Raw genomic sequence first — 230686 nt, forward strand, 5'->3', positions numbered from 1 at the left:
GTCATCATGAATCAAAGAATATGTATGAATCATTTCAATGGCAGCCGCTGCAGGAATCCCTATCCTCAAGCTTTTTCCAAAGGCCTCCAAAACCGCAAAGACCAATAATGGGCGAATCCGTTTCCCCCCTGCCTGCAGTGAATAGATCATGGCTTCTTTGACTACTGCCGGGGCTTTAAGTTTATTGACATATTCGACGATTTCCCGTTCTATAATTGCCTTATATTCATTAGAAAACATTTCAAAGGACGCCGTACCCATGTCATTCTTCCTCCTGTACAGCAAAGTTTTCAAGTTCCCCATCTTCGCGTAAAATTTGAGTCAACTGATCTTCAACAGCCTTAAGCTTTGAATGGCAAAGCCTTGATAAATCCATCCCTTGTTTATATATCGAAATGGCTTCTTCCAAGGGCACATCGCCTTCTTCCAACTGCTCTACAATTTTTTCGAGATTCTCCATCGCTTCTTCAAATGTAGCTTCCTGTTTTTTTGTCATGATTCAATCCGCTCCTTAATTTCTTTAATTTCACATTCAAGAGTTCCATCTTTTATCGAAACCGCTATCTTATCCCCTTTTGATACTTGCTGTGTACTTTTCACTAATGTCTCATCCTCAGCAAAAACCAATCCATAGCCCCGTTCCATGATTTTTAGTGGACTGAGAGCAGATAAAGTGGCTGTAATATGGACGAACTGCTGAGATTTATGCCGATAGATGGCTTCCATGGCCCTCCGTAAAACCTTTGCATGCTGCTGCAGTTCATCTTTCGCATTTTTCACCGCTTGTTCAGGATGCTGCTTTTTCAAAATATCGTTCAGCTGATTCAGCTCATCTCTCTTTTTCATGAAATATCGCGTGCTGGTCCTCCCTAGCCTGTCCATCGTCTTGTCTAGTTGTTCCAGCTTCTGTTCGTACATTTTATGTGGGTAACGGAAGGCATAAGACCTCTCCATCCTGGTCAAACGGGTTCGTTCAAAATTCACTGCTTCTTGAATGGAGCGGGTCAAACGATTCTTGCGGTTCATCAGGCGTTCGAGTATTTCATTCAAGTGAGGAACCGCTAACTCTGCTGCACCAGTCGGTGTAGGAGCACGCATATCGGCGACAAAATCAGCAATCGTAAAGTCGGTTTCGTGACCGACAGCAGAAATTACAGGTATATCGGAATCATATATAGATTCAGCCACTATCTCCTCATTGAAGGCCCATAGTTCCTCGATCGACCCGCCGCCCCTTCCGACAATGAGAACATCGCTTTCCGCCCTTGCGTTCGCCATGGAAATTGCCTTGGCAATCGATTTAGCGGCATTATTCCCTTGTACAAGTGCTGGATAAACGATGATCCTGGCGATCGGATATCTCCGCTTGATGGTTGTCAGGATATCTCTTAATGCAGCTCCGGTCGGCGAAGTTATGACCCCTACAGACTTAGGGTACTGAGGGATCGGCTTCTTGTGTTCGGCCAAAAACAAGCCTGCCCCCTCCAGCTTTTTCTTCAGCTGTTCATAAGCAAGATATAAATCCCCCACACCATCAGGGGCCATGCTTTTCACATAAAGCTGATACTGTCCTCCAGCTTCATATAATGATATATCACCCTTAACAAGTACCTTCATGCCATTTTCAGGAAGGAATTTCATGCCTTTATTATTGGCGGCAAACATGACGGAGAGAAGTCGTGCCTTCTCATCCTTTAAAGTAAAATACATATGTCCGCTTGTATGTTGTTTAAAATTTGAAATTTCACCTTTTATGTATACATTTTGCAAATGGGGGTCGGCATCGAACTTCCTTTTGATGTACTTCGTTAAAGCCGACACACTCAAATATTGTTGGTTGCTCATATAATGTCTCCTTCCGATGGAAATCGGATATAAAGAAAACTCACCTATAGATTATCATAAATCCATGAATGGAAAAAAAGCGGTCTCCCGTTATTATAAAACAAGAGGTCCGCTTCTTTAAAATAATTTAACGTTTTTTTCAGCTTTTTAATGCTTGCTTGTTTGATTCAAGAGCTTTTTGAGCAGATTTGACCGTATTCTTCATAAGCATCGTAATCGTCATGGGACCAACGCCTTTAGGAACAGGTGTAATGTATGAAGCCTTATTTTTCACTTCATCAAACGCCACATCACCGCAAAGCTTCCCTTCATCATTCCTGTTCATTCCGACGTCAATGACGATTGCGCCTTCTTTAATATGGTCACTCGTGATCGTGTCCCTCTTTCCGACCGCTGCCACAACAACATCGGCTTGCTTGGTATAATAAGCAAGATCCTTTGTCCGTGAATGACAGTATGTAACGGTTGCATTCGCGTTTAAAAACAATTGTCCGGCTGGTTTTCCGACGATATTACTTCTCCCTACGATGACAACATGCTTACCTTCAAGGTCATAGTCGATATACTCAAGCATCACCATGACGCCGTACGGAGTACAAGGTAAAAATGCATCTTGTCCCGTCATCATCCGCCCAATATTAATCGGGTGGAATCCATCTACATCCTTTTCAGGGGAAATCGCTTCAATAATCGCCTTTTCCTGAATATGTCCAGGCAAGGGCAGCTGCACCAATATACCATGAATGCTGTCATCCTGGTTTAATTCAGCAATGCTCTGAATTAATTCCTCCTGAGATAAATCCGCAGGTTTTTTAATTAGTACGGAATGCATACCCAAGTCCTCACAGGCCTTTTGCTTATGGCGCACATAAGTTTGAGATGCTTGATTGTCACCCACCAGGATTACAGCTAAACCCGGAACGACATTTTTTTCACGTAACTGTTGAACTTCCTTACTGATTTCCTGCCTAACTGACTCTGCAATTTCTTTACCATTAATGATTTGAGCTGACATGTGTTTATTCCTCCCAAGTTAATTTTGCTAAAGAAATTGCTGAGAGAATCCTTGTTCAAGGCTGCAGCTTTAGCTGCCGCTTTTCACCTTCACTTTGGATAAAACGGCATTTACAAAGCTGCTTGATTGATCATCACCGAATTTCTTAGCAATTTCAATAGCTTCATTCATTGCAACACTTACAGGAACATCTTCACTGTGAACCATTTCATAAACCGCAATCCGCAGTAAATTTCGATCAATGTTCGCCAGTCTTTCCAACGTCCAATTCTCTAAATTGTCCCTGATCATTCCATCAATTTGTTCACGATTTTCCGTTATCCCCATTACTAATTTCTTGAAATAATTATCAGTGGGAGCACCATCCAGTACGCTTTCCATTGCTTCTTCTGCATTAGAGTTGGCAATATCTATCTGATATAGTGCTTGAAGGGATTTTTCACGGGCTTCTCTTCTTTTCATAATCTTACTCCTTTTACATCTACTATTATATATGAAAACGCTAGAACAAACGAACATTAAATAACAATTTTTCAAAAATATTAAGATTCTCGCTATATTTTTTATAAAAACAAGCTAAATCCCACTAAATTAAAGGCCAAAAGATTCAATATCTTGATTCAAGATTACATCTCAAGATTACTTTCCATTTAAACGGCCAACACAGTCCCATACTTTTTGAAAGTGTCAAAAAGCTCTTGCCTAGCTTTCATGCTCATATTTCACCTTTTACACTCTAACAGAAATCACCCTTGAATTAAAGGGAAATTTCCAGACACCGCCTTATTATGTTCATTTAAATTTAATATTATAAGCAGGCTCCAAAAACGGGTATCTTGGAGTTTACTTTCAAAAAACAAAAACCCGGCTTTTTGCCGGGTTTTTGCTGGTGTGAATCGAATGAAGCCCACTTACACTTCTTGTTCGTAATCCGCTTCTTGTTTAGCGTTTTCAAACGCAATGCCCACTACATGAATGTTCACTTCGCCAGCGTCGATAGCGGTCATATTCAACAAAGCTTCACGAATGTTATCTTGCACTTCCTGAGCAACTTTCGGAATTGAAACACCAAACTTCATGACACAATAAAGTTCGACTTTGATGGATTCTCCCGTTAAGTCCACTTTAACACCTTTACCGTGGTTCTTTTTACCAAGCTTTTCAACAACACCCGTAGCGAAATTCCCGCGCATATGTGCAACACCTTCAACTTCCGATGCAGCGATACCCGCAATCACCTCTATCACCTCAGGCGCAATCTCAACTTTGCCCAGCCCACTATTATAATCATTCATTTCGAGTAATTGGCCTTCCATTTCACTCATTCAAAAGCACCTCCTGTCTTCCTTTACATTATGAGTTCATTACATCATATATTTCAAGGAATTTGGTATTAAATTCCCCGGAAACAAATTGTTCATGCTGAAGTAACTTAATATGGAAAGGAATTGTGGTACTGATCCCTTCAATGACAAACTCACCCAAGGCGCGTTTCATCTTCTCGATTGCCTCTTCCCTAGTCGGTGCATGGACAATCAATTTAGCGATCATGGAATCGTAATACGGCGGTATCGAGTACCCAGGGTATGCCGCAGAATCCACACGAACTCCGTAGCCGCCTGGAGGTAAATACATTTGAATCTTACCTGCGGAAGGCATGAAATTCTTTTCTGGATTTTCGGCATTGATCCGGCATTCGATAGACCATCCGTTATAAGTGACATCCTCTTGCGAAAGCGATAGTTTGTTGCCTGAAGCAACTTTGATCTGTTCTTTAATCAAATCCACGCCCGTTACCATTTCTGTAACTGGGTGTTCAACCTGGATACGTGTATTCATTTCCATAAAGTAGTATTTTCTATTCACATAGTCATAAATAAATTCTACTGTTCCGGCTCCAGAATAGTTTACGGCAAGTGCAGCCGTCACAGCGGCCTGCCCCATTTCCGCACGTATTTCACCATCCAACGCCGGTGACGGGGTTTCTTCAACAAGTTTTTGCAAACGTCGTTGGACCGTACAATCACGCTCACCTAAATGGATGGCGTTGCCATGATTATCTGCCATGACCTGTATTTCAACGTGACGGAAGTCCTCGATGAACTTTTCAATATACACGCCAGGATTCCCGAATGCCGTCGCGGCTTCCTGTTGTGTGATGTTAATGCCCTTAATGAGATCTTCTTCTGTCCTTGCGACGCGGATACCTTTACCACCTCCGCCTGCAGTAGCTTTGATGATGACTGGATAGCCCATTTCATTAGCTAGTGCTACACCCTCATCTGTATCTTTGATTATGCCTTTAGAACCTGGCACGATCGGTACACCAGCTTTGCGCATGGTTTCCCTTGCTACGTCCTTTGTACCCATTTTATTGATCGCTTCGGGGCTAGGACCGATGAAAATGATATTGCATTCACGGCATAGCTCGGCAAAGTCGGCATTTTCAGCTAGGAAACCATATCCCGGATGAATTGCATCGGATCCCGTTTTCTTGGCGGTGCTGATAATGTTGGTTTTATTTAAATAACTGTCTTTTGATAATTTAGGACCGATGCAATATGCTTCATCAGCAATTTGAACATGTAATGCTTCTTTATCTGCTTCTGAATAGACAGCAACAGTCTCGATTCCTAACTCCTTGCATGCCCGGATGATACGGACAGCAATTTCCCCGCGATTGGCAATTAATACCTTTTTGATCATTTAGAAACAGCTCCTCATTCCGGCTTTACTAAAAATAATGGTTGACCATATTCTACAAGCTGACCTTCTTTTACAAGGACTTCAACGATTTCACCGCTTACTTCAGCTTCGATTTCATTGAAAAGTTTCATGGCTTCCACGATGCAGACGATGGAATCCCCCGTTACTTTATCGCCTGCTTTTACGTATGCAGGTGAATCCGGTGCAGGAGATTGGTAGAATGTCCCTACCATAGGGGAAGTGATTTTATGTAAATTTTCCTGTTCAGTGACGGCTGCAGCCGGTTTTGCAGGTTCAACAGCTTTCGGTACTTCAGGGGCAGGGGCCGCTGCGGGCTTGACCTCTACAGCTGCATTGGCTTGAACAACATCTGGAGCAACTGCTGCTTGGTGTAATACTGTACCCGTTTCGGTTTTTTTCAATTTAATTTTCGTTCCTTCATTTTCGAAAACGAATTCACCGATATTTGATTGATCGACTAACTTAATAATTTCACGAATTTCTTGCACTTTCATTTTGTGGCACCCCTTGTCTAATTTAATATGAGTTTGTGAGGCAATAATATTTTATGTAACCCTACCCTTAGCTTATCCTACTTTGTCCAATACTGCACAAAGTAGCCGCTTTCTTTACGCGAATGCGAATAAACTGACTACAAACCCCATCTGTATTATAACAGATATTTCACTTTCTCAAAATATTGTTTCCCTAAGAAAATTGAAAAGTTTATGACCAGCTTCTAACATCATACAATATTAGCTTATACAAATTCAATGATAGATTAATTGTTACTGAATATCCATACTTCCATCTTACACCTTTATTATAATATTGTGAATATATATCAACTTGGGCACCTTAACGCTTGCTCTTTAATTTTGCATTTCATTCCTGGAAAACCAGCCATAATATCCATTTTAATTACTTTTCTAGAATATTACGGATGATCATTATCACCATTTCTATTTGAGTTCCTGATTCCAATCGACATAAAAAAGCTTTTCCTCTAAAGTTTCCAGGTTTGTGAGATAGTTTAAAAAATCATAATAAAAAGCCTCCCATTTTTTTATTAAGGGGGCTTTCAAATTTTTATGAGGTTGAACTGTTCTGTATCAGTCACTTTTTTCTGTATGTGTGTTTACTTTTCCGGTTGGAAATCGACCACTACATTTTGTGCATCGCTCACTTCTTTCCTTACGAGGCGGATAATGTTATTTGCCTCTGTTTTCGTTTGTTTATCCGCCTTGACACTCACCTTAACATCCGTTCCGTCCACCCGGACCAGTGCGGCATTGTAATCCATGGCAACAATTAAGTTTTCGATGATATTTTCTTTCACTTTCGTTTCACTTAATTGTTCGATTTTTGCATAAGCCTCGTCTCTTTCTTCAGCTGATAGTTCTGTGTTGCCCATCTTTGCAGTCAATTCTTCATTCAGCTTCGCCCGTTCATCTTCAATCTGCATCCTTAACGATTCGAACTCATCTCCAGATGCAATGGTTACAGAGGAACCTTCTGTATTTTTGGAAGTTTCTTTTTCACTTTTGTTTTCCCCTTTTGTCTCTGCTTTGTTCTCTGTTTTATTTTCCTTTTCCATTTGCTCTGTTGCCGTCATATCGGCGGCATTTTCTTCAGGAGCGGTTAAATAATAGACTGAAAGCACAACGACCAGACTTAGCATAGTCAATAACCAAACGGTTTGTTTTTTTAATAACATGTAGATTTTCCCCCTTATTTTTTAGGCATGACAGAAACCCTGTGACTCGGTACATCAAGTGAGCGTGTGACAGCCTCGATGATCCACTTCTTTATTTGAATGTTTTCGGCCCCTTTTGCGACTACCAGGACTCCTCGTACACTAGGTTTTTTCGTTTCCGAAATGATTGGTCCTTCTTTTTCACCGCTTTTGACCAAAACTAGCTGTTCATCAACGGATGTGTCTTCGACCGTCCTTTTGCCGCCTTCCTGGTCGGTTTCTTCAGTGACTTGTTTTTGGGTGACTTTATTTCTTTCATATACTTTTTTCTCGGATGCATCGACGTAGATTACGACTTTCACATCCTGGACGCCTGCGATGGATTCTAGCGCTTCCTTCATTTCATTCTGTAGATATATTTCATAGTCTTTTGTAGTCTTGAATTCTGATTTCTTCTGGCCGAATGTTTCAACATCCCCATCTTCTTCCTGCTGTTTATCATTATTGAATACAGTCGTCACTTCAGATGTTTGTCCCGTCTTGTTGGTGGTTAACAAATTCCCGGCCATCATGATTCCCGATCCCAAAAGGACAACGATTAGAGCATAGACATACAGGGAAGGTTTTTTTTCCTTAGGCTCTTTTTGGTCAGGGTCTTTATTTAATAGTTTTTGCAGCCAGGATAATGGACCTTTGTCTTTGTTCAATACTCAGTCACTTCCTTTCCCCGGCGATTTCAATGATCTCTTCATCAACAGACCAACTTGTTGCCAGAAACCTTTTGACAGCATCCAGATTGGCATCATTCGAAGTGGATGGGCTATCTGTATTGATATCAACCTTCGCTACTGCCTCTATCTCCGAGTTTTCTTTCCCTTCTGCCTTTTCCAATGAGATGGTTATGTTCTGCAGATCATCAACACCCGGCTCTTCCTCATTCTTGACCCCTACATCAATTGAACTAATCCTCATGTTATAATCCGCCATCAGCTCCTCTTCCACTTCTGCCTGTAAGTCAACAGCCATTTGTTTTAAAATATATGCACCCTGGGTAGCTTGTATTTCTTTTTTCTTCATTTCTGTCAAATTTCCTAAATCTTTTTTTTTCTGATCCTCAAATTCACTTGTGGCCGCAGTGAGAATATCATCGAAATCCTTATTGAATAATCCCAATATAGGAGTGATGATGATTGCAATCAGTAAAAGCCCGATAACCATTTTGGCATACTTCTGTAAAGCTGAATTTGGCAGAAGCATATCAATCACAGTAGCCAGCAGTACAAATATGATGATGTTGGATACCCAGCCAGCTAAAAAACTCACCAAGTCCTCCTCCTTTCTAACGAACCATCAGGGTAATGTTTCCAGAGGCGATGATTACCGTGATACTTAAAAAAAACATGAGTGAGACAATGGCCAATGCGGCGAAAATATAAATCATGCTTTTACTTATAATGTCAAGGCATTTTATTACAGGTCCTCCGCCCAGCGGCTGCAAAAGACTCGCTGCCAATTTATAGACAAAAGAAATCATCAGGATTTTTATGGCGGGAAATGTAGTTATGAGCAAGAGAATGATGACGCCTGACAATCCCACTGTATTTTTCAAAAGGACGGAGGCACTAATGACCGTATCCGTTGCATCGGTAAACATACGCCCTATGACCGGTATAAAGTTACCTGTCACGAATTTGGCTGTCCTGATCGTCACTCCGTCAGCTACAGCTGAGGATGCTCCCTGAACGGAGATCACACCAAGGAATATGGTCATGAATGCTCCAAGGATCCCGATGGCAAAATTACGGAGTAGTTGTGCCAGCTGTGTCACTTTGTAATGTTCGGTCAACGTGCTGACTATGCTTAAAATCGCTGCAAAGAATAATAACGGAAGGACGACGAACTGAATCAAGATGCCGCTTGTATTCATCAAAAACATCAATACCGGATGAAAGAAGGCTGCCGATACAAGTCCGCCTGAAGCAGCTATCAATGCCAAGAGTAAAGGGATGAGCGCCATTAAAAAGGAAATCATCAAATCTATCGTATCTTTTGTATATTCAATCGCCACATGAAAACTGTTAAGTGCCAAAATGATCAGCACCATATAAACGATTGCATAAGCGACCTTACTTACGGAGCTTTGCTCGAACGCATTCTGCAAAGACTGGAGGAACATGCTGAAAACGGTTAATAAAATGAGTGACCCCAGCAGCTTTCCATTCACGAGCAGTTCATGAAAAATGAATTTTGTGATTCCCTTTATCCATTCATCAAATGAAAATTTCTTATCGCCGCTTACAAAATCCATGAAGCTCCCTTTCTGGCTTTCCGGTAAGAATCCTCCATATTCCGTAACGATGTCATCCCAATATTGTTTGAGCTCATCGACGCCCAGCCTTTCTATTTGGGCTTGTACCAGTTCGGACTGCATGATCGGCTCTTGATCAACTTCACCATTTTCTGGATTCTCGGCAGCTTGTCCAATAGATGCATGCAAAAAAAAGAGTAAAACGAATAGTATGGATAAGTAAGGCATCCGCTGCTTCATACATTCACCTCATTGACTAGGAGTAATCCATTAACTTGGGAGCATCTGTAGAATCGTTTCGATAATGACGGTCAAAATCGGAATCGCCATGGCAAGAATCAAGATTTTTCCGCTCAATTCTATTTTGGAAGCGAGCGAACCTTGCCCTGCATCTTTTGTAATTTGGGAAGCGAATTCTGCAATATAGGCAATTCCGATTATTTTTAAAATGGTCTCAAGATATACGGTATTTACATTCGCATTAACGGCAATTTTTTCTAACATTAGAATGATTTCGTATATCTTGTCAGCTAAAAAAAGAAAAATGGAGCATCCTACAAAAACAACAAGCAGAAATGCTAAATTTGGTTTTTGCTCTTTGACGATCAGTGCCAAAAAGGTGGCAACTAGGGCAATGGCCACGATTTTTATGATTTCAATCGCGAATCCCTCCCTTACTGAAATAGAAATACAGATTTAATTTTTTGAAATAAATCCTCTACTACAGAAGCAACCATGAATAAAATATAGATAAATCCGAAAAGTGTCACCCACTGGGCATATTCCTTCTTCCCAACCTGATCGAGTATCGTGTGAAGAAATGCCACTACAAGCCCCACACCCGCTATTTTAAATATGATGTCCACGTCAATGCCCATTTTCATTCCCCCCACATATTCCTACATCAGCAAGATGATCAATAATAGCCCTGATAAAAAACCAAGACTTTTCATCATTTTTTCATATTTCCCCTGGCGGTCGAGTGCATCGGTTTCTTCCCGTTCCAGATGTGCCATCGTTAGCATGATTTGCTTTTGCTGATGATATTTATCGCTTTTCCCAAGCGTCTCCCCAAACTGTGAAAGAATCTCGAATTCTCCCTGTTTTAAAGCAAGGGATTGCCATATTTTCTTCAAACTATCATCCCATGCTTCTTTGACGGTGGTTTCACCTGACTCGAGCCGATTTGCAAATGTATCGAAAAAGCTGGACAAAGGTTTGGCCATCTGTTTAGAAAGTTTCCTTGCCGCTTCTTTCAAAGGTGTATGACCGAACATGATTTCAGCTTCAAGCGATTGCATGGCGACTTTCAGCTGTCTCAGTTGACGAGGCCTCATACTTAATTTTTTCGCCGCTTCAAAACCTGCCCAAGTCGTCGCTATCATAATTATCGCTGCTCCTATTAACTTAAACATGCGGGTTCACACTTTCTCCCAAGTAAATGGGAACCCCTGCTGCATCAAGGACTTTGTAGCCCCTCCTACCGGATTTACTTCTTTTTAATTCAATAAAGCGTTCAAAGATGTTTTGCTTTAATATTTCAGCGATAATGGGTCGCTTCTTGATTTCATCCAGTGTATGGCCATGCGTGGTTATCATGAGTTTAATACCTGCATTCACGGCTTCCAGCACAGCCTGCGTATCCGCTTCCCTGCCTATTTCATCCACGATCAATACATCCGGGGACATCGAACGGATCATCATCATCATCCCTTCCGCTTTAGGACATCCATCGAGCACATCAACCCTTGTTCCGAATTCGAGCTGCGGCACTCCATGCACACATCCGGCAATTTCTGAGCGCTCGTCCACTATCCCCACCTTTTGAGGGGCAATGCCGAGTTTTTCATTACCACTGGATATCATTCTTGCAATATCACGTAATATGGTCGTTTTTCCCGTTTGCGGAGCACCGATCAACATGGTATGCTGCCATTCCCCGTCATATAAATATGAAGTGAGAGGTTCAGCTGCACCTATTTTTTCACGTGCAACCCGAATATTGAATGAGGAAATATCCCTGATCGCTTTGACCGAACCATTTTCCAGGATCACCTTGCCAGCAAGCCCCACCCGATGTCCACCCGCTATGGTTATATATCCTCGCTTTAATTCTTCCTCAAGCGTATATAACGAAAATTGACCTATATTATTCAATAATTGATCTGCATCCGAATGGGTCACTTCATAGGAAAAAAAGTATGGTTCCCCCCCTACAATGACCTCAAGCGGCCTTCCAACCCGAATTCGCAGTTCTTCCATCTTATCGATCATCATCGGTGTCATACCGCGGAGTTGCTCGTATAAACTTTTCGGTAAAAAAGAAAGAATCGTTTCCATTTTGACAATCCTCCTGTATACACCACTTTCAATAAAATATATGCCGACAAGCCCGCAATGATGACAGGCTATTAAAGAAACGGACCATTTATTGATTTTTTTATAACTTCCAGGATCTAAAAAAGACCGAGAAATTAATCTCGGTCTACGTCTTTTTATTTTAAAAAAGTTTCAGTTGATTTCAGAAATCCGCTCCCTTTCCGCCGACTGTCTGCCAAGCCTCCTCAGCGCAAGCGCCTGTGGGGTCTCGGCTAGCCAGTTATTCGGCAGGAGTGTCGCAAATTTCTTCAATCGATTAAGGATATAGGAAAAAAACATGAAGGATAATCTAGTCTTAAGAATATTCGGGATGAGACTAGCCTACAGTTTTTTCATAATAAAAGTTGCAGTTGATTTCAGAAATCCGCCCCCTTTCCGCCGACTGTCTGCCAAGCCTCCTCGGCGCAAGCGCCTGTGGGGTCTCGGCTAGCCAGTTATTCGGCAGGAGTGCCGCAGATTTCTTCAATCCAGTGAGGGTTCCACTCCAAAAAAGTAAAACATGAAGGGTAACCAAGTCTTCTTATAAAATCATGGTTTGGGATGAGACCATACGGACCTTCCAGACTGGGAACTTGAGGAGATGAGGATGCTTTTTAAACATGATCATGATTCGATCAGCATGAATGATTACTTTAGACCAACTGGTGCCAGCTTGTAAAATGGAGATTAAAGAGGAATATCGTGTGTACAAATCATCCAATTGCATTTGTGCAGGACTCGTTCATTTTTATCACAGTGTTGTACAGAAAGTAAGGACCTTCAGAAAGTGGTGGCACTCCACATTGGCAGGAATTTACGGAAGAAGCAGATCATCTGTGTCATCATGAAGTCCAATCCCATAAAAAATCAAAAAGGTTTCGGAATGAAACCATTCCGAAACCTTTTTGTCTGCAATTTGAGGCCGAGATATTAATCTCGGCCTTCTTTCATTTATGCACGTGATACGTAAGAACCTTCATTTGTATTGATCAATAGTTTGTCACCTTGGTTGATGAAAAATGGCACTTGAACCGAAAGGCCTGTCTCAAGTACGGCTGATTTCGTGCCGCCTGAAGATGTATCGCCTTTAATTCCAGGCTCAGTCTCCGCCACTTCTAGTTCCACTGTGTTTGGAAGTTCGACACCAAGAGTTTCCGCTTGGAAAGTCATGATATGTACTTCCATATTTTCCTTTAGGAACTTAAGTTCACGTTCAATGCTTGAAGCCGGCAGCTCGATTTGGTCATACGTTTCGTTATCCATGAATACATGGCTGTCTCCACTTGCATAAAGGTACTGCATCTTGCGGTTTTCGATATGTGCTTTAGCAACTTTTTCACCAGCACGGAATGTTTTCTCCTGGATTGAACCCGTACGAAGGTTCCGAAGTTTAGAACGTACAAAAGCTGCACCTTTACCAGGTTTAACGTGTTGGAACTCGATAACCTGCCAAATTCCATTATCTACTTCAATCGTAACACCCGTGCGAAAATCGTTTACAGAAATCATAAATTTGTCCTCCTACATGTACATGTTTACAGAATGATTAACTCTTTAGTTGAATGAGTAAGTGCTTCGTTACCGTCAATTGTAACGATTGTATCATCTTCAATCCGTACTCCGCCTACGCCCGGTAAATAAATGCCCGGTTCAACGGTTACAGCCATACCTGGTTCTAAAATGATATCAGACCTAAAGGATAATGCTGGACCTTCATGAACTTCAAGGCCGATTCCATGTCCGGTCGAATGTCCAAAATACTGCCCATATCCCTTTTCTTCAATTAGATTTCGAGTTAGTGCATCCGCTTCCCTGCCAGTCATACCGGGTTTGATCCCAGCCATTCCTCTCAGTTGAGCTTCTAAAACAATGTCATAAATATTAATAAGTTCTTCACTTGGCTTGCCAACCGCTAATGTCCGAGTGATGTCAGACACATACCCGTTATAATATGCCCCGTAATCCAATGTGACAAAATCGCCTTTTTCGATGATTTTATCAGTAGCCACTCCATGCGGAAGTGCGGACCTTATGCCGGATGCTACTATAATATCGAAGGAAGAAGAAGTTGCCCCTTGTTTCCTCATAAAGAATTCAAGTTCATTGGATACATCCAGTTCCGTAATCCCTGGACGCAGGAAATCCAGAATATGCGTAAACGCAGCATCAGCAATAGCAGCCGCTTCCTTTAATATCTTAATCTCTGACGAAGTCTTTATCAAGCGTAAATTCTCAATAACCCCAGACACCGGCAAAAGTTGGCCATCAATGGCCGCTTCATAAGCTTTATATGTAGCATAAGTCAGGTGCTCTTGCTCAAAACCAAGCTTGCCGATGTTCATCGCTTTAGCCTGCTTGCCGACTTCTTCCATGATGGTTCCTTTGTGTTGAACGACTTCATAGTCCGGTGCCTGCTTGCCCGCTTGTTCCACGTATCTGAAATCAGTGATGAATTTAGCTTCTTTTTGGGAAATGAGGACAACGCCTGCACTTCCCGTGAAGTTGGTCATGTATCGGCGGTTATATGTACTGGTGATCAAAAAACCATCAATGCCCACCTTTTCCATCGAGGCTCTTAAGCGCATTAGTTTATTCATTTAATTTCCCCCTTTGCAATCTTTGTGATCGCCTGCAACGCCAATTCATAACCGTGTATCCCCAAGCCGACAATCTGTCCCGCCGATACCGCAGCGGTCACTGATTCATGTCGAAAGCTTTCACGGGCATGTATGTTCGAAATATGCACTTCCACCACTGGAACATCAATTCCGGCTATTGCATCACGAATCGCATAACTATAATGAGTAAAAGCCCCGGGATTAATGATAATCCCGTCGATCCCATGATCCTCTGACCAATGGAGCTTGTCGATAATCGCTCCTTCATGGTTAGTTTGAAAAGAGGTTAATTCCACATTTAACCCTTGTGCTTGCAGCATTAATTGCGCTTCCACATCCGCAAGCGTCGAGGATCCATAATGCGCAGGTTCCCGCTTCCCCAAGCGATTTAAATTCGGACCATTGATTAGTAAGATTTTTGTCATCATCAAACACCTGCTCATGTTAAAAGATTGCTTTCCATGAACATTCTATCATAATTCCAAATTGTCTTACTACTTTTTTACAACCAAGAAGCAATCAGCTTTCCGATTGCTTCTCGGCCTTGTTTTTATGGCGTATATATTCCTGATGATCATATGATATAGAAAACCCTACAAAAAGACCGTATATAATAAAAATGCATACACTTGTTATAACCGTATTTGCTGACATTTTATAAAAGGTTGGTAAATCGATGAACATCGGTTTCAGGACAAATACAAGTAAAGCCCAGCAGACCACCCCCAAAAAAATACCCGGAAAAATACTCTTCATCCTTTTAAAGAGACTATAGTATATAAAAGCGATCCCCACGGATAAAATTCCGAATAAAATCATGGTCATTACCGTACCGAGCCAATGATCGATCCAGGTCATATTTGACCACGAAGTCAGTATGAATTTTGGGCTAAAATCCATAAAGTTAACATAATGGGCTAGGATTCCAATAAAACTGGCTAAAGCCCCCCCAACAAAACCGACAGCAAGTACATTGTAGATTAACATGCTTTGATATTCCTGTTGAATTTGTCCATTTTCATTAGAAGACATATCAAACACCTCCGCTACGTAGTATGCCCTTTGTTAAATAGAACTATTTTTTTTTATTATTGGGGAGGAGAATCACTAGAGGTTTTGTGATTAATTCTGTATGATTAAATCATAAATAATCTGCTTTTTTCAGAGGAAAATCCCCTTCCTCTGTTGAAATTTATAATGTACACAGGATAATACCTTTCTGTGATTCAACATTCAAAAAGCAATTGCAGGGGATAAAGCTTCCCTTCCATTTTGGAGGACCGCCTTAAACCCTTGTGATGCTTGATAATACACATGTTAGCACCCATGAGAGAGCTACGTGAATAACTATTAGGTTGGTGTAGAAATGTCTGAGGTTCAAAAACCCGTTTATGGAGGGCAGGCTGTAGTGGAAGGCGTCATGTTCGGTGGCAAACATCACACAGTCACTGCGGTACGCCGCAAAGATTCGACGATTGTATATTATCATCTGCCGCGTGAATCGAAACCTGTTGTAAACCGCTTAAAAAAAATACCGTTTCTACGGGGTATCGTATCACTGATTCAGTCAAGTGCCACCGGTTCGAAACATCTTAACTTTTCAACTGAACAGTATGAAGAAGAAGAAGACGGGGAAAAACAGGTCGAAACGAAAAAAGAAACGAAAGACCCCTCTAAATTAAGTCTTTGGCTAGGTGTTGCCGTGATCGGTGTGATCTCCTTCCTATTTGGGAAATTGCTTTTCACCTTGATTCCTGTCTTCCTCGCAAAATTGACAGAACCCATTTTCAGTGGCCATACGGCTCAGGTATTAGTGGAAAGCTTGTTCAAGCTGATCTTACTGCTCGTATATATTTATGTAGTTTCCTTGACGCCATTGATCAAGCGGGTCTTTCAGTATCACGGAGCAGAGCATAAGGTGATCAATTGCTTTGAAAGCGGAAAAGAATTGACGGTTGCAAATGTGCAGGCAAGTTCCCGCCTTCATTATCGCTGTGGCAGCAGTTTTATTTTATTTACTGTCATTGTAGGGATGTTTGTCTATCTTCTTGTACCAATAGATCCGCTATGGGTTCGTGTCGTCAATCGCATTTTGCTTATCCCCGTCGTACTCGGCATAGCATTCGAAGTCTTGCAGTTGACTAACAAAGTAAGGGACACACCCATCCTGCGTTACCTTGGCTATCCCGGCCTTTGGCTTCAGTTATTGACAACCAAAGCCCCTACCGATGATCAAGTCGAAGTCGCATTGGCATCCTTCCAAGAACTGTTGAGGATGGAAAAAGAGACCGAAAAAGGTTTAGAATCGGATGTAATTGTGTAAAACATCTATACACATTTTGATGATGAAAAATCATATACTAACTAAATGAATGATCTTCATTTTTTTCAAATATTTCACAATTAGAATGTTTAAAATAAGCTAAAAATGCTTATGATGCTCTTAAGGAGGTGTCTTTGTTGAAACGTTTCATATCTTTCATGATATACGGAATCATCGCCCTCGGAGTCCTCGGACTATTGAGCCGACTATTTAATGACCCGATTGGCTTTTTTAGAAACATTCTCATAATAGCCATTGTCGCAGGGATTATTTATATGATTTATACCGGATTAACAAAGGGAAAACCAGTTAAGAAAGAGCAGCAAGCATTCCGAAAGGCTGCCCGCCAATCGAAAAAAAGGCTAAAAAACCGAACTTCGAAAAAAGATAATGTGGCTAGCTTCTCTGCAGCAAAATCATCAAAGAAAATAAAATGGAGAAAGAAAACGGATAGTCACTTAACCGTCATCGAAGGGAAAAAGAATAAAAAGAAAAATCGGGCTTCTTTTTAAGAGCCCGATTTTTTATTTAACATCAATAAGTCCATTTTTTAAGGAATTCTTTCGTACACTGCCTGCCTTTATTGATCAATTCACCCTTTTTTTCATCATTCAGATTAAAATCCATTGCAGAAATTCCCTTCATCGGGATGAATACAATATTATGGACGTGTTTCTTGGAAATATACCTAGCATCATGGGCATCTTTCATCGTTTTGAATAGTGCGGAGAACAATTCAACCGCATTATCCACCTCATGCGGTTTCCATATCTCATCGACGCTTAACCGCAGGCCAATGACCGGTCTTTCCTTTCTAACATGATCTGAATTGAATAACCACATTGGAAAATTGCTTAACACACCTCCATCAACAAAAAGGAACTTGCTTTTTCCGACATTAAGTTTGACTGGCTCAAAGAAATACGGAATGCTGCAACTCATTCTTACTGCCTTTGCCACTGGAAAAGTGCTCGGGTCTATTCCATAATTAGGCAAATCATCAGGCAGTACGACCAATTTCCCATTTGAAATGTCAGAGGTTATGATACGGAGTGATTTCGGCCGAACATCCTTAAAGGTGACTACATTCCTTTCGGCAAGTTTACCGGCGACCCATGCTTCCAAGGCGTTGCCTTTATAAAGGCCCAGTTTCCAGTATAAAAGAAGCCATTTGGCAAATGGGATAGGCAAAAGACCACGCCTTTTATCCAGCAGGCCGCTTAAATCTATATCAAGAAAAAACTTTTCCATTTCTTTTCCCGTGTACCCAGCCGCTACGAATGCTGCAATTATGGATCCTGCACTCGTCCCTGCTGTTCGATGGAATACAAATCCCTTTTCTTCTAATTCCTGCAGGGCTCCCACTAAACCATAGCCTTTAATCCCGCCTCCGGAAAAAACGCCGTCAATAATCATAGCTGCCCTCCCCTAATCCGGTCTTTACATTTCTAAGCAGGATTAGAGCGATTTATGACAGTTTCAAAAAGAAAATTGCCTTGATTCAGGTAAAATACTGAATTTCCGCTTTCGGGAAAAATTCCGCTATATACCCACGAATGGTCGTTTCCAGTTCTGCCGCTTCCTCATTTTGATAAACATATTTACCAATTCCATATCGGCCCCATTTATATTTACGCTTCGTTTCGTCCAGTTCCAATTTTGTTTTCGGATAGTTTTTTTGAATCACTTTTTTTGCTGGACCAGTGAACCGATGCTGGATTAATTCGAAAGTCAAGTCAGGGATATCCACCCCTTTTAAGGCCTCACTCAACCGTTCGAATAATTCATGGTAGCCCTCCTTCCATGCTTCATGACGGTATATTGGAGCTACGATAAAACCCAGGGGATATCCGGCACCTGCCACTTTACGTGCCGCTTCCATCCGTTCTTCGAAGCTCGAAGTCCCGGGTTCGAAATTTTTTATCACATAACGTGAATTTATACTGAAGCGAAATCTCGTTTTTCCATTATGTTCAGCATCCAACAGATGATCGACATGATGGAATTTAGTGACGAACCTAAGAACCCCATATTCACTTTTCCCAAAATACTCTATGGCCCTTTTTAACGAATGTGTCAAATGATCAATTCCGACGATATCCGATGTACAGGCTGCCTCAAAACGGGTAATTTCAGGCTTTCTCTCATTTATATATTTTTCGGCTGCCTCGAAAATCTCGTCAAGATTCACATATGTCCGAATATATGGCTTTGATCCGAGTGTCGTCTGTAAATAACAATAGTGACAATGCCCCATGCACCCTGTAGCAAGAGGGATGGCATATTCAGCAGATGGCTTTGAAGAATCGAATTTCAATGTTTTTCTGATTCCTATCACGAGTGTCGATTTGGCGACACGATATTTTTGCAGATCATTTTCTCCAGGAAGATCCCTTATTTGGTTATGCGATGTGGTCTCACGGATTTCAATGTTCAAATCTTCGAATTTCTTCTTCAATTCCCGGCCAAGCGGGTATTCCAATGCCCTTGGCTCGATATATACTAACTGTGGCATAAATGGTTTCATTTCGATCTCCATTCTTTTTTCGATTTGTTCATACTTTCAATCGAACTACACAATCTAATTGATAAGGATAGTTTTTCTTTATTCTTTTATCCTCATGATTGTTTTTACTTGGAAATTCAAAATGAAGGAGATGCGATATGGCTAATAAACGAGACTTCTTGACAAATGGAATGGGAAAACAAACGATCACCGTTCAAACAGATAATAAATTTCCAAATCCAAGGAATATACCGGGAGACTCCGTCGATGAATTTTCGGTATTGAAAGATGGCAACCAATATCTAGCCGAAAAGGAAATAGGGCAGCAAAATGAAAATGGTTGATTGAACGTGAAAAGAAGACCGAATTTACGATTATTCGGTCTTCACCTATTGGTATTTAATTGAACAGACTATCACTGCCCGGATTAATGACTCTAAAAAAAAGCCGTTAAGATAGCTTTGCAGCATACTTAACGACTTCCTTTGCATCAGCTTATAGCCCGCATTTCAATTGCGCTCCGCAATTCGTGCACGTATTGCATCCGCCCATTTCCTGAACTTCACCCTTACGGCATACGGGGCAAGTGTTACCCACTTCCGAACCAATTGTAACATTCGTCGAACGCAGCTCATTTATCGTATCGACCAATACAACTTTTTTCTTTTCTTCCACATTTGTCAATTCATCCATTTCAAGCTGCTCGTCCATTTGGTTTTCTTCCGCTTTGAGCGTAAGGACCTGACTGTCACGGCTGCCATCCACATATACCGTTCCGCCTTTTGCTCCGCCTTTGTATAGACGTTCATATACCTTTTCAACTTGTTCGACAGTATATCCTTTTGGGGCATTGACCGTCTTGCTGATCGAGCTGTCAATCCAGCGTTGAATGATGCATTGAACATCAGCATGTGCTTCTGGAGCTAATTCCATAGCGGAAATGAACCATTTTGGAAGCTCTTCTGTATCGGCTTCTGGATGGCGATCCAAGTATTCCTGTACAATGTCAGCCTTAACTTCAATGAATTTACCAAGACGGCCGCTGCGGAAATACGTGAAGGAGAAATACGGTTCAAGACCTGTTGATACCCCAACCATCGTTCCTGTACTTCCCGTAGGAGCCACTGTCAATAAATGAGAGTTACGGATACCATGTGCAGCAACACTTTCCCTGATATCTTCCGGCATTTTTTCCATAAATCCGGTTTGTGTGAAACGTGTTCTAAGCTCATTGGTTTCTTTGTCCGTTGACCCGATCAGGAACGGGAAACTGCCTTTTTCTTTAGCAAGTTCCACCGAAGCCCTGTAAGCTGTGGTCGCAATCGTTTCAAACACCTTGTCAACCAGGATATTTCCTTCTTCAGAGCCATATTCCGTTTCACAGTAGATCAACAGGTCATGCAGACCCATTACACCTAGTCCAACCCGTCGCTCGCCCAGTGCCTGTTTTTTGTTTTCATCCAAGAAATAAGGAGTTGCGTCAATGACATTGTCCTGCATGCGCACACCGACTTCAACTGTCTGCTTAAGTTTCTCGAAATTAACAGTTTTGCTTTCTTTATCAGCCATTTCAGCCAGATTGACAGCAGCAAGGTTACATACTGAATATGGAGCCAATGGCTGTTCTCCACAAGGGTTCGTGGCTACAACCTGTTGACCGTATGCTTTGGCATTCGTCATTTCATTTGCATTATCGATAAAGAAAATACCTGGTTCAGCAGAATATGTTGCACAAATGTTTATTAAGTTCCAAAGCTCTTTAGCCCGGATTTTACGGTAAACACGGACTTTATGACCCATTTTCTCCCATTCGCGAACATCACCGACATTATGCCATTCTTTATTGTAAATGGCCATTTCTTCGGCATTATAGCTTTCAACATCAGGAAAACGCAATTCATATTCCGCATCTTGTTCGGCCGCTTCCATAAATTCCTTGGTCAGGCAAATGGAGATATTGGCTCCAGTCAAGAAATCCGAATTATGGACACTGTATGTTCCGCCTGTACGGATCTTTTCCTCTGCATCCCTAATGATTTTCTCGCTGAACCCGCCTTGGCCAGGAATCTCCTTATAATTGATGATCCCTTGATACATAGCCGTTTCCTGTTCCGTGTGCGGCGTGAATTTCAATTTATCCGTGGCATATTTCTTGATGGCTTCATCTTTAGTGTTTTCCACTAGGTAACGCAAAATCCTTGGATTTTGCATTTTGGAAATGATGAACTCTGCAATATCGGGATGCCAATCAGCAAGCATGATCATTTGCGCGCCTCGTCTGCTGCCGCCCTGTTCAACAAGATGCGTCAGTTTTGCAATATCGTCAAGCCATGACACTGAACCCGAGGATTTTCCATTTACCCCTTTTGCCAGAGTGTTTCTTGGACGCAGTGTCGATCCGTTCGTACCCACTCCGCCGCCGCGGCTCATGATTTCCATCACTTGTTTCCTATGTTCTGAAATGCCTTCACGTGAATCCGGTACGAATGGCATTACATAGCAGTTGAAATAAGTAACATCCGTATTGGAACCTGCACCGTATAATACTCGGCCTGCCGGGACGAAATTAAGGTTCTTTAATTCTTCATAGAATTTATTGAACCATTCCGTTCTTTTTTCTTCCGTGGTTTCCACTGATGCCAATCCCGTTGCATTACGTTTCGCAATTTGTTCATAGTATATTTCAAGAGGCTTTTCGATTATATCCAATGGACGGTTTACAATTCCCGTCTCGACTTCTTCCGGATTATCCAATACGCCACGGAATTCTTCATCCACCAATACCTTGGCTTTTTTGGTTTCCCAATCAATTTCAACGATGTAACCGAGACCCCTTGCCGGGAATTTCGGATCTTCCTTAATCGTCAACACGACGAAATCGCCTGCCGAGAGTGTGATTTTTTCAGTATCCTTAAAAGAATAGCGGTCAAGCATGACTAGACGGGACACTCCCTTATGCGCCATTTTCATATCAGCAGTTACAGGGTGAACCTGGGGAAATAAAGAAATATCCTTATTCAACCTATCTAGATCAACCTTTAAAGCTTCTTTTATTACAACCGACATAATTCCCTCTCCTTTATATGTTTCATGATCCGTTCTTGCTGCCGCAAAAATCCTTATGTAGCCTTACATGTCCGTTTCGCTTAACAAGTACCCTAAATTTATCATAGCGAAACTCAAAAATCAATATATAGTGTCGCATTAAATATTTCAACTACTATATATTGTGTTTGTTTTGAATAACTTTTTATTTTGTCAAACGTTAAATCAATTAATATAGTTAGCAAAAGGGAGGAAAATGTCGATTTATAATAATTTTTCATCAGATTTCAATTAATTTGGACCTTGCTTTTTCCCCATCCCTTTTAGGGCTTATCCCTGCAAGGGATGTGTTATTCGGTCAAACAAATCTGAAAAAACTTTTTATTATCCACTCTAATTATGCTTCCTCTATCTCATGAAATTCCATTCATCGCTTTCATATTTGCTTTCTGTAATGGCCTTCACTTCCAGCAATTGCTTTTCGGTGAGGACATATGGCTCTAAATCGACCGAAAGTCCTTCGGCAAAACCTTTTTCGAAAGCTTCTTTCGCTTCAGGGATGGTTATCTTTCTCCCGGCAATGTCATTCATGGCCACAGCTTTGTTTTTTAAGTTTTTTTGCATTCTCTCTTTAACCCTGTCATTTGAGAATTTAAATACGCTAAAGAGCTTATCATCATCAAGCTCAAGCAAAATGGACCCGTGCTGAAGGATGACGCCTTTTTGCCTGGTTTGAGCGCTGCCAGCGACCTTCCTGCCCTCAACGACCAGTTCATACCAGCTAGGTGCATCAAAGCAGACGGAAGACCTGGGCGATTTTAAAGCCGCTTTTTCCTGTTCGCTTCGAGGCACGGCAAAATAAGCATCCAATCCAAGATTCCTGAACCCCATCAATATTCCTTCAGAAATGACACGATAAGCTTCAGTAACGGTGGTTGGCATTCCCGGATAGGATTCTGGAACGATTACACTATAAGTCAATTCATGTTCGTGCAGTACCGCTCGTCCTCCTGTCGGCCTGCGAACAAAACCAAGGCCCTGCCTTTTGACCTCTTCCAGATCAATCTCCGCTTCTGCCTTTTGAAAATAACCGATCGACAATGTCGCTGGATCCCAGCCGTAAAATCGTATGATCGGCGGAATTTCCCCTTTGCTTTGCCAGTTTAACAGGGCTTCGTCCAGCGCCATATTAAAAGCCGGTGAACAATACCCCGAATCTATAAAACCCCATTTTTCTTTAGTCATCCTTACCCCTCGTTTCGATAGACGTTTTTCAATCCCCCACAAAAAACTCACATGTAGTAGTTTAACAGACTTTAACACTCTAAAAAAGAAAGTGCTATCAAGTCATGAAGAATTTGATGAAAATTCTTTTTGATTATTGGGTAAAGCAATTATATAATAAAGATTGTCTGTATTCGTTAAGGTAGAAGGGAGTTTTTATGTTTGGAAATATTATATACACTGCTCATCATCCTCGGAGTGGTTATTGCGTATTCACTTTTTAATTGGTACCGCCAGCGTAAAATCGTTAAAACACTAACACAGGACGAATTTATCGCCAACTACAGAAAAGTGCAGCTAATTGATGTGCGGGAACCGAATGATTTCGAAAATGGTCATATCTTAGGCGCAAGAAACATCCCTATGACTCAAATGAAAACCCGCTTGGTCGAAATTAGGCCGGACAAGCCTGTATATTTGTACGCTCAAAGCGAAATCATCAGCGGCAGAGCTGCAGCCATGCTATACAAAAAGGGCTACAGGGAACTTTTTCACTTAAAGGGCGGTTTCAAAATGTGGACCGGGAAAATCAAAGCAAAGAAATAAGACCCCATCTCGGCATGGGCTCTTTTTAATTCCATAGCTCAAGTAAAAGAAAGTCAACTGTTGGACTTTAATGGAATCTTACATAAACATGAAAAATCCCCGCCGGCAGGCAGGGATTTTTTCGTGTAAGCTACTAATCTAAGCTTGATAACGCAATACGGGTTTTCTTGCAGCAAGAGTTTCATCAAGCCGCTTTATAACGGTTGTATGCGGAGCTTCCTGAACGATTTCCGGAGTTTCTTCCGCTTCCTTGGCAATCTGGATCATCGCATCGATGAACGCATCCAGCGTTTCTTTTGACTCGGTTTCAGTCGGTTCTATCATCATTCCTTCTTCCACGTTCAACGGGAAGTAAATGGTTGGAGGATGATACCCGAAATCCAGCAATCTTTTAGCTATATCGAGAGTCCTTACCCCCAATTTCTTTTGCCGGCGTCCGCTTAATACGAATTCATGCTTACAATGACGATTATATGGTAAGTCAAAATAAGGTTCCAACTTGCGCATCATATAATTGGCATTGATGACCGCGTTCTCTGTGACGGCTTTAAGGCCATCAGGACCCATTGAACGGATGTACGTATATGCCCTCACGTTTATTCCGAAATTACCATAATAAGGTTTTACCCTGCCAATGGATTGCGGACGATCATAATCAAGGGCGAATTGCTCACCTTGCTTGACTATAAGAGGTTTAGGCAAGTAAGGAATCAAGTCGGACTTCACACCTACAGGACCAGAACCCGGGCCGCCGCCGCCATGCGGGCCTGTGAATGTTTTATGGAGATTTAAATGAACCACATCAAAGCCCATGTCACCCGGTCGTGCTTTTGATAGGACTGCATTCAGATTCGCTCCATCATAATAAAGCTTCCCACCTGCATCATGGACAAGTTGTGCCATTTCCAAAATATTTTCTTCAAACAATCCCAATGTATTGGGGTTCGTCAGCATCAAGGCCGCCGTATCAGGTCCGACAACACGTTTTAAATCTTCAAGGTCGACTAACCCATTTTCATCGGACTTCACTGTAATCGTTTCTAGTCCGGCAACAGTGGCAGAGGCAGGATTCGTACCATGGGCCGAATCAGGTACAATCACTTTCGTCCGTTCTGTATCGCCATTCGCTTCGTGAAAAGCGCGAATCATCATCAATCCTGTCCATTCACCGTGGGCACCTGCTGCAGGCTGTAATGTCACTTGGTCCATCCCGGTGATTTCCGTTAAGTGTTCCTGCAAATCAAATAATAGTCCCAATGCTCCTTGTACAGTAGCGGGATCTTGATATGGATGGATATGGGCAAAACCGTTGAAACGTGCCACATTTTCATTTATTTTCGGATTATATTTCATCGTGCATGAACCCAGCGGATAAAAACCCGAATCCACCCCATGATTCCGTTTGGAAAGTGCAGTATAGTGACGCATGATATCCAGTTCGGACACCTCAGGAAGCTTTGCCTCTTCTTCACGGATGTAGTCGGCAGGAAGAATTTCTTCGAGCGGAATAGTTGCAACATCCATTTCTGGCAGACTGTACCCGATCCGGCCGGAAGTACTGATTTCAAAAATGAGTGATTGATCTTGATTATTCATGTTGATCCCCCAATTCCTGCGCAAGTGCATCAATTTCTTCTTTTGTTCTTAGTTCAGTTACCGCAACCAGCATATGGTCTTTCAATTCAGGATAAACCGTCCCTAAATCGAAGCCGCCGATCATCCCTTTTTCAAAAAGGTTTTCATTGACCTCTGAAAACGGGGCAGGCAGTTTAATGACAAATTCATTAAACGAAGGACCGTCGAAAATCACTTCCAGCCCTTTTGCCATAATTGCTTTTTTCGCATAATGTGCTTTTTGTATATTTTGCACGGCCATCTCTTTGACACCCTTTTTCCCAAGCGCGGTCATTGCAACAGAAGCTGCCAAGGCATTCAAAGCTTGATTGGAACAAATGTTGGATGTGGCTTTGTCACGGCGAATGTGCTGTTCACGAGCTTGAAGCGTCAGGACAAACCCTCTTTTTCCATTCTCATCGACCGTTTGACCGACGAGTCTGCCCGGAACTTTCCGTACAAGTTTATTAGTAACCGCAAAATATCCACAATGAGGGCCACCGAATGCCGCTGGAATGCCGAATGGCTGAGCATCCCCCGTTACGATATCTGCACCGAGTGCACCAGGGGATGTCAAAGCTCCCAATGCAAGCGGATTACTGGAAACGATAAACATGGACTTGACGCCATGAATGATTTCTTCCATTTCTTTCAATGGCTCGATCCGGCCAAAAAAGTTCGGGTATTGCACGATCACTCCTGCAATGTCATCATTCGCCAATTCCCTTAAAGCAGCTAAGTCCGTCACACCGTCTTTATGAGGAATTTCGATCACTTCCACGCGTTGCCCTTTTGCATATGTCTTCACAACTTCTCTTGATTCAGGATGAACGGTTCCTGAAATGAGAATCTTCTTCCGCCTTGTCTGTCCTGAAGCAAGCATCGCTGCTTCAGCCAGCGCCGTCCCGCCGTCATACATGGAGGAGTTAGCCACATCCATGCCCGTCAATTCACATATCATCGTTTGATATTCAAAGATTGCTTGAAGTTCGCCCTGTGAAATTTCAGGTTGATACGGTGTATACGCCGTATAAAACTCAGAACGGGAAAGAACATGATCGACGATGACCGGCGCGTAATGGTCATAGACACCCGCACCAAGGAAGGAAGCATAATTTTTAAGGTCCGCATTCTTTGCAGCAAGCCTTGATAATTCTTTCATTAATGCAGGTTCAGATTTAGCAGGCTTGATATCGTATTCTCCTTGAAAACGAACGCTTTCAGGGATATCATTGAAAAGTTCTTCAGCAGTGGATACCCCTATCGCTTCCAGCATTTCTTGTTTATCTTGCTCTGTCATGGGTAAATAACGATGTTTCATCTAATGACCATTCCCCTCTATTTACGTGGTTTTTTATAAAAAGGTGTTTGTATTATAACGGCTTTCAAACGTTTGGAACGGATTTCCACTTCGACTTCCGCATCCAGCACCGAAAATTCCTTATCGATAAGTACCAATCCAACGTTTTTCTTCAATGTTGGCGATTGGGTACCAGTCGTGACCTCGCCAATGACTTCATCACCGCTGTAGACCTTATACCCATGACGTGGAATGCCACGGTCAATCATTTCAATTCCCACAAGCTTGCGGGGAGCCCCTTTCTCCTTTTGCTCAGCAAGAACGGCTTTCCCGAAAAAATCAACTTCCTTATCCACTTTTACTGCAAAACCAATCCCGGCTTCTATCGGGGTGATGTCAGCTGAAAGCTCCTGCCCATACAGCGGCAGTTTCGCTTCAAAACGCAGGGTATCACGAGCACCTAAACCAATCGGCTGAACCCCCTCTTCCTTACCGGCATCCATAATCGCCTTCCAAAGGGCAGGGCCATTTTTACTGTCGCTATATATTTCAAAACCATCTTCACCAGTGTATCCAGTACGGGATACCAGCGTGGAGATACCGTTAATCATGACATTATCCTTGAACCTGAAAAATCCAATTTCACTTAAGTCAGTACTTCCCGATAGTTTTTGTAATATCTTTTCTGCAGCTGGTCCTTGAAGTGCCAGCTGTGTATAGTCACTTGATACATTCGTAATTTGGGCATCTTCCGTTAAATTAGCTTGCAGCCAATTGAAATCTTTTTCTGTATTCGCTGCGTTGACCACGAGCAGATAGTCGTCCTCAGCCCTTTTATACACGATAAGATCATCAACCGTGCCTCCGTTTTCATAACACATGGCGGTATATTGGGCCCCGCCCTGTTGCAGCTTTGATATATCATTGGTCAGCATCTTCTGTAAAAAGGAAAGGCTCCCAGGCCCCTTAACATCGACTTCCCCCATATGGGAAACATCAAATAACCCCGCTTTTGTCCGAACGGCTTCATGTTCATCCTTTATACCCGAAAATTGGACAGGAAGTTCCCAGCCGCCAAAATCAATCGTTTTACCTCCGTATTCACGATAAACCTCAAATAGTGGTGTTCTTTTTAAATTGGTCAAAAAATGACCCCCTTCAGATTTTTTTAAAAATTAATTGGCTTCATTATCAAAAGCTTCTTGTCATTACTCATCAGATACAAGCTGATTCATGATGTGAAAAAAGCACAAAAAAGGACAGAGAAAGCCCGTTTGAGCTTTTTCTCTGTCCTGAAACCTGAAAGTTTACCTATGTAATAGGTTTTCCCCTTTGGTGGCCGTCCCATAACGGGCGACGCTCTCCAGAGTTGCGTCCAATAAGAGTTCTTTTGCCTGAGAGATTCACTGCTAAGTTTGCTCCTTCGGCGCTACATCCGTAGTCTCTCCCCTTATCTTCACCCGCATATAAATGGTCTACCATTGATAGGAAGCCAATAAGCCCCAAGCATCGGTAAAACCTTTGAGCATAAATGGAATGCATTCTCTGCCAATTCTCCTAAAACTTCAGAAACCGTTTGACTGATCTCCTTCAGTAATCTTGGATAAATTAGGAGCCTATAGCCCATACTAAGAAAACGCGAACTGCAAAATCGATGTACAAACATTCTTTGCAGCGTTTGGAAATTGGAATTTTCTAAATATACTTATATCCTACCCTAAGAAACTTATCTCTGCAATATTTTTTGAAAAAGAAATATTTTTCTTACTTCACATATGAAATGTTCGGGTTTTGACCTTATATTAAGGAAATTATGATTTAAGAGGGAGTTATTTCTATGAAAATCAATATATCCTTCAATTCTGAATGGAATGACGAGTTTCTGCAAAAGATGGAAAATGACGGTCCATGGGGAAATTGGGAGCTTTATAAGTTGGCGGTTCAAATGGAGGAAAACCTTATCATCCCTGATTTTGAAGGTTTACAGGCGCCCAAGCACCTTCCTCAGCTAACCCCGCTTCCCCATCAATTGGAAGCGGCGAAGCAAGTAGTGGAAAAGATGAATGGAAAAGCCATTTTGGCTGATGAGGTAGGGCTGGGAAAAACAATTGAAGCAGGCTTGATCCTAAAAGAGTATATGATTAGGGGCCTTGTAAAAAAAGTATTGATCCTTGTTCCGGCTTCCCTTGTCACACAATGGGCATTTGAATTGAATACCAAGTTTCATATTCCGGCAGTCGTTCAGAGAAAAAGTTATGTCTGGGACTCCTGTGATGTGGTCATTTCATCCATTGATACAGCGAAACGCGCTCCACATCGAGATATCATCTTTACTCAGGAATATGACTTCATCATTATTGATGAAGCTCATAAACTTAAAAATAATAAGACGAAGAACTATGAATTCGTCCAAAATCTGAAAAAGAAATTTTGTTTACTCCTGACAGCCACTCCGATTCAAAATAAAGTCGAGGAGATATTCCACCTCGTTTCGTTATTGAAACCGGGCCACTTGGGAAATGCTTCGCTCTTTTCGGAAAAGTATAAAGGGAAGGGCCGGAACATCATTGAAGATGAACACCTAAAGGAACTGGTCAACACTGTCATGATTCGAAACCGGCGGGCCGATACTGGCATTGAATGGACAAAACGGCATGTAGAAACCATCACCATTGAATTTTCTCCAACGGAACAAGCATTGTATGATGCTGTTTCCAAATTCAAGCCAATTTCGGATGGATCAAAAGGAAGCGCCTTTTCGGCTCTCACTCTCCAAAGGGAAGCATGCAGCAGCAGAGAGGCTGTCTTTTATACATTAAAGAATATGAGAGATAAATACGATCAGCCTTCCCCTGATTTTTTGGCAAAGCTTGATGATTTATTTACTAAAGTGAATGAAACGGTCCAGAACTCAAAGGCTGAAAAAGCTTTGGAACTGATCAAGAAAATTGATGACAAAGTGATTATCTTTACGGAATATAGGGCGACTCAACTATATCTCCAATGGTACCTACAGCAGAATGGAATTTCTTCTGTTCCTTTCCGAGGCGGTTTTAAGCGCGGAAAGAAAGACTGGATGCGTGAATTATTCCAAAAGAATATTCAGGTATTAATCGCAACAGAAGCTGGCGGGGAAGGGATAAACCTTCAGTTTTGCCATCACTTGATTAATTTTGACCTGCCCTGGAACCCAATGAGGCTTGAACAGAGAATTGGAAGGATTCACCGCCTTGGTCAGGAAGAAGATGTGATGATTTATAACTTTGCCACGAAAAATACAGTTGAAGAACATATACTGAAGTTACTATACGAAAAAATAAATTTATTTGAAAAAGTAATCGGTGAATTGGATGATATTTTAACCAAACTGGATATTAACAACATTGAAGAATATTTAATTGATGTGGTCGGCGAGTCCAAAACCGAAGGCGAAATGAAAGTCAAGATGGATAATTTTTCATCGTTGATCCAATTCGCTCAATCAATGAAGGAAGGTGAGGTTCATGCAGCAACGGGAAATTCATGATTTTTTAATCACTTTCTTTAAAGCCAATGATTGTGAAATACTGGATAATGCACCAACCCACCTTACTGTGCAATTGACGATTGAGATGGATAAAGAATTAATGAACAGACCCTTTTATTGGCATTATCTAGAAAAAACAGGAGGTGTTCCGAACCCGGCACAAATCACTTTCATTACCGATCCAGAACAAGCTCCATCCGATTTAAAGGGAGAAATGATTCATTTTGGCTCCCCTCGTCTTCACCAGATTATTCAATCAACCAAAAAGCTGGCTGGGTATACTAGACTTTTTGAGAATACGCCTCCATCAAAAGGCAGAAATAATCCTTTGTTTCCTTGGCTGACCCTGAATGTGAAAATATCCTATCAATGCGACCGCAAAAAAGATACTTTCATGTCAATCGGACTGAATTTAATCTCGGGTGAAATAATGGAAGGGTTTCACCATCGGGTTTTACCGATTAACGTCACCCCGAAAATACCGGATTACTCCTTTACGCTTTCACCTCTGATCATGCCCAAGAGTGGATTGGCAAGACTTGATACATACATCAGAACCAGTTTCGAGGATGATGACCATTCCTGGGCGGAGGAAGCAATGCTGCGCTGGCAGAATGACTTGAATTTATTGGAGCATTTTTACAAGGATATGGACGAAAAAAGTGAAAGCTATTATACCGAAAAAGAAGCACTAAAAGCTCAATATGAACCCAACATCAGAATATCCATCATCAACGGAGGAGTATTTTACCTTTCAGATAGGGCGTTGGGATAAGTTAAGAACAAAAAAACAGATGTCCAAGTTCAGGACATCTGTTTTACTTTTTGATCGTTTTCCTTATAAACATCGACAAAGCAAAAGGGACAATGCCAAACCAATGTGACATACCCTGGTTTTTATCCTCTTTTCTGTGAAGGCGTTTTTCTTTTCGTTCTTTTTTCGTCAGATTGAAATACTCGACAAGCTGCTGCGTCAGATATTTAATATAAGCGTTTGTAGACATATAAAATCATCACCCTACGCAAAGTATGTCCGGTTTAGGCTTTTTTTAATCCTTTCCTTGCTCCCTTCACCGTAAACCTGTCGCGTTCCCTAATAAAATGGTGTTGATTTTGCTATTACACAGCTTGCTTCTCCAACCATTCTTTCACTTCCCCCGCTTCTTTATCGTATTGAATGATGACCCTGCCCTCTCGATCATTTTTAGTTTTGGAAGAAAACTCGATATAGACGTAAGGACCTTCTTGCTTCATTAAGGAATATCGCACCGCACCATTGGGATATGATATTTCCCCCTGGATGATTTCCGGAATCTCTTCGCCCCACTCTGCCGTCACATCCTTGATGGCTAGATGGACAAGATGGTCGGCCACAAGCGACTCTTCCACTTCTTTATAAAACTTTTTATCAATGATAAACTGGTCGATCATTAGTATCGTGAACATGATGAAAACACTCGCCACAATCATGACCATCGGGAAAACGACTCCTTTTTGATTATTCATCAATTTTCGTATCATTCCTAAAGAAAGGATGAAATCTTCGACTGAAAGTAGTCCCTGCTTTATCCGTTATATTTATAACAATGACACTGCCATCCTTATTGACCTGGAATTCCGAAATGTTCTGCAAGATGACCTCATGCCCCATACCATCCACTCGTCTTCGGACCTTATCTTCATATTGTTCCAGCGATGCTAATTGTTCACCTGAAAGCAAATATAATTTATTTCCCATTACATCTTGTGCTTTGGAACTCCGGACCTCCTGCTTCACTTGCATGGTAAAGACCTCCCACTCCTTAGGATGCAATTTATCAACGGACCTCATCTGGGTGTGAATGATCGAGAAGAGCTGCAGAACAAAAAGCGACGTCGTCATTAAAATCAATAAAGAAAAAAGCAATTCGATCATCGTAAAGCCATCATTTTTTCGCAGCGTCACAAATGGATTCCCAATTACCCGTTTCATGTTCATAGCGTACACACCCTTCAATCATTCCCGGGAAATCCCCATGGTCCCTCCAAAACAATTCAAAGCTTCTTTTTTTGTAAATGATTTCCTGACCAACTGCTTGAATCTCCCCATCCATGAACGCCGTCAATCTTTCATATAATAAATGGTGGGCTTCGGTCTTTACGGGAATATCTTTCCGCTGCGTCAATACCTCTTCAAGAATTGGTAAAATGGCAAGGGCCAGTAATATACAAATAGAAAATGCGGCCATCAGCTCAAGGTAGACGTACCCTTTACAATTTCTCAATCCGGAACCTCCCTTTACCGATATTGAGGACCAGCTTGTACTTTCCCTTTGAGGTATCAATCATAATCGTTCCGGCTTTGGATGCATTTCCATATTGATTAAAATGAAAGCTGAACCCCAAAGTGCCGCTTAAAAACTGGATATCCTCTGGTATGCTTCTCTCTAAAACGATCCCCTCTTTATAAGACGAAACGGTATAAATCTTTTCGGTATTATCAATATGGAGGTAAATCAAGCTCTTATGACTGATGGCATACTGTTGAGCATAGAAAAGATCTTCATGAAATTGTGAAAGAAAAAGCCTATTTTCCATTCCTTTAGTGAAGCTGGGATATAGATTAGGACCGATGGAAATTAGGAGTACAAAAATAGCGAGGACAATAAGGGTTTCAGATAGTGTATACCCACCATCGGAATGCCGTATATTCACTTCTCTCCTACTCAACGACCGTTATCTTTCCTTTACTATCCAAACTAATTTCATCCCCATTAGGGCAGGATGTCTGTTTGAGATAGCCTTGACTTTCCAATTCACCGATACTTTCGGGCAGTTTAGCATTATCGATTTCATAAGCCTGCACCTGTGCTTGGGCCATCTTAACGAAAGCTTCACATCCTTTAGACTGGATTGTGGATTGGTTTTTCGTGATATTGGGGATTGTTATAATCAAAAGGATGGATATCACCAGTAAAACAATAAGCATTTCTATTAGGGTAAAACCACGTTCATTCATCACTTTCTTCAACATATCATCATGCTCCTAAAAGCATCTGAATACCAGATGACCTTCGGGCATTTTCACCTCCGGAATACAAAAATGAAATCCTATAAACCTTCGAGCAGTGAGAACATCGGCAGCAAAACCGCCAAATAAATGGACACGATCAAAAGACCTATCAGTGAAAACATTAGAGGCTGAATGATTTTCAAGATTGCATTCATTCTCTCTTCAATTTTCTCCAGTATAAAACGACTGTAATGAAGTAACTCGGCATCAAGTCTGCCGTATTTTTGACCATTTGCAGCGACCACCGGTAAATTCCCATCAAAATATGGGAGCTCCCGAAAAATCATTTCCAGTGATCTGCCCTCGATCAGATCATCCTTGATGATATTGCAAAGTTTTTGGTAAAATGGCTGCTGTTGATTTAACGAGAATAATTTGATGCTATCGTTAATCGATAGTCCTCCGGAAAGCAAGCCACTGAATTGGCTTGCAAAAAAATAGGTTTCGTATAATTTAATGAACGTCCCGAATATCGGAATTCCCATCAAAATCCTTCGCTGTCTTAATGGGCATAATCCATTGAACCAAAATCGTTTGAGTGCATACAAGAATAGGAGCAAGCCGAGTAATAAGAAGGGTAGTGCTGGAAGAATGAACGTGGAGGCTGACATTAATCTTAAGAGAATATGCTGATCGACATCCATCGTGAAATAGATGGTCTGGAATTGGGGAAGGAGAACACTCTGAAGAATATAAAAAACGATACTTACAAAAAAGACTAAGAATACGGGATACACCATTAACTTTTTTACTTTATCCATATCCTCGATTCTTTTCTTCCAATATCGCCCTCCTTCTTTCAACGCCCGTTCCAGGTCGCCATATTGTTCTCCATAAAATATATAACTTACAAGCTGCGGATGAAAATTAAGATGGGTCAGCACCATGTGCAACGGGTAGCCGTTCCTTAAATCGGCTATAGCCTGAGTGAAGTCTTCCGCTTTCTTCTTTGATTCCTGAAACTCAAGAAAATGTAAAGCTTCCGCCAAAGGATAACCATGATTCAATAATTCACCTAGCTTCGAAATAAAGACCGCCTGCTCTTTTACCTTCCATTTACTTTTTGGTTTCATGGTAGACCAGCCGTTCATATTCCTGAGATCCAACATAGCCCATCGCAACCGCTTTTCCGATTTCATCCTTTAATTGGCGGTAGCTGACCGTTGCCATTTCTTTTTCATCTCCCATTATCCGGAGAACTTCAGCCAGGCTTTTTCCATATAGCAATTCATATACACTTGCCCTTTTATTCCTTGCAGTCATTTTGCATGCTAAAGCACAGTCCCCTTTACACGGAAGACATCGCAATTCAACCAGCCGCTGCGCTGTCACGCCAATCAAAGTCTGTTCAACCTCAAGTAAGCTGACACCAAATTCCAGTAATCTGGAGATGGCGCCCTGGGCGTCCCTCGTATGCATGGTCGTTAGTATCAAATGACCGGTTAATGCGGCACGGACTGCGATTTTGGCAGTTTCTGCATCCCTGACTTCCCCAACCATGATCACGTCCGGGTCATGCCTCAGAACAGCTTTTAGGCCGACTGAATACGTAATGCCCGCCTTTTCATTGATTTGGACTTGCAATACCTTTTCGGATACATTTTCAATGGGATCTTCAAGTGTAATGATATTTCGATTGATCATCTCATGGGCGTGGTGAAGCAGGGAATATAGTGTCGTGGTTTTCCCACTGCCGGTCGGGCCGGTAAATATGAGCATGCCATGGGAATGCTTCAGGAGTGCAATCAATTTTTGAACGGTGTTTGGAAATAAGGATAACTGTTCTAGAGGAAGAATATTCTGTTGGGGTATTAAGCGGATGACCAAACTTTCGAGATGGGCAGTGGGTAAAGTGGAAAGGCGGAGTCCGACCACCTGGTTAGCCAAATTGATGGTGATGGCACCACTCTGGGGCCTCCTTTTCTCCCCTATATCCATCGAGGCAAGGAACTTCAAATGAGCGATCAGCCTTTCAGCTTCAAAGAATGATAATGTTTCCTGGGGAACAAGCTTATTGTCTATCCTGAATTGGATGTGAGGCCCCTCTCCGCGAAAAAAAATGTGGATATCCGATGCCGATTCCACGATGGCACGGGTTAGTATTTTTTCTGCGGTCTTTTCAATCGATATCAATTCATTCATCACCTCCTATGTTTCTTGTTTTATTGATTCGACAATCCACGACAAATTCCTGCTTCAGAATAAAAAAAATTCCCGAAAAACTTCGAGAATCATCTCACATGCTTATTTTCAAATCAAGTCTCCGGGAAACCAAATTTCTTAATGCATCTACATTATGGCCAATCACCAGTTTTTCCCCGTCTATGAGAATGGGCCTTCTTAATAACTTCGGTTCTTTTGTTAATAATTGGATGACATCAGAAAGCCTCATTTCGTCAATATTAACTTGTAAGTCTCTGTAAGCTTCACTTCTTGTCGCCAAGACTTCATCAAGTCCCTCCGATGTCAATTCAAGAATTCTTTTTAACTCTGCTACAGTTGGTGTCTCTCTGAATAAATGTCGCTCATCGAAGGAAACTTGATTGGCGCTTAACCATTTTTTTGTTTTGCGGCAAGATGTACAGCTTGGATACGAAAAGAAAGTTAACTGTGCCATACTAATCACTCCCCGTTCACATTTTGTATACATTTATAGTCTATACAATTATTGTACAATGTTTGTATAATTAATGTATACATATTTGCTTTATAAAACCGTTTTAAATGTGAACGTTTTTTAAACTAAAGAGTGTTTGCCCTTTCCCTTATTCCATTTTTTTCTGCCTGCATTATAATGGACATAGGTAAACTATGGAATAGCAGGAGGGTGTAATGGAACAAACGTTAAAAATAACAAACGTGTTAGCTGATCCCACCAGATATTATATATATCAGCATATAGTGAACAACCATGGTGATGTATCGGTACAGGAAATCGCCGATTCATTCAACATCCATCCAAATGTTGCCCGTCTACATTTGTCAAAACTTGAGGATATCGATATGTTGACCTCGATTTCCCGAAAGACCGGGAGAGGCGGCCGCCCAAGCAGACTTTATCGATTATCTGACAAAGTCATACAGCTTCATTTTCCATATAGGAACTATCAGCTGCTTGCAAAGATTGCCGTCCAGTCGATGATGACATTAGGGGAACAAGGAAAACAGGCTCTTTATGAAACGGGAAAAGTATTCGGGGAGGAATTGATCAATCAGCAGCTAGCCCTGAACTCGACATCGATCGATCGGCTTGCTTTTGCGGAAAAAGTCAACATGCTTAAAAATGCGGCTACCATTGCAGGGTTATCTCCTGAAATACAAGCAAGCGAAGAAGAAAATAAAATATCCTTCCGTATCTTCAATTGCCCGTTTAAGGAAGTTACTGAAGTCGAGCCAGGAACAATCTGTTCCATGCATAATTCATTTTTAAAAGGTATGTTCGAAGCCTTGTTTGAGAATGTCACTATTGTGGAAATAGAAAATATGATGTCCAATTGTGCAGCATGCTCATACCAGGCTTCGGTTCTCACATAGAAACAAAAGGCATCCTTTACATTACCTTACAATTTCATTTATAATTATTTAGAATGTACACGACTAGACATAAGGAGGGATTCGGATGGAACGCATGTTCAGAGTATGTGGATTTTGGACAGGAATTATGGCCATTTTCTTTTATCTTGGCCATATGCATCAAACGTCTTTGCTTTTCTTTGCACAAACGATCTTTTTTGTACTTTTAAGTTATTTGAAATTATCCGAGCGCATGTATATCTATGTTTTCGGCGCCTATCTTACCGTTTTCTTTGCAGGATTTTCCTACTGGAGCGTATTTATGATGACTCCGGGTGCTGCTCATTAAGAACAAGCAATATTACATAACCCATGAATTTGGATTCATGGGTTTTTACTTGTCACCATTCAGGAAAGATCCTTACATCATCTGCTAAATTTTTCGATTGAAGCAACACTTTGAAATGTTCACTAAATCCCCCAGGAACAATCAGCCCCCGGATTGCCCGATTACGCTTTGCCGTTTTCGAGAATGGATCAGTTCCTTGATGGTCCTTCAATTCCTCTAGTATCCCTGCTTTAAGCAAGAATTCATTTTGAAGAAAAAGCCCTCGATTGGAAAGATCCTTTCTTTTTCCAATCTCGATTAATGTGTCAAAATGGATATGTGTCGTCAGATCCATATCACCAGGATACATAAGTGCATCTTTAATCATTTGATGCCGATAATAGCCCCTCAAGCTCCCTTGAAGATGATCAGGCTCCTTCCATTCCCTATCGGTATAGCCATAATCAATTGTAAGGAGAATACCCGATTCGATACAGGATACGATCTTTTCATATTCACGGATCATGTTTAGCGGAACTTCGTATCGTTGTTTTTCATTTAAGGTGATTTTTCGTTCAGTAAGGTAAGAAAGAATGTAAGGGTTTTCCAAAGGTTCTCTCTCTTCTACCAAATCTCCTTCCTTTTCAGTGACGAATACCTCTACCAAGGCTCCCTTATACTTTTCAATGACATACACAGGCAACGCGTCGAAAAGTTCGTTTGAAAAGACGATTCCATTTACATTCATCCATTTATCTAAACTGGCAGCAGAAACTGCCTGTTTGAATATCCCTAAGCGTTCATGCTGAATCTTTCTATGAAATGGACTGCCATCCACAAGAACATAAGTTAAAGAGTCCCATATCTGCGGCTCCGTTTCTTTTATGTAAACGAGGATGTCATACGCCAGTTTACCGTCCCCTGCGCCGACCTCGATGATTCTTGGTGAAACTCCGCATCTTTTTATCAAATATACGAACCATCTCGCCAGTGATCTCCCAAATGCATCCCCAACATTGCCGGACGTATAAAAATCCCCTCTTGGGCCAATCTTCTCTTTTGCGCGTGCATAGTAGCCTATTTTTGGCGTATATAAAACAGCATCCATATAGTCATTATAGGAGATTCTTTTTTGCGGGCTTCCTGCAATCAATTCCTTTAAATGATTTTTCAACACAACAGCCTCCGTCTCCATAATTTTCCACCTAACATAGTAAATAATTTTTTCAAACGACATTTATACATGAACACAAATTTAAAGTTCACAAAATGTTCAATTTTCATCTCGCAGTTATAACAGTGCATCCACTAAATGAATTTCATAATAGTACTACAGAGGAGGTTCAAAAATGCACATTGGGGAAGACCCTATTTTTTATATTCAGTATAGTGCCGGAATTGACCCATTTCAATATTTTTACATAATTAAGAACTTAAAAAACAGGTGCCATAGCGGCACCTGTATAAGTAATTATCTCAAAAAGGGATTAGTATTCTTTTCATCCAGAATCGTCGTGACAGGGCCATGACCTGGAAAAACGATAGCATCATCAGAAAGTGTCAGCAGCTTCGTTTCAATGCTATTTAAGAGCACTGACTCGCTTCCGCCTATTAAATCGGTTCTGCCAACGCTTCCTTGGAACAAGACGTCCCCAGAAAAGAGGAGACGTTCGTCCTTCACATAATACGAAACGCTCCCTGGTGAGTGTCCAGGGGTTTCGAATACTTCGAAAGTGAATCCTCCAATCGTAAGCTCTTGCTCATTTGCCAAGATGTGATCGGCAGGCTTCATTCGCATTGGATTTTCAGGGAACCAGTTTTGAGAACCATTCAATGCGGGATCAAGTAGCCACTTGGCCTCTTTTTCATGAATATATGCAGGGATTCCATAATGATCCCGAATAGCATCCAGAGCACCGATATGATCAAAATGTGCATGTGTCAATAAAATCGCTAAAGGCTTTAAATTTTTTGTTTGTATGTACTGTATGATTTTCTGTGGCTCTTCACCCGGATCGAAAATGATGCAATCCTGTCCATCGGAAACTACATAACAATTCGTTTGCAGCGGGCCTAGAGGAATTTGTGTCCATTTCATTTCCATCAACTCCATTATGATTTTCTACCTTTATCTTACACTAATTAAGCTGCTAATGTTAATCCAGTTTACTCATGTCATAGAAGTGTCACCTATTAAGCCTCGACAAATAATTGAAAAAATATTAAGATATTAACAAATGCAATCTTTTCTACATATTTTTGGTAGTTGTTTTATTCTCTGGGTATATTATTAGGGATTAGGTATTCATTACGAAAAAAGGGGGTTTTGTCATGATATTAATGGTTGTTTTCGGACTTGTGGCTATATTAGGAGTAGCAGCTGTGTTTACCTCATTAAAAAAGAGAAACTTCTTAGGATTCATTTTTGCAGCCGGCAGTGCAGTCGTGTTTGGCTGGTTCACTGTCATGACTATCATCAACAGCGGTTTTCCTGTTGCCCATTGAAGAAAAAAGCTCGCCATCCGGCGAGCTTTTGTTTTAGGTTATCATGTTTGTTTGAACAATCTTTGTATTTGATGGGTTTTCATATCAATGATTTTCTCAAATTGATATCCATATAAGCAGAAGTTGCCATCAAGCGAACAGCTTAATGGTTCATTTTCCATGTCCTTCATCAATTCTTCTTGTGTGCCTTTTTCCCAATTAAATTTAGTTAAGGTAAACCTTCCCTCATATTGGTCAGCATCTTTTGATTCATTAGGAATAAACGTTATGAATTCCTTGTTTTTTTCAATGAAATCATAGGATGGAATGACCCAATCTGAAAAGCTTTTCAATAGTGGCACGGAAAAAGAGTGGATCGGCTTGTTTGTAGGATCATAAAATGCATATGTACCCCGATCTTGTTTTTCTGTCTCCACTTGAATCGTCATCAGCGCTTGCTTCACTTTTTTAAAGTGAATGACATCGAGCATAAGGCTGTCTGCCCCATCCCCATGCAGCGCTTTTCTTTCTAGGGGAGCCGTCAAAGCAGGTTCTTCTTTGTCCCAATCCAAAAACATCAAGTCATTTTCACTTGCCCATTGAGCAAAGGGCTGTGGAAAGTCCAGGGTTTCCATAGTTTGTTCATCTGGATTCAATACATAACTGCTGTATGTCCAATCTTCATAAAAGCTCGATACAAACAACCGGCCATCCCTAAATGAATTCCACTCATATGCTAATTCATAGGCTGGGATTGCCACGGAATACAGTGGATTCCCCGTTTTATCGAGTATTGTGATTGATGCTTTATCCGAAGAGGTAAAGGACGACAACAAAATATGCGTACCAGACGGACTGATCGATACTTCAGAAAACGCAAAAGCCGGCTGATAGAAAACGGAAGTTTCATTCGTTTCCAAATTCCATGCCATCAACTGGGATAATTCATTACCTTCCCGCTTCACAGAATATAAAATGGTTTTCGAATCCAGCCATCCAAAAATGGCTTCGACTTTTTCCGTTTCTGCGGTCGGGACCTTTAAATTGCTTACTGAAGTTTCCAGGTTAGATTGGGAGTGTTCTTTTTCCGTATCATTTACGGGTTTACTAAGGTCCTTGGAAGGCTCACAAGCCGAGATAAGAAGAATAGTGGAGATAAATAATGGGACGAAACACAACATCTTACAAATGGAAAGCCGCATACAAAGTGCTGCTTTGGATACTTTAATCTCCACACACCTCCCACTTCAAAACTAAAACGCCTGGCATATGTGAGCGAGACATTAGAAAGAGAGTAAGGATTAACCAATCGAATCCTTACTCTCTTTCATTATAAAGTAAAAAAGAGAAAATGTGGCGGATAATGATCTTATATTTTTTTGGAAGTATATTCATTAGGGGGATGCATCACATATATAGGCCTGCCATCAAAATCTTGACGGAATCTTCATATATACCAGGCAAATGGGATAGCGGAAGCGGATTGATGCCCTTTCCCAGTTCGATTGTGAATCCACCGCGTTTGAATTCCTGAATGAACCAATCTTTATACCCAGCATGGCTGTCAACGTATTTTACGGCCCGATATCCGCTGCGCTCCTCAAACTCCCTCGCAACATTCGCTGCCTGTTCAGGTTCATGTCCCTCATATCCCCAATAGAATTCTTTTCCCTGGGTGTGAAGTGCAAGCACTCTTTCAAATTTCCGTCTTATTGCCAGCTCCTTCATGGCCAATGCTTCTGGTTCTGATAACGCGGTTTCTCCTGGAAAATCCCTCGGGGCAGGGGCTTTTGGAATCTTTCTGCGCTTTTCAACCTCCCAGTTAGCAGGATATTGGTTATTCAGGTCTACACCGCGGATATTGGCTTTCCAAGCATAAAAGGCAGGATTGCCATTATTTATTTTTAAAACATCAACCTTCCCCTCTGCCGCCGCCTCCCCCTTTAGGACAAGGTCGACTCCATCCGGATTCACCATTGGAACGATCGAAATGGACATATCCCGGTAGTACGGCATACAATCCATTCCGCAAAGTGTACGATCATTCGTTACTGCCAGCAGAAAATCATTCAGCCATTTCATCAAAACAGCCGTAGTGATCCATTCATTAGCGTGGAATGAACCGTTATAATGTATGATCTTTTCACCTTGACCGATTCTTACCTCAAGGAGTTCTTTTCCCAGCACACTCTTTCCGACCGATTCAACCTTAATAAAGGGGTAATGACAAGATAGAACATCAAGATCGTCAAGAAGTGATTGATATTCGTAGGGCTTGTCGGTGACTATCACAGGATTCATCACCCGGACGGGTACCGAAAAAGGCTTTTGTCCATCTTGATTCAATAATACTATCCCATCGATTGGCAGGTGATATTGTAAAGCGATTTCAGCAAAATCGATATCTAACCGGGACTCTTGCTGAACAATGTATCCAGGTATCTGTACTTCGATGCCATTTGGCAAAACTCCGCCAGTAATGGCCGGATTGGCATCCTCAATCAAAACCCGGGGAATTTGGAACAATTGACTGTAATATGCCAAATCATCCCCGCTTCTGCTCACAACTTTCATTCAGCCTCCGCCCCTTCCATTGTTTTATCTTTATGAAGGGAAAAACAGAAAGATGTTCAGGAAGTCTCTTGTTTCATAATTGTAAGGGGTGCTGATTTCCCTGAAAAAGCGAAAAAACCTGGATTGCGCCAGGTTTCAGGTTGTAGGCAAAAGGTTATGAGATTTGGGCTCTTAGAGCCACTATGTTATGCCATTGTAGGACCTTGCCACGTCCACGTGGCCATCTTCTTTAAATTAATGGCAGCGAAAGTAAGCATCACTTGCATCGATAATTTTTTAAGTCCCCTTAAAGTGGTCCAACGCAAAGTTGAGAAATGAAGGTATTTTATCATGAAAACCATAGCCTAAGAACCAACGTTAAGCCATATTTGTTTCCGTTTTAAAACAAAAAAGACTGTAGGCAAAAGAAGTTCTATCCAGATTTTTAAACATAGTTGATTGGAACGGAGGGTGCGAGACTCCTGCGGGAATAGCGAGTCCAAGGGAGACCCCACAGGCGCAAGGTGCGCCGAGGGCGGACCGCCCGCGGAAAGCGAGTGCCCTACGTTCCAATCAACGTCCAAATTTGTACAAGCAAAAAAACTGTAAGACAAACTCGATTTTAATCGAGTTTGTCTTACAGTCTGAAACCTGGATTGCGCCAGGTTTCCTTTTTCAAGGCTGCTCATAAAATCGGAGCAAATCTCCGTAAATGATTTTGTCGGAGTAATCAAGCTCCTGCTTTGCCTTTTCCAAATACTTCTCACATGAATCCTTTGCAGTCGCCGCCCCGGTGTTTTTATCATAGCAGGTATCCATCGTATAGAGGTAATCCTTCGTGATGAAACTGCTATCGCGAAGAACGGTGAACTCTAATTTCTCATCGGAAAATAGATCTTTGCCGAATTCAATATAATCATCATTTTCAATTCCCAATAAATGAAGGAGAGTCGGCCTTACATCAATTTGGCCGGAAACGGTGGAAATCGTTTTTCCCTTCTGCCCGGGGACATGTATGATGAGCGGAACACGCTGAAGCTGGATCGATTCGAAAGGAGTAATTTCCTTCCCAAGGAACTGGCTCATGGCAGAGTTGTGATTTTCAGAAATTCCATAATGGTCTCCGTATAGAACAATGATGGAATCCTCATATAATCCATTACGTTTCAAATCGCCGATAAACTGTTTCAAGGATTCGTCGGTATAACGTACGGTCGGAAAATACTGATTCAATGTTTTGGAATTCGAATCGTAAGGTTCCAATGTCCGGTCTTCTTCATTCAAAGTGAATGGAAAATGATTGGTTAACGTTATGAACTTGGCATAAAAAGGCTCAGGCATCCTCTTCAAGTGAGAAATTGATTGCTTGAAGAACGATTTATCATTCAAACCCCAATTGATGGAATTTTCTTCAGACACTTTGTATTCATCACTATCATAAAACCGTTGGTACCCAAGAGAACCGTACATTATGTCACGATTCCAAAAGCTTTTATTATTGGCATGCAAGGAAGCCGTATAGTACCCTTTTTCCGTTAAGATTTCAGGTGTGGCTTTGTATTCATTTTGGGCATGAGTGAAAAATACTGCACCTCTCCCTAAAGGATAGAGGGAATTCTCAATAATGAATTCTGAATCGGATGTTTTCCCCTGGCCGGTTTGGTGATAAAAGTTATTGAAATAATAGCTATCTTTAATGAATTGGTTCAGAAAAGGAGTGATTTCTTCCCCGTTGACAGTTTTATTGATGACAAAGCTTTGAGTGGATTCCAATGATATAAGAATCACATTTTTGCCTTTTGCCAGCCCATAAAGTTCATCATTAACTTCTTTTTGATTGGCACGGACATAATTTTCGATTTCCGACAATTCACTGCCATCAGCAAGTGCACGTTGAGCTGATGATTTCGTCTGTAATATTGCATCATAGAGGTGATAATGGTACGTACCGATATTCTTAACGAGGATTTCGCGGTCAAACGTTCTTGTCAGGAGTTCAGGACGCGCCGCTTCCGCTAAAGCTAAGTTAAAAAATGTCACTCCTAAAGCCATTAACAAATAGAATTTACGGTCCTGGGGATTGTAACGACTTTCATGGAATGTTTTTGGTTTATATTTCAGCAGAAGCATCAAGCACAGAATATCGGCAAAATACAATAGATCACTCGGATTGATCAATTCATGTACACTGCTTCCAAGGTCGTTCATATTGCTCGTTTGAAAAAGAACGGGAATGGTTAAAAAATCATTGAAAAAGCGAAAAAAAACAAGATTGGCAAATAGGACGAAGGTGATGAAAAAACTCATGATCAATAAGTATGCCGTCCGTCTATTTTCTTTTAAAAATAGATTCACGCCAAGTGTAAGTAAAAGGAAACTGACAGGATTGATGAATAGTATGAACTCCTGGATCCAATTATCAATATCTATCTCAAAACTTGTTTTATAGGCGATATATGTTTTAAGCCAAAGTGAAATCAATACGACCCAAAACAATGAATATCCCTGTTTTTTGAAGACCCTTTTCAATCCTGGTCCCTCCTCATCGAAGAAGCGCTGGATCTGCGATCCAGAGTGCCTCAATAATGGGTCATGGTTCCCCCCTTCAAAAGGGGGAACCATCTTTGAATATTCCTTCTTTTTTTCTTATAACCCTGATTGCCAGAGGGCAGCATGGAATCACGTATTCATTTGGCTTTTAATGAGCCAGGCTGCACCTATTACCCCTGCATCATTGCCTAGAGTGGCCAGGCTGATTTTCGTTGATTTACTAACCCGTTTGAATGCATACTTTCCAAATGCAGAACGGACAGTATCAAGCAAAATGTCTCCCGCTTGTGAAACGCCGCCGCCAATGACGATTTTATCTGGATTCATGACATTCCCAACATGTGATAGTGCCAGCCCCAAGTAATTGCCTACCTTATCCACCACAGCTTTGGACAAGGGATCACCTGCTGCGGCGCATTGGAATAACAGTTTGGAAGTAACCGTATTCCCCTCTTCTACTTTCTGCTGAAGCAATGACTTTTCATCGGCGGCATTCAAGGCTTCTAAAGCCATACGGACGATTCCCGTTGCCGAAGCAACCGTTTCCAAACAACCAGTCTTGCCGCAATTGCATGGTGCCCCTCCGTCCGTTACGACCGTTATATGGCCTACTTCCCCAGCAGCTCCACTGGTACCATGGACGATTTGGCCATTATGGATGATTCCGCCTCCTACACCCGTTCCCAAAGTGACACAAACGAGGTCTTTGGCTCCATTACCGGCACCTTTCCACATTTCTCCCAAAGCTGCCATATTGGCATCATTATCGATCACAGCTGGAAGAGCTGTCTCGACCTCCAATAAATCTTTTAAAGGATAGTCCTTCCAGCCAAGATTGACGGCTTCATATATGGAACCGTTAACAAATTTCACAGGACCGGGAGCACCCATTCCTATCCCAACTATCTTACTCTTCGGTTCATTAAGTTCCACGAGCTTCGCATCAATTGCTTTGGCTATGTTAATCGTAATGTATTTTCCCTTTTCGGAGATGTCCGTGCTGATTTCCCATTTATGAATGATTTCTCCGTACAAATTGATTAAAGCCAGTTTGGTAGTTGTACCGCCTAAATCCACACCCATCAGCCACTTTTCCATCATTCTCACCTTTTTTATCAATTTTTTTTCTGTTTTTCCCTTTCAAGAGACGATTGCTGCCTGATTAAAAGAATCGCCATTTGATAATCTTTCGTATCCATCATCTGCATACGGTGGAGTTCCCTTATTTCGGCCTCCATCAGTTCAAGCTCGGCTAAGCGATCGCCAATATAGATAAATGTACCAAATCTTTTTAAGTATTGTTGAAGATCATAATATGTTTTCATAGTAAACCTCTTTACTCTTTTCTTTAGGAAAGTATATCGAATCAGCACCTTTGTAACAAGCGCCCATTTCCTCTTTTGATAATTTCCCCATCCCCTTCATACATGTCCAACTGTATTCATATGATGAAATATCAAGAATGTGGACTCCTTTGATTGATTTAACAGCTTAATGTTTTTAAACCATTCATCACGCGTGAAAACGGAGGGGAAAAATGAAAGTACAATTGAAGTATACCGTCTTTTTGGTTTTAACCACCATTTTTGTCATCCTTTATTTATCAAATCATAAACGGACAGAGGAAACCATCATTTTTTTTCCCATCGATTCCTCGCTCCATTTTGAACATGCTGCCACCCACCTGACACCAAAGGGAACCGGGGATTCCACCTATACCATCACTTGGAGGGTGGATTCTACGTTGGACCAGCCTGCTTACTTACGTCAGGACGTATCGCTTTTATACAAAAATGGAAAATTGGCAGGGGCTTTAAAAAATTGGCGCCAAAATAAACAAGAACTCTCTCAAAAAGCGAAATATAAAGAATCCGAGAGTGGGCGTTATGAAGCTGTAACGTTTCATTATGCCGAGGTTCATCCAAGTGACACCATTTTCACCAGTGCCCAGCAGCTCAGCAAAGATAAACTCTATACAGTAACGACACCGGTTTTTCAATTTTTCCACCGCCCCCTTTCAGAAGAACAGATTCAGTGGAAAAAAACGCTGGACGGCTTGACAGATCAAACGGTTCGAAATGGTTTGGAGAAAGCCGGGCAAGCCTTTCAGGTCAATCTTGATCAGTACAAAATCATTTCTTTAACAGATCTGCCTTCAAAGAAAAACCAATGGCTTGCTGCCTTCCCCCAATTCAAACGGGAAGAAATTGTGGGAAAACTATGGGAAGGACTATACAAAAATTATGTGTTGGGAGTAAAAAAGGAGGATGGCTCCACTGTGAGTTCACAAGGTAGCACCATCCCCCTATTGCTTATGGCGAAGAATCAAAGGGAAATACTTGTCTTGTTTACCCTGAAAGACGGTACTCCAATCATGCTGCGTCAAGAGTTATAGTTGCTTTTCAATTTCTTCCAGTAGTTTAGTGTATGACTTATTATCCGGGGCAAGCTCAATAGCCTTATCAGCTTGCTCTTTAGCTTGGTCGAATGATTCGAGATTCATGTAGACCAAGGCAAGATTGTAATGGGCTTCATGCAATTCCGGATTACTTTCAATCGCTTTTTCATAATAACCCTTTGCCTTGTAAATGTCCTTTTTATCAAAAGATAAATTTCCGAGCATAAAGAGCGATAGCGGTGCATCAGGATTTGAATCCACATATTTGAATAGCATCTCTTCCGCCTTATCCTCTTCATCATCATCAATATACTTTTGGGCCATCATTGCCATGGTATTATCATCGATAGCTGCACTTTCCTGATGATTGAAACCAAATTGCAGCAGGGAATAGGTCAGTATTACCGTCCCGATCAGAAAAGCCAGCTGCCGAAGGATATTCTTGGATTTTGGCAGATGGACCACTCCAGCAGCCAAGAACCCACCGATCAAACCTCCGATATGCCCTGCATTGTCAATTCCCGAAACGCTGAAACCATATATTAAGTTAATGATGATCAACACGATCACCGATGAGCCCATCGAGCGCATGAATAATTTCGGATAGACGATGCCAAAGTACAAAAGTGCCCCAAAACAGCCAAAAATGGCTCCGCTCGCTCCTGCGGAAAGGTTCGGGGTCATGATGAAGCTGCCTAGAGTTCCAGCGAAACCAGCGAATATATAGATGAAAAGGAACCTGGCATTACCGTAAATCCTTTCAACTTCAGCACCAATCAAATACAGCGAAAATGTATTCATCAGTAAATGAATGAACCCAATATGGACGATCATCGGTGTAAAGAACCGCCACCATTCCCCTTGGATGATATAAGGGGAAAATTTAGCGCCAAACTCAATCAAAGTCTTGGAATTGGTGCTGCCCCCATTAAACTCCATCAAGATGAACACTGCTATTTGTACCGCCATGAATATATATGTAAAGAATGGCTTATTGGCATTTTGAAATACCTTCTGTTCTGCCTTAGCCTTTTTGACTGACTCCGAGATGGCGTTCTTCTTTACTTCAAGAACCTTTTCCTCATCTATTTCATTTTCCTCAAGAACTTGAATTGAAAGTGGTTTTTTCAAAACATGTTCAAGGTTTTGCAACGAATCATGAAAGTTCTCACAAGTTAGAAGGAACGTGTTGACATCCGTCTTTTTAAAGGAGGCCACCCGTGAACTAAAGTCATGATCATCGACCGGGGCGAATTTACTAACATAGATACTTAATATGTTTATGGGCTTTTTATATAATTTCCTTCTGATTCTTTCCCCATTCTGCAATGTTCGCTCGATATCGCGTTTCAGCCAATTAGCCCAATCCAAATCATGGCGGATGAGTCTTATGACTGGAAACTCCTTATTCTTATCGCTCTCAAGCCAAATCTCCTGATGGTTTTCCGTGACTGTGATCATTCGATAATCGTAATGGGCAGACAACTCCCTTATGGTTTCCCAAAAAAAATAATCCTCTTTAAATCCCAATGCCTTCCCCACTTTCCAATGAAACTTAAGCTTCTAAAATTCCTGTTCTTTAATTAAAACTATAGACGAAATCATGTAAAAAGTAAAAAGGAGACTGTTTTCCCGCTCCTAAAAATAAAAAAAGGAACCCTCGGTCAGGTTCCCTTTTCAAGATGCCGGCATCCTCATTTGGTCTGAGTGAACATGCTTTGCATCATTTTATCCCTGAACATTGGCATATCCAAGGATTTAGTCACTAGAAATCTTCTCAGTATGCCGTTGGACAGCGCAACATTAATCAGGCGGTACCGGTTTTTGTAACCTGCATAAACAGCTAAACCAACCAAAAAGATTTGAATAATTAATCGAAGCATAACAATCCCTCCTATCAATAGTGTGATACAGGATAGGATTTTTATGAGCTAAAAGTGATAATTAATGAACTTCTTCTTAATGGGCGTACGTACGTATAACCTTGGATGGGGTAATGAGTTTGCCCACCGCTAAATCATGTACCTCTATCGGGAGTTCATCCATTAATTGGAGCTCGTATGTAAGGGCCAATGTATCTCCTCGGTAATTAGATAGGAAACGGTCATAATAACCCCCTCCAAAGCCTAGGCGATACCCTTCCTTGGTAAAAGCAAGGCCGGGTACGATCAATGCGTCCAATTCCTCTTTGCTGGCCTTGGCTGTTTCAGCCACTGGTTCCAGCAATCCGTAATAAACAGACTCGAGCTGATTGAAGGACGAAATTTTTTTGAATTCCATTGTCTTTTTTTCGGGATCACATTTTGGTACAGCCACTACTTTTCCTTCGCTCCATGCTTGTTCGATGATCCGTACCGTTGGGACTTCAGGCGGAATGGAGATGGTGATGCCAATAGTATCAGCATTTTTCCATTCTTCCAAAGCGAATAAGTTTACAGCGATTCTGGTGGATAGTTCTTCATGTTCCTCTTTAGTCAGCTGCATTAAACGGGACCTAACTTCTTGACGGAGCTTATTCTTGTTTTCTCTCATCTCTTCCGACTCCTTTAGTCTACTTCTATCATTATCTCATAATATTTGTCCATTTACGAAAATACGGTGTCGGAAATCGCCGAATCATTCGTGCATTCTGGTGAAAATATTCACTAAAGGAAAGAGAGAAAAGAGGGACTTAAAAAAATGCATAAAAAAAACAACAGGAAAAATCCTGTTGCTTACTTTGTTTCACGGTGAGTCGTGCTGCGTTTTTCTCTTGAGCAGTATTTTTTAAGCTCAAGACGGTCTGGATTGTTACGTTTATTTTTTTTAGAAATATAGTTACGGTCTCCACATTCAGTGCAAGCTAATGTAATATTTACGCGCATTGTGTATTTCCCTCCAAACATATTGACATTTTCACATAGGACTTTTCTATAATATCATTATTCAATGCGAATTGCTAGTATGTTTTTCGGGAAATCCAACATTACTTTTTCGTATTCTTAATTGTTTACGTTTTGCATCGTCAGGAGGAGTTGATTATTTATAACTTTCGCTTCTTCTTTCGTATCAGCATGAATGACCCAAGCCACAGCTTCCACACATTCTTTTGGTAAGATTTCCGTTTCTAGCGTAAACACACTGGTAACTTCCCCTTTGGCGAGGGGTGAATAAGCCAGGAGACCCTCTTTCAATGATTTGAAGCATCCTTCTTGATAAAGGCTTCCCTTACCTTGGATGCAATATTGAGAGATGCTTTTCCCTTTCACCAATCCCCCCAATAAAGCAATCGATTGAGGGGCTACATGTAAAATCGCCCGTTCATTCGGGCTGTAAAAAGCCACCGCCTGCCTTTCGAAAGCGTTTTCATAGTGAAAAAACACTTTTGGCCGCTTGGTCTCGAATGAGGTATTCCTGATCGTGAACTTCGAAAAGGTCACCTGCCCTTGGGTATACGTCTGTGAAAGTGTCCGGATCTCTCCATTAGGATGGCTCATCATATCCTCCTCAGGATACCAATCAAAACTCTCATCCATCCATAATCCAGCCTTTAATCCCTTACGAAATAATTCCTGGTTATCTTGTGGCATATACGCGGATAGCGAATTCATATAATCATCCCTTCCCCTTCTTTTATCTTTATATTACTTATCGTTAGGCGCTGACAGTGAAACTATCCACTTTAAATTCTGCACACCATTTTCTTATAGGATCATTGATTTTTAATAATTCAAAATATTTTGTTTTTTCGATTTATTCTATCTTTATGTTAGCACTGAATTGGCTGATGGACAATAAACACATTTTGTCGAATTTTATGTACGTTATCTTTCAAAGGTTTTTTTCCCATTTTCATGCCTAATTTTTTTCCATCAACGACGGTCACATCGCTTTTCGACAATATTTGAAAAAAAACAGACAATAAATGAAGTTTACTGCCTACTTCCGAAAATATAAAAATATGAAAATCCCCAATTTTTTTCGAATATGCGTAAACTATAAGTATATTGTCGAAAATTATCTTCTAAGGTGAAAACATGGAAACACTTATCGTCCTTCTCATCATTTCCTTTTTCGGTAAGGCTGTTTTCACATACTTTGTTACTTTTTACCAGGTAGTGCAGTGTGGTTGATTTCCCCTCCAGATGCTCGCTTTCCTTGGTGCGGGCGGTGAGCCTCCTCGGCGTAAACGCCTGTGGGGTCTCACCTGTCCCGCAGGAGTCTCGCACTTCCGCTCCATTCAACCTTAAATAGTTTCGTTTTAAAAACAACAATCTTTACGAAAAGAGCCTTCGGTAAAGATAAAGTTGCCAAATTAGAAGAAGATTTGGAACAGATGACACTAACGTATTTGCAGGATATCTACCAATTAAAGAAGAAGGTGAAGATTCTTGAAGAGGAATTCGTTATCCAGGACGAACCTGTTCCCTCTGTAAAGGATCAATCAACTGTCACTTCCAATGATATCGAACCCATACATAAGATTCTAAAAAGCCAGGTTCTATCTTTATATAGTCAAGGTCTCACTTTGGACCAGATCGCTAGACAATCCTCGTTAACGAAGGAACAAACCATTTCAGTGATTGAGCAGCAAAGATTGCGGGGTGAATGAACATGAATAAAGCAAGACTGCAAGGTCTTTCCGCCGGCATCATTTTTACAACAACAATCTTTGCTGCCTTTTATTATGGCACCGATAAGTTCGAAGGCACCACTCCCACTGCGGAGGAAGCTAAGGAATTGCTCGTAAAGAAGGGATTCGTCGTTACACTTCCTACCGTGGAAGCTAAAAAGACCGTCCAACCGAAGGATCCGGATAAGGTTTTAATGGAGAAGGAAGCTTCAACCTATACAATTAAAGTGAAAACGAATATGACCACAGCCGAGATTGCCGATCTCCTTTCCAAGGAAAAAATCATCGATGATGCTGCTGAATTTGAAGCTTACATGAATGACCGGGATTTCTCGAAAAAAATACAAATCGGCGAGTTTGTTGTTACGAATAATATGACATATAGACAAATGGCCAATACATTGACACATTAATGAATAAGAGAGACTTTTAAATGGACGATGTCCGAGAAAAAGCCTCTCTTTTTTCAATTAGGATAGGTTCATTCATTCCTGCTGATATATCTCCCTCTTACAAGGAAGTAAATATTCTCTGCGATATTCGTTGTATGGTCCGCTGTCCTTTCCAAATATCGAGCAATTAGGGAAAGCTGCGTAACCTGCTGAAGGTTTTTTTCATCTGAAAGGCGTAGGAGACTTCGAATCATTTCTCCATAAAAGCGATCAACCTCATCATCCATTTCGATGATTTCTCTTGAAAGAACAACATCTTCCTTCTCAAATGCTTCTATTGAAAGTCGAATCATCTTTAATGTAATATCATGCATCTGCTTTAATGGTGTTAAAGGCAGAATAAATGGCTGGTCACCGATTCGGATCGCCGATTTGGCGATATTCACACCAAAGTCTGCCATCCTTTCAATATCCGAGGCGATTTTTATGGCAGCAATGATACGCCTTAAATCAATCGCAACCGGCTGTTGCTTAGCAATCAGTAAAATCGCAAAGTCATTTATTTCCTCTTCAAGTAAATCAGCTATTGTATCATCATCAATAACTTCAAGAGCCTCATCTACATTATTGCTTTCCAGTGCGGCATATGATTTTGATATGGCTCCAGAAGCTAAATTAGCCAACTTCACGATTTTCTCTTGCAGCTCTTTCAATTGAAGCTCGAAATTTTCACGAACGATCATTATCGCATCTCCTTTTCTCTTAACCGAAACGTCCGGTAATGTAATCTTCTGTTCTTTTATCATTCGGATTAGAGAAGATGGTATTTGTATCAGAATATTCGATGACTTCCCCATTTAAGAAGAAGGCTGTTCTATCAGAGATACGTGCTGCCTGCTGCATGTTATGGGTAACGATGATGATGCTGAAATCCTTTTTCAGTTCCTGGACCAATTCTTCTATTTTCAACGTGGATATCGGATCAAGGGCAGAAGTAGGTTCATCCATTAGAATGACATCTGGTTCGATTGCCAAACATCTGGCAATACAAAGACGCTGTTGCTGTCCACCTGAAAGTCCATATGCATTTTCATGCAGACGGTCTTTCACTTCATCCCAAATCGCTGCCCCTTTTAAACTCTTTTCGACAATCTCATCAAGAATTTTTTTATTTTTAATTCCATGGATCTTTGGTCCATATACAACATTTTCATATATGGATTTAGGAAAGGGATTAGGCTTTTGGAAGACCATCCCCACCTGTGTCCTTAAATCTTCCACCTTATAGGACTGATCAAGGATATTCCTGTTCCTATATTTAATCTGTCCTGTCGTTTTCACATCCGGGACTAGTTCTATCATTCGGTTCAATGTTTTAATGTAGGTGGATTTCCCACATCCTGAAGGCCCTATGATGGCCGTCACTTCATTTTGGTGCATATCCAGATTAATATTTTTCAAAGCATGGTTTTCTCCATACCATAAATTAAGATTGGATGTTTCATACACCTTTTCCGACAAGGCAGCTGATCCGACATTATCGATTTCGATAGCCGGTGACACTTTTTCTCTCGTTAAGGTCATATTCATGCTTCCTTCCTCCTATCAGTATCTTTTCTGGAATTTATTTCGAATTATAACGGCTATTGAATTCATGATTATTAACAGGATGAGTAAAACGATGATTCCCGCGGCAGCAACCTGCTGGAATTCCTCCTGCGGACGAGATGTCCAATTATAGATTTGCATTGGCAGCACTGTAAATGTATCCATGACCGTTTGAGGTAAGAAGGCGATGAACATTGGAATGCCAACCACCACCAATGGCGCCGTTTCACCGATTGCCCGTGACAAAGCAAGTATTCCTCCAGTTAAAATGCCAGGTATCGCAGCAGGCAGGACCACTTTCAAAATGGTTTGCCACTTTGTTGCACCCATTCCAAACGAAGCTTCCCTTAAATCACGAGGTACGGCACGTATGGCCTCCTGTGCAGCGACTATGATGACCGGGAGAACGAGTAGGCTCATGGTCAGTCCCGCTGCCAATATGGACCGGTCCAAGGCAAGAGCACGAACGAAAACCGTTAAGCCCAATAGTCCAAATACTATTGACGGGACACCTGCCAGATTGGAAATATTCACTTTGATAAAAGTGGTGATCCAATTCTTCCTCGCATATTCCTCTAAATAAATGGCCGTTCCAACACCGAGCAGCAGGGAAACTGGGGCCACCACTACCATCAACCATATTGAACCAATCAGCGCTGCCTTTATACCAGCTTCTTCAGGTTTCCTGGAAGCGAAATTCTGAAGGAAATCCCCATTCAGACTACCAATTCCTTGAGTGAATATCCGATAAAATAAGATGGCCAATACGAGGAGGCCAACCAATGTTGCCAAGAAGAATAATCCTTTACAAATCGTGTTAACTGCAAGCCTAGCAGGCATTTTTTTTGCAACATGACTTTTGTTTATCAGTTTCATGACTTAATATTCCTCCCTGAACTTGCGAGAGATGAACTGCGCCAGTAAATTCATGACAAGCGTAAAGACGAACAGTGTCATTCCAACCGCATATATGCTGTAGTAAATCGTTGTCCCATACCCAGCATCCCCCGAACTGACCTGAACGATATAAGCGGTCATCGTTTGAATCGATGAAGTGACATCCATGCTCATATTTGGGGTCGAGCCACCGGCAACACTCACAATCATGGTTTCCCCGATCGCTCTGGATAAAGCAAGGACGATGGATGCCACAATTCCAGAAATGGCTGCTGGCAATACCACTTTAATTGTCGTTTCAAGTTTTGTTGCTCCTAAAGCATACGCACCTTCGCGAATCGACTTCGGCACTGATACCAGGGCATCTTCCGACAAAGAAGCTATCATCGGCATGATCATGATACCTACGACGATTCCAGGACTCAGGGCATTGAACATGTCAAGGGAAGGAAATAAATCACGCAAAACCGGTGTTACAAAAGTTAAGGCAAAAAAGCCATAAACGATAGTAGGAATCCCAGCTAAAACTTCTAAAATCGGCTTGATGATTCTCCGTGTTTTCTCTGATGCATATTCACTCAAGAAAATGGCTGTTGCAAGTCCTACTGGAACTGCAACCACCGCTGCTATGACTGTTATCTTCAACGTTCCAACAATAAGGGGCATAATCCCATAGGAAGGTGCAGATGCAAATGGCAGCCATTTAGCTTCCGTAAAAAATTCGACGATGGATACTCTGTCAAAAAAGATGAATGTTTCAAATATAAGGGTCAGGATGATCCCGATTGTAGTAAAAACGGAAATTGCCGCCGTAAGGAACAAAAGTTTAGGCATGACTTTTTCCAAATTGATTTTTTTCTTACTTTTCTTTTCCAGAATCATTTGCTGTACAGAATAGGTTTCTGTTTTTCTAAGTTCCAACTTGCATCCTCCATTTCAGACACGCAATATTTGGATTTACAAGCTGTTACCCCCGCCTCAATCGAGTCAAGGCGGGATTTCAATAGCCTGTAATATCGTTTATTTTTCCAATTCTTTTAATTTATCAAGATCTTTCTGGTACTCTTCTTCCGGCAGGCTGATATAACCCACTTCTTCTGCAAGCTCTCCTGCATTTTCAATGACGAATTGAGTATAATCTGCAACTTGTTCTTTTTCAGCTACCGACTTATTAGCTACATATGTGTAAAGTGGACGTGACAATGGTGCATACTCCCCACTTTTAATCGTTTCATGCGTTGGCTCTACAGCGCCTTTGCCGTTGTCGATGGAAATGATCTTTAACTTATCTTTATTTTCAGAGTAGTAGGCATAACCGAAGAATCCAATCGCATTTTTATCGCCTTCTACACCTTGTACAAGAACGTTATCGTCTTCTGAAAGCGTAGCATTTTCCACCATTGGTTTTTCTTCAAGGATCACTTCATTGAAATAATCATATGTTCCAGAATCTGTTCCCGGAGAGTAGAATTTAATTTCTTCGTTCGGCCATTCAGGACGTATATCAGACCATTTCTTCACCTTTCCATTATCAATCCACAGTTTTTGAAGTTCTTCAACTGTTAGTGAATCGATGAAATCATTATCTTTATTGGCAACGATTGAAATACCGTCAAAGGCCAGTTTCAATTCTGTATATTTAACACCCTTTTCATCAAGTAAGGCACTTTCTTCTTCTTTCACCGGGCGGGATGCATTGGCTAGGTCCGTATCACCAGCGATGAATTTCTTGAATCCCCCACCTGTTCCTGACGATCCTACTGAAACCTTCACCTCAGGCTGTGTAGCCATATATTCTTCCGCAACTGCCTCCATGATCGGAAAGACCGTTGAAGAACCATCCGTAATAACTTCTCCCTTGAGTTGATCTGAAGCCGCTTCATTTCCTTTACCGCTGTTTGAAGTATCATTAGATCCACATCCAGCTGCCACTGCGATTACTCCACCCATTACTGCGGTCATAGCCATAAATTTGAAACGTCTCATTTGTAAATCCCCCTAAGAATTTTATATGAATATTTTGTCCTACTCCCACATCATACTTTCAGACTGTAAATTCCGTTTAAAGCATTTGTAAATATTCAGTAAATAATTGTGTACTTATTGTAAAGATGTAAGAACAGTGCTGATCCCTTTCTTAAAATGCAAAAAAAACACGTTTCCGGTTTTACCCAAAAACGTGTTTTTAACCTTTTATTATTCATTTTCCTGGCTTTTCCTAACTTCAGCCTGGTCCTTTTGAACGTCTTTACCATTCTCCACCTTCAAATCGGTCGAGGTTTCGGTATTTTCCTTATCCTTCTTAGCCCGTTCTTTTTTCAGTTCGAAATAAGTATCCATAATTTCTTCACCTATCTCTTTACTCATGCTGTGGCCTGAATGCCCTTGGTATGCCCAAGGCACAACGACCGCAAAAGCGACCTCCGGATTTTTGGCTGGGGCATAGCCAACAAGCGTGATGTTCATCGTTTCTTGGGGCTCGCTATAATCCAACCGGTTCGGGCCGTCATAGAATGCTTCCGCCGTCCCGGTTTTAGCTGCCACTGTATACGGTTTATTCCCAAAATACTTATAAGCCGTTCCGCCTTGTTCCATCGCAACTTTATCGAAACCGCTCTGAACACGTTCAATCCACTCTTCCTTCATATCAAGACGATTAAGGACAGTCGGTGAAACGTCTTCGGCAACAGGTCCCAATTGCTCATTATTATCAACAGGATCACGGATTTCCTTAACCATATGCGGCTTCATGCGGTTACCGCCATTCGCAATGGCAGAAACATATTGCGCGAGCTGCATTGGTGTGTACGTATCATACTGCCCGATAGCAAGGTCAAGCAGCTTACCTGGAGATGTTTCGGAACCTTTGAACCCGCTCATTTCATTCGGGAGATCAATCCCTGTACGGACTCCCAAGCCAAACTGGGCAAATGAATTCCGCATGGTCGAAAAGGCGCTAGAACTAATATTCAATGGCTCATTCGGCACATAATGCGCACCTGCAATATTAATGGCAGTCCTGAACATATACACGTTCGAAGATACTTTCAATGCTGTCAAATCATTAATGTTTCCGAAGTTACTATATGAACCTTTTGCTGGTGTACCTTTGATTTTCAGCTTCGTATCATAAAAGTACGTACCCGGCTGGATCGCACCCTGCTGATAACCGGTTAAAACGGTAGCACCTTTAACCGCAGAACCCATCGTATAGGAAGTCGTGATATTTCCTAATGCGAAGTCCTCAATCGAGGATTTCCCTGTTTTTGGATCTTTCTCATATTTCTTGCCAGCCATCGTCAATACTTCCCCTGTATCGGGATCCATCATGACGACAAAGGCCCTGTCCAAGAATTTGGTGTTACCCATTTTTTTCTTGGCAATCAATTGCTTTTCAATGATTTCCTCTGTTGCAAGCTGTAAATCCATATCAACTGTCAATATAAGATCTTTTCCCCGTGAACCTTCGGTAATCACTTCGGAATCGACGACATTTCCTGATTTATCGGTCACATTCCTTACTTTCGCTTTCTGCCCTTGGAGGATATCTTCATATTGCGCCTCGATATAACTCTTACCTACACGGTCATTCCGGCTGTAATCACGCGCGAGGTAGTAGTTCAGGCTTTCACTAGGCAACCCTTCTTCAGATGAGGAGACTTTACCCAATACAGATTTAAGTGTTTTATTATATGTATAAAAACGATCCCAATCTGTAGATATATCGACCCCTGGGAGCGAATCAAGGTTTTCACTCACCTTGGCGAATTCTTCTTTTGTTACTTCCTTGTTTTTCACAATTTGCGGGGTAAGGGCATATCCGCTTGCAAATTCCCTGTAGATGGCAAGGACTTCCAGATCATTTTCCGAAAGCTTTGTTTCTTCATCAGTAATCCGATCAAGCTGAAGCTTATACAAATCACTTTCTTCCATCTCGCCCTCTTCCACTTTTTTCCGTTCTTTATCGGTAATCTTTTTCTCGGCCAGCTTCGGATTCTTCAAAATCCAAAAATCCTTTTTATCGCGCTCAGTCACTTTGTTTGGTTCCTTTTCGATCAACTTCGCGAGTTTCTCAGCCGTTTCCACCATTTCTGTTTGTTTCGTACCTTGCTTTCGTGTATATGTAATTGCATCCAGTGGTTGGTTATCGACCATAAGTTTTAAATTACGGTCATACATTTTCCCACGGGGCACCGAATTATTCACGGTCACTTCCTCTGTTCTTTCAATCTCACGCCGGTAATCATCACCATAAACAATCTGTACAACACCCAAGCGTAAAATTAAAGCGGAAAACAAAACAAACACTAAAAAGAAAAGAATATTCAATCTGAAAGGCACATGCGTCTTTTTCTTTTTCTTTTTATTCACACTAAGCCACACATCCTTTTTACATAGTCATAATAGGTCCTATACCATTCTATAGAACATTTATATTTTTTTCTACCTTAGTGTTCTAGAAATATTAAACATCTAACGAACTTTACATAAAAAGTGACTTACGGCTCATATATCCTAAATCCGTAAGTCATGTATATTGAAAAAAGGCCTCTAAGGCCTCTTTTCAATCTTGGTCAATGATATCGATTTTCCGTACAAACCAATATATCACGGTATGCCCTGCCCCGACGATCAACAGATAAATCGGCAGTAATTGCTTTAGGTCGAATAACATGACGGAAAGTATGAATCCTGATATAGATACAATCCTTCCAATATGAACGAACAATTCCCGGACAACGATATATTCAATCCTCATTTCCGCTGCTTTCCAAGCCCGGCCTATAATATCATAAGTCAGAGATATATATGGGACCAAAAGAATTGGATATGCGGTAGCGACAATTGCCCCATAAATGAGAAGCTTCCCGAATGTGATATCAAATGCAATCAATAAGACCCCTGCATACAACAGGATTCCTCCAATAAGTATCGCCTTTTTGCGCATCGGCTGTTTTATATATCGTGAAGCAAAAAAATACGCAACGAATGATATGGCCGAATTTAACAGACCATAGCTCCCTAAGGCAAGTTCACTATCCGTCTGAATGAAAACGGTAATCGAAATGATGAACATGAATGTGCCCTCTCGTATCCCTTGAAAAAAGTGAGCACGAGTGATCAAGAGCCAATTCCGATTATTTTTCCGTTCCTGCAATATCCTAAAGAAGCAGTACCTGCCATGAGCCGGACGTCTTTTTAACGAAAAGCTAAGAAAAACCGCAATGGAAAACAATAGCAAAGACAGCCCGAATACAATGGAATATCCCGTGAATTTCTCAAGCCTCGAAATGATGAACCCTGAAAGAATCGGGCCGACCATTCCCCCAATGGATGATAAAATCCCTAAAAATCCATTGAAGAAATCCCTGGTTTCCGGTTCAGTTATTTCAAAAGTCAAGACATTATAGGCAAGCCAATAAAACCCATAACCGATTCCTAACAGCCCACCAAGCAACCAAAGGAAATCCGTTGCCCGTGTGCCGACCAATAGGACCGATAAATAAAACAGGGCCAAAAAGATAACACCCAGACGCAAAACAATGATTCGGTCAACCTTTTTCGCGAGCCTGCCGGCAAAGACAAAAGTAAGAGGTTGAAAAAGCACCACGGTTAGATTATACACGGCAATATCAACAATTTGACCGGATTGTTTCCACAAGTACACATTAACGAATGTATTGGATAAAGCAATACTTAGGCTGTACAGCCCGCCAATAAACAAAAGGAGGTGCAAATCTTTCTTCCCGCCCGCTTCACCCAACCATCTCTCTAAAATACCCATTGTTTTAACTCTCCTTTAAATTCCACTCTAGTGTTTGAAAAAACAAAAGAATTTATGTAAAAAAAGGTAAAGAAAACTCTTCGATTGGCGAGCCAGGATGGCGATGACAGAGAAGTAGTTGCCCTTATACTGTTTTCCTTAAAAGCCCTCTCAAATAAAATCAAGAACAGTTTAAAGAAAACTCTTCGATTGGCGAGACTGGATGGCGATGACAGAGAAGTAGTTGCACTTATACTGTTTTCCTTAAAAGCTCTCTCAAATAAAATCAAGAACAGTGTAAAGTAAACTCTTCGATTGGCGAGCCGGGATGGCGACGACAGAGAAGTAGTTGCCCTTATACTGTTTTCCTTAAAAGCTTTTCCCTTTACATCAAGAACAGTATAAAGAAAACTCTTCGATTGGCGAGCCAGGATGGCGATGACAGAGAAGTAGTTGCCCTTATACTGTTTTCCTTCTGAACTTGAACAGTAACAGTATAAAGAAAACTCTTCGACTGGGAGACGAAGGGGATGTTCATGAATTTGGGGTGTTCACTCGTGAATTCGGACTTTTACTCGTGTATTTCGAGTTTTCACTCATGAATTGGGGTGTTTACTCGTAAATCGATGCTTTTATTCGTGAATTTTGAGCTTTTACTCAGGAATTGGAGTGTTACTCGTGTATTTCGGGCTTTTACTCGTGTATTTCGAGTTTTCACTCATGAATTGGGGTGTTTACTCGTGAATCGATGCTTTTATTCGTGAATTTTGAGCTTTTACTCAGGAATTGGAGTGTTACTCGTGAATTTTGGGCTTTTACTCGTGAGTTTTGGGCTTTTACTCGTGAATTTCGGGCTTTTACTCGTGAGTTTTGGGCTTTTACTCGTGAGTTTTGAGATTTTACTCGTGAATTTATGCGTTCTCGTAAATTCGGAGCTTTTACTTGTGAATTTCTTTCATTTCTTTTGGGCGAAACAAGTAATACGAGTTGCCTTTATTTGTTTTTCTTTAATATTCCGGTTCGGATAAAAGAAACCAAAAAAAGACGGGATTCCTTTTTACAAAAGGAATCCCGTCTTTTTTAATTACAAATTATTTTGCAGCGCTGTAACGTTTTGCAACTTCATCCCAGTTTACAACATTCCAGAAAGAATTGATGTATTCAGGACGGCGGTTTTGGTAGTTTAAGTAGTAAGCATGCTCCCAAACGTCCAATCCAAGTAGCGGTGTTTTACCTTCTGATAATGGATTGTCTTGGTTAGGTGTACTTGTTACTTCCAACTCGCCATTGTTGACTGCAAGCCAAGCCCAGCCAGATCCGAAACGAGTAGTAGCCGCTTTAGCGAACTCTTCTTTAAAGCTGTCAAAGCTTCCGAATTTTGAAGTGATGGCATCCGCTAATTCACCAGTTGGTTGTCCGCCGCCGTTAGGTGAAAGGATTTCCCAGAATAAAGTGTGGTTAGCGTGTCCGCCACCATTGTTGCGTACAGCTGTACGAACAGCTTCAGGTACTGCGTCAAGGTTAGCGACGATTTCTTCTACGCTTTTGCTTAGAAGTTCTTGGTTGCCTTCAAGCGCATTGTTCAGGTTTGTCACATATGTGTTGTGATGTTTAGTGTGGTGAATGTTCATTGTTTCTTTGTCGATGTGTGGTTCTAATGCATCATATGCATACGGTAATTGTGGAAGTTCAAAAGCCATAATAAAATTCCTCCCTATGTAAGCTGTTTTTTTGAGGGCTTCAGTTCTCGAAAGATACCTAAAGCTCGCTAGCAATAGAGTATCAAATTTTTGTAACCGTTTCAAACCATATGCCTCAATTTTTCATTTTTCGATTATTTTTCCTATGAGAATACCACGAATATAAAATATCCTATCATCAGAAGCTGAATGATGCCTTTTGTGATTACGCTGCTTATAAAGCCTACAACGGAACCTAGGCCGATTTTGGAAGCAGTAACAGGGTCTTGTTTATGTACCAGGATCTCTGCCAGGAATGCCCCGATGAATGGACCTATCAGAATTCCGACGAATGGAATCACAAATGGCCCGACCAGGAGCCCAATCGTACTGCCCCATATCCCCGCTTTCGTGCCGCCATACTTTTTGACCCCGACCATGTTGGCAATATAATCGGCTGCGAATAAAAGGATGACGAATAAAATTTGGACCGTCCAGAAAAACCATCCAAAAGGTTCAAAAGAATAAAAAAGTCCATATAACAATATTCCGCCAAAAATGAACAAAACACTTGGGATGATTGGAAAAACCAGACCGACAAATCCCATTATGAACATGAGGGTGATTATTATCCAAAATAGTGTGTCCATATCTCAAAAGCCCCTTTCTTAATTTGATTTATCTCTCCATAATTACCTCATTACTGTTGTTTGAAACCAATGAAGCTGAATACAGGTTGTTTTATTTTTCCCATATAGTTAAAATTGGTTAGGAATCTTATATAGATAGGTGCTGAAAACATTGAACATATTCAAACAACTGTGGGTTAGCATATTTTCCCCTAAAGATATCGCTTCCTTTCAAAACCAAGGTATCGGGAAAACGATTTTATACGTTTTCTTTATAAGTCTCATCGCCTTTCTCCCTTCAGCTTTTTATTTCGGTACAATGATAGTTGACGGGATAGATGCCATGCACGAAACAGTATCCGAAGACTTACCGGCATTTGAAATCAAAAATGGCACGTTGACGACTGAAGAAGATGAGCCATTTAGCCTGAATAAAAACGGATATCAAATTTTTGTGGATGACACGGGAGCCTTGACCCCGGAAAAGGTAGCTGCAGAAGCTGATGAGGCTGTCGCACTTTTGAAGTCTGACCTGGTTTTCGTATCCGGAGGCAATGTGCAATCCTCTCCTTATTCAGTTCTGGAGGGAAATAATCAGGAAATATCCACTTGGCTTGATTCAGTTGAATCTGTGCTGCCGATCATCATTCCATTGCTTCTACTCATATTATACCTGTTTACTGCTAGCGGAATCTTCATTAAAGTGACAATCATTGCTGCTTTTGGTCTTTTTTTCAAAAACGCTCTTGGCCGTCCACTTTCCTACAGGCATCTTTGGAGAATTAGTGCATACAGCATAACTCTTGCCACCATTTTCTTCACCATCATGGATGCTTTTCAAGCAGTTGTACCATTCGCTTCCATCATTAGCTGGTTTGTGACCTTGATGATGTTATATTTATCCATTAAAGAAACATCAGCCAATAAGATGGGAAATTGAGGTTAAATAAGATCCGGACCCACCTCGGTCCGGATCTTTTTGCTTTTGCGCAAAACCGGGAAATCCTTGCCATTCTTCGTATAACTACAGTCATCATTTTTTATATCTACTTAATTCGACAAGATACTCACCCAGTTATTACTATACTTATGATTGAAATAGTATTTAAGAGGGGGATAGACGTGAAGGAGAGTCATATTGATGTACAGTGGTTGTTACTCATATTGGAGGCAAAAAAGAGTGGGCTGACCCAAAAGGAAATTCGCTCCTTTCTCAGCAATCATTCAAATATTAAGGATGTTACTCAACTGAAATAGACAATTTGAATGGCCACTCTCACATTCCATTTGAAAAATCGCCCATTTTTAGGCATATTTTTTGCCCCCTCCAAGTATAGATGAATTAAAGACAAGCTTGGGAGGATGGAAAATTGAAACGGCTACTGCTTTTTATCTCATTCTGTTTCACTTTATTTATTATATATTTTGATTTGACTACGGGTACCCTGCCGGCTTCCCATCCACCTGCCTCTACAGGCGAACCGGCCGTGCCTGCCAGCCAGCCTGCATCCGCACCATCTGCCGCTTATAAAGAAATCACCATGCAACCCGGGGATACCTTACTCTCCATCGTTGAAAAGGAAAAAGGCAAATCCAATCACCCAATCGAAACGATCATCTCTGACTTTCAAAGTTTGAATGAGGGATTGAAGCCCGAGAATATGCAGATTGGCAAAACTTATAAAATTCCCGTTTATAAATAACTTTCATATGGGGATTAGTGCCTTCACAAACACAATTAAGGGGATTTCCAAACACCAAAAACTCCCTTAAATAGGAAATGTCACTTATTGAAAAAAGATTATGCGTCCTATTTCCTTGTCAAGCGGTAAGTACATTGATACAATATTTCAGAGAAACAAATTAAAAATCAAAACTGATTTTTTCCTAAAGGAGAGAATTCCACTTGAGTGAAATCATACATCGCACCAAAACGCGGCCAATTAAAGTCGGAAACTTAACGATTGGCGGCAATAATGAAGTTATAGTACAAAGCATGACAACAACAAAAACACATGATGTTGAAGCAACGGTTGCAGAAATCCTTCGTCTTGAAGAGGCGGGATGTCAAATCGTACGCGTCGCCTGTCCGGATGAAAGGGCAGCTGACGCAATCTCTGAGATAAAAAAACGGATAAACATCCCTCTTGTAGTCGATATTCATTTCGATTACAAACTTGCTCTGAAGGCAATCGAAGGCGGAGCGGATAAAATCAGGATAAACCCTGGTAATATCGGACGCCGTGAAAAGGTTGAAGCAGTCGTGAAAGCTGCGAAGGCTAAAGGAATACCAATCCGCATCGGCGTCAATGCTGGTTCTCTAGAGAAGAAAATCCTCGAGAAATATGGCTACCCGACTGCTGATGGAATGGTGGAAAGTGCTTTACACCATATCAAGATCCTAGAAGATCTGGATTTTCATGATATTATCGTTTCTATGAAAGCTTCCGATGTGAATTTAGCAATCGAGGCATATGAAAAAGCTTCAAAAGCATTCGATTATCCTTTACATCTTGGGATCACGGAATCAGGTACACTGTTCTCCGGAACCGTAAAAAGCGCCGCCGGACTAGGTGCCATCCTAAGTCAGGGTATCGGAAGCACGATTCGTGTTTCCTTAAGTGCCGATCCCGTCGAAGAGGTGAAGGTGGCAAGGGAACTCCTAAAAGTATTCGGCCTTGCTTCCAACATGGCCACTTTAATTTCCTGCCCAACTTGCGGTCGAATCGAGATTGATTTGATTTCCATCGCCAATGAAGTTGAAGAGTACATCCAGACGGTTAAAGCACCAATCAAGGTATCAGTGCTTGGTTGTGCGGTAAACGGCCCTGGAGAAGCCCGTGAGGCTGATATCGGCATAGCCGGCGCCCGCGGTGAAGGTTTGCTGTTTAGAAAAGGTCAAATCGTACGTAAAGTGCCTGAGGAGACGATGGTCGAGGAACTGAAAAAGGAAATTGACAAAATCGCTGAAGAGTACTATGAAAAACAAAGAGCCGAAGCTGCTGCAGCAGCATTACTAAATAAATAAAACAAAGAATCCCGAATTTTCATTATCGGGATTTTTTGTTTTTTATCATTTGAAAAACCCTTTGATGTAAATGACATCAAAGGGTTTAACGATGCTAAAAGAACGGGGCGATAAATATGCCAACGATGATGGAGACAACACCTATGCCGATGGCCCAAGTACCCAGGTTCGATCCCCGGCTTCTTGCCACTATACCTACAATGATACCCACAATCCCTAAAATGAAAGGCATCATGAATAACGATAAAATGGAGATGATCAATGCTATGACACCAATCGCTTTTCCTCTTGATGCCACATTCCCCAAACCATTCTCCTCTGCGTTCTCATCATTTTTATATGACCTGATTCGCTGAGGCGGTGTTGAAATCTCGGCAGACGTTTCTTCCTGATAACGGTTATCCATATTGGTTATGGTCTCACCGCTCTCATATCGTCTGTCATCTTCAGGTTTATCTTCATTATAATACCGCTCATGATGCTGATCATCCACAACGGATGGATCACTGCCCTCTTTCGTCAATTGCATTTCATCGTCAATACTGGAGTATTGATCTTTTTCCATTCGTGCATCCCTCACTTTCGTTTGTGAAGCATTTATAGTGTATGTAAAAATCGCAGGAACCCATCGTGAAAATGGTTTCATGTCTTGGAAATAAATACGGGTTTTTACCAAAGCTATGATGGGATATGTTACACTATTACAAGTATTGAAAATGAGGAGAGATTCATCATGAAAAAACGTTTTGGCATCGATATAGACGGGACTGTCACAAGACCTGATTCCATGGTTCCCTTTTTAAATAAAGCATTTCAACTGAATTTAGCATATGAAGACATAACCGAATATGACTTATTGCCTTTCGTGAATGTTCCAAAAGAGGATTTCACTAAATGGTTCATCGAGACCGAGCCGCTCATCTATTCCGAATCATTATTGGCTGAAGGTGCGAAAGATGTATTGGAAAAATGGACAGAACAAGCCAACCTTTATTTCATCAGTGCCAGGAGCTCCCGTTTATTGGATGTAACGAAGAATTGGTTCACGAGTAATCAAGTCCTATATGATCATATAGAGCTTGTAGGTTCACACGATAAGATTGCTGCAGCCAAAAAATTCGAAGTCGATCTCTTTTTGGAGGACAAGCACGATAATGCAGTGGCGATTTCTGAAGAGTGTAAAATACCCGTGATTTTATTTAATACCCCTTACAACCAAGATCCCGTGCCTGAAAGGGTGATTCGGGTCAACAATTGGCAAGAAGCCTCTGCCTGGGTGAATCAATGGATGTCAGGGGAACCGGCAACTATAAAATGAGACAAGAAAAAACCATTGACTTGAGGTCAATGGTTTTTATGCTTCCAAAGATACGCTGCATGCAGGACAGCGTCCGTAAATTTCAAATTTATGCCCCGAAACATCGTAGTCCTTCAAGCTTTCCTGAAGTTCCTGCATCGGGCACAATTCAATTTCTTTCGTTTTTCCACAGTTCAAACAGATGAAGTGGTGATGGTGGGAAGAATGACCGCATGTAAAACGAAAACGCTTTTCCCCTTCCAACTCGGTCGCTTCAAAGATGCCCAGTTCGACAAATAATGAAAGATTTCTGTAAATCGTATCGAAGCTTAAACCTGGATAATCCTGTTTCATATTCTCCAATACATCTTTGGCCGTTAAATATTTATCGCTGGAAGAGAAAAGCTGAAGCATTTCTTCCCTCTTTCCTGTATGCTTAAAACCTTTATCTTTTAAAAGTTGCATGGCAGTAGTTACGTTCAAAATACATCACCCCATCTATCGATTTTTCCACTTATCAAACAAAATTGACAAGATGAGAATTAGTACAGCTATTATTACAATGGTCCCGCCTGGAGCGAGGTCAAGGTTGTAGGATAAGAATAATCCGCCTATGACGGAAACTTCACCGAATAATACCGAATAACCAATCATCTGCTTAAAGCCCTTGGCAAAGCGGAGACTGGCAGCTACCGGGAGCGTCATGAGCGAAGAAACAAGTAATATGCCAATGATTTTCATGGAAGCGGCAATAACCAATGCGACCATGACGATAAAAATAAAATGAATCGCTTTATAAGGGATTCCAGACGCTTTGGCATGCTCTTCATCAAATGATAACAGAAATAATTCTTTATACAATAAAGTGAGCATCAAGGCTACGACTAGCCCCACTGCCAAAATGACGTACAAGTCCGCCCGGCTGACGGCACTGACACTGCCGAATAAATAACCATATAAATCCGTATTGAAACCATCAGCAATGGATATGAAGATGACACTAAGACCCATGCCGCCGGACATAATGATCGGGATTGCAAGCTCTTGATAATGCTTGTACACCCCTCTTAATTTTTCGATGAATAATGAACCACCTACAGAAAACGCCATTCCAATATAAAGTGGATTCAATCCTGCTAAAGATAGAAAGCTCTTCTGCAGCAATAAACTGAACGCTATACCTGCAAGCGCTACATGACTGAGCGCATCGGAAATCATCGACATCCGCCTTACCACGACAAAAACGCCCACTAATGGCGCAATCGCTCCGATGATGATTCCGGTCAAGAATGCGTTCTGCAAAAATTCAAATTGCAATATCCCCGATATCATTGGGCTATCCTCCAAAACATATTAATGATCATGATTTAAAAATTGGACTCCATGTCCATAAATGGACGAGAGTTCACCTTCATCCAACTCATTATATTCACAGGCATCCCCATGAAAATGAAGCTTTTTATTCAAGCAGGCGACATGTGTGACTTTATCGGTCACAGTACCAACATCATGGGTTACTAAAATCAGGGTTATTCCTAATTTTTTATTCAACATCTCAAGCATTTCATAAAATTGGTGGACGTTTTTTGAATCAACGCCAACAGTGGGCTCATCCAATATCATCAATTCCGGCTCGCTGACCAGTGAACGGGCAATGAATACCCTCTGCTGCTGGCCTCCGGACAATTCCCCGATATTGCGGTTTTGATATTCCAGCATGTCCACTGATTCCAGAGCCTTCTTCACCTTTTGCTTATCCTCTTTGCCAGCGAACTTAAATAAGCCTATTTTTTTGGTCAAACCGCTCTGAACCACCTCAAATACAGTGGCAGGGAATCCTGAGTTGAAGGAATTCGCCTTTTGGGAAACGAACCCGACCTTTTGCCAATCTTTAAAGCGCCGAATGTCTTCACCGAATATTTCAATTTTCCCCTTTTGGAGCTTGAACACACCAAGCAGCAATTTCAAAAGCGTTGATTTACCGGATCCATTCGGCCCGACGATAGCTAGGAATGCCCCTCTGGGAATTTCAAGCGAAACATGTTCCAGCACCAGATCTTTTGTATATTTGTAAGATATATCTTCAAATTTAACTATGGGGTTTACTACATTATCCAAAGAGATCACCTATTTTTTAAGAATCATTACGATTAACAATCGTTAGTATAAATCAAAGAAGTCCAGATGTAAAGAATCCGGTCCTCCGAACAAGTGCCGATATGCTTAGAATCACAAAAAAATGTTATCTGAACCAATTTCGTAATCAAACAAAGTTTCATGTTCACATACATCCACTTCCTTCATATGTTTTAACAAAGGAGGAGATCGTTTGAAATTATTTGAAATGATGGTCAATCATAAAATCAACAGTATACGCCCAGATGAACTGCTTTCCCTTGCTAAACAGCATAAGGTTTCACTCACTCAAAAACAAGCACAGGATATTACTGCACTTCTAGCCGGTAAAAATATTAACATTTTTGATATACGTCAAAGACAGAACGTACTTGGTCAAATTACAAAAGTTGCCGGAGCAAGCACGGCCAGGGAAATAGAATCCCTCTTCAACAACCTTACATCCAATTTTTAAAGATTCCAAGCCTGCTGACGACAGTCTTTATTTGAGCATACTTAATCCAAATGCAAAATGAAAGGACGATTCATCTTCATATCGATGAATCGTCCCTTTCTATTTGTGATTATTGGAATCTGATCTTTTCCAATAAATCTTCTTCAAATTGTTTATTCTTGAACATATCAATTTCGAATTTATATGGGGCCTTTTTGTCTTTTTTGTCTTCCCCTACATAAGGTGTTTCCAGGATTTTAGGAACAGAGCTTAATTGCGGATGGTGGACAATATCATTCAAAGCCTTAAAACCAATATGGCCGAAACCAATGTTTTCATGGCGGTCCTTACGCGTGCCGCGTTCGTTTTTGCTATCGTTTATGTGAAGTACCTTGATTCGGTCAACACCGACCACTTTATCAAATTCATTCAGTACTCCATCGAAATCCTCGATGATATTATATCCGGCATCGTGAGTATGGCAAGTATCGAAGCAAACCGATAATTTTTCATTATGGGTCACACCATCAATGATCATCGCCAGCTCTTCGAAAGACCTGCCACATTCGGAACCCTTACCCGCCATCGTTTCAAGGGCAATCTGAACTTTATCGTCGGCAGTCAGCACTTCATTCAAACCTTCGATGATTCTCTTGATTCCCAGTTCGCTTCCAGCACCGACATGCGCACCTGGATGAAGTACGATCTGCCTTGCGCCAATCGCTTCGGTCCGATCGATTTCGCTGCGTAAGAAGTTGACTCCAAGTTCGTATGTGGCTGGATTCGTGGTATTTCCTATATTAATGATATACGGAGCATGGACGACGATATCACTGATTCCATTTTCCTCCATATGCAATCTTCCGGCTTCGATATTTAAATCCTCGATTTTTTTACGTCTTGTGTTTTGAGGGGCCCCTGTATAGATCATGAATGTATTGGAGCCATACGAAGCCGCTTCCTGACTCGCAGCAAGAAGCATGCCTTTCCCGCTCATTGAAACATGCGATCCAATCTTCAGCATCTGATTTCTCCCCTATTTCTTTCTCTGTATACGACGTTCGCGTTTTTTAAAGTTTTCCACATCTCGTTGAATTTTCTTCTTGTATCCTGGCTTGACTTTAGTTGGCTTCTTAATATGCCTGCTCGCCTTAACATCGATATCAGATTTTTGTTTTTTACGGTTTTTCCGTTTATTACGCTCGTCGATATCAACCCAATCACCGTTTTGAATATCGGCATCACGGAATTCGATGCCCATTTTTTCAAGGCGGTTCAATGCATCTTCATCGGGAGTATCGTAAATGGTAGTGGCAATGCCTGAATATCCTGCACGAGCCGTCCTTCCCGTCCTATGGATATAAAAATCCAAATCTGAAGGCAATTCATAGTTAATGATATGACTTACACCTTCAATATCGATTCCACGGGAAGCCAGATCAGTCGCAACGATGAATTGATACTCCAAATCATTGATTTGCTTCATCATTTTTTTACGCTCACGAGGCGTTAAATCCCCATGAATTCGGCCGACATTCAACCCTTTTTCGATCAAGGAATTAGCCACATGGTCCGCCATTTTCTTTGTGTTCGTGAAAATGATCGCCAAATATGGATTATAACGAACGATGATGTCATGAAGCAACTGCTCTTTGTTCCGGTGGCGAAGCGGTACGAGAACATGTTCGATTTTCGAAGCGGTCGCCTGCTTGGGATTCACCTGAACATACTTTGGATTCTCCATATATTTATTCAAAAACGGCTTCAATTTTTCTGGGATGGTTGCCGAAAAGACAAGCATTTGAATTTTTTCAGCCATACGTGATGCAAATAAATCGACATCTTCTATGAATCCCATATCTAGCATAAGATCCGCTTCATCGACTACAAGCATTTTTGCTGTATACACCTGTAATGCCTGGGCTTCAACCAAGTCCTTGATTCGGCCCGGCGTACCAATTACCAATTGCGGCTGTGTCTTCAATTTATCGATCATTCGCTGTTTATCAGTACCACCGATGAAACAACGGACTTGAATCTGCTCATCCTCAGGGAAATGGTCAGCAATTTTCAAAGCTTCTTTGTAGATTTGGTTCGCTAACTCACGGGTTGGTGCGGAAATAATCGCTTGAACCTCATTTTTACCAGCATCAAGCCTGTTCATGATTGGCAGCAAATAGGAATGTGTCTTTCCTGTACCTGTCTGCGACTGTCCAATTAAGCTACTTCCCTTTAAAAGCGACGGAAGCACGCGCTCTTGAATTTCCGTCGGCTTATCGAACCCTAAAGTACGAACCGCATCTAGAATGTAGCTTTTCAAATTAAATCGTTCAAATTGATTTTGTTTCATCAAAAAACCCCTTTATCCTGTCAGTCATAAGACATGTCCTGTTATTATAATAAATTTTACACAAAAAGCGCAAGCGCCTGGGTTGCTCGTGAAGAAAATAGGGATTGTCCCATAAGGCGCTTTTTGCCTTGTGAGGGCAATCCTCTTTTTCACATCGAGCTAGGCGCTGAAGCTGGATTACTCAAAAAGCGCAAGCGCCTGGGTTGCTCGTGAAGAAAATAGGGATTGTCCCATAATGGGCAGGTCATCCACCTTCATTCTAATCACAAAAGCGATTGCGCTGAGGTTAGTTCTCTTAAAATGGACTCTTGCAAACGAAAAGCCCCTGTCCTGGTCATAGCGTATCCCCCGCAGACATGGAGCTAAAAGACTACCGTTACCATCTTACCTTCTTTCCGGTTACTTCACAACTGCGCAGTCACTCTTTCCTCAAACCTTTTTTGTCGAGTTGCATAATTTATATAGAAGATTACACCAGCATATAATATTCTTAGGAGGTGAAACCTATGTTCCCAAATAGAAATCGTCAACCCGGACCCGGTTTTCCGCCACCCAATGGCCTAAGGAGGCAGCAGCCCCCTGCTCCATTCAGGCAGTCACCGCAAATTCCCCATCCTTATCAGCAGATGCCGCGTCCGATGATTCCAAACAGACCGCAGGTACCACAGGGACCTCAAGGTTTCCGCGGCCCATTCAACCAACAGCAGCGGCAGGAAATGCCGCCAGCAAAGAAAGAAGGGTTATTGTCAAAAATACTCGGTAAGTCGAAACAAAAAGCAGCTTCTCCGAATTTGTTTGCGCCAGCGGGTTCCACTAACCAAAGTTCTTCAAGAAGGAGCGGGGGCGGTATCTTAGAAACATTAAAAAACCCCGATTCCCTTAATAACATGCTTTCCAACACGCAAAAGGTGTTGCAAGCGGCGGAACAATTCACGCCTATGGTGGAACAATACGGTCCAGTGATTAAAAACCTGCCTTCCATGTGGAAAGTTTTCCGAAGCATATCATCAGCCGATGAGACCAAGGACGACGGAGCTTCCGTTGAAAGCGGGCCCGCGGTTGGGGCACAAGAAAACAGTGAAGTAAAAACGGTTTCGAAGAAAAAAGAAAAAGCTATAGAAGCTAACCCCACTGCGCCAGTTCGTCCCGAAACCAAAAGGAAGAGATCTTCAGGTCCCAAGCTTTATATTTAAAGGCTACAAAAAAAATTACCAATAACTGATTTTATGTAAATATGATGTTTTGTAATATCATCTATGGTCTTATATAATAGAAAGGTATAAAAAGTGAGAGTTTCTTGCCTTGAAGGAGGACACATAGATGAAAGTGATTAAAATTTCCCCGCGCGGCTATTGTTATGGAGTTGTCGATGCCATGGTCATCGCCCGAAATGCGGCTTTAGATAAAACCTTGCCACGTCCCATTTACATTTTAGGAATGATCGTGCATAACAAACATGTGACGGATGCGTTTGAAGAAGAAGGCATCATCACGTTGGACGGCAGCAACCGCAACGATATCATCGAACAGGTGGACAGCGGAACCGTCATCTTTACTGCTCACGGCGTTTCGCCTGAGATCAGGAAGATCGCTGAGAAAAAAGGGCTTGTGACGCTTGATGCAACATGTCCCGATGTTACCGCAACACATGACTTAATTCGGGAAAAACAAGCGGAAGGCTATCAAATCATTTATATTGGCAAAAAAGGCCATCCGGAACCTGAGGGTGCTGTCGGAGTTGCTCCCGATGTCGTTCACCTGGTTCAAAAGGATGAAGATGTGGAAGCCTTGACTTTGAATAGTGATAAGATCATCGTCACCAATCAAACAACGATGAGCCAATGGGATGTTTTGGATATCATGGATAAGGTCAAGGAAAAGTTCCCACATGCCGAAGTCCATAAGGAAATTTGCTTAGCGACACAGGTTCGCCAAGAAGCCGTTGCCGAGCAAGCTGGCGAAGCTGATGTTTTAATCGTTGTCGGAGATCCTAAGAGTAATAATTCAAACCGTCTTGCACAAGTGTCCCAAGAGATTGCCGGGACGAGAGCTTATCGAATCGCTGACATTTCCGAGCTGAACCTTGAATGGCTAAAAGATGCAGAAACGGTTGCCGTCACTTCGGGGGCTTCTACACCAACTCCGATCACGAAGGAAGTTATCGCATTTCTAGAACAATATGAAGCAAATGATGAATCCACTTGGAATACCGAAAAGAAAACGCCATTGCATAAAATTTTACCTAAAATTAAAGTGAAGAAATGATTGCACAAATACAAAGGCAGCCACTAAGGCTGCCTTTTTCGTGTTATCAAATGAAGCGGAATGGGTCTGTATTCAGCCTGGATGGAATGAATTCCACATCGAAGTTCTTTTCGCGGCACGTTTTTTCAAGGAATCGTGCCACCCCTTTTTTCATAACCTTTTCAACATTGTGGCCGGGATCGACGATATTCAGTCCAATCATCATCGCGTCATGGGCTGTATGGTAATACATATCACCTGTAACGTAAACATCGGCACCCTTGAATTTTGCTGTCGTAAAGTATTTATTGCCGTCTCCGCCCAAAACGGCCACTTTTTTTATCGGACTTTGCAAATCTCCCACGACACGCACCTTTTCAACATCGAGTGTCCGCTTCACATGTTCGGAAAATTGTTCAAGCGTCATTTCTTCGGCAAGTACACCAATCTTTCCTAAGCCAAGTGACTCCCCTTTATTCTCCAGTTTATATATATCGTAAGCAACCTCTTCATATGGATGGGCTTTAATCATCTTAGCTAGTACTTTCTTCTCGATATTTTCCGGGAATATCGTTTCAATCCGCATTTCAGCTACTTCTTCAAGCCTTCCTTCAGAGCCGATAACCGGTTCACTGCCTTCACCTGGCAAGAAGCGTCCGGTACCTTCCCCCGAAAACGAACAATTGCTGTAGTTCCCGATCGCTCCGGCCCCCGCCTTGCCCAGGGCTTCCCTCACCTTTTGTTCGTCGGTCTTTGGAACATATACGACCAATTTCTTAAGAGCTGTCTCATAGGTTGGAATCAATACCTCTGTGTCCTGCAATTGAAGCGCTTCGGCAAGTAAATCATTCACTCCGCCCTTAGCAACATCCAAATTGGTATGTGCAGCGTAAACAGCGATATCATGTTTGATCAGCTTTTCGATGATGCGGCCTCCAGCTGTGTTTGTATCGATCCTTTTCAATGGTCGGTAAATTAACGGATGGTGGGCAATGATCAATTCCACGCCATGTTCGATCGCTTCGTCTACAACCTCTTCCAGCACATCAAGGGCAATCAGCACTTTAGTAACCGGCTTATTTAGCTGCCCGACATGCAGCCCGATTGGATCTCCCTCCATTGCATAATGCTTTGGGGAGAATTGTTCAAACATCTCAATGATTTTGTGACCATTCACTGTCTTCAACCTTTAAGCACCTCCTCGATTACCGAAATTTGAGATTTCAATTCATTGCGCTTCGTTTCCAGTCCGCTTCTTCCGCTTTCATCCAATTGTTCAATGATTCTCTCCAAATGTTTTTTCTCAAGCTGCCATTTTTTTATGAAAATATCACTGAATTGCTCTCTTAAGAATGGACCGAAAGTGAGGCCCGTTTGCTTGTTTACACCATAAGGGCGGAGCGGGTCTCCTTTTTTGGCAATTAAGATCTCATAGATCTTCCCATCTTCCTCAAGGATCTCCTCTCCACAAAGCTCCCAGCCGTTTTCAATTAGCCAGCTGCGAACATTCGCTGCACCGACATTAGGCTGAAGGATTAGCCTTTCTGCCTTGCCGAGTTTCGCTTTTCCGCTTTCCAATATACTTGATATTAAAGTCCCTCCCATGCCTGCAATCGTAATGCATGTCGCTTCATCGGGATTCAATACTTCAAGCCCATCTCCTTTACGGACCTCTATCTTGTCTCCAAGACCCGTCATTGCCACTTGCTTGCGTGCTGACTGATAGGGTCCTTCTACAACCTCACCTGCTATGGCGCTGGCACACAAGCCGTTAGTCACCGCATAGCACGGCAAGTAAGCATGGTCTGATCCTATGTCTGCCAGGATGCTTCCTTTTGGTATATGTATGGCAACACGTTCTAATCTCATCGATAGTTTTTCATGATTCATATTTATCAACTCTCTTAATTCAAATAATGTCTTGCTATAATTACTTTCCCATTCGATTATACCAAGTTCAATCGAAAAATTACAGAAAGGAGGAATAGGATTCTTTCTATACATGGGCAAAAGAAAAACTGCTATCTGGAATCTTCCTTCTCCGAAAAATGAAAAACTGACTCAAAAAGTTCGCTTTCCAACGATTTCTTGAGTCAGTTTCATGACTTATTTCAGTCCATGAATATATTTGGCCATGGCGTCAATGTTCTGTTCTTCGACTAAACCTGATGGCATTGCACCTCGTCCATTAGTGATCACGTTTTTAACCTCGTCCACCGACAGACGATCGCCAACTCCTTTTAGAGCAGGCCCGACACCGCCTTGATAGGCATCACCATGACAAGAGATACAGTTTTGCTTATAAATGTCCTCAGGTGATGCTGAGGCACTTTCTGTTTCTTCTGTCTTTCCGCCGCCCTCTTTTTCCTTGGCAAGATCTTTGGCATCACCCAAACCTTTAAACGAAAGTAAAAACATAAGTCCAATACCAAAAACCATGATAATAATAAAAGGCATTACTGGATTGCGCTTCATAGTATTTCCTCCCCTATGTAGAACCTAAACTTACCATATTTAATATTATATACAAACAGCTATATATTATTTTACTTGAAAAGAGTTTCAAGTAAAAGCCCAAAAATAGAAGATATTATATAATTTCTTAAAATTGTCAAAAACTTATGTATATTTCCAAACAATTTTACTTTTTCTTACATATGTTTCATAATACCCAAAAATCATTATTTAAAACCGCTGGAGTGTCCTTGAATTATATTATTAAAAAGTAAAGAGTGACCAGTGCCCCAAGGCTTCCCGCTATGGAAAAATGGAGCAGCTTCAGCTTATAGCCCAATAAAATCCAGAGTCCGCAATTAATGAATAAGAAAATATAAAGGATACCCGCTTTGCCGGGTGCCATGAATTCCGCCAAACTGACAGTTAATAAAAGCAATGATAGTGCCATCCCCATCAACGCCATCTGAAAAATGACTTTCCTGCCTTTTAAGCGGCGGACTGCCAGCCCAAAGACAAGTATTGAAATTGTTGTCATAAGCATTTGCATTCTTATGGTTATTTCAGTAAAATAATTCAAAAATACAATAAATGCAAAAAAAGTTCCAATCAACACCCCGAAAAAGATGTCGTTTTTTTTGCTCACGGTTTCATTCGATTTTGATGGCGGAATTTCGCCTTGACCGTATAATGCAAGCAGGTAATTACAATATTGCTCCGGAAGCATACGACTTTCCTTCCAGGAGTTTATTTCTTGAATGATGATTTTCTTTCTCATTTCATCCATGAATCTCACATCCTCATGATGATCTTCTTTTTAACGGCTAAGCTTTTAAATCTTTTTCCTTTATATGGAAAACAGATAACCATTGTTCTGATTGGGATATTTTTACATCGAAATTAAAAAAAAGAGCCGCTCCCGAACGCTGGGCATTCAAAGAGGGCTCTGTTAAGGGCATATATTCTATTCAAGGAAATCTTTCAATCGTTTGCTTCTGCTTGGATGTCTCAGTTTACGCAGCGCCTTCGCTTCGATTTGACGGATACGCTCGCGGGTGACCCCAAACACTTTACCTACCTCTTCAAGAGTACGGGTACGGCCATCATCAAGTCCAAAGCGGAGTCTCAAGACGTTCTCTTCACGGTCAGTAAGAGTATCCAATACGTCTTCAAGCTGTTCTTTCAATAGTTCATATGCTGCATGCTCCGATGGGGAAGTCGCATCCTGATCTTCAATGAAATCACCTAAATGTGAATCGTCTTCTTCACCTATTGGCGTTTCCAATGAAACAGGCTCCTGAGCTATTTTCAAGATTTCACGAACTTTTTCGGGAGTCAGGTCCATATCCTCCGCAATTTCTTCCGGTGAAGGTTCACGTCCTAAATCCTGAAGAAGCTGTCTTTGGACACGAATCAATTTATTGATGGTTTCCACCATATGCACCGGTATCCGGATCGTTCTTGCTTGGTCGGCAATGGCACGGGTTATCGCTTGGCGAATCCACCATGTTGCATACGTACTGAATTTGAATCCCTTGCGGTAATCAAATTTTTCCACAGCTTTGATAAGTCCCATATTACCTTCCTGAATCAAATCAAGGAAAAGCATTCCGCGTCCGACATAACGCTTGGCGATACTGACAACAAGACGTAGGTTAGCTTCTGCCAAACGGCGTTTCGCTTCTTCATCTCCATCTTCAATTCTCGTCGCCAAAGAGATTTCCTCTTCTGCAGATAAAAGGTCGACCCGGCCAATTTCCTTTAAATACATGCGTACTGGGTCATTAATTTTCACGCCAGGAGGAACACTTAAATCATTTAAGTCAAACTCTTCTTCTTTTGCAAGTTTCTTCTCATCTGGATCATCTTCATCTTCGTCTTCCTCACCATCAGTGAGTATTTCGACGCCGTTTTCTGCTAACACCTCATAGAACTCATCCATTTGATCGGAATCCAACTCAAAACCGCCAATCATTTCAGCGATTTTTTCTAAAGTCAAAGAGCCTCGTTTTTTACCTAGCTCTAGTAGTTTTTCTTTCACCTGTTCAAGGCTAAATTCATTATCAACTTGTTTGGAACGTGCTGGTTTTTCAGCCATTAGTTCCCCTCCTTCCAGGACTTACACCTAAACGACTACAACATTTTACGCAATTTAATGATTTCCATGGCAATTTGTGCAGCAGTGACATAATCACTTCGTCTAACTGCATCTTTTTCTTCAACTTGTTTTTCTTTTATCTTTAACAACTTTTCATATTTCAACACTTGATTTATACAATCGGTCAGTTCTTTATCGGTAACTTCCTCATTCACTGACATCATTTCTATTTCCGAAACGATCCTTCTCAAGTTTGGATCCGGTAAATAAGTAAGGAAAAAGCTTGTATCCGGTTCGTGTCCATCTTCATAGAACGCATATAAATAGGTGATGATTGCCTGATGTTCATCTACATGAAAGACCGTTTGCCCAAGCAACTGCTGAATTTTGAAAGTCATATCCCTGCTTTTCAGCATATGGGCAATCAACTTCGTTTCAGCATTATGGTGAGCAGGTTTTAACTTATGCTCATATTGCAGGGCCATTTTCTTTTGGACTGCTGGCTGCGGCAATGTCCCCTTCTTGCGTTCCGTAAAGAACACCTGACGCTGCTGCTGTTCCAGCGCATCCAATGAAAGGGAAAATTCAGAGGATAGCTGCCGGAGATAATGATCCCTCTCCACTGCATTGGGCAATCGCGAAATTTCTTTAAGGACTTCTTCGATATATTGAATTCGATCTCCTTCATTATTTACATTTTTCCCTCGGCGCAAATAATGCATTTTGAATGCCATGTAGGTTAAACTGGCCCCTATTACTTCAGAAACAAAGCTTTTTTCACCGAATTCCTTTATGTAGTCATCGGGGTCCAGGTTATCAGGCATGAGAGCGACTTTCACGGAAAACTCATGGTCCTGTAGCATATTGACTGCACGATTGGCAGCGTTCAATCCCGCTGAGTCCGAATCGTAGCAAATAAGTATCTGGTCAGTATTTCTTTTTAAAAGCTGAATATGCTGGTCCGTCAGGGCAGTGCCCATTGTAGCGACCGCATTCTCCACACCTGCGCCAACTGCTGAAATGCAATCGGCAAAGCCTTCAAAAATGACTGCTTGTTCTTTCTTTCGTATGTGGGGTCTTGCATGATGGAAATTATATAAAGTTTTACTTTTATTAAAGATTGGCGTTTCAGGACTATTCAAATATTTGGGCTCATCGTCCCCCATTGCTCTTCCTGAAAACGCAATCGTATTTCCTTGATGATCCATAATTGGAAACATGACTCTATTTCTGAAACGGTCAAAATATGACTCGTCTTTTTCCCTGAAAATAATAAGCCCTGCCTGCTCCATGTATTCCGCTGGAAACCCGCGTTTTAAAAGAAACTTGGACACGAAGTCCCATGAATCCAAGGAGTAGCCAATTTGGAACTTTTCTATCGTCTCTTCAGTAAACCCTCGTTTAAGTAAATATTCGAGAGCATCCTGCCCCTCTTTCGTATTAACGAGGAGATGGTGATAAAACTTCCTCAGCAGGTCATGGGCTTCAACCATTTGCTGAGCGCCTGCCGGCATGTTGGAACGCTTGGAATCCTTATTGATTTCAACTTCCAAAGGAACATTTCCTTTTTCAGCTAAAACTTTTGCAGATTCCACAAAGCTATAGCCTTCTATATCCATTAAGAAGGTAAAAATATTTCCGCCTGCCCCGCAACCGAAACAGTGAAAGATTTGTTTTTCCGTTGAAACGGAAAACGAGGGCGAGTTTTCACCATGAAAAGGACATAGGCCAAAGTAATTGCGCCCCTGCTTCTTCAGCTGGACATACTCCCCAATTAAATCAACAATGTCAACAGCTTCACGAATTTGATTAATTTTCTCATCTTCTATACGGCCATTTATCATTTTTCCACCTTGCAATATTGGTGATAGTTTCTTATTCGATACTGTTTCCTAATTCCCTGCAAAGTTCGACAATGTTTTCATAAGTTTATTTGTAAAACATGCACGATCTTCCTTTGTGAATGCTTTCGGCCCTTTCGTATGCTTACCCTGCCTGCGGAGTTTCGCCGACTGATAACGCATATCCAAAAGCATGAAAATATTCTCTTCCGTGTATTCTTTTCCCCTTGGCGAAAGGACATAAACGTTTTTAGGAAGCAGTGTCCCAGCCAAACCAATATCTGCAGTAACGACAATATCACCCTTTTTTACTGAGTTTACTATATAAAGATCTGCCGCTTCTTTGTCTGCATCGACATATACCCATTTACCTTCAGGGTTATTCATCATATTTTTATATGATGCAACAAAACAGACTTCAATTTCGTGCAAACTTGCACAATGAAGGATTTCGTCTTTCACCGGGCATGCATCGGCATCGACGTGTATCGTAGGTTTATTATTCATACCTTCTAATTCTACATCTTTCTGCATAATCCTTTTTCTCCCCTAAACTTTATGAAGATATGGTGAATTTCCAGCATGATTCAAAGCGTTCCCTCTAAAAGAGCAAACATTATCCTTCAAAGAATACCTGTTTATGCATGTGAAAGCACCTCATTTGCCTTGAAAAAGACCAGCCCTTCCTGAATTATACGGAACATGTCGAATTATTTTTATGATAAAAACCTTGACATCTCATTAACCTTTAGTTTATTCCTTATTAATTAAGTCTAAACCTTAAGATTACTTTTTTCTCACAATTTTTTATTATAGTCTATTTGATTAGAAGATGCCAACATTTAAATCCCGAATGTGTTTTCATGCAAATCAATGGATTTGCACGAGGAAACTAAGAGGAATTTTATGTAATTATTTTGAATTTATTCTTATTAATCCCTTATTTGACCTTGGCATTAAAATGTGAGCTGACACATAGAGTGTCTAGCTCACATTTTGATTTGCCTTAATTTAAGGATCAACGGTTTTTGTTTTGAAGGATATTGATGATTAAATTGGCTGTTTCTTCAACAGCTTTATTGGTTACATCAATGATAGGACAATTCAGCCTTGATATGATTTTATCAAAGTATGTCAATTCTTCTTTTATGCGCTCCACATTTGCGTAAATGGCATGATCATTGAGCCCAAGTGACTTTAATCGTTCTTTACGAATATGGTTCAGCTTTTCCGGGCTGATCTTTAAACCAATGCATTTTTCAGGAGGTACCAGGAACAGCTCTTCTGGCGGTTCCACTTCAGGCACTAAAGGTACGTTCGCCACTTTATAGCGTTTGTGGGCTAAATATTGTGATAATGGCGTTTTGGAAGTGCGTGAAACACCCACAAGGACGATATCTGCACGTAAAATGCCGCGAGGGTCACGTCCGTCATCATATTTTACAGCAAATTCAATGGCTTCCACACGCTTGAAATAGTCATCATCCAGCTTTCTTACCAGACCAGGTTCATTAAGCGGCCCTTTTGGGGCCCTTTCCTGAAGGATGTCCATGAGCGGCCCTAAAATGTCATAAGCAGCCAGGTTTTCTTTCTCGACCTGTGCTTTCATATACGCTCTAATTGCTGGCTTCACCAGAGTATAAGCAATGATTGCCCCATCCAACTTAGCCAGTGATATCACTTCATCCACGTTTTGTTCATCTTCAATATACGGAATTCTCTTTATGGAAAAAGCAGATCCCGAGAACTGGCTTGCAGCGGCTTTTGTGACCAATTCCGCTGTTTCTCCTACTGAATCCGATACAACATATATAATAGAACCGTTCATATTCTCCGTCATTCCTTTTGCAAGCCCCCTAATAGCCTTCATCAGCCAAAGCTACGAATGCTTTCGTAATATTGGTTTTTGTAATCCTTCCAATTACTTCATAGCCTTTTTCTGTGTCTTTGACGACCGGTAATGAGTCGATTTGTTTATCAATCAGTTTTTTGGCAACATCAATCAAAAGATCTTCTTTTGAACACATTGTAATATTGGGCATCCTAGTCATGATGATATTGACTGGAATGGAGTTAAGCTCTTGTTTCCCAATACTCGCACGCAATAAGTCTTTCCTTGATAAGACACCAACAAGCAATGCGTGCTTATCGACGACGAACATTGTTCCGACATCTTCTAAAAACATCATGACGATTGCATCGTATACGGAAATGCCCTCGTCAACGACGACGGGTATCGATTGGTAGTCCCGTACATAAAGATGGTTAAGGCTATCTGTCAAAAGCTGTGTCCCTGACCTGCCTGTATAGAAATACCCCACTCTGGGCCGGGCATCAAGAAAACCTGCCATCGTTAAAATCGCTAAATCCGGGCGAAGTGTCGCCCTGGTAAGGTTCAATCTATCCGCAATATGTTCTCCAGTAATCGGTCCGTTTTCTTTTACAATTTGTAAAATTTGTTCCTGACGCTTATTCAATTGGATTATAATCACCACCCCACTGCTTTCGCAGAGTAAAGTAACAAAAGTTATTCATTTAATAATTATATACTAAATAATTTAATTAGGGCATTTTTGTCCTATTTATTGAGCATTTATCTTTTTAAGAAATCGGAAACCCATATTCAAAGGGTTTCCGATTCCATACATCCTTTCGATCATGTAAGGATGATTTTATTCATGGCAGCAAAACCTGCAACCAAATCACTGATTTCCTTCATTAAGGATAAACGGTTGTTGCGGATTGCTTCATCCTCTGCCATGACCATTGTATTCTCGAAATATGACTCTATTTCCGATTGAAGCGAAACAAGCTCTTCAAACCGATCATTCTCATCTTTAGATTCCATATAACGCATTGCCACTTTTTGATATTTTACATATAACGCATTTTCTTGATCATTTTCAAAGGCAGCAGGGTCGATCGTCACCTGATTGTCACATTTTACGGCAATGTTCATGACCCGGCTTAAAGCTTCCAGGCTTTCCTTAAAGCCTGCTTCTTCTTTTTTCGCATCCAATACATGTGCACGTTCCACGATTGAGTGGATATAACCGATCTCATTGAACAAAACTGCGTCAATCAAATCGTAACGGATTTGCTGTTCTTGAAGCATGTGTTTGACACGTGCTTTAAAGAATGTGAACATATCCGCTTTAACTTCTTCAAGATCACGTTTTAAGATACCTTTTGATTCCGGTCCTTTAAGACCTAAAACAATAAGCTCCTCTAATGAAATATTCCATTTCTTCTCAGCTAGAATTTGGACGACACCGCTCGCCTGCCTTCTTAATGCGTAAGGATCCTGGGAACCTGTCGGGATGACGCCAATAGCGAAGAACGAAGACAATGTATCAATTTTTTCAGCCAAACTCACAACCGCGCCAATGACTGAAGGCGGTACAGCATCATCCGCATGCCTTGGCATATAATGTTCATTGATAGCCGCGGCCACTTCTTTGGCTTCCCCTTTTAAGAGAGCATATTTTTCACCCATATACCCTTGCAATTCAGGGAATTCATAAACCATATTACTTACCAAATCGAACTTGGCAATTGCCGCTGTACGAAGCGCCATTTCTTTTTCCGCCTTTAAATTCAAAGCATCCGCAAGAGCACCGGTCACTTCAGTTACCCGGGCAGTTTTCTCGGCCAATGTACCGATTTCTTCATGATAAACGATGCTGTCAAGCTTTTTCAAAGCATCCGAAATCTCTTTTTTCTGATCTTCTTTATAGAAAAATGCTGCATCCGATAAGCGGGCACGCAATACTTTTTCATTACCTTTAGAAACCTTATCCAAATGGCGGTCATCGCCGTTGCGCACGGTTACAAAGTAAGCAAGCAGGTTCCCTTCCTGATCTTTAACAGGGAAATAACGTTGGTGTTCCTTCATTGATGTGATAAGCACCTCAGCAGGAAGCTCAAGGAATTCTTCTTCAAAATGTCCAAATAACACCGTTGGATACTCTACCAAATTATTTACCTCTTCAAGCAGATCTTCATCGACAGGGATGATCCAGCCTTTCTCCTGCTCAAGCTCTTTAATCTGATCCAATATAACTTGCCGGCGTTTATCTGGATCTGCCATTACAAATTGTTCTGTCAGCGTATCTTCGTACCGTTCCGGCTGCTCGATGATGGCGCTATTGCCTAAGAAACGATGTCCTTTTGTTTCACGGCCCGTTTCCACATCAGCAATGCTGAATGGCACTATTTCATTGCCAAATAAGGCAATCAGCCATTTAATCGGACGGACGAAGCGGAGCTCCTGATTGGCCCAGCGCATATTTTTCGGGAACGTCATGCCGCTGATGATTTCAGCAAGCTCAGATAAAAGCTGAACTGTCTGCTGTCCTTTTATGAATTTATTCACATGGACATATTCAACACCCTTGAGTTCTTTAAAATATATGTCCTCTGAAGTCATGCCTTGACCCCTGACGAATCCCAATGCTGCTTTAGACCAGTTGCCTTCGCTGTCCAACGCGATTTTTTTTGCCGGACCTTTTGCCTCTTCTTCGATATCCTTTTGGGATTCTTCCACGTCCTTCACCAATACGGCCAAACGTCTTGGTGTGGAAAAAGCTTCAACCGTCCCGAATTCTATCGCTTTTTCCGTTAGCCATTTCTGCACTTTATCGGACAACTGTTTCATTGAGGCTGTCACAAAACGGGCAGGCAGCTCTTCCAATCCAATCTCCAATAACAAATCACGCTTGCTCATTTGTATTCTCCCCTTTCACTTTCAGGATCGGGAAGCCTAATTTTTCCCGCTCTTCATAGAAGGTTTTTGCAACCTTACGCGCTAAGTTACGGCACCGGGCAATATAACCCGTTCTTTCCGTCACCGAGATGGCACCTTTGGCATCCAAAAGGTTAAATGTATGGGAACATTTCAAAACATAATCATATGCAGGATGTACAAGTCCTTCTTCCATTTGTCGATGCGCTTCCTTTTCATACATCGTGAAAAGCTGAAACAGCATGTCAAGGTCGGAGGTTTCGAACGTATATTTCGAATGTTCATATTCCGGCTGACCAAATATATCGCGGACAGTGAATCCATTTGTCCATTCTAGGTCAAATACGTTTTCCTTATCTTGAATGTAAGAGGCGAGACGTTCGATCCCGTATGTAATTTCCACGGAAACCGGTTTACACTCAAGGCCGCCCACCTGTTGGAAATATGTAAATTGCGTGATTTCCATTCCATCAAGCCACACTTCCCAACCGAGTCCGGCACACCCTAGGGATGGATTTTCCCAATTGTCCTCCACAAAGCGAATATCATGCTCGAGCGGATTTATCCCTAAAGCACGTAATGAATCCAAATACAGCTCTTGGATATTGTCAGGCGACGGCTTCATGATCACTTGGAACTGATGATGCTGATACAGTCGATTAGGGTTCTCACCATAACGACCGTCAGCAGGACGGCGGGAAGGCTCTACGTAAGCCACGCTCCAAGGCTCCGGTCCAATGGCTCTCAGGAACGTGTATGGGCTCATCGTTCCTGCCCCTTTCTCGACATCATAAGCATTCATCAATATGCAGCCTTGCTCAGACCAATGCTTTTGTAACGTTAAAATCATATTTTGAATATTCATCGTACACCTCCAGGTTATTTAAACGGCTTTTAGAATATAGGTCGGAAACCCATTACATTTTGGCAAACAAAAAACTCCCGTCCCTATGCGAAATGCATAGGGACGAGAGTTTACCCGCGGTTCCACCCTAATTGCCGTTTACAAAACGGCCTCTTTTCAAAGCAACATGCTCCGGAAACGCCCTTCCCTGTAAATCCATATCCCGGCTTCCACCGTCCCGGGTTCGCTTTTTATGGAGAATGACAGATACTCTTTTCCATCAACGCAATCTTCTTATTTTGATGATTAGAATTTTATACAAACTAGCATGGAATGTCAATAGGTCAGAACCTAAAACATATCTTTCATCGTATCAATCTGTTTCAGGAACTTTTTTGATTTCAGAAGCAGACCGGAATATTCCTCATAATATGCATCGATGATCTTCCGCAGTTCTTTTTTCGTTTCAGGCTTGACGGAAATGTTTCCGAGCCTTGATAAATCTAAATAATAAAAAATCCGAAGCAATTTGACGGCTGCAGGTGAAATTTTAAAATGATAAGGGTCTTTCCCCAGACAGCGGTGACAAATAAAGCCCGCTTCCCGAAGCGAGAAGGAGAATTCCCCTTCCGTTTCACCACATACGGCACATTGATTCAGCACTGGGTTAATCCCATTGACGGGCAGCATCTTCATTTCAAAAATGAATGTCAAAACCTCCGCGTCATATTCCTCGTTTATGTAATGCAAGGTTTGCGAAAGCAATTCATACAAATATGGATTCGGTTTCTTATCCTCGACGCTTTTATCAAGCAATTCAACAATATATGAAGCATAAGCGGTGGCAAAAAGATCCTCCCTTATGAAACGGAGTGAATCGACCATTTCGCCTTGCTGAAGACTGCCGAGTCCTGTTGATGTGGTTACAAGAAAATACCCGGAGCAAAAAAGCTGTGTGACGGCAGAAAGCCTGCTGTTAGGTTTACTGGCCCCTCTCGCCATGACGCCAATTTTCCCTAGCTCACGGGTATATATAGTAATGATTTTGTTGTTTTCTCCATATGCAGTTCGCCTTATGACAATGCCCTCACATTTTTGGAGCATACCAAGACACCACCCATGCTCGCCAAGGCTAACCTATGAAACAGGAAAATCAATTTCTGCTAGCTCATCATTCAATCCCAAGTGTCTTTCCTGTCTTTCGACTTCTATCTCCTTAAACAGCAAATAGGTGTCCACATTACCTGTTTCAGTGAATAATTCCCAGGTAAAATCCAACATATAAAGCCCACCTTTCATTTTTAACTAGCAATATGAATATCCGACCATATGATTAGCTTGACCGTTTTCCTAACTTTCATGATGCGTAAATTTTGTTAATTAATACTCGCTTTCATTGAAGCCGTAATCACGAAGCTGGCTTGCTTTGTTACGCCAATCCTTCTGTACCTTCACCCACAGTTCCAAGAAAACTTTAGAGCCCAATAGGTTTTCGATATCCACCCTGGCACGGCTTCCGACTTCTTTAAGCATTTTCCCTTGCTTTCCGATGACAATGCCTTTTTGTGAATCCCGTTCGACAACGATAGTCGCCATGACATTGATGGTGTCGCTATTGTCCATCTTTTTAATTGAATCGATGACAACAGCCACTGAATGCGGAATTTCTTCCCGTGTCAGGTGCAGTACCTTCTCGCGGACCAATTCGGAAATGATAAAACGTTCAGGATGGTCGGTCACTTGGTCAGCTGGATAGAACTGGGGACCTTCAGGCAGATGCTCTTTGATTTGTTCAAGCAGGGTATCCACATTATTCCCTTCAAGCGCAGAAATCGGAACGACTGCCGCAAAAGGGTAAAGTTGTTGATATTTTTCAATGATCGGAAGTAAATCATCTGGATGCATCGCATCGATTTTGTTTACGACCAGGAAAACAGGCGTTTTTACGGATTGAAGTTTTTCGATGATGAACTCGTCACCGCGTCCGTATCCTTCAGTCGCATTGATCATGAAGAGAATCAAATCGACTTCCTTCAATGTATTCGTTGCCACTTTCATCATGAAGTCGCCAAGCTTATGCTTTGGTTTATGAATGCCGGGTGTATCGATGAAAATCATTTGTGAATCGTTTTGCGTAAGTACACCCTGGACCTTATTTCTTGTAGTTTGCGGTTTATCACTCATAATGGCGATTTTCTGGCCGATGACCCGATTCAGGAATGTACTTTTTCCAACATTAGGTCGTCCAATTATTGAAATGAAACCTGATTTGTAACCTTTTACTTGTGTATCGTCAAATAGTTTATCCATTTAAATCCTCCGGTGAAAAAGCTCCTGGAAGCAATTCCTGTACTGTTAGTTCTTTTATATCCCCATGTAAGTTGGTCAAAACGACCGGCATATCCTTTTCGCACAGTTCTGAAATAACCTGCCTGCATGCCCCGCATGGAGCGACGGGACCATCGGTATCCGCCACGACTGCAAGTTTGGTGAATTTTTTATCGTCATGGGCATAAGCGCTGAATAAAGCTGTCCTTTCGGCGCAATTACACATGCTGTATGCAGCATTTTCTATATTACAACCATGATAGACCTTTCCATCAGCGGTTAAAAGGGCTGCCCCCACCTTAAACTTGGAGTAAGGCACATAAGCTTTATCCCTTGCTTTTTTAGCTTCCTCAATCAATTCTTTTGTATTCAATTCACATCTTCCTTTCAAATTGAGTACCATTTCGGCAACCTACAGGCCAACCTTAGGCAAAAAGATAATCAATCCAACTATTATAGAAAATATAGCATATATGAATACAGCTCCGGCTGCAATATCTTTTGCCTGCTTGGCAAGCGGATGGATTTGGTCCGTTACCAGGTCCACTACCCTTTCAATCGCGGAATTAACGAGCTCCAACGTAATCGTACCGGCTATGGCCGCCAAAATGAAAAGCCACTCCATCCCATTCAATGAGAAGTGCCAACCAAAGAATACGACGATTGCCGTTAACGCGAAATGGATCTTGATATTGCGTTCAGTCCGAACAGCCTCCAAAATTCCCTGACAGGCGAAAGAGAAACTTTTTAATAAAGGATACTTTTTTTTATCCTTCTCTTGAAAGTCCATATTCTTCCAAGATCTCCTTTTGTTTTGTGAACATCACTTTTTCATCTTCTTCATTCATGTGGTCGAATCCCAATAAATGAAGAAAACCATGCAGTGCTAAAAATCCAAGTTCCCGGTCAAATGAATGACCATATTCTTCAGCTTGTTCTTTCGTGCGTTCAATGGAAATGATGATATCACCTAACATGCGGGGCATTTCCGCTCCGACAATTTCCACTTCATCTTCCCCCATTTCTTCAAGCGCAAAAGAAATGACATCTGTAGCTGAATCTTTATGACGATATTCTTTATTGATTTCCCGAATCCTATCATTGTCTACAAATGTAACAGACAGCTCGGTGTCTTTTTCAATGTTTTCTTTTCTTGCCGCAAATTGAAGAATGCTTTCAACAAGCTGCTGAGCTTCCTCCGTTACTTCATTCGTTTCATCCATTAAATCGATAGCTAAAATCATTCTTTCACCTTCTGTCCTAATTTATCCGGCTCCGGATATTCAATCCTGGAGTGGAAGATACCATTCAGCGATTCACATAAGGAATGCTTCACGATACTTAATTCTCTCATAGTAATGTCACATTCATCAAATTGTCCATCAGAAATCCTGTCCTGAATGATGAAACTTACCAGCTCTTCAATCTTCTCCGGAGTTGGGTGCTTCATCGACCTCACTGCAGCTTCCACACTGTCGGCTATGCCGATGACGGCCACTTCCTTCATGATCGCCCTCGGCCCGGGATATCGGTAGGCCGCCTCGAGTGTGGACTCATCCTGTTTTTTTGCCTTATGGTAGAAAAATTTCAATAATGTGGTCCCATGATGCTGCTCTGCAATATCCACAATCTCTTTCGGGAATTTGTGACTGCGCAGCATCTCCCCGCCATCTAAGGCATGGGCAATGATGACATCCCTGCTCGTTTCCGGCTGCAGCCGATCATGCGGGTTCTCTTCACTCATCTGATTTTCGATGAAGAAGTGCGGCCGCTTCGTTTTACCGATATCATGATAATAACTGCCGACCCTTGCCAGCAAGCCATTCGAGCCGATGGCTTCACAAGCCGATTCCGCCAAATTGGCGACCATTACACTATGATGATATGTACCCGGAGCCTCAATCAAGATCTTCCGCAATAACGGATGATTGGGATTCGCGAGCTCGATAAGCTTAATCGATGATAAAATCCCGAAACCAGCCTCGAAAAACGGTAACAGGCCCATTGTCAAAACGGCTGCACCCACTCCAGAACCTATGGCAGCAGAAGCATAATACAAGTACTCCATTCTAGTATAATGGCTGTCCATAATAAAGATGAGCGAAAAAACAAATGCCATATTGATTAAAGACAATAGCAGCCCCGCTACCAGCACCTTTGATTTGAAATTGGGCCTGGATAGGATGATGATTGCCGTCAATCCCCCGAAAATGATATAAAGCCCCATCGAGAAATCCAGATTTCCAGGTGTATCACCATTAAATATAATCGTACCATACGAACCTAACAATATGATCATTGCTACCGCTAACCTATCATTCAATAATATCTTGATGAGCATCGCCGCCATGGCACCCGGAAAAATGTATTCCAAGTTCGAGTTTTTCAGGTCTGCCAGAATGCTGACCGTTTTCATGGTAGCCATTGAAAGGATAAAGACAAGACTGAAGATCAATAACTGATTGTACTTGTTATCCTTTTTGGAAACGGAATAGTAGAAATAATAATAAAAAGCCGCAAAAGTCAGGAATATGAATAACAGCAGGCCGATATACGGGTAAATGGTGGACTCCGTATTTAAGAAGCCTGCCAGTTCAAGCTGCCTATATACATCCCTGTCCACTAACTGATTTTCTTCAACGATGATCTGGCCTTGAAGGATCCTGATCGGCTCCACGCTTTCGACCGCTTTCCTTCGCTGTTCCTCGGTTTTGTCCTTATCGAAAAATACATTCTGAATGATTGCCGTACGAGCAAGGGAAGTGGAGGCTTTTTTCATATCGCCACTAATGCTCATATAACCCAATTCCTCTACAACCTTTTTCTTGGCATTTTCGACGTCACTTGCAGCGATTCGGGAGCTCATCACATTATTCACTGCCGTAATGGTCGAATCCTTCGCTATTTTCAACTCATCTTCATCCGCCTGCACTAATGCTAGGAAAACGGATTCCTCGATATTTTTATTCACTTCATCAGTCAATTTTTCTTTTAATATCGAAACCTTTTGAGCATCCGTCTTTACGGTCTCTTTTTTATCCTCATCTTCTTTATGATTTTCATCGGGGTCCGTTTCTTTATTCACCTCAATCGCTGAATCGAAAATGGATGAAATCAGATCGACTTTATTTTTGGCATATTCTTTTTTTAAAGAATAAACATCCGCCACCTGTTTTGAAATCTCTTCTTTTTCCTGTTCCGTCTTATAGGTATCTTCCACAGTCTTGGTTGATCGGATCGTTTGTTCCGCAGGCTTAAAAAGCTCTACCTGAACCCTTTCCGGCTTCACATTGGAGAACATTAAACCATACGCAAACAAACCAAGTATGATGAACAAAAGCACTTGAAAAAAACGATGGACCAACAGCCCTTTTATTTGAGTGAAAAATTTCTGGATACGATTCAAGGAAGGTCCTCCTAAAAAAATGATGTTTATTATTCTAGATATGTAAAATCATAACAGTTTTCATATGAATTTTCACCTTCGTATTGATAAATGTAAAGGTTCTGTCATTTCATATCCACTTTTCCACCATAAAGTTCGTCATTTAGACACATCACGAAAAATCCGCCGATTGAAATGGCGGATTTTTTCTTATGACTTCGCCTGCTCGTAAGCAGTAATGATTTTAGCGACAAGCGGATGCCTTACTACATCACTTTGTTCAAAATAAACAAAGGAAAGGCCTTTAACATTCTTCAATATCTCTTCTACCCGGACAAGACCTGACTTCATGCCTTTTGGAAGGTCAATCTGGGTCCGGTCCCCCGTAATGACCATTTTCGATCCGAAACCAAGCCTGGTCAAGAACATCTTCATTTGGGCTTCCGTCGTATTCTGGGCTTCATCCAATATGACAAAGGCATCTTCAAGCGTACGACCCCTCATATAAGCCAGGGGAGCTATTTCGATCGTTCCGCGCTCTATCATCCTTAGCGTCTGTTCCATCCCCAGGAGGTCATGGAGAGCGTCATACAGCGGCCTTAGATAAGGATCTACCTTTTCCTTCAGATCACCAGGCAGGAAACCCAGGCTCTCCCCAGCTTCGACGGCAGGCCGTGTCAGGATGATCCGTTTAACATGTCCATTTTTCAAAGCATTAATGGCCATCACTACAGCAAGATAGGTCTTCCCGGTTCCGGCAGGCCCAATTCCAAATACAAGATCCAGTTTCTTTATTGCCTGAATATAGTATCTCTGCCCGATTGTTTTGACTTTAATGGATTTCCCCTTAGCCGTTTTAGCGATTTCCTCATCATATAATTCACCGAAATACTCCAATGTGCCTTTTCTTGCCAATTCAATTGCATAAAGCACATCTCTGGAACTGATTGCAATTCCTTTTCTGACTACAGTCAATAATGCCTTGAGGATTTCCTCCCCCATCGTTACCCGCTCGATATCACCGGCAACACTCACCGCTTCACCTCGGGTTATGACGGAAATGCCAAGTTCCTCTTCGAGCACTTTTACATTTGAATCTCCATTGCCCAATAACGCGATCGCTTCATTGGGTGATTCGATTTCGAGCTTAATTACTTTCACATCATCTGCCATTCGTTAGTCTCCTTGAATGATTGGCTGTCCAATCGCTATATCTTCAATAACTTGGTAATGTATAGACAATTTAACTTTACCATTCTCCATGCTTTCGTGCAAAATTTTTTCTTCGACGATTTCATCTTCCTCGTCTAAATGTTTTTTTAATTCTGCTTTGGCCATTTTCCTGCCTTCCTCCACCGCTTCTTTCTCCGTATAGCTTCGTACAATATCTTCCTTGCTCCTTAAGGTCACTTGTTTATAAGAAATCGGCAGCTCCCATTGAAGAAAGTGAAAAGGCCTCACTGTCGTTTCCTTTTCCTGTTTTTCATATCCCGGATCTTTGAAGCCCCATACCGGAAGGGAAAAGCCCCCCATTTTCAAAAAGTGCTTGCTCGTTTCATCTCCGTTAAAAACAGAAAACTTGGTTTTTAACGGAACTTCCACTTTCGCTTTATACCACGTTTTCCCTTTTATTACTCCCTTTGCGGATACAATTTCCTGTTTATCCTCTTTACCAATCAATCCTGAAACAAGAAGTTGTCCTTTTCCTACATAATCATTCACATTAACAATAGATTGTCCTTTTTCAACGAACATATCAGCGATGATCGCTTTTTTTGATGCTACCAAATTCTGTGGAGATGTTTTCTCGACCTCTTTAGGCTGCCGTTTTTCCACAACCCGAAAATGATATGTCGTTCCCTTTAGCTCGACCCCCACCCATGTCAATGCACCGATCCGGTCCGAGAGCTTACGCTGAATCGTATCCACATCATCAACAAAGAATTGCACTTTACCGATCTTCACGCCCATCTTGTCCAATTCTTTTCGGATGGCATGCTCGGTTGCCGGTTTGGCATCTTGAACCTCGATGCCCCATACCATATTGGAAAGTACAAATATACATAGCAGGAAAGCGATCATCCCCGCTAAAAACCCGCTGTTTTTCATGACTCTCTTCATCAGGAAAGGGAAACCCTTTCCCTGCATGAACTTTACTTTACAATCACTCTTACGCATGACCTGACGTAGTTTGGGGATATCCCTGATATCCATATGGAAAATCAGGGCTTCACTTCCGACACGCTTCACATCCCAGATATGAAGCCCCCTTCTCGTCAGCATATTAATTAACCGTTCTGCACCTTTTCCGTAAGCCTTCACCTTTACATAGCCTGTATAATAGTTTGTCCATTGGTTTTTCATGGAGACCTCCCGGGATCATTCATTGATAAAATAAACCTTGTCAATTTTGCCTTCGAGCATGATTTCTTCCGGCAAAATCGTCTTTATGACAAAGGCATTTCCCTTTATCAGCAACTGCCCATTTTTCAGCATCAATCGTACTTCGCTGTCTGTAAAAGCCAATAAGCCACGATGGTTTTCAATATAAATATGTAATTGTCCGATCATTGTAATTCGCGGCAGGTCCATCATGACATCTTGCGGAAGGTCCATTGTTTTGGTCATAAGCTGTTTCACTTTTTTTCCCCAATTGCGTGCCATAAAAAAGAACCCCCTTTCATCTCAATGTATGAAATGAAAGAGGGTTCTAGCACAAAATTATAAGTGAATGAAAGTCTATTTTTTCATGCTCATTTAATGAAGGTCTAAAAAAGCCCGGGGCTTCCGAATCACCTTCTGGACCTTTGAAGACTTCTCTTCGCCCTTGGCGGTCCCAGCACTTCTGACATGATGATGCCATCAATCAGCTGCTTTTTGCCAAAAGACGGTCCTTTGCGATAGACCGGACTGTTATTATCAGCAATCGTTGAAGTGAGTTGATCCGCCTTCGCTTTTTGATACAAACGCTCTTGATCGTACTTCTGCTGTAGCCGTCTAAGCTCCGCAATCCTTTTGTTCGCTTCGTTCGTCGTCTCATCGATCACTTCTGCAGCCTGTGCTGCCTGCTGTTCGACTTTCCTTACGGGAGCAGGTGCAGGTCTTTGCTGCTGATTCCCTTGCTGCATTTCACCTTGAAGCTCCTGCATGACCTCCTGCCATTTCTTTTTCGGAGGGGTGTTAGGATCTTGAGGCTGTTTTTTCTTTCCTAACATGGACGTTAAAATACCGATCAAGACAATGATAAGGAATGGGTTCTTGAGAAAGAAATCAATAAAATCTCCCATTTAAAGACCTTCCTTCCCTGACCTAATTATTATTATGGTTATTGTTGTTATCTTTTGGATTTTCGGAAATTTTACTGATGGAACCGCGCATATCCGTATCGGCCGTGATATTTTGGATATTCATATAATCCATCACTCCAAGGTTTCCGCTTTTCAGTGCATCGGCCATAGCCAGCGGAACTTCCGCTTCGGATTGAACAACCTTCGCTCTCATTTCCTGAACACGGGCAACCATTTCCTGTTCAAGTGCAACAGCCATCGCACGTCGTTCTTCGGCCTTTGCCTGGGCTATTTTCTTATCCGCTTCGGCTTGGTCCGTCTGTAATATGGCCCCGATATTTTTGCCGATATCCACTTCAGCAATATCAATGGAAAGAATTTCGAATGCCGTCCCCGAATCCAACCCTTTCGATAAAACAGTTCTAGAAATCAAATCGGGATGTTCCAGTACATCCGTATGCATTTGCGAAGCACCGATCGTCGATACGATCCCTTCCCCTACACGGGCAATGATCGTCTCTTCACCGGCACCACCGACCAGGCGTTCAATATTGGCCCGGACCGTGATCCTTGCCTTCGCTTTCACTTCAATACCATTCATCGCCACACCTGAGATGAATGGAGTTTCGATCACTTTCGGGTTAACGCTCATTTGAACGGCTTGCAGTACATCACGACCGGCAAGGTCAATGGCTGCACCCCGTTCGAAAGGTAACGTGATATTGGCGCGTTCTGCAGCAATTAATGCATTCACCACTCGATCGACATTACCGCCTGCAAGGTAATGGCTCTCCAATTGATTCGTCGAAACATTGATTCCAGCCTTATGGGCCTTGATAAGGGGATTGACGACCCTGCTTGGTATAACACGGCGAAGCCTCATCCCAACTAATGTAAATATACTGATTTTGACTCCTGCCGCTAAAGCGGAAATCCATAACATGACTGGTACGAATGTGAAAAACACTGCCAATACGATGATAGCAGCAATCACTGCCAGTACAATAAATACCGTTCCTGAAGTTATCACTTAATGATTCATCCTTCCTGTATCCTTTAATTTTAATTTGAATCCGGAATTTCCCGGACGACTACCCTTGACCCTTCAACTTTAACGATAATGATTGTCGAACCTTTGGAAATAAAGCTCCCTTCGGTCACGACATCCACTCTTTCTTCTTTGACCAAAGCTGTTCCTGAAGGCCTCAAATCTGTTAGGGCCTTCCCTTCTGCACCTAATAAATCCAAACGATTCGGATTGCTGACATATCCTTGTTCCGTTTTTGTTGCATCGGTTAATATCATTTTCCTGAAAAATTTCATCTGTTTTCCAAACACCTTTACAAGTAGGATGAATACCAAAATGGATACGGTGACCGCAATTAGCAAGGAGATCGTCATATGGACCGGATCACCTGTCGCAAGGAATAGACTCCCCACTACCGCTGTAAACCCGAGCAGCCCGATAATCCCCCCTGGGATAAAAAATTCAATTAGTACGAGAATGACCCCAATGATGAACATCGCTAACGATTCGTATCCGGTGATACCGGCGACAAGATGACCATAGAAGAATAAGACAAGACTGGTGATTCCAATTACGCCCGGAATTCCAAAACCGGGTGAAAACAATTCCATCACAATCCCGATTCCCGCTATCGTTAATAAAATGGGAACGACGATCGGATTGGTCAAAAAGCGGGCTAGTTTCTCAGGAAAGCTTTCTTCGATTGACCGAATATCAGCATCTTCAACTCCAAGTATACTATACAGCTCCGCTTTTCCAGAGACGGTGCCTTCGCTATACCCAGCCTTTTTTGCCTGTTCGGCTGTAAATGTCAGCAGCTTCCCTTTTTCTGCTCCATATTCGGGTAAATCGATGTCAACATCCGCCATCGCCTGGGCGTATATGGGATCACGTCCATTTTGTTCAGCAGCGGTCTTCATGGCAGCCAACCAATAAGATTGCGCTTTCTTACTTGCAGCGTTCCCTGTTGAATCAATCACAGCTGCAGATCCCATGGTGGCACTCGGAACCATATAGATCTCATCCGCACTTAAAGAAATGTATGCTCCTGCAGATAAAGCCCTGTTATTGACATAGGCAACTGTCTTTATTGGTGAATCCGCCAGTAACTTTGCAATTTCCCCCGCTGCATCCACAGCACCTCCAGGGGTATTCACCTCGAAAACGACAAGATCTGCATCTGCTGCTTCAGCAGTGGTCAGTGCTCGTTCCAAAAAGGCCGAGAGTCCCTTTTCCACCGTTTCTTCAATGGGTACATGGTAAACGATCTTCTCGTTTGCAGATACCTTCGCTCCACCAAAGGAGGACATGGTGAACAGCAATCCAAATAGGAGAACAGATAAATAACGCCAAATTTTCAACGGAACGCCCCCTTTCCCGTATTAAACGCGGTAAGTGTCCCATTATCCAGGAACTTACCAGTAAATTCAGCCCGCAACTAAAATTCGAATAAGGAGCAATTGAAGCAACCCTTTACCCTGTTCTTTAGTTATTACGTATGTATATGAAAAAGGTTTCAAAAAAAAGCAAATAAAATTAAAAGTGCCACAATTATCTTGGGCTTCGTTTCAATAATATACGCATAAAATTCATGAAATACACAAAAACCACAGGCAATTTGCCTGCGGTTAGGTTTCGAGTTTTAAGTTTAGAGTTTAAGATAGATGTTGTTGTACTAATTTGTTAACTAGAGAACCATCCGCTTTACCTTTAACTTTAGGCATTAAAGCTCCCATAACTCGGCCCATATCTGCTTTGGATGTTGCATTGACTTCTAAAATCGTTTCGTTAACGATTTTAGAAATGTCTTCTTCTGAAAGTTGCTGAGGCATATATGCCTCTACGTATACTAGTTCGGTGCGGACTTTATCCACGAGATCTGAACGACCTGCGTTTTCAAACTCCTGGAGGGAGTCTTTGCGTTGTTTTAATTCGCGAGAGAGCACTGTCAATTCTTCATCATCTGTTAAATCTTGTCTCTGCTTCAAGGCTTCGTTTTGAATAGAAGCTTTCAGCATCCGAATAACAGATAGTTTGTCCTTTTCCTTGTTCTTCATCGCTTGTTTCATATCATTATTTAAACGCTCGAGAAGACTCATCTTTCCACCCTCTCTTAGAATTTACGTTTTCTTGCAGCTTCAGACTTTTTCTTACGTTTTACGCTTGGTTTTTCATAAAATTCACGCTTCCTAGCTTCCTGAAGCGATCCTGCTTTAGATACAGTACGTTTGAAACGACGAAGAGCATCTTCAAGCGATTCGTTTTTACGAACGACGGTTTTAGACATCTCTTTCCCTCCCTCCGAAAACAACACACTAACTCAAGTTGTCAACATGTTATACATGTACTAAACAATTATAATATATCATCTTTAACAGGTCAACCAATAAAATCAAACTTATTTTGAATATAATCGTGTTATTATCATAATTTTTCACTAAGCGATGATTCAACTTGCATGAAATTCCAATTTATAGCATGTCCCCCGTTAATGGGCCATAAGCTTACTATGAGGTGACAGTCATGCATGAGCTATTTTTATTCATTTTATTCATAGCGATATTTCTGGCAGGTATGTCGGTTTTACGAATCGGACTGTTCAATATGTCCGGTGCAGCATTAAAAGCATTTCTCTCAAAGGTGACGGATAAGCCATGGAAAGGCTTCTTGGCCGGAACCATCTTTACCGGGATCCTGCAGAGCAGCTCGGCGGTCATGGTCATGACGGTCGGCCTCGTTTCCGCAGGAAGCTTAACATTCCCGCAAACAATCGGGATCATTCTTGGAACGAATATCGGATCCACCTTTACAGCAGAGTTCATGACTTTCTCTTTGGATCGCTGGATCATTCCCGGTGTCGTAAGCGGCGCTTTCCTTTGCTTCATGCCAAAAGCATTCCCGAGAAGCCTAGGAATGTCCCTGATCGGAATCTCGGCCATCTTCGCGGCGATGAGCGGTTTTAAAACGCTTTCGACACCGATTGCAGCCTATCCATCCATACAAACGCTTATCCAGTACATAGAGAGCCATATGAGTTATGCCCTGATTGCCGGGTTATTATTGACGGCACTCATTCACTCCAGTTCTGCAACCATCGGGATAGCCATGAGTTTTTTGATGAATGGGGAGTTATCCGTGTCCTCGGCAATCATCATCATGCTCGGATCGAATATCGGCACTTGCATCACCGGATACATGGCCAGCATCGGTTCTGGCAGACAAGCTGCCTTCACAGCTTATGCACATATTTGGCTGAACATCATCGGGGTTGCCGCATTCCTGCCTTTTGTGGACATCCTGGAAAGTGCGGCTGCCTATTTCACCGAAAACAAAGGGACACAGCTCGCGCATGCCAGTGTCATTTTCAATATCTTGACTTCTTTGGCCGTCTTGCCATTCGCACGGCGATTCTCCAACCTCATTCTTTGGGTGCATCGGCCAAACTTAAAAAAATAAGAGCTGTCCAAAGTCATTGGCAACTGACTATGGGACAGCCATAAATAAGATAGTCATAACCTAAACGCATAGATAATTAGGGCGGTAAACGATTTCAGCTAACCTTTTATAATTAGTTTTATGGTTCAATAAGCTCAAACCACTCAATAATAAAACAGCTACTATCAAAATCAGCAAACTTTCATTAGAGAATGATGTTAGATAAAAGCAGTTACTGCCATTATAAATAAAACGGTTATTGAATGGTAAAATTTCACCATGCATTTTACCATTCAAAATGAAAAACCAATTTAATATAAGCATGTTTACTCCCTGTTTGATACCTCCTTATATCTATTAAATCCACAATAAACTTATTTTTGAATGTATGGGTTCCATAAATGATACAGGTTCTCTTTTTTATGGAAGAAATAGGCCAATATACGGGCAAGGGAAATTGCCAGTTGAATTATTTTTGGAATCAATAAAAAACAGGCGGAGAAAAAATAATTCATTTTTCTCCGCCTGCTTTATTTTAGGGAATTATACGGTCCTTACAAAATCAATAATCGGAATCAGCCGTTAAGCCCTTCACGATGGAGACACCTGCACTCGCTCCAATTCTTGTTGCACCAGCTTCAATCACATTCTGGGCATCGCTCGTGTTGCGGACCCCGCCTGAAGCTTTGACACCGATATCCGGGCCAACCGTTTTTCTCATAAGCGCGATATCTTCAACTGTCGCTCCGCCGGTCGAAAAACCAGTTGATGTTTTCACATAATCCGTTCCGGCTTTTACGGCCAATTCACATGCACGGACTTTTTCTTCATCGGTCAATAAAGAAGTTTCAATGATCACTTTTGAAAGAGCCTTACCAGTAGATGCCGCTACCACAGCACGAATATCCCGCTCTACCAACTCATCATCCTTGTCCTTCAATGCGCCGATATTGATCACCATATCGACTTCGTGAGCACCATTGGCGATGGCATCTTTCGTTTCAAAAGCTTTGGTTTCCGGTGTGTTTGCACCTAGTGGGAAGCCGATTACCGTACAAACTTTCACTTCTGAACCTTCCAAAAGTTCACTTGCATATTTCACCCAAGTTGGGTTTACGCATACGGAAGCAAAGCTATACTCTCTCGCTTCTTCGCATAATACCTTTATTTGCTCTTTGGTTGCATCTGCTTTTAATAACGTGTGGTCAATTAAACCTGCTACATTTTGTGACATTAATAAATCCTCCTCAAAAACAATCTATACCTAGTTGTACGTACCTCTCATGATACCATAGTTTATTCATTTTGACGATATATATAGTCTTTACCCGAAAGCGCCAAGAAAACACATCTAAAAAAGGATAATAAAAAAAGACAGCGGTTAACCGCTGTCTTAGATATTGGATGCTTGTTGCAAAGGAAAATCCTTCACGACCGTCACGAACTGACCTTCACTAACTGGATAGCCAGATATTGTGATTTTAACTTTGACGATTTCACCGACCATTTCTTCCGATGCCGGGAAGACGACTTTCATGTAATTATCTGAGTAGCCCTCATAAAGGCCATTTTCCAACTTCGTTTCAGGAATGACTTCCAGAACTTCCCCCTCGAATCGGGAGGCATACTCTTTTGCCAACTGATCCGACAACGTAATAAGGCGGTGGACTCGTTCATTTTTGATATCTTCATCCACTTGATCTCCCATACGGGCAGCCGGAGTCCCTGTCCGTTTTGAATAAGGGAAAACATGAAGTTCGGAGAATTTATATTTTTCTATAAAGTTATATGTCTCCATGAATTCTTCTTCAGTTTCACCCGGGAAACCTACGATGACATCAGAGGTAACAGCAAGGCCCGGAAGTGCAATTTTCAGCTTTTCGATTCGATCACCGAAGAAATCCATCGTATATTTACGTCTCATCCGTTTTAGAACGGTATCGGAACCCGATTGGATTGGTATATGCAAATGACGTACCACTTTTTTCGAATTCGTCAGCACTTCAATGATCTCATCTGTAATTTGGCTGGCTTCAATGGATGAAATACGGATACGCTTCAGCCCATCGACTTTCTCCAAGTCACGCAGCAGCATCGCCAAATTATAGTCTTTCAAATCGTCTCCATAGCCGCCCGTATGAATTCCGGTAAGGACTAACTCTTTATAGCCTGCCTCAACAAGCTGTTCAGCCTGGTGAACGACTTCTTTTGGATCGCGGGAACGCATCAAGCCACGTGCCCAAGGAATGATGCAGAAAGTGCAGAAATTATTGCAGCCTTCCTGAATCTTCAGTGAAGCGCGTGTACGGTCTGTAAAAGCAGGTACATCCAACTCTTCGTAGACACGGTTTTTCATGATATTACCTACGGCATTGATTGGTTCACGCTCAACCTTGAATTGCTCAATGTAATCAAGCAGTTTAACCCTGTCTTGTGTTCCTACAACAATATCCACACCTGGTATGGCCATGATTTCTGCCGGCGATGTCTGTGCGTAACATCCCGTTACCGCTATGACGGCATTCGGATTCTTACGAATGGCACGACGGATGACCTGACGGCTTTTCTTATCGCCAGTGTTAGTCACCGTGCATGTGTTGATGACATATACATCTGATGTATTTTCAAACTCAACACGATCATATCCCCCAGTTTTGAATAATTGCCATATAGCCTCTGTTTCATAATGATTCACTTTACAGCCTAATGTATGGAAAGCGACCGTTGCCATTTTTCATCACCTCAAAAGTTCTACATGATAAGAAACAGCGGAAAGTGCATATAAAGGTGCTGTTTCAGTTCTTAATATTCTTGGTCCAAGACCGCAAGCCATAAAACCGGCATCAGTCAGTTTTTCAATTTCCTTATCTGCCAAACCACCTTCAGGCCCAAAAACGAATAGGATGGATTGCCCAGCAGTAATATCTTTCAAGACAGAAGCGAGTACAGAAGTTTCCCCCCGTTTTGCCTCTTCTTCAAAAGCGATTAATTTATGATCGAAACCGGAAGCATACCCAGCTAGCTGATCTGCCGTCATCGGTTCCTTGATGGCAGGGATAACCGTGCGGTGAGATTGCTCAGCCGCCTCTTTTGAAATCTTCTGGAGCCTCTCCAATTTCTTGCCTACCTTTTTGTGGTCCCATTTTACCACCGAACGAGCAGCAATAAAAGGGATAAATTCAACGGCACCCAGTTCAGTGCCCTTTTGAACGATATATTCCAATTTATCCCCTTTAGGCAGACCGCTCGCAATCACTACCCTTACAGGAAGTTCCTTTTCTTCATTCTTCCATTCAGTTACCGTACCTATTACAGCATCATCAGTAATTTCCGAAATTTCCGCGATTGCTGTCATGCCATTACCTTTCACCGTGATGATCCGCTCACCTGGTCCCATTCTCATCACTCTGGCGATATGGTGAAAATCATCACCTGATATCGTCACCATGTTTCCATTGATATCTGCTTCGTTAAGAAAATACCGTTGCACACTGCCACCTACTTCGTCTAGTCTAAATAACTCACAGGCTAACAGTCGGGAATCCAGAATGCAAGCCGTGCAAAGATTCAAGCTAAAAAAAGGTACTCTGACTATCAAAAAAACCGATAATCAGAGTAACTTTTCCAATTAAGCATTTCTTTTTGCGATTATTGCCACCCAATCTTCCATCAAGATCGTTTCCTCAACGGTGAAACCAGATGCTATAATCGCTTCCTTCACATCTTGTTTCTTAGTTTGAATGATTCCGGAAGCGATGAAAAATCCGCCAGGTTTAACGACTTTCGCTACATCATCCGTAAAACGCATGATCACTTCGGCAAGAATATTAGCCACGACGATATCCGCTTGTTCATTTACACCATCCAATAAGTTGCCTTGTGACACGGACACTTTATCCTGCACGTTATTTAGTTCAACGTTTTGCTTGGCTGACTGTACTGCCACTTCATCCAAATCAAGTGACTGGATTCGCTTTGCATCCAATAATGCAGCTGCAATGCTTAGAACACCAGAACCAGTTCCTACATCAACGACTAAATCCCCAGGCGTCACTGTTCGTTCCAGCGCTTGGATGCACATGACCGTCGTCGGGTGTGTTCCCGTTCCGAAGGCCATGCCTGGATCAAGTTCAATGATCAATTCGTCACTGCTTACCGGAGTATAGTCTTCCCACGTTGGCACGATGGTAAAACGTTCGGATATCTTGACGGGGTTATAATATTTTTTCCAAGCCGTCGCCCACTCTTCTTCATTCACTTCACTAATTGAAACAACATTTTTCCCAAGGTCAATATCAAAAAGTTGGAGATTATTGATTGATTCCTTAATAGCATCAATGGTATCGCCAAGGAAGCTGTTTACGGGCAGATAAGCCTTAATGACTACACCTTCATCCGGATAATCATCGGGGTTTAAGTGGTAGATTTCGCCAAAAACATTTTCACGTTCCTTGACTAATTCTAGAGGATCCTCAATGACAACACCGCTCGCACCTGCCTCATGAAGAATATTCGAAACAGGTTCAACCGCTTCATTCGTTGTTTGGATTGCAAATTCAGACCACTTCATAATCTACCAACTCCCAATTTGTTCTTTTTACTTATATTCACCTATCTTTGAAAGCCCGCTTCACTTTTGAGAAAAAGCCATCATCTTGTTCATCTACACCTTGTCCGCTGATATCACTGAACTCACGAAGCAATTCCTTTTGTTTTTCCGTTAATTTCTTAGGCGTAACAACCAATACGACCACATGCTGATCTCCTTGGCCATATCCTCTGACATTCGGAACTCCTTTGCCCTTTAAACGGAAACGAGTGCTAGTTTGTGTACCTGCTGGAATCTTCAGCTTCACTTTTCCATGCAGCGTCGGAACTTCTATTTCATCGCCTAATGCTGCCTGGGCAAAAGTAACCGGCATTTCACAATAAATATCATCGCCATCCCGTTCAAAGAATTCATGGCTGCGCACATGGAAGACTACATACAGGTCTCCTGCAGGGCCGCCATTGATTCCAGGCTCGCCTTGGCCTGTTACGCGCAACTGCTGGCCATCATCAATTCCTGCTGGCACCTTGACTTGGATTTTTTTACGTTTTTGGACTTTTCCGTCGCCGCCGCATGTTGAACATTTATTAGGAATGATTTTTCCTGTTCCTTGACAATGGTGACATGCTCTCCGGTTCACAATCCTTCCGAAAGCTGTGTTTTGTTCAACATTCAATTGACCGGTTCCATGACAATGTGAACAGTTTTCCACCTTTGTACCTGGTTTGGCACCGGATCCTTTACATGTACCGCAATCCTCTTCACGCGGAATTTCGATCTCAGTATCTTTTCCGAATGCAGCCTCTTCAAACGAAAGCGTCATCGTATACTGTAAATCCGCTCCTTGACGCGGTGCATTAGGATCTCTCCTGCGTCCGCCGCCACCAAAGAAGCTACTGAAAATATCTTCAAAACCGCCGAAACCGCCAAAGTCCTGACCGCCAAAGCCTTGATTGGGATCTGTATGTCCGAATTGGTCATAATGGGCTTTTTTCTGTTCGTCACTCAATACTTCGTAAGCTTCCTTGATTTCCTTGAATTTATCCGCAGCATCGTCCGCTTTATTAATATCAGGGTGATATTGTTTGGAGAGCTTTCGATACGCTTTTTTGATTTCATCCTTCGAAGCACTTTTCGAAAGGCCTAACACCTCATAATAATCGCGTTTACTCATATCTAAAATCCACTCCCGATTCGATTCACATAAAGGTAATATTATCACTGAACGAAGATAATAATCAACTAGAAAAGTACAAACGGCTTTAACACATTTTTGCAAATGGCATTGCCAGCCCCAATTTGCACACATTTTTCTCTAAAATCCCACGATTCCCCATCAGTGATTGCAACAACGTTTCCATTCACTGTAAAAAAAGCCAAAGTCAAGATAACCTGACTTTGACTTTTTTACAATGGGGCAGAATACTGCCCGATATATCAGTGTCCCGATTGGGGCACTTTTTATTTTTTCTCTTCTTCGTTCACTTCAGTGTATTCAGCATCAACGACATTATCGTCTTGAGCAGACTCGCCAGCACCCGCTTCGCCAGCTTGCTGAGCTTTTGCCGCTTCTTCATAAAGCTTCATTGTCAAAGCTTGAACGATTTCGTTAAGTGCATCTTTTTTCACGCGGATTTCTTCAAGCTCATTTTTCTCGATTGCAGCTTTCAGTTCATCCTTCGCTTCATTCGCTTTTGTCACTTCCGCTTCGTCCACTTTACCTTCTAGATCTTTAAGCGTTTTTTCCGTTTGGAAAACTAATTGATCTGCTTCGTTACGAAGTTCAACTTCTTCTTTACGTTGTTTATCGCTATCGGCATTTTCTTCCGCTTCACGTACCATGCGTTCGATCTCTTCATCAGAAAGGCCTGAAGATGATTTGATGGTGATTGCTTGTTCTTTGTTCGTACCAAGATCTTTCGCACGAACGTTCACGATACCGTTTTTATCGATATCGAATGTCACTTCAACTTGCGGAACTCCACGCGGTGCTGGTGGAATGTCACTCAATTGGAAACGACCAAGAGTTTTGTTATCCGCTGACATTGGACGCTCCCCTTGAAGGACATGGATATCAACTGCCGTTTGATTATCAGCCGCTGTCGAGAATACTTGTGATTTACTTGTCGGAATCGTAGTATTACGGTCGATCAGTTTCGTGAATACTCCGCCCATCGTTTCAATTCCAAGGGAAAGTGGAGTTACATCAAGAAGGACAACGTCTTTAACATCACCTGTCAATACGCCACCTTGAATTGCAGCACCCATAGCCACTACTTCATCAGGGTTTACACCTTTGCTTGGTTCTTGACCGATTTCCTTTTTGATCGCTTCAACGACAGCAGGAATACGTGTAGATCCACCAACAAGGATTACTTTGTCGATTTCAGATGCTGAAAGACCGGCATCTTTCAATGCTTGACGAGTAGGTCCCATCGTACGTTCCACAAGGCCTGTGGAAAGCTCATCGAATTTAGCTCTAGTCATCGTTACATCCAAGTGAAGCGGGCCAGCTTCTCCAGCAGTGATGAACGGTAAAGAAATTTGAGTTGACGTTACGCCGGAAAGATCTTTCTTCGCTTTTTCAGCTGCATCTTTCAAACGTTGAACCGCCATTTTATCTTTTGAAAGGTCGATTCCGTTTTCTTTCTTGAATGCTTCAACCAGGTAATCGATGATGACTTGGTCGAAATCATCTCCACCTAGGCGGTTGTCGCCTGCTGTGGACTTAACTTCGAAAACGCCGTCTCCAAGTTCCATGATCGATACGTCAAATGTACCGCCGCCAAGGTCGAATACAAGGATCGTTTGATCTTCTTCCGTTTTATCCAAACCGTATGCAAGTGCTGCAGCTGTAGGTTCGTTGATGATACGTTCCACTTCAAGGCCGGCAATTTGACCAGCATCCTTGGTTGCTTGACGTTCTGCATCATTGAAGTAAGCAGGTACAGTGATAACCGCTTTAGTGACTTTTTCGCCAAGATACTCTTCAGCGTATGATTTCAAGTATTGAAGGATGATTGCAGAAACTTCTTGAGGTGAGTATTCTTTTCCTTCAATTACTTCTTTATGGTTGGTACCCATATGGCGTTTAATGGAAATGATCGTGTTAGGGTTTGTAATCGCTTGGCGTTTTGCCACTTCCCCAACTTGCCTTTCTCCATTTTTGAATGCCACTACGGATGGTGTTGTACGGTTTCCTTCCGGATTCGGGATTACTTTTGGTTCCCCGCCTTCAAGTACAGATACACAAGAGTTTGTTGTACCTAAGTCAATACCAATAATCTTGCTCATAGTTTCACTACCTCCCAATTATTTATATGTAAAAATCCTATTCGTTCACTTTTACCATTGCAGGTCGAATCACACGGTCTTTAAGAAGGTATCCTTTTTGGAATTCCTCGACGACGATGTTCGAACCGAAGTTTTCATCTTGAACTTGCATGACCGCTTGATGCAAACGCGGATCGAACTCTTCGCCAACCGAACTGATCGGTTCGATTCCTTCTTTAGCCAATGCACCAGTAATCGCTTTATAGACCATTTCCATGCCGGATAGCAAGGATTTCGTCTGTTCATTTTCCGCTTCGATTTTTGTTGCTCTTTCAAAATTATCAAGAGCCTCCACTAAATCACTAGCAATACTTTGAACTCTATATTTTTGAGCCGCCTCCATATCAAGCTTGGCACGGCGTCTTGAATTATCAAAATCGGCCTGCAGACGAAGATAACGGTTATCCATTTCTTCGATTTTCGCCTCAAGTTCGGCAATTTTTTCTTGAGCCAATTGAAGTTCATCTTTTTCAACAGGAACATCGTTTTCTTCAGCTGCTGGAATTTCTTCCTCAGCGAAAACTGCTTCTGCAGCGCTTTCCTCGATTGTTTCATTTTCCAATGTTTGTTCTTCGTTTTTATTTTCTGTCACAATCTCACCTCCCTAAAAGGGTTATACAATTTATGCTAAAGTAATATGCCAGGCCGCGGAATACACTCCTCCGCCACCTTAACAATATTACCTTTGCTACTATTTTTGATACAGTTTTGTCATCAGGGCTGTTAAATCTTTCGAGAAAAACGAAAGCAAACTGATCACTCTCGAATATTCCATTCTCGTTGGACCCAATATGGCCAATGTGCCAACTTGCTCCTGCCCGATTGAGTAGGTTGCCGTAATCAAACTGCAGTCATCGAGCACTGTGTTTTGATTTTCACGGCCGATCTTGACGTGGATGCCCGTTGGATTTTGAGTAATTAGTTCATAAAATCCCTGTTCCTGCTCAATCATCGATAAAAGCGTGCTTACTTTCGCAATATCATGGAACTCCGGCTGCCTCAGCATATTCGTTTTCCCGCCGAAAAATATTTTTTCGGGCTTTGTGTCCGTCAGGGTCTCCGCAAGGACCGAGACCATCGATCCATAGTTATGAATGTGGCGGCTCAATAGAACGGCCACTTCCTTATAGATCTTATCCTTTAGATCAACTAGCGGAACATCGACCAAACGGGAATTCAATATATTCACCATCTTTTCAATTTCATTTATATCAAAAGAAGGCGGTAAGGAAATCATTCGATTTTCCACATGACCTGTATCCGTAATAATGATGGCTATTGCCGTTTCAGGACTTAAGGGAATGATCTGGATTTTTTTAAGCTTATGCTCATTCACTTTTGGTCCGAGTACAATCGCCGTATAATTCGTCAGTTCCGAAAGTATTTTCGCTGACTTCTGAACGATCTTTTCCAATTCATAAATTCGTTCTACAAAAACGGATTTTAAAATCTTCACTTCATTCTTTTTCGGAGCTTGAGGAGAAAGTAAATGATCCACATAATATCTATACCCTTTTTCAGAAGGGATCCTACCGGAAGAAGTATGGGTTTTTTCTAAAAACCCCATTTCTTCAAGGTCAGACATTTCGTTGCGAATTGTGGCAGAGCTGAACGTGATTTCATCTTTCTTCGACAAGCTTCGTGACCCGACTGGCTGGGCAGAATGGATGAAATCCTCGATTATCACTTGTAGAATCAATAATTGACGATCAGTTAGCATGTATGATCACCTCTGTTAGCACTCTGTCTCATCGAGTGCTAATATACTAATAAATTATCAAATGCAGCTTATGATGTCAACAATGAAAACCGCTAATTCATCGTTAAAATAACATGGATTTCCTTCAGTCGGAATCAATAACGCCTAAAAATGTTTGGAACACTTCATTTCCAAGCAGTTTGCCCCGCTCAGTCAAGCGCACGAACCCGCCTTCCACCTTAAGCAAACCCTTTGCCGATCCTTCTTCGAGCGGTTTCCTGAAAATCTCCGTCATTTCTACAAAAAATTTATTCTTGAAGATTTCCAATGAAACCCCTTGCGTTTTCCGGAGACCCAAAAACATCTCCTCTTCCATCCGTTCATGAAGCGGTACTGGGTGTTCTTCCAACACAGGCAGCTCGTTCGAAAGCAATGGAGTGATATATTTCTTCACTGGCCCATGATTGGCCACCCTTTTACCTCCAGTATAGCCATGTGCACCAGCACCAATCCCATAATACTCCACATTATCCCAATATGTCAGGTTGTGCCTGCTTTCAAACCCAGCCCGGGCAAAATTACTGATTTCATATTGATGCAGACCATGCTTCTCCATCTCTTCCATCAGCCTCTCATACATCGAAGCCTCGAGCTCCTGCGGCGGCAGGTTTAATTTACCTCTCCGCATCTGATTATAAAAAACCGTCTTCGGCTCAACGATCAATGAGTAGCTTGAGTAGTGCGGCAATTGAAGCGCGATCGCTTTATCCAGCGTATCCTTGAAATCTTCCATCGTTTGGCCCGGCAATCCATAAATCAAGTCGATGCTTATATTCGTAAAGCCAACTTCTTGAGCCAAATGGATCGTTTCATATACTTCTGAAGCCCGGTGAGTCCGGCCAATTCGTTTTAATAATTCATCATTGAAGCTTTGCACTCCAAAGCTAAGTCTATTGACCCCTGAATCATAAAGTATCTTGAGTTTTTCCCTTGAAAGATCCCCGGGATTGGCTTCAAATGTATATTCTGCCTTCTTGGGATCAAAGGGCAGGGTTTCATTGATTGCTTCACATAAGAATGCAAGCTGCTTTTCATCCAGCGAGGTCGGTGTCCCTCCACCGACGAAAACCGTATCCAAACCTGCAGTCGGGTATTTGGAAAGCTGCATCACCATTTCCCTTTTCATCATCTGTAGATATTCGTCGACCGGCTGCCCCTGCAAAAATACTTTATTGAAATCACAATAGTGACAAATATGTTCACAAAATGGTATATGGAGGTAGGCGCTTTTGATCATTGTGTTCACAACCTTTTAATCGAATGAGTCGATAGAAAAAGAGGCTAGATCTCCTCTACCCTCTTTTTTCTAACTATCGTTTATTTTATTTATTTTTTGGGTGTCGTATCATCCATTTTCAAAACAGCCATGAAAGCTTCTTGCGGAACTTCAACGGAACCTACTTGTTTCATCCGCTTTTTACCTTCTTTCTGTTTTTCGAGCAACTTACGTTTACGGGAAATATCTCCGCCGTAACATTTAGCCAATACGTTTTTGCGCATTGCACTAATCGAAGAACGGGCGATGATTTTTTGCCCGATCGCCGCTTGGATAGGCACTTCGAATTGTTGCCTTGGAATCAACTTCTTCAATTTTTCAACAATGACTTTACCGCGTTCATAAGCAAAGTCCTTATGAACGATGAAACTTAAAGCATCGACAGTTTCAGCATTCAGTAAAATATCCATCTTCACAAGCTTGGACGGTTTGTAGCCGATCAGCTCATAATCGAATGAAGCATAGCCTCTTGTATTGGATTTCAATTGATCGAAGAAATCATACACGATTTCCGATAATGGAATTTCATAATGAATGCTCACACGAGTCTCATCGATATATGCCATATCAATGAAGTTGCCGCGTTTATTTTGACAGATTTCCATGATCGCCCCGACAAACTCCGTCGGTGCCATCATCGTCGCTTTGACATATGGCTCCTCGACACGTTCGATCTTTTGTGCATCAGGCATATTGGACGGGTTATCCACTTTCAGGACCGTTCCGTCCGTTTGCACCACATCATAAATAACACTCGGTGCAGTGGTGATCAGATCGATTTTGAATTCACGTTCAATCCGTTCCTGGATGATTTCCATATGAAGGAGTCCAAGGAATCCGCAACGGAAACCGAAGCCCAATGCTTGCGATGATTCCGCTTCGAACTGAAGCGCTGAATCGTTCAATTCCAATTTCTCCAATGCATCCCGTAAATCATTGAATTTCGATGCGTCAATTGGGTATAAACCGCAATATACCATCGGATTCATCTTCCTGTAACCCGGCAATGGTTCTGTCGCACTATTCACGGCACTCGTGATCGTATCACCGACAGTCGTATCACCAACGTTTTTAATGGAAGCCGTAAGGAAACCTACATCACCGACGTTCAGTTCATCCAAAAGCTGTGTTTTAGGGTTGAAAACACCCAATTCGGTAACATCGAATTCCTTGCCAGTGGACATCATTTTGATTTTGTCGCCCACTTTAATGGAACCCTCAACAACACGTATATAGGCAACTACACCGCGGTACGCATCAAACAGTGAATCGAAAATAAGCGCCTTGAAAGGAGCATCCGGATCACCTTGCGGAGCTGGAACCAATTCAACTACCTGCTCCAAAATCTCCTCGATTCCGATTCCGGCTTTAGCCGAAGCCAAAACTGCATCGGAAGCATCCAATCCGATCACTTCCTCGATTTCTCCGCGCACCCGTTCCGGATCTGCACTCGGCAAATCAATTTTATTGATGACCGGAATGATTTCAAGGTTGTTGTCCAAAGCTAAATACACATTTGCAAGCGTTTGGGCCTCAATTCCCTGTGCCGCATCGACAACAAGGACAGCGCCTTCACAAGCTGCAAGGCTTCGTGACACTTCATACGTAAAATCGACATGTCCCGGTGTATCAATAAGATGGAAGATGTATTCTTCTCCATCTTTCGCGTTATATTTCAATTGAATCGCATTCAATTTAATCGTAATTCCACGCTCACGCTCTAAATCCATGGAATCCAACAGCTGACTCTTCATTTCACGCTGAGTCATGGCGTTCGTTTTTTCAATGATACGATCCGCCAATGTAGATTTACCATGATCGATATGAGCGATGATGGAAAAGTTACGAATTTTTGATTGTCTTTTTAATTTTTCTTCTCTATTCATGACGTTCACTCCCACTAGTCGACACAATACACTATTTTTTATTATATCAATAGAAAATGCAAGATTCAACAGAATAGTTACAAAAGAAGCATCATTGCAGGACAAAGCATAAAAAAAGGCTGCATCCCGGATTCGGATGCAGCCTTTTGCAGGGCACAATCAACTTATTTCCTGCCTAAATCATATCAATAAGGGCTTGAAAGGCTCCTGATATGGTTTCTCCAAGCGTTTTGCCGATCGATGAGAAAAAGTTGAAAGCTTTCATTTCTTCAAGCTTTTCTTTTTTCGTCTCCAAATCATGACTCGTCACTTTTTCGCCCAGGATATCCGCTTCCATCTCCCCTTGGTCCGATTGGTTAATGATGAATGCACTATTCAAAGAGGGATCTTCATACCCCTTCATTTTTTTCATCCCGTCGTTCGCTTGCTGCATCCCGATTAGAACACCTAAAAATAATACGAGCACAATCCCTGTACATTTCAACCAAAATCGAACCATGATAAGAGAACTCCTTTCAAATTACCTCGCTTCCGAATCCCCGGTCGGGTTATCCACCGCTTTGGCATCCCAGTAAAATTCACTGAAAACCTCGGTAAAGGCATCAACGGTCATGTACATTTCCTCGAAAGTATTATCAACACCGCCAACTTCAATAAGCATGGCATTGCCTGATAAATCCTGATTATATATACCATTATGGCTAGATCCGCCCTGTTTCATAACCCCTCGGGAAATACCTGGGTATTTTTTCTCCAATGCTTTATGAAGCTTATTGGCAAGCGCGGCATTTTTTTCATAGTTCGGGTTATTCCCCCCGATCACGAAGGCGATCTTGGCATACTCTTTACCTCTGATTGTAATTGTCGTATGTTTCTTCCGCTTTGAATCGCGGTGGATATCAATCAGGTATTCTAAATCTTTGTTATTGGCCAATGCCGTCTGGACCGATTTTCGTGATTCTTGATACGATTTGGCATAATTCAATCCTTTATTATTCAGATTTCCCATGATATCCGTTTTATCGAGCGAGGAGCCGATCCCCTTATCAGCCAAATCTTCAACCATCCGTTCCCCGAGTTTCGTAATATTGATTTTAGAATGGTAGGCTAGATCGGGGTCTGTCACCCCTTTTAAATATGGAAGATATGACTCCCGGTTATGGCTATGGTATATCTCGACCACTTTCCGGCCATTGGTCGTTTGATTCGGCTGATTGGTCACTCCTTTATCCGGTTCTTTAATCTCATCCAGGTTTTGAAGGGATGCATCCCTTTCTTCATTCAGGACATCCACTGGCGGTGAAGATTCATACGGCATATTCGTATAATTCGTTCCTTCCCCAGCAACGAGGATCTCATTATCAAAAATCGAAAAGCCAGGAAGCTCCCTTCCCAGTAAACTTCGCGGGTCCTCAAGTGAAATGTTGGTCGAGACTTTTATCAATTGATTCGTGATGATCGATTCCTGCTTACCTTCCGGCAGGGCATTAAAAAGATAATGATTTTCGTTGGCCAGCATCGAAAACAGCATTTTTCCCGAGAATTGATTGGCTACAGTATGTACGGAGTTAGAAGATATCCGATACTCCGGTCTTAGGGAAGTCATGACCCCACTGACTGAAAAAACAAAAAGAAGCAAGGCGAGAATACCTAGAAAAGTTTTTATTATTGTTGATCCGTGAATGGCTGTTATGATTCCTGGGGAATTTCTTCTTTTCATCCTTCCACCCTCTCTATAGCTTGTCTATTAATACCTATGACTTTGCTAGAAAGGGTAGAACACCATTTTTGGGCACTGAAAGTGATTTAACGGGTGTAATAGCCGGCATTATCTTGATTTATTGAATGATGCAAGGCTGCATTTAAACCATTGGCTATCAAATTGGCCATATCCTCGATGAAAACATCGACTTCTTTTGGTGTAACCATCAAATTTTGACCAAGCGGTGACAGTACCTCATAAATCAATTTCCGTTTCTCTTCATCAGGGAGGACACCTATCATTCCCAAGAAGGTTTGGCGCTCCTTTTCACCTGGCATATCCTCTTCTGTCAGCTTTGTGCGCTTCCCAAAACTGAATCCAGCTGGTGCCAACGAACGTGATGGCCTGTCCCCTTCATTCAGTTCCTTGCCAAAGTGCTTCAAAATATAATCTATCGTATCGCTGGCAATGGATACGGCATCCACGACAGTAGGTATTCCTATTGCTATAACAGGAACTCCCAGTGTAGCCTGGCTCAATTCTTTTCGTTTATTTCCCACACCAGACCCTGGATGGATGCCTGTATCCGTAATTTGAATCGTAGAGTTCACCCGTTCGATCGAACGGGCAGCCAATGCGTCAACGACGATAAGGAAATCAGGATTACTTTTTTCGATGACGCCTTTTATGATGTCACTCGTTTCGATTCCGGTAATCCCCATCACCCCAGGGGAAATGGCACTGACCGGCCGATAGCCTTCCTTGACGGACTCTGGCTGCAATTCGAACAAATGTCTTGTGACCACAAGGTTCTCAACGACTGCAGGCCCCAAGGCATCGGGGGTAACATTCCAATTACCAAGACCGACAACCAAACAACTGCTTTCTTTTGTGATTTTATTCCGTTTCAAGAAGTAAGCCAGTTCGTTGGCGAACACCTTTTCCACCCGTTGCTGCGTTTCCGTATCCTGCTGGCGGATTCCCTGCACTTCGATGGTCAAATAACTGCCCTGTTTCTTACCGATTTCTTTTTCTCCCTCAGCCGTGACCTCAACTAAGGATACCTTCAGATCATCCACTTCTTTTTCCTTAATAATGACCCCTTCGATGCAGGAAACATCCACTTCCTCTACTACACCTTTATGTTCAAGGGCAATTTCCTTTGCTTCAATCGCCAAATCTGTCCGAATTCCGTATTCACTAAGGTCCAATTTATTTTCCATAACGGCCTCCTGATGTTTGAATTGTATCTAATCTAGTATTTTCAATAGTCTCTCTTAAACATTCTGTCGTTTTTGCTTTTTTATTATTCATTTTTTTGGTACAATGAATGATGACGAGATGAATTTATTACTGAAATTATAATTCCTTTTCGATTCTCAATCTGAAGTATTGCATATTTATGAGCAGTCTGATAGAATATCACTTGTGCTATTTGATATGGATTTGAAAAGTCGAGTTCATATAATCTCGATTTCTTTGTAGGAGGTGAACGGAATGCCAAACATTAAATCTGCTATTAAACGTGTAAAAATCAACGACAAAAAACGCGTTCATAACATTACTGTTAGATCAACTATGCGTACTACAGTGAAAAACGCTGAAGTTGCATTAGCTGGTGAAAACGTTGAAGCTGCTAAAGAAGCTCTTTTAACAGCTGCTGTGAAATTAGACAAAGCTGCATCTAAAGGATTAATCCATAAAAATGCGGCAGCCCGTAAAAAATCTCGTTTAGCGAAAAGACTTAACGCTCTTAACGCATAATGACAAAAAATTAAACGATCCAATCGGATCGTTTTTTTTGTGCCGTTTTTTGCATAAAAAAGGTGACAGGATATCTGCCTGCCACCTTTTTTATCATCTAATTTTTAAAAGCAGCAGCTCAAGCGTGATTGCCTTATCCGCTTGGCCGGTCTTCATTTTATAATCCGCTTCCGCTAAGTCGTTCATGATGCTCAACAACTCGCGTTCCTGGAATTTCCCCGTCTTTTCAAGTGCCAGCTTTACCCTGTAAGGGTGCACCTTCAGTTGACCCGCAATTTTTTGCTGGCTATAGCCCTGACGGGAAAGCTCCTTCACTTGATACATGAGCCTGACCTGACCTGCCATGACACTCAAGATCTTGATCGGCTCTTCATTCTGCCTGAGAAGATCGTGCAGTATCGTCATGGCACTCTCCATTTTTCTCTGTAACACATGATCAACAAGTGTGAAGATATTCTGTTCAAGGGATTTTGCGACCAGCTTTTCCACTACCTCGACTGTAATGTGCTTCTCAGCTTCCGTATAAAGCACCATTTTATCCAGTTCATTCGTCAGCATCATCAGATTCGTTCCTGCAAGTTCAAGTAAAAGCTCTGTAGCCTGCTCATCTATTCGGACTGAAGAAGCTTCGACCCTCTCCTTCACCCACCCCTTTAACTCATGATCACCAAGCTTCTTCGCTTCAACGAGAACCGCCTTACGCTTCAGTTCCTTGGTGATTTTTTTCCGTTCATCCAGTTTCTCATAAGGTGCGGTCAATACGACAATAGAATATGGAACCGGGTCAGCCAAATACGCTTCCAGTCTTTTCACATTATGCTCAACTCTTGACTTCGTTTTTTCAGCTGTCAAAAAAAATGGGTTTTGCATGAAGACAAGGCGCCTTTCCCCGATAAACGGGAGGGTTTCGACATCTTCAAGCGCAGTTTCAACAGGCGTCTCTTCTAAATCAAATTGAGAAAAGTTAAAATCCATCTCATCTTCATGAAGGACATTGTCGATCAATAGCTGCTTCGTTTCATTAATTAGATAGGCTTCCGTCCCATATAACAAGTATACTGGCGCGAATTGCCCTTTTTTTATACTTTTCCAAACGTCTAATACCAATAGAATCCGCCTCTTTACTATGTATTCTTCTCTAATGGTATAGGTGGATGGACCATTTGACAAGCTATAAAGGGAACTAGCCCTTAAAAGGGCTAATTCCGGATCTATATGAACACTTTCAAGAAAGGCCCGGGTAATCTCCCTTGAAAGCGGGTAGAGTATTCATGTAGAACAAATGAGCTTTTCGTTTTTCGCTTGCTTTGTTTGTACTTTTATTTTGACCTCAAAATCCCAAACTATTTGTGACAACTCTTGTCAGTAAAGGAAATGAAGGAATGAAGCCTGTAGATTTTTTTTTGGTAATGTTTTATACTATTAGCAGAAATAGGAGGGGTTAATAATGAACGAATTCGAAAAGAATGTTCAATCAAAGACAGATGACGTCGCTGATTCCGCTATAGGATTCATCGGTTCTTTTGTATTTTTCGCTGCCATGTTCACCATAGCTGTCGTCATTAAAGCTGTCGGATCCTGATTTCATTCATTACATGCACTTATTTTTCCTGATGGGGGCTGCTGCTGCAGTCCCTTTCTTTTTGATTTTCTATATACTATGGGAGAGTCTTCAGAAAGGTTCCACTGCTTTTGTAATACTTGTAAATAATAGAACCATCCTCGTCCGTCCTGAACACTTTTATGCCATTCCCCTCCAAATTCCCAATTACGTCTCCATGAGGGTGCCCGTAGCGGTTATCTTTTCCAACTGAAATAAGCGCCGCTTTCGGCTGCAGCTGTTCAAGGAAGGGCGCGGAAGAAGACGTTTTACTGCCATGGTGACCGACCTTCAAGATATCCGCCTGCAACTGCGGAAATGTTCTCAAAAGTTCCCTCTCCCCTTCTTCTCCCATATCGCCGGTCAATAACCATGACACTCCGCCAAGCTCCGTGAATAGAACGATGGATGAATCATTCTTATCTTCCTCTTGCTTAAAAGGACTTAGCACAGCAAACCGCACTCCGCCCGCCACCCATTGGTCCCCCCTTTTCAGGACGGTCATTTTCACTTTTTTCTCTCTCGCCACGGCTACAAGATCCATATCCCTATATTGCTCTTCACTCCAGCCTCCAATGATGATCTCCGCAACTTTAAAATGATCTATTAACTCTTTTGCACTTCCCATATGATCTGCATCCGGATGGGTTAAAATCAATTTGTCCAATTGGTGGATTCCTTTACTTTTCAATAATGGAATAATGATATCATCCGCCGTGTTGAACTTCTTTCGCTTTATCGCCCACGTATCGATTGGAAATGTAATTTGCCCGCCCGTATCAATTAAATAATTACCGCGATTGAAAGGCAGGGAAATGAAAATGGAGTCACCTTGTCCTACGTCGATTATTTGCACTTCACCGAAAGGCGAGAACCTTTGTAAGTTATATTGCAAAAGTAAAAGGACGATTATCATTCCGCACCAGATTTTACTTTTTTCAAAGGATACTTCCCAAGTCAGGCATAACCCTATAAGGGAAATAACAAGTAGTAACATCATGAGGAAAGGCGGCTTTCCAAACGGTATGGAGGCGAGCGGCAATCCCGATGCTGCATCTGCGGCTTTATTGCAGAGTACGAAGGTGAAATTCAATAATGATATGAGAGGTTGACCAAAGGAAGGCAGTAATAAATGAATGAGGAGGGAAATCAGTGAAAATGGCAGCAATATGATGGAATAAAGCGGAACATACAATACGTTCAGAAACACTCCAAGTAAAGATACTTCAAAAAAGTGAAAAAGCAAAATCGGAAGGGCTGCCAGTTGGCAGATGGAACTGAGGATGAATAGCTGCATCGATTTGTTCGGGTATTGCAAGAAGATGCTTGTAGACATGATAATGGAGAATGTGACCGCGAATGAAAGCTGAAAACCTATATCATAAAGCATATTAGGCCGAAAAAACAAAAGTGCCAAATAAGTCGATGCAATTGCGGCACCCGCTGAAATCCGCTTCTTGAATAGCAGGAGTAGAAAGAAAAGCATAGCCATTGAACAGGATCGCACCATTGATGGACTGGCACCTGAAAGTAACATGTAAACCGGAAGGAAGAGTAAGATGGCCATCATCATTCTTTCCCGTGTAATCCCAACCCTGATGCCGATGTAAAATAACACCCCCGTTAAAAAACTGACATGAAGGCCGGAAATCGCCAGTAAATGAACCAACCCCAACCGCTGATAATTAGTAAGGTCCCCTTCATCTATATATCTCTGGTCACCGAATATGAGCGCTGTGACAAAACCGCTCGACTCTTCAGGAAAGTGTTCTCTAATATATGCAATCCCCTTCAGGCGCAAATTACGAATCGAAAGCAGAATCGAGTTTCCACCTTCTTTGCATTCTTGAAATGAAATGGAATCCGCTTTGAATATCCAATGGGTGCCGTGGCGGAAAAGATAACGCTGGTAATCGAAACTGTTTTCATTCCTGTTTTTCTCGGGAATTTGCAATGTCCCTTCAGCCGGACAAGATAAACCGATTCGAAGAAACTGACTAAGCTTTTCCTGTTCCAATTCGGTCGTGATTTTATAACGAAGCAATAGCCGTTCGCCTTTCTCACTGCCAATGAATCCTTTTAATGAATTTCCATCTATATTCGGTTGGTCGGTAAATGTGATGATAAATTGGCTTTCCGTTCCATGATAGGCAGTTTTGTTTCGGTGATCGGAGAAGGAGGCGGCCCCTAAAAATATCCCCATGATCACCAAATGAAAACTAAGGGCCTTCACACTTAAGCCCACCGAAAAATAAAGGAAACAGAGAAAAATTAGGATAATGATCAGCAGCCTTACATTTAAAAGAGAATGGGCCGTAACACCAAATGTAGCTGAAGCGGCCAGTAAGATAAGATGTCTGGCCATGCCTGCCCCCCGTCCTATTTAATTTTCAAATATCTGATTGGCCTGCTTTTCCAATGCCAATAAATCTTCTTTTCCCAGACCGTTTTGTTCAAGTTGAGCTAGCAATGAGAATACAAAGTCCTTTTTTTGTTTTCCATTCACATCGATGGCCCCTTTTGCTTCAACCTTCTCGGTCTTGACACCCGCCTGTTTGAATAATTCGAGGGCATATGGATGATTTTTGTAATCCTCGGCATAATAAACGGCCTTTATGCCAGCTTGGATGAGTGATTTACAGCACTGAAGACACGGAAAATGCGTCACATATATTTCCGCCTGATCAGTCGGCACCCCAAATTTCGCACATTGTAAAAGTGCATTCATTTCTGCATGTATCGTTCTGACACAATGGTTATCAATTACATAACAGCCGTCATCAATACAATGCGTCCCTCCCGCAATGGACCCATTATATCCCCCAGCAATGATTCGATTGTCCCTGACGATGGTCGCCCCTACAGTGAGGCGTGTACATGTGCTTCTTAAAGCTAATAAATGGCTTTGTGCCATGAAATATTGATCCCAACTAATTCTGTTCATGTTGTATCCCCTTACCCCTAGAATGATTTTCTTCAATTTTACCCTCTTCCTGTCCATTTGTGTAGCATTCATTTCACCGAAATGGAATCCCGTAACCTTTCAAACGTTTTATCGCCGATTCCCGTAACCTGCTTCAATTCATCGACCTCCTTGAATTTCCCTATCGTCTCCCTGTATTCCAGGATCGCATTCGCTTTGGATGGTCCAATTCCCGTCAAGGTTTGCAAATCTTCCTGTGTAGCAGTATTCAAGTTCACCAGCCCTCCTGACGTACCCTTAGTGACGGCATCACCAGACGTCCTGACTTGTATATTCTCCAAGTCCGCTTTGTCTTCTTCACCTATTTCCGGAACATAAATGACCATTTGATCTTCGATGATTTGGGCAAAATTCACTTTATCCGTGTCAGCCTTTTCCGTAAAACTGCCCGCAGCGGAAATCAAATCAATCACCCGGTCACCTGCCTGTGCAGTAAAGATGCCCGGGGACTTGACCGCTCCTTTAACATCCACTTTAATGATCTCAGGCTCGGCAGCCGATTCATTTACACTTTGTTCCATTTCAGCTTCTTTTGCAGTAACCGAAAATATATCTTCCGTTTCAGCCGGATCCTCCCCTTGTTGAGAAAAAAAGTAAATGCCCCCTGCCACAAACGCCACGGCAACGGTAATCATCGTCATTTTCCTTTTTAAAATCCCTTCCATTTCTTTACCTCCTTATTGGTTTTCGCACGATACATTGTCATAGGACAGATTAAAAATACATAGTGTTTTTAGGAGAATCAATCGCTTTAAGTGAGAGGAGTTGATCGGAATTGAAGAAAATCGGTGTTATCGGAACCGGAAATATGGGTACCATTTTAATCGAGGCATGGCTGGAGGCAAAAATATTGAATCCGGCAGATCTAATCATTACAAATCGCACACTTTCCAAAGCATTGGTGCTGAAAGAGAAACATCCGGGTATAAAGGTTGCGGAAAGCGCAGCCGAAATCGTCGAACAAGCGGACTTTATCTTTCTCTGTGTAAAACCATTGCAAATTAACAGCCTATTACAAGGCATCAAACAGCATATAAAAAGGGATCAGCTGGTTATTTCCATCACAAGCCCGCTTTCCGTCTCCCAGCTCGAATCAGCAGTGAATGCACCCTGTGCCCGCTTTATCCCGAGTATAACGAACCGTGTGGGTTCAGGCGTATCGTTACTGAGTTTCAGCGAGAGCTGCAGTAAGGAGAAAGTGTCAGCTTTATTTGATTTGGCCTCCGCCATATCGGCACCGGTCATCATTGAAAATGATATCACCCGGGTAGCTTCCGATATTGTCAGCTGCGGCCCTGCCTTCTTCAGCTATTTAGCTCAAGCTTTCATTGACGCGGCTTGCCAAACGACGAAGATAGATAAAGAAACGGCTACGACTTTGACTGAGAATATGCTGGTCGGCTTAGGGGAATTGCTCGGTAAAGGGGTTTATACATTGCCGACCTTACAGGAAAAGGTTTGTGTAAAAGGTGGAATAACAGGTGAGGGGATCAAGGTTTTAGAAGCTGAAACCGGGGAAATGTTCCATCATCTTTTTCAGGCGACACATGAAAAGTTTGCAGAGGATCTTCACGAAGTTGAAAAACAGTTCGGCCATCCTTATTAATATTCGTAATCAAGATCTCAATTCCTTCTAAAAGTAAAAAAAAGAAGAGGTCAGACCTCCTATCGTCCTAGTACGAACGGAGATCTTGACCTCTTTTATCATTTACTGGCTACAAACAAGATTCTTTCGGTTTCCGTTACAAGCGGTGCTTCTTCAAGATCCGCCAGAATTTCTGAAACCGTGAAACCTGCTTGCTCCAGCCACTTTTTATATTGTTCAACCGGATAGGTCCGTTGATAATGCAACTCATCAAAACGGTCATAAAGACCGCTTTCATCATCCCTTACGAAAAAACTTAAATCATGTTCCACGCTGTAAGGTTCTTCACCCGGGAAGCAATCCCATATATAGGATACTTCTTCACCATTGACAGCAAACGTATGATCACTAAAGATTTCTTCCATTTTATATAGGGAATGGATATCAAACATGAATAATCCGCCATCCTTCAAATGCTCATGAACCCGGCTGAACGTCTTGACGATATCCTCTTCGTCACGAAGGTAGTTCAGCGAATCACAAAAAATCGTGACACAATCAAATTGGCCAAGTCCTTCGAGTTCTGCCATATTCTGCTGGAAAAGCGGAATCGATAATCCAAGCTTAACCGCTTTTTCATTAGCTACAAGAAGCATTTCATCAGATAAATCCACGCCGGTGACTTCGAATCCGTGCTGCGCCAATTCAACGGTCATTTCCCCGGTTCCACATGCCAAATCCAGGACTTTCCTTCCACCAATTCCATACTGTTCCAGCTTCGCCGTAAGGATCATCAGCCATTTTTCATAAGGTGCGTCCTTCATCAATTCATCGTATACATAGGCAAAGCGTTCGTAAGTCATGAAGTCAGTTCACTCTCTAGATCTTCAAAAGGTGCATCTCCCCATAGACGTTCAAGGTTATAGTAGTTTCTTTCATCTTTATGGAAAATGTGGGCCACTACATCGCCAAGATCCACAAGCACCCATTTCGCCTCGTCAAAACCTTCAAGACGCTTTACATTGATTCCTGATTCATCAGCTTTGCTCTTCATTTCACGAGCTATTGCTTGTACTTGTTTTTCAGAATTACCGTGGCAGATCAAAAAGTAATCCGCAACAAGGGAAATACCTTGCATGTTCAATGCCACGATATCCTCCGCTCTTTTATCATCCGCCGCTTTTGCTGCAATTACAAGAAGTTCACGTTCAGTCATTACATCTTCTCCTTCAAATTCATGATCAAATCATTATATGTCTTAAATGTGTCAGGGTAAATTGCCTGATTTCTTTTCATTAAAAAAACAACTGTATTCCTTAAAGCCTGGATGACAGCATGATCCAAATTTTGCTTTGCTGTCTGCCTGACTTCGTCGACACCGGGAAAAGAACGCCCCGGCTCGATATAATCAGCAAGGTATACGACTTTATCCAAAAGGCTCATGCCAACCCTGCCAGACGTGTGATAGGCAATCGCATCCAAGATTTCAGCGTCCTGAATGCCTGCTTCCTTATTCACCAGATAAGCCCCGACAGGAGCGTGCCACAGCTCCATATTATATTCAAGTAACGCCGGGTCCATTTTTTCAGCGATTATTATTTGCTCCATTTCTTCTTTAGGACGAAATTTTGCATAATCATGGAAAATGGCTGCAAGTTCCGCTTTTTTGACGTCGGCACCATATCGTTCAGCAAGTTCAATCGCTGACTCGACCACACCCAAGGTATGAATGTACCTGCGCTCGGTGATTTGTTCTTTGACCAGCGCCAATGCTTTCTCACGATTCATATAAACCATTCCCTTTAATATACTTCACCACTGGATCTGCTATTAAATACTTCACGGTTTTCCCTGTTCTTAACTTCCTTCGTATCATGGAAGACGAAATGAACATCTGCGGGACTTTCACCATCGTGATCGGGTATAAGGTATTCTCATTATATCCAGGGCGCTTCACCCCGACGAAATTGACCATATGCACCAGCTCGTCGATACGATGCCAATTCGGCAAGTACTCAATCATATCTGCGCCAATTATGAAATAGAACTCATTGGCTGGCTCAAGTTCTTTAAGCAATTTTATCGTGTCATACGTATAAGATGTGCCTTTTCTTTCTATTTCAATACCCTCAATATAAAAAGATGGGTTTCCGGCTATCGCGTTTTCCAACATGGCCAGCCTGTCCATATCGGTTACTTCCTCCGATTTTTCCTTATGTGGAGGAACGTGATTTGGCATGAACCTGATTTCATCTAGCTCAAGGGCATCCAGCACTTCATTGGCTATAATTAAATGCCCGATATGCGGAGGATTGAATGTACCGCCAAGAATTCCAATTTTTTTCATAGATAGGTTCCTTAAGGTAATTTAAGTTGTTTGTTTTCTTTTGATTCTTTATATAGCACAATTGTGTTGCCGATAATCTGAACCAATTCAGCCCGTGCACCTTTTGATAAAGTAAGCCCCACATCATTGCGGTCCTCTTCACAGTTTTGCAGGATGCTGACCTTGATCAATTCACGTACTTCAAGCGCCTCACCAATTTGCTTGATGAGATTATCATTGACTCCGCCTTTACCAACTTGAAAAATTGGATTGAGGTGATGGGCCTTTGATCGTAAAAATCTTTTTTGTTTTCCTGTTAACATGTGTTACCTCCTAGTTTGTTCAAGACAATATCTGTCATTCTTGCTGTATCCGGCATAATGCCTGTCCATATCTCAAAGGCAAGCGCAGCCTGGTTGATGAACATTCCCAGACCATTTTGCGTTTCCGCCCCTTTTTCCCCAGCTTCACGCAGCAGCTTGGTTTTTAGAGGGTTATAGATGATATCACTGACAATTGCACCGGTTTTAAGCTGGTCGACCTTTAACGGCGAATGATCCAGTTCAGGACTCATTCCAGAAGAAGTCGTTTGGATGATTAAATCATATTGTGATAAGCTTTCTTCCGCTTCGATAATCGAGAGTGCCTTCGATACTTTATCATAAGGGCAATCAGAAACAAGCTGGGCCGCTCTTTCCTTTGTCCGGTTTGCAATATCTACTTGCTTTACCCCTTCTTTCACGAGGGTAAAATAAATCGCACGCGCAGCACCGCCCGCTCCGATCACTAACGTTTTTTTAGCCTTGATGTCACCTGATATTTCATCGCATAAAGATTTAAAAAATCCTTTTCCGTCTGTATTATACCCTATAAACCGACCATTTTTGTTAACAACCGTATTTACAGCCCCGATTGCCAGGGCCAGTTCATCCACTTCATCAAGGAAAGGGATGATTGATGTCTTATGAGGGATCGTGATGTTAAACCCTTCTATACCAAGGGCCTTCATGCCTTTCACGGCATCGTTCAAACCTTCTTTCGTCACATGAAAATGGTGATAAACCGCTTCTATATTTTCTTTTTCAAATGCATCATTATGAATGTCCGGTGACATCGAATGTGCAATTGGATCTCCCATTACCCCATATATCTTTTTCATAGACTAGACGACCCCTATATTTAGATTAATGATTTGCGAACGATCACATTGACGCCCTTTGGAACATGTGCAACGATTTTGGCCCCTGGCTCATTGACCGTCACCCAGCCAAGACCAGAAAACACAATATCCATTTTACCATCTTTCAAGGAAAATTCATGTGGAATCAGCTTCGGAAATTCCTCGATTTGTTCCGGCCGTGGGGGAGTCAGTAATTCCCCTGCATGGTTTTTATACAATTCATCGGCATTTTCCAGTTTCGTACGGTGAATATTCAATTCGTTCGAAAGGTAGCAAGTCAATGAACGCCTTCCGCCTGAAACATAGTCCAACCTGGCCAACCCTCCGAAAAATAGCGTCTGCCCCTCATTCAGTTGGTACACTCTCGGCTTGATTTCCTTTTTCGGCATAATCACCTTGAAGTCCCGTTTGTCCACATAGTGAGCCATTTGATGATGATTAATGATTCCAGGTGTATCGATCAATGCCTGTTCATCATCCAAAGGAATTTCAATCATATCCAAGGTAGTCCCAGGGAAGTGGGAAGTCGTGATGATATCACTTTCACCGCTCACTTCTTTTATAAGACGGTTGATGAAAGTCGATTTTCCTACATTCGTACAGCCCACCACATAGACATCTTTTCCTCTGCGATACCGCTCGATCGCATCCGCCGCTTCAAGTATGTGCTTTCCCTTTTCCGCACTGACAAGCAGGACATCGATCGGGTTAAGACCCAATTCCTTGGACGATTGCTTCATCCAATTGATCAACTTGTTCGGTTTTACCGATTTAGGCAATAAATCGACCTTATTTCCGATCAGAAGAACATCATTTCTTCCTACAAATCGATGAAGGCCAGGCAGCCAGCTTCCATTGAAATCAAAAATATCGACGATTTTGACGATTAAAGAGTCGGTTTCGCCTACTTTATTCAAGATTTTCAAGAAGTCATCGTCTGTTAAGGATACATCCTGAACTTCGTTATAATGTTTCAATTTAAAGCAGCGCTGACAAACGATGCTCTCTTTTTCCAGAGCCGATTTAGGGGCAAAGCCCAACTCCTTCGGATCTTCAGTCTGGACCTTCACACCGCAGCCGATGCACACTAATTCTTGATGATTGTTCAATTGTGATCCTCCCATTCTATCATTCCTTTTCGTTTAAAAAACGCCATGATCTTTCTTTCAAAATAACGATTGATCCTTGTTCTGAATTCGTCGGTTTGTGCGACAGGGACCACTAAGATCGTATGAAACCCGCCTCTGTTCCCTCCCAATACATCCGTCAATAACTGATCGCCGATTACCACCGTTTCTTCTAATTTCAACCCCATTGTCTTACGGGCTTTATGGAAAGCCCTTGCCATCGGTTTTCTGGCCTGGAAGATAAACGGAATGTGAAGCGGATCGGAAAAAGCCCGAACCCGATTTTCATTATTATTGGACACAATCGTCACTAAAATCCCATGATCCCGCATATTGTCGAACCATTTGATTAAATCGGGGGTGGCAGTCGGCCTGTCCCATTCAACGAGAGTATTATCCAAATCGGTAATGACGCCCTTAATCCCTCTTTTTTTCAATTCTTGAGGATCTATATTAAAAATGCTTTTAACATGTTCACTCGGCAAAAATAATTTAAGCATATTGGCACCTCTATATTTTCATTAAAATTTACCGTTTCCATCATATCGAATTTTCAGCCCACTTTCAAAAAAAATTAGGAAAGAATGGCTGACGGTAAAGAAACATCATAATGTATGTTTTCTGATATGGAAAGTCATTTTTCATTAAATAATGGGAAATTTGCAGGCAGACCAGAACCAAAGAACTAATTATTCATAAAAGATTTCGACAAAAATTTCATTTATTCAACCTGTGGATAACTTTACTAACATTTTCCATACTGATGGGCACCATTTCGTTCACTTTGCAAACAACTTAACCACAGGTTATCCACTTTCATCTGTGGATAACAGAACGATTGTTCTCCAAGTTTATTTCTGATACAGTAGGGGTACATCAAGGAAGACTTATCAATATATGCAGGTAAACACCAAATTATTCCTCGCAATCCCTACTGGAGGTGAGCAGCCCTTAAGTGGCGTTCTGATGCAAAAACTATCTGATGACCTGTTGCTTGAATCCTATTTTAAAGCACAGAATTTAAAGTTGAGTACCGATTTCATCCGCCTCATAGAAACGGAAATTCATCGAAGGTCCCTAACACATAAAATCCGGTCCATATTTTAATATGAAATACATAGGCTGACATCAAATGTCAGCCTCTTATTTTGAAGTTAGACCGCTCTCATGAATCCGATTGTTTCACCTACACGGACATCTGCGGGAATGGATATGTTTCCTTCAAGTTCAAAACTTCCTTTTTCAAAAAGAAGCACAACTGTGGACCCAAAGCTGAAATAAGAAAACTCCTGCCCTTTTTCCAATTGATCCGAATCATCAGTAATGACGATCGAATTTATGAACATGGCCCCGACTTTCACCATTGCCAGATTTCCCGCCTCATTTTGTAGTTCAGTTATTGTCCGGTAATTTTTTGATAAAGGCTCTTTTCCATATTTCATCCCCCATTTATTAACGGGGTATGATTTCCTTCCAAGCGTCCATCGCTTGACCACGGAACCCTTGATAGGCGCATGGATCCTATGGTAATGACTCGGGCTTAAGTATAACACGAGATATTTGCCGCCTAAGTACTTTTCCAATAAAAGCTCATCCCCGAGCATTTCCTCCATTGAATATACCTTTCCCTTAACGACGATCTTTTTATCAGCGTGTATCTCCCCTGAGTCCTCAAGTACACCGTCCACGGGACAAGCTACAGCAGATGGAACTGCCGTAATTGGCCTCGCGTCAGCCTTTAACTGCCTTGTAAATAGCTCGTGCAAATTGGTATATGCTTTTAACTCCTTACCAAATTCCTGTGTATTAAGCTTGAATGTTTTTACATAAAGTAAAATTAAGGGCCTGCTCCAACGAGATTGGCTAAAGTGTTTTAATAAACCTGATGAAAACTGACCATTCGTCAGTTCAATAAGAACGCGATATAAAGACTGAAACAAAATATAACCACTCCAAATTGTAAAATTATTCTAAAATTCTCTTGCATAAATTGTATTAAATAAAATATTATTATATAATAAATACTTATGTTTACTATATTTTGTTTTAATTTGTTTCACTTGAAAGGAGTGAAAAGATGTTTTTTTTACACGCCCTAGATCAAACCATTAAAAAAATGAAAGCACAAACAGCAAATATACTTACCTTAATTAATTTATCCCTTGGTGGATTTGCGATAATTGCCGTGATGCACGGTCAATTGAATTTAAGCTTGCTTTTAATCTTCCTGGCTGCCCTTGCAGATCGCTTTGACGGTATGGTTGCACGGAAATTCAACATTGAATCGGAATTGGGTAAGCAACTTGATTCCATGTGTGACATCATATCCTTTGGAGTCGCACCGGCTCTATTATTATACCAAGGAATATTGATAGAATTCGGAGCACCTGGCACACTCTTCACGGTTTTCTATATTGGCTGTGGCGCGTTTCGTCTCGCCCGCTTCAATATAAGTGAAAGCAATGGATATTTTACAGGAGTGCCCATTACGGTTGCGGGCTGCATCGCCACTTTAAGTTATTTAGCCATTCCGTATTTCCATCCGGTCTTTTTCTTATCCCTCATGATTATATTATCATTACTCATGGTCAGTCCATTTAAACTGAAGAAAGTTTAATAAGAAAAGCGGATGTCCTAAACCGGACATCCGCTTTCTTTTGTTCCTATTCCACCTAAGCCCATCTTATGCTTTTCGGACTAATGGGTCGGTCAAACGCATGAATTCTTCTACATCCTCCATACAGGCATTGACCGCTTCCTCCCAAAAATCCCGGGTCTTTAAATCGACGCCTAAATGTTTCTCCGCCAAATCCTCGACCTTCATGGAACCGGTATCCTTTAATAGAGCGATATATTTTTCTTCGAATCCTTCAGGTTCTTTCAGGGCATTCGCGTATATGCCTAATGAGAATAAGTAACCGAATGTGTACGGAAAATTATAAAATGGTACACCTGTAATATAAAAATGGAGCTTTGAAGCCCAGAAAGTTGGATTATAATCACTTAAAGCATCGCCATAAGCTTCTTTTTGTGCATCGACCATCAGTTCATTCAACCGTTCGGCACTGACATATCCTTGCTTCCTCTCGTCATAAAACCTAGTTTCGAATAAGTAACGTGCGTGGATATTCATCAATAATGCCACGGAACGCTGAATTTTATCTTCTAAAAGCACCAGCTTTTCTTCCTCACTGGCTGCTTCCTTAACAGCTGCATCCGCTACGACCATTTCAGCAAAAGTGGAAGCGGTTTCCGCCACATTCATTGCATATGACCGATTCAATGGATGGATATCCCTCATCGCATAAGAATGGAATGCATGTCCCAATTCATGAGCCAATGTCGATACATTGGACGGTGTGCCCGAATACGTCATGAAAATTCTTGACTGCTTATTCAATGGAAAGCCGGTGCAAAAACCGCCTGGTCTCTTACCTGGTCTGTCCTCAGCTTCAATCCAGCTGTCTTCAAAAGCTTTTTGGGTGAAGTTCGCTAATTGAGAGCCGAATTTAGCGAATTGCTGGATGATGAAGTCTGCACCTTCTTGATAATCCATTACTTTGGATTCTGCCGTAGCAGCGAGCGGTGCATCCAAATCCGCCCAACTTAATTTATCCAAATCCAGTAACTCCGCTTTCCTTTTTAAAAATCTCACAAGCGGCTCTTTATGATCGGCAATTACATTCCACATGCTTTCGAGGGTTTCTTTTTTCATCCTTCCTATTTCAAGAGGCTCTTTCAAAATATCATCCCAGCCCCTTTTTTCATTCACACTGAGACGGAAGCCAGCCAAGTGGTTCAAAGTCCGGGCAAACAGGTCACTTTTTTCCTCCCAAGCCTGTTCCCACGCTGTAAATAATTCTTTCCGGGTCCTTTCATCAGGATCAGAAAATTTATTCGCCGCTTGGCCTACAGAAAGCTTTTCACCCTTATAAGGGATGGTCATTGAACCGACGATCGTATCATACATTTGGCTCCAACCTTCAAAACCGTCCATGGCCAATTGGGTGATTAATGATTCTTCCTTCACGGAAAGCTTTTCCTTTGCCTTTTCCCGACGTTCATTCAATACGAATTTAAATTCATTCAATGGTTCTTTTTCGAGGATTTTCATGAAAAATGCATCATCAAGCTGCATCAACTTTTCATCCAGCTTGCTTAACACCATTTTTAGTGAAGCGACTATCTTCATTTGTTTGATCCGCAGCTGACCGGCCTTCTTATCCTGCGCATTTTGAGCTTCCAGGCATCCAATGAAAGCACCTGCCTGCGAAGATTTCATATTTGTATTTTTAAAAAGATCAAATGCCTGGATTAAGCTGAATTCATCATTTCCTGCCGGATTGATATTGCTTACAAGCCTGTCTAATTCTTTTACCTCTTCGTTGAATTCATCTAAAAAAATCAGGAACTCCTTAGAAGAGCTTCCCCCTTTAAAAAAGATATCCAAATCCCATGTCATAGAATATCCCATACTAAATTGCCCCCTTTTTATCACTAACCCCATTATAGAGGTTCATTCAATATTTTTCTAATTAAAAGGAATTTTCAGTATTTTTCAGAACATTTTTCTATATCCCAGATTAAAAGCATGTTATGATGAATATAATCTTAGGAAAGGGGTGGTTGATTCATATGAAATTCTTTATTCACATGTCTGCCATCATCCTGCTCCTTTGGACACTGCCCATACAGTTCCACCATCATGCACAGCAGCTAACCATTGAAGAACATACCGATGTTCACCATTGGGATAAGGCCGACAAGAAACAGCCTTTCGTGCCGTCCTTTAGTTCATGGCAGTCACTTATCGTCATACTCATTTTTGAATTTACCATTTTGGGCTTTCTTTATTTTCCGTCGAATCTTCGACGGCGATATCTCAGTCCCGTTTTTTATCAGGCGAATTACGTAGCCTCACGCTCTGACATTTTATAAAAAATAAAATGGAGGAGTGATTCATATGTGGTTTCGACTAATTATGGTAGGGGTCTTTTCTTTAACCGCTTCACGTCTGTTCCTTTTTCAGGGAATCGAGATTTATCATGCATTTACAGATTTGATCAGAAATAAATATTAAAAAAAGAGTGCGGGGAATTTCCCCGCACTCTCTTTGTTTACCATTCCTATCCTTTAGCTTTCTTTTCCTTCTCTTTTTCTGCCCTGTAAAATTCATGGAACATCTTCATCAAAGCACGTTTTTCGATCCTTGATACATAACTGCGGGAAATGCCAAGCTCTTTAGCGATTTCCCTCTGGGTTTTCTCCTTTTTCAAATCCAGTCCAAACCTGCCTACGATGACTTCCTTTTCGCGTTCATCCAAAATATCAATATACTTTTTCACTTTTTCAATTTCCATATTGAGCTGAATCGTATCGATGACATCTTCCGATTCCGATTTCAGTACATCGATTAAACTGATTTCATTTCCTTCTTTATCCTGACCGATCGGATCATGCAGGGAAATATCTTTCTTTGTTTTCTTTGTCGCTCGTAAATGCATCAAGATCTCATTCTCAATGCATCGCGCCGCATATGTGGCCAGCTTCGTACCCTTCCCATCCGAATAACTCTCAATGGCCTTTATCAAACCAATTGTCCCAATCGAAATCAAATCCTCTGTATCTTCGCCCGTATTCTCGAATTTCTTGACGATATGGGCAACAAGCCTGAGATTATGCTCGATCAGGATGTTACGGGCATCACCGTCCCCCTCACTCATAAGCTTCAGATATTTCTTTTCATCCTGAGATGACAAGGGCTGGGGAAAAGCATTGTTTTTCACATAGGAAACGAATAAGTAAAATTCTTTGATAATATAACCGACAACTGTAAGTATTCCGGGCATTGGCTTCATCCCCCGTTTCTTTGGCTTCCCTATTCATACCTATGCAACAGTGGGCTTGTTCGTGCCTGTCCCGCTAAAAGAAATCACGAAAGTGTTAAATGTTCAAACCAGCCTGGATGAATTCCCAAACGAACGAAGGCAAATGTTCATATAATGATAGGGAAAATTTTAGGGAAAGGGGGGTTTTTCGATGGGATATAACTATGGACCATACGGATGCAGCTATGGTTATCCGGCTCCTGCGCCTTGTTATTCAGGGTCCGGTTACGGCTTTGGTTATGGCCTGTTTATTGTCCTCCTGATTTTATTGCTCATTTTCGGGTTTTGGTGGTTGCCGGGATGTGGATTTGGTTATGGAGGATCAGGTCCGTGCTGCTGATTCAGGCAAAGAAAAAAACTCGGCCATCAGGCCGAGTTTTCCCATTTTACCTATTCATATCTAACGTTGGCGTTCCGAGTTGATCAGCGTCATGACCATCTTGATCAACATCTCTTCAATTCATCACGTTTCCAATGCCATTTTCCGCTGTTCCTATACATACAAACCATCACAATGCTGTCCATGCGCCGGCAAATACGTTAGCCGGTATCCTTCTCCTGCCAATAGCAACGCTTCTCTCCTTTTACGTAAAACAAGTTCAACATATTAACCTCCACCTTTCTTTTATTTTTTTTGAACGGAATACCTACCTCATATGTTTTTAGAAAAAAGGACGATGCTTCAACGCTTTATCTAAATGTTCTTCTCGAATCTTGTGGATTCTCTCCTGTTGCAAACATTCCTCGGCAGTCATTTTTTTCATTTTAATCGTGATTGTGAAAAAAAGCATATTCAGTGTCATAATATCACCTCCTTTAAGGGAGCGGCCCAACAAAAAGGCATAAAAAGGCCGCAGAAAGTTACGTCCTCCTGCGGGCTTTTTTAGAGAATATAAAAAGACCGCAGGATAAAACACTTCTCCCTGCGGCCACTATGTCTGAATGATTAATAAAGCCAAATTGCTTTAGAAATATTCCGCTTGGCACAGGTCGAATGTTATGTGATTGTCATTTGAAACGGACCGGCTGATTGCGACGACTCCATGTAGATACAATGTCATTTTCTTCGACCTCCTTTGGAATATTTTTTATTACTTGGTAAGTATATCCACAAATCTGAAAATTGTAAACGGCTTTTGCCTACTTTTTTGAAAATTTCGATCTTTCTACCCATTTTCATGAGCTATTATTACCTAAAGGAGGTAAGTCGTATGATAAATCTGCCCCTTAATGGGCTACAACAATTGAAAAATAAAAAAACCTGATTCTTTATAAGAATCAGGTTTGCTTCTATTGTTGTAAAGTGTCCTGGTCATCCATTTCGGCCAAGATCTTCTTATATTTCTTTGATAATGAGAAAAATACTATGGATATGCCAAGGAACATGATTGTCGCTCCCATATAGACATATGTGTCAATCATCGCTTTGTCGCCAGTGGGAAGGATGGTTCCTATATAGAAGAACGAACCCACACATAACAAAGTGATCGCAAATTGTTTAAAATCGACCATTTTCGAACGCAGCATTGCCGCCGTTTGTTTTTTGCGGTTTTTCATGCCATTCCACCTTCTTTCAAGCTAATAAGATATCGATATCTCATTCTACCATATTTATTCCAAATGACAGGGTGTAAATAATGGCAGTCAGCTATGAATTACGGGTCCCTAAACGATTATCCTTGCAGCGCTTGTTCCAAGTCTTCCAATAAGTCTTCAACATCTTCCAGACCTACTGAAATACGAATCAACCCATCCGTTATCCCAAGTTCTGCACGACGCTCAGCCGGAATGGAAGCATGTGTCATCAAAGCCGGAATGGAAATCAAGCTCTCCACTGCCCCCAGACTTTCCGCAAGTGTAAAGTATCTCACTTTGTTCAAAACGGACTCGGCCTTTTCCGCACTGCCGACATCAAATGAAACCATACCGCCGAATCCACGCGATTGTTTTTTGGCAATATCATGATTTGGGTGGTTTTCAAGACCTGGGTAATAGATTTTCGAAACGCCTTCATGCCCGGATAGGAAACGAACGATTTGAGATGTGTTTTTTTCATGCTCTTCCATCCTGATTCCCAGCGTTTTAATGCCTCGCATCAGCAACCATGAATCCTGGGGCCCCAGCACGCCTCCTGTGGAGTTTTGGATGAAATGAAGGTCATTGCCAATCTTTTCATCATTCACCACGACAAGACCCGCTACAACATCGCTGTGTCCCCCCAGATACTTCGTTGCACTATGAAGCACGATATCGGCTCCAAGTGAAAGCGGATTTTGCCAGTAAGGCGTGCTGAAGGTATTGTCCACAATGGTGAGGATGCCGTTTTCTTTTGCTATTTTTGATACTTCTTCCAAATCGGTGATTTTCAATAATGGATTCGTCGGAGTTTCAATGAACAGTGCTTTCGTATTGTCCTTTATCTCTTTTTCGATCGAGTGTATGTCACTCGTATTGATGAACGTAGCTTCCACCCCAAAGCGGTTAAGCACTTTAGTGATGACCCGGAAAGAACCTCCATAAACATCATCTGTCATCAATACATGATCACCATGACTGAACAGCATCATAACCGCAGTCATCGCTGCCATTCCTGATCCGAAGGCGAAACCTCTTTTTCCTTCCTCGAGATCCTTGATCAATTCTTCGAGGGCATGGCGGGTCGGGTTGCCTGTACGGGAATATTCATAGCCCCGATGATTCCCCGGACCATCCTGTTTATAGGTGCTCACTTGATAAATCGGCACCGAAACCGCTCCTGTTTGTTCATCACCAAAAATGCCGCCATGGATCAATTGTGTTTTTTTTCTCATTTTACATTCCTCCCTGATAAATTTTTTTACTTAAGTAACGTTCACTTGAATCCGGGAATATGACGACAATATTCGCCCCCGGGGAAGCCTTGGCCGCTTCTTTCATGGCCGCTGCAAATGCCGCACCGGAAGAACTGCCGACAAGTAGGCCTTCTTTAATCGCCAATTCCTTCACCATATCGAAAGCGTCACGATCGCTTATCGTATGGATTGCGTCAAAATACGTTTCATCCATATAGGCGGGTAGAAATTCCATCCCGATCCCCTCTGTTTTATGGGGTCCGGCTTTTCCGCCGTTTAAAATCGATCCTTCTGGTTCGACAATGACCGTTTTGACAGCAGCGTTCTTTTCTTTCAAATATCGCGATGTTCCCATGAATGTCCCGCCCGTCCCGGCACCGGCAACAAACACATCCACATCGCCTTCCATCTGTTCCCATATTTCAGGTCCCAGCGTTTTATAATAGGCATCGGGATTGGAAGGGTTGGCGAACTGCTGGGGACAATATGATCCCGGAATTTCAGCCAGCAGCGCCTTAGCCTTGGCGATTGCTCCTGTCATCCCTTCCTCTGTCGGGGTTTGGATCACATTCGCTCCAAGGGCACGCATCAATTCCTGTTTCTCGGTACTGAATTTCTCCGGTACGCAAAAGATCACGTCCACCCCACTGTTTATCGCAGCCAACGCCAAGCCAATCCCAGTATTTCCGGCAGTCGGTTCGATGATCGTCCCGCCCTTTTTCACCTTCCCTGTCTGCAGCGCTTTGGCTAACAGTTCTTGACCAAGCCGATCCTTCACACTGCCTCCCGGATTGAAGTATTCCAGTTTGGCAAAGATACGGACTTCATCCGGAAGCGGGAAATGTGTGATTTCCATCATCGGCGTTTCCCCTATCAGCTCATGAATATTTTTAAAGACTTTCATATTCGGACATCCTTTCATAGTTATCCTACCAATTTAATAAGGATTATGCAATAAAGAATGATCAGCAGAAAAGCTTCCGCTGATCACTTACCATTCATTTCATTTTTTCAACCATTTTCAAAATCAGTGCCGCTGAATGAAGAGCCGCAGTTTCCAGGAATTTATCAAAGGAAATATTGGATTCCTTACCTGCGATATCCGAAAGGGAACGAATGATGACAAACGGTGTTTTGAATTGGAAGGCTACCTGTGCAATGGCTGCCGCTTCCATTTCCACCGCGTATAAATCAGAGAATTTCCCTCTGACGAATTCAACCCTGTCAGGATCATTCATGAAAGAATCCCCCGTCACGATCAACCCTTTCGCCACTTGTATATCCTCGATTTCTTTTGCTGCTTCTTCTGCGATTGCAAAAAGCTTTTCATCCGGTGTGAAAGCTGCAGGCAGCTGAGGTACTTGACCGTATTCATATCCAAAAATCGTCACATCGACATCATGGTGCCGCACTTCCGTGGATATGACCACATCCCCTACATTCAGATCTGGATGATAACCGCCGGCAGAGCCAGTATTGATGACCGCATCCGGTTTGAATTTTTCTAACAGGATTGCAGTGGACATTGCCGCATTCACTTTACCGATACCCGATTTAAGTAAAATGACCTCGATACCATTCAGTGTGCCTGTATTGAACTCGGAACCGGCAATGGTCACCTGCTCCAACCCTTCCAATTTATCACGTAAAATCGTAACTTCTTCTTCCATTGCTCCGATTATGGCTACCTTCATTAGTAAAAACCTCTTCCTATAATTTTTCCGCCTCCATGATCCAGACGAATTGATTGCAGCGCTCGAAGTTCACTTTATATCCATTTGCTTCAAGCACTTTTTCCAAAAAAGGAATCGTAGTATAATATTCCGTTTGCAAATCGTTCGCCAAATTATGAAAGCCTGCCTGCCTTGCATCTTGAATCGCTCGTTCATGAGCTTCCTTTGATTGATACATTGTATCAGCAAACACTATTTTACCACCAGTATTCAGTAACTTTCCATAGTTGGCTATCGCTTTTTCTTTTTCTTCATCGGTTAAATGATGAAACGCGTACGTACTCACAATCGAATCAACCTGTTCCGGCTTCGGAAAATCGATAAAATCACCATCTACAATTTCCGTTTTTCCGCTCAGCTTGCTTACCGCTATTTCCCTCATCGCAGGAGAAGGTTCTATTCCCGATACCTTTAGGCCCTTCTTCAAAAGTCTTTCCGTCAAATTCCCGGTACCCACCCCGAACTCCAGCACATGACCAAAAGCCCGATTGGTGACGCTGTCCAATATGCCATCATAATGTTTAAAAACCTCTTGATACTCAATATCGTGTCCACCAACCGTATCATCATACGATTTCGACCATTCTTCAAATAAATCGATAAATTCTCTGCCCATTTTTAATCACCTTTTATAATAAGATAATAAAACCTATAAGCATAATATGAAATAAACAGAGAAACAGTTCTTGTTTTTAGGCAAATTCATTAGGTTCAGATTCGGACAAAATGGTGTTAAACTAACAGTATCTGAATGTTGGAGGGGAATAGTCATGAGTTTTCAGCTCGACTTAAACTTATTCGAAGATAAAATAGAATTTTTCGAGGCAGAAAGCATCAAGAATCTTGAAGAAAAAATCCAATCCCAAATTGAAATCAATAAAGCGATCATGCTTCAGGTGGAATCCGTGTCACACCAAATGTATGTAAGTGAAGAAGGCAGACGTTTTTATAGTGCAGTCGTCCACTTTAAAGCTAAAAAATGATCACCATGAAAAACCCCCGAAAAGAGGAATACCTTTCGGGGGTTTTTCGTTTATACATTTTTTCTGAACATTATCTTTTATCGTTTGTCTTCAGCTCTTCGACTTTTACAGGTTTCCAACCTGATCCGTCCACCCATTCAATATAAACCCGGAACGTTTTAGGGTTGTCTCCTTCAGAAACCGTACCGATTGCCGTGGTCGACGAACCGCCGTTTTGCAGCCACCATAGCTTCATGCTGCCTTCATCGATTCCAGCTCCGCTTGCTATCGCTTTACTCATTTCATTCCAATCGACCGAGCCCTTTTCGAAGCTCGTAGTGTGCTCCCCGGATTGCTCCGTTCCTACAGGTTTCCAACTCTCACTTGTATATGTAGACGCAACATTGCCATCGCCGCTGCCTTCCACTTCCACAAGTTGGGCATCTCCTGCTTTTTCTGAATCTGCATCATCTTCAGCCTTCTCTTCTGCATCTTCCTCTGTTGCTTTACTATCTTCTTTTTCGGCATCCTCTTCTGTTGCTTCACTATCACCTACTGCGTCTTCCTTCTCTGAATCCGTTTCTTCGTCTTTGCCAGCAGGTTTGTCCACTACTTTCCCCTTTTCTGTCTCGGCGACTTGCTTTGGTTCAGTCGTGGCTTTTTTTGTTTCGGTGCCATCATCACTTAAGAAAATCGAGACTGCGACAATGACGATTAAAATGGAAACGATGGTGATTGCAATATTATATATTTTATTTACTTTTCTTTTTTGATCTCTCTGATTGAAACGTGAGCCCAAGGTCCATTCCTCCCCTTACCATTTCTTACTGCCTCATTTTAACATGATTTAGCCAGAGATAGAAGGGAAGGGTTTCCTACACTTTTCGTCAATTCTCGCTATTGTCCTGGTCCTTCGAGTACAGGACTTTTACAATATCTGAAAAAAGAGGCGTCATGCTGGAACTGTTTTCCTTCGTTTCAAAACTTACGGTAACAAGAGCATATTTGGGATCTTTATATGGAAAGTAGCCTGCAAACCATTTATTGAGCTCCCCTTTTTCGATATTGGTTTGAGCTGTCCCGGACTTGCCGGCGACCTCCACAGGCAAATCTCTCAAGGAAGCGCCCGTCCCTTTCTCTTCCGTTACGACCTTCCTAAGAAGATGCTGCATCTTCATCGCTGTATATGGAGACAGTTTCTCGCCGCCAATGCTTTGATTGGGAAAATCGACTACGGTCGTACTATTGTTAAATTCGACCTTGGAAACGGCTTTGACCTGTTCCTTCTTGCCGCCGCGGGCAATCGTTGCCATCATATTCGCGATCGCGAGCGGCGTCGTTTGGACATCCTGCTGGCCAATTGCCGTTTTGGCAACCATTTTGGGATCTTTTTTTAAATCGTCATCATGCCAGACCTTTCCTGTTTGCTCATGATGCAGCTGAGTGACTTCCGTGTGATATACGTCCCCTTGCCAGCCCGTTTCACCAACCAGCCCTAACATTTTTGCATATTTGTCCAAAAAGTCCGGATCCTTCTCCGCTATTTCCTGTGACAATTCGGCAAACGTCCTATTACAGCTTTGAGCAAAGCTATTTTCAAAATTAAGTACGCCCAGTTCCCTCTGTTTATCCGTTTTGCCGTCTATCGTCAAATTACAATTAAATGTCCTGGTGGGACTGGCCGCTTCATAATCGATGGCCGCTGCTGCCGTGACCGTTTTAAAGACGGAACCCGGCGTTTTTTGAGTCAGCATCATATTGACGGCCCCTTCGCCATTTGGATCTTTTATATTAAGCGCCGGACGTGATACCATGGCGACGATTTCACTTTTTTCGATATCGATCAGGACGAGACCGCCTTTTTTTATCCCGCGTTCATCGACGAGCTTCTCCGCTTTCTCCTGAATTTCTTTATCGATCGTCGTCATGACCTTCACCGGGTAAAGCGGATTTGCTGGTTCTACATATTTAACATCGACACCGAACATCGGTCCTCCGCTGGCGTCCACGTGAAAAACGAGCTTCGATTCCCCAGCGGAAAGCAAGAACTCATCGAAGGTCCTTTGCAGTCCCGTATTGCCTATTTTCGTTTCAGGAGATAAATTCATGTCCGGATAACGTTTTTTCTTTTCCGCATCAGATATATTCGTCGTTCCGATCAATTGTGCTGCAGGCATTCGATCATGATATAATTTCTCATTCACGGCAAAGACCCCGGGAATCTTCAATTCATTGATCGCCTTCGACTGGCTGGACGTCAACTCTATCGGTTTATCCCCGCCAAATACGAATGGTTCATCCGCTTCTTCTATCGCCCTTTTTAACTCCGCTTCCGATTTCCCTATTATCGAGGCCACTTCATCTATGGGCCATGTCATTTTTTTTAGAAAGGGAAAAAGGACGAGCGTCGGGATTTCTTCATGTGCCAGCGGTTCTCCATTTCTGTCATAGAACTTTCCGCGTCCATCATCAATCTTTAATATTTGTGAACGCTGATTCACGCTTGCTTCCAACAGGTTCACATCATGCTTTGAAAAAGATTCTGTCGATACAAGTTGGATGTAGGCAAGCCTGCCTATGAGCATCAGCATGAAAGTGGTCAAAAAAAGTGCCAGCAACCTCATTCGTTTCTTTTTCATAAAATACACCTCGATAACCATTGTTGACGAGGTGCGAATTTTTAAACAATTATGAACAAATTTAACGCAGCACTTTTCCATAAGGCTCTTTTCGTAAAGATTGTTGTTTTTAAACGAAACTATTTAAGGTTGATTGGAGGAAGTGCGAGACTCCTGCGGGAGCAGCGGGACAGGTGAGACCCCACAGGTGTTTACGCCGAGGAGGCTCACCGCCCGCACCAAGGAAAGCGAGCATCTTGAGGGGAAATCAACCACAACTCACTACTGGTAAATAGCAACAAAGTATGTGAAAACAGCCTTACATAAAAAAAGGATGCCCCGAAGGACATCCCTTTTGCATTTTATTTAGTCGATGGATACAATCTTGACGCTCATTTCGCCGCCAGGTGTCATGATCGATACCTTGTCACCGACCCTTTTCCCTATCAGGCTTTTCGCGATCGGGGAATCATTGGAGATTTTTCCTTCGAATGGGTCCGCTTCAACGCTTCCTACGATGGAATATGTTTCTTCGTCACCATTTGGAAGTTCCACGAAGGTGACCGATTTTCCAAGTGAAACTGTATCTGTATTCGAATCATTGCCTTCAATGATTTTTGCATTGCGGATCATGTTTTCGATCGTTGTAATACGTCCTTCAACGAAAGCCTGCTCTTCTTTTGCAGAATCGTATTCTGAGTTCTCGGAAAGGTCCCCAAAACTGCGGGCGATTTTGATTCTTTCCACCACTTCTTTACGTTTAACCGTTTTTAACTGTTCCAGTTCCTGTTCAAGCTTTAACTTACCTTCTTTAGTCATTGGATATTCTTTTTCAATTGCCAAAACCCTTCACTCCTTCAAATTCTTTACAGCAAGCATTCGCTGTGACAAGTTTATGTACTATATCGTGCTTAACCCTAAATCGAGTCAAAAATATATAATTGCGCGACTTAAAAAGTCGCGCTTCGATACTAAGAAACAATCCGTTCCTTAGTATATAAACCGACTGCGGTGAGCAGCCGGTTCGTTCTGTATCAAGAATAGAGTATTGCGTTTTCCAACATTTGTCCAGTCTTTCCCATTAAATAAATGGGATTTTTAAATAAACGGAGGAAAATGGCACCTATCATTATTTATGCTATGTTATTACAAAAAAGACTTTTGTTCAAGGATTGTTTGAATTTTTGTCACCATAAGGTCAATCGCCACATGGTTTTGGCCGCCTTCTGGTATGATGATGTCGGCATAACGCTTCGTCGGTTCTATGAACTGATTATGCATCGGACGGACGACACTGATGTATTGTTCGATGACGGAATCTATGGAACGGCCGCGTTCTTTAATATCACGGGTCATCCGGCGAAGGATCCGCAGGTCTGCGTCCGTATCGACATATAGCTTCATATCCATCAGGTCTCGCAGGCGCTCATCCTCCAGTACAAGAATCCCTTCAAGGATGATGACATCCTGTGGCTCAACTGTGATGACTTCTTCCGAGCGCGTATGGATCGAATAATCATAAACCGGTTTTTCTATCGTTTCATAGCGCAGCAATGCGTTAATGTGATCGATTAACAAATCATTATCAAATGCAAGCGGATGATCATAGTTCGTTTTCAGGCGCTCTTCAAAAGGCAGATGACTTTGATCTTTATAATAATAATCTTGTTCGATCATCAAGATGGAATGTCCTTGGAAGAATTCAAAAATGGAACGGGTAACACTTGTTTTACCTGATCCCGACCCTCCGGTAACTCCGATGACCACTGGTTTCTTTCTTGTCATATCAATTCTCCTTCCGCATCATATTGTTCACATAAACTCTATTATCTACTTGAATGCGGACAATTTGAAGCGGATGGCGGGCTGCCTCCAGCTCCTTACCTGACTCATCCCAGATCGTACCGATTTTTTGAGTGAAGTTTTCGATTTCCGGTCCAAAAAACTCCACTTCATCCCCAGGCTTGAAGAAATTACGTTGCTGCATGGTGACGATTTTAGTTTCCTCGTTGTAATCAAGCACCAATCCTGCGAAGTCGAAGCGAGTCTTTACGGTATGATTCCCGAACATTTGCTGTTTATACCCAGGAATTTCCCCTTCCATGAACGATGATGCCGTCTCACGGTTCGCACACTTATCAAGCTCTTCCAGCCATTCTTGTTTAATCTTGAAATTGTCGGGATCGGCACAATACGCATCAATCACTTTACGATACACACTGACAACCGTTGCAATATAATGAATCGATTTCATTCTTCCTTCGACTTTTAAGCTGTCTATGCCAATTTCAATCATGCCAGGCAGTGATTCAATCAGCTTCAAGTCTTTTGGACTCATTGCGAATGGAGCATCTTCTTTATCGAATAAAGCCTTTTCCCCATCTTGATCCAACTCATATAAATCATAATCCCAACGGCAAGACTGACAGCAGCCGCCGCGGTTCGAATCACGCGCCGTCATATGGTTCGAAAGGGTGCAGCGTCCAGAATAGGCAATGCACATGGCCCCATGAACGAAAGCCTCGATTTCGATATCGACCTTTTCCTTCATTTCACGGATTTCATCAGCACTCGTCTCACGTGCCAAAACAACACGCTCCAAGCCTTCCTCTTTCCAATACTGAACAGCCTTCCAGTTCGATAGCGATTGCTGTGTGCTTAAATGGATCTCGACTTTCGGAGCGACCCTTTTACAGGTTTCGATGATTAATGGGTCGGCGACGATGATACCATGGACCCCTGCCTCCTGAAGACCTTCCAGATATTCATCAAGACCATCGATATTTTCATTATGTGCGAAGATATTTGTAGTTACATATACTTTGGCACCATATTTATTAGCGAATTCGACGCCTTCCTTCATTTCCTCAAACGTGAAGTTACCGGCATTGGAACGAAGGCCATATTCCTGACCGCCAATGAACACGGCATCCGCGCCGTAATGGACGGCAATTTTTAATTTTTCCAGGTTGCCGGCCGGAGCCAGCAATTCCGGTTTTTTTACAATGACTCTCTTTCCATCAACGATCTTGGAAATTTTATCAGCAATAGCATTCAAGGCTATTCCTCCTCTTTCTCTTACCCTTTTCTTTAATAAACCGATTCTTTAAAGAAGAACCCAGTATCCAACTCACGGTTATCCGGCTGAACCGCTTTGACTTTTTCAAAAAGTTCCGATTTGATATCATCATAGCGGTCAGGGTCTTCAGCACATACGTCAATCGCTTCCCGATATAACCTTGTCATTTCAATTACATATTCCGGAGTTTGCAGTAACCCTTCGATTTTCAGTGAATCAATTTCCGCTTCAATCAATTCCTGAAGTTCATCAATCATGCACATATCATTCGGACTCATGATATGTGTACCATTTTCATCTTCATAAATCGGGTATTTATTTTCGCGTTCCTTATCATGCAAGAACATATTTCTTTGTTCCTTCCGATTTTCCACTTCCAATGCCTTGCCTTGGTATTCAAAGTAATTACCTAGGAGCGTTCGCTTCGATTGGAACATGCATGTCATGCCATGCACTTGCACTTCAATCTCCACTTCGGCATTTTCCTTCATTTCCACGATTTCGTCCAGACTTATCTCACGGGCAGCAACGGCACGGACAGCACCGCGTTTTCCCCAGTAATTACATGTGTACCAGTTCGTTACCGTCATCTCTGTATTCCAGTGCAGGGGCATATCAGGTGCCACGGCACGGACAGCCATCAAGACTGCGGGATCACCGAAAATGATCCGGTCGGCACCAGCCTCTTTAAGGAATGTAACATACCCTTCAAGCTCGTCCACTTTTTCATTATGAAAAATGGCGTTCATGGATACGTACACTTTCTTGCCCGCAGCATGTGCAAGTTCAATTGCCTTCTCTACATCTTCACGATTGAACTCCCCTGCCAGCCTTAGTGCATAACGTTGTTCGCCAATGACAAAGGCATCAGCGCCAGCATCGATGAGTTCTGTTATATGATCGACACTTGTCGGAGTCACGAGTAATTCAGGCTTTTTCATTTTTGTCACCTCTATGTTTACTAATGGCCACACCATCACCAATCGGCAAAATTACAGTATCGAAATGGGGATGGTCATGTAACCAGATGTTAAAGTCTCTGATTTTTTTGATAAGAGCTCGCTTTCTTCTCGTCATTTCCATTTCTTCAATGTTTTCGGCAACCAAGCCTTTGAATAAAACATTGTCAGTAATGATGATGCCAGCATCGGCAAGGAATGGTTCAAACAGTTCAAAGAATCGCTTGTACTGCCCTTTAGCTGCATCAACGAAGATGATATCGAACGGGCCATGCTCCATCACTTTCGGTCCCGCTTCAAGGGCATCCCCTTCAATGAGGGTGATCCTTTCCGACAGTCCCGCCTTCTTGAAGTTATCCCTTGCCTGCTCAATGCGGGCTTCATTCCGTTCAAGTGTGACGATTTCTGCTTCCGGAAGGGTCTCAGCCATCCTTATGGCCGAATAGCCAATTGCCGAACCTACTTCCAATATCGCCTTTGGCTGATGAAGCCTTAAAATCTGAAGCAGCACTTCAATTCCTTCGGGCTCCATGATCGGCACATTATTTTCCATCGCAAAATCTTCCATCTCCTTAAGCAAACCCGTACGCTCCGGAATTAAGGAATGAAGATATTGTTCTATTTTTCCGTTCAAAACGTTTCCTCCATTTATAAGGAAAAACAAAAGCGCTTGGTCAGTAACATGAAAAAATTGATTGAACAATTTCTTCACAAGGAGCTGAAACAAGTATGCTTGACGATCTACATTTCCTTATCTTTCAAAATAAAACCCGGCATTCGCCGAGTTACGTCACCGATAAGAATCGGATCAAAAATTCACTTGTACTATTCTATCATAAAAACAAGGGGAAAGTAATATCTCTCCCCCCTCGGTGTCCTTGCATTTTTTTATTTATTTATTGGAAATATGCTCTGCCTTTTTGTTATTGTGGTCATCCAAGGTCTTGGAGTAAAGGACTTCCCCTTCAGGTGTTGCCAAAAAGTACAGGTAATCCGTTTTCTCAGGCTTCAATACCGCATCGATCGATGTCGTTCCGGCATTTGCAATCGGCCCTGGCGGAAGCCCCTTGTTCTTATACGTATTATAAGGGGATTTCACCTCAAGGTCTTTATAATACACCCTGCTCTTATGTGAACCCTTCGCATACAAAACGGTCGGATCCGTTTGAAGCGGCATATCTTCCTTAATACGATTGTAAAAGACGGAAGCTATCTTTCCGCGATCGACTTGTGCCGTCGCCTCTTCTTCGACAAGCGAAGCGAAGGTCAGCATCTCGTGTACGGAATAATCGTTCTTGTCCATTTGGCCCTCGTAAGCCTGCAAAGTCTCTTCGGTTTTCTTCAGCATCTCGATGACGATCGACTCCAGGGTCGGCTTTTCTTCATAAAAGTCATAAGTAGCTGGGAATAGGTACCCTTCCAGCGGATATAAAACCTTTTCATTTTCAATTTCCGAGGTCAATAGCTGCGGAAATTGCTCTTGCATGGAATTAATGAACTTCTTATCATTCAATTTCTTGAAGACCTTTTTCGGATCTTCACCCGTCTTCCCCGCGATGATATCGGCAATTTGGATTAGCTGCTTCCCTTCAGGAATCGTTATCTTCATTGCCGCCTCCTTCATGAGTTTTCCGGTTTTGATGCTTGTGACAATATCTTCAATCGGCATCGAAGGTGATAATTTATACTCCCCTGCCTGAAAACCGGATTCATTTCGGAATTTAATATAATATTTGAATACGCGTGCGTCCTTGATTATCCCCTGCTCTTCAAGCAGCGTTGAAATTCCGTTAACGGATGAACCGATCGGGATTTTCACTTTCTTGATGGTGTCATCATCCGGATCGACTGGTTTCATGGCTGAGTTGATATATAAAAAGCCCACAAGACCAACTATCCCGATTAGTAAAATAAGCGAAGCGATCGTAATCATGATGATTTTACGAACCAGCTTGGCTTCTCCTTGCTGTTCTAACAATTTCATTCGGATATGTTCCTTTTTAGATAGATTTTTATCTTTTTCATCCATGTTCATTCCCCCTGCAAACTCACACCAACTACAGATTGGTTTCTAGATGATGCTTTTCTCTAATTAATCTTTGCTTCGAACATTATACTAAAATCAACAAATAATTACATGTTTTTTGCAAAACTACATTCATCAATACTCTATTTATGGCAAAAATGCACTAGTTTTGTCAATATACAGGTATTATTTAATAGGAAAATGGTGATATCTTTGTCTACAGTTTTTTTGAGGGCATATTGATTTCCGCTCCAGGCATTCCCTTTGACGCGTTTTTCCCGCAGAGACCCCCTACCTTACTCCCCAATCAACTATTAACTTAGAAACCATACTCGAGGAGTTGATGGTGCTGCTTGGGGTCAGTTGATTCGGGAACATCATTTAATGAAAGATATGTTTCCGAACTCCTTTTGCCCACAGTCTTTTAATGGCTTGTACAATTTAGACGTTGATTTACGCTCCAGGGACTCGCTTTCCGCGGGCGGTCCGCCCTCGGCGCTTTTGCGCCTGTGGGGTCTCCCTTGGACACGTATTCCCGCAGGAATCTCGCCCCTTCCGTTCCAATCAACTTTGTTTTAATTATTTACTCAGCTTAAAAATTTGTTCCCTGCATGTATTAGGCATTTCAAGAAATAGCAGGAATATTCATATAGGAACGCCATGATGATTTGAGGAAAAGGAAAGGTGTGAAGGAGTTGGATCAGTATTATTTTGTAGGTTGGGGGACATTGGCACTCATAAACGCCGGACTTGCTCAAGGAAAAAATAGAACGGCGCTGAACTGGTTCTTGCTATCATTATTTTTGGGTCCGTTCGCTACTTTTATGCTTTTATTCGCAAAGAAAAGATAAGGGGTTACTGGTACAAAAATGAAAAAACGATCTTCATGTCCACAGTTTATTATGGGTTTGTACAATTTGAACGTGATTTCCACTCCAGGTACTCGCTTTCCGCGGGCGGTCTCGGGAGCCTCCTCGGCTTTCGCCTGCGGGGTCTCCTTAGACACGCTTTTCCCGCAGGAGTCTCGCACTTCCGCTCCAATCAGCCTAAAATAGTTTCGTTTTAAAAACAACAATCTTTACGAAAAGAGCAAAAAAAAAAAACCGACCTTTAGGGGCCGGTTTTTTTCTTTTATTCTTCTTCCGCTTCTTCTTGGTCAAGGAATGTATTTAACATTTCTTCGACAAGATCCCACTCTTCTTCTGTTTCGATCGGTGTAAGTTCACCATCTTTATTATCTTCGCTCGGTACAAATGATGAAGCGTGGATTTCAATTTCTTCCTCTTCATCTTCTGCAGACATCGGATAGTAAAGTACATAAGATTTGTTGAATTTATCTGAGTCGAATGTGAAAAGGATTTCGCATAGCTGCTCGTTTCCGTTTTCATCTACTACTGTAATGTTGTTTTCGCCGTGTTCCATTTGTATTCACCTCATATTGAATTTGTTTGTCTGTCCAAGAATCCTTGCAGAATCATGACAGCTGCCATTTTATCAATGACTTTCTTGCGTTTGCTTCGGCTTACGTCCGCCTCAAGAAGGACACGTTCAGCCGCCATAGTTGTCAACCGTTCATCCCAGAGAAACACCGGCAGCTTGAATTTGTTTTCTAATCGTTTAGCGAAATCTTGGCTGATCTCGCCTCGCGGTCCAACAGTCCCATTCATGTTCTTAGGCAAACCGAGGACAATTTTAGAAACATCATGCTCTTTTATTATTTCATTGAGGCGTTTAAAGCCGAAGTCATTTCCAGCTTCGTTAATTTTGATCGTTTCCAATCCTTGTGCAGTCCAGCCCATCGCGTCGCTCAGGGCGACGCCGATGGTTTTTGAACCTAAATCAAGTCCCATTGTGCGCATTAGTATTCCTCTCGATGGTTCTTAAGATACGATTTAACCAATTCTTCGATGATTTCATCGCGTTCAAGCTTACGAATAATGTTTCGAGCATCCATATGGCGCGGGATGTAGGCCGGGTCACCAGATAATAGATAACCGACAATCTGGTTTATCGGGTTATAACCTTTTTCCTGAAGTGCAACATACACTTGAGACAATACTTCTTGTACATCTCTTTCGAATGGTTCTTCGGGAAAATTAAATTTCATCGTTTTATCAAAGGAACTCATTAACATGCACCTCTCCTCAGCGTCCAAATCCACTATTACCTACATTGTACAACACTTTCCATTGATTATGAAATCGATAAGACCCATTCTTCAACAAAATTAAGTGCTGCATCCAATTTCTCAGGGTCTTTTCCGCCGGCTTGAGCCATATCTGGACGTCCGCCACCGCCACCGCCGCAACGGGAAGCAACTTCTTTCACCAATTTACCAGCATGGAAACCGCGGTCGATGTAATCCTTGGTCACCCCGGCAATCAAATTGACTTTATCGCCTTGGGCCGAGCCTAATACGATAATGACAGAATCGAGCTTTTGTTTCAAATCATCCGCCATGGCACGCAGATTATTCATGTCGGTAGCTTGAACCTTCGCCACCAATACTTGAACACCATTTACGTCTTTTACGTTAGAAACAAGACTGCTTGCTTCAATATTACTTAATTTTGCAGTAAGGCTTTCATTCTCGCGATGAAGATCCTTCACTTCAGCCAGTACCGTTTCGATTCTTGAAGGTACGTCTTTCAAGTTCGTTTTCAATTTTGCAGCCGCGTCTTTCAGAACACCGATTTGATCGGTCATCAATTTGTACGCCCCGGCACCCGTTACCGCTTCTATACGGCGAGTTCCTGCACCGATGCCGCTTTCGGAAACGATTTTGAACAAGCCGATCACCGCTGTATTCGGAACGTGGACACCGCCGCAAAGTTCCAAGCTGTAATCGCCTATTTGAACGACACGTACAATCTTGCCGTATTTTTCGCCGAACAAGGCCATTGCGCCCATAGCCTTGGCTTCTTCGATGTTTTTATAGTCCGTATTCACTTGTAAGCTTTGCCAAATCTTTTCATTTACAATCGTTTCGATTTGTTCAATCTCTTCCGCCGTTATCTGGCCAAAATGAGAGAAATCGAAGCGAAGGCGCTCAGCCTGTACGAGTGAACCCGCTTGGTTGACATGTGTACCAAGCACATCTTTCAACGCCTGATGCAAAAGGTGCGTCGCTGTATGGTTTTTCGTGATATGGATGCGATTTTCTTGATTTACCGCAGCAACGATATGGGAATCTGCTGTTAACGTACCGGCAGTAACTGTTACACGGTGCAGATTTTGGCCATTAGGAGCTTTTTGGACATCCAGGACATCGACCTTCACCGATTCACTGGCCATCGTTCCTATATCGGCTATTTGTCCGCCGCTTTCCGCGTAGAAAGGAGTCTTGTCCAATATCACTTGAACTTCTTCTCCTTCTTGTGCCTCCGTTACAAGCTCGCCATTTTGTATGATGGCAGCAACTTTGGCTTCGACAGCAACTTGATCATATCCGACAAATTCACTTTTAACTTTAATATCGCCCAATACCCCGCCTTGGATTTGCATGGAATCAACATCTTGACGCGCTGAACGGGCACGTTCACGCTGTGCATCCATCTCTTTTTCAAATCCAGCTTGATCGACCGTCATGCCTTCTTCTTCTGCATATTCTTCCGTTAACTCAATCGGGAAGCCATATGTGTCATATAAACGGAATGCATCGCTGCCCGGAATGGTCGTATTGCCTTTTTCCTTTTCCTTTTTAATGACCTCAGAAAGGATGGACAGTCCATCATTCAGGGTTTCATGGAAGCGTTCCTCTTCATTTTTGATTACTTTTGCAATGAATTCTTTATTCTTGAGGACTTCAGGATAGAAGTCTTTCATGATTTCACCGACGACCGTCACAAGCTCGAACATGAATGGTCGGTTGATGTTGATTTGCTTAGCATATCGAACCGCTCTGCGAAGTAAACGGCGCAATACATAACCGCGGCCTTCGTTGGATGGAAGAGCCCCGTCACCAACTGCAAAGGCTACCGTACGAATATGGTCGGCTATGACTTTGAATGCCACATCTTTTTCTGAATCAACACCATATTTCACATCGGATATCTCTTCGACTGCGCGGATGATTGGCATGAATAAATCTGTATCATAGTTCGTCGCCACATCTTGAACGACGGAAGCCATACGCTCAAGGCCCATCCCTGTATCGATATTTTTCTTTGGAAGCGGTGTGTAAGAACCGTCCGGATTATGGTTGAATTGAGAAAATACAAGATTCCATACTTCCAGATGACGTTCATTTTCCCCGCCTGGATATAGTTCCGGATCATTCGGATCATCGCCATATGCTGGTCCGCGGTCATAGAAAATCTCCGTATTCGGACCGCTTGGACCTTCCCCGATATCCCAGAAGTTTTCTTCCAGGCGAATGATCCTTTCAGCAGGAACACCGATTTTCTTATTCCAAAGCTCGAATGCTTCATCATCTTCAGGATGGATCGTCACAGCCAATTTATCTTTATCGAACCCAATCCATTTTTCATCGGTCAAAAATTCCCATGCCCATGTAATGGCTTCTTCTTTGAAATATTCACCAATGGAGAAGTTTCCGAGCATTTCGAAAAACGTATGATGACGTGCCGTTTTTCCCACGTTTTCGATATCGTTTGTACGGATCGCCTTTTGAGCATTCGTAATCCTTGGATTTTCAGGAATCACCCGTCCATCAAAATATTTCTTTAACGTCGCCACCCCGGAATTGATCCAAAGCAATGATGGATCTTCATGAGGAACCAATGACGCACTTGGTTCGATGTTATGTCCTTTTTCACTAAAAAAGTCTAAATACATTTGGCGGATTTGAGCACCAGTTAAATACTTCATATATATATCCTCCTTTTAAAAATTATGTAATTTTGAGCACGCAAAAAACCCCCATCCCAAAAACAGGGACGAGAGTTGACTCGCGGTACCACCCTGATTATGGACGCAGGAATTGATCCCAGGCCCATCACCTTCATAAAAGCCTTAACGCGGCGTGACGGCAGGTATTAGCTGCTCTCAGGACTAGCTTTCTGCTGCTCTTCACCTGGCAGTCCCTTTCAGCCTGGGGGACCCCTCTCTTTAGATGGACTTCAGCATACTTCATCCTTCAACGAATTATCTTATGTTATGGATTATATTCACAAGACTTTTATTTGTCAATAAGGGGCGGCTTCTTTCTAAAGTGAACGCGGGCATGAAGTACAAAAACTTTCAACACAGCCAAGATGGGAATCGAAACGACCATGCCGAAGATACCGCCTATTTCGCCTCCGGCCAATAATGCAAGCATGATGAACAGCGGATGCATATGAAGGCTTTTACCGACTATTAGCGGCGACAGGATATTTCCTTCAAGAAATTGAAGGACAAGCACGATGACCGCGATGATCAACACCATTTTTATTGACATTGTCGCGGCGATGACCACAGCAGGAATGGCCCCAATAATCGGTCCGAAATACGGAATGACATTCGTTATTCCGATTATCGCCCCCAAAAGAAGCGGATATTTCATTCCGGCTATCCAGAAGAGCAGCGAGGAAATCAAGCCGATCACGACACAGACGATGATTTGTCCGCGGATATAGCCGCCAAGCGACGCATCGACATCACGAACGAATGCCCGTCCCTGATTGCGCCATTTTTTCGGGGTCATATACCATGCCATTTTTTTTAAAACGGTGAAATCTTTCAGGATATAAAAAGCAATGAATGGAATCAACGCAATCAGGACGATGAAATCAATCATCTTCATGGCATACTCCATCGCCTTTTCCGGTATACGCTTCAGCCAGCCTTCGAAAAGGGTGACACCCTCTTCGAATCTTTCATGAATTCCGAACGGCCAGGCCGCCGTTTGATGATTGAGCTTATCAATCCTGCCCCGGTACTGTTCAACCAGTTCCGGCACGCTTTCCGACAGCTCGCGAACCTGGCTGACCATGACTGGAATCCCTTTATAAACGGCAAAACCGATCCCCCCGAAAAACAACAAATAGATGATCGTGATCGAAAGCCAGCGACGCATCCCTTTCTCATTTAAATATTCCACTACAGGGTGCAGCAAGTAACTGATGAACGCACCGACCAAAAAGGGCAGCAGCACCGTCACACATACAGTAACGGCAGGTCCCCACATGGGCTTAAGTTTCATAAAAATATAGATGACGAAAAATAAGAGCAATAAAAAACCCAGGCGATAAAACCACTTTAGCCGAATACTCACAATAAACACCCCCCGCTCATTTATTCTTCGAAAGGCGGAAGGTTTTCATACATAAAAAAGAGTGCCCTCATTATCAGGACACCCATTCCTGCTATAATAATGACTTTAATCTTTTGCGTATTTTCTTCATGTTCCGTTTGATCATCTTCGAGTTCATCAAGTCCGAACCCATATTCATTAGAGTATTGCGTGAACGTCTAGCCATTGCAAACACCTCTTCCGTTATTTACATACCGAAGCGGCGGTCATTTTCCTCAAACAAATCGTCCAATGAGCTTAAACTTCCATCTTCCTCGACTTGGTGCGTATTGATGAGCCCTTCGGACAGAGTCATTTCAATAAAGCAATTCCAACAATAATATTGATTTACGCCAATCTTCCCAACATCTTTACTGCGGCAATTCGGACATTTAATTTCCAAAATGGACACCTCACTGTTCATAAACTGAAACAATGATGGTATCCTTCCCTAATGCAGGCGGCTGTTTTGATTCTATCACTGTCGACTCCGAGAAAAACCCATCCGTTGTTTCATACGCTATAATCGTGCCCATTTTTTCCTTGAAATATACATCCTGCAGTAAACCAAGTTCTTCGCCCATTTCTGAAAACAGCATGCGTCCCAATACTTCGTCCTTCGATAGGCAAATGGAATCCGCAGGCACTTTCCTTAAGGTTGAATCTTGGCGGCTGATGACGATCCCATCTGGACCGAATGAAGAAATATCGTCAAGTTTCAAATGAAAAGCTCTTTTGAACAATGCTTGCTGATGAACGACCAAGCCCGTTACCTGTCCCATTTCGGAAATTGATAAATCGTGGACCGTGCCGATTCTTTCTCCTTTGATTGTGAAAACCGGCATTCCTTTCAATAAAGAAAACGTCCGCAAGGTCATCCCGCCTTTCCGAACATTTTTATTATCTCTTTACTACTGAAAATAGATGTGCTGAAAGGTTTTCCATTGTTGGTCCGACACATGGGCCATACATAAAAAAAGGCTGTTTTCACATACTTTGTTGCTATTTACCAGGTAGTGAGTTGTGGTTGATTTCCCCTCCAGATGCTCGCTTTCCTTGGTGCGGGCGGTGAGCCTCCTCGGCGTAAACGCCTGTGGGGTCTTACCTGTCCCGCTGCTCACGCAGGAGTCTCGCACTTTCGCTCCAATCAACCTTAAATAGTTTCGTTTTAAAAACAACAATCTTTACGAAAAAAAAGACCGGTTTCCCGGTCAGATCCACTGCTTTACCAGCCCCTGCTTGCACCTCCGCCACCGGAACTTCCTCCGCCGCCGCCCCGTGGACCGCCGCTTCCGCCTCCACGGCCGCCGCCGCCGCGACTTATGAATATCAAAAGGATATTGATTAGCGTTTGAAGGAAAAACCCTTTAAAGAACTTGGCATCGAGGATGAATACGATGATGACGACGATGATAATGAGGAAAATCTGTAAACCTGATGGCTGAAAGGTTTCTGACTCGGGCTGAACGGAGAGATCTTGATAAAACTCGTCACCCAGGTTGTATTCTTTCGTGACGTCATTATATACAGCCTTATAGGTCTCCGTCAGGGCAACATCATATTTACCCTCTTTCAGCGCGGGGATAGCCACATCATCCAAAATCTGTCCAGATTTTATATCGGTGATAGCCCCTTCCAAACCGTACCCCACTTCAATACGGATTTTCTGTTCTTCCATGGCCAGCACGATGAGGACTCCATTGTTCAGCTCGGCATCACCAAGCTTGAATAATCTTAATGCCTCGACCGAGTACTCCTCGATCTCGGATCCTTCCATCGAATCAACCGTCAAAACGGAAATTTGTGCTTTTGTGGCATCATCCAATCGTTTCCCAAGTTCGATGAGTTCCGATTTTTCCTGATCATCCAGGACTCCGGCGAAGTCCTGAACATATATATCCCCCACTGGTTCAGGAATGTTAGGTTGTGCTGCGGCCACGTTTGCTAAACTGAACGTGAGAATGAAGAATAGCGCAAACACAGCGAGTTTTTTCATTATTTACCGCTCCCGAAATCAACCTTTGGCGTTTCTTTTTCTTGATCGGTCACTTCAAAATATGGTTTGGCATCGAACCCGAACGCTCCTGCCATCATATTCTTCGGAAAGCGTTTAATCATCTTATTATAGTTGGTAACTTCATCATTATAGTCTTTTCGTGCTACCGTCAGCCGATTTTCCGTGCCTTCCAAACTATCCATGAGACCCTTAAAGTTCTCATTGGCCTTTAAGTCCGGATAGTTCTCGACAACAACCAAAAGACGGCTCAAGGCCCCGCTCAATTCTTGATCGGCATCAATTGCATCTTCGGTCGAATTGGCACCTGCCAGCTTCGCGCGTGCATCACTCACCGCTTTAATGGCTTCCGTTTCATGAGCGGCATAACCCTTCACCGTTTCAACAAGATTCGGAATCAAATCCGCTCTCCGTTTTAATTGGTTATCCACCTGTGACCATTTATTATCGACATCTTCACTGGCACTAACAAGTCCGTTGTACGAAGATGCGCCATAAATGACCAGTAAAACGACAACGACTATCCCGATTATCCAACCTTTTTTCATCAAATCCCCCCTGCTTATATATAAGTTATATCCTTATTAGTTCCACCAAAACCATGAATTTTAAACAAAATCAATCAAAAAGAACCTACATAAAATCATATGGCGTGACATTCTCCATCCCGATCATCGGGTCAGCATGCATAAGAATATCAAGATAACTTGCCTCTTGATGCACCTCTCCCTTTTCAACCGGCATCTCTTCTTCACTCAAGATCTCCCGCAGCTTTTCACGCAAAGTCGTTTTCCGGCGCATCTCATCATTACGCTCGATCCCTAAACGGAATGCATCTTCTTCACCACATAGGATCAAGAAATTTTTACTGCGGGTAATCGCCGTATACAATAAATTACGGCGGAGCATCCGGTAATAACTTTTCACTACAGGTAAAATGACGATGGGGAATTCGCTTCCCTGCGACTTATGGATGGAGCAGCAATAGGCATGTGTGATCTGGTTCAAATCCTGCTTCGTGTAAGTCACTTCGATGCCTTCGAACGATATGATCACTTTATCGACAGAATCGGTATTTTCTTTAGCGAACAATATGGACACAATTTCCCCCATATCGCCATTAAAGACACCCTCTTCCGGCTGGTTCACCAGTTGTAGCACCTTATCTCCGGTTCTATATATCACATCGCCGAATTTTATTTCCCGCCGCTTTTCATTCGCATTGCTATTGAACACTTCCTGAAGCATTTTATTCAGTGCATCAATTCCGGCAGGCCCTCTATACATGGGGGCCAGCACCTGTATATCTTTGGCCGTGAAGCCTTTCGTCCTCGCATTGGCAACCACTTTCTCAATCACTTGGGGGATTTGATTCGTTTGGCAGCGAATGAACGATCGATCTTCCTGCTGTTTCGTGACATCATCCGGAAGCCTTCCTTTTTTGATTTCATGGGCCAATTCAATGATCGATGACCCATCAGCTTGACGATATATATGTTCGAGACTGACAGTCGGTACACAATTTGATGCAAGCAAATCCTTTAAAACCTGCCCAGGGCCAACAGATGGTAGCTGATCTTCATCACCAACCAATATCACCTGGACATTTTCCGGCAGAGCTTTAAACAATTGATGGGCCAGCCACGTATCCACCATCGAAACCTCATCGATGATCACGATACGGCCATCCAGCTGATTATCCTCATCATGGGAAAAGCCTTCACTCCCGTTCCACCCAAGCAAACGGTGGATCGTGACTGCGGGGAGCCCCGTCGACTCGGCCATGCGTTTCGCTGCACGGCCAGTAGGAGCCGCAAGTACGAATGGAAAGGGATCGCTTCCTTCTTTTTTATAATCGTTAATGTCCATGGATACACCATGCAGCTCTGCATATAGCTCAACGATGCCTTTGATGACTGTCGTCTTACCGGTACCAGGTCCCCCAGTCAAGATTAACATCGGCGATTGCAGGGCTGTCTGGATCGCTTCCTTTTGGGCCGGGGCATAGGAAACATCCAGCCGCTCTTCCAGCTCCCCAAGTGCCAGCAAGAACTCCGATTCGGGGAACTGGTCCTCATACTCGGTTTGAGCAAGCAGCCGCTTGATGTTCATCACGATTCCCTTTTCCGAATAGAATAGCGAAGGCGGATAAATTCGTTGATCCTCGACAACGATTTTCCCCTCTTGCGTCAATTCGATTATTTCCGAGGAAATGTTGGTGAACTCAATGCGATCCCGTTTATTTTCCTCCAACAGCCGTTTGACCGCTTCCAAAAGCTGCTCGGCTTCTATGTAAATATTTCCGTCCTGGAGGCATTGGGATTCAAGCGTATACAAGCACGCAGCCTTGATTCGGTCGGGGTGGCTGCCGGAAATGCCCAGCTGATGCCCAAGCTCATCCGCCCGTCCAAACCCAATCCCTTCAATATCCTCTACGAGCTTATACGGATTACCCTGAACCATCGTGATCGTATCCTGCTTATACATTTGATAGATTTTCATCGACAGCTGCGGACCGAAGCCATATTGATTCAAGGCGATCATCACCTGCTCCAGACCTTGATGCTCGACTAATGTATCATAGAGGCCTTTTGCCTTTTCCCCTGATAGCTTCGGGATATCATCAAGCAGCGAAGGCTGAGCCAGTATTTTTGAAATGGCCTTATCACCCAGTGTCTCAACAATGCTTTCGGCTGTTTTTTTCCCAATGCCCTTGAAAAGGTCACCTGATAAATAACTGACGATGCCTTCCTTGGATTGAGGCAGATCCTTGCGAAAATGCTCTACATGGAATTGAAGGCCAAAACGCGGATGTTCCTTCATGGCCCCATAAAAAATATAGATCTCATCCTCATGCATCCTTGGAAAATAACCTGTTACGACCGCTTCCTTCTCTTCATATTCCAGATTCGTTTCATGCACACGAATTCTAACAACCGAGTACATATTTTCTTCATTATGAAAGATCGTCACTAAATGACTGCCTTTCATGAACTTTTTCTCTTCTGAAAACAAATCCAACGAATCTTGCTGGCTCAACTCTTCTCCCCACCTTTCCATGCATATGCTTTTTATTTACTCAGCATTCATTTCTTCCATCAGTTTCTTACCGTGCGCAGCAAGCATATGGTCAGGCTGTGCTTCCAAAGCCTTATCAAAATAAACCATCGCGGATTTCGCATCCTCACGATACCCTGCAAACGCAACACCTAAATTATAATAAGCATCCGCATGGCCCGGATCCTGTTCCACAACTTTATTCAGTTGATCGATCAATTCATCATACAATTCCGCATTAGCAAGACATAACGCATATTGGAATCTTGCATCAACATCCTCAGGGCTCAGCTCCACCGTTCTCTGCAGATAAGGCATCGCCAATTTCGGTTGATCCAATGCCATCAATGTCAATCCAAGCATGAAGTAAGCATCGCTGTTATCCAGTCCCAGACGGATGGCCTTTTCAAACATATCCTTCGCTTCGACCAGTTTAGAATCGGATTCATAATATAAGTTTCCTAATGAATAGTACGCCGCTGCTGCATTTTCATCCAGCTCGATCGCCTTTTTGTAAAACTTGACCGCTTTATCCGTTTCACCAACGGCAGTCAATACATTCCCAAAGTTTATGTAAGCAACAGGCTCATTCGGGTTTTCCTCGATCGCCTCATTAAAAACTTTCGCCGCTTCTTCGTATTTCCCTTGCTGCATAAATTCAATACCTTGTTGATTCTTATCCATATCCATTCACACTCCATTTTTATATTAAAAAGTATAGCATAAGCCAGTGGTCGAATTCAGGCGGTCACCCGCAATCCAAAAGAAGTCCCCAACCGCAAACACAGCTGGGGACATGATTATTTTACCCTACGTAAGTCAGTTTTTCACCTTTTTTAAATACTTCATCAATCGTACCGCCGCCAAGGCACACTTCACCATCATAGAAGACGACTGCTTGTCCAGGTGTGATCGCACGGACTGGCTCGTCAAAGATGACTTCGACATCACCATTGTCCAAGACCTTCACCTTAACACCGCTATCGTCCTGACGGTACCTGAATTTTGCCGTACATGTGAATTCATCGGCAGGCGCATGTTCCGCTACCCAGCTGACATTCACTGCACGAAGGGAATTGGAATACAGCACATCATTATCAAAGCCTTGACACACATACAGTACATTGCGCTTCAAGTCTTTTCCCGCAACAAACCAAGGATCGCCGCTGCCGCCAATTCCCAGACCGTGACGCTGTCCGATCGTGTAATACATCAATCCGTCATGCTTGCCCATTACCTTGCCATCCATCGTGACCATATCACCCGGCTGAGCTGGGAGGTAATTGCTTAAAAACTCTTTGAAATTGCGTTCACCGATAAAACAGATCCCTGTAGAATCTTTTTTCGTTGCCGTGGCAAGACCCGCTTCTTTCGCAATTTCACGGACTTCCTTCTTATCAATGTGTCCAAGCGGAAACATGACTTTTTCCAACTGTTCTTGAGTAAGCTGGTTCAAGAAGTACGTTTGATCTTTATTATTATCGATACCGCGCAGCATTTTGTATTCGCCATCCCGGTATTCAACCTGTGCGTAATGACCTGTAGCCACATAGTCGGCACCAAGGCTTACCGCATGTTCAAGAAAAGCCTTGAACTTGATTTCCTTATTGCACATTACATCCGGATTCGGGGTACGGCCCGCTTTATACTCATCCAGGAAATAAGTGAAAACTTTATCCCAATACTGCTTCTCGAAATTGACCGCATAATAAGGGATGCCGATTTGATTACAAACGGCAATTACATCATTGTAATCTTCCGTTGCCGTACAGACTCCGTTTTCATCTGTATCATCCCAGTTCTTCATGAAAATCCCGACCACATCATAGCCTTGATTCTTCAATAGCAGGGCTGACACAGAAGAATCCACGCCTCCTGACATACCCACGACGACGCGGGTGTCCTGTGGTGCTTTTCTCATTCTGTCACCTCATTTATTTTAAAGTAAGAATTATCTTCTCACTAATCTATTAACGATTTTAACGGTGGTTTCTGCCGCCTGCCTTACTTCCTCTTCCGTGTTGTTCAGACCGAAGCTGAAACGGATCGAATTCTTCGTCCGCTCCGAATCTTTCCCGAACATCGCCACAAGCACATGCGACGGATCGATTGACCCGGCCGTACAAGCGGATCCGCTCGATACAGCAACACCTGCCAAGTCCATATTTACGAGCATCGATTCCACATTCGTACCCGGAAAACTAACATTCAGCAAATGCGGCAGCGACTGATCCATGGATCCGTTAATTTCATATTGTACATCCGCCTCATCAAAGACGGCAAGCAATACGTCTTTGAAGCGCTTGTATTGCTCCTTTTTCTTTTCCATCGTGCTCTGTGCAATTGAAACAGCTTCTGAAAAACCGGCAATTGCCGGCACACTCTCCGTACCAGCACGGCGCTTGCGTTCTTGCTCCCCGCCATATAAATGCGGATTCAGCTTCAACCCTTCACGAATATAAAGAAAGCCGATTCCCTTGGGACCGTTGATTTTATGCGCGGATACACTCAGTAAATCCACACCCAGCTCACGAACGTCGATAGAGATCAAACCATATGCCTGGACCGCATCCGTATGGAAAACGGCTTGGTGACCCTTGAGCACCTGCCCTATTTCAGAAATCGGCTGGATTGTACCCACCTCATTATTGCCGAACATGACCGAAACCAAAATCGTGTCGTCCCTCAATGCCGCCTTTAAATCGGCAATTGAAATAAGCCCCGCCTCATTCACAGGTAAATATGTGACCTCAAAGCCAGACTTCTCAAGGTGTTGGCAAGTATGCAAGACCGCATGATGCTCAATCTCCGTCGTAATGATGTGCTTCCCTTGTTCTTTATAAGCATTCGCAACACCAATGATCGCCGTATTATCAGCCTCGGTTCCGCCGCTCGTGAAAATGATTTCATTCCGCCCGGCACCGATGCTCGCTGCAATACTCGAACGCGCCTCATCCAAAACATGGCGCGCCTCCCGTCCGAAAGCATGAATGCTCGACGGATTTCCGAAATCATTGCTCATGACCCTCATCATCACATCGATCACATTCGGATGCATCGGTGAAGTCGCAGCATGATCTAAATATATTCTGTCCACTTTTTTGTCGCCTCCATTAAAAAACGCAAGCGCCTACATAATAGGCGCATTGCTGATCAATTAAATATAGTACATATAAGAATCGATTTCACCCGTATCCTTGTAGCTCGCCAAATCCATAAGCGTCGTATTATCCAATACATCCTTCACGGCATCGCGAATCCTGATCCAAAGCTGACGCTTCACCGGCTCTTCATCCTCGATTCCCTCAACAGGCGTAATCGGCCCTTCCAATACACGAATGACATCACCTGAAGTAATCTCCTGAGGATCTTTGGACAGGACATACCCGCCATATGCACCGCGGACACTCTTCACCAACCCCGCATTACGAAGCGGCGCAATCAACTGCTCCAAATAATGCTCCGACAAATTATGCGTCTGGGCAATCGATTTCAAACTCTTCGGGCCTTCTCCATAATGTTTAGCAAGCTCGATCATGATCGTCAAACCATAACGGCCTTTAGTAGATATCTTCATACATATACACCTCAAATTATTTATCCGTTTCTAAATTCTTTTGAAATTATAGCATATTCCCGCCGGAATTGCATTCACCCGCCCTTCCTTTGTCAAATTATCCTAATTGGAGAGGTAGGATAAGTGGAAATAAAGAATGAAATGTAAACCGTTCGAGGGGCATGATCGAATTATTCGAGACTGCCCTATGGGAAATCACCCTCTTTTTATAGCATAATCAGCGCATTTCCCCCATCAGTTGTGATACCTTATATAAAAAGGAGAGGTGCGCAATGAATATTAAACCGCTTGCTTTCCGGATGCGGCCTCGATCGATTGATGAGATCATCGGGCAGGAGCATCTGGTCGGTGAAGGAAAAATTATCGCAAGGATGGTCAAGGCCAAACAGCTTTCTTCCATGATCCTGTATGGTCCCCCGGGAATTGGCAAGACATCGATCGCAAGTGCGATTGCCGGAAGCACGAAGTTTGCGTTCCGGACGCTGAACGCAGTGACCAATAATAAAAAGGATATGGAAATCGTGGCAGCCGAAGCTAAAATGTCCGGTAAAGTGATTCTGCTGCTTGATGAGGTTCATCGGCTCGATAAGGCGAAGCAGGATTTCCTATTGCCTTATCTTGAAAACGGGATGATCACCCTTATCGGTGCAACGACCAGCAATCCCTATCATGCCATCAATCCGGCCATCAGAAGCCGGTGCCAGATTTTCGAGCTCAAATCATTGGTAACCGAGGATATAACCAAAGCGCTGGAACGGGCACTTCATGATGAAGAGCGGGGACTTGGTGCATATGAAACCGAGGTCAGCTTTGATGCCCTTACCCATTTCGCGACTGCTTCGAATGGAGATGTCCGCAGTGCCCTTAACGCACTTGAGCTCGCCGTCATTTCCACAGAACCCGATGAATCCGGAAGCATTCATATAGATCTGCAAATTGCCGAGGAATGCATGCAGAAAAAAAGCTTCTCCCATGACAAGGATGGAGATGCCCATTATGATGTCCTGTCCGCTTTCCAAAAATCAATTCGCGGCAGTGATGTGAATGCCGCCCTTCATTATTTGGGTCGCTTAGTCGAAGCCGGCGATCTTGTAAGCATCGCCCGCCGTTTGGTAGTCATCGCTTACGAAGACATAGCTCTTGCCAATCCCCAGGCTGGCCCCAGGGCCCTCGCTGCAGTCGAAGCCGCTGAACGACTCGGTTTTCCTGAAGCCCGGATCCCACTTGCCAACTCAGTGATCGAGTTATGCCTATCACCTAAATCGAACACGGCCATTGTCGCAATCGATGCAGCCCTATCAGACATTCGCAGCGGCCATAGCGGCGATGTACCAGATCACCTTAAGGATGCCCATTACAAAGGGGCCACAGAACTCGGCCGCGGCATCGACTACCTATATCCTCATGACTACGAGAATGGCTGGGTGAAGCAGCAATACTTACCGGACAAACTTCGCAGCAAAAAATATTACAAACCGAAAAAGAGCGGGAAATTTGAACAAGCACTTGCCTCGGTCTATGAAAATATCGAGAAAAAGAAATAACTCCGGATCACTTCAAATCCGGAGTTTTTTTATTGAAAACTTTCAACATGCCTATGTTGACAAAACTGCCTCCCCATTGTTCATTCATCATCTCAATGATGCCATCTTTCACCGCACTGATCATCCCACTAATCTAACGGACGCAAACTAAATTGAGCACGGACCAGTTTTTTGGTTTGTAAACAAAAAGTGTACATTCCACTTCTATTAAAATCCCTACTGCACGAATTTCCCAAAGAGATCCAATTCAATATATTGACCATTATCCCGCAAAAAACCACCAGTAAACCATTATGTTTTAATCATCCATAGGCAATATGTACAATTGTCAGCCAAACACTCCGGCTAGGTCCTTTCCTAAGAAACCGATTAAAACTAAATTCCCTTTGAATTGCCTTGCTTGGCGAACTTTTCCCGTATCTAGTAAATGGATTACAATCCTAGCGTCAATTATGAGTCTAGCGGCATGTCCTTTTACAAAAGAAGGCACAACAACTCTTTGGTTGCTGTACCTGTATGGTCAATCTTCGTCTTTATAGATACCCTTCGATGCTTTAATCATATTTTCCAGCCACATTTTCTTAAATACATTCACACGACGAGGAGTGCCATTTTCCTCTCCCTCAGCTGAATTTTCAGTTTCTTCTTCTGCAGCCTCGGAAAGGATTTCATTTGAACTGCTTTCATCTGATGAACTTTCCGTTGAACTGCTTTCATCTGATGAGCTTTCCGTTGAACTGCTTTCATCTGATGAGCTTTCCGTTGAGCTGCTTTCATCTGATGAACTTTCCGGTGAATCACTTTCGTACGATGAGCTTTCCGCTGAATCACTTTCGTACGATGAGCTTTCCGTTGAACTACTTTCGTACGATGAACTTTCAGTTGTATATTCCATTTATTCTTTAACCTCCAAAATTTATTTATCCTCTAGGGATATCCGTACTGCATATATATGTTCCTACTTTCTAATAGGGACTTTGCTTATCACCCATTTTTAAGTAAATCTCCGTTCTAATTTAACTAGTTGTTAAATCTGATTAGCTTTCAGTTGAACTACTTTCATCATCTGATTGGCTTTCCGTTAAATCACCCTCGTCTGATGAGCACACTCTCGTACGATGAGCTTTCTGCTGAATCACTCTCGTACGATGAGCTTTCCGCTGAATCACTCTCGTACGATGAGCTTTCCGCTGAATCACATTCGTAAGATGAGCTTTCCTCTGAATCACATTCGTATGATGAGCTTTCCTCTGAATCACTTTCGTATGATGAACTTTCAGTTGAAAATTCCATTTGTGCTTAGCCTCCGAGACTTATTTATTCTTTAAGGATATCCGTATTGCATATATATGCGCCTTCTTTCTTTGAGGGACTTTGCTTATCACCCATTTTGAAGGAACACTCTCCATCCATTTTGACTGGTCCAATTCATTAGATTCATAGTTTTTCTCATTCCAAACAAAAAAAGTAACCTCGGACTCTTTTCCGAAGCTACTTTATTATTCCTTCATATTAGCTATGATGTCCTTTTAGCCAACCGATCACTGATTTCCCACTAGATTCTCGAAGCCCCTCGACACTTTCCTTAGAGATGATCTCGCCATCCTTAATCAGAATGACTTATCCATTGGCCCCTACCCCATAAATCTTCCCCGCTTCGAATATCAAGTCCAGTAAAGCTTGCTGTAAAATCATGATTACCCAAGTGTAAACACTAGGCCAAATTGCACAACTAATAACCAAATAAGTGTAGATTTTCCAATCAGCCACTCCTTTAGCATTAAACCTTTAAATGAAGAATTGTTTTAGTTGAGTTACACCAAAATATGTCAAAGGTATTATAAAATAGTAAAATATACTATTCTTTTACTATGAAATTAAATATAATAGATGAAGTGGTTACAAAAAGAGGAAGGAAGTAAACTATGAGACATGAAAAAAAGAAAAAAAAGAAACGGACATGGCTGAAGGTAGTCGGGATAATTGTCCTACTTTTTATACTAGCTGGGGGAGCCTTTGCCTACTCCGTATGGAATTCACTGACAAAAACCGTTGACACGATGCATACACCAATAGACCGTACTACGGATAAACGAACGAAAGACCTTGCACTGTCAGATCAAGAGCCATTCTCGATGCTCATGCTTGGTGTCGATGAACGTGATGGCGACAAAGGCCGTTCAGATACAATGATTGTCTTGACAGTCAATCCACAAAAGAAATCGGTCAAGATGCTAAGCATTCCGCGTGATACACGGACCGAGATCGTCGGTCATGGAACACAGGATAAAATCAACCATGCATTTGCCTTCGGCGGCGCGAAAATGTCCATGGATACCGTTGAGAACTTCCTGGATATTCCAATCGACTATTATATGAAGATCAATATGGAAGGCTTTAAGGATATCGTTGACGTAGTCGGCGGCGTGACCGTTCAAAACGATTTGGACTTCACATCCGATGGCATTCATTTTGCAAAAGGTACGCATACCCTTAACGGGAAAGAAGCCCTTGCCTATTCAAGAATGAGACATGATGATCCTAGTGGTGATTTCGGCCGCCAATCCAGACAACGTGCCATCATCGAGGCTGTAATCAAGGAAGGCGCTAGCCTTTCATCATTGACGAAATACGATGAAGTCTTCGCTGCACTCGGTAATAATATCCAGACGAATTTGACGTTTGATGACATGATGGACATCCAAAAGAACTACAGGGACGCAAGCAAAAGCATTACCCAATCGTCCATAAATGGAAACGGAACGAAAATCGACGGCATCTACTATTATATTGTGTCAGATGAAGAAAAAGAAAAGGTTCAATCCGAATTAAAAGAACAATTATCCATAAAATAAGAAAAAATGAAAAAGCTGTCCGGACCCGCATCCTGACAGCTTTTTCATTTTCCCCGTCCAATATTCTGACAAAAAACGAACACCAAATGTAGAGATTTGTTGGAATTTTTGTTGTTTATTAGGCATGAAAAGACGGTATAATCTAATATGAGCTGACAATCCCATCTTCCCCTTGCCCCTTTCATCACTTGACACAATTATTCTTTGGACCCGGAATTCCATCAACCGTCATTCATCAACTATAATAAATGATCCTAAACAAAAGGAGTGGATTTAAATGAAAATCAAAGCAGGCAGCTGGGCTATGCTAAGCAAACAGGACAAAATGTTTATTCTGAAAGCCATCAGTGACCGTTCAAGAATGAAATATGTTTCATGAGAAGTAGATCTTTTCGGCATTATATGAGAGCAGCGCCTCTCCCTTTTCAATAAAACGAACTTGAGCCTGAAAAAGGAGAGGAATCTATTCAAATTGATAATCCCATAACAAACGCCATTCGCCTTTTTCTTTGACGACATAACAATTTTGTTCCAAAGTAAACACCCCAAAGCGAGAATTGAAGACCTGTGTAACCGGAATTTCATAGGCCGTTTTATGCTGCCTTCCATCCTTATTCAGCCTCCGGTTCTTCACTTTCTTTGGACGGCCTACATCATACTGAAAGGTTTCCACATCCATATGCTGTAAAAATACATGTGACCGATTTTGCACATAATCTGCCCGATTCGGAAACCGCTGCTTCATTTCAGAACTTAACAATTCCCAGGACTTCCCGAACTCCGCTTCACTTTCATACTCATAGAAATCTTCAACCACGCTTTTTGATCCGTTGGGAAAAAGAAAAATGATACAGGATCCTACAGCTAAAACCACGAGAATAGCCGTCAATACTCCTATTGGAATCTTACTGAGTCTCCTCACCCTCATCACCCTCACAGGTTATCATTCATTTATATATATAAGGGAAAACGATAAAAAAGAAGCATGTTATTAAACATGCTTCTTAAGTATATGTATCAAAAATGATTTCTTAGATTCATTGACGCCTCCTCCATCGATAAAAGAAAAGAAGATGACCATCGCCCATGAAACGAGCAAAATGTTGAATATGTTTCTACGGATCATATACTATCAGGTTGTTCAATGATCCCGCTTAATTTCTCCTTAATCTCTTCCACAAGTTCATTTACAGTAACATCTTGTCCAGACTCACCCTTGGCAAAAGTGTCTTTTATAATATCAAAAAAATCCATGCGAAATTTCCACTCCAATATATAATTGAGCCACCATTTCATACTGTTGCTAAATTTTTTTCAAAAATAAGGAATATAGCTCATGTATTTGATAATCACATATAAAGCGGGAATTGGCAAGCAGAAACTAGTTTAAAAACCAAAAATTTACCCAATTTTAACATTTCTGAAATATCCCTTAGGAATGAATACTAGTAAGTTATAGGTAGATAGTTTGGGTATAAAAAACAAAAAAGGACCGATTCTGAAGTGAACCCAAAAAGTTAGACACTTTATTTACTTAGGCAGCCTTTAGGGCATGAACCCGGTAATCTACCGGGCTCATGCCTTTTAATTTTACCTTGATTCGTTGATGATTATAGTAATGGATATATTCTTCTAGTTCTTGTTTGAAATGCTCCATGCTTTCAAATTCTTGAAGATAGAGTAATTCGGATTTTAATAAGCCAAAGAAGTTTTCAATGACCGCATTATCGAGACAATTTCCTTTGCGGGACATGCTTTGTGTAATGTTATGTTTTTTCAAGTCATGCGAGTATTGTTTCATCTGATAATGCCAGCCCTGATCTGAATGGAGAATGGGTGAATCTTTCGATTCCAAGCGATCAAAGGCATTATCCAGCATTTTGGAAACGAGCGGATAAACAGGCCGAGATTCGATATTATAGGCGATGATTTCACCATTAAACAGGTCAAGAATGGCTGATAAGTATAGTTTCTCCCCAGCTAGTTGGAATTCCGTGACGTCTGTTACCCATTTTTCATTGGACTTTGCCGCCTTGAAATCACGTGCTAGAATGTTGGGCGCAATCTTGCCGATGTTCCCTTTGTACGAACGGTATTTCTTCATGCGAACCAATGACTTCAATCCTAGTTCATTCATCAATCGGAGAACTGTTTTATGATTGATGCGAGCACCTCGGTTACGTAATTCTAGGGTGATACGCCGATACCCATAACGCCCTTTATGCGTATGGAAAATCTCTTTGATAAGGGATTTAATTTCTGTGTATTTATCCTCACGCCCGAAGGCGTTTACCCAATAATAGTACGTACTCCGTGCCATTTTAGAAATGGATAGAAGCAGATTTAAATCAAATTGTTTCCTTAGTTCATGGACTACTTTCGCTTTTTCTTTCTTTGTAAGGCTTCCTTTTCTTGAACTAAGGCATTCAACTTTTTTAGATAGGCATTCTCTGCACGTAAGTATTCTAATTCGGCAAGAAGTGCTTCTTGAGAGCCATTAGCTGGCGATTTTTTCTTAGTTTCTTTTTTCATGGATAGACGCCCCTTTTTCTTTGGTTTAAGGGCGTCTATACCTCCTTCCTTAAACTGATTTGCCCAATTCAAAAGTGTAGAATCGGAAGGAAGGTTATAGTGTACAGCGGTCTCGTTGATCGATGCCCCATATTCGTTCATATATTTAAGTACCTCTAGTTTAAAGGGCAGAGTGTAATTTGTATAGGATGAAACAAGTCCTTCCATCCCATGTTTTAGATAGCGAGCGACCCATCTTTTCAGAGGGGATAAACCTACATTTCTTTCTTGAGCAATGGATTTATAGGATTTTTTCCCTTCTAAGTACTCTAAAACTGCATTTGATTTTTCGTCTATCGAATATTTAGTCAAAAAAACTGCACCTCCAATTGTTAGATGTTGTCTAACAATTGGGGTGCAGTTCATTCCTCAGCCCCTTCGATAACACAAATTATGCTTGTCCCATTAAATAAGTCATTAATGATATCAAAACTAAAATAATTGTAAAATAAGTGCCAATAAAAATTTTCTTACTTCTCTGTTTCTTTTCATAAACTTCCTCGAACGTAATGAATTTGTTTTTTGTCATCAAATAGTCTCCTTTTACTTTGATGGCAGCTATCAGACATCGCCACTTGCGAAGTCCCTTTGCTTGATCCCTATAGTATAGTATCGGCACATAACCAAATACTTTTAGGTATTATTAACTATTTTTTATAGGCTATATTTCTTGAATCTGTAAAAGGTTACGTCTAACGCATTATGTACATTAAAAAATTCTATGATAATCATTTCAAATCCTGCCTAGGTATCATTTTAATATTTAAATTTATTAAGCACTTACTTTATAAAATTCATGATTATTTTTATCCAACCGCAAAATGCCAACCATAACGGTACACTAAATACAGTTCCCCACATTAATCCCTTCAAAAAGGCAATAGGTACATCCATAATAAAAATCCCCCTCAATAAGGTTGCATTTTTTTATTATTATCGCCATGTTCTTTATTCTGGATACCTTTTACGTTAATGAAAATAAAAAAAGAAGACTGTATAACAGCCTTCCTTAACATAATTTTTATCCCTGATTTGTTTTTTCCAGTTCATTTTCCTTGATGAACTCCCGCACATCTTCAATAGATAATCCTACATTTTTAGCCTCTAACATTAAATAAACCCATTCTTCCCGTTCATTGTTAGCTTCCATGATAAACCCCACCCAGCTTGTGGTAACACAGCCGTCTTAGCATGTAGCCTTAGACCTGTAATTTTGCGTCCCTACTTTTCAATAGGTTTGCCTTTCTCAAGTATATTTCACATTATGATCTTCCTATTTTGGTTCATGGAGTTAATCTTTTCATTCTTTCTTTTTAAGAAATCGTAATAGCCCATGAATTTTTTCACTAAGTATTAAATACTATATTCATGTTAATTATACTTAAAATCCTGTCCATTAATTAAAATACTTTTCGTTAATTTCCGCCATCATTCTACAATATTCTTAAAATCATAACTATATATATCTAGGAATTTTTATCAATCACAACAAGCTGAATAGGGATTAATATTAAAACAAAGCATTACGTTAACTTTCTTCGACGTTTATTAAAAACTTTCATAAAAATACTTCCTTCTTCTGTTTTAAAAAACTTAACTCCAACTAATTTTAAAGGTGTCCATATTTCTCTCATTTGGTATAAAGGCATTAAAGATCATCCTTTCTTCTATAAATTATTAATTGAGCTTTTTCTTTTAAAAGTGACAGGTATATATTAAATAGTAACATCTATTATTTTACATTTTTTGTTATTTTATTTTATATTCTTTGATAGAATTAACAGGTTATAATTTAACATAACAAACAAAATGTTCTTTATAACGAATAGTTAAATTGAAACTACCATCTTTACATTATTATGTCAATTGGTTTCTTAGTTTATTCTATTTGCATATTTAGTAGTTTATTTCCCTCTTACAGGAATAATAAACATCACCTGTATGTCTAATCCACAACTTGCTAACTAATCCCCAAACTTCCATATCTTACATTAAATTTATGGTAGTGGGAACAGGATTTATCCATTGGCCAAATTCTTGAAATTATTAAGGCATTTGTGTTCCGACTTTCAACTATGCTCCTTTTTATTAATTGACAAAAGTTTTTATTCGCCCATTAAACATTTCATAATTGAGCCTAAAAATTAGGATATGATGGTTAATATTGTATTTTTCTGTCTTTTCTTGTCTGTTTTAAAGAACTAACTATACTTTATTAAGAACAAGTGCTATATTATAAAAAAAACGGTTCCTATGGAGGAGGATATGACTAGATATGAGGAATTCGACTCATTAAGGGGTTTAGCTGCTCTCATAGTGTTAATTGGGCATTATTTGATGGTATACCCTTCATATGCTAATTATCAGTATGGTTCAAACAGCTCCTACATAATTTATTTATTCAAGGAAACTCCTTTACGCCTTTTTTTCAGCAGTGGAAATGAGTCTGTCATTCTATTCTTTGTATTGAGTGGTTTTGTTTTGTATTTATCAGTTAATAGTGCTAAATTCCACTATTCTACATACTTAATAAAACGAGTGTTTCGAATTTATTTACCATATTTAGTAGCAATAAGCATGGCTATATTGGCTAAAATGCTTTTAAGCCAAATTGATTTGCCCTTTATCACAGACTGGTTTAATAAAACTTGGACAGGCCCAGATACTCCTTCCTTATTAATAGAACATCTTTTGTTTATAGGGCAGTACAATACAGACGCCTATAACAATGTTATATGGTCTCTTGTACACGAAATGAGAATTTCAATTATATTTCCTTTACTGATTTTTTTATTTATACGAAAAAAGCTTAAAGACTCTTTATTATGGCTTTTTGTTTTAATTTTTTCGTCGACTATTTTTTTGTTTTTGTTTGGTTCTGGTGGCGATATAACCAGCATTCTTCTAAGTTTCCACTACTGTACTCTTTTTTTAATGGGAGCAATAATAGCGAAATATCGACATGGGCTTTTTTCCTACACCTTGAAAATGAAAAAACCTGTAAAAATCGCATTGTTGCTGGGTGCAATTATCTGTTTTATGTACGAAGGCATCATTGGTGAAGTGGATTTTTTAAACAATTATATTTTCAGGGATTATGTAGTCTCGTGCGGTGTTTGCATTTTTATTTTCATGAGCGTGTCATCCCAGAAAGTTTCAAAGATTTTGAGGTCTAGAATGCTAACTCTTCTTGGGAAAATTTCATATAGCTTGTATTTGTACCATCTTATATCCTTATTCTCATTGATGTACCTTTTCTATAACAAGCTGCCTACCGGTTTAATATTGATCTTTTCCTTTTTCTTTTCTTTTTTACTGTCTACAGCTTCCTATTTACTCGTGGAAAAACCATGCATGAGGCTCGGAACGTATTTCACAAGAAACAAACAAGAAAAAGGAATATCCAAAGATCACTTAGCATTAAAACGCAAAATAGGATAAATTCTTTGCAAGTTGTTAACGAATTCTTACTATCTCTAAAAAAGTGGTGAAATCGATGAATGAAAAAGTAAAAATTAAAGATTTTATACGAATCTTAAAAAAGCGAATACTTATCATTATTCTATCTACCCTTTGTATTACTGGTTTCATTATTTTTTCGTCCATGTACCTTATGAAGCCAGCCTATCAGTATTCCACTCAAGTTCTGGCAGGATCTTTAAGCATGGATCAAAAAGATGCTTCCATAAACAAAGTGCAAGAGAACAGACAGCTTGCCCTATCGTATATGGACATCATTAAAAGTCCTCAGATCATGTTAGGAGTTAAAGAGGAGTTGAATCTTAAGACTTCTAGCTATGACTTACTTAAGCAAGTTTCCATTACTAATCGAGATAATTCCCAAATCATCACGATTACCGTCAAGGATTCAAATCCTGAATCCGCTAAGGACATCGCCCAAACTGTCGCGAGACATTCGATTTCTAATTTTAAAGACATTACAAACGTTAAACAGATTAGCATTCTCAATGATAATGAAATGGGGCAAGCAGAACTGCTTTTCCCAAAGCCGAAATTCATCATAGCCATTTCAATCGTATTAGGCTTTTTTGCTGGAATAGGCTTAGCACTTTTTAGAGAGCATTTTGATGATTCAACCTACTCCGATAGGGAGCTTGAACTTCTTGGAATTCCATTATTAGGGAGGCTGAATTTGAATACCAAAAGAATAAACAGAAAACGTAAAACAACATATAAAACCTTACCTTCCACAAAACGGGGTGAATATAGTGAGTATTAAATTCACAAGGAAACAATCCTTTTACCTAAATGAAATCAATAAAGAGCAATTTTATTCGATATGTAACAATATCGAGTCTAACCTTAATAAAGACGATTCAATATTAATGATTACATCTCTTTCACAATCACAGAATATTGTAAATGCATCAGCGTACTTAGCACTTGCCTTTTCTGAGCAGCGTAAACGAGTCCTTGTAGTGGATGCTAATCTGCGCCAACCTTCGCTGCATCAAGTGTTTAATATCGATAATTCATTCGGTTTGACTAACCTGCTTTTAAATGAGAAGCCCATTAACGAACATGCTATACATATTAAGGGGCATCTATTCTGTATCCCTACAAGCGAAGCCATTTATGAACCAGCAACATTATTAACATTAGAGACCCTTCCGACTCTGATTGAAGAGTGGAAGAAGGATTTTGACATCATTTTATTCCATACATCAGACAGTTTAAATAAACCTGATGCAAATATCATTGCTAAATATTGTGATGGCATAATATTAGCTATACAAGAAGGCAGAGATAAGTTAGAGAAAATTGCCGGTGTGAAAATGCAATTTGAACGGGCAAATCTTGAAATTTCAGGATCAATGATCATTTCTTAATTCAGGGAGGATAACCAGTGGATTCGAAAGTCAGAGTCGATAGGCAGGAAGAAATCCTTACAAAACCACTATCGACATCATCTAATTTTAATATAAAGCGCACTATGGATTTAATCATCTCATTTTTTATGCTAATACTTACAGCACCTATTTTACTTTTATTCTGCATTCTTATCCCTATTGATTCAACTGGCTCCCCTTTTTTTTATCAGCAAAGACTAGGTCTGGATGGGAAGCCTTTCAATATGATTAAACTGCGTTCCATGGGCATCGATGCCGAAAAAAATGGGCCTAAGTGGGCAAGTGCAAATGATTCCAGGGTGACTAGAATAGGAGCCTTTATACGAAAAACACGGATTGATGAAATCCCTCAGCTTATTAATGTTTTAAAAGGAGATATGTCGCTCATCGGGCCAAGACCTGAAAGGGAATATTTCTATAAAGAATTTGAAAAGTTTTTGCCTGGCTTTAAAAACCGTTTATATGTAAAACCTGGAATTACTGGATGGGCACAAGTAAATGGGGGTTATGATTTATCACCAAAAGAAAAGCTGCATTATGACCTATATTATATTCAACACCGCTCATTTGCTATGGAAATCAAGATTTTGTTCCGAACATTGACCATAGTCTTTACTGGTAATGGAGCTAGATAATCTAAAAAAGGGGTAGTGAAAAATGAAAAAAGTACTAGTAACTGGGGGCTTTGGATTTATAGGTTCTCATATTGTTGATACATTAATCCGTAATAATTATGAAGTGGCTATATATGATAACCTCTCCACCGGATCTATCGGAAATGTCCAAGCCAAAGTCACTCCATTCTTTGGAAATGTAGAGGATGAGGTCCTGCTTGAAAAAGCGATGGAGTCATTTAGGCCTGACTATGTCATTCATCAAGCTGCACAAGTAAGTGTACAACAATCCATTTCGGATATTACGAATGATGCACGAATCAATATCATGGGAACGATAAACATCGCTAAGCTTTCTCACAAGTATGCCGTTAAAAAGATCGTGTTCGCCTCATCAGCAGCTGTATATGGAGATGCTGATGTCATGCCAATCACATTATCACATCTTACCTCTCCATTATCACCCTATGGTGCATCAAAAAAAACGGCAGAGGATTATCTAAAGCTTGCTAAAGAATTATACGATTTAAATTATGTGAATCTTCGATACAGCAATGTATATGGGCCAAGACAGACAGCTAGCGGCGAAGGCGGTGTTATATCGATTTTCACTAATCTTGTCATAAAAAATGAGCGGCCCGTCATTTATGGAGACGGTACTCAAACAAGGGATTTCATCTATGTAAAGGATGTAGCCGATGCCAATCTGAAAGCGTTGGAATATGAAGAAAGCGGCACCTTCAATGTCTCATCAACCACCAGTACAAGCATCAATCAATTATTCTCGACTATTCAATCCTTTGGCAGTAATGATTTATCTCCTATTTATCAGCCAGCGAAAAATGGGGATATCAAAGAAAGCATACTCTGTAATAAAACGACACTTCAAAAATTGGCTTGGCACCCCGCACATTCACTTGAACAGGGTCTTACGAGCACATATGAATATTATTTAAACCAAAATCAGCCTTCTTTAACCAGCAAGACAATTCATTCACCTGCACCTCTACTCAAGTCAACGACTTTATCGTCATAAAATCGGGAGCGAATAAAGTGAGTACAAAGAAAAATTCTATTTTAAAAAATATTGTCCATTTATTTTACAGTACCATTCTATCCAATGTTCTTAATGCGGCCACGCTCATTCTATTAGCAAATTATTTTAACTCAAAGAACTACGGGATTTTCAGTGTGGCATTGGCTCTTGCCATGGTCATGAATTTTTTCACGGACCTCGGGACAAGTAATACTTTTTTAAGGGAAGGATCAAAAAAGGAAAACTTAGAAAGAACATTTTCTTCCTATATTAAGATTCGGATAGTTTGCTCCCTTTTGACCTTTTTTGTTTTTTTTGGCGGCATTCACATTCTTTATCAAGAACAACAAATTCTTTATATGATCTATAGCTTAATGATCCCGATGGTCATTGGCCTGGCGATGCAAAGTATTGGAATAACCTATTTTCAATTAACTGAAAGGATGCAATTCATCGCGTCGATAAAGATCGTCTCTTCTTTTGCGTTGATACTTTCAACCACGGTGAGTATGGGCTTGAAAGTGGATGTTCATCTGGCAGCCTTTTTATATGGATTCTCTTATTTAGCCGGTGGATTTTACAGCTTTTATTTACTGCTGAAAAAAGCGGAAATAAAATGGAAGTCTCCTTTTGAAAAACAATTATTAACGAATCTCAGTCCGTTTTTAATCAGTGGGTTATTTATTATGCTAACCCCACAATTGGGCCCATTGGTGCTGGAAAAAACACTGCCTTTAGCGCTTGTCGGCCTCTTTGCAGTAGCCTATCGGATTCCTTCTGCTTTATACCAAATACCAGGAGTCATTGCAGGAGCCTTTTTTCCGCTTTTATTTAAGCGATACAACCAAGGGGAGCTTGCAGAACACACAAGATTGAATATCCTGCAAATGAAAATCATGTCCTATATCGGCATGTGCATGACTATAACCTTATTCTACTTGGCCACTTATCTCGTTACCATTTTATTTGGACCCGAGTGGGGATCTGCGGTTCAGCCTTTAAAAATATTGGCTTTTATAATCGTTCTGCAAGGATTTAACATTGCCATTGCTGACGGTCTCACAACAAGGGGATTACAGAACCGGCGTACAATTGTCCAGTTTATAACCATCACCATTGGTTTGGTTTCCTTCTATTACATGAGCGTTAACTATGCAGTGGCAGGCTCAGCTTTTGCCGTCCTTACCATGGAAATCGTCTCATTCATTGGCTATGTCGCTGCCAATCCAGAAAAAAGAGCGGTACTTTTCAAGGTCATCCTGCCGTATGGTACCTTCTTTTGCATCAGTTTCATCCTGATGCTCAACTTATTATCCGAGTATCCTTTTATAGCCATGATTTCTACCATCATTTTCGTCACTGCTCTAATTTTGCTGCTCGATAAGAGCATCAAGCAATTAATCGTTGGCTTTATTAAAAAGAAACCTGCTACCGAACATTTACAAGATGGGAGACAAAAAGAGAATGGAAAGATTGCTAATTAATAAAAACACCTCTATATGGTCAGTCTTTCTCTTGTTATTTTTTATTACGCTCAGTAAATATAATATCTCCATCGGTTTTTCATTAAAAATTTACATGATTTTTCTAGCCATTTTCTTTTGCTTTCATTTTCGGGAATTCTATTTCCGTACCCTTTATCATTATGAGATCCTTTTGCTTTTATTTTATTTCACCTATTGTCTGAGCGGCGCTTTTTCTCAGTATCCTGAATCGAGCATTCGGGTCATTCTAGGAGTGATACTCGTACTCGGCTGTTATTTCATCATGAGATATGTATTGGAGCTAACTTCGTTAAGTGCAATTGAGAAATCGATTGCAAATGTCGGAATCATCTTTAACGTCATTAGCCTATTATTATACTTCATCGGCATAAAGGTGACAGGAAGATTTCCAACGGGTGTTGAGATTACATCATATGGATTATTATTGGACCGGGATTATCCAAGATTAATCGGTTTGCTGGATGACCCCAACATCTTCATTTTTTTTAACACAATCTTTTTTTCCTATTATTTAACCAATTTAAAGGGATTCAAGCATTCAATCGGATTCCTCCTATGTATGATTACTTCCCTTCTGACTTTTTCTAGAGGCGGTATTTTAGCGCTTGTACTGGTGGTCGTTTTGTACATGCTGTTAGCTAATTTCTCAAAAAAAATCAAAATGTTAGCTGTTTCCTTATTATTTTTAGGGGTGATATATGTTGCTGGATCTCTTATCAATATAGATCTCAATGAAATCGTCACGAGCCGCATTTCTGACTTTTCAACTGACGGGGGCAGCGGCAGGTTTGAATTATGGGGGCAGGCGATCAACTACTTTATGTCAAATCCCCTTTTTGGCATTGGCGCTTTTAATTTTTCCGATTATTACGCTTTTGAGCATAATGAAAAGCTATATGTTCACAATACGTATTTAGAGGTTTTAGTAGAGTCTGGAATCATTGGTTTTCTTTTTTACCTTTCCTTTTTATTAATGCTTATCATCACTTTATTCAAGACTAAATTACATAAAGAAAAACCGTTCATTGTGCTAACTCTTTTTGCTTTCTTAATACAGATGATGTCCCTTTCACTCATGATTAATGAAGCATTTTTTTCCTTTTTAGCACTAACTTTAAAATATATTTCGGTATATGAGAAAAAAGAGGTGGAATGTAATGACCTACAGCAAAAAGGATGATAGACCTTTAGTTTCCGTGATAACTCCCTCGTATAACTGCTCGTCTTTTATCCCTGAAACGATAAAAACTGTCCAGGATCAAACCTATTTTAACTGGGAGATGATCATTGTAGATGATCAATCAAAGGATGATTCTGTTTCTATCATTAAATCCTATGCTGAGAAAGATTCACGGATCAGACTTATTCCCTTATCCAAGAATGTCGGAGCTGCCCGCGCAAGAAATATAGCCATTAAAGAAGCCAACGGAAAATATATCGCGTTTCTTGATAGTGATGATTTATGGCTCCCAACTAAATTGGAAGAACAAGTCGCATTTATGCAACAGGGAAATCTAGCTTTCTCTTTCACCTCTTATTCTTTAATAGATGAAGAAGGTGAGTCTCTTGATGTTGAAGTAAAGGCACCTAAAGAAGTGGATTATAAGCATCTAATTGGAAATACAACAATTGGCTGTTTAACCGTGATGCTGGATAGGCTGCAATTCAAGCATATCGAAATGCCCGATATTCAGCCTGAGGATACTGCATTATGGCTGTTACTGTTACGACAAGGATATAAAGCACATGGCTTACCAAAAGTGTTATCCAAATATCGGATTGTAAGTAACTCTACTTCAAGAAATAAATTTAAGGCTGCTTACCGATATTGGAAGCTGTTACGAAGCCAGGAAAAATTAAATTTCGTAAAAGCTAACTTCTATTTTAGCAAGTACGCCTATAACGCATACAACAAAAACAGAGGTTCACAGGCTGCCTCTTTACTAAATGGAGGGAAATAAGGTATATGAACAATGTCCTGCTACTTACAGATAAACTCATAATTGGCGGAGCTGAGATGTATTTTTGCAAATTGGAAAACCATCTCCAGGATGAAAACATGACGTTTTACTCTGCTGCTGCGACGGGGGAATTGTACAAGCAAATTCATAACAAACAACAATTCATTCCTTTAAGCTTAAAGAATCACCTTGCCAACCTTAAAATACTGATTAAAGAAGTCAGCTTAAAACACATCGATGTCATTCATGCCAATAGTTTACGAATGCTGCTATACTCGATCGCCATCAAGAAACTGACAAGAAGAAATATCAAGCTCGTGTATACCAAGCATAATGTAACCATCCTAGAAAAAAAGATGCCCTTTCTATTTAAAAGAGTGCTGAATCAGCATGTGGAAGAAATTATCGCAATTAGTAATTTTGAACGGGATAACTTACTTCAGCTTGGTGTTAGGAATGAGCTTATTCGGACGATTTACAATGGCGTAGATGTGGAGACCTTTTCTTTTAAACAATTAGAGCCTAAAGAAACCTTCAATGTGGGAATCTTAGCCCGCTTATCAAAAGAGAAAAATCATGAACTTTTCTTGAAAATCGTTAATGAGTTAAAGGACGTACCTAACGTTATGTTTTATATTGCTGGAGATGGACCGGAGCGGGCATTTGTAGAAAAGATGATTAAAGACTTAAAGTTACGCCATAAAGTGATGCTCTTAGGTAATGCATCCAATCCGTATGAATTTATATGCAATATGGACGTACTACTTTTAACATCACTTAGAGAAGTTTTTCCAATGGTCGTCCTGGAAGCCATGGCAGCAGGTACGCCAATTATGTCTGTGGATGTAGGCGGCATTAAAGAAGCCGTTGTGGACCATGAAACCGGGATTCTCATTTCACACCATTCAGAACAGGAATTTGCCAAACAAATTAAAACGCTTCAAGATAGTGTAGATTTAAGACAACGCTTGGGAATTAAAGCAAGACAAAAAGTAGAAGAATCCTTCTCCCTCTCGAATATGATTCATTCTACACTCAAAACCTATCAATGAACAAAAAACAAATGATGACCTCGTTTGTTTTTTGTTTTTTATACCTATACATACTTTTTGGACAAGCATATGCTATATAACATCACCATAAAAGGAGTGTTATATATGGCAGACCCACTCAACCTCCCTGAGGATTGCCAGAACAGGAATGTCGCTAATATAGATTGTTTTGGAGCCGATCCCAATCTAGCTGATAATTCACCAGCCATTCAAGCAGCGATTGATTATTGTGTAGATAATAACTACTCTAAAGTTGTCATAACAGGGAAGAAACAATATACCCTCTCCTCCCCCATTATCATTAAGCAAAATGTCCATCTAGAAATTGATCCGACGATAACGTTAATAATTAAAGGTAATTTCCAGGTTTTTGAACTGCAAAAGGATGCTTCCCTCTCCGGCGGGACGATTGAAGTAGTCGATACCAGCTTCAATTCATCCGTCATTTTCCTTTCCGGGGCGCAGCAAATAGAAATCCATAATCATTCAGCTATATCCAATATCAATATTATTAACCGTACTACAACATATCAAGGTATAGCCATCCATCTATACTGTAACAAAGCATGGGATTTCATCAGTTTCTTTAAGGCAAGCTCCCTCCAAATCACAAACTTCCATACAGCTCTCTATTTAAAAACTGAAAAACTATCAAATATAGATACCCCATGCTGGATTAATGCCAACTCCTTCGAGTCCATTTTTATAGATGGCTGCCAGTACGGTATCGAGATTGTAGGAAACAGTGATCTACCTTACGAAATTTCCGGAAATATGTTTACCGGAATCCAAGTTCAATGCCGGAGCCAAACAAAGAAAGTCATCCGTTGTTCGGGTGCCTATAATATTTTTGAAGGAGTTATATGGGATACCTATCGTATGGATGCTCCTCCTCTGGTCATCGAATTCTCTTCTACATCTCATCACAACTACCTCTTTTCGAACCAAGTAGCTACATCAATTCTAGACCGTGGCCAATACAATCGATGCACATCTCCTCATGAAGAATCGCTCCAAGTATATCCACCTCTAGCCTTAGGCAAAGCGCATCTGGTCGGAAATCAAGACGATATCCTAGTAAATGCAAACGTCCGCTACGCTGTACGTCAGCTTTCTGGAAAGGCTCCTTATGGAGGAAATATCAATAATTGCTTCAATTTACTCGATGAGCAAAGTGTAAATTACCTCGATGTCCCTAGTTCCCAACCGGTAGTGATTGAATTGGATTTTACTAAACAGCCTATTAAAATGCTAAATTGCTTTGGTATTTATTTTGGATGGAATGAAAGTCCCAGCCGAGTATTAATTGAATATCAACAAAGCTTAAACGGACCTTGGACAGTTGCAAAAAATCTCCCGTTTAATGCCGGTAACACGGTAATCTCAGAAGCAAGAGCAGAAACACTGTATAAGATTAGACTGACGTTAAGCGGCTATACACAAGAGCACAAACGATTCCGGATCAATCGGATCTTCGCAAGATCATCGTTACAGCAAGGTGCAGCTTGGCTGCCGACTACAGGCGGAACATTATATGGAGATTTAGAACTTCAAAAAGGGAAAGCTGTGAAAATGGCTTCACCAAACGGAACTAAGTGGAAAGTGACTATTAATGATCAAGGTCAAATTATCACTACAAATCTATGACTACTAAATATAAAAAACTGGCATATATACTCTTTATCCAATGAGGAAAGGATTATTCCCCAGTGATAAAGAACAATAGTACCAGTTGATTAATGGTTATTAATGTTATCTCCAATTACATTACAGGGTGTGTGCCTATCCATTAGCTGCTAATCACCCTTTTCAATTTTATTATTGATTCAAGATATTGGCTTGGCCTCTGTCAGTGATTCGGCTCATATTCAAGGATGGGATATCAATGATAGTGCCCATGCTATTTTCCGTAAGTTCAACAATATCGTTTTGAAGTGTGATTTTGTCCAGATCCCAAACCATGCCCTCAAACTTATTGTATTGCCCATTTACCTTCAAAATGCTCTTTGTTTTCCCTGAAGGCTGTATCTGTAAGTTAGTAAATTGATTACCACTAACCTCATTCGGTACGGTAGAGTTACTATCTATGTAAATCATATTCACACAATCTTCTAAGGAAAGATTCAAAAAACGATTAGCATTGATCCAGGCCTTACCAGAAGACGGTTCTTCAGCTATTAACTTTACTCCAGTCTCCATTCCTGCAACATTGACATTTTCAAAGTTCACGAAAGAAATCTCATGTTCCTTACCGCCAGCATATAAAGATATCGCTGTACCCTGATTACTCTCAGACCAATTAATGATATTTACATCCTTCACATGCGTTTTGTTCCAGGTATTATAATATTTATACTTACCATCCAAGTATATGACCTCTGAATCAAATTCAGCATCATTAATCACTACATAAGCACCTTCGATGGAAGCATTCTGCTCAAGCTCAAGCACCCTAAAGTTCCCCTCAACAACAAACTTCGTTCCGTACCCGAAAAGCAGCTTAACACCTTTCCTAACTTTGATTGGTGATGAAATCGAATACTCCCTATCATCCAGCATAACCGTCTTTAACTTATTGGCCTTTGCATGATCAATGGCAGCCTGAATTTTTGCAGAATCATTGGCCCCTTTAAAATCTTCAACGTATATTTTTTCTTTGTGATTCGATATAGATTGTTTCTGCTGAAAAATGAAGAAAACAATAAGCAAAAAACAGATAGATAGACCAATTATTTTTTTCATGAAATTCATCCTTATTTCTTTATTTTTTTCTATTAGTTAATACTTGATTTCTATTACTAAAAGTATTATCAATGTATTCCATGACTACTTATATAGAAGAGTCATTCCGAAATTCTTTATCCTACCCATCACACTCTCACTTTAGCTGTTTGTCCAACCTTTTGGATATAATTCTGAAAATAATGATTCATTTCTATTTCACTCACATGAAAAAGAAGCAACTGTATAAACCGATGGCTGTATACCATAACTAGAAAGTTTCCCGTTGAAATATGATCTAATCTCCACCATTAATTATCATCATTATTTCTTGGCTAATACCTCTTTTAAATAAATGAGGCCACCCCAAGGGTGGCTTAGATTTTGTGGATTTCTTAGTTTTAGTTACCGCTCAGCTTGTTCCTAATTGAGTTAAAAAAATAGTTTCACTAGACCAATTTATATTTCTTTTTCCTTTTGAATCCCAGAAAGAAGATTCCTAAAAAGATAGTTATTACTAGTATATCTGTTAGGGTTTGAACAATTCTCAAATTACTAATTTGAAAATTCAATAGAATTTTTCCGTAAATTAACATGGAATGCAAGCTATAATCAGACTTAATCATATACACATATGCTGCTTGATATATGACCCCTAAGAGATACATTCCAAAAAATACACCAGGCATCCAAAAATTCATATACATTGCACCAAAAGTTTCTGGCGGCCATGAAGATGGGTACATATTTACATATGGTGTGGATGGAGATACTTGCCACCCCTCTGCTAGTGTTCTTACATAAACTCCATCATCAACCGGAGGTTTTTCAGGATATAGAGAACTCGGCAAAGGAGCGTAAAATAAATCTACAAAACTACTTCCTAGCCACAATTTATCAATTGTAAAATAATCCATTATAAACAAATAATGATCTATATAGCTAAATTGTCGTGTGACAGTACCTACATCTTCCGTAATCTCAGTTAAAAGTTTTTCAGGATTATTTGTATAAACTTCAATACCATCTGGTGCACGAAGAATAGGAATTACAATAATATAAATCAATGCAACAGGAACTATTAAAAGTAGTTTAAATTGTAGCCTTTTTATTTTGGCTACAGCAAAATGCCAAACGAGCATGGAAAAAACTATAAACTGTAAAGTTGATTTCCTTCCGCCCATTGAAGAAAGTAAAAATGAAACTCCCACTATTAAAATAATTAATACAAAGTATTTAAATAATGATTTCTTGTATTTAAAGGAACATATGAAGATAAAAACCGCCACTTCTAGTAGACCCATCAGTGTCATAGTATACCCGCTACCACTTGTGAAGGAAGCACGATGTTCAAGGTTATTAATCCAATTACTAAATCCTCCTGCGGAATCAAAAAAAAGTTTGTATCCCATGAGCCCTAAAAGTAAAGCCAATAAAAAAGCCCAAACATACTTCGATTTACTTTCATTACCTATCAAGACCGGGATCGGTTTTACAATTATAGATGAAAGTCGTGATTTCAATCCCAAAAGTAGCCCTACAACCCCTATTACTAATACAACTGCATATTTAGCAATCGCGAACTCTAGGTCTATTTCTGATATACGCCCTCGAACTAATGAATTTAGGATATTATAGTTTCCTGAAACAGACATTAAATAAGGAATATTAGTAATTATTATCAAGAACAGAGAAATCATTACTGGTGAGAATAGGTCTTTTTTGTGTTTTCTTGAATAAATCATAGGAATAGAGAATAAGACTAATAGAATGACTGAAATTATGAATATCTGCATTGTTTCCATCCTTTTTTGGATTTTCTTACAATTTTTTATGCTACCTAACACCTATACGTTCAGCATCAAAAATTTGAAGTTAGAAGGTAGAAGATATAAGTAGCACAATTTTAAATTCCTCACTTTTCTATATTGTAATTATACTAACATCCCTGCTACATCCTTCCAAAAATAAGATAGAGCGCTATGCCATATAGGGTTTTAAAAGATTCCATTCCAATACAATTCTCCATTTACTGTGCTTAAGGTTCTATTCAAAAAAAACGGATGGTTCTTGCATATTTTTAGCAAATCCAACATATGAAAGCAGGCCATGCCATATCCCATAAACAGAGTTCTTCATCTGAATATTTTGGAAAAGTAAAGGAATAAGCCATCATCAATAACGTCCAAGGAATATAGCATCAATTCATCGCCATAAGATAACTTCTGTCATAAGCTCTTTCATAAGTATCATTACTAGCAAGCTATCATAAACCTGCAAATAAAAGCCTTGGCTTCTACCCTTAGGAGATAATGTTTTAAAGGCAAAGTGCTAGAACATACCGAAACCACTTACTGCATATTTCCATTCTATAATTCTTTTTAATAAAGCATACCTAAGCTAAGCATATATCGGTGAACTACAATTTATAAATTACCTGTATTGAGAGATCCATTAAAAATAGTGATTTTATATTCTTTTGGTTATGTGTACTTTTCAAGTAATGTTGTCGGCTTAACTTTCCAGAGCTATAGGTACTGAACTCAAAAAATCAGCCATAATAGCTAAAAATCTACACAAGTGAAGCCTCTAAACTATTTATGGTCTCTCTACCAATTGAATCATAGATCATCTTCGCTTTTTTAGCACTATTTAAATCGTAGCAATTTCTACCATCTAGTACGATTGGAGTTTCCATAAGTTCGCTATATTTAGATAGATCAAAGTTTTTGACTTCATCCCATTCAGTAAAGATAAAACATATATCTGCATCCTTAATGGTTTCTTCAATGGTATTGCAGTAGGTTACTTTATCCGGATAGATTTCTCTAAAGTTATCCACACCAACAGGATCCCATGCTTTTAAATTGCATCCATCCTCTAACATAATAGGAATATTTACTAGAGTTGGTGCTTCCCTTAAGTCATCAGTTCCTGGTTTGAATGTTAATCCCAAAACAGCTACATTTATCCCTCTGAAACTATCAAAATACTTCCGAGCCTTCTTAATTAATTTTAACTTTTGATTTTCGTTCACATCTATGGCTGCCTTAATAGTCTTTAATTCATTATCATGAAAATTAGCTAACCAGTGAAGTGCTTTAGTATCTTTGGGGAAACATGATCCCCCGTAACCTATCCCTGCATTTAAAAATTTATTCCCTATACGACTATCAAAACCCATTCCAAGAGCAACATCTTCAATGTCAGCTCCAATAATTTCACAGAGATTTGCTATTTCATTTATAAATGATATTTTTAAAGCGAGAAAATCATTGGAAGCATACTTTATCATCTCCGCACTCTTCCTATTTGTAACAACTATAGGAGCATCAAAATCTTTATATACTCTACTTAAAATATCACCAGCAACTTCCTCTTCAACTCCAATAACGATCCTAGACGGGTATAATGTATCCCTTACTGCCGTACCTTGTGCCAAAAACTCTGGATTTGAAGCGACATATACATTTACTTCTTGAGCTAAGTTGTTTCTGATCATACCTTCTATCTTATCATTTGTACCTATTGGCACTGTTGATTTAACGACCACAACACAATCTTTCTCAATACTATTAGCAATTTGTAAAGCTACTGAATAGACATGACTTAAATTAGCTGATCCATCTTTCTTTTCTGGTGTACCAACTCCAATAAAAATAACATCTGCATCTCTATATGCTTCTTTATAATCTAATGTGAAATTCAATCTATTCATATTTCGGGCCATTAACTGTTCAAGATCTTTTTCATAAATAGGAGAAATACCAGCCTCCATTAGTGCTATTTTTCTTTTATCTACATCTACACAAGTAACAGAATGCCCTTGTTCCGCAAGGCAAACACCAGTTACTAATCCAACATAACCAGTACCAGCTACAGCAATTTTCATTTTTATTCCCCCTTCATTAATATATTTCATCACCTTTAGCATTTAATATATTAATCAGTACTATAATGGTAATTAGCAAGAAAAAACCAGACCTTTTCTCTACTAAATCATTCAAATCCGAATTTATTTTCTAGTAGTTTTATAAATACCCCTTTTGAATTTTAGGGAAAAGTAAATAAAGGTAAGAGAGCAACTAATAGATTTTATTGTTATAAATCACTATTAAATAGCTTGGTATAATAGAATATCAATTTTTAAAAAATATTTATATACTTTATACTTAAACCTATATTTCCTAGTATATTGTGAGTAGAAGCATTAAAGACATAAGTAATTATAAAACATTTAAAAGATATAACTTTATCAATCTTTTTACATTATTTTCTCTAATTCTAATATTAATTATTTATTTTCCTTATATTTTGACGTTTGCACAAATAACCAATATTAATAATAATAAGTAAATAGATTATTCCATAAACTATACTTATTAACTCAAAATATTTATATATATTTAAATTAAATAAGTCTGAAAGAAAATATATTATTATACCAGAAAGTACTAATATTGTTTGAAATATTGTATCAATATATTGTTTATTAAAAATTACATACGAACCAATAATTGAGGATGCAACGAACCTAAAAGCAAACATTAAACAAAGTATGGAAATATATTTTCCAGATTCTATATATCCCTCTCCAAATACGAACTTTGTGAGATTTGGCCCAATTATAGCTAAAATAGAGAATCCTATAATTGATAAACTTCCCATTACTTTAATAACCGAAAGAAAAGTGTCCCAGACAGAATTACCTTTTCTATAGTCCTCTCCCAGCTTCTGCAAATAAACCTTGCTTACATTATTAGTGATAAGCACTAAAGGGATTCCTAAAACATTTATTGTAATAGCGTAGTAACCTGCCTCTGTTGCAGAAAATAATGATATCACTGACAATGTAATTAAAGAATAAGAGAAAGAATTGATGAACTGTGCAGGAACTAAATATTTAATATGGTTTTTGTTTTTTTTAAAAAAAGAGAGAATTTGCGATATTTTTATTTTGTCCCTTTTTTTAAACCTATATATATAGGCTTTGGCTTGCATCCTTAACCCAAATACAGGTGAAAGACCATAACCTAAAGCTTGACCACCTACTCCACCACCAAAGATACCAGATATCACTTGTATTATTCCTTTTGTTAATTCTCTTAATACCGATATACTCGCCATTAATGAATACTTTTTTTCTCTATTATTATGGCTAGTAAAAATGAAACGTAATCCATTAGTTAGAACTATTAATGGTATTAACATTGAGTATATTCCTATTTCTTCAAATGAATTATTTCCTATAAACAGCATCACTAAAATAAATACAGTGTATATTAGTGTTGTAAAAAAAACAGTAATAATACCTACATCGGTTAAAAGATCAGCTGTTTCATCATTGTCTTCTATTACGATTAGCATTTCTAGTTTAAGTGCCGCCACAGGAATTATCAATGTAGCCATAGAAATTATGAAAGTATAAATACCTAGCTCTTCTGGTGTTATTAATCTTGTTATTATAGGTTGTATTAGAATATTTATTGATTGTGCAATTATTGTTCCAAACCCTAGCGATATGAGTCCCGACCATTTACTTTTCTTAAAATAGGTTTTTAGATTCATAAAGAACCTCATTTATAATTTTTTTATTAATCTAACTTGAATAAGTTATAATATTCCTCAATATCTTTTGCATTATTAGAAGTTTGTTTACCATATTCAAAGGCATTTTTTGATATCGTTTGATATTCCTTATTATTCAAATTCACACACTCTTGTAAGATTTCAGAAAAACTATTTTCATCTGATAGTTTAATATCCCAACCAACTTGATTGTTTCTCAAATCTCTCCACGGCGTCTGATCGCTAATAATAACAGGACATCCTCCAATAAGAGCTTCAGAAATTACGTGTCCAAAATTCTCTCCTAAAGTTGGAAAAAGAAATATATGATTCTCTTTAAATATTTCCATAATGTTATCATGATCTATTGCACCTTTATATGAAGCCTCTATGCTTTTAGGTAAGCTTTCTATTACTTTTTCACATTCTGACCAATAAACTTTATCTTCTAAAGGACCATATATATTAAATTCTATTTCACCTTTAACTGCTTTTACGAATTCTATAGCCTTTTTTAGATTTTTTTTAGGATGAATTCTAGAGATAAAAACAATTTTCAATTTACCTTTGCTCTTCTCAATCTTTTTGTCATACTTGAGTTCCTTATAGTTTGCAGTTAAGTTATTTGCAACTTTTATATTTGCTTTTTTTCCAATTATCGATTCAATATCATCTTTTTCTATCTCTGCTGTTGCATGCCAAGTGATATCTTTATACAAGCCAAAGGCTTTTGCAATTTTTATATAAAGCTTCTTCTTTCCACTTTTTAAACCTAATGCTCCTGGTGAAAACTGGCCCCTAGGAGCTAAAACAATCTGCTTTCTAGGTATTCTCTTAAATTTGCTTAGTAATACAGGGACAGTGCTAAATTTATATGAGAAAAAACTATTTAAATAAATCACATCGTAATTAACGCTATTGATTATATTAGCAGTTTTTCTCCATGTTAATTTGGAAAGGTCCGTATAAAAAACTTTAGCATCCCCAACAGATACCCAATCATCTATTATTATATTGTCAAAAGGCTTATCATCACCTAAATCTCTATCAGCAGCAACTATATAAAAGTCCACTCTTTCTGAGAGGTTTTCCACTAAATTCTTGATAGATTGTATGGGGCCTCCACCTTTAATACTGGGAATATAAAATCCAGCACATATTAAAACTTTCTTTTTCATACTATTCCCCCCAAACAACCCTATTCACATAATCCGTATAGGACAGTATAATCCTTAAAACCTTATCAGATACATTCGGCATACTATAATCACCAACAAGTCTTAGTGTATCTTTTTCTTGTGTATTCAATATCTCTAGCCCTTGTAATATTCTTGCCTTTTTCAAACCAACCATCATAACCGATGCTTCTTCCATTGCTTCTGGTCTCTCATGAGCTTGTCTTATATTCAGTGCTTTAAATCCAAGAATAGAAGATTCTTCACTGATTGTTCCGCTATCACTAAGAACTGCCTTAGCTTTTGTTTGAAGCTTCACATAATCATTAAACCCTAAAGGTTTCATCGTTTTTACTAATGGATTAAACTCTATCCCTTTAGCATTAATCATATTTCTAGTTCTAGGATGGGTACTTACAATTACAGGCATTTTGTATTTTTCTGCAACCGCATTTAAACTATCTACTAAATTCATGAAATTAGTTTCTGAATTAATATTTTCTTCCCTATGAGCTGAAACTACAAAATAATTTCCCTCATCAAGATTTAATCTCTCTAATACATCTGATTCTTCAATGTCACCTTTTCTTGAATTGAGGACTTCAAACATTGGACTTCCGGTTTTTATTATTCTATCTGCAGGTAGTCCCTCTCTTAACAAATATTCTCTTGCAATGTCACTGTAAGTTAAATTAATATCAGCTGTATGATCGACAATTTTTCTATTAGTTTCTTCTGGTACTCTTTGATCAAAGCATCTGTTGCCTGCTTCCATATGGAAAATAGGAATATGTCTTCTCTTAGCTGCAATAGCACATAAGCAGCTATTAGTATCACCTAGCACCAATATAGCATCTGGTTTTACTTCTTCCATAATAGGATCAATTCTAATCAAAATATTCCCGATAGTTTCTACTGCTGTGCCGTTTGCAGCATCAAGGAAATAATTAGGTTTTTTTAGTTTGAAATCATTAAAAAACACTTCATTTAATTCATAATCATAATTTTGCCCCGTATGAACAAGTATATGTTCTACAGCATCTGACTCTTCCAATTTATTAATAACAGCAGATAATCTTATTATCTCAGGCCTTGTACCAACGACTGTCATGACTTTTAATTTCTTCATTAATTATACCTCCACGAAATATGTATCTGGTTTCTCTTGATCAAAACATTCATTAACCCACATTACGGTTACTAGATCGCTTTCCCCCACATTTACAATGGAATGTGTATAACCAGTAGGAATATCTACAACTTGTAACTTTTCGCCGCTTACTCGATATTCAATAATTTCTTCTGAATCTATCTTTCTAAATCTAATAAGGCCTTCTCCACTTACTACTAAAAATTTTTCATTTTTAGTATGATGCCAGTGGTTTCCTTTGGTAATACCAGGTTTTGATACATTTACCGAAACTTGCCCTCTTTCAGGAGTTCTAATAAACTCTGTAAAAGAACCTCTGTTATCACAATTCATTTTTAAATCATAGGAAAAGTTGTCTTCCGGTAAAAAGCTTAAATATGTACTGTAAAGCTTCTTGGTTAAGGCATCTTCCATATTAGGAATGCTTAACTCTACTCTACTTTCTTTAAAGCTTTTTATACGTTCAGCTAAATCCCCTAATTTAATAGTATGTGTTGTTTTCACAAAGCAATATTGATTCTTTTTAGTCGGATTTCCTTCTAAAGCGTTTAAAAACTCTTCTAAAATATCATCAATATAACAGAGCGTTAATTCAGCATCATAACTATTAATTTGAATATCTATATTTCTAGCGATATTATAACAATACGTTGCTACAACCGTGTTGTAGTTAGGTTTACTCCACTTTCCAAATAAATTAGGGAGTCTGTATACAAATACCTCCGATCCTGTTTGATGACCATATTCAAACAGGACATCCTCACCTGCTTTTTTGCTTTTGCCATATGGATTATCTTTTTCAGCTTGTATCGACGAAGTAATGAGCACAGGTGATTTATTATTATGTTTTTTTAATAGCTCTAGTAATTCAAGCGTAAAATGGAAATTGCCTAGCATAAATTCTTTTTCATCGTCAGGACGGTTTACTCCCGCCAAATGAAAAACAAAATCGCATTCTTTTGTATAAGTATCCAATAAAGACGGTTCAGTTTCTCTCGTAACCTTAAAAATATCTTCATAGCCTTTATTTTTTAATTCCGCAATTAAATTTTGCCCTACAAATCCATTTGCTCCTGTAACGAGTATTTTCACTATATAAACCAACCTTTCTAAGTACCTAAATATAATAGATGAAGCTCATGCCAGAATACGGATAAGGCAATTGCTTCATGTATTTTTATTATTTTGAAGAAAGTACCTTCATATCCTTTAGTTCATTTTGAACATACTCCAATTCAAGAAGTTTTTCTTTAATCTGTTCTATACTTAAGATTTGGGTATTATGAGAGTTATATTCTTCTTCAGTAGATAACTTTTTATCTCCTTCAGCAAAATATTTATCATAATTTAAATCTCTTTTATCTGCTGGGACCCGGAAGAAACCACCTAAATCCTCTGCAACTACATATTCTTCTCTCGTAAGCAAGGTTTCATATAATTTTTCTCCATGTCTTGTACCAATAACCTTAATCTCATTATCTGCCTTAAATAATTCTTTAATAGCTTGAGCTAAATCTCCAATATAACTTGCAGGGGCTTTTTGTACCATAATGTCACCCGCAACTGCATTTTGGAACGCAAATATAACTAGCTCAACTGCTTCTTCAAGACTCATGAGATACCTTGTCATATTAGGATCCGTAATGGTTAATGGCTGTCCACTTTTTATCTGTTCAATAAATAAAGGTATTACAGATCCACGAGAGGCCATTACATTACCATACCTAGTTCCACAAATAAGCGTTCTTTCTGGATCAACAGTTTTTGCTTTAGCAACAAAAACCTTTTCCATCATTGCTTTTGATATCCCCATAGCATTAATTGGATACGCTGCTTTGTCAGTTGAAAGACAAATTACCTTTTTGACTCCATAATCTATAGCCGCTGTTAAAACATTATCCGTTCCTAAAATGTTAGTTTTTACAGCTTCTAATGGAAAGAATTCACAAGAAGGCACTTGTTTAAGAGCAGCTGCATGGAAAACATAATCGACATTGTGCATAGCATTCTTTACACTTGCAACATCCCTAACGTCACCGATATAAAATTTTAATTTTTCATTTTTATATAATTTTCTCATATCATCTTGCTTTTTTTCATCTCGTGAGAAAATACGGATTTCCTTGATATCGCTATCCAAAAATCGTTCCATAACTGCATTTCCGAAAGAACCCGTGCCACCTGTTATTAATAAAGTTTTATCCTTAAACATGCATATGCCTCTTTTCAGGTTATTTAAAATGATTCATTATTATTTCATAAGAGTGGTTTGCTGTATAGTTATCTTCTAAGTACCGTCTAGCGTTTATACCCATCTGTTTTCTTAATTTAATGTCACATAATTCTTGTAACTTTTTATTGAATTGCTCAACATCATTGCTCTCACACCAATAACCAAATTGTCCCTCTTCTATCACTTCTCCAATATCTGTATTAACATCTGTTGCTGCTAACACTGGCATGGAAGCTTGCATATATGATAGAATTCTGGATGGAAAATTTGGTATTGTAAATCGCTTATCGAGAAATATTAATCCTACATCACATGAATTTGCCAGAACTTCATAATCCTCTTTTGGTAATTGTTCAAACACTTGCGCATTAGACGGTTGTTCGTTATTAAAATAGGCTTTAAGCTTATTAAATTCTGTCCCTGAACCAGCTATAACAAAATACACTTGTGAATTTTCTTTATTAGCTTTTAAACAATCAATTAAGAAATCAATACCCTGTGGTTTACCAAGGTTACCTCCATATATGAATACAGTTTTATCCTGTGGTATGTTGTACCTTTTTTTTATTTCTCTTATCTTTTTCTCATCTTTCTTTATCATTAAGGGATCTATGCTATTTGGACATACCTCAACTGTCTCTGGAGATACCTCCATATTATTTTTCAAAATAAAATCTACATTTGCTTGTGACATGCAACCAATATAATCCGACTGACTATACAATTTTTTTTCTTTGAATCTAAAATATTTGTATAAAAGACTGTTTTTGCTAATCATATTTAAATCAACTGCATTTTGAGGGAAAATGTCTTTTAACAATAGATAAGTACTTGCACTATCTCTCTTTTTAACATACCTAATAACTCTTTCAAATGTAATAGGGGGAGTTGTATAAATTACCATATCAAATTTTATATCCTTCAAATATTTCTTAATAGCTCTTAAAAATATACTTTCTATCATTAAAGTTGAAATACCCTTCTCAAGGAGATTGGTTTTTGTAATATTACCAATTCTGACTCTCAGAAACTGCACTCCTTTTTCATTTACATATTCTGTCGGTTTTTTTAACCTTTTTTCTCTTGGGCTAACAACATAAACCTTGTGACCATTATCTCTAAATTGCCTTAACAAATCTGTATAAAGGCCTCTATCTTCAATATTATTCAATCTGCCAATTGATAAAAATAGTATATTCATTTTATCATCCTTAATTTAAAAGAATTTACTTTATACACTGTTTTTTCTATACGCTGGAAAAAAATCTAACTCTTCACCAATTTCTTTTTTTTCACATAGTTCATTATAAATTTCTCTATTCCATACTTTTTTACCAATATAAAACTCAAACTCAGAATTCCTTCCAAACTTTCTTTTAAATTGATACAACGGGTCTTCTTTACTATTACTAGTGCCTCCACCATAATGGACTATATCTTTACCATTTTCTTTCGCCCACTTCACTGTTGCATATTTAATAATATACGCTGGAGAAAGGTGTAAGTAATCTTGTAATGTTCCAGATAAATGAGCATGGATGATCTTCCCATATACAAAGTAAAAACCACTTGCTATAGTCTTATCTTCATAATTAACTTCTACTAAGATAATATTATCTTTGAAAAGCTCTAAACAAGAATTAAAGTAAATATCATCAAAATAATAATAATTTGATGCTCCGTTTCTATCCATTGTAGAATAGTATATTTGTTTGAAGTTATTTATACTATTTGGTTTCTCTGTTATCTTATATGTCACTCCAGAATTCAATGCCTTCCGTATGCTCTTTCTAGCACTTTTAGAGAATTCACTCAAAACAGGATCTGTATAGTCACTTATGTTAGTTCCGACAGTAGTTCTGATATTTTCTATTTTATAAATTTCTTTGAAATCTTGAGCATTGTCTGCTAACGGATGAAATCTCACAAATTCACTTACGATATTATTTTCATTACAGTATTTTTGAAATTCCTGTTTGAATCCGTTTAGTAATTCATTTTTATACCCTTCCTTGAAATCTGTTATCAAAGGGCCTCCATATCCATACGGTGTTACTATATCAAAGTATGATTTACCATCATTAACACACAATGGAATTTTACGCTTTAAGAACATATGATAAACATTTCCCAAAAAACTACTATACTTAAAAATTTCGCATGTGCCATTTTCTATTCTCTCATATAATTTTCCATAGTTTGATTCAAAATATATATCTTGCATATTTACAACCTCTTTTTCATGACAAGCCTTTCAACTTGGAAATTCCTTTTATCATAGAAATTAACAGCATCTTTGTTATTTTTAGTAACAAGTAACTCGATTTCATCTATCCCTTTTTTAGTTGCATAACCTTCAACTGCATCCCAAAGAACTTTCCCGACTCCAACACGTCTAAAATCCTCATGCACAACAAAATGATTAATATGAATCAAATTGTATCCCTGGTTATCCTTTTCAAAAAACCAAACAAAACCTGCTAGTCTTTCTTTATTTTTTATTCCATATACAATCGCTTTTCCGTCAGCCATATAGGCTTTAAGTGATTGTACTCTGGTAAAAAAAGAAGCTGCATCAAAACTTTTTTCTGGAAAACTCTTTTCATAAGACTGCTTAAGCATAATCCTAATATCTATGTTATATCTTTCAACATCTTCAATTTTTAACTTAATTATCTCCATGGTCTGATACACTTCTTTCTACATCTAAACTTTTAAGTACATGTTGACTTCCTACAGCAATATCCCTTCTCTGAACTACTCGTTTAATTGTAAGGGAAATAATGTGAATATCTTGTAAAAAAGACACGCTTTGTGAATACTGAACATCAAGACAGAGACGTTTATTCCACTCTAAAAGATTTCTACCATTTACTTGTGATAAACCTGTTAATCCAGGTCTTACACTGTGTCGTTGTTTTTCTTGTTCAGTGTAGTAAGGTAAATATCTTATAAGCAATGGTCTTGGACCTACAATAGACATGTCTCCTTTTAGAATATTAAATAATTCCGGTAGTTCATCGAGAGATGTAGAACGCAGTAATCTCCCAAACCTAGTAAGCCTCAAACTATCAGGAAGTAACTCACCATTTTCATCTCTCTCATCCGTCATTGTTCTAAACTTATACATCATAAAAATATTCTCATTCAGTCCTGGCCTTTTTTGTTTAAACAACACTGGGCTACCCAACTTCACTCTTACAAGAACAGCAACAATTAATAGGATAGGACTAAGGATTAAAATAGCTAGCAAAGATAGCATGAAATCCATCGTTCTTTTTACAAATCTTCTATAAATACCATGCTTAGAAGGTTTCATTACCTTTCCCACAACCCTTTTATAATTTCTACAACTCTCTCCAAATTCTCATCCGTTAACTTGGTATCGGAAGGCAAACAAACACCATTCTCAAACAGCTTCTCTGAAACATCTGTTCCAACAAAGTCATACTTCTCAAAAAACGGCTGCATATGCATAGGCTTCCAAATTGGTCTTGACTCTATGTTCTCTTTTTCAAGAGCCTCCATTATATCTATCGGTCTAACCAAACCATTCAAAGTCATAGAACTTAACCAATAATTCGGTTTATCCCACTCATTACTAGGCATGAACTCTACACCATCAAGTTCACCAAGTTCTCTCTTATAAAACTCAAGGATATAATTCTTCTTCTCAACTCTCTGATCTAATACCTTTAGCTGCCCTCTGCCAATCCCAGCTACTACATTGCTCATCCGGTAATTAAATCCTAATTCACTATGTTGATAGTGCCTTGCTTGGTCCCTACTCTGAGTCGCCCAAAACCTTGTCTTAGCAATACGCTCTTCATTATTAGAAACTAGCATCCCACCGCCTGAAGTAGTGATAATCTTATTCCCATTAAAAGAGAAAATCCCATAATCCCCAAAGGTTCCAGTATGTCTCCCTTTATAATAGGTACCTAAGCTTTCAGCAGCGTCTTCAATTACCGCTACATTATGTTTATTGCAAATCTCCATAATCTTATCCATATCTGCAGAAATTCCATAAAGATGCACTACAATTACTGCTTTCACTTCGGGATACTTCTCAAAAGCATCCTCCAAAGCTTTAGGACACATATTCCAAGTCTCATAATCACTATCTATAAAAACAGGAATGGCTTTTTGATAAATTACCGGGTTGACCGTTGCTGAGAATGTTAATGTAGGACAAAACACAATATCTCCTTCTTCAACTCCTGCTGCTTTAAGAGCTAAATGGATTGCGGCTGTGCCTGAAGATAGTGCTGCAGCAGCTTTACTTCCTACCTTATTTGCCAATTCTATTTCAAATTGATTGACGTTTTCCCCAAGAGGTGCAATCCAATTCGTATCAAAAGCTTCCTTTATATATTCCATTTCATAACCTTCATCACTCATATGTGGTGATGATAGGAATAATCGATCCTTCATCTCTAAAACTTCCTTCCTATAATAAGTCACTTTATATGTAGATATTTTTCAACAAGTTCTTTCTCCATCTAGCCACTATTAATATAGGGGTAAAGGGGGGTAAAGAGTATCCAAGGAAAATAGATGTAGAGATATTACTTGATGTTTCACCTGTTAAATCTTCCTTGGGTAACACTATATGAATCATATTTCACGAAAAACATAATTATTCTTATGCATTAATCTTTTCTGAGGAAATGTCCTTAACCGTTTGTTCTAAAAACTTTACTAAATCATCCTTGATTTCTTCATTTTGCAGGGCAAACTCTATCGTTGTTTTCACAAACCCTACCTTCTCCCCAACATCATATCGTTTTCCTTCAAAATCATAAGCAAAAACTTGCTGTATTTGGTTTAACTGTTGAATCGCATCTGTTAACTGAATTTCCCCGCCTGCACCAGCTTCTTGCTGATCAAGCATACTGAAGATTTCAGGAGTAAGGATATACCTTCCCATTATTGCTAGATTGGAAGGAGCTGTTCCTAAGGCTGGTTTTTCTACAAAGTTTTCAACTTGATATAGTCTTCCATCTTGAACAGCGGGGTCTATTATACCATAGCGGTTTGTTTCTTCTTTAGGTACAGTTTGAACTCCGATAACTGAATTGTTTGTTTCCTCAAACTGATTAATTAACTGCTTTAGGCAAGGAGTTTCACTCTGAACAATATCATCACCTAAAAGTACGGCAAATGGTTCGTCACCAATGAATTTACGTGCACACCATACAGCGTGACCTAATCCTTTTGGTTCCTTCTGTCTAATGTAATGGATATTAGCAAGTTTAGAAGAATATTGTACCTTATTGAGCAACTCTACTTTTCCTTTTTCCATTAGATTTTGTTCGAGCTCTGGAGCGTAATCAAAATGATCTTCAATCGCACGTTTACCTTTTCCAGTAACAATAATAATATCCTCTATACCTGATGCAACAGCTTCCTCTACTATGTACTGAATCGTTGGTTTATCAACGATTGGCAGCATCTCCTTAGGCATCGCTTTAGTAGCAGGTAAAAACCGTGTACCCAAACCCGCTGCAGGAATGATTGCTTTTGTGATTTTCTTCACTTATTAGTCCTCCTACTTATGGCTATTTCACTGCCGATAAAGCTTTGTTCTTTCTTCGATTTGCTAAATTTATAACGAAATCTTTAAGTTCTGTTATGGAAAAATCATCATAAGAGTTTAAAAGATATTGAATTTCCTCTTCCTGTTCCAATACCGCTTTTCCTATAAAGATTTTAGGGAACACAGCTTCACTATGAACCTCTTTCTCCCCTAAAAGTTCTTCATACATTTTTTCACCAGGACGGATTCCTGAGAATTCGATTCCAATTTCGTCTATGGAATAACCTGATAACTGGATAAGGTTAGTCGCTAATTCTACAATCTTAACTGGTTCACCCATATCTAGAACGAAGATCTCTCCACCTCTAGCCAAAGAACTGGCCTGAATGACTAATCTAGATGCTTCAGGAATAGTCATAAAATACCTAGTCATGTCTGGATGTGTGACAGTTACTGGGCCACCTGCCTGGATTTGTTTTTTAAATAAAGGAATGACACTTCCTCTGCTGCCTAAAACATTTCCGAAGCGAACGGCAACAAATTTCGTTGTGCTATTTTTTGCTAACTGCTGGATGATCATTTCGGCTATACGCTTGGTCGAACCCATGACGTTTGTTGGGTTAACTGCTTTATCAGATGAAATCATCACAAACGCCCCTACACCAAAAGTATCTGCTGCTTCTGCAACATTCTTTGTACCAAAAACGTTATTCTTAACAGCTTCACGAGGATTGTATTCCATTAGTGGAACATGTTTGTGCGCAGCCGCATGGTAAACAACATCAGGTCGGTGGGTGTCCATCACTTCAAACATTCTATCTCGATCTTGAATATCTGCAATGACAGGTATGATCTCTATTTGATCGGCATATAGCTTTTTCAGTTCCATGTCAATTTGATAAATGCTATTTTCTCCATGTCCAAGTATTATAAGAGTTCCCGGAGAGAATCTGCATATTTGACGGCAAATCTCCGAACCAATAGATCCTCCAGCTCCAGTTACTAGTATGGTCTTGCCAGTTACATATTCAGAAATACTATTAATATCTAATTCAACGGGTTCTCTTCCTAAAAGATCTTCAACTTCCACTTCTTTAAACTGATTAACCGCTACTTTCCCCAACATAATATCTTCAAGCATCGGCATGATTTGTGTTTTTGCATTCGTTTTCACACATTCATCAAAGATGACCTTCAATTCTTTTTTACTTAATGAAGGAATCGCAATGACAATATTATCAATATGGTATTTTTCAACCATTTCAGGGATATGTTTCGAGTTGCCGACAACGGGTATTCCTAATATGTCTAGCTTATCTTTTTTCGGATCATCATCAATGAATGCCACTGGTTTAAGTTCCGTATCATGATTATTAAGAAGTTGACGGACAACCATGGTTCCAGCAGAACCCGCCCCGATTACCAATGTGTTTCTGGTTTCCTTTTGATTATTTATCAAACGGTCACGCAGCATTCTCCACGAAAAACGGGAACCGCCTATTAGGATAACATGCATCATCCACGTCAACGCCATGGCCCTTACATAAACATCCTGAAAAACAATTAACTGGATGGCGATAACTGTGATAACCGATAGGCTTACGGCTTTAACGATGGACAATAACTCTCCAATACTCGCATATTCCCAGGCCTTTTTATACAATTTATAAATAGAAGCAAAAAAATGATGGCTGATTAATAGAGAGACTGATGTGACTAAGAGCGTTGGTAATTTAAATATTTCCAAATAGGGATACAAGAATAAATAACTTACATAAATGGCCGATAATACTATTAATGAGTCTAATAGGGCCAGAAGTGTTAATCGTTTTCGGTAGGCCAACCACATTTCCCCCTTTAATATTGTTTGATTTATTCTCTATTTAAATACAGTTTTAACGAATTGTATTTTATTTCACATGATTTTTATATAAAAATGAAATATACTGTGTAAGTTTCTTTTTGTTTGCCTTTTTTTATGTCCTTATGACCTTAGGGTTATTTGTCGTTGAACGGGTTACTAATCTATATGAAGGTAATTTACCAATCTATAATTTACATCCAGTAGATATATAACGTAGGAAACATACATGATGGCAAAATTTTTTCTACTATGTAACTTTTTCCAATAATCTATCTTTCTAAAATATTCCCAAAATTCTCTTTTTGAATGGCACTGGTTTTTCAACAGTAAGGCATTGGTACTTTAATAATTGTTCAGTGTTTTCTTTGAAATAAAATGTACGTTGTATTCCGTATGCCTTTGTGATGGTTTCATAGGCTTGCTGTAACGTGAACCCTCTAGACCCTATATTGTGTGCATCTGTTGCAATAAAATGAGCCAGATTATGTTGAATTATCTTTTTTGAAAATGATTGAATATTTTTACCGAAGTCCCCGATGATACTGCCAGAAGTAATTTGAGTTAACGCGCCTTCCTGGACCAATTCAAATAATAGTTTATGATTCTCGATCAATTCCTTATTTCTCTCCGGATGTACGATAATTGGTGTTATTCCTTTCAGCAGCAGCTCATATATCACTTCTTGTGTGTACGAAGGAACCCTTCCCGACGGGAGCTCTAGCAGCATATATGTACCGTTATCGTCTAACGTTAGGATTTCTTCCTTTTCAAGTGAAGTAAATATGTCCCGGTGTATTCTTACTTCTTGTCCGAGATGAATGGTAAGGGGAATTTTTTCTAGTTGAAAACTCTCATTTAACCTCACTACCCGGTCAATTATGTCACTTTTAACATTTACATATTTCTCATTTAAGTGATGTGGCGTGGCAAAGATATGAGTGATTCCTGCTTCTACTGCTTTTCTTGCCATATTGAAGCTTTCCTTCATGTCCGCTGCTCCATCATCCACTCCAGGGAGAATGTGACAATGTATGTCGATCAAATTTCATACACTTCCTTTATAAAATAAATAGAAAAAAAGGCCCCGACTACCAGAAAATAGGAATTAATACCCTGACTAATAGTAGCATATAAAACTTCCATTAAACAGGGTGTTATTTTGTCGAAAAACGTTTTATTTCGTTAAGATTGATAGTAATAATAATTGCTGTTATCCGTTTCAACGCCATTCAAAACGACTCCAAGCAAGGATGTATTAGCTTTCACTAAAAGCTCCTTTGCTTTCACTGCACTTTGTTTGTTTGTCTTGCCGCTCGCCACTACCATGATCACGCCATCACATTTATTGGCTACAATCTGGGAATCCGGCACTACCAGCACGGGCGGTGTATCAAAAATGATATAATCATAGATTTCTTTTAGTTCATCAATGGCTGTTTCTATCGCTTTTGAATTTAATAACTCTGAAGGATTAGGTGGTATCGGCCCACTTGTTAAAATGTCTAAATTTGAAACATTTGAATTCAAGATAGTTTTTCTGAAATCCATTTTCTTTGTCAATACGCTAGTAAGTCCATGTATATTACTAAGGTTAAAAGCATAATGGACCGATGGTTTCCTTAAGTCTGCATCCACAAGTAATACTTTTTTCTCTTCTTGAGCAAGCACAATCGCTAGGTTGGCAGCTGTCGTCGATTTCCCATCATTAGGCTCCGATGAAGTAACCACAATCGTTTTGATTTCTTTATCCACTGAAGAGAATTGTATGTTTGTCCTAATTAATCGATATTGTTCAGTAATAGGTGATTTAGGATTAGTCTGCGCAATTAAATTCACCTGTTTTTCATCTTTACTTCTCAAAAATCCCACTTCCTTTCTTAATGTCACTGAATGGTTCTTTATTTATGTTGCGATATTTTTTGAATAGATCCAAGTAATGGCAAGTCAAGGTGTCTCTCTATATCATCCTCGTCCTTAATTGTATTGTCCAAATACTCTAATAGGAATGCCAAGCCTATTCCAGCCATCAATCCCACTACAACTGCAATAGCGATATTCAATAATGGATCTGGTTTTACAGGAGTAGGATTTTCCTTTATTTCTGCCTTAGCAAGTATGCTAACATTGTCGACTTTCATAATATCTTTGATTTCCTTTTGAAAAATAGAAGAAACCGTGTTGGCAATCTCAACTGCCTTGGCCGGATTACTATCTTGAACCGTTAATGAGAAGACTTGTGAATTTTCTTGACTGTTAATCGTCATTTTTTGACTAAGTTGATCTACGCTTTGGTTCAATTCAAGCTCATCAATGACCTTCTCCAAAATGGCAGGGCTTTTTATGATAACACTGTATGTATTGATCATATCGATATTAGATCGGATTTGTGTAGAGTCCAATTGGTTTTCCGATTGCTTCTGATTAACGAGTATCTGTGTTGATGATTGATAAACGGGTGTTAATAAGAAATAAGAAATCGTTCCACTAATCAAAGCGGCAATTAATGTCAGCAGCATGATTAGCTTCCAACGTTTCTTTAATGTTTTAAAAATATCTTGAATACTAATAGTTTCTTCCATTTCATCCTCCTGATATGTTAAAAATGACCTATTGCATTATACCATAATATTACCTATTATTATGTATTTTCAAGGAAATTTACATGAAACTTACAATGAATGAATTCTTTTCAAATCCCTTAGTAATTTTACAAAAAAAAAAATGGCAATACAAAGGAAATAATTCCTAAATTTGAAATACTGTATTAAACATATATATATTATACATGTACCAGAATATTTTTGACTTAAATTTTCAATAAACCTAAGTATACACTCATTCCCAATTTTTGTTAGCTCATTGTCGTTTTTTACAATATTTACTAGAAACTAACCTATCTAAATGCCTACCAAAACGGAAAAATCCGTTTATACATATAATATTGTCAAGTATTTTAGTGCCTAGTTATCATTAAAAATAAAAGGAAAATGTGTAAACTGAAAGTATAGTATAAATTAGTATATTATTTTCATAATAATGGTTAGGTGTGGTCTATATGATAGGTTACCGAGTTAAGTCGCTTAGGGAAGAAAGAAAAATGTCAATAAGTGAACTCTCATCAAAATCCGGCGTTGCCAAATCCTATATAAGCTCACTTGAAAGAAACCTTCAAACAAACCCTACTATTTTAGTTTTGGAAAAGATCGCTAAAATCCTTTGTATTAAAGTGGATGCTCTGTTGAATGAACAAGCAGACAAGGTCATGGATGAAGAGTGGATGGAAATCATGCAGGATGTTATGGGTTCAGGTGTATCGAAAGAAGAAATGCGCGAATTTATTCAAGGTAGAAAATGATGTCTTTAAGGCTTGAGAAATTATGATACCGCTTTCTTTTAGTGCAATGGATAAAATAAAGGGGGAAACGTCGATATAGCCACGTTTCCCCCTTTTATATATACTACTTTAACTTAAAATATTCCTGCATCACCTCGAACCATATGTAATGCCCTTGATTATTGGGATGTATGTTATCATTAGTCAATATATCAGCCAATCTCATATTCTTATTCTTTAGTTTCTTTTCTATCTCTTCTTTACTATTCATATAAGTCCATTTATTAGATTTGATGACCTGCTCGGAAGCTTGAATATAATCCAAATAATTCAATCCTAAACTGTTCTCCGTTTTACTATTTGCAATCGGGTTTGGTGAAATAATAAGAATCTTTGCATTTGGCAGCTCTTTTTGTAACTTTGTCATGATGCTTTCCAAATCTTTTTTCGTCTGTTCCAAGCTTAATGATTGATAATGATTATTTATTAGCGAATTTTCAAAAATTATCAGATCGGGATCATCTTGTATGACCTCTTCAATTTTCTTTCCTTTTATCAAATCCTCTGTTGAATACCCTTCATGTCCATGATTAATGAAACTTAGTGTTTCTAAATCATCACGATCTGCTCGCAGACTCTTCTCTAAGCGTCCAGCCCAACTATTGGAAGTATTACTTGCCCCGGTTCCTGAAGTACCGTTACTTCCCAATAGGGAAACAATAACCCTTTCTTGCGTAAGCGACTTATAATGCAGGTAATCTATTAACGGCTGCTTTTTATTATTTTCCGGTTTTAAACTTTGGATTAATACTTCCCTTTCTTCTTTTTCCACTTCTTTTACTTTCGCTGCAGCTTCCCTAGCCTCTATCCCTGCTCCCTGACTTATGTTTTTCCAATGCAGATGGCCAAAAACCAGTACTGCTAAGCAAATTCCAGCGATAATGATTAAACCATATTTCTTCATCTTTACCTCCCCTATTGGAACATTAGTGACTGACATGGAAGTCTAAAATAGAGTAAAACTCTTATCTGAGTACTTACCTATCTCTTTTTCACTTTTTTCGGTTATTTTTCTATCATTAATTATAACTATCAAATTTTTTACGATAAAGAATATTCTTCCAATTTTTTCCGACATAACTCGACATTGTTATAGTACCGTCTTCTTCTTTTAAGGGGTATTTTATTACCAGGGGAATACATAATACAACTTTTACTCACATTTGATTTGCTGAACCTGATTAAGAAGCTGCAATATTTTTATATTTCATGAGCAAAACGACCGATTCAACTTGTCTTCTTTCTCTTAAGGATTAAATTGTAAAGTAATTGCTTCAAATGCCTCATACACAAAGAAAGCGCTTTCAATTATAATTGTCACAAGAAAGCCAAGCCGAAAGGTGTGTTCAATATGGTAGGTGAAAATGAAGGGAATTTCTTTAAAGGACTTTTGTTTGGTACATCTTTGAGCATACCGTTATGGATTTCTTTTATTGGATGGATAAAATTGATCATTAATAGTTTATTTTAGAGCCCTAGGGCTCTTTTTGTTTTGCTTTGGTCGAGACTAACTCTAGGAGCATGGAAACCTAATACTAAAAACGAACCCCCTTCAATTTTTTAACCCCATGTAAACTATGTTATGGTTTTATTTGTTTTAAGTAATGTTATTGTATTTCCTGTTTCCTTCTCTCTTTTTCGTTGTATGATAGAAAAAAAAGGAGTTTTGGGAATGATTATTCTGCAGTATATTGGAAAAGTGTTTTCATTCATGCATAAGGATATACCGGAAACTCATGTTAAATGCCATGTTTGTGCAGGTACAGGTGCCTACGATATTTATACAGATTGTCTCACCTGTAATGCAAAGGGATTGATCAGTAAAATTGAGTATAATAGGAGGCTTGAAGAGGGTGAGATTTAAAGAATTTCATGAGGTCGATATATGTAAACCAGAAGCAATATTGGCTATTGCTTCTTTTTTTTGTCCAAAAAAAGTACCGTTTGCCCTCACCTTAAAAGGGTATATTCATTATCAGGGGGATACTGACAGCAATTACTCATGTTGGATTGGCTGTTAACTGATTTGGATACTGCGATTATGTGGTATGAGCAGATATAATAGTTAGGAAGTGTATAATACTAGGATGATGTTATAATAGACCAACGAAGGAAAGATGATCGAAAAACTCTATCCAATTTGGAAATAAAACGATCTCGCATATACTCACGAGAATCCAACGTCGCAAACCTTTTTATATTTCTGTAGATTAGCATGACGTGTCTGTCATATCTCCTTCTAATAAAAAAGCTGTTCGGACCGTAAAACACCTTTTGGGTTCCAATGATATTCAATTTACTATATCCTGATCGCTTTCTGCCAAGGCAACAAATGAATTCACGTGGTTTACATATAGAAAGAGATGAATTACGCCTAGCTTCAGCGTCATAAGAAGGTTTTCGTAAGGATCGTAAGGCTGGTGTAAGCAAATTGCTCAATAAATTTTATTCCATTAGTGAAAGCCAATAAACCATACCTCTCCAAGACTGCATGATGCAAGGAATTATCGGTAGCATACCCAAAGAATGAAGGTTGAAAAAATTGAAGAAAATATCAGTCATCTTATTTATTATTGTAGGCTCCGTAGTGCTGTTCAAATTATGGAATCCTTTTTCACCTCCCACCCCGGATAGGTCTTCAGGAAAGACAATCGAGCAATCTACAATCCGGAAACCTTTTACGGAAGAGATATTGCACCTTTTGCAAAAAGACTATAAAACAATCCCAGTATCAATCCCACACGGAAGTGATGCAAGTAAACAGATTCAAAAAGCATTGAACACTGCAAGAGATTCGGATACACCTATAAAAGTATTATTACCTAAAGGAAAATACACACTGAAAAAATCATTACACATTTATAGTAATACATGGCTTAAAATTCCATCTAAAACAATTCTGCAAAAAGCTGACTCAAATAATGACATTATGTTGTTGAATGGAGATTTTAAAGCTACTTACCATGGTTATAATGGAAATTCCAACATTATTATAGATGGCGGGATTTGGGACGCTGGGGGAGCGGATATAAAACTACGAACTCCTTCTGTGTTTGGTTTTGCCCATGGTCATAATATCCTTATCCGGGATACCGTGTTAAAGAACATAGTAGGTGGCCATGCAATAGATTTAGCAGGTAATAAAAATGTTCTCATACGAAATAGTAAGTTTTTAGGATCTCGTTCGAGTAATGAAGATTACACTGAAGCCATTCAGATTGATGGGATGATATCTGATAAAGCATTTCGACGATTTGGGAGTGTAGACTTTACTGTAACTAAAAACGTTAGGATAGAACATAACTATTTTGGGAATTCGCACGTAAGAAATATGAATCCGTGGGGGGTTGGCGTAGGCAGTCATTCAGCGTCCCATAATAGACCATACACAAACATTCAAATTATAGAAAATACCTTTGAAAAAATGACATATGCAGCTGTACGAGGACATAATTGGAAAGACATTCTTATAAAAGAAAATCAATTCATAGAATGTGCACAAGGAATTCAGATTGATAGTCTAGGTAACTATTACTATACGAAGAATGGAAAGGATAAAAGCTCAAAAGGGGCATTAGTGATTGCTAAGTTTGAAATACACAATAATGACTTCGTAGATACATTAGGTTCCCCAATAGTTCTATATGGGAAAACTATAGAATTCAGAAAGAACGTGAATGCTTCTTCAAATTCCTTTATTAATTCACCCTCAAAATCATTAGAAACAAATACTGCAGCTGATTAGCCGGTACCAAATCCATAGATAAAAGCCCCTAGTTTAAATCCTAGGGGCTTTTATTTTTACCGTTAAAATTTAAAACTAACGGCATTTCAAGTTTTCACCTTAATATATTTAACATGCTCATGCCAATCCGGCCAACAATTGGATTTTGCTTGTACTTTCTCCAAACATATTTAAGAAGGTAACTTCTTTTCAAGACTTTTAGAATTCCATCCGATTTAACAAGTGATTTTTCACGTTCACTGATATACTTATAAATCCTTGAGCTGTTATCGTGATCAACATGTTTAAAATAATTGTTTCTAATTGAACTGAATTCTTCTTTTTCTTTAAACCCATTGTTTATATAAACTCTTAATTTATCAACTAACTCTGAAGAGTTGTAAGCAACCTCTCCAAAAACATCATTTCTTAAATCCATGTAGCTACCCTGATTCTCTATATACTTATCCAAATCAAAATGAAAGAAGAGAACGGGTTTCTTTTGATAATATGTCTCCCAAGCTACGCTAGAGTAATCTGTAATCAATAAACTTGAGCGCATAATTAAATCATTAATTTTTGCCTCGCCAAATTGTATAACATTAATATGCTCATGAGAACTAGTGAAATTTGCAACATACGGCATAAATTTTGGATGGACATAGAAGTTTAATGTGATATCATTTTCCTTTAATAATTGGGAGAGCTTTTCTGATTGTATTAAACTGTTATATTCATGATAATAATCAGATAAAACAAATTTATCATCCTCTACCTCTTCAAGCCAATTTCTCCATGTAGGCATTAAGAAAATCTCTTTTTTTGTATTTTGAAGCGATTTATCCTCTAATGCATCCCATCTTGACAGGCCTGTAACAATGACATTTTCTTCATTGTATCCAAAATAGCTTTTTACGATTTCTTTTTCAAAATCAGAGGATACTACAAATAGGTCTGCACCGTTGGATGAATTTGCTTTAAATGTATTATCGACCCTTTTCAAACCTAGTACTCCATGTTGTAAAAACACATATTTCTTCTCATTTAAAAATTCCCGGATAGCTCCTTGGGAAACCCTCCATGCATACCCGTGACCTTTTGTCTCCGAAGATACAATTAGCTTTGATCCAAGTAATAGGAGGAGGTGTTTGACACTCATAAAATAAACGATGCGCTTTTTATAGGGGGCTAAATTTTTTTCATCAGCTGATCCCTTTTTAATCACATAGTATATCTTTTTATTATAATGATTTTCATAACAATATTTGAAGAAATAGAAACTATTATCTTGAGCCGTTTCGGAATACTTTTCATGAATAAGCCAAATTGGCTTCCATGCAAAGTACCAACCCAAAAGAATGTATAGGAAATAGGCCGTATACTCGTTAATCTTATGCTTGAAAGACTCAAATTCACCTATTTGTCGATAGGTTAAACTCAGACAATCATTCATAGTAATATAGGGATAAATCATATATTCATCCGGGGTATTTATCGTATATCGAAACATACCATGTTTCAATTTTTTACTAATTAAATAATTATCATTGTTAAGACGTACATGGCGTTTATCACCATTACCTAGAGTAATTGTAATGAAAAAATCCCAATAAAATTGCTCTAATTCTAACTGACTAATATTTAATTCTGCTTTGACCTTTCTACTATTCTTGTCCTGTGACACTTCTTTAGCACAAGGGACCTCAATTACCTGGCTCTTATCCTGTCGTAACCTTAGTGTTACATGGTCTACTACAAAATCATTTGTTTCTTTTACATGAATAGAGGCAGTAAGTTGCAGTAATCCTTCCTTATTCATAGATACTTCATGAAGTTTTGTTTTTGCAGGATACTTTGAATTCATATACTGTTCTTCAGTACAAAAATATAATGAGAACTCGTTATCTTTTGTCAGATATGGTGATATACCTACGGCTTCATTTAGCATTAAATACCCTGCACGCTTATCTTTCTCTGACAAAGGCATAACGTTGTAGTTTCCTATCCGTCTGTTCACTTTCACGTGATCATGGGAGAGTTCCATATACAAATCCCAACGGCTTATAACAGCAATCTTTTCTTTCAACTGTGAAGCCGGAATGATGATTTGTTCTTTCCCCCCGGATACGGTCCTTTTTACATCAAGCGTTATTATTTCAGGCTCTTGTCTTTTCTTTAGATAAAATTCAACCTTATTTGCATGCTTCAATTCTTTTGACGATATATCAAATGTTATATATCCATCCTCAACCCTTAGATTTTCTGCATCCACTTGCCCTTTAATATGTTGAATAATCGTGGACATTTGTTTTACTTGTTTTCTTACAAGAAACTTCATTTCATCATCTTGGTTTTTCACTTGAACATTTATACCATAGCGTTCTAGTATATGGCCTTTGGTAATTTGTAAATATAAGTTCCATTTTCCTTTTAGTGAAACCGAATGAAGGTCTTTTTTACTGACTATAAGAGTTTTTCCATCAGTATCTATATTCATGGGAAGAACAAAAACACTGTCCCCGCTTTTCATAACAAGTCTCGTATCGTTTATGTTATTATTTAAAGTCTCAGAAAAGTTGAGGAATACTTTTGTATCTGTTTCTTTTACACTCAATACTTGTTTAGAAAGACGTATAACATTATAACTAATGTCTTCCAGTTGCAGCATATTAGCGCTGTGGATAGATAAACCATTTTTTTCTGTTAGATAAGGAATAAAAGCCTGTGTTCCATTATTAATAATGGGCTTTAAATAGCGTATTAATTCAGATGCTGCACGTGCAGCATATAGGCCTATTCTCTTCTTACGAACATCTTTATTGCTTTCAACTTCAATAAAGAAGTCCCAACGTCCCTTGTCTAACCCTTCAAGTTCCTTTAAAGGAATTATAATTATGTGCTCCTTTAATAACGCTTTACGCTTGTAAGATACAATTCTTTTCTTATTACTATACCGACTTTGAATTTGAAGTTGAAATGTATCTATATTATCTAAAATTTCTTTAGCAAAAGTAATTTGTAGATTTACCCCATCCCAGGTGACATTATTAAATGCCAGTTCATTTTCTTTTCTCTCACGCATTTTGATACTCCTACTCCTCCTTATTTTCCCCATAGCCATACACTTATTATCTTTTGTATGATTAGCTCTAATTGTAAAGGGAAGCACTGATGTTGATTGAATTTCCTGATTTGATTAACATTGGCTCATATGAAGAGATAGCAAAAATTTTATTTTTTATTCATGTATTTCTTTTTCACTTTGTCATATGCTTTTAAAACTTGAGTTTCTGTATTTCTAGAAATTATTTTAGCTGGAATACCTACAACGGTGACATTATCAGGTACGTCTTTGGTTACTACTGAATTAGCACCAATTGCAACATTGTTGCCGATTTTGATACCCCCAAATATCTTGGCGCCAGGTCCTATGTACACATTATTTCCGATTTTAGGAACCTGACCTTTATGAGCTCCAATGTTAACTCCAGAATGAATTTCACAATTCTTACCGATTCGAGCCTTCTTATTAACAATTACAGAACCACTGTGAGGTATCTTTAACCCTGGACCGAAGGACACTGGATGTATTGATATTCCTAGCATAGATCCTACCTTTTTAAGTTTTCTCAATGACCTGTTATATCTCCACATGGAAAATGAACTGTTTAATTTCTTAGTCTTTAAATACTCTGATTTCCTAAGTAGACGTTGGAAATAAAGTTCTGGATGCATTACTTTATAGCTGTACTTCCACTTTTTCAACTTTCTTGCTACTAAATCAGATTCTAGATAAATGTTATAATCGTCACGATTCTTAATTGCCAAAATGCTCTCTCCTTGATGAAAGGTTACTGTTTCACTTTACTCTTTACGATTTTTCTCTAATTCCCACACGAAGAAAAAGCCAGTAGTAACTAGCCTAATACCTCTAGAAATTCTCCGTGCGGGACAGAGAAATATAAATTAAATTAGTTAACCTGTAACAGCTCTTCTTTTTCTAAAATGCCTTTTAAATATCCAAGAAGATCTTTCTTTAACTCTTCATTTTGCAATGCAAATTCTATAGTAGTTTGAATAAATCCTAATTTCTCTCCGACATCATATCTTGTACCTTCGAAATCGTAAGCGAAAACACTTTGAATTTGGTTTAATTGTTGTATTGCATCGGTTAACTGGATTTCTCCACCAGCTCCAACCTCTTGTTGTTCTAATAACATGAAGATTTCAGGTGTTAATATATATCGTCCCATGATTGCTAAGTTAGATGGTGCTGTACCTGGAGAAGGCTTTTCTACAAAGTTAAGAACTTGGTAACAATTACCTTCTTTCATTAGAGGGTCAACAATTCCATAACGATGTGTCTGATTTTCAGGTACTGTTTGTACACCAATTACAGATGAAGAAGTTCTTTCATACTCATTTATGAGTTGTTCCAAACAAGGTGTTTCAGCCTGGACAATGTCATCTCCTAGTAGGACTGCAAATGGTTCATTTCCAATAAATTTACGAGCACACCATACTGCATGACCAAGACCACGTGGTTCTTTTTGTCTTATATAATGAATATTTACCTTGGAAGACGCTTGTACCTTTTCAAGCAAGTCATTTTTCCCTTTTTCTAAAAGATTCTGTTCCAATTCCACAGCGTAATCAAAATGATCTTCAATAGACCGCTTTCCTTTTCCAGTTACAATAATGATATCTTCAATTCCAGATGCTATTGCCTCTTCCACTACATATTGAATGGTAGGCTTATCTACAATTGGCAACATCTCTTTTGGAATGGCTTTGGTTGCAGGTAAAAATCTTGTTCCGAGACCTGCAGCTGGAATAATAGCTTTTTTAACTCTCATCTTTTGGTTCTCCCTCTCTTGTCTATAAGTAAAATCGTAATGTTTTTTATCTTTTGCTTGGAAAAGAACCATATGTTGTTCAACCGTTATATAAGCTCGAATATGGTTGTATATCAATCTTGTTTTAGTCCCCAAAAATATCCCCAGTATTTCTAAGAAATGGAAAAATATCTCGAATTTGAGATAGGTAACTCAACTTTTCATTAGTTTCAGTGTTTATTTATTCGTACTTCAAGGCATCTTAAAGTAGCTCGAACAACTGCTCCAATGAACAGCAAAATCGAGTTCGTTGACTTCGTCACAAATGTTACCCTATAGCTAGAGCCTTGATAAAGTTCTGTAGAGTTTAAGTTTTTAAGGTGAGAAACTTGAGTAGATAATATAATCTGCAAAATTTTTAGAGTCTTTAACTATATGATAATGCGATTTTTTACCATCCCTTATTAAGCATCATCAGCCTCTAGTACGATGTACTTATTGTTACAACTTTATAAAAAAACAAGGGTCTTTTTAAACATAAAATTTATTTTAACACACTTTTTACAATTAGTAACATTGTTTTAATAATTGACCTAAATGTGATTTTAATTCCCTTGGAATATGAGTGAAAATATGATTATTATTAATTGCATGTGTGCACTTTACATTGAAGCAAGGATTAGCCCGTTTATCTTCCAATGATTCAAGCATTTCTCCGTGATATTATATAGGGAATATAGACCAAGCGTTTAAGCCTACCACATATCATACTTAGCTCCTTATAAAATTTGTTAGTTTAACAAATGATAAGTCTAAGGAGTGATACATTTGAAAGTGGAAGGTGTATATACTTATTTATGTGAAAGTTGTTTAACACTATTTGGCGTAGTATCTCGTTTTTCTGTAATGGAAGATAGAATTGATACACTGACGTGTCCCAAGTGTTCTAAGAAAGTAGCAGTTTGCATGGGAGAAGGGCATATAAATTACGTAAATCATGAAAGAAGGGAAGAAATAATAACGAACGAAACGGATGAGATTTCACAACTGCCGGAATTATTAACTGTAGAGCATTTGGCAGCTTATTTAAATGTTAGTGAAAGAACAGCTGATGAATACATGGGAAATCCCGATTTTCCTTTAATTCGTTTAAAAAGGTCCAAAAGGGTTTTCAGGGATGACTTTTTAGACTGGTTACAATCAAAGAAAGAATAAATGGTTTGGATTTTGTATGGCTACTATAATTTTTAAAGAACTGAGGTGCTACGTAATGGCAGCACCTTATTTGTATTTTTCTATTAAAACGAATAGCATTTTCAATAAGATCTGATTTATTGAATTTCTGCAAAGTTGCACGTCACCTTCATTACATTCATTTTCCTCGACTGCTTATCTTGTTTTGGCTATCGCTTATTTTTTGCCCAAAACGGTTTCGTTTCCCCCCTTCAATTGAAACAAGAACAGCCCCCAATCAGATTATTGGGGGCTGTTCCTGTTTTTCTATCACTTTTTAACTGTTACTTTTCTTGCTTCGCTTACGTTTTTCGCTTTGTCTTTGGCATGAATATATAGGTTCTTTCCGGCTTTTTGCTTAGGGATTCTAACCGAGAATGTACCTTTGGTCGTTGCTGTTGCAGAGCCGATCACTTTTTTTGATGCTCTGATGTACACTGTGGAGTTAGCTTCTGCCTTTCCGGTTACTATTGTCGTTTTTGTCGTGACTGTGTTGACCGTCGGTTTACTTGGTGCCGTTTTGTCTGCGACGGTCACGGTTTTGATCGAGCTTGTATTGCCCGCTTTATCGGTTGCTGTAACGGATAGGACTTTTCCGGCTTTTTGTTTTTTTGACATCGTTACGGTGAAATTCCCTGCGCTGTTGGAATTTGCTTTGCCTAGAACCGTTTTGCCGGTTTTGACGGTAACGGAAGAGCTCGCTTCCGCTTTGCCGGTTACTTTTACGGTATTGTCACCTACCGTATTTACGGACGGTCTAGCAGGAGCCGTTTTATCTGCCACTTTAAATGAAACGGGTATACTTTTATTTCCCGATTTATCGATGAGCCTAGTAAAGATGGTCGTGCCGGCTGTTTGTTTTGCGATGGTCGCTGTAAACGTTTTTTCGCCGTTGATTTTCACTGTGGCGAGTTGTTTTTTGTCGGTATAAATGGAGACGGTCCCCGTTTTAAAATCAGCCGGGATTTTCCCATTGATTTTGGTGTCCTTATCGGATATCGCAGTCACGGACGGTTTGGTCAGCGTCTTCATTTCCAGTGCTTTTTTGGCATTGACCCGCCCGTTTCCATAGTAAATGTCTTTCCCTTTTGTACCTAGGTCCACGGCTGAATCATAGAGACGGTATTCAACCTCCGTTTTGTTGAGCTTGGGCTCGTGGGACCAAATCAATGCCGCTACACCCGCCACCATTGGCGTCGCCATCGATGTTCCGCTCATCCAGCCGTATTTACCATTTGGCAAGGTTGAAAGGATGTCATCTCCAGGGGCCGCAATATCGACTGTTGAATGGTAGTTGGAATAACTCGGACGTTTGTCACTTGAGTTAGTGGCAGCAACGGAAATGACATGGCTGAATGCAGCTGGGTACACACGCTGTACATTTTTCCCCATATCCCCTTCATTCCCGGCAGCTGCGACGATCAGTACGCCTTTTTTATAGGCTTCCTGGACGGCCTTGTTCAAGGACTCCGAATAACTGGTGTCGCCTAAACTCATATTGATGATGTTTGCCTTTTGCTGAACGGCATAATGTATCGCGTCAATGATATCGGCCGTATCGGCATACTCTCCATCAAAGACGTTGATCGGCATTAGTTTAACGTTCGGAGCAACACCCGCTCCGCCTATGCCGTTGTTCGCAGAACCGGCAATGATACCAGCGATATGCGTTCCATGCTCCCCTTTTGGGACGATATGCTTCCGATTGCGTATCGTATCATAGGCATTGACGATCCTCCCTTTTAAATCTTCGTGGTTGCGATCGATACCGTCGTCAATGATCGCCACGATCAGCTCCTTCGATCCCATTGACTTCGTCCACGCTGCACTCGTACCAAGCTTTTTATGGTGCCACTGGTCTATGTAGGCTGGATCGTTCGGACTTTCCATCTTCTTGAACAGATAGTTTGGTTCTGCATATTCCACATCTTTCTGTTCTTCAAGTTCCTCGATCAGGTTATCGGTTGATTCCCCTTTAGGAACCTCCACCTTTTCTATCAACTCGTTGATCGGCTCATCGCTCGTCTCTTTATACTTGACGATGACACCATCAGATTGCGGCGTCTCTTCCGCAGATACAGCATCTGGCTGGTAGATTGGCAGAATCATAAACAGTAATAATACCGGCAATATGGCCTTAATAAGCTTGTGCATACAATCACTCCAAAAAATATGATTAAGAATAGCTATCGATGAGGTTATACCATGAACCAATTCTACTATTACTCCTAACTAGATTGTATACCGTCCGATTCGGTTTTACTAACCTTTTTATCTAGTTAAATTAACTTAATTGCACAACAAAAAAAACGCTAGCCTTTCCTTTGATTCTAGAGAAAGAATAACGTTTTTTCATGTTACGTAGGATTTTGTTTGATTAGCTTAATAGCATTTACCAACTTAATTCTTTTTAAAAGTAAGGTGTTTTCTGAACCAGAAAGGTATATTAACTATAACAAAATTTGCCTGACTTTCCTTTTTGTCTACTTGCTAAATTCAGCAAGTAAAATATTTTTAAAAGGATCAGAACCACCATTAGCTTTATGGCCATTCAAATTGATAGCCAATGTATGCTTGCCTCCAAGTGTGCCTCCAGCAAAAGTAGAAAACCCTGGAACACCGCCTCCGTGTCCCCATATCGAGACGTGGTTTGGAAGCTTAGTTTCATAGATTCCAAGACCATATCCATCGATCCCTTCTATTCCAGTAGGAACTGTAGTAAGCATTTGGTTTAGTTGCTGTTCCTTTAGTAATTTGCCACTGAGTAAGTAAGAGAAAAATTTGTTTAAATCGTCAGCAGTAGAAATCAAATCTCCATCCGAGCTACCTGGGTTAGAATACGTAACGTCTTTTAGCACACTTTCTCCGTCATAACTTTCATATCCACGGGCATGCTTGGTGCCTGGAATAACCGTTGAATTGCCAGGCAGGAATGTATTTGACAATTCAAGCGGTTCAATAATCCGATTTTCAACCTCTTCCGCATAGCTGTTTCCAGTCACTTTTTCAATAAGGATGCCCAGTAATACGTATCCTGTGTTTGAATAAGACCAGCCCTTTCCTGGAGCAAAGTCTGGGGGAAGAGAAACCCCCATCTTTACGAATTCTTCAGCTGTATACGATTTTTTTGTATCCTTAATATCAAAGTCTTTTGACTTTATGTAGTCAGCGATACCACTTGTGTGATTCAATATCTGCCGGATAGTAATCTGGTTACTATCATATCCGTTTCCTTGAATGACACCAGGCAACCATTTTTCAATGGAGTCGTCTAGATTCAAGCGGTTCTCTCCAGCTAATTGGAGTAGCACTGTTGCGATGAACGTCTTCGTCACACTGCCAATGCGAAAGCGAAAATCCGTTTTCATTGGTTTCTTGGTGCTAAGATCCGCTATCCCAGCGGCATAACTCCACGTTTTTCCGCCCTTATGAATTTCAGCAAGTATCCCAGGGTATCCAAGTTGCAGTGTATCCCGCATTGCTTGCTTAATAGAAGTACAATCTCGTTGGGTACTTGTTTGTAACGAACTAGATACATTTTGAGTAGGCTCTGCTTTTACAATTGAAGTTGGTGTTGTGTTTAACAGAGAACTTCCAGTCATTAAAAGGACTAAACCTGTAGATGTAATTTGACATTGCTTTTTCATAAAGATATTCCTCTCCTCCATTCATATTGTATTGGTAGTTATTTGCTGTCGTATTAACCAAACGGCTTTATCTCCACCAATGTAGGTCATACCTGTTTCCCCCCTTTCACGCCTCTTCATATTTTTATCATGCACAATGAAAATCTCCCCTCCTCCTTTATTGTTAGTGCGTTAAAAACTGCTCTTTGATTCTAGGTGTTTTTCTGTCACATACGGTAGTGTCAAAATGTCATGGTTTCTATGACATAGCTATTAATACAGCCGTTTCCCACTCATTTTTTGTTGTTCTTTATAAATATGACAAAAGCTCACTATCGACTATGACTCGCCGCTTGCTACACTTTGTTCATACGCTAACGAGCCGCTAACTCGTTGTGCTAACAAAAAATTTCAATCAATTAAAGGAGCGTACAAAAATGAAAAAAGCAATTAACAAACTGGGGATCGTTGCCATTCTTCTTACTTCTTCAACCATGATTTCTGCGTGTTCCCAACAATCGTTAGAAGCAGGAAAATCAAAACCATCGGAATCCACGGCTAATATCCAAATGACGAAAGGACCTAATAATAAAAAAGAAATAGAATCTTTTGCTGATCCGTTATTTGAAGAAAAAATGAAGAAGTTCAATGTGAACGGTTCTAGTTTTGTCGTCGTTCATGATGGAAAGGTCGTTGTCAATAAAGGGTATGGATATGCCGATAAAGAAAAGAAAATCCCCGTCACTAAGGACACGGTCTTTCAAATCGGTTCAGTCACGAAAACCTTTACTGCTTTGGCTGTGATGCAGCAAGTCGATAAAGGAAAGCTTAAACTAGATCAAGACGTACAAAAATATTTTGGCGGATTAAAAATGCCTAATCAAACTGGGAAACCTCTTACCCTGTTTGATATGCTCACATATACCAGCGGGGTGGATTTTCCCGATCTTACAAACATAACTGGACCTGAATATATTAATAATAATAATAGTATGCCGATGAAAGAATTTTTCTCTAAACAAATGCCAACTGTGGTACGGCCACCAGGAGAAGTTTATACGTATGACAACGTCGGATTTGCGCTCGCAGGGTTTGCAGTGGAGAATGCTGCCAACACCCCTTTCTCGAAATATATGGAAAAGAATATTTTCAAACCATTAGATATGAAATCTACAAGCATGAGCTTTACGCCTGATCTTCTCGAAAAAATGGCCACACCTTATGGTCCCACTGGCGATCCGATTCCAGCAAGCGGAAGCGGTTTAAGGGATACACCACAAGGAGGCATTTTATCTACTGCAGAAGACATGTCAAAATACATGATTATGCAACTACAGAAAGGAAAGTTTAAAGACAAGGAAATTGTAAGTAAAAAAAGCTTGGATATGATGCATGCCTATCAAGTTTTTGATGATAAGACGATTCCTGTTGCAACAATTGGATTTGAAACGCCTTTTAATGAATTTGCTAACGGACAACACGTTGTAATAAAAGGTGGAAGCATGCCTGGACATCAATCACTGCTGATTTTAGTGCCTGAACAAAAAACAGCATTCTTCATGTCTTACAATAATGATTCAATGATGAGTGTAGACATATATGAAACTCTCATGGATCACTATTTCCCTGCTAAGAAGAATGAAGGAAAAACAAGTTATCTCCCGTTAGAGGAAAAAGAAGCTCATAAATACTTCGGCTTATTCCAAAATACGCGTTTCGCTGCACTTCGCACTCATTTCACTTATGAAAATGGGAACTTGGTCATGGAGAGTGGATTTGGAAAACAAGTTCTCAAAATGATTCATCCGTTGTTATTTGAAGATTCGGAAGGCAGCAAAGTTGCTTTCAAAAAGAATTCAGCTGGAGAAATCGCATATTTTCACTACAACTCTCCTAAAAGCCTTGATTTTGTAGCAGATGCCCAGAGATTTAACAACAAACCACCTTTTGATGACGTTTCACAAAAGAGTAACTATAGAAGTCACATTGATAATCTTCATGCTCTAAATATTATGGGTGCTAAAACAGGTAATCTATTCAAACCGATGGACATCATGACACAAGGAGAGTTTGCGGATACGTTGTTACTTGCTTATGGATGGAACGGTTTTCCAGACGACTCCAAGGTGGCAAGGGAAAAAGTTATGAAAGGAATTCCAGGGTATGACCGTTCTACTCCGATTACCCGACAGGTCGCAGCAACCATGATTCAAAACTTAAAGCAAATTCATGACATGAAACCGATTCAACCTGACAAAGCTATTAAAGTTAAATTACTTGATGCTGCGGATGACTGGGCAATTCAATCGATTCAGGCACTTGCCTCCCAAGGAATTCTAGACCCTGATACTTCCATCAATGCTGACGGATCCTTAACCTTCCGTCCGAAGGATTTGTTACTGCGTCAAGAAGCAAGTGCTTTGCTGGATTTAGCCTTTGGCTATCATGCACTACCCAACAAACAGCAGTAGATATTTTATTCATAGATTGAATCATGAAAAAATTGAATGCTGATGAGAAACCAACATCCAGCTAAAATAATACAAAAAATCCGACTTTGTAAGACCTTTATGAAAACGGAAACGATTCTAAAGATAATGTTATTGCATTTAAAGAAGGAACCTATCATGAAATATGATAGGTTCCTTCTTTGTTATATAGGGGGAATCATACTTACCCATCAACTTAAGAAATAAATTGTTCCCAAAAACGAAAAAATGAGCCAAAATCTCATAAATAACTGTGGAGGGGTAAACCTTTCGTTATGTGGTAATTAAAAATCTTAGCTTGATGGGCATGGGGTTCTATCTACGAGGCGCGAGACTCCTGCGAGTTTGGCTGCAGTTTTTTTGGTTTGTAAAACTCGAACCGTTGATTTCCACTCCAGGCATTCGCTTTCCGCGGGCGGTCCGGGAGCCCCTCGGCTCTCGATTTTCCTCGAATATATCTCCAGTCAGTCTGGGAGTTCCGATTGGTCTAATCCTAAACCATGATTTTAAAACAAGACTAGATTATTCTTCATGTTTTTTTACTGTAATCCTTATTGGATGGAAGAAATTTGCGACACTCCTGCCGAATTACTGGCTAGCCGAGACACCGCAGCCGCTAGGCGAGGAGGCTTGGCAGACAGTCGGCGGAAAGGGAGCGGATTTCTGAAATCAACTGAAATCTTTTTTTAAAAAAACTTGCAAGCAAACTCGCTTTTCCTCGAATATATCTCCAGTCAGTCTGGGAGTTCCGATTGGTCTAATCCTAAACCATGATTTTAAACAAGACTAGATTATTCTTTATGTTTTTTTACTGTAATCCTTATTGGATGGAAGAAATTTGCGACACTCCTGCCGAATTACTGGCTAGCCGAGACACCGCAGCCGCTAGGCGAGGAGGCTTGGCAGACAGTCGGCGGAAAGGGAGCGGATTTCTGAAATCAACTGGAACCTTTTTAAAATAAAAAAACTGCAGCCAAACTCGCTTTTTCCTCGAGTTCGTCTGCAGTCTGTAACAGGTTTAATGTCCGCCTAAATAGGCATTCTTGATTTCTTCGCTTGCGGTCAGTTCCTCTGATTTGCCTGATAGGACGATTCGGCCGGTTTCGACAACATAGGCTCTGTCAGCGATGGATAGTGCTAAGTTGGCATTTTGTTCGACCAGCAGAATCGTCGTACCTGTTTTATTGATTTCTTCGATGATATGAAAGATTTGCTTCACCAATAATGGAGCAAGTCCCATCGATGGCTCGTCCAGTAACAGAAGCCGGGGCTTGGCCATGAGTGCCCTGCCCATCGCGAGCATTTGCTGTTCCCCGCCGGAAAGGGTTCCGGATTGCTGTTTCAGACGCTCCAGCAAACGCGGGAACAATTCATAGACTTTCTCCATGTCCTGCTTGATGCCTGCCTTATCCTTGCGCAGATAAGCACCAAGCTGAAGGTTTTCTTCGACGGTCATGTTAGCAAAGACCCGCCGGCCTTCAGGGACATGGGAAATGCCCATTTTCACGATGGATTGTGCTGCCTTCCCTCCGATGGAATCCCCTTCGTATATGATCTTCCCTTGTTTTGGTTTTAATAGGCCGGAAATGCTCTTCAGCAACGTGCTTTTCCCGGCTCCGTTCGCCCCGATCAGAGTTACGATTTCGCCTTCGTTAATAGAAAGCGAGATTCCTTTCAAGGCTTGAATGTTTCCGTAATAGACGTTGATGTCCTCGATTTTTAACATTATGAAACCTCCTCGCCCAGATAGGCCTCGATGACTTTTGGATTGTTACGGATTTCCTCTGGCTTTCCTTGAGCGATCAGCTGTCCGTGATCGAGTACATATATGCGTTCGCAAACACCCATGACGAGCGGCATATCATGTTCAATCAATAATACGGTCAAATCGAATTTCTCACGGATGAGGGCAATCAGGTTCATGAGTTCGTGCGTTTCCTGGGGGTTCATCCCCGCTGCCGGTTCATCGAGCAAAAGCAGTTTCGGGTTGGCGGCAAGTGCACGGGCAATCTCCAAACGTCTTTGTTTACCATATGGCAGGTTCTTTGCCTTTTCATCCTTATATTGATCAAGGTTGAAGATCTTCAGGAACTCAATCGCTTTTTCATCCATTTCCTTTTCGCCTTTAAAATGGATCGGCATGCGGAAGATCGAACTTAAGATGCCATGCTTCGAAAGCGAATGATAGGCCACTTTTACATTATCGATCACCGATAGTTCGCTGAATAAGCGAATGTTCTGGAATGTCCGGCTGATCCCTTTTTGCGTGATTTTATATGGAGGCAGTTTTCTTAAGTTCTCACCTTCCAAAGAAATGGTGCCCTCCGTCGGGACGTAAACTCCTGTCAGCAAGTTAAAGAAAGTGGTTTTTCCAGCGCCGTTCGGCCCGATCAAGCCAATTAGTTCTCCTGGATATAATTCGACGTTAACATCAGAAACGGCTTTAAGCCCTCCGAACTGGATGCCGACCGAATCGACTTTAAGCAGCGGTGTTTTTATTTTTTTCATGGCTGCTTCCTCCTTTACGTTTGAACATGGATGTTATTTCTTTGGTACCCATTAAACCTTGCGGGCGATAGAGCATCATCACGATAAGCACAAGACTGTAGATGATCATTCGTGTTTCCGGATAATCCTGCAGGAAAGTCGTTACTACCGTCAGTAATATCGCTGCCAATACGGCACCGGAAAGACTTCCAAGACCGCCAAGTACGACAAGGATCAAAATATCAAATGATTTCAGGAATCCAAAGTTCGATGGCTGGATGATATAGAAGTTATGAGCGTAAAGCCCCCCAGCGATACCGGCAAAAAAAGCACCGATGGCAAAGGCGACAACTTTGTAATAGGTCGTGTTGATTCCCATTGAATCGGCAGCCGTTTCGTCCTCGCGGATCGATATGCAGGCTCTTCCGTGAGTCGAGCTAGTAAAGTTTCGGATGACGATGATCGTTACGATGACGGAAGCGAATACCCACGGCCAAGTGGTCAAATGGGAAACCTGCATGCCGCTCGCCCCGCCGACATAATCGATATTCAAAAGCATGATCCGGACGATTTCCCCAAAACCCAGGGTCGCAATCGCCAGATAGTCACCTTTTAAGCGTAAGCTTGGAATTCCGATGATCAATCCTGCCAGCGCTGACGCCAAACCGCCGACTATCAATGCCGCATAAAATGGCATTTCAAGCTTCATCGTCATGACGGCTGAAGCATAGGCACCAACTGCCAGGAATCCGGCATGCCCGATGGAGAACTGCCCGGTTATCCCGATGATCAAGTGCAGGCTCGCTGCCAGAATGATATTGATCCCGATGAACATGAGCGTATTTTGATAAAAAGGATTTAGCGATCCGCCGCCGATTAACACTTGAACTACGGCGAAAAAGATCAATGATAGTGAAATCGAGAGCCAAAAACCTTTTGCTCGCTTAATTGTAGTCATTGCTTTGTCTCCCCTATACTTTTTCTTTTTTGTTTTTACCGAATAAGCCTTGTGGCATGAAAATCAAGATAAGAATCAGTACGACGAAGGCTACAGCATCACGCCATAATGAGTAACCGGCGGCACTGACCAAAGCTTCGATGACACCTAGCAATAGGCCTCCGACCATCGCGCCCGGTATAATCCCGATCCCTCCAAGTACGGCGGCAACGAATGCCTTCAATCCCGGAAGCACACCCATGAGCGGCTCGATCTTAATATAGTAAATACCGAAAATGACGCCCGCTGCCCCAGCCAATGCGGAACCGATTGCAAAGGTGGCAGAAATCGTGTTATCGACATTTATACCCATCAGCTTAGCTGCATCCGCATCGTAGGAAACGGCACGCATCGCTTTTCCAATTTTCGATTTATGAACGATGATTTGAAGGATGATCATCAAGACTACAGCCACTCCAAAAATCAAAATCGATTGACTATTGATGGAAACTCCAAAAATATTGAACTTGTCTGTCGGCAATACATCATTCGGATAAGCTTCCGGCTGTGCACCGCGGACGTAGATGAATCCGTATTCGATCAAAAGGGAAACACCGATGGCAGTGATAAGTGCCGCGATACGTGTTGCGTTACGCAATGGCTTGTACGCGATACGTTCGATCAATACTCCAAACAGAGCACAGACCGTCATCGAGATTAATAGGGCGGGCACGAATGACAGATCAAGGACCGTTATTGAGTAAAACCCAACGAATGAGCCGACCATGAATACATCGCCATGTGCGAAGTTTATCAATTTAACAATCCCGTAAACCATCGTATATCCGAGAGCGATAAGGGCATAAATACTTCCTAATGAAACCCCGTTAATTAACTGTTGTATCAATTCCATGTTCGACTCTCCTTGAAAATCTAATTTTATGAGTGATTAGTCCAGACTCTTTTCATTCCGCTAAGGGGATGTTCAGCACCCTGGCATGCTTGAAAAATGAGAATTCGCCAGCACCTTCTTATTAAGGAAGGGCCGGCGAAAGGGTTGGAGTTGTTCTCCGAAATTAAGGATTGATTTTTGTGTTGAATACTTGTTTTCCTTCTTTAAATTCAAGGATGGTGGCAGATTTGATTGGATTATGTTTTTCATCCAATGTGAATGTACCCGTAACAAGCTCAAGGTCAGCCGTTTTTTCCAGCGCTTCTTTGATTTTTTCCGAATCCGCTGAACCAGCACGTTTAATCGCGTCTGCAAGGAAGTATCCTGTGTCATATCCTAGGGCATTGAATGCATCCGGGGACTTATCTTTGTATTTCGCTTTAAATGCTGACACAAAATTCTGAATTTTCTTATCAGGATCACCTGAAGAATAGTGGTTTGTGATGAACGTATTATTTAGAGCTTTTGCACCGGCAATTTCAACTAACTTAGGAGAATCCCAGCCGTCGCCGCCCATGAATGGAACGTCAAGTCCAGTTTCCCGTGCCTGCTTCACGATCAGACCAGCTTCCTCATAGTAACCAGGAAGGAAAATGAAATCAGGTTTTGCCGATTTCAAACGAGTCAATGTGGAACGGAAATCAGTATCCTTCGCAATGTAAGCTTCCTCAGCAACAACTTTTCCGCCATTCTTTTCGAATTGTTCTTTAAAGGCTGCGGCTAACCCTTTTGAATAATCACTTGAGCTGTCAATATAGATGGCTGCACTTTTCGCTTTGATTTCTTTAGCGGCAAAGTTTGCAGCTACCGTCCCTTGGAACGGATCGATGAAACTTGTCCTGAAGACGTAATCGTTCAATTTATCCTTGCTGAAAGTGATTTCAGGGCTTGTACCAGAAGGTGAGATGACCGGCACTTTATTATCTTGGGCAATCTGTACTTGTGCAATCGAGTTCGTGCTTGTTGCTGCGCCCACGATCGCTGCAACCTGATCTTGCGATGTCAGCTTGATCGCCCCGCTTGTCGCTTCGGACGCTTCAGATTTATTATCGACTTTAATTAGTTTGATTTTTTTACCGTCAATGCCTTCTTTATTGATTTCTGCAGTTGCAAGCTCCAGACCTTCTGCAATCGATTGTCCATATGAAGCTACACCGCCTGATAATTCAAGGTTGACACCGATTTTGATCGTATCTCCATCCCCGCTTGATTTTTCAGATGAACCAGAGCCGGAACAACCCGCTAGCACTCCTGCAGCAAGTGATAGAGAAAGGAATGCACTTGCTAATTTTTTCTTTTTCATAAATAATCCCCCCATTTTGTAATCAAGCTCTGATGCATGAATATTTATTCATGATCCTTCAGAAAAAAATTGATTAGATGAAATGTTTCAAATTAAATTAATATTTCGAAAAATAGTTTACCGCATAATTTTCATTCCGTCTATACAATAATTGCGAGAAGATTTCGGTAATTAGGATATTTTTCACAGGTAGTGCTCTATCATTTTTATCTTTATATATTTTAAATATTGCGACAATAGGCGTTATAATCAGAAAAAACGGATAATTAAATTATATTGATATTATAAATTCCTTACTTACAGATCAAAAAATTTTATTCATTCTCTAATTTTTCTCATCCTATTAATTACATTTTTACCAAAATACAAGTATATTGATAGGGAATTAAACCCAGTTTTTTCGTGTTTTTTTAGTCTTAATTCCTATATCAAAATTGAATAATACTATATTGGATGTATAAAATCATGCATGAAACCCTGTGCTTTTTTATCTTTGCATATTTTGCATAACCCGATCAACAAACAAAAAAACCGCCAAACGGCGGTTTTAGTGGCCTCCTAAATAGGCCATTTTAATTTCTTCACTTGATGTTAGTTCCTCGGCATTGCCCGACAGGACGATTCGGCCCGTTTCAACGACATACGCCCGATCTGCAATGGATAAGGCGAGGTTGGCGTTTTGCTCGACCAAAAGGATCGTTGTGCCGGACTCACTGATTTCCTGGATGATGTTGAATATTTGCTTCACCAGAAGCGGTGCAAGGCCCATCGAAGGTTCATCGAGCAGTAATAATCGCGGTTTCGCCATTAAGGCCCTGCCCATTGCAAGCATCTGCTGTTCGCCGCCTGAAAGAGTGCCAGCCTGCTGTTTGATTCTTTCCAGCAGCCTCGGAAATAGCTCGTATACCTTTTCCATATCCTTATGGATGCCATCCTTGTCTTTCCGCAAATAAGCTCCAAGCTCCAGGTTTTCGGCCACCGTCATGTTGGCGAAGACACGTCGTCCTTCAGGCACATGGGATATGCCCAGTTTCACGATGGCCTGTGCCGCCTTTCCCCCAATCGAATCGCCTTCGAACAGAACTTTTCCTTGCTTTGGTTTTAACAGACCGGAAATCGTTTTGAGCAGCGTGCTTTTTCCCGCTCCGTTCGCCCCGATCAAAGTCACGATTTCCCCTTCATTTATCTCCATGGAAACCCCTTTTAGCGCTTGGATATTGCCGTAATAAACATTGATGTCCTCTATTTTCAGCATCAGGAAACCTCCTCCCCTAGATATGCCTCGATAACCTTTGGATCGTTGCGGATTTCATCCGGCTTTCCGTGAGCGATGAGCTGTCCATGATCAAGGACATAAATCCGTTCGCATACACCCATGACCAATGACATATCATGTTCGATTAGCAAAACGGTAAGGTTGAACTCCTTCCGGATAAAAGCAATGAGGTTCATTAATTCTTTCGTTTCATGGGGGTTCATCCCGGCTGCGGGTTCATCCAGTAAAAGAAGTTTCGGATTGGCGGCAAGGGCACGGGCGATTTCCAGCCGCCTTTGCTGTCCGTATGGAAGATTCTTCGCTTTTTCGTCCTTAAAATGGTCAAGATTGAAAATCCGCAAAAATTCGAGCGCCTTTTCATCCATTTCCTTTTCCCCTGAAAAATGTCCGGGCAACCGGAATATGGAGCTTGGAATTCCATGCTTGGCAAGCGAGTGGTAAGCAACCTTCACATTATCGATTACGGATAACTCACTGAAGAGACGGATGTTTTGAAAGGTTCTCGAGATCCCTTTTCGGGTAATTTTATAAGGCTGCTGCTTATTTAGATTTTCCCCGTTCAAGGCGATCGTTCCTTCTGTAGGGACATACACACCCGTCAATAAATTGAAGAAGGTCGTTTTCCCAGCTCCATTCGGCCCGATCAGGCCTACAAGTTCCCCTGGAAATAATTCCACGTTCACATCGGACACCGCTTTCAATCCGCCAAAGCGGATACCCACCGAATCTACCTTAAGCAACGGTATTGTGGCTTCCATCCTTTGGGCCCCCTTTCGTTTTTTTATGTGTGAACAATGATGTGATTTCTTTTGTTCCCATTAACCCCTGCGGGCGGAAAATCATCATCAGGATCAGGACAAGACTGTAGATGATCATCCTCGTTTCCGGGTAATCCTGAAGGAATGTCGTCACGATCGTCAGTAAAATGGCGGCCAAAACCGAACCTGAAAGACTTCCAAGACCGCCAAGTACGACGAAAATCAGTATATCGAAGGATTTCAGGAAACCGAAATTCGATGGCTGGATAATATAAAAATTATGGGCATAGAGCGATCCGGCAATTCCGGCAAAAAAAGCTCCGATGACGAAGGCCGCCACTTTATAATAGGTCGTATTGATTCCCATCGCATCAGCCGCCGTTTCATCTTCCCTTACGGATATGCATGCACGCCCGTGAGTCGAATTGGTGAAATTCCTGATGACTAAGACGGTGATCATGACACAGGCAAAAACCCATGGCCAAGTAGTCAGGTGGGATACCTGCATCCCGCTTGCACCGCCTACATATTCAATATTCAAAAGGACGATCCGGACAATTTCCCCAAAACCAAGGGTGGCTATCGCCAGGTAATCCCCCTTCAGGCGCAAGCTGGGTATCCCAATCACCATACCCGCAACAGCGGCGATGACGCCCCCAGTCAATACAGCTATGATGAAAGGAAGTTCCAGCTTCATTGTCATGACTGCCGAAGCATAGGCCCCAACCGCTAAAAAACCTGCATGCCCGATCGAGAACTGCCCGGTTATTCCAATGATTAAATGAAGGCTCGTCGCCAGCATGATATTGATGCCGATGAACATGAGCGTGTTGATATAAAATGGATTGAGGATACCGTTTGAAATGGTGTACTGCATGATTCCGAAAAAAATAAGTGCGAGCACGATCGAGAGCCAAAAACCCTTTGAATTCTTTAAAGTAGTCATCGCCATGTCTCCCCTACACTTTTTCTCTTTTATTTTTACCGAATAGTCCCTGCGGCAAGAAAATCAAAATCAAGATAAGTACGACGAAAGCCACACCATCGCGCCATAATGAGTAACCGGCGGCACTGACCAAAGCCTCGATCACTCCAAGCAGCAGACCGCCGACCATCGCTCCCGGAATGATGCCGATGCCGCCCAAGACGGCTGCAACAAATGCTTTGAGGCCAGGAAGGACACCCATCAACGGTTCGATTTTAATATAGTAGATGCCAAAAATGACACCAGCCGCCCCTGCCAGGGCCGAACCTATGGCGAACGTAGCTGAAATCGTATTGTTCACATTGATTCCCATCAGCTTAGCCGCCTCGGAATCGAAAGAAACGGCACGCATCGCTTTGCCGATTTTGGTTTTATGAACAACGAATTGCAGGATGATCATTAATATGATGGATACGGATAAGATCAATATCGATTGACTGCTGATGGAAACTCCGAATATATCGAGTTTATCCATCGGAAGGACATTATTTGGATAGGCTTCCGGCTGGGCGCCCCGGATGTAAATCAGCCCATTTTCTATCAGAAGGGAAACACCGATGGCCGTTATCAAGGCCGCGATCCGTGTTGCATTACGAAGGGGTTTATAAGCAATGCGTTCAATTAAAACGCCAAAGATGGCACAAGTGACCATTGAAATCAATAAAGCCGGGATAAAGGATAAGTCCATTACGGTAATGGCGTAAAAGCCCACAAATGAACCGACCATGAATACGTCTCCATGGGCGAAGTTTATGAGTTTGACGATTCCATACACCATCGTATAACCAAGCGCGATCAAAGCATAAATGCTTCCGAGTGAAATGCCATTTACCAATTGCTGAATCAGTTCCATATTGCACTCTCCCCGTTAAGGTGTTTTTTAAGTGAATATAGAATAGGGGGGACTTGCCCCCTATCCACGTAAGGTATTATGGATTGATTTTTGTCTTGAATGTTTGTTTGCCATCCACATATTCCAGGATGGTCGCCGATTTGATCGGATCATGATTTTCATCAAGGTTCAGCGTTCCGGAAACTAATTGAAGATCTTTTACATCTTCCAACGCTTGTCTGATTTTTTCAGGAGAAGCATCTCCAGATCTCTTGATGGCGTCTGCCAGGTAGTACCCAGTGTCATAGCCAAGTGCAGCAAAGGCATCCGGTGTTTTATCGTATTCCTTTTTGAAGGCTGCAACGAAATCCTGGATTTTGGCATCTTCATCTTCAGGGGAATAGTGATTCGTGATATAAGTATTTTTTAAAGCTTCCGCTCCGGCAATTTCAACGACCTTCGGGGAATCCCAGCCGTCCCCGCCCATGAATGGAAGGTCTATGCCGTCTTCACGTGCCTGTTTTAGGATCAATCCGACTTCCTCATAATAACCAGGAAGGAAAACGAACTCCGGTTTTGCCGATTTGATACGTGTCAATGTAGAACGGAAATCAGTGTCTTTCGTTACATAAGCTTCTTCCGCCACGATTTTACCGCCCTTGGCAGTGAATGCTTCTTTAAAAGCTGCGGCCAATCCTTTAGAATAATCGCTTGCGCTATCCACATAGATCGCAGCCGTCTTTGCCCCTATTTCGTCAGATGCGAAATTGGCTGCCACCGTACCTTGGAATGGATCGATAAAGCAAGTTCTGAACACATAATCATTTAATTTTCCAGCTTTGTTGGTAATGTCGGGATTTGTTGCAGTTGGTGTGAGTAGAGGAACTTTATTATCCTGTGCGACTTGAACCTGTGCCAATGTATTCGTGCTTGTCGCAGATCCGACTACAGCCACAACCTTGTCCTGGCTGACTAACTTGATCGAACCGCTTGTAGCTTCTGCTGCATCTGATTTATTATCAACCTTCACGATTTCCAATTTTTTACCGTCAATGCCCTCTTTATTAATCTCGTCGATGGCCAGTTTCAAACCATCGGCAGCCGATTGGCCGAATGATGCCGTACCTCCGGATAATTCAAGGTTGGCCCCAATTTTAATGGTGTCACCCGATTTTGATGAACCCCCGCTTGAACTGCTGGTTTTCGAGTCGCCGCTGCAGCCTGCCAGCGCCCCTGCAACCAAAGAAAGTGATAGAAACACTCCTGCTAGCTTTTTCTTCTTCATTTGAAACCCCCTTGTTTTAATATGTTCTTTTAAACAAATAGAATATCTGAATAAAAATAATATTCTGAAAATATAGTGTATCTCATTCTTTCGACCCCGTCTATATGATATGGATAAAAAAGTTATTTAAAGGAATATCTGCTATTCGCCACAAAAAAACTGACCCTTTATAGAGTCAGTTG

At 40.7% G+C, this 230686-nt stretch carries 235 protein-coding genes, 1 pseudogene, 3 riboswitches and 1 other annotated feature (1 of these 240 running past the window's edge); of the genes and pseudogenes, 49 read left to right on the top strand and 187 right to left on the bottom strand.

Features of this window, described 5'->3' with window-relative positions; translation table 11 throughout:
- The 20 genes from OTG27_RS14045 to OTG27_RS14140 all read right to left on the bottom strand — a co-directional run.
- Nucleotides 1–261 carry the start of a polyprenyl synthetase family protein gene (locus OTG27_RS14045; protein WP_057278792.1) on the bottom strand. It extends 633 nt beyond the left edge of the window, so 261 of the gene's 894 nt are visible here — the first part of the coding sequence; its start codon is at nucleotides 259–261; its stop codon lies off the left edge, out of view.
- Between the two features lies 1 nt (nucleotide 262).
- Nucleotides 263–496, bottom strand: a complete 234-nt coding sequence (locus tag OTG27_RS14050; RefSeq protein ID WP_034308286.1) for an exodeoxyribonuclease VII small subunit — start codon at nucleotides 494–496, stop codon at nucleotides 263–265.
- Nucleotides 493–1845, bottom strand: a complete 1353-nt coding sequence (xseA, locus tag OTG27_RS14055) for an exodeoxyribonuclease VII large subunit (RefSeq protein ID WP_057278793.1) — start codon at nucleotides 1843–1845, stop codon at nucleotides 493–495. Before xseA ends, OTG27_RS14050 begins: the two co-directional genes overlap by 4 nt.
- Nucleotides 1846–1984: 139 nt before the next feature.
- Nucleotides 1985–2860, bottom strand: a complete 876-nt coding sequence (folD, locus tag OTG27_RS14060) for a bifunctional methylenetetrahydrofolate dehydrogenase/methenyltetrahydrofolate cyclohydrolase FolD (RefSeq protein WP_034308293.1) — start codon at nucleotides 2858–2860, stop codon at nucleotides 1985–1987.
- A gap of 69 nt (nucleotides 2861–2929) precedes the next feature.
- On the bottom strand, nucleotides 2930–3322 hold the full coding sequence (nusB, locus tag OTG27_RS14065) for a transcription antitermination factor NusB (RefSeq protein WP_034308295.1): 393 nt from the start codon (nucleotides 3320–3322) through the stop codon (nucleotides 2930–2932).
- A 449-nt stretch (nucleotides 3323–3771) separates the two neighbouring features.
- Complete coding sequence (locus OTG27_RS14070; RefSeq protein ID WP_222620245.1) at nucleotides 3772–4176, bottom strand: Asp23/Gls24 family envelope stress response protein; 405 nt, start codon at nucleotides 4174–4176, stop codon at nucleotides 3772–3774.
- 37 nt (nucleotides 4177–4213) lie between these two features.
- Nucleotides 4214–5566: an acetyl-CoA carboxylase biotin carboxylase subunit gene (gene accC, locus OTG27_RS14075; protein ID WP_057278794.1), complete on the bottom strand. Its 1353-nt coding sequence runs from the start codon at nucleotides 5564–5566 to the stop codon at nucleotides 4214–4216.
- A gap of 14 nt (nucleotides 5567–5580) precedes the next feature.
- Entirely contained in the window at nucleotides 5581–6081 is a 501-nt protein-coding gene (accB, locus tag OTG27_RS14080) for an acetyl-CoA carboxylase biotin carboxyl carrier protein (RefSeq protein WP_034308306.1), read from the bottom strand.
- A gap of 623 nt (nucleotides 6082–6704) precedes the next feature.
- On the bottom strand, nucleotides 6705–7283 hold the full coding sequence (locus OTG27_RS14085) for a SpoIIIAH-like family protein (RefSeq protein ID WP_268564846.1): 579 nt from the start codon (nucleotides 7281–7283) through the stop codon (nucleotides 6705–6707).
- 14 nt (nucleotides 7284–7297) lie between these two features.
- On the bottom strand, nucleotides 7298–7969 hold the full coding sequence (gene spoIIIAG, locus OTG27_RS14090) for a stage III sporulation protein AG (protein WP_048681803.1): 672 nt from the start codon (nucleotides 7967–7969) through the stop codon (nucleotides 7298–7300).
- Between the two features lie 7 nt (nucleotides 7970–7976).
- A complete protein-coding gene (gene spoIIIAF, locus OTG27_RS14095) occupies nucleotides 7977–8585 on the bottom strand; it encodes a stage III sporulation protein AF (protein WP_034308312.1) in 609 nt (202 codons plus the stop codon).
- Between the two features lie 16 nt (nucleotides 8586–8601).
- A complete protein-coding gene (gene spoIIIAE / locus OTG27_RS14100; protein ID WP_034308314.1) occupies nucleotides 8602–9810 on the bottom strand; it encodes a stage III sporulation protein AE in 1209 nt (402 codons plus the stop codon).
- Between the two features lie 30 nt (nucleotides 9811–9840).
- Complete coding sequence (spoIIIAD, locus tag OTG27_RS14105) at nucleotides 9841–10221, bottom strand: stage III sporulation protein AD (RefSeq protein WP_223255841.1); 381 nt, start codon at nucleotides 10219–10221, stop codon at nucleotides 9841–9843.
- 23 nt (nucleotides 10222–10244) lie between these two features.
- On the bottom strand, nucleotides 10245–10448 hold the full coding sequence (spoIIIAC, locus tag OTG27_RS14110) for a stage III sporulation protein AC (protein WP_034308319.1): 204 nt from the start codon (nucleotides 10446–10448) through the stop codon (nucleotides 10245–10247).
- Nucleotides 10449–10469: 21 nt separating this feature from the next.
- Nucleotides 10470–10985, bottom strand: a complete 516-nt coding sequence (gene spoIIIAB / locus OTG27_RS14115; RefSeq protein ID WP_063575693.1) for a stage III sporulation protein SpoIIIAB — start codon at nucleotides 10983–10985, stop codon at nucleotides 10470–10472.
- Nucleotides 10978–11910 (bottom strand): stage III sporulation protein AA, encoded by a 933-nt coding sequence (spoIIIAA, locus tag OTG27_RS14120; protein ID WP_063575692.1) that lies wholly within the window; start codon nucleotides 11908–11910, stop codon nucleotides 10978–10980. Before spoIIIAA ends, spoIIIAB begins: the two co-directional genes overlap by 8 nt.
- Before the next feature lie 969 nt (nucleotides 11911–12879).
- On the bottom strand, nucleotides 12880–13437 hold the full coding sequence (efp, locus tag OTG27_RS14125; RefSeq protein ID WP_034308328.1) for an elongation factor P: 558 nt from the start codon (nucleotides 13435–13437) through the stop codon (nucleotides 12880–12882).
- Between the two features lie 26 nt (nucleotides 13438–13463).
- Nucleotides 13464–14525 carry a M24 family metallopeptidase gene (locus OTG27_RS14130; protein ID WP_098866544.1) on the bottom strand — a complete coding sequence of 354 codons (1062 nt, stop codon included), beginning with the start codon at nucleotides 14523–14525 and terminating at the stop codon, nucleotides 13464–13466.
- Nucleotides 14522–14971 carry a type II 3-dehydroquinate dehydratase gene (aroQ, locus tag OTG27_RS14135; RefSeq protein WP_048677783.1) on the bottom strand — a complete coding sequence of 150 codons (450 nt, stop codon included), beginning with the start codon at nucleotides 14969–14971 and terminating at the stop codon, nucleotides 14522–14524. The genes OTG27_RS14130 and aroQ overlap by 4 nt, the downstream gene beginning before the upstream one ends.
- 94 nt (nucleotides 14972–15065) lie before the next feature.
- Nucleotides 15066–15578 carry a YqhR family membrane protein gene (locus tag OTG27_RS14140; RefSeq protein ID WP_057278801.1) on the bottom strand — a complete coding sequence of 171 codons (513 nt, stop codon included), beginning with the start codon at nucleotides 15576–15578 and terminating at the stop codon, nucleotides 15066–15068.
- A 334-nt stretch (nucleotides 15579–15912) separates the two neighbouring features.
- Between OTG27_RS14140 and OTG27_RS14145 the strand changes: the two genes are divergently transcribed.
- Complete coding sequence (locus OTG27_RS14145; protein WP_063575690.1) at nucleotides 15913–16869, top strand: DUF1385 domain-containing protein; 957 nt, start codon at nucleotides 15913–15915, stop codon at nucleotides 16867–16869.
- A gap of 137 nt (nucleotides 16870–17006) precedes the next feature.
- Nucleotides 17007–17381, top strand: a complete 375-nt coding sequence (locus tag OTG27_RS14150) for an SA1362 family protein (protein ID WP_048677789.1) — start codon at nucleotides 17007–17009, stop codon at nucleotides 17379–17381.
- Between the two features lie 22 nt (nucleotides 17382–17403).
- Here the strand turns inward: OTG27_RS14150 and OTG27_RS14155 are convergent, their stop codons facing one another.
- Both OTG27_RS14155 and splB read right to left on the bottom strand, forming a co-directional pair.
- The gene (locus OTG27_RS14155; RefSeq protein ID WP_268937254.1) at nucleotides 17404–18285 is read right to left on the bottom strand and encodes a patatin-like phospholipase family protein; all 882 of its coding nucleotides are present in this window, start codon (nucleotides 18283–18285) and stop codon (nucleotides 17404–17406) included.
- 85 nt (nucleotides 18286–18370) lie between these two features.
- Complete coding sequence (gene splB, locus OTG27_RS14160; RefSeq protein WP_057278804.1) at nucleotides 18371–19396, bottom strand: spore photoproduct lyase; 1026 nt, start codon at nucleotides 19394–19396, stop codon at nucleotides 18371–18373.
- 137 nt (nucleotides 19397–19533) lie between these two features.
- On the opposite strand from splB, the gene OTG27_RS14165 reads away from it, so the two are divergent.
- Nucleotides 19534–19719 carry a hypothetical protein gene (locus OTG27_RS14165; protein WP_048688331.1) on the top strand — a complete coding sequence of 62 codons (186 nt, stop codon included), beginning with the start codon at nucleotides 19534–19536 and terminating at the stop codon, nucleotides 19717–19719.
- A gap of 151 nt (nucleotides 19720–19870) precedes the next feature.
- Here OTG27_RS14165 and OTG27_RS14170 read toward each other — a convergent pair whose 3' ends face one another.
- Nucleotides 19871–22441, bottom strand: a complete 2571-nt coding sequence (locus OTG27_RS14170) for a vitamin B12-dependent ribonucleotide reductase (RefSeq protein ID WP_268937255.1) — start codon at nucleotides 22439–22441, stop codon at nucleotides 19871–19873.
- 387 nt (nucleotides 22442–22828) lie between these two features.
- Entirely contained in the window at nucleotides 22829–23665 is an 837-nt protein-coding gene (locus tag OTG27_RS14175; RefSeq protein WP_268937256.1) for a lipoate--protein ligase family protein, read from the bottom strand.
- Nucleotides 23666–23866: 201 nt separating this feature from the next.
- Here OTG27_RS14175 and OTG27_RS14180 point away from each other — a divergent pair, with 201 nt between their 5' ends.
- Nucleotides 23867–24250: a rhodanese-like domain-containing protein gene (locus OTG27_RS14180; protein ID WP_034308355.1), complete on the top strand. Its 384-nt coding sequence runs from the start codon at nucleotides 23867–23869 to the stop codon at nucleotides 24248–24250.
- A gap of 138 nt (nucleotides 24251–24388) precedes the next feature.
- On the opposite strand, the gene gcvPB is transcribed toward OTG27_RS14180, so the two are convergent.
- The 3 genes from gcvPB to gcvT are packed head-to-tail and all read right to left on the bottom strand — an operon-like array spanning nucleotide 24389 to nucleotide 28309.
- On the bottom strand, nucleotides 24389–25846 hold the full coding sequence (gcvPB, locus tag OTG27_RS14185) for an aminomethyl-transferring glycine dehydrogenase subunit GcvPB (RefSeq protein ID WP_191928959.1): 1458 nt from the start codon (nucleotides 25844–25846) through the stop codon (nucleotides 24389–24391).
- On the bottom strand, nucleotides 25839–27185 hold the full coding sequence (gene gcvPA / locus OTG27_RS14190; RefSeq protein ID WP_268937257.1) for an aminomethyl-transferring glycine dehydrogenase subunit GcvPA: 1347 nt from the start codon (nucleotides 27183–27185) through the stop codon (nucleotides 25839–25841). Before gcvPA ends, gcvPB begins: the two co-directional genes overlap by 8 nt.
- Nucleotides 27186–27202: 17 nt before the next feature.
- Nucleotides 27203–28309, bottom strand: a complete 1107-nt coding sequence (gene gcvT / locus OTG27_RS14195) for a glycine cleavage system aminomethyltransferase GcvT (RefSeq protein ID WP_063575687.1) — start codon at nucleotides 28307–28309, stop codon at nucleotides 27203–27205.
- A gap of 140 nt (nucleotides 28310–28449) precedes the next feature.
- A riboswitch (glycine riboswitch) is annotated at nucleotides 28450–28533 on the bottom strand.
- A gap of 3 nt (nucleotides 28534–28536) precedes the next feature.
- Nucleotides 28537–28624: riboswitch (glycine riboswitch) on the bottom strand.
- Between the two features lie 377 nt (nucleotides 28625–29001).
- Here gcvT and OTG27_RS14200 point away from each other — a divergent pair.
- Both OTG27_RS14200 and OTG27_RS14205 read left to right on the top strand, forming a co-directional pair.
- Entirely contained in the window at nucleotides 29002–30690 is a 1689-nt protein-coding gene (locus tag OTG27_RS14200; protein ID WP_268937258.1) for a DEAD/DEAH box helicase, read from the top strand.
- Nucleotides 30668–31465 (top strand): YqhG family protein, encoded by a 798-nt coding sequence (locus OTG27_RS14205; protein ID WP_268564852.1) that lies wholly within the window; start codon nucleotides 30668–30670, stop codon nucleotides 31463–31465. Before OTG27_RS14200 ends, OTG27_RS14205 begins: the two co-directional genes overlap by 23 nt.
- Nucleotides 31466–31508: 43 nt before the next feature.
- Here the strand turns inward: OTG27_RS14205 and OTG27_RS14210 are convergent, their stop codons facing one another.
- From OTG27_RS14210 to OTG27_RS14250, 9 genes are all read right to left on the bottom strand, one after another.
- The gene (locus OTG27_RS14210; protein ID WP_057278811.1) at nucleotides 31509–31694 is read right to left on the bottom strand and encodes a YqzE family protein; all 186 of its coding nucleotides are present in this window, start codon (nucleotides 31692–31694) and stop codon (nucleotides 31509–31511) included.
- Between the two features lie 115 nt (nucleotides 31695–31809).
- Entirely contained in the window at nucleotides 31810–32196 is a 387-nt protein-coding gene (comGG, locus tag OTG27_RS14215; RefSeq protein WP_268937259.1) for a competence type IV pilus minor pilin ComGG, read from the bottom strand.
- Nucleotides 32189–32668, bottom strand: coding sequence for a competence type IV pilus minor pilin ComGF (gene comGF, locus OTG27_RS14220; RefSeq protein WP_268564854.1), 480 nt, complete (start codon nucleotides 32666–32668; stop codon nucleotides 32189–32191). Before comGF ends, comGG begins: the two co-directional genes overlap by 8 nt.
- Nucleotides 32616–32954, bottom strand: a complete 339-nt coding sequence (locus OTG27_RS14225; RefSeq protein ID WP_268937260.1) for a hypothetical protein — start codon at nucleotides 32952–32954, stop codon at nucleotides 32616–32618. The genes comGF and OTG27_RS14225 overlap by 53 nt, the downstream gene beginning before the upstream one ends.
- The gene (gene comGD, locus OTG27_RS14230; RefSeq protein WP_034308382.1) at nucleotides 32941–33384 is read right to left on the bottom strand and encodes a competence type IV pilus minor pilin ComGD; all 444 of its coding nucleotides are present in this window, start codon (nucleotides 33382–33384) and stop codon (nucleotides 32941–32943) included. The genes OTG27_RS14225 and comGD overlap by 14 nt, the downstream gene beginning before the upstream one ends.
- A 7-nt stretch (nucleotides 33385–33391) precedes the next feature.
- Nucleotides 33392–33703 (bottom strand): competence type IV pilus major pilin ComGC, encoded by a 312-nt coding sequence (comGC, locus tag OTG27_RS14235; protein ID WP_034308384.1) that lies wholly within the window; start codon nucleotides 33701–33703, stop codon nucleotides 33392–33394.
- A gap of 77 nt (nucleotides 33704–33780) precedes the next feature.
- Nucleotides 33781–34815 (bottom strand): competence type IV pilus assembly protein ComGB, encoded by a 1035-nt coding sequence (gene comGB / locus OTG27_RS14240; RefSeq protein ID WP_170956579.1) that lies wholly within the window; start codon nucleotides 34813–34815, stop codon nucleotides 33781–33783.
- Complete coding sequence (comGA, locus tag OTG27_RS14245; RefSeq protein ID WP_372464768.1) at nucleotides 34799–35884, bottom strand: competence type IV pilus ATPase ComGA; 1086 nt, start codon at nucleotides 35882–35884, stop codon at nucleotides 34799–34801. Before comGA ends, comGB begins: the two co-directional genes overlap by 17 nt.
- Before the next feature lie 94 nt (nucleotides 35885–35978).
- Nucleotides 35979–36359, bottom strand: coding sequence for a Spx/MgsR family RNA polymerase-binding regulatory protein (locus OTG27_RS14250; RefSeq protein WP_268937261.1), 381 nt, complete (start codon nucleotides 36357–36359; stop codon nucleotides 35979–35981).
- Between the two features lie 215 nt (nucleotides 36360–36574).
- Between OTG27_RS14250 and OTG27_RS14255 the strand changes: the two genes are divergently transcribed.
- Together OTG27_RS14255 and OTG27_RS14260 are read left to right on the top strand one after the other, a co-directional pair.
- Nucleotides 36575–37276 carry a helix-turn-helix transcriptional regulator gene (locus tag OTG27_RS14255; protein WP_145504680.1) on the top strand — a complete coding sequence of 234 codons (702 nt, stop codon included), beginning with the start codon at nucleotides 36575–36577 and terminating at the stop codon, nucleotides 37274–37276.
- 85 nt (nucleotides 37277–37361) lie between these two features.
- Nucleotides 37362–37604 (top strand): DUF2626 domain-containing protein, encoded by a 243-nt coding sequence (locus OTG27_RS14260; protein WP_034308393.1) that lies wholly within the window; start codon nucleotides 37362–37364, stop codon nucleotides 37602–37604.
- A 52-nt stretch (nucleotides 37605–37656) separates the two neighbouring features.
- On the opposite strand, the gene OTG27_RS14265 is transcribed toward OTG27_RS14260, so the two are convergent.
- Together OTG27_RS14265 and OTG27_RS14270 are read right to left on the bottom strand one after the other, a co-directional pair.
- Nucleotides 37657–38778: a class I SAM-dependent methyltransferase gene (locus tag OTG27_RS14265; RefSeq protein ID WP_268937262.1), complete on the bottom strand. Its 1122-nt coding sequence runs from the start codon at nucleotides 38776–38778 to the stop codon at nucleotides 37657–37659.
- A gap of 276 nt (nucleotides 38779–39054) precedes the next feature.
- Nucleotides 39055–39681, bottom strand: coding sequence for an MBL fold metallo-hydrolase (locus OTG27_RS14270; protein ID WP_057278817.1), 627 nt, complete (start codon nucleotides 39679–39681; stop codon nucleotides 39055–39057).
- Nucleotides 39682–39914: 233 nt separating this feature from the next.
- On the opposite strand from OTG27_RS14270, the gene OTG27_RS14275 reads away from it, so the two are divergent.
- On the top strand, nucleotides 39915–40088 hold the full coding sequence (locus tag OTG27_RS14275) for a DUF2759 domain-containing protein (protein ID WP_064505148.1): 174 nt from the start codon (nucleotides 39915–39917) through the stop codon (nucleotides 40086–40088).
- A gap of 41 nt (nucleotides 40089–40129) precedes the next feature.
- On the opposite strand, the gene OTG27_RS14280 is transcribed toward OTG27_RS14275, so the two are convergent.
- The 6 genes and pseudogenes from OTG27_RS14280 to OTG27_RS14305 form a co-directional block, all read right to left on the bottom strand.
- Nucleotides 40130–41302 (bottom strand): YqgU-like beta propeller domain-containing protein, encoded by a 1173-nt coding sequence (locus OTG27_RS14280; protein ID WP_268937263.1) that lies wholly within the window; start codon nucleotides 41300–41302, stop codon nucleotides 40130–40132.
- A gap of 172 nt (nucleotides 41303–41474) precedes the next feature.
- Nucleotides 41475–42641 (bottom strand): M14 family metallopeptidase, encoded by a 1167-nt coding sequence (locus OTG27_RS14285; RefSeq protein ID WP_268937264.1) that lies wholly within the window; start codon nucleotides 42639–42641, stop codon nucleotides 41475–41477.
- Nucleotides 42642–42826: 185 nt separating this feature from the next.
- Nucleotides 42827–42946: pseudogene (locus OTG27_RS14290) on the bottom strand (transposase); the annotation flags it as partial.
- A gap of 349 nt (nucleotides 42947–43295) precedes the next feature.
- The gene (locus OTG27_RS14295; protein WP_268937265.1) at nucleotides 43296–45149 is read right to left on the bottom strand and encodes an LTA synthase family protein; all 1854 of its coding nucleotides are present in this window, start codon (nucleotides 45147–45149) and stop codon (nucleotides 43296–43298) included.
- A 150-nt stretch (nucleotides 45150–45299) separates the two neighbouring features.
- Entirely contained in the window at nucleotides 45300–46271 is a 972-nt protein-coding gene (locus OTG27_RS14300; RefSeq protein WP_063575677.1) for an ROK family glucokinase, read from the bottom strand.
- Between the two features lie 14 nt (nucleotides 46272–46285).
- Nucleotides 46286–46495 carry a YqgQ family protein gene (locus tag OTG27_RS14305; protein ID WP_034308407.1) on the bottom strand — a complete coding sequence of 70 codons (210 nt, stop codon included), beginning with the start codon at nucleotides 46493–46495 and terminating at the stop codon, nucleotides 46286–46288.
- Between the two features lie 212 nt (nucleotides 46496–46707).
- On the opposite strand from OTG27_RS14305, the gene OTG27_RS14310 reads away from it, so the two are divergent.
- The gene (locus tag OTG27_RS14310) at nucleotides 46708–47565 is read left to right on the top strand and encodes a hypothetical protein (RefSeq protein ID WP_268937266.1); all 858 of its coding nucleotides are present in this window, start codon (nucleotides 46708–46710) and stop codon (nucleotides 47563–47565) included.
- Here the strand turns inward: OTG27_RS14310 and OTG27_RS14315 are convergent.
- From OTG27_RS14315 to OTG27_RS14335, 5 genes are all read right to left on the bottom strand, one after another.
- Entirely contained in the window at nucleotides 47560–49098 is a 1539-nt protein-coding gene (locus OTG27_RS14315) for a rhomboid family intramembrane serine protease (RefSeq protein WP_098866502.1), read from the bottom strand. The two genes, OTG27_RS14310 and OTG27_RS14315, sit on opposite strands and share 6 nt — an antisense overlap.
- A 164-nt stretch (nucleotides 49099–49262) precedes the next feature.
- The gene (locus tag OTG27_RS14320; protein ID WP_034308414.1) at nucleotides 49263–49451 is read right to left on the bottom strand and encodes a hypothetical protein; all 189 of its coding nucleotides are present in this window, start codon (nucleotides 49449–49451) and stop codon (nucleotides 49263–49265) included.
- A gap of 76 nt (nucleotides 49452–49527) precedes the next feature.
- The gene (locus tag OTG27_RS14325) at nucleotides 49528–50100 is read right to left on the bottom strand and encodes a 5-formyltetrahydrofolate cyclo-ligase (protein WP_268937267.1); all 573 of its coding nucleotides are present in this window, start codon (nucleotides 50098–50100) and stop codon (nucleotides 49528–49530) included.
- Between the two features lie 182 nt (nucleotides 50101–50282).
- Nucleotides 50283–50432: a 50S ribosomal protein L33 gene (gene rpmG, locus OTG27_RS14330; protein ID WP_028391797.1), complete on the bottom strand. Its 150-nt coding sequence runs from the start codon at nucleotides 50430–50432 to the stop codon at nucleotides 50283–50285.
- A 117-nt stretch (nucleotides 50433–50549) separates the two neighbouring features.
- Nucleotides 50550–51158: a hypothetical protein gene (locus OTG27_RS14335; RefSeq protein WP_057278825.1), complete on the bottom strand. Its 609-nt coding sequence runs from the start codon at nucleotides 51156–51158 to the stop codon at nucleotides 50550–50552.
- A gap of 584 nt (nucleotides 51159–51742) precedes the next feature.
- On the opposite strand from OTG27_RS14335, the gene OTG27_RS14340 reads away from it, so the two are divergent.
- A complete protein-coding gene (locus OTG27_RS14340; protein ID WP_268937268.1) occupies nucleotides 51743–52159 on the top strand; it encodes a hypothetical protein in 417 nt (138 codons plus the stop codon).
- A gap of 2 nt (nucleotides 52160–52161) precedes the next feature.
- A complete protein-coding gene (locus tag OTG27_RS14345) occupies nucleotides 52162–52593 on the top strand; it encodes a hypothetical protein (RefSeq protein WP_268937269.1) in 432 nt (143 codons plus the stop codon).
- 68 nt (nucleotides 52594–52661) lie between these two features.
- On the opposite strand, the gene phoU is transcribed toward OTG27_RS14345, so the two are convergent.
- The 7 genes from phoU to OTG27_RS14380 form a co-directional block, all read right to left on the bottom strand.
- Entirely contained in the window at nucleotides 52662–53315 is a 654-nt protein-coding gene (gene phoU / locus OTG27_RS14350; protein WP_048682139.1) for a phosphate signaling complex protein PhoU, read from the bottom strand.
- 19 nt (nucleotides 53316–53334) lie between these two features.
- Nucleotides 53335–54162, bottom strand: coding sequence for a phosphate ABC transporter ATP-binding protein PstB (gene pstB, locus OTG27_RS14355; protein WP_082609445.1), 828 nt, complete (start codon nucleotides 54160–54162; stop codon nucleotides 53335–53337).
- A 15-nt stretch (nucleotides 54163–54177) separates the two neighbouring features.
- Nucleotides 54178–55056 carry a phosphate ABC transporter permease PstA gene (pstA, locus tag OTG27_RS14360; RefSeq protein ID WP_034308427.1) on the bottom strand — a complete coding sequence of 293 codons (879 nt, stop codon included), beginning with the start codon at nucleotides 55054–55056 and terminating at the stop codon, nucleotides 54178–54180.
- 3 nt (nucleotides 55057–55059) lie between these two features.
- A complete protein-coding gene (gene pstC, locus OTG27_RS14365) occupies nucleotides 55060–55959 on the bottom strand; it encodes a phosphate ABC transporter permease subunit PstC (protein ID WP_063577668.1) in 900 nt (299 codons plus the stop codon).
- Between the two features lie 138 nt (nucleotides 55960–56097).
- Nucleotides 56098–57063 carry a PstS family phosphate ABC transporter substrate-binding protein gene (locus tag OTG27_RS14370; RefSeq protein ID WP_268937270.1) on the bottom strand — a complete coding sequence of 322 codons (966 nt, stop codon included), beginning with the start codon at nucleotides 57061–57063 and terminating at the stop codon, nucleotides 56098–56100.
- A gap of 210 nt (nucleotides 57064–57273) precedes the next feature.
- The gene (locus tag OTG27_RS14375) at nucleotides 57274–59448 is read right to left on the bottom strand and encodes a peptidoglycan D,D-transpeptidase FtsI family protein (protein ID WP_268937271.1); all 2175 of its coding nucleotides are present in this window, start codon (nucleotides 59446–59448) and stop codon (nucleotides 57274–57276) included.
- 193 nt (nucleotides 59449–59641) lie between these two features.
- Complete coding sequence (locus OTG27_RS14380; protein WP_034308434.1) at nucleotides 59642–60862, bottom strand: MFS transporter; 1221 nt, start codon at nucleotides 60860–60862, stop codon at nucleotides 59642–59644.
- Nucleotides 60863–61601: 739 nt separating this feature from the next.
- Between OTG27_RS14380 and OTG27_RS14385 the strand changes: the two genes are divergently transcribed.
- The gene (locus OTG27_RS14385) at nucleotides 61602–61736 is read left to right on the top strand and encodes a hypothetical protein (RefSeq protein ID WP_268937272.1); all 135 of its coding nucleotides are present in this window, start codon (nucleotides 61602–61604) and stop codon (nucleotides 61734–61736) included.
- Between the two features lie 196 nt (nucleotides 61737–61932).
- Here the strand turns inward: OTG27_RS14385 and sodA are convergent, their stop codons facing one another.
- Nucleotides 61933–62541: a superoxide dismutase SodA gene (gene sodA / locus OTG27_RS14390; protein ID WP_034308436.1), complete on the bottom strand. Its 609-nt coding sequence runs from the start codon at nucleotides 62539–62541 to the stop codon at nucleotides 61933–61935.
- 143 nt (nucleotides 62542–62684) lie between these two features.
- A complete protein-coding gene (locus OTG27_RS14395) occupies nucleotides 62685–63170 on the bottom strand; it encodes a DUF456 domain-containing protein (protein WP_268937274.1) in 486 nt (161 codons plus the stop codon).
- A 151-nt stretch (nucleotides 63171–63321) separates the two neighbouring features.
- Here OTG27_RS14395 and OTG27_RS14400 point away from each other — a divergent pair, with 151 nt between their 5' ends.
- The 4 genes from OTG27_RS14400 to ispG all read left to right on the top strand — a co-directional run bounded on the left by OTG27_RS14400 (nucleotide 63322) and on the right by ispG (nucleotide 66177).
- Nucleotides 63322–64089 (top strand): DUF1189 domain-containing protein, encoded by a 768-nt coding sequence (locus OTG27_RS14400; protein ID WP_268937275.1) that lies wholly within the window; start codon nucleotides 63322–63324, stop codon nucleotides 64087–64089.
- A gap of 149 nt (nucleotides 64090–64238) precedes the next feature.
- A complete protein-coding gene (locus OTG27_RS14405) occupies nucleotides 64239–64406 on the top strand; it encodes an anti-repressor SinI family protein (RefSeq protein WP_268937362.1) in 168 nt (55 codons plus the stop codon).
- A 113-nt stretch (nucleotides 64407–64519) separates the two neighbouring features.
- Nucleotides 64520–64852, top strand: coding sequence for a type IV pilus assembly protein FimV (locus OTG27_RS14410; protein ID WP_057278832.1), 333 nt, complete (start codon nucleotides 64520–64522; stop codon nucleotides 64850–64852).
- Between the two features lie 212 nt (nucleotides 64853–65064).
- Entirely contained in the window at nucleotides 65065–66177 is a 1113-nt protein-coding gene (gene ispG / locus OTG27_RS14415) for a flavodoxin-dependent (E)-4-hydroxy-3-methylbut-2-enyl-diphosphate synthase (RefSeq protein ID WP_187050875.1), read from the top strand.
- Between the two features lie 94 nt (nucleotides 66178–66271).
- On the opposite strand, the gene OTG27_RS14420 is transcribed toward ispG, so the two are convergent.
- On the bottom strand, nucleotides 66272–66742 hold the full coding sequence (locus OTG27_RS14420; RefSeq protein WP_268937276.1) for a DUF4190 domain-containing protein: 471 nt from the start codon (nucleotides 66740–66742) through the stop codon (nucleotides 66272–66274).
- 168 nt (nucleotides 66743–66910) lie between these two features.
- On the opposite strand from OTG27_RS14420, the gene OTG27_RS14425 reads away from it, so the two are divergent.
- Nucleotides 66911–67495, top strand: a complete 585-nt coding sequence (locus OTG27_RS14425) for a 5' nucleotidase, NT5C type (protein WP_034308447.1) — start codon at nucleotides 66911–66913, stop codon at nucleotides 67493–67495.
- Between the two features lie 36 nt (nucleotides 67496–67531).
- Here OTG27_RS14425 and OTG27_RS14430 read toward each other — a convergent pair whose 3' ends face one another.
- From OTG27_RS14430 to OTG27_RS14440, 3 genes are read right to left on the bottom strand one after another with little or no spacing between them, the layout of a single operon-like run.
- Nucleotides 67532–67957 carry a Fur family transcriptional regulator gene (locus OTG27_RS14430; protein ID WP_034308449.1) on the bottom strand — a complete coding sequence of 142 codons (426 nt, stop codon included), beginning with the start codon at nucleotides 67955–67957 and terminating at the stop codon, nucleotides 67532–67534.
- Nucleotides 67958–67972: 15 nt separating this feature from the next.
- Nucleotides 67973–68806: a metal ABC transporter permease gene (locus OTG27_RS14435; RefSeq protein ID WP_034308452.1), complete on the bottom strand. Its 834-nt coding sequence runs from the start codon at nucleotides 68804–68806 to the stop codon at nucleotides 67973–67975.
- 21 nt (nucleotides 68807–68827) lie between these two features.
- Nucleotides 68828–69592: a metal ABC transporter ATP-binding protein gene (locus OTG27_RS14440; RefSeq protein ID WP_034308454.1), complete on the bottom strand. Its 765-nt coding sequence runs from the start codon at nucleotides 69590–69592 to the stop codon at nucleotides 68828–68830.
- A gap of 211 nt (nucleotides 69593–69803) precedes the next feature.
- Here OTG27_RS14440 and OTG27_RS14445 point away from each other — a divergent pair, with 211 nt between their 5' ends.
- The gene (locus OTG27_RS14445; protein ID WP_034308456.1) at nucleotides 69804–70064 is read left to right on the top strand and encodes a DUF2624 family protein; all 261 of its coding nucleotides are present in this window, start codon (nucleotides 69804–69806) and stop codon (nucleotides 70062–70064) included.
- Between the two features lie 109 nt (nucleotides 70065–70173).
- Here OTG27_RS14445 and OTG27_RS14450 read toward each other — a convergent pair whose 3' ends face one another.
- Both OTG27_RS14450 and OTG27_RS14455 read right to left on the bottom strand, forming a co-directional pair.
- Nucleotides 70174–71067, bottom strand: coding sequence for a deoxyribonuclease IV (locus OTG27_RS14450; protein ID WP_034308459.1), 894 nt, complete (start codon nucleotides 71065–71067; stop codon nucleotides 70174–70176).
- 12 nt (nucleotides 71068–71079) lie between these two features.
- Nucleotides 71080–72393, bottom strand: a complete 1314-nt coding sequence (locus OTG27_RS14455; protein ID WP_268937277.1) for a DEAD/DEAH box helicase — start codon at nucleotides 72391–72393, stop codon at nucleotides 71080–71082.
- A 506-nt stretch (nucleotides 72394–72899) separates the two neighbouring features.
- Here OTG27_RS14455 and vrrA point away from each other — a divergent pair.
- Together vrrA and OTG27_RS14465 are read left to right on the top strand one after the other, a co-directional pair.
- A complete protein-coding gene (gene vrrA, locus OTG27_RS14460) occupies nucleotides 72900–73586 on the top strand; it encodes a VrrA/YqfQ family protein (RefSeq protein WP_268937278.1) in 687 nt (228 codons plus the stop codon).
- Nucleotides 73587–73713: 127 nt separating this feature from the next.
- Nucleotides 73714–74658, top strand: a complete 945-nt coding sequence (locus OTG27_RS14465; protein ID WP_048685698.1) for a 4-hydroxy-3-methylbut-2-enyl diphosphate reductase — start codon at nucleotides 73714–73716, stop codon at nucleotides 74656–74658.
- A gap of 46 nt (nucleotides 74659–74704) precedes the next feature.
- Here OTG27_RS14465 and OTG27_RS14470 read toward each other — a convergent pair whose 3' ends face one another.
- From OTG27_RS14470 to rpsU, 26 genes are all read right to left on the bottom strand, one after another.
- On the bottom strand, nucleotides 74705–75823 hold the full coding sequence (locus OTG27_RS14470; RefSeq protein ID WP_268937279.1) for a Nif3-like dinuclear metal center hexameric protein: 1119 nt from the start codon (nucleotides 75821–75823) through the stop codon (nucleotides 74705–74707).
- Entirely contained in the window at nucleotides 75820–76527 is a 708-nt protein-coding gene (locus OTG27_RS14475; RefSeq protein WP_057278884.1) for a tRNA (adenine(22)-N(1))-methyltransferase, read from the bottom strand. Before OTG27_RS14475 ends, OTG27_RS14470 begins: the two co-directional genes overlap by 4 nt.
- Before the next feature lie 216 nt (nucleotides 76528–76743).
- Complete coding sequence (gene cccA / locus OTG27_RS14480) at nucleotides 76744–77112, bottom strand: cytochrome c550 (RefSeq protein ID WP_063575660.1); 369 nt, start codon at nucleotides 77110–77112, stop codon at nucleotides 76744–76746.
- Between the two features lie 235 nt (nucleotides 77113–77347).
- The gene (locus OTG27_RS14485) at nucleotides 77348–77878 is read right to left on the bottom strand and encodes a hypothetical protein (protein ID WP_268937280.1); all 531 of its coding nucleotides are present in this window, start codon (nucleotides 77876–77878) and stop codon (nucleotides 77348–77350) included.
- 177 nt (nucleotides 77879–78055) lie between these two features.
- Nucleotides 78056–79189 (bottom strand): RNA polymerase sigma factor RpoD, encoded by a 1134-nt coding sequence (rpoD, locus tag OTG27_RS14490; protein ID WP_034308477.1) that lies wholly within the window; start codon nucleotides 79187–79189, stop codon nucleotides 78056–78058.
- A 35-nt stretch (nucleotides 79190–79224) separates the two neighbouring features.
- The gene (gene dnaG / locus OTG27_RS14495) at nucleotides 79225–81033 is read right to left on the bottom strand and encodes a DNA primase (protein WP_307730084.1); all 1809 of its coding nucleotides are present in this window, start codon (nucleotides 81031–81033) and stop codon (nucleotides 79225–79227) included.
- Nucleotides 81034–81081: 48 nt separating this feature from the next.
- Nucleotides 81082–81537 (bottom strand): YaiI/YqxD family protein, encoded by a 456-nt coding sequence (locus tag OTG27_RS14500; RefSeq protein WP_034311344.1) that lies wholly within the window; start codon nucleotides 81535–81537, stop codon nucleotides 81082–81084.
- A gap of 511 nt (nucleotides 81538–82048) precedes the next feature.
- Nucleotides 82049–82858, bottom strand: a complete 810-nt coding sequence (locus OTG27_RS14505) for a pyruvate, water dikinase regulatory protein (RefSeq protein ID WP_034311346.1) — start codon at nucleotides 82856–82858, stop codon at nucleotides 82049–82051.
- Between the two features lie 28 nt (nucleotides 82859–82886).
- A complete protein-coding gene (gene ccpN / locus OTG27_RS14510) occupies nucleotides 82887–83525 on the bottom strand; it encodes a transcriptional regulator CcpN (RefSeq protein ID WP_034308483.1) in 639 nt (212 codons plus the stop codon).
- Between the two features lie 161 nt (nucleotides 83526–83686).
- Nucleotides 83687–85756 carry a glycine--tRNA ligase subunit beta gene (gene glyS, locus OTG27_RS14515; protein ID WP_268937281.1) on the bottom strand — a complete coding sequence of 690 codons (2070 nt, stop codon included), beginning with the start codon at nucleotides 85754–85756 and terminating at the stop codon, nucleotides 83687–83689.
- Nucleotides 85743–86639 carry a glycine--tRNA ligase subunit alpha gene (gene glyQ / locus OTG27_RS14520; RefSeq protein ID WP_054400193.1) on the bottom strand — a complete coding sequence of 299 codons (897 nt, stop codon included), beginning with the start codon at nucleotides 86637–86639 and terminating at the stop codon, nucleotides 85743–85745. The genes glyS and glyQ overlap by 14 nt, the downstream gene beginning before the upstream one ends.
- Before the next feature lie 95 nt (nucleotides 86640–86734).
- Nucleotides 86735–86911, bottom strand: a binding site (T-box leader).
- 58 nt (nucleotides 86912–86969) lie between these two features.
- Nucleotides 86970–87722 (bottom strand): DNA repair protein RecO, encoded by a 753-nt coding sequence (recO, locus tag OTG27_RS14525; RefSeq protein WP_034308490.1) that lies wholly within the window; start codon nucleotides 87720–87722, stop codon nucleotides 86970–86972.
- Between the two features lie 33 nt (nucleotides 87723–87755).
- Nucleotides 87756–87899 carry a YqzL family protein gene (locus OTG27_RS14530; RefSeq protein ID WP_065310843.1) on the bottom strand — a complete coding sequence of 48 codons (144 nt, stop codon included), beginning with the start codon at nucleotides 87897–87899 and terminating at the stop codon, nucleotides 87756–87758.
- Between the two features lie 99 nt (nucleotides 87900–87998).
- On the bottom strand, nucleotides 87999–88928 hold the full coding sequence (gene era, locus OTG27_RS14535) for a GTPase Era (RefSeq protein ID WP_034308493.1): 930 nt from the start codon (nucleotides 88926–88928) through the stop codon (nucleotides 87999–88001).
- Nucleotides 88921–89319 (bottom strand): cytidine deaminase, encoded by a 399-nt coding sequence (locus OTG27_RS14540; protein ID WP_048685709.1) that lies wholly within the window; start codon nucleotides 89317–89319, stop codon nucleotides 88921–88923. Before OTG27_RS14540 ends, era begins: the two co-directional genes overlap by 8 nt.
- 39 nt (nucleotides 89320–89358) lie before the next feature.
- A complete protein-coding gene (locus OTG27_RS14545; RefSeq protein WP_034308499.1) occupies nucleotides 89359–89736 on the bottom strand; it encodes a diacylglycerol kinase family protein in 378 nt (125 codons plus the stop codon).
- Entirely contained in the window at nucleotides 89714–90190 is a 477-nt protein-coding gene (gene ybeY / locus OTG27_RS14550) for an rRNA maturation RNase YbeY (protein ID WP_034308501.1), read from the bottom strand. The genes OTG27_RS14545 and ybeY overlap by 23 nt, the downstream gene beginning before the upstream one ends.
- A complete protein-coding gene (locus OTG27_RS14555) occupies nucleotides 90187–92352 on the bottom strand; it encodes an HD family phosphohydrolase (protein WP_098865762.1) in 2166 nt (721 codons plus the stop codon). The genes ybeY and OTG27_RS14555 overlap by 4 nt, the downstream gene beginning before the upstream one ends.
- A 189-nt stretch (nucleotides 92353–92541) precedes the next feature.
- A complete protein-coding gene (locus OTG27_RS14560) occupies nucleotides 92542–93504 on the bottom strand; it encodes a PhoH family protein (protein WP_268937282.1) in 963 nt (320 codons plus the stop codon).
- A 3-nt stretch (nucleotides 93505–93507) separates the two neighbouring features.
- On the bottom strand, nucleotides 93508–94695 hold the full coding sequence (gene yqfD, locus OTG27_RS14565; RefSeq protein ID WP_034308509.1) for a sporulation protein YqfD: 1188 nt from the start codon (nucleotides 94693–94695) through the stop codon (nucleotides 93508–93510).
- A 15-nt stretch (nucleotides 94696–94710) separates the two neighbouring features.
- Nucleotides 94711–94995, bottom strand: coding sequence for a sporulation protein YqfC (gene yqfC / locus OTG27_RS14570; RefSeq protein WP_034308511.1), 285 nt, complete (start codon nucleotides 94993–94995; stop codon nucleotides 94711–94713).
- Between the two features lie 128 nt (nucleotides 94996–95123).
- On the bottom strand, nucleotides 95124–95618 hold the full coding sequence (locus tag OTG27_RS14575; protein WP_057278841.1) for a hypothetical protein: 495 nt from the start codon (nucleotides 95616–95618) through the stop codon (nucleotides 95124–95126).
- Between the two features lie 22 nt (nucleotides 95619–95640).
- Complete coding sequence (gene floA / locus OTG27_RS14580) at nucleotides 95641–96624, bottom strand: flotillin-like protein FloA (protein WP_370023731.1); 984 nt, start codon at nucleotides 96622–96624, stop codon at nucleotides 95641–95643.
- Between the two features lie 56 nt (nucleotides 96625–96680).
- A complete protein-coding gene (locus OTG27_RS14585; RefSeq protein ID WP_370029054.1) occupies nucleotides 96681–98000 on the bottom strand; it encodes an NfeD family protein in 1320 nt (439 codons plus the stop codon).
- A gap of 300 nt (nucleotides 98001–98300) precedes the next feature.
- Nucleotides 98301–98744 carry a GatB/YqeY domain-containing protein gene (locus OTG27_RS14590; protein WP_034308521.1) on the bottom strand — a complete coding sequence of 148 codons (444 nt, stop codon included), beginning with the start codon at nucleotides 98742–98744 and terminating at the stop codon, nucleotides 98301–98303.
- 14 nt (nucleotides 98745–98758) lie between these two features.
- A complete protein-coding gene (gene rpsU, locus OTG27_RS14595; RefSeq protein WP_028391853.1) occupies nucleotides 98759–98932 on the bottom strand; it encodes a 30S ribosomal protein S21 in 174 nt (57 codons plus the stop codon).
- 236 nt (nucleotides 98933–99168) lie between these two features.
- On the opposite strand from rpsU, the gene OTG27_RS14600 reads away from it, so the two are divergent.
- Nucleotides 99169–100101: a Na/Pi symporter gene (locus OTG27_RS14600; RefSeq protein ID WP_268937284.1), complete on the top strand. Its 933-nt coding sequence runs from the start codon at nucleotides 99169–99171 to the stop codon at nucleotides 100099–100101.
- A 541-nt stretch (nucleotides 100102–100642) separates the two neighbouring features.
- Here OTG27_RS14600 and deoC read toward each other — a convergent pair.
- The 13 genes from deoC to gpr all read right to left on the bottom strand — a co-directional run bounded on the left by deoC (nucleotide 100643) and on the right by gpr (nucleotide 115808).
- Complete coding sequence (gene deoC / locus OTG27_RS14605) at nucleotides 100643–101314, bottom strand: deoxyribose-phosphate aldolase (RefSeq protein ID WP_098865767.1); 672 nt, start codon at nucleotides 101312–101314, stop codon at nucleotides 100643–100645.
- 159 nt (nucleotides 101315–101473) lie between these two features.
- The gene (mtaB, locus tag OTG27_RS14610; RefSeq protein WP_268937285.1) at nucleotides 101474–102811 is read right to left on the bottom strand and encodes a tRNA (N(6)-L-threonylcarbamoyladenosine(37)-C(2))-methylthiotransferase MtaB; all 1338 of its coding nucleotides are present in this window, start codon (nucleotides 102809–102811) and stop codon (nucleotides 101474–101476) included.
- 6 nt (nucleotides 102812–102817) lie between these two features.
- On the bottom strand, nucleotides 102818–103570 hold the full coding sequence (locus OTG27_RS14615) for a 16S rRNA (uracil(1498)-N(3))-methyltransferase (protein WP_034308528.1): 753 nt from the start codon (nucleotides 103568–103570) through the stop codon (nucleotides 102818–102820).
- Nucleotides 103571–103708: 138 nt separating this feature from the next.
- Nucleotides 103709–104650, bottom strand: a complete 942-nt coding sequence (gene prmA, locus OTG27_RS14620; RefSeq protein WP_098185694.1) for a 50S ribosomal protein L11 methyltransferase — start codon at nucleotides 104648–104650, stop codon at nucleotides 103709–103711.
- Between the two features lie 37 nt (nucleotides 104651–104687).
- A complete protein-coding gene (gene dnaJ, locus OTG27_RS14625; protein ID WP_057278850.1) occupies nucleotides 104688–105803 on the bottom strand; it encodes a molecular chaperone DnaJ in 1116 nt (371 codons plus the stop codon).
- Between the two features lie 287 nt (nucleotides 105804–106090).
- Complete coding sequence (gene dnaK / locus OTG27_RS14630; protein ID WP_034308533.1) at nucleotides 106091–107923, bottom strand: molecular chaperone DnaK; 1833 nt, start codon at nucleotides 107921–107923, stop codon at nucleotides 106091–106093.
- Nucleotides 107924–107960: 37 nt separating this feature from the next.
- On the bottom strand, nucleotides 107961–108554 hold the full coding sequence (gene grpE / locus OTG27_RS14635) for a nucleotide exchange factor GrpE (protein ID WP_268937286.1): 594 nt from the start codon (nucleotides 108552–108554) through the stop codon (nucleotides 107961–107963).
- A gap of 99 nt (nucleotides 108555–108653) precedes the next feature.
- Entirely contained in the window at nucleotides 108654–109682 is a 1029-nt protein-coding gene (hrcA, locus tag OTG27_RS14640) for a heat-inducible transcriptional repressor HrcA (protein ID WP_268937287.1), read from the bottom strand.
- A gap of 124 nt (nucleotides 109683–109806) precedes the next feature.
- Nucleotides 109807–110958, bottom strand: coding sequence for a radical SAM family heme chaperone HemW (hemW, locus tag OTG27_RS14645; RefSeq protein ID WP_034308541.1), 1152 nt, complete (start codon nucleotides 110956–110958; stop codon nucleotides 109807–109809).
- A gap of 89 nt (nucleotides 110959–111047) precedes the next feature.
- Complete coding sequence (gene lepA, locus OTG27_RS14650; protein ID WP_057278852.1) at nucleotides 111048–112883, bottom strand: translation elongation factor 4; 1836 nt, start codon at nucleotides 112881–112883, stop codon at nucleotides 111048–111050.
- A gap of 175 nt (nucleotides 112884–113058) precedes the next feature.
- Nucleotides 113059–113382, bottom strand: coding sequence for a YqxA family protein (locus OTG27_RS14655; protein WP_053535740.1), 324 nt, complete (start codon nucleotides 113380–113382; stop codon nucleotides 113059–113061).
- Nucleotides 113383–113403: 21 nt separating this feature from the next.
- Complete coding sequence (gene spoIIP / locus OTG27_RS14660) at nucleotides 113404–114603, bottom strand: stage II sporulation protein P (protein ID WP_262869618.1); 1200 nt, start codon at nucleotides 114601–114603, stop codon at nucleotides 113404–113406.
- 86 nt (nucleotides 114604–114689) lie between these two features.
- Nucleotides 114690–115808, bottom strand: a complete 1119-nt coding sequence (gene gpr, locus OTG27_RS14665) for a GPR endopeptidase (protein ID WP_268937288.1) — start codon at nucleotides 115806–115808, stop codon at nucleotides 114690–114692.
- A gap of 274 nt (nucleotides 115809–116082) precedes the next feature.
- Here gpr and rpsT point away from each other — a divergent pair, with 274 nt between their 5' ends.
- Nucleotides 116083–116349: a 30S ribosomal protein S20 gene (gene rpsT, locus OTG27_RS14670; RefSeq protein WP_034308554.1), complete on the top strand. Its 267-nt coding sequence runs from the start codon at nucleotides 116083–116085 to the stop codon at nucleotides 116347–116349.
- 93 nt (nucleotides 116350–116442) lie between these two features.
- Here the strand turns inward: rpsT and holA are convergent, their stop codons facing one another.
- Nucleotides 116443–117456 carry a DNA polymerase III subunit delta gene (gene holA / locus OTG27_RS14675; protein ID WP_063575645.1) on the bottom strand — a complete coding sequence of 338 codons (1014 nt, stop codon included), beginning with the start codon at nucleotides 117454–117456 and terminating at the stop codon, nucleotides 116443–116445.
- A gap of 340 nt (nucleotides 117457–117796) precedes the next feature.
- Between holA and OTG27_RS14680 the strand changes: the two genes are divergently transcribed.
- A complete protein-coding gene (locus tag OTG27_RS14680) occupies nucleotides 117797–117931 on the top strand; it encodes a YqzM family protein (protein ID WP_034308559.1) in 135 nt (44 codons plus the stop codon).
- Between the two features lie 76 nt (nucleotides 117932–118007).
- Here the strand turns inward: OTG27_RS14680 and OTG27_RS14685 are convergent, their stop codons facing one another.
- From OTG27_RS14685 to OTG27_RS14695, 3 genes are all read right to left on the bottom strand, one after another.
- On the bottom strand, nucleotides 118008–120314 hold the full coding sequence (locus OTG27_RS14685; protein WP_268937289.1) for a DNA internalization-related competence protein ComEC/Rec2: 2307 nt from the start codon (nucleotides 120312–120314) through the stop codon (nucleotides 118008–118010).
- 18 nt (nucleotides 120315–120332) lie between these two features.
- On the bottom strand, nucleotides 120333–120893 hold the full coding sequence (locus tag OTG27_RS14690; RefSeq protein ID WP_095678550.1) for a ComE operon protein 2: 561 nt from the start codon (nucleotides 120891–120893) through the stop codon (nucleotides 120333–120335).
- A 68-nt stretch (nucleotides 120894–120961) separates the two neighbouring features.
- Nucleotides 120962–121597: a helix-hairpin-helix domain-containing protein gene (locus OTG27_RS14695; RefSeq protein WP_268937290.1), complete on the bottom strand. Its 636-nt coding sequence runs from the start codon at nucleotides 121595–121597 to the stop codon at nucleotides 120962–120964.
- Between the two features lie 110 nt (nucleotides 121598–121707).
- On the opposite strand from OTG27_RS14695, the gene comER reads away from it, so the two are divergent.
- A complete protein-coding gene (gene comER / locus OTG27_RS14700) occupies nucleotides 121708–122538 on the top strand; it encodes a late competence protein ComER (RefSeq protein WP_222619912.1) in 831 nt (276 codons plus the stop codon).
- A 98-nt stretch (nucleotides 122539–122636) separates the two neighbouring features.
- On the opposite strand, the gene OTG27_RS14705 is transcribed toward comER, so the two are convergent.
- The 8 genes from OTG27_RS14705 to OTG27_RS14740 are packed head-to-tail and all read right to left on the bottom strand — an operon-like array spanning nucleotide 122637 to nucleotide 127650.
- Nucleotides 122637–123380 (bottom strand): class I SAM-dependent DNA methyltransferase, encoded by a 744-nt coding sequence (locus OTG27_RS14705; protein WP_057278859.1) that lies wholly within the window; start codon nucleotides 123378–123380, stop codon nucleotides 122637–122639.
- Nucleotides 123377–123733, bottom strand: a complete 357-nt coding sequence (rsfS, locus tag OTG27_RS14710; RefSeq protein WP_034308569.1) for a ribosome silencing factor — start codon at nucleotides 123731–123733, stop codon at nucleotides 123377–123379. Before rsfS ends, OTG27_RS14705 begins: the two co-directional genes overlap by 4 nt.
- On the bottom strand, nucleotides 123733–124305 hold the full coding sequence (gene yqeK, locus OTG27_RS14715) for a bis(5'-nucleosyl)-tetraphosphatase (symmetrical) YqeK (protein ID WP_054400178.1): 573 nt from the start codon (nucleotides 124303–124305) through the stop codon (nucleotides 123733–123735). The genes rsfS and yqeK overlap by 1 nt, the downstream gene beginning before the upstream one ends.
- Complete coding sequence (locus OTG27_RS14720) at nucleotides 124295–124864, bottom strand: nicotinate-nucleotide adenylyltransferase (RefSeq protein ID WP_034308571.1); 570 nt, start codon at nucleotides 124862–124864, stop codon at nucleotides 124295–124297. Before OTG27_RS14720 ends, yqeK begins: the two co-directional genes overlap by 11 nt.
- Nucleotides 124865–124875: 11 nt before the next feature.
- Nucleotides 124876–125166, bottom strand: coding sequence for a ribosome assembly RNA-binding protein YhbY (gene yhbY, locus OTG27_RS14725; RefSeq protein ID WP_034308574.1), 291 nt, complete (start codon nucleotides 125164–125166; stop codon nucleotides 124876–124878).
- Nucleotides 125160–126002: a shikimate dehydrogenase gene (gene aroE / locus OTG27_RS14730; protein WP_063575642.1), complete on the bottom strand. Its 843-nt coding sequence runs from the start codon at nucleotides 126000–126002 to the stop codon at nucleotides 125160–125162. Before aroE ends, yhbY begins: the two co-directional genes overlap by 7 nt.
- Nucleotides 126003–126022: 20 nt before the next feature.
- Nucleotides 126023–127132 (bottom strand): ribosome biogenesis GTPase YqeH, encoded by a 1110-nt coding sequence (gene yqeH, locus OTG27_RS14735; protein WP_222619913.1) that lies wholly within the window; start codon nucleotides 127130–127132, stop codon nucleotides 126023–126025.
- The gene (locus OTG27_RS14740) at nucleotides 127129–127650 is read right to left on the bottom strand and encodes a YqeG family HAD IIIA-type phosphatase (protein ID WP_034308582.1); all 522 of its coding nucleotides are present in this window, start codon (nucleotides 127648–127650) and stop codon (nucleotides 127129–127131) included. Before OTG27_RS14740 ends, yqeH begins: the two co-directional genes overlap by 4 nt.
- 466 nt (nucleotides 127651–128116) lie before the next feature.
- Between OTG27_RS14740 and OTG27_RS14745 the strand changes: the two genes are divergently transcribed.
- Nucleotides 128117–128257, top strand: coding sequence for a sporulation histidine kinase inhibitor Sda (locus OTG27_RS14745; RefSeq protein WP_034311351.1), 141 nt, complete (start codon nucleotides 128117–128119; stop codon nucleotides 128255–128257).
- Between the two features lie 47 nt (nucleotides 128258–128304).
- On the opposite strand, the gene OTG27_RS14750 is transcribed toward OTG27_RS14745, so the two are convergent.
- Nucleotides 128305–129090: a phosphatidylserine decarboxylase gene (locus OTG27_RS14750; protein WP_268937291.1), complete on the bottom strand. Its 786-nt coding sequence runs from the start codon at nucleotides 129088–129090 to the stop codon at nucleotides 128305–128307.
- A gap of 137 nt (nucleotides 129091–129227) precedes the next feature.
- On the opposite strand from OTG27_RS14750, the gene pssA reads away from it, so the two are divergent.
- Nucleotides 129228–129767, top strand: a complete 540-nt coding sequence (gene pssA, locus OTG27_RS14755; RefSeq protein ID WP_268563520.1) for a CDP-diacylglycerol--serine O-phosphatidyltransferase — start codon at nucleotides 129228–129230, stop codon at nucleotides 129765–129767.
- Between the two features lie 66 nt (nucleotides 129768–129833).
- On the opposite strand, the gene OTG27_RS14760 is transcribed toward pssA, so the two are convergent.
- Nucleotides 129834–131624, bottom strand: a complete 1791-nt coding sequence (locus OTG27_RS14760) for a M3 family oligoendopeptidase (RefSeq protein ID WP_268937293.1) — start codon at nucleotides 131622–131624, stop codon at nucleotides 129834–129836.
- 152 nt (nucleotides 131625–131776) lie between these two features.
- Here OTG27_RS14760 and OTG27_RS14765 point away from each other — a divergent pair, with 152 nt between their 5' ends.
- Nucleotides 131777–132088 (top strand): hypothetical protein, encoded by a 312-nt coding sequence (locus tag OTG27_RS14765; RefSeq protein WP_268563518.1) that lies wholly within the window; start codon nucleotides 131777–131779, stop codon nucleotides 132086–132088.
- Between the two features lie 188 nt (nucleotides 132089–132276).
- Here the strand turns inward: OTG27_RS14765 and sigK are convergent, their stop codons facing one another.
- Nucleotides 132277–132999 carry an RNA polymerase sporulation sigma factor SigK gene (sigK, locus tag OTG27_RS14770; protein ID WP_034308596.1) on the bottom strand — a complete coding sequence of 241 codons (723 nt, stop codon included), beginning with the start codon at nucleotides 132997–132999 and terminating at the stop codon, nucleotides 132277–132279.
- Nucleotides 133000–133189: 190 nt separating this feature from the next.
- Between sigK and OTG27_RS14775 the strand changes: the two genes are divergently transcribed.
- Nucleotides 133190–133378, top strand: coding sequence for a hypothetical protein (locus OTG27_RS14775; protein WP_057278866.1), 189 nt, complete (start codon nucleotides 133190–133192; stop codon nucleotides 133376–133378).
- Between the two features lie 322 nt (nucleotides 133379–133700).
- On the opposite strand, the gene OTG27_RS14780 is transcribed toward OTG27_RS14775, so the two are convergent.
- The 6 genes from OTG27_RS14780 to OTG27_RS14805 all read right to left on the bottom strand — a co-directional run bounded on the left by OTG27_RS14780 (nucleotide 133701) and on the right by OTG27_RS14805 (nucleotide 138218).
- Nucleotides 133701–133841: a YrzI family small protein gene (locus OTG27_RS14780; protein WP_076365157.1), complete on the bottom strand. Its 141-nt coding sequence runs from the start codon at nucleotides 133839–133841 to the stop codon at nucleotides 133701–133703.
- Between the two features lie 487 nt (nucleotides 133842–134328).
- Nucleotides 134329–134595, bottom strand: coding sequence for a YrhC family protein (locus OTG27_RS14785; RefSeq protein WP_034308601.1), 267 nt, complete (start codon nucleotides 134593–134595; stop codon nucleotides 134329–134331).
- A 116-nt stretch (nucleotides 134596–134711) separates the two neighbouring features.
- Nucleotides 134712–135848, bottom strand: a complete 1137-nt coding sequence (locus OTG27_RS14790; protein WP_034308604.1) for a bifunctional cystathionine gamma-lyase/homocysteine desulfhydrase — start codon at nucleotides 135846–135848, stop codon at nucleotides 134712–134714.
- 1 nt (nucleotide 135849) lies between these two features.
- Nucleotides 135850–136773, bottom strand: a complete 924-nt coding sequence (locus OTG27_RS14795) for a PLP-dependent cysteine synthase family protein (RefSeq protein ID WP_098936162.1) — start codon at nucleotides 136771–136773, stop codon at nucleotides 135850–135852.
- 94 nt (nucleotides 136774–136867) lie between these two features.
- On the bottom strand, nucleotides 136868–137563 hold the full coding sequence (gene mtnN, locus OTG27_RS14800) for a 5'-methylthioadenosine/S-adenosylhomocysteine nucleosidase (protein WP_034308609.1): 696 nt from the start codon (nucleotides 137561–137563) through the stop codon (nucleotides 136868–136870).
- A 16-nt stretch (nucleotides 137564–137579) separates the two neighbouring features.
- Nucleotides 137580–138218 (bottom strand): class I SAM-dependent DNA methyltransferase, encoded by a 639-nt coding sequence (locus tag OTG27_RS14805; protein WP_034308611.1) that lies wholly within the window; start codon nucleotides 138216–138218, stop codon nucleotides 137580–137582.
- 154 nt (nucleotides 138219–138372) lie between these two features.
- Between OTG27_RS14805 and OTG27_RS14810 the strand changes: the two genes are divergently transcribed.
- Nucleotides 138373–138585 (top strand): DUF2536 family protein, encoded by a 213-nt coding sequence (locus tag OTG27_RS14810; protein WP_048682770.1) that lies wholly within the window; start codon nucleotides 138373–138375, stop codon nucleotides 138583–138585.
- Nucleotides 138586–138655: 70 nt separating this feature from the next.
- On the opposite strand, the gene OTG27_RS14815 is transcribed toward OTG27_RS14810, so the two are convergent.
- The 23 genes from OTG27_RS14815 to cymR all read right to left on the bottom strand — a co-directional run bounded on the left by OTG27_RS14815 (nucleotide 138656) and on the right by cymR (nucleotide 162129).
- Entirely contained in the window at nucleotides 138656–139363 is a 708-nt protein-coding gene (locus OTG27_RS14815) for a YrrS family protein (protein ID WP_268937294.1), read from the bottom strand.
- A gap of 88 nt (nucleotides 139364–139451) precedes the next feature.
- Nucleotides 139452–141203 (bottom strand): peptidoglycan D,D-transpeptidase FtsI family protein, encoded by a 1752-nt coding sequence (locus tag OTG27_RS14820; protein ID WP_268937295.1) that lies wholly within the window; start codon nucleotides 141201–141203, stop codon nucleotides 139452–139454.
- A gap of 345 nt (nucleotides 141204–141548) precedes the next feature.
- On the bottom strand, nucleotides 141549–142025 hold the full coding sequence (gene greA / locus OTG27_RS14825; protein WP_034308617.1) for a transcription elongation factor GreA: 477 nt from the start codon (nucleotides 142023–142025) through the stop codon (nucleotides 141549–141551).
- A 303-nt stretch (nucleotides 142026–142328) separates the two neighbouring features.
- On the bottom strand, nucleotides 142329–142967 hold the full coding sequence (gene udk / locus OTG27_RS14830) for a uridine kinase (RefSeq protein WP_034308619.1): 639 nt from the start codon (nucleotides 142965–142967) through the stop codon (nucleotides 142329–142331).
- Between the two features lies 1 nt (nucleotide 142968).
- Nucleotides 142969–144240, bottom strand: a complete 1272-nt coding sequence (locus tag OTG27_RS14835; protein WP_034308621.1) for a peptidase U32 family protein — start codon at nucleotides 144238–144240, stop codon at nucleotides 142969–142971.
- 32 nt (nucleotides 144241–144272) lie between these two features.
- Nucleotides 144273–145202, bottom strand: coding sequence for a peptidase U32 family protein (locus OTG27_RS14840; RefSeq protein WP_053535758.1), 930 nt, complete (start codon nucleotides 145200–145202; stop codon nucleotides 144273–144275).
- Nucleotides 145189–145854 (bottom strand): O-methyltransferase, encoded by a 666-nt coding sequence (locus tag OTG27_RS14845; protein ID WP_268937298.1) that lies wholly within the window; start codon nucleotides 145852–145854, stop codon nucleotides 145189–145191. The genes OTG27_RS14840 and OTG27_RS14845 overlap by 14 nt, the downstream gene beginning before the upstream one ends.
- Nucleotides 145855–146112: 258 nt before the next feature.
- Nucleotides 146113–147249, bottom strand: coding sequence for an endolytic transglycosylase MltG (mltG, locus tag OTG27_RS14850; RefSeq protein ID WP_374941262.1), 1137 nt, complete (start codon nucleotides 147247–147249; stop codon nucleotides 146113–146115).
- Nucleotides 147250–148377: 1128 nt separating this feature from the next.
- Nucleotides 148378–148668 (bottom strand): DUF1292 domain-containing protein, encoded by a 291-nt coding sequence (locus OTG27_RS14855; protein ID WP_034308630.1) that lies wholly within the window; start codon nucleotides 148666–148668, stop codon nucleotides 148378–148380.
- Between the two features lie 11 nt (nucleotides 148669–148679).
- Nucleotides 148680–149105 (bottom strand): Holliday junction resolvase RuvX, encoded by a 426-nt coding sequence (gene ruvX / locus OTG27_RS14860; RefSeq protein ID WP_034308633.1) that lies wholly within the window; start codon nucleotides 149103–149105, stop codon nucleotides 148680–148682.
- Nucleotides 149105–149374, bottom strand: coding sequence for an IreB family regulatory phosphoprotein (locus tag OTG27_RS14865; protein WP_034311358.1), 270 nt, complete (start codon nucleotides 149372–149374; stop codon nucleotides 149105–149107). The genes ruvX and OTG27_RS14865 overlap by 1 nt, the downstream gene beginning before the upstream one ends.
- A 65-nt stretch (nucleotides 149375–149439) precedes the next feature.
- On the bottom strand, nucleotides 149440–152076 hold the full coding sequence (alaS, locus tag OTG27_RS14870) for an alanine--tRNA ligase (protein WP_268937300.1): 2637 nt from the start codon (nucleotides 152074–152076) through the stop codon (nucleotides 149440–149442).
- A 310-nt stretch (nucleotides 152077–152386) separates the two neighbouring features.
- On the bottom strand, nucleotides 152387–153463 hold the full coding sequence (locus tag OTG27_RS14875) for an AI-2E family transporter (protein ID WP_268937301.1): 1077 nt from the start codon (nucleotides 153461–153463) through the stop codon (nucleotides 152387–152389).
- A gap of 226 nt (nucleotides 153464–153689) precedes the next feature.
- Complete coding sequence (locus tag OTG27_RS14880; RefSeq protein ID WP_034311361.1) at nucleotides 153690–153905, bottom strand: hypothetical protein; 216 nt, start codon at nucleotides 153903–153905, stop codon at nucleotides 153690–153692.
- The gene (locus tag OTG27_RS14885) at nucleotides 153895–154353 is read right to left on the bottom strand and encodes a PRC-barrel domain-containing protein (RefSeq protein ID WP_268937302.1); all 459 of its coding nucleotides are present in this window, start codon (nucleotides 154351–154353) and stop codon (nucleotides 153895–153897) included. Before OTG27_RS14885 ends, OTG27_RS14880 begins: the two co-directional genes overlap by 11 nt.
- A 229-nt stretch (nucleotides 154354–154582) precedes the next feature.
- Nucleotides 154583–154735, bottom strand: a complete 153-nt coding sequence (locus OTG27_RS14890) for a hypothetical protein (RefSeq protein WP_268937303.1) — start codon at nucleotides 154733–154735, stop codon at nucleotides 154583–154585.
- The gene (locus OTG27_RS14895) at nucleotides 154707–155477 is read right to left on the bottom strand and encodes a TPM domain-containing protein (RefSeq protein WP_268937304.1); all 771 of its coding nucleotides are present in this window, start codon (nucleotides 155475–155477) and stop codon (nucleotides 154707–154709) included. Before OTG27_RS14895 ends, OTG27_RS14890 begins: the two co-directional genes overlap by 29 nt.
- Nucleotides 155477–156046 (bottom strand): LemA family protein, encoded by a 570-nt coding sequence (locus OTG27_RS14900; RefSeq protein WP_374941263.1) that lies wholly within the window; start codon nucleotides 156044–156046, stop codon nucleotides 155477–155479. Before OTG27_RS14900 ends, OTG27_RS14895 begins: the two co-directional genes overlap by 1 nt.
- An 82-nt stretch (nucleotides 156047–156128) precedes the next feature.
- Complete coding sequence (recD2, locus tag OTG27_RS14905) at nucleotides 156129–158534, bottom strand: SF1B family DNA helicase RecD2 (protein ID WP_057276558.1); 2406 nt, start codon at nucleotides 158532–158534, stop codon at nucleotides 156129–156131.
- 36 nt (nucleotides 158535–158570) lie between these two features.
- Nucleotides 158571–159236: a tetratricopeptide repeat protein gene (locus OTG27_RS14910; RefSeq protein WP_268937306.1), complete on the bottom strand. Its 666-nt coding sequence runs from the start codon at nucleotides 159234–159236 to the stop codon at nucleotides 158571–158573.
- Between the two features lie 121 nt (nucleotides 159237–159357).
- Entirely contained in the window at nucleotides 159358–160473 is a 1116-nt protein-coding gene (mnmA, locus tag OTG27_RS14915; protein WP_063575623.1) for a tRNA 2-thiouridine(34) synthase MnmA, read from the bottom strand.
- Nucleotides 160474–160503: 30 nt separating this feature from the next.
- Nucleotides 160504–161649 (bottom strand): cysteine desulfurase family protein, encoded by a 1146-nt coding sequence (locus tag OTG27_RS14920; RefSeq protein ID WP_268937307.1) that lies wholly within the window; start codon nucleotides 161647–161649, stop codon nucleotides 160504–160506.
- Between the two features lie 60 nt (nucleotides 161650–161709).
- The gene (gene cymR, locus OTG27_RS14925; RefSeq protein WP_034308657.1) at nucleotides 161710–162129 is read right to left on the bottom strand and encodes a cysteine metabolism transcriptional regulator CymR; all 420 of its coding nucleotides are present in this window, start codon (nucleotides 162127–162129) and stop codon (nucleotides 161710–161712) included.
- Between the two features lie 272 nt (nucleotides 162130–162401).
- Between cymR and OTG27_RS14930 the strand changes: the two genes are divergently transcribed.
- Nucleotides 162402–163673, top strand: a complete 1272-nt coding sequence (locus OTG27_RS14930) for a replication-associated recombination protein A (RefSeq protein WP_268937308.1) — start codon at nucleotides 162402–162404, stop codon at nucleotides 163671–163673.
- Between the two features lie 520 nt (nucleotides 163674–164193).
- On the opposite strand, the gene OTG27_RS14935 is transcribed toward OTG27_RS14930, so the two are convergent.
- Both OTG27_RS14935 and OTG27_RS14940 read right to left on the bottom strand, forming a co-directional pair.
- On the bottom strand, nucleotides 164194–164568 hold the full coding sequence (locus OTG27_RS14935; RefSeq protein WP_268937309.1) for a hypothetical protein: 375 nt from the start codon (nucleotides 164566–164568) through the stop codon (nucleotides 164194–164196).
- Between the two features lie 191 nt (nucleotides 164569–164759).
- Complete coding sequence (locus OTG27_RS14940) at nucleotides 164760–164966, bottom strand: hypothetical protein (protein WP_268937310.1); 207 nt, start codon at nucleotides 164964–164966, stop codon at nucleotides 164760–164762.
- A gap of 632 nt (nucleotides 164967–165598) precedes the next feature.
- Between OTG27_RS14940 and tagU the strand changes: the two genes are divergently transcribed.
- A complete protein-coding gene (gene tagU, locus OTG27_RS14945; protein WP_268937311.1) occupies nucleotides 165599–166528 on the top strand; it encodes a polyisoprenyl-teichoic acid--peptidoglycan teichoic acid transferase TagU in 930 nt (309 codons plus the stop codon).
- Between the two features lie 463 nt (nucleotides 166529–166991).
- Here the strand turns inward: tagU and OTG27_RS14950 are convergent, their stop codons facing one another.
- The 4 genes from OTG27_RS14950 to OTG27_RS14965 all read right to left on the bottom strand — a co-directional run bounded on the left by OTG27_RS14950 (nucleotide 166992) and on the right by OTG27_RS14965 (nucleotide 170249).
- Nucleotides 166992–167450, bottom strand: a complete 459-nt coding sequence (locus tag OTG27_RS14950; protein ID WP_268937312.1) for a hypothetical protein — start codon at nucleotides 167448–167450, stop codon at nucleotides 166992–166994.
- A gap of 200 nt (nucleotides 167451–167650) precedes the next feature.
- Entirely contained in the window at nucleotides 167651–167782 is a 132-nt protein-coding gene (locus OTG27_RS14955; protein WP_268937313.1) for a YwzD family small protein, read from the bottom strand.
- Nucleotides 167783–168062: 280 nt separating this feature from the next.
- Nucleotides 168063–169411 (bottom strand): IS3 family transposase gene (locus OTG27_RS14960; RefSeq protein WP_268937314.1). Its coding sequence is split into 2 segments (ribosomal slippage): nucleotides 168063–168967 and nucleotides 168967–169411, totalling 1350 coding nucleotides; the frame shifts between segments, so codons are not numbered across the junction.
- Nucleotides 169412–170120: 709 nt separating this feature from the next.
- Nucleotides 170121–170249 carry an anti-repressor SinI family protein gene (locus tag OTG27_RS14965; protein WP_268937315.1) on the bottom strand — a complete coding sequence of 43 codons (129 nt, stop codon included), beginning with the start codon at nucleotides 170247–170249 and terminating at the stop codon, nucleotides 170121–170123.
- 18 nt (nucleotides 170250–170267) lie between these two features.
- A riboswitch (cyclic di-GMP riboswitch) is annotated at nucleotides 170268–170351 on the bottom strand.
- A gap of 1013 nt (nucleotides 170352–171364) precedes the next feature.
- Here OTG27_RS14965 and OTG27_RS14970 point away from each other — a divergent pair.
- The 10 genes from OTG27_RS14970 (at nucleotide 171365) to OTG27_RS15015 (ending at nucleotide 181785) form a co-directional block, all read left to right on the top strand.
- Entirely contained in the window at nucleotides 171365–172540 is a 1176-nt protein-coding gene (locus OTG27_RS14970; RefSeq protein ID WP_268937316.1) for an acyltransferase family protein, read from the top strand.
- A 55-nt stretch (nucleotides 172541–172595) separates the two neighbouring features.
- On the top strand, nucleotides 172596–173339 hold the full coding sequence (locus OTG27_RS14975) for a YveK family protein (protein WP_268937317.1): 744 nt from the start codon (nucleotides 172596–172598) through the stop codon (nucleotides 173337–173339).
- Complete coding sequence (locus OTG27_RS14980) at nucleotides 173329–173949, top strand: CpsD/CapB family tyrosine-protein kinase (protein ID WP_268937318.1); 621 nt, start codon at nucleotides 173329–173331, stop codon at nucleotides 173947–173949. Before OTG27_RS14975 ends, OTG27_RS14980 begins: the two co-directional genes overlap by 11 nt.
- Nucleotides 173950–174053: 104 nt before the next feature.
- The gene (locus OTG27_RS14985; RefSeq protein ID WP_250648688.1) at nucleotides 174054–174605 is read left to right on the top strand and encodes a sugar transferase; all 552 of its coding nucleotides are present in this window, start codon (nucleotides 174054–174056) and stop codon (nucleotides 174603–174605) included.
- A gap of 22 nt (nucleotides 174606–174627) precedes the next feature.
- The gene (locus OTG27_RS14990; RefSeq protein ID WP_268937319.1) at nucleotides 174628–175620 is read left to right on the top strand and encodes an NAD-dependent epimerase/dehydratase family protein; all 993 of its coding nucleotides are present in this window, start codon (nucleotides 174628–174630) and stop codon (nucleotides 175618–175620) included.
- Between the two features lie 17 nt (nucleotides 175621–175637).
- Nucleotides 175638–177104 carry an oligosaccharide flippase family protein gene (locus OTG27_RS14995; RefSeq protein WP_268937320.1) on the top strand — a complete coding sequence of 489 codons (1467 nt, stop codon included), beginning with the start codon at nucleotides 175638–175640 and terminating at the stop codon, nucleotides 177102–177104.
- Complete coding sequence (locus OTG27_RS15000) at nucleotides 177085–178305, top strand: O-antigen ligase family protein (RefSeq protein WP_268937321.1); 1221 nt, start codon at nucleotides 177085–177087, stop codon at nucleotides 178303–178305. Before OTG27_RS14995 ends, OTG27_RS15000 begins: the two co-directional genes overlap by 20 nt.
- Nucleotides 178283–179086 (top strand): glycosyltransferase family 2 protein, encoded by an 804-nt coding sequence (locus OTG27_RS15005; RefSeq protein ID WP_268937322.1) that lies wholly within the window; start codon nucleotides 178283–178285, stop codon nucleotides 179084–179086. The genes OTG27_RS15000 and OTG27_RS15005 overlap by 23 nt, the downstream gene beginning before the upstream one ends.
- A gap of 5 nt (nucleotides 179087–179091) precedes the next feature.
- A complete protein-coding gene (locus OTG27_RS15010; protein WP_268937323.1) occupies nucleotides 179092–180138 on the top strand; it encodes a glycosyltransferase family 4 protein in 1047 nt (348 codons plus the stop codon).
- 105 nt (nucleotides 180139–180243) lie between these two features.
- Complete coding sequence (locus OTG27_RS15015; RefSeq protein ID WP_268937324.1) at nucleotides 180244–181785, top strand: glycoside hydrolase family protein; 1542 nt, start codon at nucleotides 180244–180246, stop codon at nucleotides 181783–181785.
- Nucleotides 181786–181956: 171 nt separating this feature from the next.
- Here OTG27_RS15015 and OTG27_RS15020 read toward each other — a convergent pair whose 3' ends face one another.
- The 18 genes from OTG27_RS15020 to OTG27_RS15105 form a co-directional block, all read right to left on the bottom strand.
- The gene (locus OTG27_RS15020; RefSeq protein WP_268937325.1) at nucleotides 181957–182880 is read right to left on the bottom strand and encodes a hypothetical protein; all 924 of its coding nucleotides are present in this window, start codon (nucleotides 182878–182880) and stop codon (nucleotides 181957–181959) included.
- A 428-nt stretch (nucleotides 182881–183308) separates the two neighbouring features.
- Entirely contained in the window at nucleotides 183309–184655 is a 1347-nt protein-coding gene (locus OTG27_RS15025; protein WP_268937326.1) for an oligosaccharide repeat unit polymerase, read from the bottom strand.
- A 776-nt stretch (nucleotides 184656–185431) separates the two neighbouring features.
- Nucleotides 185432–186751, bottom strand: coding sequence for a UDP-glucose dehydrogenase family protein (locus OTG27_RS15030; protein ID WP_268937327.1), 1320 nt, complete (start codon nucleotides 186749–186751; stop codon nucleotides 185432–185434).
- Nucleotides 186752–187149: 398 nt separating this feature from the next.
- The gene (locus OTG27_RS15035) at nucleotides 187150–188427 is read right to left on the bottom strand and encodes a lipopolysaccharide biosynthesis protein (RefSeq protein WP_268937328.1); all 1278 of its coding nucleotides are present in this window, start codon (nucleotides 188425–188427) and stop codon (nucleotides 187150–187152) included.
- A 26-nt stretch (nucleotides 188428–188453) separates the two neighbouring features.
- A complete protein-coding gene (locus OTG27_RS15040; RefSeq protein WP_268937329.1) occupies nucleotides 188454–189605 on the bottom strand; it encodes a glycosyltransferase in 1152 nt (383 codons plus the stop codon).
- 1 nt (nucleotide 189606) lies between these two features.
- Nucleotides 189607–190731 (bottom strand): non-hydrolyzing UDP-N-acetylglucosamine 2-epimerase, encoded by a 1125-nt coding sequence (gene wecB, locus OTG27_RS15045; RefSeq protein WP_268937330.1) that lies wholly within the window; start codon nucleotides 190729–190731, stop codon nucleotides 189607–189609.
- A 3-nt stretch (nucleotides 190732–190734) separates the two neighbouring features.
- Nucleotides 190735–191844: a capsular polysaccharide biosynthesis protein CapF gene (locus OTG27_RS15050; protein WP_268937331.1), complete on the bottom strand. Its 1110-nt coding sequence runs from the start codon at nucleotides 191842–191844 to the stop codon at nucleotides 190735–190737.
- A gap of 88 nt (nucleotides 191845–191932) precedes the next feature.
- Complete coding sequence (locus OTG27_RS15055) at nucleotides 191933–192964, bottom strand: polysaccharide biosynthesis protein (RefSeq protein ID WP_268937332.1); 1032 nt, start codon at nucleotides 192962–192964, stop codon at nucleotides 191933–191935.
- Nucleotides 192965–192983: 19 nt separating this feature from the next.
- The gene (locus tag OTG27_RS15060) at nucleotides 192984–194186 is read right to left on the bottom strand and encodes a glycosyltransferase family 4 protein (protein WP_268937333.1); all 1203 of its coding nucleotides are present in this window, start codon (nucleotides 194184–194186) and stop codon (nucleotides 192984–192986) included.
- A 30-nt stretch (nucleotides 194187–194216) separates the two neighbouring features.
- The gene (locus OTG27_RS15065; protein ID WP_268937334.1) at nucleotides 194217–195209 is read right to left on the bottom strand and encodes a peptidoglycan bridge formation glycyltransferase FemA/FemB family protein; all 993 of its coding nucleotides are present in this window, start codon (nucleotides 195207–195209) and stop codon (nucleotides 194217–194219) included.
- A gap of 2 nt (nucleotides 195210–195211) precedes the next feature.
- Nucleotides 195212–195667 (bottom strand): GNAT family N-acetyltransferase, encoded by a 456-nt coding sequence (locus tag OTG27_RS15070; protein ID WP_268937335.1) that lies wholly within the window; start codon nucleotides 195665–195667, stop codon nucleotides 195212–195214.
- Nucleotides 195654–196304 carry a sugar transferase gene (locus OTG27_RS15075; RefSeq protein ID WP_307730086.1) on the bottom strand — a complete coding sequence of 217 codons (651 nt, stop codon included), beginning with the start codon at nucleotides 196302–196304 and terminating at the stop codon, nucleotides 195654–195656. The genes OTG27_RS15070 and OTG27_RS15075 overlap by 14 nt, the downstream gene beginning before the upstream one ends.
- Nucleotides 196304–197419 carry a DegT/DnrJ/EryC1/StrS family aminotransferase gene (locus OTG27_RS15080; protein WP_268937336.1) on the bottom strand — a complete coding sequence of 372 codons (1116 nt, stop codon included), beginning with the start codon at nucleotides 197417–197419 and terminating at the stop codon, nucleotides 196304–196306. Before OTG27_RS15080 ends, OTG27_RS15075 begins: the two co-directional genes overlap by 1 nt.
- A 211-nt stretch (nucleotides 197420–197630) precedes the next feature.
- Nucleotides 197631–198524: a UTP--glucose-1-phosphate uridylyltransferase GalU gene (gene galU / locus OTG27_RS15085; protein ID WP_268937337.1), complete on the bottom strand. Its 894-nt coding sequence runs from the start codon at nucleotides 198522–198524 to the stop codon at nucleotides 197631–197633.
- Nucleotides 198525–198546: 22 nt separating this feature from the next.
- Nucleotides 198547–200367, bottom strand: a complete 1821-nt coding sequence (locus tag OTG27_RS15090; protein ID WP_307730087.1) for a polysaccharide biosynthesis protein — start codon at nucleotides 200365–200367, stop codon at nucleotides 198547–198549.
- Between the two features lie 298 nt (nucleotides 200368–200665).
- Nucleotides 200666–201430 carry a tyrosine-protein phosphatase gene (locus OTG27_RS15095; protein ID WP_268937339.1) on the bottom strand — a complete coding sequence of 255 codons (765 nt, stop codon included), beginning with the start codon at nucleotides 201428–201430 and terminating at the stop codon, nucleotides 200666–200668.
- A 140-nt stretch (nucleotides 201431–201570) separates the two neighbouring features.
- On the bottom strand, nucleotides 201571–202248 hold the full coding sequence (locus tag OTG27_RS15100; RefSeq protein ID WP_307730088.1) for a CpsD/CapB family tyrosine-protein kinase: 678 nt from the start codon (nucleotides 202246–202248) through the stop codon (nucleotides 201571–201573).
- 38 nt (nucleotides 202249–202286) lie between these two features.
- On the bottom strand, nucleotides 202287–202967 hold the full coding sequence (locus tag OTG27_RS15105; protein WP_268937340.1) for a YveK family protein: 681 nt from the start codon (nucleotides 202965–202967) through the stop codon (nucleotides 202287–202289).
- A gap of 476 nt (nucleotides 202968–203443) precedes the next feature.
- Here OTG27_RS15105 and OTG27_RS15110 point away from each other — a divergent pair, with 476 nt between their 5' ends.
- Complete coding sequence (locus OTG27_RS15110) at nucleotides 203444–203743, top strand: helix-turn-helix domain-containing protein (protein ID WP_268937341.1); 300 nt, start codon at nucleotides 203444–203446, stop codon at nucleotides 203741–203743.
- Between the two features lie 103 nt (nucleotides 203744–203846).
- On the opposite strand, the gene OTG27_RS15115 is transcribed toward OTG27_RS15110, so the two are convergent.
- The gene (locus tag OTG27_RS15115; RefSeq protein WP_268937342.1) at nucleotides 203847–204686 is read right to left on the bottom strand and encodes an SGNH/GDSL hydrolase family protein; all 840 of its coding nucleotides are present in this window, start codon (nucleotides 204684–204686) and stop codon (nucleotides 203847–203849) included.
- Between the two features lie 768 nt (nucleotides 204687–205454).
- On the opposite strand from OTG27_RS15115, the gene OTG27_RS15120 reads away from it, so the two are divergent.
- The 3 genes from OTG27_RS15120 (at nucleotide 205455) to OTG27_RS15130 (ending at nucleotide 207527) form a co-directional block, all read left to right on the top strand.
- Nucleotides 205455–205646, top strand: coding sequence for a hypothetical protein (locus OTG27_RS15120; protein WP_063232917.1), 192 nt, complete (start codon nucleotides 205455–205457; stop codon nucleotides 205644–205646).
- Complete coding sequence (locus OTG27_RS15125; RefSeq protein WP_174878706.1) at nucleotides 205636–205803, top strand: hypothetical protein; 168 nt, start codon at nucleotides 205636–205638, stop codon at nucleotides 205801–205803. Before OTG27_RS15120 ends, OTG27_RS15125 begins: the two co-directional genes overlap by 11 nt.
- 521 nt (nucleotides 205804–206324) lie before the next feature.
- Nucleotides 206325–207527 carry a right-handed parallel beta-helix repeat-containing protein gene (locus tag OTG27_RS15130; RefSeq protein WP_268937343.1) on the top strand — a complete coding sequence of 401 codons (1203 nt, stop codon included), beginning with the start codon at nucleotides 206325–206327 and terminating at the stop codon, nucleotides 207525–207527.
- A 94-nt stretch (nucleotides 207528–207621) separates the two neighbouring features.
- Here OTG27_RS15130 and OTG27_RS15135 read toward each other — a convergent pair whose 3' ends face one another.
- The 3 genes from OTG27_RS15135 to galU (OTG27_RS15145) all read right to left on the bottom strand — a co-directional run bounded on the left by OTG27_RS15135 (nucleotide 207622) and on the right by galU (OTG27_RS15145) (nucleotide 212362).
- A complete protein-coding gene (locus tag OTG27_RS15135; protein ID WP_268937344.1) occupies nucleotides 207622–210588 on the bottom strand; it encodes a CDP-glycerol glycerophosphotransferase family protein in 2967 nt (988 codons plus the stop codon).
- A 149-nt stretch (nucleotides 210589–210737) separates the two neighbouring features.
- Complete coding sequence (locus OTG27_RS15140) at nucleotides 210738–211334, bottom strand: serine O-acetyltransferase (protein ID WP_034308732.1); 597 nt, start codon at nucleotides 211332–211334, stop codon at nucleotides 210738–210740.
- Nucleotides 211335–211477: 143 nt separating this feature from the next.
- Nucleotides 211478–212362, bottom strand: a complete 885-nt coding sequence (gene galU / locus OTG27_RS15145; protein WP_106026978.1) for a UTP--glucose-1-phosphate uridylyltransferase GalU — start codon at nucleotides 212360–212362, stop codon at nucleotides 211478–211480.
- Nucleotides 212363–213175: 813 nt separating this feature from the next.
- On the opposite strand from galU (OTG27_RS15145), the gene OTG27_RS15150 reads away from it, so the two are divergent.
- Nucleotides 213176–213556, top strand: coding sequence for a helix-turn-helix transcriptional regulator (locus OTG27_RS15150; protein ID WP_268937366.1), 381 nt, complete (start codon nucleotides 213176–213178; stop codon nucleotides 213554–213556).
- A gap of 288 nt (nucleotides 213557–213844) precedes the next feature.
- Here the strand turns inward: OTG27_RS15150 and OTG27_RS15155 are convergent, their stop codons facing one another.
- Together OTG27_RS15155 and OTG27_RS15160 are read right to left on the bottom strand one after the other, a co-directional pair.
- Entirely contained in the window at nucleotides 213845–215728 is a 1884-nt protein-coding gene (locus OTG27_RS15155) for a S8 family serine peptidase (RefSeq protein WP_268937345.1), read from the bottom strand.
- Nucleotides 215729–216057: 329 nt separating this feature from the next.
- The gene (locus OTG27_RS15160; protein ID WP_268937346.1) at nucleotides 216058–217221 is read right to left on the bottom strand and encodes a serine hydrolase domain-containing protein; all 1164 of its coding nucleotides are present in this window, start codon (nucleotides 217219–217221) and stop codon (nucleotides 216058–216060) included.
- 416 nt (nucleotides 217222–217637) lie between these two features.
- Here OTG27_RS15160 and OTG27_RS15165 point away from each other — a divergent pair, with 416 nt between their 5' ends.
- Nucleotides 217638–219671, top strand: a complete 2034-nt coding sequence (locus OTG27_RS15165) for a serine hydrolase domain-containing protein (RefSeq protein WP_268937347.1) — start codon at nucleotides 217638–217640, stop codon at nucleotides 219669–219671.
- 295 nt (nucleotides 219672–219966) lie between these two features.
- Nucleotides 219967–220356, top strand: coding sequence for a hypothetical protein (locus tag OTG27_RS15170; RefSeq protein ID WP_268937348.1), 390 nt, complete (start codon nucleotides 219967–219969; stop codon nucleotides 220354–220356).
- Nucleotides 220357–220707: 351 nt separating this feature from the next.
- Here the strand turns inward: OTG27_RS15170 and OTG27_RS15175 are convergent, their stop codons facing one another.
- From OTG27_RS15175 to OTG27_RS15220, 10 genes are all read right to left on the bottom strand, one after another.
- Nucleotides 220708–221415, bottom strand: a complete 708-nt coding sequence (locus OTG27_RS15175; RefSeq protein WP_034308744.1) for an ABC transporter ATP-binding protein — start codon at nucleotides 221413–221415, stop codon at nucleotides 220708–220710.
- Nucleotides 221415–222197, bottom strand: a complete 783-nt coding sequence (locus tag OTG27_RS15180) for an ABC transporter ATP-binding protein (RefSeq protein ID WP_034308746.1) — start codon at nucleotides 222195–222197, stop codon at nucleotides 221415–221417. Before OTG27_RS15180 ends, OTG27_RS15175 begins: the two co-directional genes overlap by 1 nt.
- Nucleotides 222169–223134, bottom strand: a complete 966-nt coding sequence (locus OTG27_RS15185; RefSeq protein WP_034308749.1) for a branched-chain amino acid ABC transporter permease — start codon at nucleotides 223132–223134, stop codon at nucleotides 222169–222171. The genes OTG27_RS15180 and OTG27_RS15185 overlap by 29 nt, the downstream gene beginning before the upstream one ends.
- A gap of 13 nt (nucleotides 223135–223147) precedes the next feature.
- Nucleotides 223148–224026, bottom strand: a complete 879-nt coding sequence (locus OTG27_RS15190) for a branched-chain amino acid ABC transporter permease (RefSeq protein WP_034308751.1) — start codon at nucleotides 224024–224026, stop codon at nucleotides 223148–223150.
- A gap of 163 nt (nucleotides 224027–224189) precedes the next feature.
- Entirely contained in the window at nucleotides 224190–225368 is a 1179-nt protein-coding gene (locus OTG27_RS15195) for an ABC transporter substrate-binding protein (RefSeq protein ID WP_054400122.1), read from the bottom strand.
- Between the two features lie 547 nt (nucleotides 225369–225915).
- Nucleotides 225916–226623 (bottom strand): ABC transporter ATP-binding protein, encoded by a 708-nt coding sequence (locus tag OTG27_RS15200; protein WP_034308755.1) that lies wholly within the window; start codon nucleotides 226621–226623, stop codon nucleotides 225916–225918.
- Nucleotides 226623–227402, bottom strand: coding sequence for an ABC transporter ATP-binding protein (locus OTG27_RS15205; RefSeq protein ID WP_063590527.1), 780 nt, complete (start codon nucleotides 227400–227402; stop codon nucleotides 226623–226625). The genes OTG27_RS15200 and OTG27_RS15205 overlap by 1 nt, the downstream gene beginning before the upstream one ends.
- On the bottom strand, nucleotides 227377–228348 hold the full coding sequence (locus OTG27_RS15210) for a branched-chain amino acid ABC transporter permease (RefSeq protein ID WP_034308758.1): 972 nt from the start codon (nucleotides 228346–228348) through the stop codon (nucleotides 227377–227379). Before OTG27_RS15210 ends, OTG27_RS15205 begins: the two co-directional genes overlap by 26 nt.
- A gap of 13 nt (nucleotides 228349–228361) precedes the next feature.
- Nucleotides 228362–229240 carry a branched-chain amino acid ABC transporter permease gene (locus OTG27_RS15215; protein WP_063232907.1) on the bottom strand — a complete coding sequence of 293 codons (879 nt, stop codon included), beginning with the start codon at nucleotides 229238–229240 and terminating at the stop codon, nucleotides 228362–228364.
- Between the two features lie 76 nt (nucleotides 229241–229316).
- Nucleotides 229317–230504 carry an ABC transporter substrate-binding protein gene (locus OTG27_RS15220; RefSeq protein WP_057276612.1) on the bottom strand — a complete coding sequence of 396 codons (1188 nt, stop codon included), beginning with the start codon at nucleotides 230502–230504 and terminating at the stop codon, nucleotides 229317–229319.
- Nucleotides 230505–230686: the final 182 nt, after the last annotated feature.

Origin of the sequence: Peribacillus sp. AS_2 (assembly GCF_026891895.1) — a bacterium.
GTDB lineage: Bacteria > Bacillota > Bacilli > Bacillales > DSM-1321 > Peribacillus > Peribacillus frigoritolerans.

Bases quoted from the DNA above. Each gene is read 5' to 3' on its own strand.
- mtnN (WP_034308609.1), bottom strand. From the start codon at position 137,563: ATGAAGGTAGCCATAATCGGAGCAATGGAAGAAGAAGTTACGATTTTA.
- dnaK (WP_034308533.1), bottom strand. From the start codon at position 107,923: ATGAGCAAGATTATTGGTATTGACTTAGGTACAACAAACTCTTGTGTA.
- OTG27_RS14305 (WP_034308407.1), bottom strand. From the start codon at position 46,495: ATGAAAACATATTATGATCTTCAACAATACTTAAAAAGATTTGGTACA.
- OTG27_RS14130 (WP_098866544.1), bottom strand. From the start codon at position 14,525: ATGAATAAACTAATGCGCTTAAGAGCCTCGATGGAAAAGGTGGGCATT.
- yqfC (WP_034308511.1), bottom strand. From the start codon at position 94,995: ATGGCACGCAATTGGGGAAAAAAAGTGAAACAGCTTATGACCAAAACA.
- OTG27_RS14930 (WP_268937308.1), top strand. From the start codon at position 162,402: ATGAATATTAAACCGCTTGCTTTCCGGATGCGGCCTCGATCGATTGAT.
- OTG27_RS14310 (WP_268937266.1), top strand. From the start codon at position 46,708: ATGAAAGTACAATTGAAGTATACCGTCTTTTTGGTTTTAACCACCATT.
- hrcA (WP_268937287.1), bottom strand. From the start codon at position 109,682: ATGCTAACTGATCGTCAATTATTGATTCTACAAGTGATAATCGAGGAT.
- OTG27_RS15185 (WP_034308749.1), bottom strand. From the start codon at position 223,134: ATGACTACAATTAAGCGAGCAAAAGGTTTTTGGCTCTCGATTTCACTA.
- rpoD (WP_034308477.1), bottom strand. From the start codon at position 79,189: ATGGCTGAAAAACCAGCACGTTCCAAACAAGTTGATAATGAATTTAGC.
- spoIIIAE (WP_034308314.1), bottom strand. From the start codon at position 9,810: ATGAAGCAGCGGATGCCTTACTTATCCATACTATTCGTTTTACTCTTT.
- OTG27_RS14465 (WP_048685698.1), top strand. From the start codon at position 73,714: ATGAAAGTGATTAAAATTTCCCCGCGCGGCTATTGTTATGGAGTTGTC.
- OTG27_RS14285 (WP_268937264.1), bottom strand. From the start codon at position 42,641: ATGAAAGTTGTGAGCAGAAGCGGGGATGATTTGGCATATTACAGTCAA.
- pstC (WP_063577668.1), bottom strand. From the start codon at position 55,959: ATGATTCTGGAAAAGAAAAGTAAGAAAAAAATCAATTTGGAAAAAGTC.
- OTG27_RS14325 (WP_268937267.1), bottom strand. From the start codon at position 50,100: ATGAGAGAAAACAAGAATAAGCTCCGTCAAGAAGTTAGGTCCCGTTTA.
- yqfD (WP_034308509.1), bottom strand. From the start codon at position 94,695: ATGAAAAACCAATGGACAAACTATTATACAGGCTATGTAAAGGTGAAG.
- glyQ (WP_054400193.1), bottom strand. From the start codon at position 86,639: ATGAATATTCAAAATATGATTTTAACGTTACAAAAGCATTGGTCTGAG.
- OTG27_RS14335 (WP_057278825.1), bottom strand. From the start codon at position 51,158: ATGAATTCGCTATCCGCGTATATGCCACAAGATAACCAGGAATTATTT.
- OTG27_RS14685 (WP_268937289.1), bottom strand. From the start codon at position 120,314: ATGGCCAGACATCTTATCTTACTGGCCGCTTCAGCTACATTTGGTGTT.
- lepA (WP_057278852.1), bottom strand. From the start codon at position 112,883: ATGAATAGAGAAGAAAAATTAAAAAGACAATCAAAAATTCGTAACTTT.
- OTG27_RS15160 (WP_268937346.1), bottom strand. From the start codon at position 217,221: ATGAAAAAGCAATGTCAAATTACATCTACAGGTTTAGTCCTTTTAATG.
- sodA (WP_034308436.1), bottom strand. From the start codon at position 62,541: ATGGCTTTTGAACTTCCACAATTACCGTATGCATATGATGCATTAGAA.
- OTG27_RS14425 (WP_034308447.1), top strand. From the start codon at position 66,911: ATGAAAAAACGTTTTGGCATCGATATAGACGGGACTGTCACAAGACCT.
- comGA (WP_372464768.1), bottom strand. From the start codon at position 35,884: ATGAATGAATTGATATCGATTGAAAAGACCGCAGAAAAAATACTAACC.
- OTG27_RS14255 (WP_145504680.1), top strand. From the start codon at position 36,575: ATGGAACAAACGTTAAAAATAACAAACGTGTTAGCTGATCCCACCAGA.
- sigK (WP_034308596.1), bottom strand. From the start codon at position 132,999: ATGCCCGGAATACTTACAGTTGTCGGTTATATTATCAAAGAATTTTAC.
- OTG27_RS14600 (WP_268937284.1), top strand. From the start codon at position 99,169: ATGCATGAGCTATTTTTATTCATTTTATTCATAGCGATATTTCTGGCA.
- OTG27_RS14545 (WP_034308499.1), bottom strand. From the start codon at position 89,736: ATGGACTTTCAAGAGAAGGATAAAAAAAAGTATCCTTTATTAAAAAGT.
- OTG27_RS15200 (WP_034308755.1), bottom strand. From the start codon at position 226,623: ATGCTGAAAATAGAGGACATCAATGTTTATTACGGCAATATCCAAGCG.
- aroE (WP_063575642.1), bottom strand. From the start codon at position 126,002: ATGAAAAAGATATATGGGGTAATGGGAGATCCAATTGCACATTCGATG.
- rpsU (WP_028391853.1), bottom strand. From the start codon at position 98,932: ATGTCTAAAACCGTCGTTCGTAAAAACGAATCGCTTGAAGATGCTCTT.
- glyS (WP_268937281.1), bottom strand. From the start codon at position 85,756: ATGAGCAAGCGTGATTTGTTATTGGAGATTGGATTGGAAGAGCTGCCT.
- mltG (WP_374941262.1), bottom strand. From the start codon at position 147,249: ATGGATGAAAAAGATAAAAATCTATCTAAAAAGGAACATATCCGAATG.
- OTG27_RS14450 (WP_034308459.1), bottom strand. From the start codon at position 71,067: ATGCTGAAGATTGGATCGCATGTTTCAATGAGCGGGAAAGGCATGCTT.
- accB (WP_034308306.1), bottom strand. From the start codon at position 6,081: ATGAAAGTGCAAGAAATTCGTGAAATTATTAAGTTAGTCGATCAATCA.
- pssA (WP_268563520.1), top strand. From the start codon at position 129,228: ATGTTTTTTTTACACGCCCTAGATCAAACCATTAAAAAAATGAAAGCA.
- OTG27_RS15040 (WP_268937329.1), bottom strand. From the start codon at position 189,605: ATGAAAAAGAAAGTTTTAATATGTGCTGGATTTTATATTCCCAGTATT.
- OTG27_RS14680 (WP_034308559.1), top strand. From the start codon at position 117,797: ATGAACGAATTCGAAAAGAATGTTCAATCAAAGACAGATGACGTCGCT.
- spoIIIAC (WP_034308319.1), bottom strand. From the start codon at position 10,448: ATGGGCATTGACGTGGACATCATATTTAAAATAGCGGGTGTGGGGCTT.
- OTG27_RS14810 (WP_048682770.1), top strand. From the start codon at position 138,373: ATGAGTTTTCAGCTCGACTTAAACTTATTCGAAGATAAAATAGAATTT.
- yhbY (WP_034308574.1), bottom strand. From the start codon at position 125,166: ATGTTAACAGGAAAACAAAAAAGATTTTTACGATCAAAGGCCCATCAC.
- OTG27_RS14405 (WP_268937362.1), top strand. From the start codon at position 64,239: ATGATTGAAATAGTATTTAAGAGGGGGATAGACGTGAAGGAGAGTCAT.
- OTG27_RS14165 (WP_048688331.1), top strand. From the start codon at position 19,534: ATGGCTAATAAACGAGACTTCTTGACAAATGGAATGGGAAAACAAACG.
- OTG27_RS14880 (WP_034311361.1), bottom strand. From the start codon at position 153,905: ATGAACAGTGAGGTGTCCATTTTGGAAATTAAATGTCCGAATTGCCGC.
- OTG27_RS14300 (WP_063575677.1), bottom strand. From the start codon at position 46,271: ATGATGGAAAAGTGGCTGATGGGTGTGGATTTAGGCGGTACAACTACC.
- era (WP_034308493.1), bottom strand. From the start codon at position 88,928: ATGGATAAACTATTTGACGATACACAAGTAAAAGGTTACAAATCAGGT.
- OTG27_RS14990 (WP_268937319.1), top strand. From the start codon at position 174,628: ATGAAAAAAGTACTAGTAACTGGGGGCTTTGGATTTATAGGTTCTCAT.
- deoC (WP_098865767.1), bottom strand. From the start codon at position 101,314: ATGTCACAAAATGTAGCAGGTTTAATTGACCACACGTTATTAAAAGCA.
- tagU (WP_268937311.1), top strand. From the start codon at position 165,599: ATGAGACATGAAAAAAAGAAAAAAAAGAAACGGACATGGCTGAAGGTA.
- OTG27_RS15015 (WP_268937324.1), top strand. From the start codon at position 180,244: ATGGCAGACCCACTCAACCTCCCTGAGGATTGCCAGAACAGGAATGTC.
- OTG27_RS15120 (WP_063232917.1), top strand. From the start codon at position 205,455: ATGATTATTCTGCAGTATATTGGAAAAGTGTTTTCATTCATGCATAAG.
- cccA (WP_063575660.1), bottom strand. From the start codon at position 77,112: ATGAAGCGCAATCCAGTAATGCCTTTTATTATTATCATGGTTTTTGGT.
- OTG27_RS14205 (WP_268564852.1), top strand. From the start codon at position 30,668: ATGCAGCAACGGGAAATTCATGATTTTTTAATCACTTTCTTTAAAGCC.
- OTG27_RS15195 (WP_054400122.1), bottom strand. From the start codon at position 225,368: ATGAAAAAGAAAAAATTAGCAAGTGCATTCCTTTCTCTATCACTTGCT.
- OTG27_RS14395 (WP_268937274.1), bottom strand. From the start codon at position 63,170: ATGGACACACTATTTTGGATAATAATCACCCTCATGTTCATAATGGGA.
- OTG27_RS14345 (WP_268937269.1), top strand. From the start codon at position 52,162: ATGAATAAAGCAAGACTGCAAGGTCTTTCCGCCGGCATCATTTTTACA.
- OTG27_RS14380 (WP_034308434.1), bottom strand. From the start codon at position 60,862: ATGGGTATTTTAGAGAGATGGTTGGGTGAAGCGGGCGGGAAGAAAGAT.
- rpmG (WP_028391797.1), bottom strand. From the start codon at position 50,432: ATGCGCGTAAATATTACATTAGCTTGCACTGAATGTGGAGACCGTAAC.
- OTG27_RS14705 (WP_057278859.1), bottom strand. From the start codon at position 123,380: ATGACTTACGAACGCTTTGCCTATGTATACGATGAATTGATGAAGGAC.
- splB (WP_057278804.1), bottom strand. From the start codon at position 19,396: ATGAAACCATTTATGCCACAGTTAGTATATATCGAGCCAAGGGCATTG.
- OTG27_RS14455 (WP_268937277.1), bottom strand. From the start codon at position 72,393: ATGAAACAAAATCAATTTGAACGATTTAATTTGAAAAGCTACATTCTA.
- OTG27_RS14485 (WP_268937280.1), bottom strand. From the start codon at position 77,878: ATGGATGAAATGAGAAAGAAAATCATCATTCAAGAAATAAACTCCTGG.
- OTG27_RS14795 (WP_098936162.1), bottom strand. From the start codon at position 136,773: ATGAAAGTCTTTAAAAATATTCATGAGCTGATAGGGGAAACGCCGATG.
- OTG27_RS15010 (WP_268937323.1), top strand. From the start codon at position 179,092: ATGAACAATGTCCTGCTACTTACAGATAAACTCATAATTGGCGGAGCT.
- OTG27_RS14785 (WP_034308601.1), bottom strand. From the start codon at position 134,595: ATGAAAAACCGCAAAAAACAAACGGCGGCAATGCTGCGTTCGAAAATG.
- pstB (WP_082609445.1), bottom strand. From the start codon at position 54,162: ATGAATATGACCTTAACGAGAGAAAAAGTGTCACCGGCTATCGAAATC.
- OTG27_RS15175 (WP_034308744.1), bottom strand. From the start codon at position 221,415: ATGTTAAAAATCGAGGACATCAACGTCTATTACGGAAACATTCAAGCC.
- gcvPB (WP_191928959.1), bottom strand. From the start codon at position 25,846: ATGAATAATCAAGATCAATCACTCATTTTTGAAATCAGTACTTCCGGC.
- OTG27_RS14370 (WP_268937270.1), bottom strand. From the start codon at position 57,063: ATGAGACGTTTCAAATTTATGGCTATGACCGCAGTAATGGGTGGAGTA.
- OTG27_RS14910 (WP_268937306.1), bottom strand. From the start codon at position 159,236: ATGGATAAGAATCAACAAGGTATTGAATTTATGCAGCAAGGGAAATAC.
- alaS (WP_268937300.1), bottom strand. From the start codon at position 152,076: ATGAAGTATTTAACTGGTGCTCAAATCCGCCAAATGTATTTAGACTTT.
- OTG27_RS14775 (WP_057278866.1), top strand. From the start codon at position 133,190: ATGGGATATAACTATGGACCATACGGATGCAGCTATGGTTATCCGGCT.
- OTG27_RS14745 (WP_034311351.1), top strand. From the start codon at position 128,117: ATGCAAAAACTATCTGATGACCTGTTGCTTGAATCCTATTTTAAAGCA.
- mtaB (WP_268937285.1), bottom strand. From the start codon at position 102,811: ATGGCAACGGTCGCTTTCCATACATTAGGCTGTAAAGTGAATCATTAT.
- gcvPA (WP_268937257.1), bottom strand. From the start codon at position 27,185: ATGAAACATCGTTATTTACCCATGACAGAGCAAGATAAACAAGAAATG.
- OTG27_RS14560 (WP_268937282.1), bottom strand. From the start codon at position 93,504: ATGGCAGATGATGTGAAAGTAATTAAGCTCGAAATCGAATCACCCAAT.
- OTG27_RS14655 (WP_053535740.1), bottom strand. From the start codon at position 113,382: ATGGTTCGATTTTGGTTGAAATGTACAGGGATTGTGCTCGTATTATTT.
- comGC (WP_034308384.1), bottom strand. From the start codon at position 33,703: ATGTTGAAGAAAGTGATGAATGAACGTGGTTTTACCCTAATAGAAATG.
- OTG27_RS14200 (WP_268937258.1), top strand. From the start codon at position 29,002: ATGAAAATCAATATATCCTTCAATTCTGAATGGAATGACGAGTTTCTG.
- yqeK (WP_054400178.1), bottom strand. From the start codon at position 124,305: ATGAATCGTGAGAAAGCATTGGCGCTGGTCAAAGAACAAATCACCGAG.
- OTG27_RS14320 (WP_034308414.1), bottom strand. From the start codon at position 49,451: ATGCTTCGATTAATTATTCAAATCTTTTTGGTTGGTTTAGCTGTTTAT.
- OTG27_RS15115 (WP_268937342.1), bottom strand. From the start codon at position 204,686: ATGAAGAAATATGGTTTAATCATTATCGCTGGAATTTGCTTAGCAGTA.
- rsfS (WP_034308569.1), bottom strand. From the start codon at position 123,733: ATGACTGAACGTGAACTTCTTGTAATTGCAGCAAAAGCGGCGGATGAT.
- OTG27_RS14805 (WP_034308611.1), bottom strand. From the start codon at position 138,218: ATGGGCAGAGAATTTATCGATTTATTTGAAGAATGGTCGAAATCGTAT.
- dnaG (WP_307730084.1), bottom strand. From the start codon at position 81,033: ATGATAAATGGCCGTATAGAAGATGAGAAAATTAATCAAATTCGTGAA.
- OTG27_RS14935 (WP_268937309.1), bottom strand. From the start codon at position 164,568: ATGGAATATACAACTGAAAGTTCATCGTACGAAAGTAGTTCAACGGAA.
- OTG27_RS14155 (WP_268937254.1), bottom strand. From the start codon at position 18,285: ATGATTATTGACGGCGTTTTTTCCGGAGGCGGGATTAAAGGCTATGGT.
- OTG27_RS15020 (WP_268937325.1), bottom strand. From the start codon at position 182,880: ATGAAAAAAATAATTGGTCTATCTATCTGTTTTTTGCTTATTGTTTTC.
- OTG27_RS15135 (WP_268937344.1), bottom strand. From the start codon at position 210,588: ATGCGTGAGAGAAAAGAAAATGAACTGGCATTTAATAATGTCACCTGG.
- OTG27_RS14140 (WP_057278801.1), bottom strand. From the start codon at position 15,578: ATGTCTTCTAATGAAAATGGACAAATTCAACAGGAATATCAAAGCATG.
- OTG27_RS14895 (WP_268937304.1), bottom strand. From the start codon at position 155,477: ATGAAAAAACTCGCTGTGTTTGCGCTATTCTTCATTCTCACGTTCAGT.
- OTG27_RS14780 (WP_076365157.1), bottom strand. From the start codon at position 133,841: ATGACACTGAATATGCTTTTTTTCACAATCACGATTAAAATGAAAAAA.
- OTG27_RS14985 (WP_250648688.1), top strand. From the start codon at position 174,054: ATGGATTTAATCATCTCATTTTTTATGCTAATACTTACAGCACCTATT.
- OTG27_RS14420 (WP_268937276.1), bottom strand. From the start codon at position 66,742: ATGGAAAAAGATCAATACTCCAGTATTGACGATGAAATGCAATTGACG.
- OTG27_RS15190 (WP_034308751.1), bottom strand. From the start codon at position 224,026: ATGGAATTGATACAACAGTTAATTAACGGGGTTTCATTAGGAAGTATT.
- aroQ (WP_048677783.1), bottom strand. From the start codon at position 14,971: ATGACAAAAATCTTACTAATCAATGGTCCGAATTTAAATCGCTTGGGG.
- OTG27_RS15165 (WP_268937347.1), top strand. From the start codon at position 217,638: ATGAAAAAAGCAATTAACAAACTGGGGATCGTTGCCATTCTTCTTACT.
- OTG27_RS15035 (WP_268937328.1), bottom strand. From the start codon at position 188,427: ATGAATCTAAAAACCTATTTTAAGAAAAGTAAATGGTCGGGACTCATA.
- OTG27_RS14940 (WP_268937310.1), bottom strand. From the start codon at position 164,966: ATGGAATTTTCAACTGAAAGTTCATCATACGAAAGTGATTCAGAGGAA.
- pstA (WP_034308427.1), bottom strand. From the start codon at position 55,056: ATGAAACTGATAAACAAAAGTCATGTTGCAAAAAAAATGCCTGCTAGG.
- dnaJ (WP_057278850.1), bottom strand. From the start codon at position 105,803: ATGAGTAAACGCGATTATTATGAGGTGTTAGGCCTTTCGAAAAGTGCT.
- hemW (WP_034308541.1), bottom strand. From the start codon at position 110,958: ATGATCAAAAGCGCCTACCTCCATATACCATTTTGTGAACATATTTGT.
- OTG27_RS15055 (WP_268937332.1), bottom strand. From the start codon at position 192,964: ATGTTTAAGGATAAAACTTTATTAATAACAGGTGGCACGGGTTCTTTC.
- OTG27_RS14955 (WP_268937313.1), bottom strand. From the start codon at position 167,782: ATGGATTTTTTTGATATTATAAAAGACACTTTTGCCAAGGGTGAGTCT.
- OTG27_RS14275 (WP_064505148.1), top strand. From the start codon at position 39,915: ATGATATTAATGGTTGTTTTCGGACTTGTGGCTATATTAGGAGTAGCA.
- OTG27_RS14590 (WP_034308521.1), bottom strand. From the start codon at position 98,744: ATGAGTCTTCTCGAGCGTTTAAATAATGATATGAAACAAGCGATGAAG.
- spoIIIAA (WP_063575692.1), bottom strand. From the start codon at position 11,910: ATGGAAACGATTCTTTCTTTTTTACCGAAAAGTTTATACGAGCAACTC.
- OTG27_RS15070 (WP_268937335.1), bottom strand. From the start codon at position 195,667: ATGGAGATAATTAAGTTAAAAATTGAAGATGTTGAAAGATATAACATA.
- OTG27_RS14965 (WP_268937315.1), bottom strand. From the start codon at position 170,249: ATGGAAGCTAACAATGAACGGGAAGAATGGGTTTATTTAATGTTAGAG.
- OTG27_RS14250 (WP_268937261.1), bottom strand. From the start codon at position 36,359: ATGGCACAGTTAACTTTCTTTTCGTATCCAAGCTGTACATCTTGCCGC.
- OTG27_RS15025 (WP_268937326.1), bottom strand. From the start codon at position 184,655: ATGCAGATATTCATAATTTCAGTCATTCTATTAGTCTTATTCTCTATT.
- galU (WP_106026978.1), bottom strand. From the start codon at position 212,362: ATGAGAGTTAAAAAAGCTATTATTCCAGCTGCAGGTCTCGGAACAAGA.
- OTG27_RS15060 (WP_268937333.1), bottom strand. From the start codon at position 194,186: ATGAATATACTATTTTTATCAATTGGCAGATTGAATAATATTGAAGAT.
- OTG27_RS14175 (WP_268937256.1), bottom strand. From the start codon at position 23,665: ATGACTAAAGAAAAATGGGGTTTTATAGATTCGGGGTATTGTTCACCG.
- OTG27_RS14575 (WP_057278841.1), bottom strand. From the start codon at position 95,618: ATGGGAGATTTTATTGATTTCTTTCTCAAGAACCCATTCCTTATCATT.
- OTG27_RS14855 (WP_034308630.1), bottom strand. From the start codon at position 148,668: ATGGAACACGGCGAAAACAACATTACAGTAGTAGATGAAAACGGAAAC.
- OTG27_RS14720 (WP_034308571.1), bottom strand. From the start codon at position 124,864: ATGAAAAAAATTGGAATTCTTGGCGGTACATTCAATCCTCCGCATATC.
- OTG27_RS14270 (WP_057278817.1), bottom strand. From the start codon at position 39,681: ATGAAATGGACACAAATTCCTCTAGGCCCGCTGCAAACGAATTGTTAT.
- comGB (WP_170956579.1), bottom strand. From the start codon at position 34,815: ATGAAACCAAAAAGTAAATGGAAGGTAAAAGAGCAGGCGGTCTTTATT.
- spoIIP (WP_262869618.1), bottom strand. From the start codon at position 114,603: ATGAAAAGAAGAAATTCCCCAGGAATCATAACAGCCATTCACGGATCA.
- efp (WP_034308328.1), bottom strand. From the start codon at position 13,437: ATGATTTCTGTAAACGATTTTCGCACGGGTGTTACGATTGAAGTAGAT.
- prmA (WP_098185694.1), bottom strand. From the start codon at position 104,650: ATGAAGTGGTCTGAATTTGCAATCCAAACAACGAATGAAGCGGTTGAA.
- OTG27_RS15080 (WP_268937336.1), bottom strand. From the start codon at position 197,419: ATGAAGGATCGATTATTCCTATCATCACCACATATGAGTGATGAAGGT.
- OTG27_RS15000 (WP_268937321.1), top strand. From the start codon at position 177,085: ATGGAAAGATTGCTAATTAATAAAAACACCTCTATATGGTCAGTCTTT.
- gpr (WP_268937288.1), bottom strand. From the start codon at position 115,808: ATGGAAAATAAATTGGACCTTAGTGAATACGGAATTCGGACAGATTTG.
- OTG27_RS14865 (WP_034311358.1), bottom strand. From the start codon at position 149,374: ATGAGTTCCTTTGATAAAACGATGAAATTTAATTTTCCCGAAGAACCA.
- vrrA (WP_268937278.1), top strand. From the start codon at position 72,900: ATGTTCCCAAATAGAAATCGTCAACCCGGACCCGGTTTTCCGCCACCC.
- wecB (WP_268937330.1), bottom strand. From the start codon at position 190,731: ATGAAGAAATTAAAAGTCATGACAGTCGTTGGTACAAGGCCTGAGATA.
- OTG27_RS15215 (WP_063232907.1), bottom strand. From the start codon at position 229,240: ATGGAACTGATTCAGCAATTGGTAAATGGCATTTCACTCGGAAGCATT.
- OTG27_RS14475 (WP_057278884.1), bottom strand. From the start codon at position 76,527: ATGAATCATGAAAAACTATCGATGAGATTAGAACGTGTTGCCATACAT.
- OTG27_RS14820 (WP_268937295.1), bottom strand. From the start codon at position 141,203: ATGAAAAAGAAACGAATGAGGTTGCTGGCACTTTTTTTGACCACTTTC.
- mnmA (WP_063575623.1), bottom strand. From the start codon at position 160,473: ATGAGAAAAGCACCACAGGACACCCGCGTCGTCGTGGGTATGTCAGGA.
- recO (WP_034308490.1), bottom strand. From the start codon at position 87,722: ATGCTCCAAAAATGTGAGGGCATTGTCATAAGGCGAACTGCATATGGA.
- OTG27_RS14690 (WP_095678550.1), bottom strand. From the start codon at position 120,893: ATGAACAGAATTAGTTGGGATCAATATTTCATGGCACAAAGCCATTTA.
- OTG27_RS14970 (WP_268937316.1), top strand. From the start codon at position 171,365: ATGACTAGATATGAGGAATTCGACTCATTAAGGGGTTTAGCTGCTCTC.
- OTG27_RS15005 (WP_268937322.1), top strand. From the start codon at position 178,283: ATGACCTACAGCAAAAAGGATGATAGACCTTTAGTTTCCGTGATAACT.
- xseA (WP_057278793.1), bottom strand. From the start codon at position 1,845: ATGAGCAACCAACAATATTTGAGTGTGTCGGCTTTAACGAAGTACATC.
- OTG27_RS15205 (WP_063590527.1), bottom strand. From the start codon at position 227,402: ATGGAAGCCACAATACCGTTGCTTAAGGTAGATTCGGTGGGTATCCGC.
- OTG27_RS14050 (WP_034308286.1), bottom strand. From the start codon at position 496: ATGACAAAAAAACAGGAAGCTACATTTGAAGAAGCGATGGAGAATCTC.
- ybeY (WP_034308501.1), bottom strand. From the start codon at position 90,190: ATGATTTTAGCTATCGATTTAATGGATGAAACGAATGAAGTAACGGAG.
- OTG27_RS15065 (WP_268937334.1), bottom strand. From the start codon at position 195,209: ATGCAAGATATATATTTTGAATCAAACTATGGAAAATTATATGAGAGA.
- ruvX (WP_034308633.1), bottom strand. From the start codon at position 149,105: ATGCGCACAATGGGACTTGATTTAGGTTCAAAAACCATCGGCGTCGCC.
- OTG27_RS14740 (WP_034308582.1), bottom strand. From the start codon at position 127,650: ATGCTTAAATTATTTTTGCCGAGTGAACATGTTAAAAGCATTTTTAAT.
- OTG27_RS14085 (WP_268564846.1), bottom strand. From the start codon at position 7,283: ATGTTATTAAAAAAACAAACCGTTTGGTTATTGACTATGCTAAGTCTG.
- comGF (WP_268564854.1), bottom strand. From the start codon at position 32,668: ATGAACATGAAACGGGTAATTGGGAATCCATTTGTGACGCTGCGAAAA.
- OTG27_RS14260 (WP_034308393.1), top strand. From the start codon at position 37,362: ATGGAACGCATGTTCAGAGTATGTGGATTTTGGACAGGAATTATGGCC.
- OTG27_RS14840 (WP_053535758.1), bottom strand. From the start codon at position 145,202: ATGAAAAAGCCTGAATTACTCGTGACTCCGACAAGTGTCGATCATATA.
- OTG27_RS14500 (WP_034311344.1), bottom strand. From the start codon at position 81,537: ATGAATAATAAACCTACGATACACGTCGATGCCGATGCATGCCCGGTG.
- OTG27_RS15110 (WP_268937341.1), top strand. From the start codon at position 203,444: ATGATAGGTTACCGAGTTAAGTCGCTTAGGGAAGAAAGAAAAATGTCA.
- OTG27_RS14435 (WP_034308452.1), bottom strand. From the start codon at position 68,806: ATGATATCGGGGATATTGCAATTTGAATTTTTGCAGAACGCATTCTTG.
- OTG27_RS14210 (WP_057278811.1), bottom strand. From the start codon at position 31,694: ATGTCTACAAACGCTTATATTAAATATCTGACGCAGCAGCTTGTCGAG.
- OTG27_RS14695 (WP_268937290.1), bottom strand. From the start codon at position 121,597: ATGGAAGGGATTTTAAAAAGGAAAATGACGATGATTACCGTTGCCGTG.
- OTG27_RS14505 (WP_034311346.1), bottom strand. From the start codon at position 82,858: ATGAACGGTTCTATTATATATGTTGTATCGGATTCAGTAGGAGAAACA.
- udk (WP_034308619.1), bottom strand. From the start codon at position 142,967: ATGACAAGAAAGAAACCAGTGGTCATCGGAGTTACCGGAGGGTCGGGA.
- OTG27_RS14975 (WP_268937317.1), top strand. From the start codon at position 172,596: ATGAATGAAAAAGTAAAAATTAAAGATTTTATACGAATCTTAAAAAAG.
- OTG27_RS15220 (WP_057276612.1), bottom strand. From the start codon at position 230,504: ATGAAGAAGAAAAAGCTAGCAGGAGTGTTTCTATCACTTTCTTTGGTT.
- OTG27_RS15075 (WP_307730086.1), bottom strand. From the start codon at position 196,304: ATGAAACCTTCTAAGCATGGTATTTATAGAAGATTTGTAAAAAGAACG.
- OTG27_RS14070 (WP_222620245.1), bottom strand. From the start codon at position 4,176: ATGGAAGGCCAATTACTCGAAATGAATGATTATAATAGTGGGCTGGGC.
- nusB (WP_034308295.1), bottom strand. From the start codon at position 3,322: ATGAAAAGAAGAGAAGCCCGTGAAAAATCCCTTCAAGCACTATATCAG.
- OTG27_RS14530 (WP_065310843.1), bottom strand. From the start codon at position 87,899: ATGTTGGATTTTACCTGGGAATTATTCACTGAAACAGGTAATGTGGAC.
- accC (WP_057278794.1), bottom strand. From the start codon at position 5,566: ATGATCAAAAAGGTATTAATTGCCAATCGCGGGGAAATTGCTGTCCGT.
- OTG27_RS15155 (WP_268937345.1), bottom strand. From the start codon at position 215,728: ATGCACAAGCTTATTAAGGCCATATTGCCGGTATTATTACTGTTTATG.
- OTG27_RS14265 (WP_268937262.1), bottom strand. From the start codon at position 38,778: ATGGAGACGGAGGCTGTTGTGTTGAAAAATCATTTAAAGGAATTGATT.
- comGG (WP_268937259.1), bottom strand. From the start codon at position 32,196: ATGAATAATCAAAAAGGAGTCGTTTTCCCGATGGTCATGATTGTGGCG.
- OTG27_RS15030 (WP_268937327.1), bottom strand. From the start codon at position 186,751: ATGAAAATTGCTGTAGCTGGTACTGGTTATGTTGGATTAGTAACTGGT.
- rpsT (WP_034308554.1), top strand. From the start codon at position 116,083: ATGCCAAACATTAAATCTGCTATTAAACGTGTAAAAATCAACGACAAA.
- OTG27_RS15105 (WP_268937340.1), bottom strand. From the start codon at position 202,967: ATGGAAGAAACTATTAGTATTCAAGATATTTTTAAAACATTAAAGAAA.
- spoIIIAB (WP_063575693.1), bottom strand. From the start codon at position 10,985: ATGTTTAAGTTAATAGGAGCAGCGATAATTATGATAGCGACGACTTGG.
- phoU (WP_048682139.1), bottom strand. From the start codon at position 53,315: ATGATCGTTCGTGAAAATTTCGAGCTTCAATTGAAAGAGCTGCAAGAG.
- OTG27_RS14170 (WP_268937255.1), bottom strand. From the start codon at position 22,441: ATGTCGGTTGTAATAAAAGAAGCTTTAAAGGTTGATCTAGATAGGTTG.
- OTG27_RS14760 (WP_268937293.1), bottom strand. From the start codon at position 131,624: ATGGGATATTCTATGACATGGGATTTGGATATCTTTTTTAAAGGGGGA.
- cymR (WP_034308657.1), bottom strand. From the start codon at position 162,129: ATGAAGATATCTACTAAAGGCCGTTATGGTTTGACGATCATGATCGAG.
- OTG27_RS15180 (WP_034308746.1), bottom strand. From the start codon at position 222,197: ATGAAAAAAATAAAAACACCGCTGCTTAAAGTCGATTCGGTCGGCATC.
- OTG27_RS14790 (WP_034308604.1), bottom strand. From the start codon at position 135,848: ATGAGAAAAAAAACACAATTGATCCATGGCGGCATTTTTGGTGATGAA.
- OTG27_RS14145 (WP_063575690.1), top strand. From the start codon at position 15,913: ATGTCTGAGGTTCAAAAACCCGTTTATGGAGGGCAGGCTGTAGTGGAA.
- folD (WP_034308293.1), bottom strand. From the start codon at position 2,860: ATGTCAGCTCAAATCATTAATGGTAAAGAAATTGCAGAGTCAGTTAGG.
- OTG27_RS15210 (WP_034308758.1), bottom strand. From the start codon at position 228,348: ATGACTACTTTAAAGAATTCAAAGGGTTTTTGGCTCTCGATCGTGCTC.